Here is a 177,887-nt window from a genome sequence, read left to right on the forward strand (position 1 = left end):
GGAGGCGGCGGTGGCGGCGGAGGCGGTGGTGGCGGCGGATTCAATTTCAATGACGAGTCCGACGAGACCGACAACGGCGGCGGTGCAGAGGCTCCTGCTATCTCGCTGTCGCAAATCGATAACGGCGTCACTGTTCAGGTGACCGCCGACGCTGCGAACTCGACGGTCTCCCAGTCGCTGAACCGCTCCGGGCCGTCCGAGACCGCGCCGGCCTTTACCCTCTCTGCACTCTCGCTCAACGTAACCAACGAAAGTGATGGGTTCAACGCGACACTGCTCGGCCCACACGCTACGCCGAACGACATGGCCGCGGTTCAGGAAGACGGTGTGCGCGGATACGTGACCGTCACTTCCGGCGCAAATGCGTCTGCCATCAGCCGGGCGACGTACACCCTGCGGCTCAACGAATCGGCGCTTCCGGCCAATGGGTCGATGGACGCCGTCAGAGTGTTCCAGTACCACAACGGGTCTTGGAGGCAGCTACCCAGTACTGTTAACGCGACGAACAAGTCCATTCGGGCGACGGCGTCCAATCTATCAACCATCGCTGTCGTTTCCCCGGCCGCTAATGCGTCCACTCCGATGACAGCCGACTCTTCGGATACGAATATGTCGACGTCGACGCCCGCAGAACTCACCGTTGCTGATGCGTCGCTGATGGCTGACTGGGTCCGGGCCGGTTTCAACACGTCGGCGCGAGCGACAGTCGAGAACCCGACCGACGAAACCGCCGAACAGACGCTGACGGTCACTGTTGACGGCGACCCGGTTGCTTCCCGGACCGTCCGGCTTAACGCCGGCGAACAAACGACTGTGACAATAGAGTTCGAGGCTGTCGACGGCGCAGTCGCGGTCAACGGCGTCAGTGCGGGTGACCTGCGTGTTGGCTCGGATACCGACCAGAGCACAGGCGGGTCCGCGACTGACGAGACTGGTGAAAGCGGTGGTGGCGCAGAGCCAGCCGCGGAAACGGCCGCAGCGTCTGGCCCGGGATTCACTGTCCAGCTATCCGCACTCGTGCTGGCGCTGGTCGCCGGTCTTGCTCGCGTCTATCGTCGGGTGTAGAGCGCATACAGGCGGCAGACTTTCCGAGCTCGCTCACAGTCGAAGACCAATCTGTTTCGGTCACTGACGGTGCTGGCTGGGCAACGACTGCAGCACAGGGTCCGGCTTCTCGCTCCCACAGGTGGGCGTCGGTGTCACGATACTCACTGTCATCGGCTGGGCGTGTTGGGGCCTTCGACGCAAGCGGAGCCGCTGAATCGGACCGCTGGCTGGCGGTCCGAACTGGTTGTGTGGTGGATTTTTACTCGTACCGTCCGACGGGCAAGTATGGCTCGTAATCTCGCAGTCGTTGGTGCCGGTGGTGCCGGTGCGGCAGCAGCGTACGCGCTCCGCGACGCGGACGTCAACGTAACAGTGTTCGAGAAGAGCCGCGGCGTCTGCGGGCGCGCTGCGACCCGGCGGCACGGCGACTGTACGTACGAGTACGGGGCGAACTATCTCAAGGCCGACGACGGCCGCGTGACGGAACTGGTCACAGAGACCCTCCCGACTGAGGGACTCGTCGATATCGAGGAACCGGTGTACGCGTTCGACAGGACCGGCGACATCGGCACCGGTCGGGATGCTGACGAACACAAATGGACGTACGAGGCAGGCATTACACAGGTCGCAAAGCGGCTGTTCAATGAGGCTGACGCCGACGTAGAGAACGGCGTGCGGGTTGAGCGTCTGGAGCGACAGCGCGACGGCTGGCGGCTTGAGGACGATGAGGGGGCGGACCTTGGCCACTTTGACGCCGCGCTGCTGACCCCGCCTGCACCCCAGACGGCCGACCTGCTGGGCCAGTCGCGCTGGGACCACGACGACTGCCGGGAGCTTCGGCAAGAGATCGCTTCGGTGCCCTATCGAACGGTTATCTCCGGCGTGTTGCACTATCCCTTCGAACTCGACGTGCCGTGGTACGCCGCGGTCAACAGCGACAAAGAGCACGATATCGGCTGGGTCGGCCGGGAAGAGTGCAAGGACGGCCACGTCCCCGACGGCGAGTCCCTGCTGCTGGTCCAGATGAACGAACCGTGGTCGATTGCGAACTACGACGAACACCCCGACACGCTCATCGACGACATCGCGTCGCGGACGGCCCGATTGCTGGACGACGACCGGCTGGCCGACCCCGACTGGACCGACCACCAGCACTGGCGGTACTCCCAGCCCGAGGGCGAAGTCGACCACGATCTGCTGTCGTGTGCGGCCGAGCACGACCTGCACTTCGCTGGCGACTGGGTGGCCGGCAAGGGGCGACTCCACGCGGCGTTACGGAACGGACTGGAGACGGGCGAGGCAATCGCCGACAGCGGGTAACGGAACGCCTTTGGGTGCCCGCCGACAGCCACCGACATGGACCACAAGCGGGAACTGACGAGCGTCGACCTCGCCGCTCTTGAGGGCGAACTCGCCGGCTACGAGGGCGCGAAGCTCGACAAGGCGTACCTCTACCCCGAGGACGACCTCGTCAGACTGAAGCTCCGGGACTTCGACCGCGGCCGCGTCGAGTTCCTCATCGAAGTCGGTGATGTCAAGCGCGCCCACGTTGCCGACCAGAGCCACGTCCCCGACGCGCCAGGTCGGCCGCCGGACTTCGCGATGATGCTCCGGAACCGGCTGTCGGGCGCTGACCTCGTCCGCGTCGAGCAGTTCGAGTTCGACCGCATCATCGAACTGGAGTTCGACCGCGAGGACGCGTCGACGACTATCGTCGCGGAGCTGTTCGGCGACGGGAACGTCGCCGTGCTGGACGAATACGGCGAGGTCATCGACTGTCTTGAAACGGTCAGGCTCAAATCCCGAACCGTCGCACCCGGGACGCCCTACGAATTCCCGTCGGCGCGGTTCAACCCGATGACTGTCGATTACGACGGGTTTGTCGCTCGCATCAAGGAATCCGACGCTGACCTCGTGCGGACGCTGGCGACGCAACTGAACTTCGGCGGCCTCTACGGCGAGGAACTGTGTACCCGCGCCGGCATCGACTACAACGTCGCCGTCGACGACCTCGATGAGTCCGATTTCGAGCGGCTGTACGAACTCATCGACGAGATGGGGACGCGCCTGCGTGAGGGAGATGTCGACCCGCGGGTGTACTACGAAACGCTCGACGACGGTGACGGTGCAGGCAACGGGGAATCCGGCGATGACCCGGACCGCCGGCGCATCGACGTGACGCCGATTCCGCTGGCGGAGTACGAAGAACTCTACAGCGAATCTTTCACGGAGTTCAACCCCGCGCTGGACGACTACTTCTTCAATTTCCAGCGGGAGGAGGAAGTCGAGGGCGGCGAGACACAGCGCCCGGACTTCGAGGCCGAGATAGAGAAACAGCAGCGCATCATCCAGCAACAGGAGCAGGCTATCGAGGACTTCGAAGCCGACGCCGAGGTCGAACGGGAGAAGGCCGAGCTGCTGTACGCCAACTACGACCTCGTCGACGACGTGCTCTCGACGGTGCAGGCCGCCCGCCAGGACGACGTGTCCTGGGACGACATCGAGGCGAAGTTTGACGAGGGGGCCGACCGCGGCATCGCGGCCGCCGAAGCAGTTGTCTCGCTTGACGGGAGCGAGGGGACGGTGACCCTCGACATCGACGGGACGCGGGTCACAGTGGACGCCTTCACCGGCGTCGAGAAGAACGCCGACGAACTGTACAAGGAGGCCAAACGCATCGAGGAGAAGAAGGAGGGCGCGCTCGCTGCCATCGAGAACACCCGCGAGGACCTCGAAGCGGTCAAAGAGCGGCGCGAGGAGTGGGAGGCCGACGACGGCGAGGACGAAGCCGATAACGACGAGGCCGAGGACGAACCGACGGACTGGCTCTCGATGCAGTCCATTCCGACCCGGTCGACCGAGCGCTGGTACGAGCAGTTCCGCTGGTTCCACACCTCGGACGGCTTCCTCGTCATCGGCGGCCGCGACGCCGACGACAACGAAGAACTCGTCCAGAAGTATCTGGAGGGCGGTGACAAGTTCTTCCACGCGCAGGCCCACGGCGGCCCGGTCACGGTGCTCAAGGCCACCGGTCCCAGTGAGCCGTCCAAGGAGGTTGAGTTCCCGCAGTCGTCACTGGACCAGGCCGCCCAGTTCGCGGTCTCGTACTCCTCGGTCTGGAAAGACGGGAAGTTCGCCGGCGACGTGTACATGGTCGACCCCGACCAGGTGTCGAAAACGCCGGAAAGCGGCGAGTATCTGGAGAAGGGCGGCTTCGCCGTCCGCGGCGACCGGACGTACTTCGAGGGCACGCCGGCCGGCGTCGCCGTCGGTATCACCTGCGACGACGAGACGCGGGTCATCGGTGGCCCGCCGGCGGCTATCGAGGGACAGGCCGCGACGAGCATCACCGTTGAACCGGGCCAGTACGCCCAGAACGATATCGCCAAGCGCCTCTACCGCGAGTTCAAGGAGCGGTTCGCCGACGAGACGTTCGTCCGCAAGGTCGCCAGCCCGGACCAGATACAGGAGTTCCTGCCGCCCGGCGGCAGTCGGATGACTGAGGATTGACGATGCGGGGGCAGAGAGAACACCTCGCTGGAGGTGACTGACCGGATGAGCGACCTCGGGAAAATCGACCGCGACCTGTTCGATACCGTCATCTACCCGGAACTGGGCGCGGACCGAGAAGACGTGACGCTGGGGCCGACGCACGGCATTGACTTCGGCGTCATCGACGTGGGCGGTGACGCTCTCGTCACAGCCACCGACCCGCTGTCGGTGCTCCCCGATCTGGGGTTCGAACGGGCTGGTCGGTTTGCACTCGATGTGGTACTTGCCGACGTTGCCGTTTCCGGCATCCCGCCGTCGCATCTCTCAGTGACGTTCACGCTCCCGCCCGAGATGACAGACGACGAACTGGCGGCGATGTGGCACGGCTTCGCCGAACGGGCCGAAGAAGTCGGCGTGAGCGTCGTCACCGGCCACACCGCCCGGTATTCGGGCGTCGACTATTCATGGGTCGGTGGCGCAACGGTGCTTGGCGTCGGGCCCCACGAGGACATCGTCCGCCCGGACGGCGCGCGGCCGGGCGACAAACTGGTCGTCGGGACCGGTCCCGGTGCGGAAGTCACGGGCCTGTTCGCGACCCTCTTCCCGACGCAGATCGGGCTGTCGCCCGACCGAACCGCCACTGCACAGGAACGTCTGGCCGACACCGCACTCGTCGAGGACGCCATGGCTGCGACGAACGCTGGAAACGTGATGGCGATGCACGACGCCACCGAGGGCGGCATCACTGGTGCGCTCATCGAGATGGCCGACGGTGCGGGCGTCCGATTCGACGTGGACAGCGATGCGATGCCGCTTGCTGACGGCGTCGGCGCGCTCTGTGACGCGCTCAACATCGACCCCTGGCACGTCAGCAGTTGCGGGACGCTCCTGGCCGCCGTCGACCCCGCAGATGCCGACGATGTTGTCGGTGCGCTCCGCGACCGCGGGACGCCGGCCGCCGTCGTCGGCGAAGTGACCGACGGTGAGGGGCTGTACGTCGACGGCACCCGACAGTCACATCCCGGAGCGGACCCCTCGTGGGAGGCGTTCGCCAGCTTACAGGCGGCCGCCGACGGCACCCCTGACCAGCAGTGAGACGCTGAGAATTGCCCGACTGCCGGCTACAACTGCCAGCACGGCGCACGTACTGCTATATATACCTGTACGTTGTATTATAAATTGATGTGACACCTTGTCGAGACTGACGTGGCAGCGACCACGCCAGCCAGGCCGATGTCACGGAGTACCACCATGTTCCAAGAAGCACTATCGTATCCGCGGGACAGCGACAGCGCAGTGAAAACCATCGCCATCGGGGGCGTGTTGCTGTTCCTGAGTTTCCTCGTCGTGCCGGTGTTCTTCGTCCTCGGCTATATCGCCCGGACACTCCGAGCGGTGCTGGACGATGAGGCCGAACCGCCGGTGTTCGACGACTGGGGCGACCTGGGTATGGACGGCCTGAAGGTGTTCGCTATCGGATTCGCCTACTCACTCGTCCCGGCGGCCATCGCCCTTGCGGCGGTGTTCGCAAGCGGTGCGACGCTAGGTCTGGGCGGCAACGGGGCCGGAAGCGGACTGGCTGTCGGCCTCATTGCCCTCGTCGCGACGCTCGCGGTGACCGTACTTTCGCTCGCCATCGCGTACGTGCTCCCGGCCGCAATCGTCGCGTACGTTCGCACGGACAGCATCGCGGCGGCGTTCGCACCGGACGAACTTCGCCGGCTCGCGTTCAGCCGGACCTACGCCACTGGCTGGCTGGTCGCGTTCGGTATCAGCCTGATCGCCGGCGTCCTCATCGGCGTCCTGAACGCTGTCGCCATCGGCGCGGTGCTGGCCCCCTTCGTGACGTTCTACGCGAACGTGGCGGGGACCTACGCCATCGGAACGGCCGTGCGGGATATGCCCGCCACTGACGCAGGCGATGAGACGCCCGCGACAGGCTCGGTTGCCTGATCGGCACAGTACGCCGATTCGGTGTCTCACCGTTCCGGCGAATCGAATGGCAGAACACTTGTGTCCCTGAAGCGGACGCTTCAGTATGCAAATACAGAGTCAGGAGACCACCGCGGAAGGGGCAGAACGCATCGAGGTGGTCCCCGAGACGCTTGACGACCTCTGGCACCTCTCGTATGTCATCGAGCCGGGGGACCTCGTCTCTGGCGACACGACGCGGCGCATCCAGCGCAACGATGACAACCTCCGGGACAAAGGCGGCGAGCGCGAGCCGATGTGGATTCAGATCGAGGTCACCGACGTGGAGTTCGCGAAGTTCGCCAACCGCCTCCGTGTCGGCGGCGAAATTGTCGATTGCTCCCGCGAGGACCAGCTGGGCTTTCACCACACGCTCAACGTCGAGGAACACACCGAACTCACCGTCGAGAAGCACCTCAAGCCCGATCAGGCCGACCGTCTGGAAGAGGCCGTCGAGGCGACAGAGAACCCCGACGTGGCGATTGCGACCGTAGAGGAAGGGGAGGCTCACGTCCACACTGTCGCCCAGTACGGCACCGAGGAGCGAGCGACGATCACCTCGACGACCGGGAAGGGGGAGTACGCCCGTCCACGGAAGGAACTGTTCGACGAGCTGGCGTCAGTCCTCAAACGGCAGGACGTGGACGCCTACATCCTTGCGGGTCCCGGCTTCACCAAACAGGACGCGCTGGACCACTTTCAGGACGAGATTCCCGATATCGCCGAACAGATTACTGTCGTCGACACGTCCGCCGTCGGCGACCGCGGTGTCCACGAAGTACTCAAACGCGGCGCTGTCGAGGACGTCCAGCAGCAGACCCGCATCGCTGAGGAGGCGGACTACATCGACGAACTGATGGAGCGCATCGGCTCAGGCTCGGAGGTGGCCTACGGACCGGAAGAAGTCGCCAAGGCGGCCGACTACGGCGCTATTGAGACGCTGCTCGTGCTGGACGAACGACTCCGGCTGGAGCGGGCCGGCGAGGGCGACTGGGATATCGATGTCGACCAGATCATCGAAACGACAGAACAGAAAGGCGGCGACGTAACCGTCTTCTCCGCGGAGTTTGCGCCCGGACAGCAACTCTCGAATCTGGGCGGTGTCGCGGCGCTACTGCGTTACCGCCTCGATTGAGGCCGCGTACCCACGATACGTGTCTACCGTCTTTCATTCCGCCGGTGAGTCCCCCGAAACCGTTTTTTGCCCCGCTCTCCATTGGTACGTAGTTCCAATGTCTGCGAGGAGTGGGTGATATGTCGTTCGAAGAACAACAGGACTTTGCCAGACAGGTCGCCGACCTGAACAAATACGGCCAGGCACTCAACCGCTGCGAGTCCGTCGATGAAGTCGTCTCGCTCACGCTCGAAGCGATGTCGCTGCTGTTCGAGTTCTCGTACTCTACGTTCGTCGAGGTTCGCGACGACGAGCTCCGCGTCGTCCACAGTACGAACCCAAATCTCGTGCAGGGCGAGCCACCGAGTGACTTGGCTCGACGGGCGCAGGAGGCCGGCGAAACGCTGGTCGAACAGGGCGCTGATGCCGCTGTCACGGCCGACTCGGATGTGACAGGTGCGCTGGCTGTCCCGTCCCGGATGGGCGATGAGGTGACTGCGGTGTTGGTCACTCGGTCACAGACCGTCGAGGAGTTCGGAGACGAATACGTCAGACCGATGGAAATTCTTGCCACCCACGCCGCGACGGCCATCTCCAATATCCGCTCTCGTGAACGGCTAGAGCGGGCTCATCGGGATCTGGAACGGCGAAAGGAGATGATTGAGATGTACGACCGACTGCTCCGCCACGACCTGGGTAACGACCTGCAGGTCATTGCCGGGTTCGCCGATGTCGTCGCTGGACAGGTCGACGGCCAGACCGAGGAGTACGCCGGCAAGATCCAGCGCGCGGCCGAGAGCGCCGCCGACCTCATCCAGCGCGTCGGCGACCTCGTCTCGACGCTGGAAGCTCAGGACAACCCGGAGCCACAGGACCTCGAATCGGTCCTCGGGGACACGGTGCGTGATGTCAGAGACAACTACGGGTCACTGACTGTCGATTTTGCGCAGTCAGACTTCGAGTATCAGGTGTACGGCGGTGACCTGCTCGACTCGGTGTTCACGAACATCATGTCCAACGCGGCGGTCCACAACGAGGGCGATGTCCACATGCGAGTGTATCCGGCGGAAGTCAGCCCCGACGAAGTTACGGTCTGTTTCGCCGACGACGGGGACGGTGTCTCGCCGGACTTGCGCGAGGATATTTTCCAGATGGGTGTGAAGGGCCAGGAGAGTTCGGGGACCGGCTTCGGCCTCGGGTTCGTTCGGGCGCTGACTGAATCCTACGGCGGCAGCGTCAGCGTGGGCGAAAGCGACGCTGGCGGGGCCGAGTTCCGCGTCACGCTCGAACGCATCTAGCTAACTGTTATCGTCAGGCTGTCCTCGGCAAACTGCACGTCGCCATCGTAGCTGTCCGCTATCGACTCAAGCATCTCCTCGTGTCGTCCCTCCGTGTGTGGATACAGGTGGGTGAGATACACGCGCCCGACCTCGGCGTCGGCATCGCGGAGCGTCGCTCCGAGTGTTGTCGGCGTCGGGTGGTTCGACACGTCCACGTCGTCCGGGAACGAGCAGTCGTGAACGAGCACGGCCGACCCGTCGGCGAACTCGATGAGGTCCGTGAACGCCTCGGAGTCAGCACCGAGCGTTATTGCCGGCCCGTCACCGACGGAAAGCCGGTAGGCAAAACACTGCATCGAGTGGCGCGTCTCGCAGGTGTCGCCACTGAACCCAGCCAGTTCGAAGGGGCCGCCATCGAGGTCCCTGAGTGTCAGGTCCAGTCGGTCCTGCATGTAGTCGTGTGTTTCGAGCAGGTCCCGAACCAGATCGCTCGTCCCCGGCGGGCCAGCTATCGTGAGGTCCGTCTCACCGGCCAGCCAGCGGGCCTTCATCAGCACGTCGAGGTCGGAAACGTGGTCCAGATGGTGGTGAGTCAGCAAGACAGTGTCGACGCCTTCGTACCCCGTGTCGGTCTGTGCCAGCGAGTGCAACACGCCGCTACCACAGTCGACGAGCAGCCGGTTCCCGTCGCGCTCCAGCAGATAGCCGGACTGCATTCGAGAGCCGGTGGGCATGGCGCTGCCGGTGCCGAGAAACGTGAGACGCATACCGGACGACAGCGAGCGAACGGACAAAGGGTTGGTGTCTGGGGGAACACGTTGCCAGGGGAACCACCAGGGAGCGTCAGCGGAGTGAGGGCGGTGGCCGTCGGCGGGGACGGGGTCAGGGCGGCCGTGTGGGAAGGTCACCCGTCGACGGCGCAGTTCATGCTTGGGACGGGGATAGCAAAAATTCACCCGTGGCTCAAAAACTGTTTTAACCGAACCGCGTCTGCGGCAAAACCGCGAAACGGAGCGGGAGACACTTGTGCGAGTACGACGAGAAGCGAGTATGAAGAAATCACTCGACGAGCACGCCGAGCGGTTCTCCGACCACGCCGACGCGTACGACGAGGACCAGGATTCGGCGGCGTATCGCGCCTGCGTCGATTTCGTTGTCGACCACGCGGCCCCCGATAGCGACGACGTGGTACTTGACCTCGGCACGGGCACCGGAGCGATTGCGTTCGCACTCGCGTCCGACGCAGCGGAGATTATCGGCCGCGACATCAGCGACGGGATGCTGGAGAAAGCTCGGGAGAAAGCCGACGGGCGAGGCGTTGAGAACGTTTCCTTCGGCGACGGCCGCTTCCGCGCTCCGAACGTCGACCGGCCGGTGGACATCGTCACATCGAACTTTGCGATGCACCATCTTGGCGACGACGAGAAACGCGAGGCTATCGACACAATCGCCGACCTGGGGCCGCGGCGCATTGTCCTCGGGGACGTGATGCTGTTTGGCGACGACGACCCCGACGCACCATTTTACAGCCCTGAAGTCGACGACCCGGCGACGGTCGGCGTCCTCGCTGACGCCTTCACCGATGCCGGCTACGCACTGACGGCCGTCGAGATGGTTACCGAGCAGGCTGGCGTGTTGGTCGCCGAACGCGTTAAATCGGACTGAAGCGACTGAACCGTTAATCGACTTAGCGGTAGTTTCTGTACGCCCAGAACGAGACGTACAGCGTCAGGACCAGCAACCCGCCAAGGAAGAAGGCCACACCGGGCTCGATATGGAAGCCGCCACTGGCCGCGGCGTCGGTCGTCAGTTGCCGCGCCTCCTCGGTCATTACTTCGACCGGGGTGTCGGCCTCCGGAGCCGGAGTGCTTTTCGGGGCCGGCGTGGCTTCTGGGGCCTCCGTCGCCTCAGCCACCTGGAATCCGCCGTCGTCCGCCGCTGTCGGGGTCGGTGTGGTATCGGCCGTCGCGGCTGTCTGGTTCGCCGCGTCCAGACGCTCGACGTCTCCGCCACCCTGCGCACCGTCACCGGCGGTTCCTGCGTCGCCGGCCCCGGAGCTCCCGAACTGGACCGGGAACTGCCCGAGCAGGAGTTGCAGCATGACGCTGGCCGCAGTGAGGATGCCGATAACAGGCAAAACGCGGCGGACGAGCGACCGGAGCGATTGCTTGCGGTCCTGTGTGCCGACAAACAGCACTAGCGGGTCATTCGGGGGCTCGTACACCTTCATCTCCTGGCCTTTCTCTGAGTACTGGACCCCGGCGACAGCGATGAGTTCCTCGTCTTCCAGTTTCTCCAGATGATAGGAGACCTTCTGTATCGACATATCGAGCCGGTCGGCCAGTTCTGAGGGTGTCCCCGGCTCCTCATAGACCGTGTTGAGTATTTCCCTGGCCGTTTCCGAGGAGAGGGCATCGAGTACGGCCGAGACATCTTCGTCGACCCCGACGACCTGTAGCTCCCCGTCCTGTGAGGTGCTCGTGTCGGGACCGCGGGAGGGCAGCAACGACATATATTCCGTTCACTGCCGCCCAGCGTAATGAATCTCGTGGAACCTCACAGACCCATTTGAGTCTAGAGACTCACTCCAGCCGTTCGGTCACCGACGCGACCGCGTCGGACGAAAGCGAGGTTCTGGGCGGTCGCACCGTCGCGTGGTCGATGACGCCGCGGTCGGCGAGCAGCGCCTTCACCGTTGGCGCAAAACCGAACTCGGCACACGCGTCCGAGATCGGTGAGAGGACATCCCGCTGGACTGTTCTGGCCTGTGCAACATCGCCGCTTGCGACGGCAGTACCCGCCTGCTCCAGTTCGTCAAACAGTAGATGCGAGAGCGCGCTGATGCCACCGTCGCCGCCCAGCACAATTGACGGGACGAACAGGCCGTCGTGGCCCTGGTAGACGGTGAAATCCGCAGGCGTCTGATTCATGACCGCGGTGACGTACGGGAGGTCGCCCGAGGAGTCCTTGAGTCCCGCGACGGCGTCGGACTGAGCGAGCGCGGCGACCGTCTCGATGGAGAGTTCCTGTCCGACGGCCCCGGGGATGTTGTAGAGGTAGACGGGCAGCGGCGCGTCGGCCAGTACCGCGTCGAAGAACGCCTCGTTGCCCGCTCCGCTCGCCTGGCCGCCGTAGTACGACGGCACGACCAGCGTGCTGTCCGCGCCCTGTTCGGCGGCAAACGCCATCCGCTTGTGGACAGTCGCAACGTCGGTGGCGGCCGTCCCGACGATGACGCGGCAGTCGTCGGGCGCTGTCGTCGCTGCGGTTCGGACGACGGTCCGGTACTCCTGCGGCGACAGCGTCTCGAACTCGCCAGTCGTCCCGCAGGGAACGATGCCGTCGACGCCGGCCGCTACGACGTGCTGGACCAGCGACTCTATGCCAGCGACATCGAGGTTGCCGTCGGCGTCGAACGGTGTCACCAGCGGCGTCAGTACGTCGAAGGAGTCGGCCATGCCACAGGCCAGACGTGGCGGTCGCTTAGTCGTTTTCCCGTCGATATGGCGGAACCCACTTGCCCCGGCAGTCCTACAGGTTGGTAAGAGCCGACAATGGGAGGACGCGAGCGTCTCGCAGCGACGGACCCGGAGTTCGACCCGGAGGCGGTCGACATCGACGACGCCGAGATGCTTGACCGCCTCGCGCCCGTCGTTCAGGAGTGGTGGGTCGAGCAGTTCGGCGAGTTTGTCCCCGGTAACGGCGGCTTCTTCACGCCGCCACAGAAAGAGGCCATCCCGCTCATCCACGAGCGCGAGAACGCGCTCATCTGTGCGCCGACGGGGAGCGGCAAGACCCTCGCCTCCTTCACTGGCATCATCAATGAACTGTTCGGGAAGGCCCGCGAGGACGAACTGGAGAACTCCGTCTACTGTCTGTACGTCTCGCCGCTGAAGTCGCTGGCCAACGACATCCACCGCAACCTCGGGCAGCCACTCGACGGTATCGAGGCCAAGCTTGAGGAGCGCGGCGAGGACGTCGAAATCCGGCACGCGATTCGCCACGGCGACACCAGCGACAGCGAGCGCCAGGCGATGCTGGAGACGACGCCCCACATCCTGAATACGACGCCGGAGACCCTCGCTATCCTCCTGAACTCCCCGAAGTTCAAAAAGAAACTCGAAACCATCGAGTACGTCATCGTCGACGAGATTCACAGCCTCGCAGAGAACAAGCGCGGGACCCACCTTTCGGTGTCGCTGGAGCGCCTAGAGGAGATGGTCGAGGAACCGCCGACGCGAATCGGCTGTTCGGCGACCGTCGAACCGCTCGACACCGTCGCGGAGTTTCTGGTCGGCTGTGAGGAGCCCGGCGGCGAGCCCCGCGACTACGAAATCGTCGACACGCGGTTTGCCCGCGACTTCGACATGGAACTGTCCTGTCCGGCCGACGACCTCATCAACACGCCGCGGGACATCGTCACCGAGCGGTTCTACACCCAGCTCCACGACCACATCCAGTCTCACACCAACACGCTCGTGTTCACGAACACGCGCTCGGGAGCCGAACGCGTCCTGCACAACCTCCGCGAAAAGTTCGGTGATTACGACGAGTCCAACTCCGGCTGTCACCACGGCTCGCTCTCGAAGGAGCGACGCCGCGACATCGAGGAGTCGCTGAAGGAGGGGTCACTCGATGTGGTGACGACCTCGACCAGCCTGGAACTGGGCATCGATATGCCTCATATCGACCTCGTCGTGCAGGTCGGCTCGCCCAAATCCGTGGCCGCGTTGCTCCAGCGCATCGGCCGCGCCGGCCACCAGCTCGGCGAAACTGTCGAAGGCCGGGTCATCGCACTGGACCGCGACGAACTCGTGGAGTGTGCGGTGATGCTCGAAAAGGCCGAACGGGGCTTTGTCGACCGCGTGTTCATCCCCGAGAACGCACAGGACGTGGCCACACAGCAGATATACGGCATGGCCATCAACGATGTCCGCCCCGAGGAGACGTTCAAAAGCGTCCTCCGTCGGGCCTACCCGTACCGGGACTACGACGACGGGGACTGGGAACGGCTGATGCGGTACATGACCGCCGACTACCCGGGGATGGAAGACAAGAACGTCTACGCCAAAATCTGGCGGGACACGAACGATGCGCCCGACGGCGAGCACCACTACGAGGACTACGATGTGGGCCAGCCGCTCATCGGCAAACGCGGCCGGCTCGCGCGGGTCATCTACATGACCAACATCGGGACGATTCCGGACTCGTTTACCTGTGACGTTGTCACCCGGAGCGACGACAGCTGGGTCGGCCAGCTGGACGAATCGTATCTGGACACGTTAGAGAAAGGCGACGTGTTCGTACTGGGTGGGAACAACTTCGAGTACCGCTACCGCCGCGGGTCGAAGGTGTACGTCGACCGGACCGCCGCCCGCCCGACGGTCCCGTCGTGGTTCTCCGAGCGCCTCCCGCTGTCGTACGACCTCGGCCGCGAGATACTCGACTTTCAGGGCCAACTGCTGGACCGACTGGCCGACGGCGGGATGTCGGAAGTCCGGAACTGGCTCCGGACGTTCCCCGTCGACGAGAACAGCGTCCGGGCCATCGCGCGGATGTTCCGCGAGCAGGTTGCCTACGCTGGACCTGATAGCGTCGCGACGACCGACCGCCTCGTCATCGAGGAGACGCTTGACCACGACGAGTACGAACGGCACTACCACGTCCACTCGAACTACGGCCGGCGGTTCAACGACGGCTTTTCTCGGCTACTGGCGTATCACATCGCCCGGGAGGCAAGCGCGAACGTTCAGGTCGCCGTCGCCGACAACGGCTTCACGCTCTCGATGCCGCTGAACCGGAAGGTGGACATCGCGCGAATCGTCCGCGATTTGGACCCAGAAACAGCCCGCGAGGACCTGCGGGCCAGCCTCGACGGGACGGACCTCCTCCAGCGATACTTCCGCATCAACGCCACGCGGTCCCTGATGATACTCAAACGCTACAAGGGCTACGAGAAATCGGCCAGCGAACAGCAGGTCTCCTCGGAGATGCTGCTCGGGTTCGCCGAGGACCTTGGCGATTTCGCCGTCGTCGAAGAAACCTACCGCGAGATTCTGGAGGATAAGCTCAACGTCGACGGCATTGAGACTATCCTGCGTGCGATGCAGGACGGCGACGTGGACGTGGTCCGGACCCGCGTCGACTCGCCGTCGCCACGCGCCTTCGGCCTCGCAACGCTGATGGCCAGCGACGTGGTCCTCGCTGAGGACGAGTCGGCCGTCCTGCAGGAGTTCCACCAGCGCGTGCTAAACGAGATTGACGACGGAAACGGCGAAGACAGCGCCGTCGCCACTGACGACTGAGTGGCTGGGACTGTTCGACTCGGATTACTTTCCTCCGCTGTACTGCCGACGAGCAAGCAGTAAAGGCCACGGGGCACAAAGGCGTGTTCTGCAATGCCACATCACACACACGGGAGTGACGACGCGCACGACCACGAAGAGCCGGAGGCCGGCCACGTCCACGAATCGGTTGACGACGGCGTCGACGCGAGGGACGACTGGGCGCGTCGACGGCGCAAGGGCATCCCGACCGACAAGCAACTGCTCGTCGTCGCGTGTATGGACGAGCGAATCCCCGTCGAGGACGCGCTTGGGCTCTCGCTGGGCGACGCACAGATATACCGAAACGCCGGTGGGAAGGTAACAGACGACGTAATTCGCTCGGCGGCGCTGACAACACAGTATTTCGATACGACGGAAATCATCGTCGTCAACCACACCGACTGTGGAATGATGAGTGCGTCCGACGAGGATATCGTCGCGGGGTTCGAGGCCGCGGTCGACGGTGACCTCGATGATATCGATCTAGACCCGGCACTGCCGAAGCTAGACATCGGTGACGCGTCAATCGCGGAGTGGGTCCGGATGACCGACGACATCGATGCGGCCTGTGCGGCACAGGTCGAATACCTCGAAAACCACGAGCTGATTCCCGATGATGTCACGGTGACAGGCTACGTCTACGAAGTCGAGAGTGGCCACCTCCGCCGGCCCGGCGAGCGCGTCGCTGAACAGGTCAACGAGCGCGTGTAGTCCGATACGGTCATCACCGGGCGGCTTACGACGCAGTCTCGCTTTCCGTCATTCCGTCATTCATTTCGTCGTCACCATCGACTCGCCGTCCGCTGCCTCCGTCATCGATTCGGTCATTGCACTGCCGTTCATCGCTGTGTTATTCTCTTGGGCCATCGAGCTGCTCGTTTCGCCGCCCTCCATCGAGTCAGTCATCCCCTCGTCGTCCATCGAGTCAGTCATCCCCTCATTGTTCATTGACTCTGCCTCCTCGTCTGCGGATTGTTCGTCGCCGCCGGCACAGCCAGCGAGCGGGAGCGTGACACTTGCAGCGGCGAGCGTCGTCAGAAACGTCCGTCGGCTTCGTGACATACGCTTTGTCCGGCATCGGGGGCATACAAGGACGTTTTTCGAAGTTTCAGACGATTCTGCCCACTGTTTGACCCATGTGTGGGTCGGAACGCTTCCAATTTCGTTCCGGAGCCAAACCGTTAATCCGCGGCCGGCCCCTCGATTCGGACATGGAGTCGCTTCACCCGCGAGTGAGACTGCTGTGGGTTCTGTCGACAGTTATCCAGGCGTCGGTGCTCGGCGTCATCGCGTATCTTGTCGACCGGTTCGCGGTCTCACTGCCACAGACGGTGGTCGTCGGCGGCTGGGTTGTGCTCGTGCTTCTGGGTGTTGCCCATGCCATCGCTGCCCACCGGATTTGGCGTTTTGACCTACAGGACGACGCGCTCTTTCTCCTCCGCGGTGTCGTCACCCGGACCGACACATCAGTCCCGTACGTTCGTGTCCAGCACGTCGACACCACGCGCGGCCCAGTAGAGCGAGCTATCGGGCTGGCGAGTGTCGTCGTCTACACTGCTGGGACCCGCGGCGCGGACATCACGATTCCCGGCCTGCGGCCCGAACGAGCCACCGAATTGCGAGAACAACTCCGTGACCTCGCGAACGAGAGCGAGGCCACGGACGCGGTATGAACCGGCTCCACCCGCGAAGTGCGGTTCTGAGCGTCGCCCGAGCGGCGCTACAAGGCGGCTTCTTTGGCTTCTTCGGCGGGTCCGTCGGGACCGGAATGCTTGGACTGCCAGCGTTCGCGGTTCCGCTGCTGGGCCTGCTCGGCGCGCTGACGTTTGGCGGCTACGCGCTGGCACGGTACTTCCGCTTTCGCTACGAACTCGACGGGGACACGCTCACCGTCGAATCTGGCGTCTTCGCCAGACAGTCCCGCCAGATTCCGCTGGGCCGAGTCCAGAATCTCGATGTCGAACAGAACATCCTTAACCGCCTGCTCGGGCTCGCAATCGTCCGCTTTGAGACGGCCGGTGGGAGCGCGACGGAGGCCACGCTGGACGCAGTTGACGAGGCCGAGGTCAAACGCCTCCGGAACTACGTGCGGACTCACGACCGGGACGAAGCCGCCGAGTCGGCGGCAGAAACCGCCGGCGCGGTGTCTGGGACTGCAACATCTGGCCGGTCGGCCCACACTGACCTCCCCGGCGTGACCGGTCCCACACCTGCACACACCGGCGACGCCCAGACGGCGAACGACTTCGAGGACTCGGCCTCGGCTTCGGACACGGAACCACGCGACCAGCCGGACGGGTCGCTGTTGTTCGCGTTCGACCAGCGCGAACTCCTGACGTACGCGCTTGTCTCCGTTCGGCCGGCCGCGCCGGTCCTGACGCTGGCGTCGCTCCCGCTTGGGATGGACGTCGTCTGGGCCGTCCTTCGGTTCAACGCGACCCTCGTTGGCGCGTCGCTGAATGGACCCGTCATCCGCTGGCTGGCTAGCTCGCCGGAATCCACGCGACTCGTCGTCTTCGCCGCGATTTCGCTCGTCCAGTTCCTCCTGCTCGCACTTGTCGTCAGCGTGGCGCTGACAGTCATCGAATACTACGGCTTCCGGCTCACACAGGCCGACGGCGACCTCCGGTACGAGCGGGGGCTGTTGCGCCGGTACAGCGGCAACATCCCGCTGGAGAAGGTCCAGACGGTCACCATCCGCGAGAACGTTCTGATGCGGCGGTTCGGCTACGCGACGCTGGCCGTTGAGACGGCCGGCTACAGCGGTGGGAACCAGCAGTCAACGCAGGGCGTCGCCGTCCCGCTCGCGCCCCGCGAGGAAGTGTACGAACTGGCCCGTGACATCGAACCGTTCGGCGACCTCGATTTCGACCGCCCGCCGAAGCGCGCCCGTCGGCGCTATCTCGCGCGGTTTTCGCTGGCGGCGGCCGGACTCACCGCAGTCGCCTACGCCGTCGACTCGCTGGTGCTTGAGACCGGCTACTGGTGGCTCGCCGCCCTCCTCTTTCTCCCGGTCGTGCCAGCGGCACACTTCCGCTGGCGACACCGCGGGTTCGACCTCGATGGCTCGGTCTTGGCGACCCGGAGCGGGTTCTGGCGGCGGACGACGCGCATTGTGCCGTACTACCGGCTCCAGACGGTGTTCGTCACGCGGTCGCCGTTCCAGCGCCGCCGTGACCTGGCGACCGTGGGGGCTGACACGGCGAGTTCATCAAGCCTGCTCGGCGGCGTCGCTCGGGTGTACGACATCGACGAGGACACCGCAAAAGAACTCAGAGACACGCTACGGGACCGGCTCACCGCACACGTTGCAGGGCTGCGGACAGGCGACAGGGGCGACGCGGATGCGTAGTCAGCCCCGCGCCCACTCGACCATCCGACCGTACACCTCGTCGGTCGCCAGCGCGTCGCCGTCGCCGACGAGGACGAGCGCCTTCTTCGCCCGCGTGAGTGCGACGTTGATACGCCGGTAATCCTCGAAGATCGGGCTGTCGAGCGTCCCGGTGGCGACGAAGGAGATGACGATGACCTCCTTGCTCGACCCCTGGAACCGGTCGACCGTGTCGACGGTCACGTCCGGCAGGCGCTTGGAAATCTCCGCGACCTGCGCGCGGTACGGCGCGATGACGCCGATGTCGGCGGCCGGAACCCCCGCAGACCGATACGACACGACGATTTCGGCAATCCGGTCGGCTTCGGTCGGGTTGGTGTTGCCGACCTGACTGCCGCCGGAGTCGACAAACGCCACTCGGTCTCGGAGTGCCTCGGGTAAGCTCGCTGTCGCAACGCCATCGAGGTCATCGAGCCGCTGGGCCGCCACCTCGCCGGTCGCGGGTCGCAACTGCCCGTCGTAGAACTCCCGCGAGGCGAAGGCCTGGATGTGCTGGGCCATCCGGTACTGCCGGTCCAGCATCACGCCCGCGTCGGGATTGTCGTCGATAAGCCGCTCGAACAGCGAGGTCGACAACGTCTCGTCCTCGGACTGGACCACGGGCGGGAGCTGCTGGTGGTCGCCGACGAGCACGAATCGGTCGGCCAGCGTCGTCGCCGCGAGCGTCCCCGGCTCGGTCAGTTGGCCGGCCTCGTCGACGACCGCAACGTCAAACTCCTGCGTCTGAAGCGTGCTTCCGCCACAGGTGGCCGTCGTCGCCGCGACGACCTGCGCGCTCTGGAGCCGACTCGCGCACTCACCGGGGTCGCCGCTGGTCTCCAGGCGGTACTTCTGCATGTCATCGCGGACGCCGCTCTCCGTGCCGACGCGGACGATGTCGGTGTAGCCCTGTTCTTCCAGCGCTTCCAGCAGATTGTCGACGGCGCGGTTGGTGAACGCCGAGAGCAGCACTCGGTCACCGCGAGCAACGAGGGCCCGAACCATCCGCGCCAGCGTGTATGTCTTGCCTGTCCCCGGCGGGCCGTGGACGAGCGCGAAGTCCTCGGCACCGACCGCTAGCTGGACGGCATCGTTCTGGGCGTCGTTATTGTCGATGAACGTCTCCGAGACTGGATTGAACTCCGGCTCGCGCCGCCCGAACAGCACGTCTTTCTGCTCGGGCGACTGGAGGAGCACGGCGTCGTGCAGCGCGTTCTGGAGTCGGTCGGTCGTCAGTTCGGAGGGGTACACGTCCAGCCGGCAGAGGTCCAGTGGCTCGTCGGCCGTGACGACGATTTCTTCGCCGAGACGTTCCACGCGGGCCAGTTCGGCGTTGCCGGTCACCGGGTCGCCGTCGCTGGCGAGCACGAGATTACCTTCGCGGATCTTCGAGACGGCCCCCGTCCCGGTTGCCCGGAGTTCCCAGCGGCCGCCGTCGAGTTCCCGGCGACCGGTTGGTTCCAGGCCGATGAGCGCCCGGTCGTTGTCGGCCCGCTCTTCGGGCGTCTGCTCCCAGAGCTTCGCGTACTCCCGGTGGACGGACCGGCGTTCGGCCTCGACGGCCGTGTAGAACCGCTCGAAGTAGTCCAGTTCCTCGTCGGGCACTGCCCGACCGACTGTTCCTGCTTTGGATTCCTGGTCGAGGCGGCCAGAGACAGCCATACAGGTGTCCTGCTCGAAGCAGTACTCGCATTTGGCGTTGGCCTCGTAGCCCGTCGGCACGCCAGAGTCGTACTCCATCGCCGCAATCGCGTTGCGGGTCCGGACGACGTAATTTAGGAGTCCGCTCCCGATAGAGAACTCCTTTGCCGGCGAGAGGTCGCCGCTCTCCTCGTTGCGGTCGACAGCGGCGTTCTTGGTGTAGAGAAGTGTGCCCGTGTCCGGGGCTGCGTCGACGGCGCTGCCCGCGCCAGCCGCGCGCTCGCCCAGCATCAGGGCGTACGCCGTCGCCTGTATCTTGTCCTGAAACCGCGGCTCTCGTTTGGTGTTTTTGCCGGTCTTGAGTTCGACGGGCATCCCGCGACGGACGGCGTCAGCCCGTCCCTTCATGCCGAACCGCTCGGAGATGAGCGTCATCTCGGAGCGCCACTGGTCGGTCTCCGTCAGTGTCCCCTGCTGGAGCCACCCCTGGATAGCCGACGCGTGGTCGCGCACGTCGCCGGCCACCTCATCGGCCTCCCGGCCCAGCAGTCCGATGTCCAGTCCAGCGGCGTCGACCTGCTCCTCGACAGCGGTGTCGAGGTCCCGGCCCCGAAGCAGGTCGCCAAAGACCTCGTGGACAACGGTCCCTTTCACCAGCGGGTAAGCGTGCTCCGCGCCGTCGAGTTTCCGGAGGTAGTACATCCGCGGGCACTGCACCCACGCCCGGATGTCGGTCACGTCGACGAGGAAATCCGGCTGGACGACGAGGGTGGCGTCGCCGCCGACGGAGTACTGCTGCTCGCCCTGATACTCCCGCTCGTCGGGGTTGTAGACGGCGATCTCCATCCCTGTCTCGATGACCGCGGCGTTCTCTGTCCACTTCCCCCAGAGCGTCACCGTCGTCGGTTCGCCGGCCCCGCGGTCGGGGCGTATCGTCACCTCACAGAGGTCGCTCTCTCCGTACTGGGTGTTCACCGTCTTTGGCTCCTCGATGTCGACGACGACGCCACGAACGCGGTCCACGCTCATCGCTTGGCCCTCCCCTGTTGCACGGCCAAAGCGACGGGGCGGTCCCTCAAAAGTCGTTCGCGGCGTGGCTCATTCAGCGGTCGCGTCGGCATCCGAGTCACCATCGGCAGCGTACTCTTTCAGCGTCTCCAGCGACACGTCTTCGAGCACATCCTCGCTCGTCGCGTCGAGGTTCACCGGCGGTGCGCGCCCGGCCTCGTGGGCCTCTATCCAGCGCGGGACACAGACACACCAGCTGTCACCGGGGTCAAGACCCGGAAAGTTCAGCTCCGGCCGCGGCGTCACGAGGTCGTTGCCCTGTGCCTTGCTGTACTCCAGAAACTCCGCCGTCATCACGGCACAAATCTCGTGCCGGCCCGGGTCGCGCTGGAGCGGGTAGCAGTACCCGTCGCGCATGAACCCGGTCTCGGGGTCCATCGAGCAGGGAGCCAACTCCCCGCCAAGGACGTTGCGTTCGCTTTCCATACTACGTCTGGCTGTTCCGGAGAGTAAAGCCGTTCGGCTACCCGCTCGCGCTCACTGTCCGTGTCCGATGTCGTCCTCGTCACTCCGGCTCTGCGTGTCACCTGCCGAGTCGGTAGGCTGGTCGCCATCCCTGTCCGGTTGCCTGGCCTTGCTCTTCTCTGCTCCAGCAGCACTCTGTGGCGGCTGCTGCTCGGGCGAATCATCGTCTGGCGAGGTTTTCGACGGAGAGTCAGCAGGCTCGGCCCCGCTCGCTGCTGTCGATTCGGCCCTGTCGTCCGTCTCCGGTGCATTCGGTGAGACTGCGGGCACGTCGACAGCGTCCAGCGCAGCCTGAATCACATCGGTCTTCTGGGTCCCTTCGATAGTCGCCTCCGTCGTCAGGACCAGTCGGTGACTCATCGTCGCGTTCGCCAGCCGCTTCACGTCGTCGGGTGTGGCATACTGCCGGCCGGCGATGACTGCGCTGGCCCGGACAGCCTCGAAGACCCGCTGCACGCCCCGCGGCGAAACGCCGATCTCTGTCCGGTCGTCTTCGCGTGTCGCCCGCGCCAGGTCGACGATATAGCGACGAACCTTGGTGTCGACGCGGATGTCTTCTGCACACTCCTGAAGGGCACGCACCGTCTCTGGGTCAACTACCGGGTCGACCGACGGCGAGAGTGTTCGCCGGTTGGCCCGCCGGTCGAGCAGCCCCATTTCCCCCTCGACATCGGGATAGGCCATCGACGTCTTCACGCTGAAGCGGTCCCGCTGGGCCTCGGGAAGCTGGAAGGTCCCTTCCTGCTCGATGGGGTTCTGGGTCGCGATAACGACGAACGGTGTCGGGAGCGGATGCGTCGTCCCGTCGACACTGACCTGCCGCTCTTCCATTGACTCAAGCAGTGCAGACTGGGTCTTCGGCGGCGCGCGGTTGATTTCGTCTGCGAGCACGACATTCGAGAACACCGGCCCCTGTGCGAACTCGAACTCCCGCTCGTGTTCGTTGTACACGTTCGACCCGGTCACGTCCGCCGGCAGCAGGTCCGGTGTGAACTGTATCCGGGTAAATTCAAGACCCAGCGCCTCCGCCAGCACCCGCGCCAGAACAGTTTTGCCCGTTCCCGGTACGTCTTCCACCAGAACGTGTCCTCTGGCGATGACGCCAGCCAGTGTCTCGAACAGCACTCGGCGTTCGACAACGACAGCCTCCTCAACTCGCTCCACAATGTTGAGACAGTGTTCTGACGCCGCCGCAACGCTCAAATCCGACGATAACCCGGCCATGCTCCATGCGTTGCACTCGGGGTGTATCAATGTGTACCATTAGCCGGTATCTGTCAGTTCACAGTGGCTACTGGTCCATCCCGGATGAGATAGCATGAACCAGTCCCTTAGCCACGAAGCGGGGCAAGCAGCAGTAACACACCGATTGCGGCGAGTGCCATTGTCTCAGGCGACCCGATTGCGGAACCGACGGCATGGCGCGCTGCATCGACGATGCCGACGGCGGCGATACCGAGCAGCCCGACGCCGACGGCGAACACGCTGTGATACAGCTCCAGCCGTCGTGTTTCCGGACGATGGCCCAGCTCTGCTGTCAGTCCGAGGCCGAATGTACCAACGTCCCAGGCGACGAGGCCGCTGATGACACCAGCAAACACCAGTAGCGTGGGAAGGTCGGCCTGTGCCGCCCCGATGCTCGCACAGATAAGTCCTGAAGCGGTCAGTGCTGCGGGGCCGGCACGCGCTGGCAACAGGCCAAATGTGAGTGCCCCGTTGACGAGCACGAGCACCAGATACACGAGCAACGGGAGGAGGAGTGCGCCGAAGAACACAGTTATGAACGAGCCGAACCCGAAGATGCCAGTCCGCAGGAGGAACAGGGCTAGCAACACCAGATAGCCAACTGCCGCGATGGCGGCTCCGACAGTCCGCACCGAGGCGGCGTTGAACTCAGTCGTGAACTTTCGGATGACAATCGCACCGCTACCAGCAACCAGCGCGCCGACTGTGACTGCCAGAAGCGGCGCAAGAACGACCCACGACGACAGCACTCGGATACCGAGACTGAACGGTGGGGACGCGACAAGCTGACCAAACGGCGTCAACAGCAGCGCCAGCGGCACGACTACAGTGAACGCCGCTGAACCGATTGCGACCAGTTTGAGCGCCCGAGTCCCCCGTTTCAGTCTGGTAGCTATCGCGTCGCGGCGGCTCCGCGCTGTCAACTGCACGAGTGGAAGCTGTGCCACGGCAAAATACAGGCAGCCCGATGCGGCGACACCGAGGACACCGAGACAGACCGTGGCGGCAATCGGCGATGTCCCACCGGCGACAGCGCTCACCAGTTCCCAGCTAAACCACGCGAGCGCGAGGACGACAGTGCCCACGACGAGGCCCGCCACTGTGAACAGATACGAAACGACGCTGCTCACTGTCGCCGCTGACACTGTCTCTCTGTCGAGCACGTTGGTCCAGGCAGCCGCGACGCCAACCATTGCGACGGCGACACCGAGCGCGAGAAGCGGGGCGACTGCCACCTGCCCGACCGAGGCAATGAGGCCAGTCGCTGCCGGCAGGAAACAGAGGTGGCCAATGACCGTCGGTCCCAGCCCGTCTCGGTCCAGCAGGGTCAGCCCCGCCACGGCAATGCCGGCGAGGAGTGCGATACCGCTGAACAGTTTCGGGTCGCCAGAGAGAACGCCTGTCGTCAGGGCGAACGCGGCGATGATGAGCGCGGCGATAGTCAGACTGGTCGCCCGCGGCCGCCCCTCCTCGCCGACGGCCGATGGTGTGTCGAGTCGCGGCCCGCCAATCATTTACGCTCCGCCTCCTAGCTGGGCGCTGCCACTCGGCTGGCGCGCTGCGACGGCGAAGGCGTAATCGAGGATGAGCGGCAGCGGTGTCCCACGTCGCCAGTCTATCGTCCGGGCCCCGGACGCCTGACACCGCGCCAGACGGGTCCGACGGCGGACGTGCTCGTACTGTCCACTGACGGTGCTCGCCGCGGTTACGTCCGTCGAGAGCACGGTTCGCTGGCAATCGAACGCCGCCCACGACGCCATCGCAGTGACTGGCGCGTCGTCGAGCAGCGGCGATACGAGCACCAGCTGGCAGCGGGGTCCGGCCATCTCCATCACCTTCCGGAACTGTCGCTGTGTGTCGGCCTCGTCTGCTGGCCCACCAGCCGGGTCGCTCTCGGCAGCATCGGCAGCGGCCCGTAGCTGTTCGACAGCTAGCGACCGCTGATTGGGTCCGTCGCCTGGCTGGAGCCACGTCAGTCCCGCTGGCCCGTCGCCGTCGATGCCGACGATTGCCAGCCCGACCTCGTGGCCGGCATCCAGCAGCGATGTCAGTGCCTGCGTGGTCGCGTACGCGCCGAGTTCGACCGCTGTCGGGCGACCGGGGCCGGCGGTCACCCGCGCTGGTGAACGGGCATCGACGACGAACACGACCGTCGTCGACACCCACTGCTCGTAGTTGACCGTCGACAGCTCGCCGCGCTTCGCGTAGCCGCGCCAGTCGATACGGCCGGCCGGGTCACCGTGCTGATACTCCCGCGTCGAATGAAACGTGAAGCCATCGCCGGGGGCGTCGGTCGTGAGTTGGCCCACGCGGTCGGTCCCTCGGTCGGACAGCGGCGGCGCTCTCGCGTCCAACTGACACACCAGCCTGTCATCGCCCTCGGGGTGTCGTGTCGCCGTCGCGACTTCGCCGGCACCCGTCCCCCGGACGCGGAGCCGCGGCTCGCCGAAGTCGTGTTCGCCTCGGCGGGCGATGAGCGTGTACTCGAGCGTGACTGATTCGCCGGCCGCAAGCGTCTCGCCACCGCGTGGCGACCCATCCAGCACTGCGAGGTCAGTCGGAACGCCGTCGACGACCCGGACGTCCGACAGTGTCTGCTGGCCGCTGTTTGTCACCGTCAACTGGACTGTCACCGGGTGCCCCGGGGGCGCTGGCGTCGGGTCGACCGCCCGCGACACGACGAGTGCTGCCGGGACAGCAGCGGTCGACAGGACTCCGTAGGCCAGATACGAGAGCGGGAGCGTCGCGGCCAGCAGCAGTGTCCCGTTTCCCTCCCAGATGCCCGCTCCGGCGAGTGCCAGCGCGGCAACGATTGCGCCGCGCCACCGCGTGGCCCGTCGCCCCATCAGTCTCTCCCCTCCGTTACATCGCCCCAGTCGGCCCCGTTGGTGGCTGTGGCATCCGTTCCGTCATCGTTGACCAGCGTCGTCCCGTCAGTTTCCGATTCACTGCTGGTCTCGCCGTCTGCGGCAGTTCCGTCCCTGTCGACGCGGGCATCTTCAGACGTGCCGTTTTCGCTGGCCTCGATGTCTTCTCGCTTGGGAATCGACCCGTCGATGGCCCGCTGCAGGTCGGCGACTGCTGGGGCGACGACTGGCACCGGACGCGGCGCTCGCTGGCCGACAACCGTCGGCAACGCGTCGTCAGCCGCGACACTGACTGCCGCCATTGCCCGCGCGCACCGCTTTCGGACGGCCTTTTCTGGAAACAGCCAGGCCCGGAGGCGAGCGCGAAACGGCCGGTCCGGCGGCGCGACGGATTCGTCCAGTACCGCGGCGGCAACCGGGTCGTCCGTCCAGCTCCCCGCGGCTAACTGTGCTTTCACCGAGTCGGGGTCGTGGCCGCCCTGGACCAGTGCCTCCGTGAGCGTCGCCCGAAGTGGTTCCCGAACAGGACCGACGCTCCCGTCGACTGACCCGTCGTCGCGGGCCTGCGCAACCGCCGCCTCCACGCGTTCTGCGAGGTCGGTTCCGGAGACAGCGTCATCTGTCGGCGTCGTCTCCAGATATTCTCTGGTGAACCCGTCGTCAGCAGCCCACGGTGACGGTGATATCGCGGGGTCGTCGGGCGTCCGCAAAAGCTTCCAGAAGGCTACGAGCACGCAGACGAGGAGGACGAGGACACCCGCCGCACCCGGTCCGGACGCCGCCGGTTCTGGCGTCCCTATCAGCCCGATAACCGCGCCGGCAGCCACAAGTAGCAGGCCACACAGCACGGCGATTCCCAGCCCGACGTGACGACGATTCATTCTGTGTCCTCCTGCTCGTCGCTCGCGCTCACCAGCGCATCGTACGCGTTACGGGCCTGTTCACGGCGACTGTCACTCGACTGGCCGCCGTATTCGACGTCTCGGAACGCCTCTGTCAGTGCTTCGACGGGTGCCCTCGGGAGGCCGCTGTCGATTGCGGCCCGGGACACCTCGCCGGGCGTCCGCGTCCGCCAGTGTCCGGGGACGACGTGCCTGGCGAACGCACGCCAGATGTCCCGGAGCGACGGAAGAGCAGACTCGTCGCCGTCCGACGAGTCAGTAACCGACTCGCTCGGTCCGGAGCTAGATGCCGCAGTTGGGCGGTCCGTATCGTCGGTCCGGCCAGAGGTGTAGACACTGACCGCACCCAGCCCCACTCCAGCCACAGCCACGGCGGCACCGGTCGTGCCCCAGCGAACATAGCTCAGTATCACGACGACGCACGAGAATCCGAGCGTTACAATCCGCCGCGGCGTGGTTTCAGCCCTGGCCACAGTAATGGCTCGATACCCGGCCGACCGGAGCCACTGTTGGAAGCGACGGGACCGTCCTGTCACCGTCAGCGGCAGCGACGCGAGCCATGCGGCCAGATGGATAGCCAGTCGTCGGCCAATGCTCAGCATGGCTTCGATACGGCCAACGAGCCAGAGTGCTGTTCGCCGACTCAACTGAACGACCCGGGCGACGTAGCCAGCAACGGCTTCACTGCCGTTCTTGACTGCATGCGCGACCGCCTGCCCGCCGGAGAGCGCATCCGCCCGATAGTGGTACAGCGCGGCGACGCCCACGACTGCGAGCGCGATGGCCAGTCCGTCGCGTTCCCAGAGCACGCCGATGAAAAACAGCGAATCGAAGAGCGCCCAGAGAACACCGATGCCGCGTGCGACCCTGGGGGTGTACAGCAGTGCGGCGATAGCGATAGTCACCACAGTTGTCACCAGCAGCACTGAACTCACTACGACGGTCCCGATGTACGCGTCCCAGAGCGTTGTTCTCGCTGTCTGTCTGTCTGTTGCCGCTGTAACGGTAAGCGAGGGGTTTGCCGGGAGTGAGACAGCAACGGTGCCGTCAGCGCCAGTCGTCCCCCGGCGCTGGTCCCCGAGCGTCACAGTCGCGTTCGTGACTGCCTCTCCGTTTCTCGTGGCGTTGACTGCGGCGCTATCACCCGGGACTGGGAGGGTCTTCGCTGGCATGACGCGAACGTGTAAGTTCAGCACATCGACGCGTGCGGTGCCCTCGAACTCGCCGCGGGACACGGTTACCGCAGTAGTATCGGTATCTGGGACTGTTAGTTGAGACTGGCCGGTGGTGTCAGTTCGGCCGACGATATCGCCGTCGTGGCTCACAGTCGCGTTTCGTACCGGGACGCCGTCGACCGTTGCAACGAGCGGGACAGTCGACCCGGGATACGGTTCGCCAAGCAGTGTCACGTTGACGCTCCCGGCGACACGGTACTGACCGGTGTCGTTGTCGGCCGCTGTCTGCTGGCGTGTGGCTGTCGAATCACCCGCGCCAGATGGCCATATATCGCCTTTCGCGAGGCGGTCAGCCGTTTCGGTGTCCGCTCCCTCGTACGGTCGACGGTAGAACTGACAGGGCTCTGTTCCCGGCGATTCGACCGTTACGTTCAGTTCGCGCTGGTAGGGCACCTGTCCGGTCACCTGCCCACTCTGGTCAGTCCGACCGACATACCGGTCATTGAACCAGACACGGGTCGCGCCCGCTGGTTCCAGATCCTGATACACCAGGACTGTGAGGGGATGCCCGGCTTTTGGCGTCGATTCAATGAGGACACCACAGCCGTCTTCAGTGGGCGGGGCAGTCTCGCCGGAAATCGGAATCGGCTCTGTGTCGCCTGTGACGTTGCTGCTCCCGCCACCGTCGCGACGCTGTTCTCGTGTGTCGGCTGGCGTCTGCGTCAGTGGTTCAGACCCGGGGCTCCCGTCACTGCCCCCACTGCTGTCGACCCCGCTCTCGGTGACCGGTGGTGGGGCCAGAAACGCAGCGACGATTAGCCCAACGAGGCAAAGACTTACCAGTAGTAACTGCCGCCAGTCAACGCCGCCATGGTCAGTATCGGATGCTGTACCCACTTGTCGCCCCTCGTAACGTACGCCCGTACTGCGACACCCCGAGCTGTTATCATGGAAACTAACGTGAAAGATAATCAATCCCCGGTATGGTTCTCGACAGTGGCCACAGTCGTCAGGGCAGCCAAGCCAGTATATCCGACATTTCTTCGCCCCTGGCAGCAGTCGGGACCGATGGGTTCATTCTGACCCAGTCCGAACAAGAAACTGACAATGCGCGTTCGTGACTGGCAGGACATTCTCGAAGACGTGATGGAGAGCAATGCCAATCCGGGGGACTGGCGTGCCGTCGGGGGCGACCGCGCGAACGGAATCGGCGAGGACATCTACTTCGGTCACCCTGACGCCGGTGTCTATCAACTCAAAACCTACGCAAAGAACCCCTTCGAGGTACAGGGCGTCGGGTCGCAAGTGGCACGCCGTATCGACGATGACATCGACCCGCTGTTTCCAGACGACGGGTCCGGCATTTTCGGCGTCCAGCAGGGGCCGGAAGACGAGGACGACGCCAAAGAGAAGGCCAAGAACCTCGAAACGGTCCTCGAAACGCATGCGGACGCACCGACGTCACCGCAAGCGCTGCTGGAGGACATGATGGACGCGATGGACTCCCCGGCCTACGGGCCGATGGAGTTCGACCACCACGACCGACCAGACCAGATGAGCGAACTCACTGAGACGTTCGAAGAAGCGGAGGAACTACTCGACGCGGAGTTCGAGGACGTTATCGAAGAAGACGTAGAGCGGGGCTTCTACTGATGGTCAACCGAACACTCCCAGTCTGTACCGGGGGTCGCTAATGGTCGGTCCCTCGATGACGGACGCCGACCGGAAACGATTTCTCAGATACACACAAGTCGGATTCGCGCTTCTCATCGGCGTCTCGATGGGGCTTGTGACGTTGTACGGCGGTGCGGAACTGCTAATTGTTGCTGGAATGTTTGTTGGCGGAACCGTCGTTGGCGGTGGCCTCGCGTGGTACATCATCCCGGAGAGTATCGCGGAAACGCCGTACGAGTCAGTCGACAGAGGTCCGAAACCCGGCGCAAAAATGAAACAACAGCGGCAGGAAGACAACGGCTCCGGACAACGGGCAGCCGAAGACGACAGCCGACTCTCACAGAACCGCGATTAGAGGAAATCGTCCTGCATTGCCGGGTCCTGCTGTTCGGAGGCCGTCTGGTCGAAAATCTCTTCATCAAGCGTCTCGGTCTCTTCCGTCGTGGTATTGTAGGCCGAAATCCCTCGCTTTAGGAGGTCTTCCACGGCTTGGTCGCGGTTGAGGAACTCGCCCTGTTCGACGAGTCGCTGGATGTCCGAGTCCACCTGGTCCGGGAGTGACACCTTGATCTTGCTCACACTTGCCGCCTATACTGTTCGGACATAAAAACCCACCCCTGCTTTTGGGAGGGGTCGAAAAGGCGCACGCGTGAATGCGCGAAACCGTCACACACTTGCCGGCGGCCGACACGAACCACACTGTGAACGCGAACGACCGAGCGATCACCGCACTGGTCATGCTCGCACACGGACTCGTCCACACCTACGAGATGGCAGTCCCGATATTTGTCGTCATCTGGCTCACCGAATTCGACCTCATCAATCTTGGTATCGCCCAGTTCAACGTGACGACGGCCACCGTCGGCGTCATCGTGACGCTGGGCTACGGCCTGTTCGGGGCTGGTGCGCTCCCGGGCGGTATCGTCGTTGACCGTATCGGCTCCCGTCGCCTCATCACGGGCTGTCTGCTCGGCATGGGCGGCTCGTACATCCTGCTTGGCCTTGCCCCGAGTATGGTCGTCATCGCGCTGGCGCTTGTCCTCTGGGGCCTCTCGGCCAGCGTCTACCACCCAGCCGGGCTCTCGCTCATCAGCAAAGGTGTCGAACAACGTGGGACCGGACTGGCCTATCACGGCGTCGCCGGCAACCTCGGAATCGGCCTCGGCCCGCTCGTCGCCGCAGTTCTCCTGCTGGTCGCCGAGTGGCGGACCGTCGCGCTCGTCCTTGGCGTTCCGGCGTTGCTCGCCGCCGTCTACGCCTCACAGGCGAGTTTCGACGAGACGGCGGCGGTGACGACGGCGACTGACGGCGGGTCGAAAGCCAGCAGCGGTATCGATTCGCTCGGGGAATTTCTCACAGAGAGCAAGCACCTGTTGACCGGGAGCTTCTTGCTGGTGTTCGTCGTCGTCATGTGCTCGGGGCTGTACTACCGCGGCGTCCTCACGTTCCTTCCGGAACTCCTGCGAGGCCTGCCGGGCTTCGAGCCCATCCCGATAGAGACGCTGTTGCCTCCCGGCGTCCTGTCGGCGCTCGGTATCGAGGTCGGGACGGGCCAGACGCTCAAGCCACAGGACTACTTTTATGCCGGCCTGTTGCTCATCGGCGTCCTCGGCCAGTACGCTGGCGGCAAACTGAGCGACCGGATTCCCGTCGAATACGGTATCGCCGGCTCGTTCCTGGTGCTTGCTGTCCTTGCGGTGCTGTTCGTTCCGGTGTCGGCGATGGGCTTCGGTCCGTTAGCGGTGCTGGGTGCGCTGCTGGGTGTCGCGCTGTTCGTCGTCCAGCCGATGTATCAGGCCGCCGTCGCGGAGCACACGCCCGCCGGAACGCGAGGCCTGTCGTACGGCTTCACGTATCTTGGCGTGTTCGGGGTCGGCGCGCTCGGCGGTGGTCTCGCTGGGTCGATTCTGGCCTTCGCGAACGCGACGGCGCTGTTCGGGACGCTCGCTGGTATCGCACTCGTCGCTGTCCTTGCGGGGACCGCCCTCGCGCGGCGTTCGTGACTGCCTGAAGCTGCGGACAGGCCGTCGCATCGCTTGCTATTTCTGTCTGTACACTGTACCTGCCTCTCAGATGGACGCCGCAGTTATCGTCCCGGCCTACAACGAGGCGGAGTCGCTGGCCCGCTGTCTGGCTCCCTTCGAGTCACAGCCCGTCGAACTGGTCGTCGTAGTCGGCGGCGACGACGGCACGGAGCAGGTGGCCCGCGACACCCCTTTCGTCGACACCGTCGTCCGGTGCGACGAGGGCGGGGCGGGAATCGCCAGAAACCGCGGAGCCGCGGCCGCAACAGCCCCGATTCTGCTGTTCACCGATGCCGATACGGTGGTCCCCGAGGACTGGGTTCGCCTGCATCTCAGGCACTACGCTGACGACGAGGTGATCGGCGTTGGCGGGCCCGCACGGCCACTCGAAGACAGTCTCAAACACCGCGTGTTGTTCAAACTGCTGTCGGACTACTGGTATCGGGTGTCCTGGCCGCTGGGCTTCGTCCAGCAACCGGGCTTCAACTGTAGCTTCCGGGCCGACGCCTTCGAAGCCGCGGGCGGCTTCGACGAAGACATTCCGTTCATGGAGGACACGGAACTCTCACTGCGGATGAAAGACTACGGCCGAATCGTCTACGACGCTGACTCCTGTGTCGCTACGTCGGCCCGCAGAGAGGCAGACGAGGGATATCTCTCGCTATTTGCGAAGTATGTCCGCGGGTACGCGAACCACTACATCCTCCGCCGGGAGTTCGATGCCGATTACTTCTGAGAAGGGCAGTCTTTTCAACTCACACCCCGGAGCGGTGACACGATGAGTGGCTGGCGGTCACTGTCCCGACGTGCTGTCGAACAGGTACGGTCGGACTTCCGGGACGACCCCTATCTCCGCTACGTGCTCCTGCTGTCGACTGTTATGGTCGGGTTCTGGTTCTGGCATCGCATTCCGAACTTTGCGACTCGTGACGAGTACAGTCGGTTGCTCGACGCCATGGTCGTCTACGGATCGGTTCTCGAAGAACCGAGCTTCGAGGGGCTCAAAGCCGGTATCGAGTGGGGCCGGGCCCCCTTCGGCGCGACGCTATATCTCTATGCGCTGGCCATCCTCCCCGTCGTGCTCGTCGCGGCTCTCACCGGGGATCTAGACGCGTTCACCACGATTGCCTTCCCCAGCTGGGAGTTCGGCCACTACGAGGTCTGGGCCGCCACGCCCGAGTGGATATGGACCTGGAGTCTCGTCTCCATCCGCCTGACAAACGTCGTCGCTGCGCTCTGTGCTGTCTACCTCACCTATCGCCTCGGTGTCGCAATCGAGGGGCGCAACGCCGGCCGGCTCTCGGCCGTCGTGCTCTCGCTGACTTTCGGCTTTCTCACAATCTCGAAGGAGGCCGGCGAGGATATGCCGGCGCTGGTGTTCGTCCTCCTCGCGCTGTACCTGCTGGTCAGGTACGTCCAGACCGACGACGGAACGCTGTTTCTGGCGGCGAGCGCGGCCGGTGGTGTCGCCATCGCGTTCAAACTGACGGCCGCGCCGGTCATCCTTCTCATCGGCGTCGCCTTCCTGCTCCGGGCTCACGCCGCCGACGCACCGCTGACGGAGACGCTGTACCGGCCGAAGCTCCTCCTGAGCGGCGCTCTGTTCGGGTTCGCCATGATTGTACTCGGATTTCCAACCGCCCTCGTGGCGGGGCCCGAGCCGTTCATCGAGCGGGTGTTCGGCGGCTCGACCTCGCGGATGAGCCACCCAACGGGTCCCGACGCCCCGATGTGGTGGTGGTTCCTGCGGGGCTACTTCAGCGCGCTGGGACTGCCGCTGGTTACCGCGGCCGCCGCCAGCGTCGTGGCGACTGTTGCAACCATTCGTGACCGCGGTTCTGCATTTCACGGGACCGTCCTCATTCTGACCGGCCTGACGGCCTACATCGCGATGTTCTCCCAGTGGCACGACTTCCGGGTGCACCACCTCATACCGACGTTCCCGCTCATCGCCTTACTCGTCGGGGGGCGACTGGTGGAGCTCCGCGAACGCTCGTCGTCTCTGGCACGACCGGTGATGGCGGTTCTGTTGGTAACAACGGCCGTCTACGCCGGTATCGGGACGGCCCAGTTCGCGTCGATGCCCCGGGACGAAGCGACAGCGTGGCTCGAAAAGAACAGCGAGGATGGCGACGTGGTGGAGACGTATCGCGTCCATATTCAGGACACTGCCGTCCCGCACTCGCTGACCGCAAGACACGTCGCCGGCCAAGACTCGGAGGCGGAGGAAGCGATGGCGTGCCCGCGATACATTCAGGTCGGGTATCGGGACCTCCTGTACCTCAAGGAGGATACCTACTACCGCAACGGTGACGCACAGGCCGTCTATCTCCGGAACCTCCTGAACGAGGAGTCCAACTACCGAATCGTCGCGGAGTTCGGGGAGCGGCCACCGAACTTCGTGCCCCAGCGACCGACCCCCGGCTCGTTCACCGACCTGCTCCGGCTCGGCGTCGTCCCGCACACGGACCAGTTCGCCGACGAGCAGGAACTCGCGGCAAATCAGTACACCCTCATTCTGGAACGCGATGGCGAGTGCGATACGAGCCGTCATCCGCCGTTCTGAGTCCGCTTTGATGTATCCTGGGGGCCGGCTACTCCGTCGTCAGTGACGCGACATCGAGCCGGACAGAAGGATACCAGCCTGCGAGTGACGGCAGGTAAATACTGAGGAACCGGTCGACGAAGATGATGGGGATGATGACCTCCGCTGGAATACCCAGCGCGACGAACACCGCCGTCGCCGTGGCCTCGGTGATGCCGATGCCGCCGGGCGTCAGCGGCAGGAGCGTCACGGTGTACGCGACCAAGAGATACAGCGGCAACGCGACCAGCGGTTCGAACGCGACGCCGAAACTCCCCAGCAGCAGGCCGACGCGGACACCGGGTGCGAGCACGAGGTCGACGGCCCAGCCGACCGCGTAGCGGAGCCACACTGCCGGCTCGCTCGCGAGCGACCGAAACGTCGTTGTCGAACTGTCGGTGAACTCAAGCAGGCCGTCGAGCCGTGCCGCGAGTCCCTCACCGAAGCGTGGAACCCGGACCGCGACCCCGGACAGCCAGCCGATGAGCCGGTCCAGATAGGAGAGATTGAGGCCTCCGAACAGTATGGCGAGGCCGGCCGCGAAGTAGAGGCTCGTCGCAAGCGCTAACAGCAGGAGGAGTTCGAGCCGGAGCAGTGGAATCGCTAGAACGAGCCCTGCGGTCGCCGCGACGCCGTAGTATATCGCAAAGATGCCGGTGTGAAGCGCCGACGCCGCGGCGGCGTCGCTGTAGGCCATTCCAGTCTGGCTCCGGAGGACGAACGGCGCAGCCAGCCGTCCCGAGAGCCGCGACGGGAGCAACTGATTGACGAAGTTCACGATGAGCGTCGTCCCGGCGGCGGTCCGGAACTGGACCGGTGCGAGCGGGGTGATTACCGCGTGCCACGAGTAGGCCCGGCCACAGATACCGAGAACGCTGACGGCGACGACCGCGAGCGCCGTTTCGGTTTCGACGCTGGCGAGCAGGCCGATTGCGCTCGCGATGTCGAACTGCGTGAGCAGCCACGAAAGCGCAACGACGGCGATACCGTACTGGGCGACCGTGATCCCCAGATCACGAGCCCGACTCGTCACGGTGTCTCGCCCCTCTGTAGCTGCGTCGCGGCCGCTTCACCGTCCTCCAGAACTGTCCGCACGGTCGTGAACTCGAAGTCTTGTTGGAGAATCCGCTCGACGGCCCGGCGCATCCAGTCGCCGGTCCTGACGTACACCCGCGTCGGCACCCCTTCGACAGCTGGCAGGTCGACCAGTTCCCAGGGATGGACGTACAGCATCGGTGTGATACCCCGGCGGGCCAGCAGTTTCATGCCCAGAATCGTGTATCGCGGGCCGAAAAACCGGAGCCAGGTCCCGGTGAGGGGCAACTGCAGGCCGGGCATGACGCTTGCCGGGAACTCGGTAATGCTGTCCGGTGCGTCCGGGCGGACCGCCGTCGCTGGAACCGGCTCGTGGATATCGTATTCGCCGCCGTACCACCCCGGAATCGACCGGCTGGAGACCACGCTCGAGTCGTACGTGTAGCCGGTATCGGAAAGCAGGTCGAAGTGGTCGTCGGTGATGTCGAAGGCGGGCGCGCGGAACCCGGAGACCTGCTTGTTGGTGACTCGCTCCAGTCCGTCCTTCGACTGGGACAACTCCCTTCGTTGCCCGTCGCTGTCGAGATCCGAGAGCAACTGATGGGTGTGCGTATGCGAGGCGATTTCCAGACCCGCGTCAGCAAGCGCCCGCACGGCGTCGGGATGGGACTCGGCAACCGAGGAGACCACGAACGCGGTCGATGTCGCGTCGTACTTTGCGAGCGTGTCCCTGAAAAATCGACCGCCGTCGAGGCCGACGCCGTCGCGGTCGGTCGTCCCCGACGCGCTCCGGTAGGCCGGTGTCTGGGTAAACAGCTCGAAATCTATCGACAGCACCGCGCGGTTACTCATCCTGCTTGTCCTCGGTCTGTAGCTGGTGTTCCTCAAGTTCGCTCCGGAGAAGGCTCAACTCCTCGTTCAGCCGCGACAGCCGGTCGTACATGTGCCCGATGCGGTTGAGCAGGTACGTCACCGCCACAAACAGCGTCAGGTTCGAGATGACGAGGATAGCGCGGGCTTTCCACTCCAGGCCCAGTAGCCGCGCCACGACCTCGAACACGTTGGGGACGATAGCAACGACGATGAGCCCCGTGCCGAGCAGCAGCGACATCACGAACAACTCCAGCGACTCGCGTTCGCTCCTGACGATAATAAACCCGTTCGCGAGGAACGCCAGCCCGACGACCAGCGACAAGAGGTTAACCAGTGAGTAGTCGAATCCAAAGACCATAGTTAGCGAAAGAGGAGGACGCGAAACACCGTGTCAGTCATCCGGAGCGGGTAGAGCACGAGCGTGTCGAGGCTGAACTGTGACTCGCCCTCATCCCGGATCGGCATCGCTATCGATACTTCTTCGATCCGCTGGCCGCGCTGGGCCGCATCGAGCGTCTGTTCGACTGCCCAGTGGTTGTCCGAGCGGTGGAGGATATCCTGCAGCGCCGACACGCGGTAGACGCGGAAACCGCTCGTTACGTCGGTAATGTCGATGCCGCCCAGCTTCCGCACGACGGTCGTAAAGAAGGTGATTCCCAGCCGCCTGATAAGCGGGTAGTCGTCGATGCTCTCGTTCAGGTAGCGGCTGCCGATGACCATGTCCGCGTCCTCGGCGTGGTCAAGGAGGGTCGGAATCTTCTCCGGGTCGTGCTGGCCGTCGGCGTCGACCTGCACGACGAAGTCGTAGTCGTGCCGAATTGCGTACTGATAGCCCGTCCTGACGGCCCCGCCGACACCGGTGTTGAACACGTGTGTAACGACGTGTGCGCCGTGCTCCCGGGCGATGGCCGCGGTGTCGTCCGACGAGCCGTCATCGACGACGACGACCTCGTCGACGTAGCGGCTCGTTCCGTCGATCACCGACCCGATGGTGCTCGACTCGTTGTACGCGGGGATGACGGCGACTGTTCGCACTGGTGGAAACGCCGCTAGCAGCGAACTTAGAATTGTCGTTCTCTGGGATAGTTCACTTGCGGCCTGTGCGCCTGTCGTTGACTGCTCCACTCACGCCAGGCCGGCCTCTGTGAGCCACAGCCGACGTGAACCTCGCCAGTCGGGACGCCCGCACTTCTCGCGAGCGAGGCAATGGTTGCTGTTCACATAACTCACGCTTCGAAGTCCGCTCGTAATAAAAATAGATCATGATGGATAGGGCAAGAATGAAAACACACCGCGCGGTACGTACTGGCATGAGTGTCGAGCAGGAGCAGACGGAACGGACCATCAGGTGTCTGGTGGCGAAAGTCGGACTCGACGGACACGACCGGGGCGCACACGTCATCGCGCGGGCGCTCCGTGACGCTGGCTTTGAAGTGATTTACTCAGGGCTCCATCGAGCGCCCGACGAAGTCGTGCAGGCCGCTGTGCAAGAGGACGTAGATGTCGTCGGCATCTCCATTCTCTCCGGGGCGCACAACACGCTGGTCCCAAAGATTCTCGACGGGCTAAGAGAGTATGACGCGTTCGATGACCGGCTCATCCTCGTCGGCGGCATCGTCCCGGATGACGATCAGGAGGAACTCCGCGGGCAGGGCGTCGACGAGATATTCGGCCCGGGCGCGTCCATGGAGGAGATGATCGACTACATCCACGAGAACGCGCCCGAGCGATGAGCGACCTCGTCGCTGACCTGCTTGCGGGCAAGCACAGCGCCCTCGCCAGAGTCATCACACTGATAGAGAACCGTTCGTCGGGGTACCGAGAGATAATTTCCGACCTCCATCAGCACACCGGCACAGCCGACGTTATCGGCGTCACCGGCAGCCCCGGCGCGGGCAAGTCCACGCTGGTCGATAAGGTCGCAGCGACCTACCGTGAGCAGGGACAGACCGTCGGCGTCATCGCTATTGACCCATCCTCGCCGTTCTCCGGCGGCGCGGTGCTCGGCGACCGGATACGGATGGCCTCGAACGCTGGCGATATGGATATGTTCTTCCGGTCGATGTCTGCTCGTGGCTCCCTCGGTGGGCTGTCGACGGCGACGACCGACGCCGTGACCGCGCTGGACGCGTTCGGCAAGGACAAGATCATCGTTGAGACGGTCGGCGCAGGGCAAAACGAAGTCGACATCGTCCGCACCGCCGATACCGTCGCCGTGCTCGTGCCGCCGGGCAGCGGCGACGACGTCCAGATGCTCAAGGCCGGCATCCTCGAAATCGGTGACGTGTTCGTGGTCAACAAGGCCGACCTCGATGGGGCCGACCGGACCGTCCAGCAACTCCGGGAGATGTTACAGGGACAGAGCGGACGCCCGGACTCCGGCCATCACGGCGCGACTGAACTCGCCGGCGACCATGGCGATGCGTCCACCGATGCCGCCGATGATGAGGCGGACGAGTCGGAGACGTGGAATCCCCCTATCGTGGAGACAGTCGCCAATCGGGGCGAGGGCGTCGAGGATTTCTTAGACGCGCTTGCCAACCACGGCGCGTATCTGGACCGAACCGGCCGTCGAGAGGGGCAAGCCCGGGAGCGTTTCGCCGCCGAGATTCGAACTCTCCTTCGGGAGGATGCCAACGAACTACTGGTCGACGAACTTGACCGCCGCGGCGGCATCGAGCAGTACGTCGACGCCGTCATCGAGCGCCATACTGACCCGTACACGGTTGTCGACGAGGTGCTCGAACCGCTCCGAGAGTGTCTCGACGAGCGGCGCGACGGGAACTAACTTCGGGACTGTTGCGTTCGCGGAACCATGTCTGCCCGGACCGATAGCGACAGCTATCTGACGATCTTCCAGCATGTATAACATACTCCGGGTCCCAAGTCATCAGTATGAAACTCCGCAAGGCGCTCGGTGCGGTCGTTGGTGCGGTCGGCGCGACAGCCGCTGCCAACCGCGTGCTACAGTCGCGGGCCGGCGCGTTCGAACCGATGCTCGACGGGGAACAGGGGACGTACCGCTGGCGTGGGTTCGATATCGCGTACACTGAAGCCGGCGACCCGTCGGACCCGGACCTCGTGCTGTTCCACGGCATCAATGCCGCTGCCAGTAGTCACGAGTTCCATACGGTGTTTGACACCCTCGCAGAGGACTACCACGTCATCGCACCGGACCTGCCGGGCTTCGGGCACACGGACCGGCCACCGCTGCTGTACTCGGCGTCGCTGTACACGGCGTTCGTGCGGGACTTTATCCAGGACAACACGGCCGACGCGACCGTCGTCGCGTCATCACTGACCGGGGCCTACGCCGCCAGCGCGGCACAGGAGGTCAACGTCGAGGAACTCGTTCTCATCTGCCCGACGGACACCTCGATGGGCAACCGCACTGTCTGGCTCCGCTCGCTGCTTCGCGCGCCCGTCATCGGCGAGGGAATCTACAATCTCACTGTCTCGAAAGCCTCCATCCGGCACTTCCACGCCGACCACGGCTACTACGACATGGACAACCTCACCGAGGATGTCGTCGACTACGAGTGGCAGAGTGGCCACCAGCCCGGTGCGCGCTTCGCGCCGGCGTCGTTCGTCTCCGGCTTCCTCGACCCGGAAGACGACCTCGGCGAAGTACTGGCCAGCCTCGACGTGCCCGTGACGATGGTCTGGGGCGAGGACGCCGACATCACGCCGCTGTCGAAGGGTCGCGACATGGCCGAGCAGGCAGATGCGATGCTCGTCGTGTTCGGTGACTCGCTGCTCCTGCCCCACGTCGAACACCCCGGTGAGTTCGTCGATGTGGTCCGGGACAGAGTGACTTCGGTAACAGTCGAAAACTGAGCCCTAGCGCGGTCGGAACACGACCGCTCTCTCGCCGGTTGTCACGCGTTCGCCGACATCGATGCCGACCACGTCGTCGATGGCAACGTCGTCCGGGTCCACGTCACGGACGAGGCCCGTGACCGATACCGGTCCGAAATCAGCGATGGCAGTGACGTAGGGCGCGTCGTCCTCGAACTGCGGCGTCGGGACCGTAATCGTCGTGTGGCTCGCGATTTCACCGGACTCCGGCAGGTCGACCGCCGAGAGGTCCTGGTCGTGACAGCGCGGGCACACCCGACGAGGCGGGAGCCAGCCGTGGCCGTTCGAGCATTCGAGGTAGTACCCGTCGCCCGATTCGATGCTGTCGAGCCACGCGTCGTACTCGCCGTCTTGTGCGGATTCAGTCATTCTTGCACCTCCATGACGTGGACGGTCGTAGACGCGACTGTGCCGCCCGCGTTGTGTGCGACCCCGACGGTGCTGTCCGGCACGGCGTCGGCCCGCGGGTGTGACCCGTCGAGGAGCCAGGCGACCGTCGCTAACTGGGCAACACCGGTCGCGCCGACCGGGTGACCCTTGGCCTTCAGCCCGCCCGAGAGATTTATTGGGCGGTCGCCGTCGCGGGTCGTCTCGCCGTTGCGCGCCGCGGCGATGCCCTCGCCGCGCTCGTAGAAGCCAAGCGATTCGATTGCGAACACTTCCGCGATAGTGAAACAGTCGTGGACCTCAGCGAAATCAACATCGTCGGGACCGACGCCGGCGTCCCCGTAAGCCTCCTCCGCAGCCTTGTCGGCGGCGGGTGTCTGTGCCAGATGCGGGCGGTCCTGCAATGCGAGGTTGTCGCCGCCCTGGCCGGTCCCGGTGATGGCGACTGGGGCGTCTAGGTCGTGTTCCTCGGCGTAGGACTCCGTGGTCAGGACAGCGGCCGCGGCCCCGTCAGTAATCGGACAGGAGTCATAGAGGCCGAGCGGGGACGCAATCGTCGGGGCGTCGATAGCGTCCTCGACCGTGATCTCCTTCTGAATCTGGGCGTGTTCGTTGACCAGCGCGTGCTCGTGGTTCTTGACGGCGATATGAGCGAGGTCCTCGTGGGAGCCGCCGTACTGGTCGAAGTACGACCGGGCCATCAGCGCGTAGGCCCCCGGGAAAGTCATCCCGGCACGGACCTCGTAGAGGTCGTCGGCGGCGATAGCGAGCGCGTCTGTCGCCGCTGCGGTCCCGATATTGGTCATCCGTTCCGCGCCGCCGACGACGACGACCTCCGCCTCGCCATTCCGGATCGTCTTGACGGCTTCACGAACGGCTGTGCCGGCGGATGCACAGGCCGCTTCGACACGGGTCGCCGGAACGTCCAGCCCGATAGCCTCGGCCATCAGCGGTCCCTGATGGCCCTGATGTTCCGCGAGTTCTCCCATGAAGTTGCCGTAATAGAGCGCCTCAGCGTCTTCCGGGTCGATTCCGGCCTCCGATAGCGCTTCGAGTCCGGCCTCGGCGAACAGGTCTCGGCCGGTCCGTTCGGGGTGTTTCCCGAACTGTGTCACGCTGGCCCCGGCGATACGTGGGTCTGACATTACCTCCCAGTGTGCGCTGACGGCTTAAATGCCTACTGCTCGGGTGCTTAATTAGCGAATATTCGACGCTTTGAACGCCTACAAACGGGATATTGGTTTTCTACGGGAATTCCTTCTTACAACGGAATTATAGCCTTCAACGGAACTATTGCGTCAATTCACGATTTCGGCGATACGCTGGGGTTCGCCCGACAGCGCCGGTTCCGGCTCGACCATCTGCAGCACCTCGTGGTCGGTCACGTTCGGATACGACTTCTGGATGGCATCCTCGATGAGGGCCTTTTCGAGGCGGAACTCCGTCCCCTCGTAGACGACATCGACACCCTGTTCGTCGAACGACAGTACAGTCATACCGCGGATTACGCACGGCACAAATAAAAGGATAGTCTCTCGGGCGGCCACGCCGATTCAGGTAATCCGGTGGCCATCCGGCGAAACGCGGGTTCAGAACGGTCCGTTGGGGCCGTTACGAGTCGCCGTCGCTACCGACTCGGATGACCTGCAGCAGGGAGTACACCGGGACGCCGCGGATGTCGCCGATGCCGCGTTTGTCAGCCAGCACGACGCAGGCCACGGGATTGCCGCCCTGTTCGTGGATCGCGTCGATGGTTTCGCCCATCGTCTTGCCGCTCGTAATAGTGTCGTCGACGACGTAGCAGTCTCGGTTCCGGATCTGCGCGAAGTTCCGGGAGAACGAGCCATCGCTGGTCTCGCTCTCGTCGTCGTCCCACTGGTGTTTGGTCGGGGCGTACGTCCCGAGGTCGGTTTCCAGTTCCCGCGCAACGGTCGTCGCAAGCGGCGCGCCGGCCTTCTCGATGCCGATGGTAAGGTCCACATCGTCGCCTTTCTTCGAGAGCAGGTCCGCCATCGCCGCGCCCACGTGGTACAGTCGGTTGCTGTCCCGACCGACAGCAGACCAGTCGACGTGGATATCGTGGGGACCGCCGTCGTCGCTCGTATCCGGTTCCGTGCCGGTGCCGCTACGTTCGACAAGCCAACTCGCCGTCTCGCGGGAGACGTTAAGCTCGTCAGCGATTTCGCCCTTAGAGAGGCCACGCTGTGCCAGGTCGGACGCGCTGTCGACGAGGTCGTCGATATTCTTCATACCATCATCTCCGTGTGCGAGGATTTAATAGGCAGTGTTCTTCAGCCATCAAAATCTATTTACAACACCAGTTGTACAATTCTAGCGGCTGGGTACATTCCCCCTGCTATCCGGGACTATGTGAGACCGCTGTTCGGTCAGCATCGTTCCCCACCAGCCCCACCCGGCCGACGCCAACTGTCTGCCACGCAGCATGGTTGTCCGCGGGACCGCACGCACCAGCGGTCAGGCGGGATTCTCCCGCCCTTTGCCGTCCATCGTCTCTCTCTGGGTCGAACCCGAATAGCGTCTCGAACACCAGACCTGACACCGGTTCGGCCGTTCAGTGTGTCTGGTTCAGTTGTCGTCCAGTTCAAAGGTGTAGAGTCGCTGCTCGCAGGTCGGACAGACGAGCGTCTCGTCGGGGTCCTGACGTGGGCCCAGATGGCCGCCACAGCACGACACCGACGACGACTCGACCAGTTCGGAGCCACAGACCGGGCAACTATCGAGAAACATCCGGAAGGCCTTCGCACCGGCGATTCTGAGCCGTTCGTCGTCGAGACGCTCGCCGAGGACCTCGTATGCTGCGAGTTCGGCGACGACGACTGGACGGGGAAGGAGCTGTTTGTGCTCGGAACCGAGCACGACCCACTCCGCGTCGTCGACGTACGGCTCCGCGTGCCCGACCTGCCCCAGCGACGCCTGCAGTGTTGTCGAGAGACTGTCGAGTGATTCCGCTGCCAGTTCGTCCATTCGGTCGTGCCAGGCAGTGTCGACGCTCGCTTCAGGAAACAGCCGTTCGCCCTTGAGTTCGATGACGCCCGCTGCCGAGAGTTCCCGGAGGATGGTTTCGCCGTCCAACTCCACATCCTCGGCCAGCGAGTCACGCTCCTCGTGGGCCATGGCTTCCTGCGTTGCCGCGTCGTGTGCGGACTCCCCGTGAAACCACTCGTCCGGGACCGGTGATATCGCCACCAGCCGCGGGGCAAATTCAGGCGTGTACGGAACCAGATACCCCCGGAGATAGACCACCGCGACGCCAACAACAGCAACCAGTAGACTCAGTAACGAGCGTTTGCGTGCACGCAAGAACAGTGCCAGAAGCCCGACAAGCCCCAGGTTCAAGACCGTACACGGCCAGCATCTGTTCGCTCCGGTGTAGGACTCGTCGCTGAGGGTTTCAAGTACTTCCATCGGGTCAGATTCCTGCGGTGCGGACTCTCGGTTCATGTTCGGACAACGGTATGCAGTCCCAAAATTCTTTAACAACAGCTGTGGTACAAAGTGTCATGAGCGACTCGCCGGTGACATACACCACGCTCGGGTCGACAGGGCTCGACGTGTCTGAACTCTGTCTCGGAACGATGAACTTCGGGAGCGCGGAGCCCTGGATGCTAAACGACGAGGCCGAGAGCCGTCGGATACTCGAACGGGCGCTCGATCTGGGTATCAACTTCTTCGATACAGCCAACGCCTACTCGAACGGCGAGAGCGAGCGGATTCTTGGCGAGGCCGTCGACTCCGCTCGCCGCGGCGAACTGGTCCTGGCATCGAAGGTGTACTTCGATATGCACGACGGACCGAACGGGAGCGGACTCTCGAAGAAACACATCATCGACCAGTGTCACGCCACGCTGGACCGCCTCGGCGTCGACTATCTCGACCTCTACCAGATCCACCGGTGGGACGAGGATACGTCAATCGAGGAGACGCTGGACGCGCTGACGTATCTCGTCGACGAGGGGCTGGTCCGCTACATCGGCGCGAGCACGATGGCAAACTGGCAGTTCCAGAAGGCGCTGTACACCGCAGATATCGAGGGGTACGAGCGGTTCGTCTCGATGCAACCGGAGTACAACGCTGTCGACCGGCACGAGGAGGCGAACCTCCTACCCGTCTGCGAGATGGAGGGGGTCGGTGTCATTCCGTGGTCGCCGCTGGCCGGCGGCTTCCTCGCCGGGAAGTACGACCGCGACGACGACCTCTCCGAGGGGCGGGCGAGTACGGACGAGTACACAGCAAACCGGTTCAGCGACGAAAACTGGGCTGTTCTCGACGAGGTGCAGTCGATTGCTGACGAAAAGGACGCAACGCCGGCACAGGTCAGCCTGGCGTGGCTTTGTCATCAGGACGTTGTTGACGCACCGATCATCGGGCCGCGGACGATGGACCACTTGGAGGAGAACGTCGGTGCACTTGACGTCGACCTAACCGACGAGGAGTGTGCCCGAATCGAGGCTCCGAAACAGCCACAGTGGCCGGTCGAGGGCAAGGACTGACCGATGATCTCGATGGATAACCATGCACGTTAACTGCGTTCTCAGTTTCCCTGTACACACATGGACGACAGCGAACTAACCGATGTCCTCGAAGATGCCGGTCTCTCTCCGTATCAGGCGGAGGCCTACGTGGCGTTGCTTGGGCTGGGGACCGCATCGGCGACCGACATCGCGGACTCCTGTGACGTTCCGGACCCGCGGATTTACGATGTGCTCCGGGACCTGGAAACGAAAGGGTATATCGAGACGTTCCAGCAGGACAGTCTGACCGCTCGCGCCCGCAACCCAGATGTAGTCCTTGAAGACCTGCGGTCCCGGTCGAGCAAGTACCTCAACGCGGCAGAGACGATCGAGGAACGCTGGAACCAGCCCGAGATATCCGACCACGAGGTCAGTATCGTCAAGCGGTTCGAGACGGTCGTCAGCCGGGCCCGAGAACTCATCGAAGCGGCCGAAAACCAGATCCAGGTCGGCGTAGACCCGGAGCAGTTCTACGCGGTCCGTGAGGAACTCATCGCCGCCCACGACCGCGGCGTGAACATCAAACTCAGCATCTGTACGGGTGCTGGTGAGGACGTACCGCCGCTTTCCGACATCGAAGGCACCTGTACAGAGGCCCGGAACCGCGAGATTCCAGCCCCGTTTTTCGTTCTCGTCGACCGGACCTGGACGTGCTTTGCCCCACACCACGACTCGGTCAACGAGTACGGCGTCCTCGTCAAGGACCGGACCCACACCTACGTCTTCCACTGGTTCTTCCTGACCTGCCTGTGGGAGATCTGGGACACGCTGTACACCGAGCGGACGCCGGAAACCCCGACGACGTACGTCGACCTCCGCCACGCTGTCCGGGATATCGAACCGCTGTTAAACGAGGAGGCGACCATCGAGGCCGTCGTCGTGGGGTACGACACGGAAACCAAAGAGTCGGTTGAGCTGACAGGGCGTGTTACCGACATCGACTACACCGGGAGTAGCATCGGACGGAAGGACCCGGTCCCACTGGCACAACTGGCCGGCCGAATCAGTGCGTCGCTGGTCACCGACGACGGGACGTACGAGGTCGGTGGCTGGGGCGCTGTCATCGAGGAAGTCGAGGCCACCGAAATTACGATTACGAACGTCGAGTACGAGTAACGAGACGCGATTTTCTCGGGACGAATAAACCTTCCCTCAGTTTGTGCGTTTGAGGTCTTCTGTGTGGCAAACAGCTGTTTGACCTATCCCTGCGTATATATACTGAAAGATTTATACAGTGGCGAATAGTCAATAAAGTATCACTATCGCCGGGCTGCCGACGGTAATTAACAACACCTGTGGTTAATTATGGACAACCTTTAAGGTGTGTCCGGGATAGCTCAGAATAGATATGTCGGACAATGGCACAAGCGGCGAGCGGAACTCAACAGGCGTCTCCCGGCGACGGTTCGTCCGTGCTGCCGGAGCAGCAGGTGTCGTCGGTGGACTGGCAGGCTGTGCTGACTTCGTCGGCGGCGGCGACGGCGGTAGCGGTGACGGGAGTGACGGTGGATCCACTGGTGACGGGAGCAGCAGCGAGACCACGACGGTCCAGTGGGGCTTCGACCCGGTGGCCGTCCAGAACAACGGCGACGCAATCAAGCAGGCACTCCACGACAACGGCCTGTCGGACGACATCGAGATAGAGTTCGTCCCGCGTGACCAAGACACCGGTGCGGCCCGGTCGAACTACAACCGACTGCTCTCGGCCGGCGAGACGAACCCGGACATGTTCCTGATGGACAACGGCTGGACGAATATCTTCATCCAGCGAGGGCAACTCCAGAACCTCTCCGAAACGCTACCAGAGGACCTCCTCTCGGACGTCTCGGACAACTACTTCTCGGCGTTTACGGACACGGCACGAAATCCGAGCAACGGGAACCTGTTTGGTGTGCCGGTGTTCCCGGACTTCCCGACGATGCAGTACCGCAAGGACCTCGTCGAGGAGGCCGGCTACAGTCCCGAAAGCAACAACTGGGCGACCGAGCCGATGACGTGGGAGGAGTGGTCGAACATCGCCGCGGACACCTACGACAACGCCGACGTTGACTTCGGCTTTACGACCCAGTGGGATATCTACGAGGGCACCTCCTGCTGTACGTTCAACGAGGTCATGTCCTCGTGGGGCGGTGCGTACTTCGGCGGCCGCGACAACCTCTTTGGCCCGATCGGGGAGCGACCGATCACGGTGAACAACGAAGAGGTCATCAACTCCCTCAACATGATGCGGAAGTTCGTCCACGACGAGGACTTCGGCGGTCAGTTTGAGGGCTACGGCGGCGGCTTCACCCCGACCGAAATCCTCGGCTGGAAGGAGGAAGACGCTCGCGCGCCGTTCGTCAACGGCAACGCTGTCTTCCACCGTAACTGGCCCTACTCGCTGGCGCTTGGCGGCCGTAACCCGGAAGAAACCGAGGACCCGGCGCTCGGCGAGAACCTCGGCGCAATGCCGATTCCGTACGCGGTGCCCGAGAGCGAGGCAGCACAGCCCGGCACGGGTGGCTCCACAGCCGCGCTCGGTGGTTGGCACATGACCGTCAACCCCAACAGCGAGCAATTAGACGCCGTGACGCAGGTCATTCGTGCCGCAATGGAGCCGGACTTCCAGCTCACGCTGCTGTCTGTTCAGGGATGGCTGCCGCCGCGGCCTGAACTGTTCAACTCCAGCGAGGCCCAGAACGTGCCCGTCGTTGGCCGGTACATGGACACGCTGCAGGTCGCTGGTAACAACACGATGCCGCGCCCGGTGACGGCCGTTTGGAGCGACCAGTCCAGCAAAATCGCACAACAAGCGAACCGTGCAGTCGGGCAGGAAGCCTCCTCGGCTGACGCGATGGCGACACTCGAGTCCTCGCTCGAATCGACAGAACAGACCTGAAGGCACAGGCAAGCGTTACAAAACCACCCCTGTGATTATTTACCATGACACATTCAAACGACGGACGGAGGTAACCGAATGAGTACAGAAACCGGCCGTGAATCCAGACGCTCGGGGGCACTCGTCAGCGTGATGCGGTGGATGGAGAACCTCAGCGACACGCAGTACGCGTATCTGCTGTTGGTGCCCGTGTTCGTCCTTCTGGGCATCGTCGCGCTGTACCCGCTGTTGCGCACCTTCGAGCTGTCGCTGTTCGCGCTCTCGGCGGACTTTTCAAGCACTACCTTCGTCGGCGCTGGGAACTACGTCGAACTGTTCACTGGCGAAAAGAACCGGTACCTGCCGGGCGGAACGACATTCCTTCCCGAAGGAGTCGGCACGAGTGCATTGCTGAACAGCGCGCTGGTCGTCACGATAATCTTCGCCGTCGTGAGTGTACTGTTCGAGACGCTCATCGGCCTCGGACAGGCACTCATCCTTGACCAGGACTTCTATGGGCGGCGGTGGATTCGCGCGGCCATCATCATTCCGTGGGCTGTCCCAATCGTTATTCAGGGGATGATATTCTTCCTGATGTTCAATTCGAACGTCGGGTTCCTGACGCCACCGCTTGCTGACCTTGGATTGCTCGCGCCGACGAACACGCTCAACGACACGGCAAGTGCGACGTTTATCATCATCGTCGCCGATATCTGGAAGACGTCGGCGTTCATGGCCCTGCTCATTCTGGCAGGGCTGCAAAGCATCGACCGGGGCCTGTACGACGTGGCGAAGGTCGCCGGCGCGACGAAATGGCAGCAGTTCAAGCTCATCACGTTCCCGCTCATCCTGCCGACCATCGGCGTTGCCGTGCTGTTCCGGTCGGTGCAGGCGATGCGTGTGTACGGCATCATCGATACGGTGTCGAGCTGTACCGTCGTGCCGTCGCTGTCATGCATGGTCGTCGCGACGTTCACCACCCGCGAGGGGACGTCCGCGGCCATCGCGTTCGTGACGGCCGCGATTATCGGCATCGTCGTGATGGGACTCATCGTCTGGCAAGGGGAGGACGCGATCTAACATGGCTACGTCAACCGACACTCAGGAGCAGTCGAGCGACGGACCGCTACAGCGCTGGACCCAGAGCGCCATTCAGGACCCAGAAAAAGTGTACCGGGCGCTGTTCTACGTGGCCATGATTTTCTTCCTGGTGACGACGCTGTTCCCCTTCTACTGGCTCATCGTGCTGGCGGTGACTCCCGAAGGAAACCTGCTCTCGGGCAGTTTCCTCCCGACGGTGAACCTCTTTGGCGTCAGCGGGACGTTCCCGCTGCCAGTTCCGAAGGGCTTCAACCCGGGTGCGTTCGTCACCGTCTTCGAACAGGTGCCGTTCCACCTGTACATGTTGAACAGCTTCGCGCTGGCGGTCACGACGACGGTCATCGTGCTGTTCGTCGCCAGCCTCGCCGGCTACGTGTTCGGCCGCCTTCGGTTCCCCGGCCGCGCACTGCTGATGCTCGGTATCCTGGCGATCAGCTACTTCCCGCCGGCCGCGTTCGTCATCCCGCTGTTTCAGGCGTTTGCCGGTAACGCGCCGATTACGGTTCCGTTCACGTCCATTCCGCTGTTTACCCCACCACGGCTGCTGAACACGCCAGGGTCGATGGTGCTGCCGTTCAGCGCGCTGTTCATGCCGCTGTCGATCTTCATCCTGACGACGTTCTACGGCCAGATTCCCGACGGGCTGGAGGACGCCGCGCGGGTCGAAGGAACGACACGACTGGGCGCGCTGTTCCGGGTCATCATGCCGCTGTCCGCGCCGGGCGTGGCGACCGCGGCCGTGCTGACATTCATCGCCGTCTACAACGAGTACTTCTTCAGCTCGATCATGGCAACCTCGCCGGAGGCGGCGAAATGGTCGCCGATCGTCGGCGGGATTCTCAGCTACCAGACCCAGTACACGACCCAGTTCAACCTCATGGCGGCCGCGAGCATCGTCGGGGTCCTCCCCGTTGTCATCCTCGTGATCGTCGCACAGGAACGAATCGTCAGCGGACTGACCTCAGGCGCACTCAAGGAGTAACACAATGGCACGAGTACAACTCGAACACGTAACGAAACGCTACGACGACCAGGGTGACGTTGTCACCGCGGTCGACGACATGAACCTCGACATCGACCACGGCGAGTTCATCTGTTTCGTCGGCCCATCCGGCTGTGGAAAGTCGACGACGATGGAGACCATCGCCGGGCTCACCATCCCGACCGAGGGTGAAATATACATCGGCGACCGCGAGGTGACGAACCTCCCGCCGAAGGACCGCGGCATCGCGATGGTGTTCCAGAACATCGCGCTGTTCCCGCACATGGACGTGTACGACAACATATCCTTCGGGCTGCGGCTGCGGGACTATCCACAGGACGAGATTGACCGACGGGTCGAGCGAGCCGCGGACATCGTCCAGCTAGAGGGGATGCTCAACCGGATGCCCGAGGAGATGTCCGGTGGACAGCGTCAGCGCGTTGCCATCGCCCGCGCTATCGTGCGCGAGCCCGACGTGTTCCTGATGGACGAGCCGCTGGCGAATCTTGACGCGAAGCTCAAGGTCCACATGCGAACAGAGCTCCAGCGCCTGCACAAGGAACTGGACACGACTATCATCTACGTGACCCACGACCAGGAGGAGGCGATGACGCTGTCCGACCGCATCGCCGTCCTCGATTCGGGCCAGCTCCAGCAGATCGACCCGCCGCTGACCTGCTACAACGAGCCGGATAACCTCTTCGTCGCCGGGTTCATCGGCTCGCCGTCGATGAACTTCGTCGAAGGGACAGTCACTGAGACCACACTGGAGACGCCGAACTTCTCGCTCGAGTTCAATCCGTCGTCTATCGAAGGTGTTGGAGTCGGTGACAATGTGACGCTTGGCATCCGCCCGGAGGACATCTATCCGGGCGACCTCCAGTCGGAGGTTCCCGATCCCTCGGGAATGATTACGGCGACGACAGACATTCTCGAACCCATGGGCGACGAAATATTCGCCTACCTGCTGCTGGGCGACGGCGAAACGTCGATGTCTCAGGAACTGGCGACGAACGACCAGTTGCTGATGAGTATCGACCCCGACTCGGACCTTGAAGAGGACGAAGAGCTGGGGGTCGTCATCGATCGACGGAACGTTCACCTGTTTGACTCGGCTACCGGAGAGGCGATTGTCCACGACCTCATTCCGTACGAGGCCGAAGGTACTGCATCCAGTAGTGAAGTAGAGTCAGACGACTGATATGAGTAGCCACCTCGCGATGCTGTATTGGAGCGGGATGCTCGTGCTGTTTTTCTTCTGGGCGTACGGTATCGTGTCGTTCGTCCTCGATCTGAAGAACAAAATCGTCCCCGGAATCATTCAGTATCGGCGCGGCCGACGCCGCGAGAAGGCGAAACAGGAACAGGAAGAGGAACGTGAAGAGCGTGAACAGCAGTTGTATTAATCCAATTTTGTGACACCTTTTACCAATGACTGAGACCGTTCGGATAGGCATCATCGGACTGGGGAACATCGCGGACATTCACTGTCGGAACCTCCGACAACTCGACCAGCCGGTCTCGATAGCGGCGGGCGTCGACGTCGATGCCGATGCGCGCCGCCGGTTCGCCGAAACGTACGACGCGGCAGTGTACGAGGAAGCCGCGGCGATGTTTGAGACGGTGGATGCCGTGCTGGTGACGACGCCGAACAGATACCACGAGCAGTACGTCGTGGCGGCGCTTGAGGCGGGGCTTGACGTGCTTGTCGAGAAGCCGCTGGCACACACGCTCGAAAGCGCCGAACGGATCGCTGCGGCCGCTGAAGTGGCCGACGGGTTCTGCATGGTCGGCTTCCACAACCGCTTTGCCGACCCGGTCGAGACGCTTGTGGGCTACCGAAACGCGGGCGACATCGGTGCGGTGTCACATATCGAAGCGAACTACATCAGGCGTCGTGGCGTTCCCGGCCGCGGGTCGTGGTTCACGCGCAACGACGTGGCGGGTGGCGGGTCGCTCATCGATATTGGTGCCCATGCTATCGACCTGGCGCTGCACGTCGCCGGCCATCCGGACGTCGTCGAGGTGTCGGGTGACACCCGCGCTCAGTTCGGCATCGACGAGGAGTACGCCTACGTCGAGATGTGGGGCGAGGATCAGGACGCAGCCGAGTTCAGCGTCGACGATTCCGCCAGCGCGTTCATCCGCTGTGGCGACGGCACAACGATATCTCTGGAGGTTGCGTGGGCGACGAACCGACCGGACAGTCAGGAGTACTACGTTCGCGGGACGGACGCAGGCGCGAAGCTCGACCTCGCAGACCAGTCGCTGACACTGTTCGAAACGGCCGATACTGGCCGGATGCACCACCGAACGACCGACATCGAGACACAGCGGTCTGACCCACAGCGAAAGGAGCAGGCACGGTTCGTCTCGGCAGTCCGCGACGGGACGCCACCATCGATGAACACCGTCGAGCAGGCGCTACGGGTCCAGCGCGTGATGGACGGAATCTACCGCTCCGGCGAAACTGGTGCGGCCGTCAGCATCGGTAGGACAGAGACCTGAAGAAAGACTTAATCCCCAGTGTTCTCACTCTCTGCCTGGCATGAAAGTGATTGGTGTTACGCGGGACGACGACGGTCCACAGCTCTTAGAGCGGGAGCGACCGTCGCCTGACCCGGGCGAGGCACTCGTCCGCACACTCCGCGTTGGTGTTGACGGCACAGACCACGAAGTCCTGAACGGGTCCCACGGTGGGTTCCCCGACGGGGCAGACCACATGATTCTCGGACACGAGGCGGTCGGCGTCGTCGAAGAGCCCAATGGCACGGGGCTCGAGGCGGGGCAGGTCGTCGTCCCGACCGTCCGACGGAAACCGAACGGTGAAACGAACGAGTACTTCCGCCGGGGTGAGCCAGATATGGCACCGGACGGCGAGTACACGGAACGGGGCATCGTCGGCGACCACGGCTTCATGGCCGAGTACTTCACGTCGCCGGCGGATTTCCTCGTCCCGGTCCCCAAATCGGTCGCAGAGTACGGCTTCCTCGTTGAGCCGCTCTCTATCACCGAGAAGGCCAACGAGCACGCGTATGCGACGCGGGAACCGTTCGACTGGCGACCGGACTCCGCCTGCGTGCTGGGCAACGGGTCGCTCGGACTGTTGACGCTGTGGATGCTCGACCAGGAGTACGACCGGACGTACTGTGTCGGTCGGCGGGACCGCCCTGACCCGACGGTCGACATCATCGACGAGATCGGCAGCACGTACGTCGATTCCCGCGAGACGCCGGTGGACGAACTTCCGGATGCCTACGAGGCGATGGACTACATCTACGAGGCGACCGGGTTCGCCCCCCACGCGTTCCAGACGGTCAAGGCGCTCGACCAGAACGGGGTCGGCGTGTTGCTCGGCATCCCGGAGCCGTGGGAGTTCGAAGTCGATGGCGGCTCGCTACACAACGAGATCGTCTTGCACAACAAATGTCTCATCGGCACGGTCAACTCACACGTCTCGCACTTCGAGGACGCCGTCGAGACCTTACAGGAACTTCCGGCGTGGCTGCTCGATGATTTAGTCACGACGGTTACCGACCCGGAACACGTCGAGGCTGCCTTCGAGGATGGGGACGATCAAATAAAAGCAGTCGTCGAGTTCGATTCGCTGTAAGTCCTCGGGTACAACCGCGCCCGAGCTTTTTCGCCGCAGTATGGCCTAGATATACCCCATCCAGAAGGGGATACATCGGGAATATGTAAGATAATAGATGTAAGATGGTGAGGTATTTACTCGCATACGATTAATTTGTTTCACCATTCAGACCCGAAAATTCGGGAGATATAGATGATTTATCGGGATTGATTCGAATGTCAAATGCTGACTTTCGCTATACAGAAGTATTAAGTGCGAATCTTCAATAAGGAATTATGAGGTATTGGTGCAACCATGACTGACGACAATTCAAATAAACGGTTGACGCGGCGTAACGCTCTTCGGATTGCTGGTGCAGCAGGTGCGGCCTCGCTGGCTGGCTGCGGTGGGAGTGACGGCGGCGACGGCAGCAGCGGCGACGGCAGCAGTGGTGACGGCGGTGACAGTACCAGTGGCGACGGCAGCAGCGGTGACAGCAGTACTGACAGCGGGACACAGTACAGCACACTTGAGGTCGCCCACTGGTGGGGTGAAGGCGACGGACTGGAAGCGATTCAGTCCGTCATGGACGCCTTCAAGGAGCAACACCCGGACGTTCCGTTCGACGAGAACCTCATCGCCGGCGGTGCCGGTGACAACCTGCAGGCGAACATCCGGACACGAGTGCAAAACGGCAACCACCCGAGTACGTGGCAAGCCTGGCCCGGAAACAATCTGATGCCTTTCACCGATGCAAACCTGCTGAAGGACATCGGCGACTCCGTGTGGTCGGAGAACAGCATGGAGGACGCGTACCTTCAGGGTGTCAAAGACGCGGCTCAGCCCGCCGGAAACTACGTGACGGTTCCGCTCAACATCCACCGGATCAACAACCTCTTCTACAACGTTGAGGTCGTCGAGGACGCCGGGGTCGACCCGACATCCCTCGAAACGCCGTCTGACCTCGTCGACGCAATGGCGACGGTCGACGAGGCTGGCTACACCGGAATGGCACACCAGACCGGGTCACCGTGGTCGAGCTTCCAGATGTTCGCGACGGTCCTCCTCGGCGAAACGGACGCCGAGACCTACAGCGCCATCTTCCAGAACGGCGAAGTCGACGCCAACAGCGACGCGCTGGAGTCGGCAGTCGAGACCACGCAGTCCTATCTCGACTACATCCCGAGCGACGCCGGGTCGATTTCCTGGACCGAGGCCAACAACCAGGTCATCAACGGCGAAGCGGCGTTCCTCCACCAGGGTGACTGGGCGGCCGGAACGTACATCACGAACGACCTCACGTACGGCGAGGAGTGGGACCACGTGACATTCCCGGGTACCGACGGCAACTACGCACTCAACATGGACTCGTTCCCGTATCCGGTCAACAACCCGTCCCCGGAAGCGGCCACGCTGTGGTGCCAGTTCGTCGGGACGTCAGAGGCACAGGAGATCTTCAACCCGAAGAAGGGGTCGATTCCGCCGCGGACTGACGTGGACACCGACCCGTTCAACGACTTCTCCAAAGACCAGATAGAGGACTTCCAGAACAGCGATGCCCAGCCGCCGTCTGTGGCACACGGCCTGGCCGCACCGCCGGCAGTCAAGTCCTCGCTTGAATCCGCTATCTCGTCGCTGAACTCCGGTGCTGCGCCCGCGGACGTCGTCTCACAGATCTCCAACGCCTACTAATAGCGCATCGCAGCGCGCAGTTTTTTCGCTGTAGCAACTCGAACAATCGGGGTCCGCAGGTGGCCGCTGTGACGGAACAGTGAACAGTAGCGGATAGGCGCGCGACTGGGCCTGAAATTGTCTGCTGAGGAGAGTGCCGAAGTTCTTAGTACTCGACTCGCAAACGCCACACTATGTCTAGTGACGACTTGGAAGCATCGCTCGAACAGGTAATTGCGCGGTTCAATCTCGGCGAATACGAGATTTCAGCCTACCTGGCCGTGCTGCAACACGGCGAGCTGACAGCGTCGGAGATATCGGAGAACACGGACATTCCACAGCCGCGGGTGTACGATACGGTTCGAAGCCTCAGCGATGTTGGGCTGGTCGAACTCAAGGAGTCCCGACCGATGAAGGTCCTGGCTATCGACCCGCGGGAAGCGTTCGAGGGCATACAGGACTCGCTTGATGACCTCGTTGACGACCTGTCCTCGCGCTACACGGCGCCCGCCCGAGAGCCCGAAGCTGTTTCGCTCGTCAAATCCCGGCCGACGATACTCCGGTACCTCGAAGACATAATCGAAACGGCCGAGTACGAACTGACGCTGTCGCTGACCCCGGCCCTGTTAGAGCGGTTCGAAGACAGACTGGCAAGCCGGAGGCAGTCCGGCATCGCTATCGAGATCCTCATTTCACCGGGCGTCGACGCTCCCGACCCGGCGCGGTTCGATTACGAATCCATCGCGACCACGGTGAAGGCTCGTCGCGGTATCACGACACCGGTCGTCGCTGTCGCCGATGGAAACTACTCGATGTATGCCACCCGCGAGAGCGTCCGCGGTGACACGGACCGGTACGGCGTCATCTTCAATCGGTCGGAACTCGGATTTCTGGTGTCCGGGTTTCTTAACACGGTGCTGTGGACGACTGCCGAAACGATTGCCAGTGACGGCGAAGCGCTGCCGTTCCCGCGCCGCTACGGGACGATACGGCGCTGTATCTCTGATTTGATGACACTAGATGGGGAGTTCTACGCGACTATCGAGGGCCGGGACGTAGAGACGGGCGACCACCGGGTCATCGAGGGCAAAGTGGATCAGGCGTCGTTCAGTTCGAACCGCGAGGTCGCGACGCTGGTCGTTGAAACGGCCGATGGGCCGGTCGAGGTCGGTGGACAGGTCGCTGCGTTCGAGGATATCGAGGCGTACGAGATCCGAATCGGGACGGACGAACCGCCAGAGAACTGATCCTGTCCTGTCGGCTGTCGCTGTTTCTCACGATGGCTGCCCGAGTATAGACAGTCGATACGGGAACAATGGACAGCAGTCCATACTAAACGGACGCGGCTGGACGAGTCGACCGCTGAGACAATGAGCACCGTGGGTGGGCAACCCACGGCGATTGCATGACCCTTCGGGCTGGCGAAGTATGTCAGAGGCACGACATCGCCGGGCCCGAACGTGGCAATTCCACGAGACCAGCGTGCTCCATTGCGTTCAGCGGGGACGTGGTCTTGCGTGGACAGCAACAGTGTCTGCGTCGTGAGCGGTAAAAAAGATGGACACATTGGCTGCAATAATATCCAGTGCCCGGGAGAATAGTGTCCCATCTGAAGAACATTCCATTACAAATGGAAACTGATATGTACGAAAAATATGAGCTATAGTATATGGGGACAGTATGGGCGTAGAATCGCTTATTCAGTACGTCCGAACGTCGTCCGTCCGGACGGACATCATCGGTTCGCTGTGTCCCAGAGCCAAGGCCACCAACGAACTGCTGTCAGCAGTCACTGCCAGCGAGTCAGCGATCTACGATGCGCTTTCGAACCTCGAAGGCCGCGGTCTGGTCACCTCGATGGATGACGGGTGGCAACTGACCGGCACTGGCCGTCTGGTCGCCGATACGATCCACCGCCAGCACCGTCTTGAGGAACTTTTCGCCGTGGCTCCCCAGTACTGGGAGTCCCACGATACGTCAGTGCTGCCACAGCCGTTCCGGTGTCGCCTGCCTGAAGTTGACGAATACACGGTCGTCCGCGGCACACAGACTGATATCAACCGTCCCGTCCGCGAAGTCGTCACCCGCGTTGAGAGTGTCTCTAGTTGCGATGTTGTCTCGCCGGTCTACCACCCTGAGTACGAGGCTGCGATGCCAGACAACGCCGATTCGAGGCTTGTGGTGAGCTGTGCTGTCATCGACGAAATCCTCGGCAAGGAGTCCGTCTCACTGGATACGAATCGGTACGAGGAGACGACCGTTCGTGTCACGCCGGTCCCGTACGCACTCGCCGTCGCCGACGACTGGATGATTCTGACGCTTCCAGAACTCGACGGAGCCTGGCCGTCAGCGAAGATAGTCTCGGAAGCGGATAGCGCGATTTTATGGGCAAGAGACCTCTTTGCGCATCTCTGGGAGGATGCAACCCCGATAGAGACGTATCTCGCCGACCGCTGATTTTGGCAAACCTAAACATTCAAGAACCGTGGGTTCTGACGGATGAGCAATGGCTATTCAGGGTTCGCGGACCGAGGGACTGGGCGGCTACACGTTCGACGACCTCGCGGTCGTCATGGGGACGTACAACGAAGAAGAAGCGATCGGCACCGTTCTTGATGATATCGCGACAGTGACCGACGGCCGCGCGGAAGTCATCTGTGTTGACGGGTCCAGCGACCGGACACCGGAGATCGCCCGCGACCACGGTGCGACAGTCATCGAACAGGAACCACAGGGGTACGGCGTGGCGGTCCGTGAAGCCGTGTTGACACCGGATCGGCCGGTCGTCGTTACGACGGACTGTGACGACACGTATCCGATGGAACGCCTGCCCGACTTCCTCGCGAAAATAAACGACGGGGCCGACGTCGTTAGCGGCGACCGGCTGTACTACGGGGCCGAACAGATGCCAGCGATGAACAAGCTGGGGAACGAGCTGTTTGCCCTGCTCGCAAGCGTGCTCATGGGCAAGCGCGTCCACGACACGACCACCGGAATGCGCGCCTACCGCCGTGAGGTCCTCCAGAAAATCGTCTGGACCGAAAACACCGGACTCTCGGCCGAACTCCTCATGCGGCCGCTGATGCGCGGGTACGACGTGCGTGAGCGTCCTATCGAGTACGACGAGCGGAAAGGCGAGACGAAACTCGACCCGTTCTCCGGCGGGGCCGCCATCGCAAAGTCTATCGTTCGGGTCGCGCTCGAAGAACGGTTCCGCTAACGGACCGAGCAATCGCCGCCGGGACCCGGCTTACCGGTCGTTCGGTGGCTGCTGATAACTACTCGTTCCGCCGGGGTAGCCCTGCGGATTCTCGATACCGACAAGCTCGCCGCCCGTCGGCGAACTGTACAGCGCAAACAGGAGGTCGTTGACGAGGTAGTATCGCACGCGGTGTCGCGGGTCGCCATGTGGGTCCGGGTCGGAAGCGTTGACACCCATTCCTCGCAGCGTTTCTTCCTGCGTCTCTGTGTCTAACGCAGTGAAGACGGTGTCCTCCCACTCTCTGGTGTAGGCGTCCAGATCTGCAACAGCGGTCGCCATGTCCGCCGCCCGCTCGGGGTCTGCCTCGACCCGTCCGGCGACGTAGCTGTCGACGAACTCCTGTACGCCTGCCACCTCGCTCGGATAGACAATAGCGGCGACGGCGCGGTACGTCTCGCGCTCGTGCTCGCCGAACTCCGATTCGGACGCATCAGCGTCGTCCTCGGCTGACTCGACAGTATCGTCGTCTTCGGACTCGTTCCAGGCGAGCGCCGCCGCGCCACCGGTGACGGTGACACCCGCCGCGCCGAGCGCTTTCAGTGCGTCACGTCTGGTGAGTTCGTAGTCAGTCATCGATTAGTTTCACGTATTTTCCGCCGTCGTGGTTGCGTTCATGCCGATTCCATCGCGGTGCGCGCCCGGGACGTAAGCTGCTTCGCCGTCACAGCGGCGCTGATCCTTACAGACTTCGAGCCGCGGCGTCAGCGTCCGGACGCCGCCGTCCGTCTGTGCAACTGGGAGTTCCGCCCGGTATTCGAACCCTGCGCCAGTGCCGTAGTCAACGAACATGATGAGCGTGACCGACCCATCTTCCGGCGTCGGCACGCCGACCTGCTCGTCGATGCCGTCGCCGGTGAGCTGTGTCCGATTCTGGTCGGTCGAGAGCTGCAAATCGAGCCTGTCAGCTCCAGTAACCGTCGCATAGTCGTTCTCACCCTCGCTTGTGAGCCGCATCGAAACCAGCGCGGCCTGCTCCGGAACTGCCGCCGATACATCTGTCCGAACCGTCTCGCCCTCCGCCACAGACACCGGCTGGAGTCGCGGTTCGACGGGCAGCCCCAGATACGGGACCCACTCGCCGCGGAACACGTAGCGGTAGTAGGTCCGGTCCGGGTAGGCGTCGATCACCTCGAACTGTCTGTGTTGCATCGCGTAGACTGTGTCGCCGTTGAAGCCCGGGTCGTTGCGGACTGACTGGAACGGATGATTGAGCCAGTCACCGTACGGCGTTGGGAGTAAGACGAGACTGTTGTCGAGGTCCCGCTCCTCGAACGGCTCGTAGGCCTGTTCGAACTGCTGGGTCACCTCGTAGTTGTCCGAAACCGGCTCGGCCGCCGTTGTGACGGCCGCGCCGCCGCCCAGCGCCGCGCCACAGAGCGCTACCGTGAGTAGGACCGGGCGGACCCGGTCCGCGCTGACCCGCTCTGTGACCAGCCGCCGCGTCCACTGGGCAACGGTCACGACGCCGACAGCACCGAACGCAGTTAGCGGAACAAGCATATCGACGTGGTAGAACGGCCCCAGAAAGGTGACCAGCCCGTCGGTCGGGTCCGAGAGATCGCCGAGCATATTCACCGTGCCCCAGAAGTAGCCATTGCCGAGCGGAACCGTCAGGAGGACGCCGGCCAGCGCAGCCTGTCGACCGTCTATCCCGCGGCGCACGACGGCCCCGAGGCCGATAGCTGCTGCCACCGTCCCAAGCGGCCCGGCGACAACCCACTGGGTGACGAGTTTCCAGAGGAGTTCGGTGTTCGCATCCAGCGACATCGCCGGCGTGAACTCCCGAGAGTAGCCCAGAATCTCACGGTAGCCAAAGCCCGGCCCGTCCTGCGGGGCGAACACCTCGTAGGGGAACAGCATGGCGGAGCCGGTGACGACGTGGTTGTATGCAAGCGTCGCGGCGACACCGGTGAGCCCGCCGACAGCGGTCAGCGATAGGCGCGTGAACCGCGCTGGGTCCCGCGTCCGGAGCGCCCACAGCGCGTGGATAATGAACGGCGTCGCAAACAGCACGGCGGTGTATGGTCGCGCAAAGAAAGCGAGGCCAATCGAGAGGCCGGCACAGGCCGCTGTCTTTCGGCTTCCGGTCCGGTCGGCGTGGAGGTACGCCGCGGCGAAGCCGAGGTTCCAGAGCGTCGTCGGCACGTACGAGAGGAACACCGAGGCGTCGATCAGAAAGAGCGGCGACCCGAGCATGAGGACACTCGCCACCACGCCGGTTCGAGCGTCGAAAGCCTCGCGGACGGTGTGATACGTCATCGCCAGCGCGCCGGTCGAAATCAGGCCGAGCGCAACGCGGTACCCGCCTAACAGTTTCCCGACGGCGAACATCGCCGCCGGAACCGGCGCGTACTTCGGATACAGCCGCTCGCCGTCGGCCACGAAGAACCACGGTCGGAACGACTCCTCGACCGGCGGGTAAATGAACAGTTGTCCCTCCAGCAACATCGCGGCCTGCTGGAGGTAGACGCCCTCGTCGTGGTTGGTTGTGTGATGTGGAAAAACGACGTGAGCGAGCGCGAAGACGACGACCCCGCCGAGCAGTGCCACCAGCCCCGCCTGTACCCCCGGCTGGCGCAGTCGCTTCATTCCGTTGGATACCAGGCCAGGTCGTGGTCGGCGACCAAGTCAACCTCGACGGGCTGGCCCGGTTCGAACGTCTCGACGTGGTTGTGCATGCAGTGGACGACGTCACCGCTGTGGAGTTCGACCCGGTAGACGAACGAGGGGCCGTTGTACTGACGGTGGACGACGTAGCCGTCGGCTTTGGACTCGTTTGTCGGCATCGCCTGCAGGTCGTCGGGCCGGACAAGCACGTCCACCATCGCGCCGTTGTACGCCGCGACAGGCCCGTTCAGCAACTCCACGTCGAACGAGCCCAGTCCGGTCTCGATGACGTCGTTGGTCACCCGGGCCGAGAGGAAACTCGCCTGGCCAAGGAAGCTCGCGACGAAGCGGCTTTCGGGGTTTTCAAACACTTCAGCGGGGTCGCCGATCTGGGCGATGGTCCCGTCATTCATGATAGCCACGCGGTCGCTTATCGACAGTGCCTCCTCCTGGTCGTGAGTCACGGAGATGGCGGTGACGCCGGCTCGCTTGAGGATTTTGCGAACCTCCTCGCGCATCTCGACACGCAGGCGCACGTCCAGATTCGAGAACGGCTCGTCGAGCAGGAGCACATCCGGCTCCGGAGCCAGCGAACGGGCGAGCGCGACACGTTGTTGCTGGCCGCCGGAAAGCTGGCTCGGCATCTTGTCGTGATGGGCCGAGAGGTCGACCAGTTCAAGCAGTTCGTCGACCCGTTCCGCGACGGCGTCTTCTTCCATCTCGGTCAGGCCGAAAGCGATGTTCTCGGCGACGGTGAGATGCGGGAACAGGGCGTAGTCCTGAAAGACGATGCCCACGTTTCGCTCCTCTGGCTTGCGGAACGAGGAGCCGTCGGCAATGACTTCGTCGGCGATCGATATCTGTCCGTCAGAGGGGCGTTCCAGCCCAGCAATCATCCGGAGCGTCGTCGTCTTCCCGCAGCCGGACGGTCCCAGCAGTGTCAGTAGTTCGCCGTCTTTCACGTCGAGCGAGAGGTTCTCGACGGCGACTTCGTGACCGTAGTCTTTGGAGACATCGTCCAGTTCCAGCACGGTCCGGTTCGGGTTTGCCACCGCTGCGTCCACGTCGTCGAAGTCCGATGTTTGCTGTGTGCGTGTTTGTCGAGACATTAGCTTGTGTCCTCCCGTCGAAGAATGACCAGCATGGAGAGTCCGGAAAGGCCAACGAGCACGAGGGCCGGAACCGCCGCCTGTCCGTAGTAGCCGGCACCCTGGACGAGCCAGATGTATGTGACGAAGGTTTCGAAGCCCGTCGGGCGTAACATCAGCGTTGCCGGCAATTCCTTCATGGTCGTCAGGAACACCAGCGCGGCCCCGGCGGCGATACCCGGGGCAACGAGGGGCAAGACGACCTTCCGAAACGCCGAAAGCGGGTGATAGCCAAGCGACCGCGCCGCCTCGATGTAACCCGGGTCGACCTGAAGAATCGAGGATTCGGTCGTCCCGACGGCCTGCGGGAGGAACCGAATCACGTAGGCAAACACCAGCAGGATGACGCTCTGGTACAGGAAGGGGACGTACCGGAGGCCAAGGTACACCAGTGCCAGCCCGAGGACGACACCGGGGACGGCGTAGCCGACATACGTAGCTCGCTCGGGAAGCGACGAGACACCCGACGTGCCGCGCGCGGAGAGATATGCTATCGGGAGCGCTGCCACGACACAAATAGCGGCTGCAGCGGCCGCGAGACCGACCGAGTTCCAGGCGTAGGCCGCCTCGAACGCAAAGCCACCGGCACTGTAGCCCGTGCCGGAGCGCAGGAGCCACTGCAGGAGGATGCCGATGGGCAACACCAGACACAGTGTCGCGATGGCACCGCAAAACAGCAGTGCCGGGACCTTCCAGTAGCCGAGCCTGATGAGCCCGGGCCGGCGCGAGCCGCTGCTGACGTAGGCACCGTCCCGCCCGGCGCTGAGGCGGGACTCGACGGCAAGGATACCGAGCGCCATCACGAGCAACAGCATCGAGAGCACGGAGGCATAGTCAAGCCGGCGAGCGCCGAACTCGTTGTAGATCATCCGGGTGAACACGTCGTACTGCATAATCGCCGGTGTCCCGAAGTCGGAAAGGGCATACAGCGCCACCAGCAGCGCGCCAGCGGCGATACCGGGTGCGATCTGTGGCAGCGTGACGCGGCGGAACGCCTCCCAGCGCGTGTGGTTCAGTGTCCGGGCGGCCTCGACGACGGTCCCGTCGAACGACAGGAGCGACGCGCGCGTGGTCAAGAACACGTACGGGTATGTAAACAGCGTCAGCACCAGTATCGCGCCGTGCAGGCCGTAGATAGTCGGAATTTGCTCAATTCCGAGCGGCGAGAGCAGGTCCGCGAGGACGCCACGGGGGCCAAACGCCGAAACGAACGCGAAGGCCCCGATATAACTCGGGACGACCAGCGGCAGTGCGGACGTAATCGTCCAGAATCGCTTGAACGGCAGGTCCGTCTGGGCGGTGAGAATCGCCAGCGGGACGCCGATAAGAATCGATGCGACAGTGACGCCAGTCACCAGCGCCAGCGTGTTCAGCGTCACCGAGACGGTCGTATCGCTCGTCAACAGTTCGACCGCACGCGCGAACTCGATTTCGCCCGCCCGGAGAAACACCCACACTAGCGGCGCCAGTAACAGCAGCGAAATCGCGAGTGAGACCACTGCGAGCAGCGTGTGCGGCGACGAGTCTCGTTCCGATGTCGTCGCCTGCTCCCGAAGCCGCTCGTACCGGTCTTTTGTGCCCATATTAGAGGACGCCAGCGTCCCGCAATAAGTCAACGGTTCCGGCCACGTCGGCCAGTTCGGTCAGGTTGATTTCTGGCGGGTTCAGTTCGTCGATGCGTGGGAGGTCGCCGACCGGTGCGACACCCGGAATCATCGGATACGCGAACGTCCGGGTGGCGAAGAACTCCTGTGCCTCCGCCGAGAGGACGTGCCGGACGAAGTTCGACGCTAGGTCCGCGTTGTCGGTTCCATTGATAATTTCGAGGCCCGAAACGTTGACGAGTGCGCCAGCGTCGCCTTCGGTGAACGCGAGGCCGATCGGCGAGTTTTCGCGGGCCGACTGGACCCGAAGCGTGTAGTAGTGGTTAGCGAAGCCGGCGGCCAGTTCCCCGTCAGCACAGGAATTGGAGACGCGGAACTCGTCGTCATAGGTGGTGATGCCGTGGTCCTGCATCGCCTGAAGCCACGACATCGTCTCGTCGTCGCCGCGAATGAGTCGCATTGCGGTGACGAACGACTGGAACGCGCCGTAGCTCGGTGCCCAGCCCATGCTGTTTTCGAGGGCAGCCGCCTCGGGGAACTCCTGAACCGTCGACGGGATATCGGATTCGGATATCTGGTTCGTGTTGTACGGGATCGCCCGAGCGCGACCAGCGATGCCCACCCAGCGCCCCTCGCTGTCTTGGTACGCGTCGGGGACCGTCGAAAGCGCCTCGTCGGGGAGGCTCGCGGTCGCGTCGGCGTTTGCAACAGCACCGAGCGAGCCGGCGTCGATGGACATGAACACGTCAGCAGGACTTGCGCCGGCCTCGTTTTCCTCGATGATGGTGTTTGCGAGGTCGCTGGAGGCTTCGAGCCGGTGGTTCGCCGTGAAGTCCGGATAGCGCTGTTCGAGCAGATTGATGAGGTCGAGATAGAGTCCGCCCTCCCCGCCACCTAGATACAGCGTCAGTTCGCCGCTGAGGTCTGGCAGGTCTTCGATCGAGGTGCCACCGGGAGCCTCCCGCTGTGCGACCAGTGGGCCGGAGCCACGGAAGTCCGACAGGGAAATTTGCTGCCCAGTTGTGGTTCCGGCCTCGCCGTCACTTCCGCCGTCGCCACCGTCACCCCCACCGAGGATGCCGGAACAACCGGCAAGCGCTGTCGCGGCAGTTGCGCTGCCGAGAGCAAGGAAGCGGCGTCGAGACTGCGTCGCGTTACGTCCAGTCATATCGTTAGAATCACTCATTGTTTGATTTAGGGTTGCCTAAACAACTTAGGCCTTTCTAGTCGTCGGCGGTTGCGGGGACCTGTTCCGTCGCAGCGGCGTCCAGCTCGTCGAGACATTCCAGCCAGTCGAGCATGAATTCGCCGCAGTAGTTAAGGAAGGCACCGTTTTCCCAGTCGCTGAAATCGCCGTCGGCCATCGCTGTGGCGATCGCGTCGAACACTTCGGCGTAGGAGTCGGCGTCTGCACCGGCTTCGTCGACGATCTCCCAGACGTGCTCGTTGAGTTCGAGCCCGTGAACCTCGTTGGTCAGGTCCGAAAAGGTCGACCGGGGCGCTTTGTTGTGCTCACACAGCGGGTCGCCGTTGTAGATCTGTTTGCCCAGCACGTCACAGGCCCGCTTGAGGAACACGCCCGACCAGATGTCGTCGAAGCGGCCGACATCCCATTCGTTGTCGTCCATCGGGAGCTGGTAGAACGCCGGGATGACTTCGCGGCGGAATGCGAGGTTCATCGAGCAGACGGTGAGGTACTGCCCCTCGGCGGCGACGAAGTCACCGCCGAAGTCCGCCCCGCTGGTACGGGTCTGCGCCTGCCCCTGCAGGTCGCCATCCATCAGGATGCGAACCGCGTCAAGGTCGGGCACGTTCGTCCAGAGGCCCTGCGAGGCGACTACGTCGTTGACCTGCGTTGCTTCTGTTGCAACCGTCTCATCCATCGCGGCGTAAGGGTAGCCACGCGGGTAGAGGCCGTGCTCGTCCTCGTTCTGGTAGAGAACGTTGACCCACTGTTCATCGGAACTGACCGTCTCGATTTCGCCCTCGAAGGCCAGATTCGACATGTGGGTGCCGAAGAAGTCCGCGTCCTCGTGTGGTAGCGTGTCGTCGTCGATGAATACGCCGTACTCGTAGTCGTTGGCCCACATATAGAGGAGACCAAACGATGTCTGGGCGTGGCTCGCTTCGGGGATAAGGTGTGAATACTCGCTTGTGCCGTGGTTCTCAAACCACGCCTCGCGGGCGGTACCGTCGTAGACGGCACCGTCGACGCCCTCCTCGTCGAGCATCTGTTCCATCGCGTCGGTGTCACAGAAGTCCTCAGTGATGAGTACGACGAACAGTCGGTCCAGGTCGAACCCGTGGTCTCGGGCGTTCTGGAAGTAGGACCGCATACATTCATGATTTCGAATCGTCGGCACCATCACGCAGATGTCGGCTGTCATGTGCTGCCTCCACGTCTTTAGGCCATCCTAAAAAATATGGCGTTCTCACTTTGTTTCCCTCGTGAGTCTGTTATCCAGCCATCACTTCTCCTGTAACTGGTATATCATTATATTCCAAATCCGGCGTTTAATGTTGTATTAGGAGAACTATTATCTGGCTGTGCTTTGCCAGATTAGGTGATGAGCGTACGAAGCAACAGGGCTCCTATCAATCACAAATGAACCTGGACAATCAAACCTGTGTCGTCACTGGGTCCTCACGCGGTATCGGTCGCGGAATCGCCAAAGACCTCGGTGCTCACGGGGCCAACGTCGTCGTTAACTACCGGTCCTCGGAGGCGGAAGCCCGTGCCGTCGTTGAGGATATCCGCGAACGCGGTGGCACCGCTATCGCGGCGCAGGCCGACGTGGCGAAACTCGATGAGGTCCGGGCGATGCGTGAGAAGGTGGCCGACGAGTTCGGTCCCGCGGACGTGCTCGTCAACAATGCCGGCATCACCATCGACAAAAAGTTCGAGAACATGACCCGCGACGACTGGGAGACGGTGATCGATGTCAACCTCGGCGGCGTGTTCAACGGGACGAAGGCTTTCTATGATGATATTCGTGACGCCGACCACGGCCGACTCATAAACATCTCTAGCGTCGTCGGCCAGCAGGGCAACATCGGGCAGGCCAACTATGCGACGACGAAATCCGGGTTGTTCGGATTTACACGGACGCTTGCGCTCGAACTGGCACACACGGGCTCGACCGCGAACTGCGTCGCGCCGGGCTTTGTCAAGACCGATATGCTAGAGGAGGTGCCCGAACGCGTGCAGGAGAAGATTCTGCGGGAGATTCCGCTCGACCGGTTCGCACGCGTCGAAGACATCGCCGGCATCGTGAGGTTCGTCGCCAGCGAGGAATCGAGCTACATGACAGGACAGGTACTTGGTGTTAACGGCGGGATGGAGTGGTAGGATGAGTCAACAGGAAGAACCAGACGACGAGACTGGGGCGCCTGACGACGCGGTCGAAGAGTTGCGACAGAAACGGGCCGAAGCCGAACTCGGGGGCGGTGAAGCCCGTATCGAATCCCAGCACGAGAAGGGCAAGATGACCGCCCGCGAGCGTATCGATTTCCTCGTCGACGACGGCACGTTCAACGAGGTCGATCCGTTCGTCGAGCACCGGTCGACGAACTTCGGCATGGAGGAGAAGCGCTTCGCCGGCGACGCAGTTGTCACGGGCTACGGTGAGGTCGACGGCCGGAAGGTGTTCCTGTTCGCCCACGACTTCACCGTGCTCGGTGGCTCGGTCGGCGAAGTCGTCGCCGACAAGATCTGCAAGGTGATGGACCGCGCGATCGAAAACGGCGTCCCGGTCATCGGCCTCAACGATTCCGGCGGCGCACGCATTCAGGAAGGCGTTGACTCGCTGGTCGGCTTTGCCAAGATATTCGAGCGCAACACCAAGGCCAGCGGGCTCATCCCCCAGATATCCGCGATTATGGGGCCATGTGCGGGCGGGGCCACCTACAGTCCGGCGCTGACTGACTTCACCTTCATGGTGCAAGACACCAGCCACATGTTCATCACCGGGCCGGACGTCATCGAGACGGTGACCGGCGAACAGGTGTCGAAAGAGGAACTCGGCGGCGCGGGTTCGCACTCTACCAAATCCGGTGTTGCCCACTTCTCGTACCCGTCGGAGGAGGAGGCGCTCGAAAATATCCGGCGGCTCCTGTCGTATCTCCCGGCGAACAACATGGAGGACCCGCCGCGGGTCAAGCCCTGGGACGACCCCGACCGGGAAATTCCCGGCGTGACCGATATTGTCCCGTCAGCACCGCGCAAGCCCTACGACATGACGAAGGTCATCGACGCCATCGTGGACGAAGACTCCTTCTTTGAGGTCCACGGCAACTGGGCGCGCAACGTCGTCGTGGGCTTCTCGCGGATGGACGGCCAGTCGGTCGGCGTCGTCGCCAATCAGCCACGCGTGAGCGCGGGGACACTCGACATCGACGCGGCGGAGAAAGCGGCCCGGTTCGTCCGCTTCTGTGACTCGTTTAATATCCCCATCCTCACGCTCGTCGACGTGCCCGGATTCATGCCCGGCACGGACCAGGAGCACAACGGCATCATCCGGCGGGGCGCGAAGCTCATTTACGCCTACGCCGAGGCGACGGTCCCGCTGCTGTCGGTCGTCGTACGGAAGGCCTACGGCGGCGCGTACATCGTCATGTCCTCGAAGTTCCTGGGCAGCGACGTGAACTACGCCTGGCCCGGTTCGGAGATGGCAGTGCTCGGTCCGCGGGGAGCCGTCAACATTCTCTACCGGAACGAGATCGCGGACGCCGGCGACCCGGATGCCAAGCGTCAGGAACTGATGGACGAGTTCCGCGACGAGTTTGCCAATCCGTACGGGCCGGCGAAACGGGGCTACCTTGACGACGTTATCGAACCGAAAGAGACGCGCAAGCGCCTCATTCAGGACCTCGACCTCCTGCAGCGCAAGCGCGAGGACACACCGCCGAAAGACCACGGCAACATCCCACTGTAACATGGCGACTCACGATACACCACAGCCGGACACGGAGGCGGCGCTGCCCACTGCCAGCGCGGACCCGGACGACCTGTCGCTGTCGATACCGGCGGACGCATCACAGGCAGAAGCAGCGGCTATCACCGCTGCGATCAGCGCTCACCTGACCGACTGCCAGCGGGCTGCTGTGGCCACAGCACAGCGGCAGACGGTCGAATACGTGGACGAGTGGAGGCTCGCCGGACGGCTGGCGAGCGTGGGCAAACGCCGCCCTCCCAGCAACGTCAAGCGAGGCGATGAGTGGAAGGCAGCGGCGCGAGCGCGGTACTAAGAGTCCGTAAACTCCTGCAGTACTTCCAGATCGCGAGTGGTCCGCATGAACTCCGACAGCGACCGCTCGGCCCCACAGTCGTCACAGGCAAACTGTGTCTCCGGGGCCGGGAGGTCGGACACTTGCTCTTCCCAGGCGACTGAACACGCCGGACATTGGAGTTGAAGCCAAGCCTCCTGCATATTTCGTGTGTGGTTAGCACACACGGATATACTTTGTGTGGATTCTCACTGTCAGGGGCTGTGGTGCTGTTTGGTGATCCAGAGTGTTTTTGGCCTGCCTAAATATGAGAAGATTTAAATTGATTAGGCAAGCCTAAAAAGACATGAACCGACGAGAGTATATCGTTGCGGCCGGGGTCGGATTGGCAGGTACCGTCGCTGGCTGTTCGGGTCAGTCCGAGGCCGGGAGCGGTAGTGACGGTGGGGCCGATGAGTCGACGGCGTCCGGGACGACGGCTGCGGAGTCAACTCCGACGGCGACCACCGAAGCGACGGGTTCGAGCTACGCAGTCTCGATGGAGCCGGTCGGCGAGGTCACCTTCGAGTCCGTCCCGGAGGTCTGGGTCGCGAACAACGGGAGCTGGGCAGATATGGGGATTGCGCTTGGCCTCGATGCCCCGGAGGGGGTCTGGCTGCCGTCGCGGTATCACACTCAGTACTACGACGAAATCCCGGGCGTCAGCGTCGACGGGAACTCGATTCAGAAGCTGTGGGGCGACAGCGGTGTCGGCAAGGAGCAGTTCTACGAAATAGATGCCGACATCCACGTCATGGACCCGAACTTCCTGCAGAGCCGCGGGTCCTGGGAGCAGTCTGACATCGACGAAATCGAGTCCCAGGTCGGTCCCTTCTTCGGGAACAGCATCTTCTCGACCGGCTACGAGTGGCACGACTACACCTACTACACGCTGTACGAGGCATTCGAGAAACTCTCCCAGGCGTTCCAGCGGACCGACCGGTTCGAGGCGTTCCAGTCCCTCCACGAAGAGTTCCGGACGAGTCTGGACGACATTGTCCCGGACTCGGAGTCCGACCGGCCGGAGGTGGCCATCATGTGGGCCGGGAGCGACGAGCCGACAAGCTTCTCCCCGTACCTTATCGAGGACGGAACCAGTTTCAAACAGTGGCGGGACCTCGGGGTACGCGATGCCTTCGCGAAGACCGATGTCAGGGACTTCCACGCAGACCGCAGCAAGGTCGACTTCGAGACCCTGCTCGACATCGATCCGGAGTACCTGCTCCTGCGGGGGCAGGAGAACAAAACGCGCTCGGAGTTCGAGGACACGGTCGTCAGCTTCCTCAAATCGGACCAGAGCGGAAGCGAACTGACGGCGGTACAGAACGGGAACGTGTACCGCGGTGGGCCGCTGTACCAAGGACCGATAACGAATCTGGTCCTCACAGAACGGGCCGCGTCGCAGGTGTATGAGGTTGACCGGGAACTGTTCGACCGCCAGCGCGTCGCCGATATCGTCGCCGGAGACCTGTAAGGACCCATGGCCGGAGCAACCCGACTCACTACCGAGGCTGCGGGGGGGCTGGGAGGATGGAGAGACACGGCTCCGGTCGGGCGGCTCTGTGGCTGTGTCGCCATGGCTGGCATTGAGCACGCAGTAAGCGGAGCCGTCGACGCGTATCGGCGCGCGACTAAACACACCGTCACCGATGTACCGGGTTTCGGACCGACGCCGAGACAGACACTGTAGCAATGGTTGGACGCACACTCGCAGACATCCGTGACAGGCTCTCTGAGCTCAGCGTCGCTATCGGGCCGTATCGCGTTGTCAGCGCCAAAACGGGCACGCCGCCGTTCCCGGTGTCGGGTATGCAGTTCCCGGACCGCGAGACGGCTGCCGAAGCGGCCAGCGTAGCGACTGCCTACCGAAGTGCCCTGCGTCGATACGACCCACGTGTCACCGTTCACGGCCTCATCGTCTGTGAAGCGCCGTGGGGGACCGATGCCGTCAGGACCGCCCCGTCGTCCCTTCCGGAGTACTGTCACACGGTCGCCGGGTCGCTGTTCGAAGTGCTGTCGGGTCGCCATCGCTCCGTCGAGCAGGCAGTTATCGACAGCTATCTCGAAGCGGCCGAGGAAACCGAGAACCGCGAGCGCCTCTGTCTGGCGATGCTCGAAAGCATGGCCACGGCGATCGCCGACAATCTCGACCCGGAAGTACAGGCGGACACCCTCCGAGAAGCCGCCGGGCAATTGCCGCGAAAGCCAAGCGGACCCGAGCCGGTTCGGGACGCCATCGCCGACCTCGAAACAGCGGGGTTAGTTGACGAGGCAGCAATCGAACCCGCAGCCGTCGGCCCTGGCCGCTGTGCCAGATATATCACATTACAGAACTATCGCCCGACGCTGTCGGACCTTCGCTGTCCGGTGTTGCCGATTGCCGTCGAACTACTGCGCCGGACGAGTATCACGCCACAAATGGCACAAGCGGAGCGAACTGCGGATGGCTGGCGACTGCTCGTCTCACTGGCCGGTGACCAACCCGCCGAGGGGCTATCTGTCGTCACGACGACTGCTTGAACATTCCACTCGTTCTATAGGTCAGACCGTAATACATACACGAGACCCCTGTGACGGCACAGGTATGGGAGTCGCAGTAATCGGCGCGTCAATGACGAAATTCGGGCAACGCGACGTCTGGATCCGTGAGTTGCTCTCGCAGGCGGGCGAGGAGTGTCTCACGGACGCCGGCGTCGCGCCCGACGACGTAGAGCACCTGTACGTCTCGAACATGGCCAGTGGTGAGTTCGAAGGCCAGACGGGAATTATGAATCTGCTGGCCCACGACCTGGGGGTGCTTCCGGCCTACAGCGAACGGGTTGACCAGACCTCTTCCTCGGGTGGGGCCGGCATCTACGAGGCCTGGCAGTCAGTCGCCAGCGGGGCCAGTGAGATGACGCTGCTGGTCGGCGGCGAAAAGATGACCCACAAGACGACGGGCCAGGCGACAGACATCATCGCCTCGATCACCCACCCCGACGAGTACAAACACGGCGTGACGCTCCCGTCCTTTGCCGGGATGACCGCCCGGCACTATCTGGAGCGCTTCGACGCCCCCCGGGAGTCACTCGCCCGGGTCGCGGTCAAGAACCACAGAAACGGCGTGGACAACCCCAAGGCGCAGTTCCAGAAGGAAATCACGATGGAGAAAGCGCTTGAGTCGCCCATCATCGCAGACCCATTGCGGCTGTATGACTTCTGTCCGATTACGGACGGCAGCGCCGCGCTCATGTTCACGACGGAGGAGCGGGCCAAGGAGATAACCGACGAGTACGCGCTGGTTTCCGGTATCGGCGGGGCGACCGACACCCACGTCGTCCACGAGCGCGACGACCCGACAATCATGGGCGGGGTCGTCGAGTCGAGCAAACAGGCCTACGAGATGGCCGGCCTCGGCCCCAACGACCTCGACGTGGCTGAACTGCATGATATGTTCACCATTCTGGAGTTCCTCCAGTTGGAGGGTATCGGTGTCGCCGACCAGGGAACGGCCTGGGAGATGGCGATGGACGGTGCGACGGCCAAGGACGGCGAGTTGCCGATCAACACCTCCGGCGGGCTCAAATCGAAGGGGCATCCGCTGGGGGCAAGCGGCGTCGCGCAGGGCGTCGAAATCTACGAACAGCTCGTCGGCGAAGCCGGGCCGCGACAGGTCGAGGCCGACACCGCACTGGCGTGTAACGTCGGCGGGTTCGGAAACTGTGTCATCACCACCATCATGGAGGCCGCAGAATGACGCTGGAAGCAGGTATGTGTTCGAACGGTCACGTCTCGTACCCCACGCATCCGCTGTGTCCTGAGTGTGGCGAGCCACAGGAAGAGAGCTTCGACCTCTCGGACCGGACCGGCGAAGTCGTCACCTGGACTCACTCGACAGCGACGCCGCCGGGTGTCCGCGAGCCCAACACACTCGCTATCGTGGAGTTCGATGTAACGGACATCGACGACGCGAGCGACGAGTTTGTTCGCGCACTCGGGCAGGTGACCACCGATGAGGTCGAAACCGGTGACACGGTCGAACCCGTCTACATCGAGGAACTCCGCGACCCCGACGCGGGTATCAAAGTGCCCGAGAGTCAGGACTGGGACGGCTACCGCTGGGACCCGGTCTGATCAGTTCTCCTCGCTCTGCCTGGTGATGCGGCCCTCCGTCGTCGGCGAAATCGTCCCCTGTTCTTCGATGGTGTTGATGATGAGGTCCGAGAGGAGCGCCCCCTCGTTCGAGGAGACGAGGACGGTCGCATCACTGAGCATATCGTAGCCGTCGCCGCCGCCGGAGACGAAATCGTTCGTCGCAAGCGTGTACGTCGCGTCCGGGTCGATTGGGTCGCCACCGGCAGTCGCGTCGACGATTCGGTCGCCGCTCTCCGCGGTGGGGTCGTACGTGTACGTGATACCGCTCACCTGCGGGAACCGGCCAGCCCCCGCCTCGACGCGGCTCACCCCGTTTTCCAGCGCCGCAAGCAGCGTCTCGCCGGTGACTTCCAGCTCGACTACGTTGTTCGGGAACGGCAGGATGTCGACGACGACACGCCGCGTGATCGCTACCGGGTCATCCTCACTTGCGTCTTCGAAATAGAGCCTGTCTGTCCGAATCCCGCCGCCGTTCATTAGCGCTGTGTCCGCTTCGACGTCAGTGCGGATGGTGTCGGCGACGAAGTTCCCCATGTTCGACTCGCGCGCTCGGACGACAGACTGCCGGGTGTCAAGCGGCTGGGTGGTCTCGCCGATGACCACGTCCAGTTGCCGTTCCAGTTGCGTCTCGTAGTGGTCCTGAACGAGACTGACAAACGGGTCCGTTCCGGCCGAAGATTCGCCGACGTTGTGGAGGACGAACTCGTGGTCTGTGACGCCGGACCCGTCAATACCGAGCGCCAACTCCCCGAGGTACTCGTACTCGTCGCCGACGAACGAGAGGACGGTGTCGTTGATGACTTCCGGTTCTTCGAGTAGCGACGCGGCATGGTCCCCGATGATAGCGTCGACGCCATCGACCTCCTCGGCGACAGTTCGAGCGGTTTCACTCGCGAGATGGGAGAGCACGATAACTGCGTCAGCGCCGTCGGCCCGCATCCGTTCTGTTACGTTCTGCAGCGCCGATGCCGGCGCAAGTACGTCGGTGTTCTCTCCGATAGAGGTGACTTCGGGGGCCTCCGGCGTAATGAGGCCGGTAACTCCGAGCGTCACGTCCCCAACATCTGTGAGGACGTACTGCTGGGCGCCTTGCTCGGCGGCGAAAACCGACCCATCTTCGCGGACATTCGCGCTGACCCAGGTGAAGAGACTGTCAGACACGCGCTCGCGGAGGACCTCTGGCCCCATGTCGAAATCGTGGTTGCCGAACGTATCGAAGTCCAGCCCGCCGGCGTTGAACGTCGAGACGACGTGGCGTCCGTCGAACACTGCCGACAGGACTGACGATGCAAGGTCGTCACCGTTGCCGACCCTGAGTGTGGTGTCGGCGTCTTCGGTGATTTCGTTCATCAGCCCGAAGTAGCGGGCGACGCTCAATTCCCCTGCAGAGGCGTTGGCAAACCGTCCGTGGACGTGGGTGTCATGCAGGAACGTGACAGTGGTTCCGTCCGTCTGGAGCGCGCCGCTGGCGGTCGTCGAGCCGATTGCGAGGCTGCCGAGGACAGACGCACCCGTCCCGAGTACATCACGACGTGTCACCTGTTCTGTCATACGAATGTGTAGTACTACGAACAGAACTTTATAATTCGTGTCGCGGCAATGGTGGTAGCCGGCCAGAACAGCAACGGAACGGACGAGAGCTACACGGTCGAGACAGTCGTCGAACCGGTGTCCGGGAGGGTTCCCGTCTCACCGAGTTCCGCGATACATTCCTCGACTGATTCCGTCCGGCCCGCGTCGGCAAAGGGGGCCACCTGCACGAGATTGTCGTCCTCGTAGACCGCGAGACAGACGGCCGGCATGACGAGCTCTCGGCGTTTCTCGCCTGTCGTCGAACTGTAACAGAGCCGGGTGTCGAAAAACGGCGCGAGACAGACACCGGACTCGCGGGCCCAGTCCGCGAACTCGTTGTACAGGTCCCGTTCGATCCCGTTACCGGGGCCCTGCAGCGGAACGCGTTTCTCCCATTCCACCGTTTCGATGTCGTCGAGGACGCCGCGGCACACCAGCTCTTGTAGCTCACATTTGATAGCGGTACAACGTTTCTGTGATGGCGCAGGGAGGTCAGACCGGACGAACAGGGTCGCCCGACGACCGCCCGGAGCGGTAGAGCTGGACATCGGTACTCATACCTGTACCTGTGCAATAATAAATCATTATGTTTGTAGAAGTATATTTTTACACCACACTAGAACTCGTTACTCCTCGCCGTTTCCGTCTCCGTTTTCGGTACCTGTGTCGTCCCCGTCTGGGCCCTCGATATCGTCCTTTATCGACCGCAGTTCGGCATCTACGTCAACAGGAACGTCAGTAACTTCATCAGGGTCGACCGCCTCACTCACTTCAGATTCAGCGGCTAACCTTTCCCGGATCTGACCGCGTAATTGTTGGGCTTCCTGAATGAGTTCGCGGGCTTCCTCATCTTCCGGCGTCCCCTCCACAGCCTGCTGAAGGTCTGTCAACGCACCGTCGAGGCGGGAGAGCGTGGCCCGGCTCAGGTCACTCGCACGCTGTCGCACCTCACCCGAGGCGGAGCCCGTCGATGTCGGCCGCCCCTCGGCCATCCGGAGGGCTCGCCGGAGTAGCTTCAGTGCCTCGATGTTGCTCTTCAACACGAGAATGACCGCGGGGATAGTTACATCGCTGGTGAACCGGAGGAGTTCGCCCGGTGTCGGCGGCCGCGGAAGACCACTGTCGGTCGTGGGCTCGACCTCCGTCTCCAGGTCCTGTAGCGTCGTAACGAGATCCGTAATCAGGGCGGTAAGGTCGTCGTCCGAGCTCATACCACTCTCTTGTCGCCTCAGGTACTAAAGGCCGCGCTGTGTCGGCGATAGATTCCGAGCCATTTCTGCCCTCGATGCAGGGGCTGGCGTCCGTAGATGATTAGGCCAACCAAAATCCTTTTAGCTTTAGGGGTACCTAACTCTGATAATGCCATCACAGACGGACGATGTCGAGACCTCCGAGGACCGCCCGGACGTTGCAGCACTGGACAGCGGTGCTGACAGAACCGTGTTTACTGAAGACGGGAACCGAGACGGCTGGATTTCGACTGACGTAACCGTTGACCTCAGACGGTAGTTCGTCCGCCCCCGCATTGCGTTTCTCTTTCCTCCGAGTCTACACTGTTTTCTGCTGGAACGGTTCACACCACGCTATACACCTGAGCTAGGTAATGACTAGCCGGCGAAAGAAACTGAGAGAGAAAGCCTTGTGCCGAGTTAGTCCAGCACGAGCGTGTCGTCTTCGAGGTAGTGCTCGATGTGGTGGGCGTCTTCCTCGGTCTGGACGATGATTTCTCGGAGGATCTGGGCCGTGGCGTGGTCACCGAGGTTCTCCGCGAGGTCGATGTGGTCACGGAGCGACTCGATGATGTCGCCGTACATCTCGAGGTCGTTTTCGAGTGATGTCCGGATGTCGTACACGTCCTGTCCTTCCGGCTCTACCGACGCGTGCTCCTCCTGTGCCTTGCCGCTGGAGATGGGCGTGCCACCGAGGGCCTGTGCTCGCTCTGCGAGCTCGTCGGCTGCCTCTTCGGCGTGTCCGGCAGCGTCGCCGAGGAACAGGTGGAGGTCACGGAACTCGGCACCCTCGACGTTCCAGTGGTGCTTCTTGACCTGATGATACAGCGTGTACGTGTCCGCCAGGTCCTGATTCAGCGCGTTGATTACCTGCTCGGACTTCTCCTTGTCGAGGCGGAGTTCGTTCTCTTCGACATTCCCGAACTCGCGTCGGACGTGCTCTTGTGTTGCCATAGTCATCTTATTGTACAGGTGGAAGCCACTTAAAGATTGTTTTGTGAAAATATGTTTTCGGGAACCCAAAAATTATATTCTCAGATGGAAGGGCTGGTTACCTGAACTGAAATATTATCCGCTGATCACAACTGTCGCTTTAGTCTGGGCGCTGCACTTGAGATAACCGGGAATATATCTACTATGACGACGGCCGGGAAACAACGAGCGCAACGGCGTTTTCGTCGATAGTGCTGCTGTCAACCGCTGTTTCGCGGAGGACTTGCTCCTGATGGACTGCGACGACCGCGGCAAGCAGGTAGTCATCGAGTCCGAGATGCGCGCCGTACTCCTCCCAGACGGTCTCCCTGACAGCCATGAAGAACGTCTCAGGCGTGCGGTGTAGCACCGCATCGTCGAATCGCTTTCGCCACTCGTAAACGAGGTCCTCGACGCCCGGATTCTCACGCATCGTTCGCTGGTGGTCGGCGAGCGCGGATCGCAACTGTTCTTCGTCGACGCTGTTCGTTCCCGCGACGCCACGGACCACGTCGTCGTCGAACGGTGCTAGGAGTGCAGTGTCATTCATCGGACGCCGGTACGGGGGTGACAAACAAAAACACCGTCACACCGAAATCGCGGTAATGAATCGTCTAGATTCCCGCTCGCCGGGAGTTCCCCACACATATATTCGGGCCCACCGTAACCACCGAGTAGAGGCATGGGACGATTATCGACGTTGTTTGCGCCGGAACGTGTCGCAGTGGTCGGGGCGACCGATTCGGAGGGATCCGTCGGTCACGCGGTCACCACGAACCTGCTCGATTCGTTTACAGGGGAGGTCGTGGCCGTGAACCCGAACAAAGAGACAGTACTTGGATTGCCGTGTTACGACAACCTCGCCGGCCTGGACGACCCCGGGTCGGTCGACGTTGCCGTCGTCGTCGTGCCGCCGACGGTGGCGGTCGAGGTCATCGAGAACGCCGGGGAAGCGGGTATCGAAAACGTCGTCGTCATCACCGCTGGCTTCGGTGAGACTGGCAGTGATGGGGCCGAACGTGAAAAGCGGCTCCGGGAGGCGGCCAGTGAATACGACCTGAATCTGGTCGGCCCGAACAGCCTCGGCGTGATGTCGACCCCCGTCGGGCTCAACGCCACTTTCGGCAATGAGATGGCCAGCGACGGCGACATCTCCTTTATGAGCCAGTCGGGCGCGTTCATCACCGCCGTGCTGGACTGGGCCGCCGAGCGCGATGTCGGCTTCAAGGACATTGTCTCGCTCGGGAACAAAGCAGTACTCGACGAGAGTGATTTCGTCGCTGAGTGGGGTGACGACCCTGATACTGATGTCATTCTGGGCTATCTTGAGGACATCAATGATGGGTCCTCGTTCGTACAGACGGCTCGTGAGGTGACACAGGAGACGCCGATTGTGCTTGTCAAGTCCGGCCGCACGGACGCGGGTGCGAGCGCGGCCGCCTCCCACACCGGTGCGATGGCCGGGTCGGAGCGGGCCTACGAGGCAGGCCTCGACAAGGCCGGAACGCTCCGCGTTGAATCTGTGCAGGAACTGTTCGACTACGCGCAGATTCTCGCCGGCCAGCCGCTCCCGGATGGAGACGAAATCGCCATCGTCACAAACGCCGGCGGTCCCGGCGTGATGACGACCGACGCCGTCGGCGACTCGGACCTGCAACTCGCGCAGTTCGGCGACGAGACGTTCTCCCGACTCCGCGAAGAGATGCCTGATGAGGCCAACATCTACAACCCGGTCGACATTATCGGCGATGCTCCCGCCGAGCGCTTCGAGACAGCCCTCGAAACAGTCCTTGCGGACGACAACGTTTCGATGGCCGTCGTCGTCGCCTGTCCGACCGCAGTGCTTTCCTTCGAGGAACTCTCGGAACGCGTCGTCGAACAGCAAGAGCGGTTCGGGAAACCGGTCGCGGCGACGCTGATGGGCGGGAAGTCGGTTGACGCTGGTGCGAACGTCCTGAGCGAAGCGGGCGTGCCGAACTACTTCGACCCGGCCCGCGCGGTCGGCAGTCTGGGCGCGCTCAAGCGCTACCGAGAAATCAAAGCGACGGAGTACGAGGAACCGACGACGTTCGACGTGGACCGCGAGCGGGCCCGCGAGATACTCGAATCCGGCGCCCGGCGCGGGTCGAACCGGCTCGGCGTGGAAGCGATGGAACTGCTTGACGCGTACGGGATTCCGACACCACAGGGTGATGTCGTCTCCTCGCCCGTCGAAGCGGAGGCTGTCGCCGAGGAAATCGGCGACGACGTGGTGATGAAAATCGTCAGTCCGGACATCCTGCATAAGTCCGACATCGGCGGCGTCGAGGTCGCTGTCCCCGTCGAGGAAGTTCGCGACACCTACGAGGACCTCGTCGTCAGGGCACGCAACTATCAGGAAGACGCGACGATTCTCGGCGTTCAGGTACAGGAGATGGTCGACCTCGACAACGGCGTCGAGACGATTCTCGGGATGAACCGCGACCCGCAGTTCGGACCGTTGCTGTTGTTCGGTCTCGGCGGAATTTTCGTCGAGGTGCTCGAAGACAACACTGTCAGTGTCGCTCCTGTCAGCGAGACCGAGGCGAAAGGGATGCTCGATGACATCGACTCTGCGCCGCTGTTACGCGGTGCTCGGGGCCGCGACCCCGTCGACGAGGCCACGCTCGTCGAGACAATCCAGCGGCTCTCGCAACTCGTCACTGACTTCCCCGCGATCGTGGAACTGGACATCAACCCCCTCGTCGCGACGCCCGACGGGGTGCAGGCGGTCGACCTGCGACTCACCCTCGACCAGGAGAAACTATGACCGACACGAACACGCTACTCGTCACATCACTGGAGGAAGGTATCGGCAAGACGGCAATCACGCTCGCGCTAGCGACACGAGCCCACGACGCGGGCTACGATGTCGGCTACATGAAGCCCAAGGGGACGCGTCTGCGGAGTGCGGTCGGCAAGACGCGGGACGAGGACCCGATGCTCGCCCGCGAGCTACTCGATCTGGAGACCGACCTCCACGACATGGAGCCCATCGTCTACTCGCCGACGTTCATTCAGGAAGCCATCCGCGGGCGTGAGGACCCGGATGACCTCCGTGAGCGACTGCAAGAGGGCATCGAGACGTGTTCGGACGGAACCGATATGCTCCTCGTCGAGGGGAGCAGTGACCTGGCGACTGGCAGTATCGTCGACCTCACAGACATCGATATCGCGGAGTTGCTCGACGCCCGTGTGCTGTTAGTCACCGGCTACGACACGCCCAGTGACACGGACGAAATTCTGTCGGCGGCCGAAGCGATCGGTGATCGACTGGACGGCGTCCTGTTCAACGGCGTCACCGACGCGACGGTCGACGAACTCGCCGACGACGTGGTCCCGTTCCTCGAAGGCGAGGACATCCCAGTCCACGGCATTCTGCCGCGTGACCGTTCGCTCGCCGGTGTCACGGTTGCTGACCTCGCCCGGAACCTCGGCGCGGACATCCTCACTGGTGATGCCAACACCGACGTCCACGTCGAGCGGTTCAGCGTCGGCGCAATGAGCGGGAGCAGCGCGCTCGAACGCTTCCGGCGGACACGCGATGCCGTCGTCGTCACCGGTGGCGACCGCTCGGAGGTCCAGACGGCGGCCCTCGAAGCGTCTGGTATCAACGCATTACTCCTCACTGGTGGGTTCCAGCCCGCCAGTGCGGTCATCGGACAGGCGGCTGAGAAAAACGTCCCAGTGCTGTCAGTCCAGTCAGACACGCGGACGACGATAGACAGAGTTGAGGAAGTGCTCCGAACCGGGCAGACTCGGAACGAGGCAACAGTCGACCGTATGCGGACGCTACTGGACGACGGCGTCGACGTCGAGTCGCTGTTGTCAGTTGACCTCTAGCACCGTCGTTTCGGCTGGGCGTTAGCCCGTTCCTAACGGAACATGGCCCGGTGCTGAGGGGAAATCTCCAGATGAAACGTGCCTTACTATTTTAGTGATCGGTAGTCAATCAACAGATGGAGCCTTACTGGCTCCGTAGTGTCACACGACGGGGGTTTGCCCCCGTTCTATCCCCTTTGTGCTGACACACCGACAGCTACTGCTCGATAGCTGGCCGCAGAACCGATTGTTGGAGATGCGCTCTGAGTCCGTCAATTACGCTCTCAGGTGACTCGATGTCAAGGGGTGGCACCGGCCAGACAGTGCAGTCGGTCATCCGTTCGATACCGTCCGGATTCGTGCGCTCAGCGGTCGTTTCGCCTTCGTACTCGTTGAGAACGACACCGACGACTGGCACGCCTCGTTGCCGGAGCGCCTGAACCGTCAGCGCCGTGTGATTGAGCGTTCCGAGGCCCGAACGGGCGACGACCAGCGCAGGAAGCCCGATATCCGCAACGAGATCGATGACCTCTCGGTCGTCCGCGAGCGGGACGCGCAGGCCGCCGATACCCTCGACAATAGCTGTCTCGCTTCCCGCCACGACATCGGCGACCCCGTCGCGGATCGACTCGTAGGAAAGCGTGACATCGTCGTCTGCTTCCCGTGCGGCCACTTCTGGAGCCAGCGGTGGCGATAACCGCTGCAGACAGACTGCGGCGTCCGCCGTGCCACAGACGGACTCGACAAACGCCGCGTCGTCGTCCGGCGGATATCCGGTCTGGCAGGGCTTAACGGCGACAGCCTCGGTTCCTGTCTCCCGCAGCCAGCCCGTCAGCCCGGCGGTCACGACCGTCTTGCCGACGCCGGTGTCGGTCCCGACAACGAAGACACCGTCCTCGGCGATGCGGCCGGTCCCACGCACGGGTCTCGAATCATTGCTCGTCTCGCTCACAGCACGCCCACCTCTGTGCCGGCAGTCCGGAAGGCGTCGAGACACTGCGCGATGTCGTCGGCGGTGTGTGTCGCCATCGGTGCAACCCGGATGCGGGACGTTCCTTCTGGCACTGTTGGCGGTCGAATCGCAGGCGCGACGATACCGTGGTCGCGCAGGCGGTCGGCCAGTTCGAGGGCGTCACCACGGTCACCGACGATGACCGGGAGGATATGTGTCTCGCCAAGCACCTCGTAGCCCATTGTCTCCAGCCCGTCCCGAAGCGTTGCCACGGTATCCCAGAGTTCCGCCGCGCGGTCGGTCTTGCGAGCGATTCGCAATGCCTCGCAGGCTGCGGCGGCGTTCGGTGGGGATAGCCCGGTCGAGAAGACGAACGACCGCGCGGCGTTCAGCAGATACTCGATGAGCACCTCGTCACCGGCGATGTAGCCGCCCTGGCTCGCCAGCGCTTTCGAGAGCGTCCCCAGTTGGATGTCGACACGGTGACTCAGCCCCTCACGTTGCACGACGCCACCGCCGCTGTCACCGAACAGCCCCGTCGCGTGCGCCTCGTCGACCATCAGCCACGCGCCGTACTCGTCGACGGCGTCACAGATGGCCGATAGCGGCGCGATGTCTCCGTCCATCGAGAACACGGAGTCGGTGACCACGAGCCACTGTTCGTCCTCATCGACATCGGCTGCTCGCGTGGCCAGTTTCGCTCGCAAGTCGTCCGGGTCACAGTGGTCGTAGACGACTGTCTCGCTGGCCCCGACGCGACAGCCGTCGATAATTGAGGCGTGGTTCAGCTCGTCCGAAAAGACGACATCCGGGGCCAGCGCGTCGATAGTCCCGATGTTGGCCGCGTAGCCCGACGAGAACACCAGAGCCCGCTCGGTCCCTTTCGAGGCCGCGAGGTCGCGCTCCAGCGCCCGGTGGACTTGCGTGTCACCGGTGACGAGCCGCGAGGCCCCCGCGCCGCTCCCAACGGTTCGTGCGCCCAGTTCGGCCGCTCGCTGGACTCGGCTGTCATCGGCGAGTCCGAGGTAGTTGTTCGCGGCGAAAACGACTTCCTCGTCGCCGAACTCCGGTGGGTCTCCTTTAGGGTCATCGGCAAAGCGGGTCCGCGCCGACACGGATTCGGCGACTTCCAGATGGCGCCGGAGGTTCTGTGCGTCGCGCTGTTCGAGTCGCTCGTTCAAATCGAAGCCGTGAGTCATGAAGCGTAGAGTCAGGCAGTCTCAGAAACCAGGCATCAGGTCGGCGGGGCCGAACACGCCGTAGTGCCCGGCGCGGTTGTTCCGGACACCGGCTTTCAGATAGCCCAGTGCTGGCCCGTTGACGTTGGCCTCCATACTCGTCGCGTCATCGAGTTCGAAGGTGTTCGTTCCCGTCTCGCCGTCGAATGTCGTGCCCGTCACGCTGACCGTCGTCGTGGTCGGTTTCTCGTCCGAGCGCACGTCGAGGACGCCGCCGACGTGGACGTCCTCGGCATCGCAGATGCCCGCACGCTCCAGCAACACGTCGTCGGCGTGTTCCATGTCGTGGAACTCCAGCACGCCGTCGTGCTCGTCGATGAGCGCCTCGATTTCGGCTTCGCTCATCTCGCGGGCCGTCTCGATGTCGTAGCCGTCGAGGTGCGCGATGTCTTCCCGGACCGTCCCGCGGTTGTCTTCGTAACCGGACTTGAGGCCGACGCCCCACCAGATTTCGACTTCCTCGACCTCAACGAATGACTGGGCGGCCAGCGCCGCCGCCCCCGTCAGGAAGCCGGGGGTCGCGCCAGCCCCACAGACGAACGTGATTCCGGACTCTTTCAGCAGGTCTTCGCGGTCATCGAGCATGCCGATGACGCGGGAGCGTTTGAGCACGTCAATCATGACGCCCTCGTAGTCAGCCTCGGCGAAGCGCTCGGCCACACGCGGGATGAAGTCGTGTTCCAGGTTCGGCAGCGCCAGCAGAACGGCGTTGATGGCGTCGCTCTCGGCGATAATGTCGTCGATGGGCGTTTCCGTCGGCTCGCCCTGCGAACTGGCGACGATGCCGGCCTGCTCGCCGTGCTGTTTGACGCCGTCGGCTGTTTCCGCCGTGGCTGTGCCGCCGTCGGCGGCCATATCCGGGTCGTCCTCCGGCCCGCTGTCTCGCGGTTCATCACCGCTCGACTGTTCCGGGCCGCTTTGCGGCCCGCTCGCGATGTTGCCTTCCGTCGCCTCCAGCAGTTCGTCTACGTCGAGGCCATCGTGGTCGAGAGCCACGCCGTTGCGGTCACAGGCCGCGACGGCGGTGAGGCCGTCCTTGTGCTGTGAGACTTCGAGCGTCCGCCGTCCGATTCCACCGGTTCCAAGCACTGCAAAGCGTATGTCGTCCATTGTCAGTCGTCGGATTTGAGCTCTGATTTGGTCTGTGCTGTCCCTGCCGCCGTCTCGGTTTCTGTCTCGTCAGCCGCGCGTTCTTTGACCGCCTCGGGGTCGAACTCGTTGGCCTCGGTGTTCGGCTCGAGTCCGGCCTCCTCCATGATTTCGAGGTCGTCGGCTGCCGTCTGTCCCTCTGTTGTGAGGTAATCGCCAGTGAGGATGCCGTCCGCACCGGCCTCCAGCGCGGCCACCTGTCCGTCCGTGTCGAGATTGACCTCGCGCCCGCCGGTCAGGCGCACGCGGGACTCTGGATGGAGCAGGCGGTACACCGCGATGGTCTTGACGACTTCCTCGGTCGTGATGTCGGGCAGCCCCTGTTCGGCCATGGGGGTGCCAGCGACCGGATTTAGGATGTTCACCGGAAGCGAGGAGATGCCGATGTCCTGCAGGGCCATTGCCGCGTCGACCCTGTCGGTCGGTGATTCGCCCATCCCGAGGATGACGCCGGCACAGAGGTCCATGCCGGCGTCCTTGGCGACCCGGAGCGTCTCGACCCGCTTCTCGAAGGTATGGGTCTGGACGACCTTCGGGAAGTACCGGGGTGAGGTCTCGATGTTGTGATTGTAGTGGTTGAGTCCCTCGTCGGCCAGAATCGCGGCCTCCTCCTCCGTGAGGATGCCGAGACTGGCGTCGACCTCCACGTCCGTCTCGTCGCGGACGAGACGGATGGCTTCGAGGACCTCCGCCCACTCCTCAGGTCGATTCTCTTTCGAGACGCCTTTCTCGGCGACGACGATACCGAACCGCTGTGCGCCGTCGCGTTCGGCGCGCTTTGCGGCTTCGAGTATCTTCTCCGGGCCGAGAAAGCCGTAGTTGTCGATGCCGGTGTCGAAATGGACCGACTGGGCACAGAAGCCACAGTCTTCCGCACAGTTCCCGGCTTTGGCGTTTACGATCGAACACGCGTCGACGGTGTCATCACCCAGTTGCGTGCGCACGTAGTCGGCCCCGGCCGCGAGGTCGTCGACCGGCTGTGCGATGAGAGCCAGTCCGTCCCGTCGGTTGAGGCGCTCGCCGTCCAGCACGCGTGCGACGGCATCATCTACCGTTTGGTTGCCCGTCTCGTAAACCACATTCTCGGTGTCGGTTGACGGTTTGATAAAGATTCGGGTGGGTCTCGCAGCCGACGCGCTAATCGCGGGGGTACCGTTTTACCGAACCCACTGCTACGCGTTCACATGGCTGGTTCGACGGAGGCGGGAACCGAACACGTCGCCGAAGACGGCCACGAACACCGAAGCCGGTGGCCGCTGCTAGCTGCAGTCGGCGCTGCGTCGCTGTACCTGAGTATCGGGCTGGTCTTTGTCGGGCTCGATCTGGTCCCGTCTGTGGTCCCGATTGTCCTCGGTGGTGCTGGTGCGATTGGCCTGCTGACTGGACTTGCCGGGTGGGCTAACGAGGCGTTCATCGCGGAGTACCTGCAGCGGGGTGAGGGGAAGGCGGCAGAACTGTACACCACGACGATGATTCTGTTCCTCGTCTCCGACGTAGCGACGTTCGCCGCCGGTTTCATCTACTACGCCGTCATCCGGGCCGGAGCCTGGCCGCCGGCTCACCTCCCGCCGCTGCTTGGCTCGCTGGTGGTCATCAACACGGCGCTGCTGCTCGCCAGCAGCGTGACGCTCCACTACGGGCACGAGGCGCTTGAAGGCGGGGACCGGCGACGGTTCCTCGGTCTGCTCGGGGTGACACTCGCGCTCGGGGTCGTCTTCCTCGGTGGGCAAGTGTACGAGTACTACGAGTTCGTTGCCGTGGAGGGATTCGGCATCGGTTCGGGGGCGTTCGGGAGCGCGTTCTACGGCCTCACGGGCCTCCACGGTCTGCACGTCGCGCTCGGCGTCCTGCTGCTCGCTATCGCCTTCGGGCGCGCGCTCCGTGGCCATTACGCGCCCGAACGGGACACGGCTATCCGGACCACGTCGCTGTACTGGCACTTCGTCGACCTCGTGTGGCTGTTCCTCGTCGTCGTGCTGTACGTCGGCGCTGCGCTCTGACCATGCTCTGAGCGCGAGACCGCTACTCTGACCGGCCGGCCCGCTGTTCCAGTCGCACCAGCCGCCGGTACAGTGGCGGGGCCAGAACGCCGAGGAATCCGAGTGCAATGGCGAACACTCCAAGCGGGAACTGTAGTGGTGCGGCCGCGAAGCAGGTGTTCTCCGCGACGAGGGTCACGTAGTACTGTTCACCCTCGTAGGTAACGATGGCCCCGCGCCGGAAGGCGTCGGCGTTGGGCACGCTACCGACGACCTGCTGCTCACCAACTGGGTCGTCCACAGCCGTCAGAAACGCCGTCTGTTCGGCCGAGGAGAGGTCCTCGAAGGCTACCTGTGGGAGCCGCGGTCCCGGTTCGGCTCCGCTGAACCGCTCGGCCGTCCGCTCCGGCCCTTCGACGCCGATAGTCGGGTTTCCGCAGTTCTCCAGGTCCGGCTCAATGAGCGCGTAGCCGCCGGGCACGGCTCCGGCGATACCGACCGCGACGAGCAGGACGCCAACGAAGGGCGCGAGATACTGGAAGACGAACGAGTCAGCACCATCGCTCATCCGTTAGCTTCCTCCTCCGCCGCGGCTGCGGAGCGTCTCGTCCGATTTGAGGTACTGGAAGGTCACGGTTAGCCCAATGCCGTACGCCCAGTGAGAGACAAGCACGAACGTGAGGTACCCGATGAACGTAAGCCCGCTCTGGCCGGTGTAAAACGCGATGGCGAACCCGCTAGATATCAGTGTCGCAAACACCAGCCCGGTCTCGAACAGGAGGCGACCGGGGAGATAGTCCGAAAAGGCAAGGAACAGGAGCGGCCAGGTGACGGTCCCGCCAACGAGGAACAGGGCCGCGCCGATTGCCGGATTTGCGGGCAGCCCGACCAGTTCAGCGATTTCACCGAACGAAACCGGGTCGAGGACGCCAATGAGTATCGCCGTGATGAGTCCGCCGCTCATCAGGACCGTGCCGACGAACCCGCCGACTGCGGCCATCCAGGCGTTCCGAGAGACCGTCTGGGCGACGGTGCCGACGCCGCCGGCCAGCCCGGTCGGTTCGGCTTCGGGGGCGTAGGAGCGCCGTGTCGTCTCGGGCTCCGTCGGCTCCATGTCGTATTTGTCCATCATGTGCTGTTCGAACCACTGCCACTCGCGGGTGAACTGGCTCGTCGCCTTCAGGCCCCACGGGTCTGTCGTCGTCACGGGCGTCCCCCGCCAGTACGAGACAAGCATGTTATACAGCCATAACAAGGCGCTCAGGCCGATGATGTAGCCGCCCACGGTCGCAATCTGTTGGGCAAGCTGATACTCCGGCGGGTAGATCGCCTGCCGTCGCGGGAGCCCCAGCCCGCCGATGACCAGCAACGTCATGAACGTCACGAACGAGCCAAAGACGATCAACAGCGCCTGAAACCGTGCCATCCGCGTGTCGTACCACCGGCCAGTGATGAGCGGATACCAGTAGTAGCTCGCGGCGATCATCAGGAACGGGATGATACCGACGACGATGAGATGGAAGTGGCCGACGACGTAGTACGTCCCGTGATAGAGGATATCAACCGGGATGACGGCGAGGAACACGCCGGTGACGCCACCGATTATGAACGTCCCGATGCCGCCGGCACAGAGCATAAACGGCGCAGTCAGGCGGATATTCCCCTCCCACATCGTCGTGATCCAGTTGAACACCTTGATCGCGCTCGGAACGGCGATGGCGATGGAAACCGCCATGAACGACAGTTTGACCCGCGGGTCCGCACTCGTCGTGAACATATGATGCGCCCAGACGCCAAAGGAGAGCACGCCAAGCCCCAGTGTCGAGTAGACGATGAACTGGTAGCCAAAGAGCTTTCGCCCGACGAACTTCGGTAAAATAAGACTCATCAGCCCCGTCGCCGGAAGGAAGAGGATGTACACCTCCGGGTGGCCCCAGAACCAGAACAGGTGTTGCCAGAGGATGGCACCGCCACCCTCCGTGGCGAAAAAGGCCGTTCCGAGGTTCCGGTCTAGCAGGAGCATCACGAGCGCGCTCCCCAGCAGTGGAAAGGCGAACAGTGCAATCCCGCTCGTGACGAGCATATTCCACGAGAAGATGTCGAGGTTCGCCCAACTGACACCCTCACCGCGCTCGTAGACGATTGTGGTGATGAAGTTGATGGCCCCGACTGTCGTGGCGATGCCGCTCAGGTGTAACCCGAGCAACAGCAGGTCTATCTGTGGATTGGGCTGTTGCACAGACAGTGGCGCATACAGCGTCCAGCCGACGCTCACCTCGCGCATCGTGAGAAAAAACCGGATAGCGTCCGCCGGGAGCACCAGATTCAGCACCTGTCCGAGCACCTGCATCATCAGTCCCATTCGGACCAGAATCAGCGCCGGCGGCAGGAGCCAGAAGCCAATAGCGTTGACGCGGGGGAACGCCATGTCGTCGGCCCCGATGAGCAACGGCAAGACGTAGTTCCCGATGCCGAAAAACACGGGCAGGACAAAGAATATCAGCATCGTCAGCCCGTGCGTGGTAAACAGCGCGTTGTACGTCTCCGGCGTCCAGATGTCCGCCGGCGGCGTCAGCAGTTCCGTCCGGAGCATCATCGCGTCGACACCGCCCCATAGGCCGGCGGCGGTGCCGAAAAAGATATACAGCAAGCCGATGTCCCGGTGATCCGTCGTCGTCAGCCAGCGGGACAGTTCAGACTGGATTCGACCGATTTCGAATTCGACCTCCTCCCGCGTCGTGTAGCCGCCATCGCTCTCCGGTCGCGCCTTCCGTTGCTCCCGGACCCACAGGAAAAGCACTGCCAGGGCCAGCACAGCGAGAGCGGTTCCCTCAACGATAGCCCTGTTTAGCATCTGTGTGTGACGTGCCGTGCCGGAACGGTTGCTCGTGTCGCCATGCTATACGTTACCAATTTCTGACACGCCCACGCTCATAAAACCACACGGAGACCCGGATCTTGCGGCGATCGCCTCTCAGTTAACGCAACGTTGGGCAAGTTATTTGACATGGCGATTGGTACAGTGTGACAATGCGTCTCCGAAGGCGCGTGCTTCAGGCGGGCCTTGTCGTGGTCGGGCTCTCGCTACTTGCTGCTCCGGTCACAGCGCAGTCGGTCAACAGGGCTGCTATCGACGACCTCAACGAACAACTCCTGTACGTCGCCCTGCCACTGACGCTATTCGTGGAACTCACGCTTGTGTACGTGATCTACCGGTTCCGAAACAACGACGACCCGAAGCCGACTGTTGACGACCCGGCGCTAGAGGTGACCTGGACGGCCGCGACGGGCGCGATACTCGTCTTCGTCGGTGTTTCGGCGTTCGTGGTGATGGCCAATCCCTACATCACGCCCGCAGCAGCCGAGGCATCCGCCGACGGGGACGACGCGTTCGCGAACGATACGGAGATAGACGTCCTCGCCTACCAGTGGGGGTGGGAGTTCTCCTACGGCGAGGCCAACGTTACGACAGAGGAACGGCTCGTTCTTCCGGCCGACAAGAACGTCACGTTCAGGCTGCGGACAACAGATGTGATTCACGCCATCTACATTCCGCAACTGGGCGTCAAACAGGACATCTTCCCCGGCCGGACGATGACAGCCCGGACCCACGCCACCGAACCCGGCGAGTACCGACTGTACTGCGCCGAGATGTGTGGGGCCGGACACAGTAAGATGGACGCCACCGTCGTCGTCAAGAACCAGTCCGGGTACGACGCCTGGATGGAAAATCAGACGACTGCAGCCGGGTAGGTCGACATACCGATGTGACCGCTCAGTACAGGTCGTCGAGTTCGTCTTCGGTGTGGCTGTGTGACTCGCGCGGGAACTCGCCGGACTCAACGGCGTCGATGTACTCGTCTACAGCGTCGGCCACCTCACCGCGAACGTCGCCGAACTGCTCGGCGAACGGCGGGCTGGACTCCGAGAGGCCGACCACGTCGGTGAAAACGAGCACCTGACCGTCGCAGTCACCGCCGGCCCCAATACCGATTGTCGGGATATCAACGGCCTCGGTGACCTTGGCCGCGAGGTTGGCTGGGATGTGTTCGAGCACCAGCGCGAACGCGCCGGCGGCCTCGTGCTCTCGCGCGAGGTCGAGGATTTCCTCGGCCTCCTCACGGCCCGTCGCCTGTCTCGTGTAGCCGGTCTGGTTCACGCTCTGTGGCGTGAGCCCGAGGTGGGCCATTGTTGGGATTCCGAGCTCGGTCAGCCGCTCGGTCAGTTCGACTGTATGTGGTCCAGATTCGAGCTTGATCGCGTTTGCGCCCTCTTTTTTCAGCATTCGCCCACAGTTCTGGATGCTCTCGCTTTCGTCCGCGCCGAAGGAGAGAAACGGCATATCGGCGACGACCAGCGCGTCGTCCGCGCCGCGTGCGACCGCGCCGACCCGGGAGGCCATCTCATCGAGCGTGACCGGGAGCGTGTCGTCGTGGCCGAGCACGGCGTTCCCCATGCTGTCGCCGACAAGAATGACGTCCACGCCGGTGTCGTCAACGATGCTCGCGGTAACGGCGTCGTACGCTGTCAGCATCGTGATCGGCTCCTCACCAGCCATCGCCTGCAGGTCCCGGACAGTTGGCATATCCGAGCGGGGGCGCGCCTGGGCCTTACCTGTTCGGGTTGCGCACTTCGCCCGGGAAACCGCAAGGCGCTTGCCGCACCTGGCTGTACCATCAGACGTGCCAACAGTCGAGAAAACGGACCCCGACGGCGTGGACTTCGGGTGGGTGATGCAGGTCACGTTCGTGACGACGATTCTGGTCGGCTCGCCGCTCGTCGTGCTCGCGTCGACCGCGGTCACGCTCCAGACTTGGACCGCGCGAGCGCTGTTCGCGGTCCGCGTCGGCGCACTCATCTGGTTCCTGACGGCCGTCTGCGTCTATCTTTACGCGCGGTACCGGGCCTGATCGAACTCGCTTGCCCACTCGAACGTCATCCCGGCCCGCTGTGCAGCCGTCGCATCGCTCTCCGAATCGCCGACGAACACCGTCGCTTCGGGATCAACGCCGATTTCATCGGTAATCGCTAGTAGTCCCTCCGGGTCTGGTTTCGGTGACTCGACGGTGTCACGGCCGACAACCGGACCGACGTAGCTGTCGAGGTCATGCACATCCAGCGCCGCCCGACACGCCTCCTCTGCGTTGAGCGAGCACACGCCGACGGGGACGCTGTGTGGGAGCCCCTCGGCGAGGGCCAGTCGGTCTGACTCATGCGCACCGGTCCGCTCGTGGTCGGTGATCGCCGCTTCGACGGCGTCACGGTGGCCAGTCTCCGAAGACAGCGTCAGCATCTCCCAGAGGTCACGGCTCTCGGGCTCGACGTTTCGTTCGCGCAGGACCGTCGCCACGTCGCTGGTCACTGTGTCCCAGTCGACGGCCAGCCTGACGAGCGTCCCGTCAAGGTCGTAAATCACAGCGTCGTGTGTCACACCAAGCGGTAGGGCCGACACCCGCAAAACCGCTTCGCCCCGGCCCACTCACTCCAGCAAGTCCTGCGCGATAATGTTCTGCTGGATTTCGCTGGTCCCCTCGTAGATAGTCGTCACCTTCGCGTCGCGGTAGAACCGCTCGACGGGGTAGTCAGTCGTGTAGCCGTAGCCGCCGTGGATCTGGATCGCCTCGTTAGCCACCTCGACCGCCGTCTCGCTCGCGAAGTACTTCGCCATGCTCGCCGCCGCTCTCGCTCGCTCGCCGCGTTCCAGTTGCTTTGCGGCGTCCCACGTCAACAGCCGCGCCGCCTGCACGTTCGTCGCCATGTCCGCGAGCTTGTGCTGAATCGTCTGGAACTCGCTGATCGGCTGGTCGAACTGCTCGCGCTCCTGCGCGTAGTCGAGGGCCTCGTCGAGCGCGGACTGTGCGAGTCCGACGGCCTGCGCGGCGATGGCGACCCGACCGGTCGTCAGAATCGACAGGGCTGCGGCCAGCCCTTTACCTTCCTCTGTCAGCTGGTACCGCTCGGGAACGCGGACGCCGTCGAACTGGAGCGGTGTCGTGTCGCTCGCACGGAGCCCGAGTTTGTCCTCTTTCTCACCGACGGTGAGTCCCTCTGTGTCTTTCGGCACCAGGAACTGCGTTATCGAATCCGGGTCGTCGGGGTCGGCCTTCGCGAAGACGATGACGACGCCAGACCGTTTGCCGTTGGTGATCCACTGCTTCTCGCCGTTGATGACGTACTCATCGCCATCGCGCCGGGCAGTGGTCGACATCTCCCGCGGGTTCGACCCGGCCTGTGGCTCCGAGAGCGCGAACGCGCCGACCGGGCGGCCGTCGACCATCTCCGGGAGCCAGTCGTCCTGCACTGCCTCGGAACCGAACTGTGCGATACACGAGGTCGCGAGACAGTGGACCGACAGCGCCGTCGCGACCGCGAGCGACCCGTACGCGAGTTCCTCGTTGACCAGCGCGTACGTCGGTTTGTCGGCGTCGAAGCCGCCGTATTCCGCCGGTGTTGTCAGTCCGGTGATGTCGATATCCGCGAGCCCGTCCCAGCATTCCTCGGGAAACGATTGTTCTCGGTCGGCATCAGCGGCTTTAGGGCGGATGTCCTCGACGGCAAACTCTCGAACGGTGTCACGGATGGCTCGCTGCGCAGCGGAGAGGTCCATACGGCCCGTTACACCGGAGTCGTCAAAATATCAGGGGTCAGTTGGACTCGACGAGGTCGATGTCGAGGTACTGCTCAAGCGCCTTGATTGTCGAGCCGCCGACGTTCGCTTGCGTCGCGCGCCCCTGCTCGACAGCAAGGATGTCTGCGTCGTCAAGATCGAGTTCCTCGGCCAGCTCACTCGTCTGGAGTCCCTCGTCCTGTCGCGCCTCCGTTACGCGCTCGCCGTACTTACTGACCAGATACGGGAGCTGGTCATCGTCGTAGTCAGCGCCGTCCTCCCAGTGCGACGTATCGGCTCGTTGCGCGTCCTGCAGCTTCGCCGCGTTCTGTGCGGCTTTGCGTTTCCGGTTCTGTTCGTCGCGCGAGCTGTCATTGCCTGTCGTTCGCTCGTTTTCCCCGTGGTCACGCGCACAGCTGTCACACACTTGGAGGGTCGCACCAGCGACGTTTGCGGTCTGGAGGTCGCCGCCGTCGCTACCGCAGAGCTCACAGCTCCCGCCGGCGCTATCGCCACCACTGCCGGTCGAGTATTTGGCCATGCCCCCCGTAGCGGTTTCGTGATATTTCAAACGTCCGGTTCGACCGAGTGTCACACCCTCCCGGGGCGGCTCTAAACGAAAGCGCTTTTATTTACCCACCGGGAACAATTGAATGCACTCAGACAGAGCGCGCGTGGGTAGCCAAGCCAGGCCAACGGCGCAGCGTTGAGGGCGCTGTCCCGTAGGGGTCCGCCGGTTCGAATCCGGTCCCACGCACTCTCAGAGTGCAGGTGCATTCCCTTGGGACTGCACCCACGCAAACTTACTTCGGACACAACGCTTCCAGAGCGTTCGCTGTCCATTCTGTCGTCAAGAAATCGACAGACGCGACCTGAGCGAGCCCACCCCTCGCTCACCGCATCTCATCGAGCGCGACGGCGTGTTCGATGTCGACCGAAATCCAGTGGGTTGGGAGCTCATCGTCCTGTTCGCTGAAGACGGTGAGCTCGGTCGGATTATCCGCGTCGTCAACCGCATAGTCGAACCGAGTCGATCCTGCGGGGCGAGCAGACGAGTCACGGAGTGGGTCGTACACTGACATCGTCAGTCCCTCATTTTGAGACAACGCCAACACTCATTATAAGCGGCAGCTGTGATTCCTGCGGTGTGAGAATCTGGCCGGCGTCTCTCGCCCGCGTTTGTAACAAGACCGTGTGGGACCGCATTCGAACCAGAGCAAGAAATGCTCGCTCACAGCAGTTCGCTGTGCGTTCCTTGCAGGGCTCGAATTCGCTCCAGCCGCTATTCGTCCTCACTATTATTCGGACAGAATATGCGCGGGACCGGATTCGAACCGCCTGAACATCGCTCACTTCGTTCGTTCCGTGCTTCGAATCCTCGTTCTGCACTCACGGCTCTAATGAGTTATTCGAGCCGAGAAGTGCGCGGGACCGGATTCGAACCGGAGGAAGACTCGTTTCACTCGTCTTCCAGGGTTCGGAATCCGCTGACGATTCTGCTGCTCGCGTGTTGCTCGCAGCAAGAATGCGCGGGACCGGATTCGAACCGCCTGAACGTCGCTCACTCCGTTCGCTCGTTCCGTGCTTCGAATCCTCATTCCGCATTCACGACTCTCACGCGTTATTCGAGTCGAGAAGTGCGCGGGACCGGATTCGAACCGGCGGACCCCTACGGGATAGCGTCCTAAGCGCTACGCCTTTGGCCTGGCTCGGCAACCCGCGCGCATCAGTCGCTATCCGTGTTGGAATAAAGAACCCTTCGCTTGCGGGCGACGAAGGTTTAGATAGGATGGGGACCAACGACTTGGTATGTACCGCGCCAGCGACCGAATCGAGCACGATGAGTGGCTCTCCGACATCGAAGCGGCGTCGGACAGGCTCGACCTCGGGACGGCGGCGCGGTCCCACGCAGTTGACCTGTTCCTCTCGACAGTTCCGGAGGAGGACCGGTCCAAACAGGCGACAATGGCGGCCAGTGTGTACGTTGGTGCGCTGGTCGCCGGTGAGGAGCGGTCACAGTCGGCCGTCGCGGAGGCGACAGACGTCTCTCGGTTAACGATTCAACAGCGCTGGAAGGACCTGCTGGAGACAGCCGGGCTGGAAGCGCCGGGCTGGTAACTACGAAATGTTCTGGCGGCCGGTGCGGTTCGGCGTGAGATTACCGTGTTCGTCGATTTCGCCCTCAACGATCCGGGTCGAAGAGATGATGTCGCCGTCCGCGGCGCGGACGTGCGGAACGACTTCGATTTCGAGCGGGTCGTGGCCTCGCTCCTCGCGGATTTCGTTGATGCGGCGGCCGCCGGTCTCCGTCTCTGGCGAGACGACGAGCGTGTCGAACTGCGGCTCCGTGGCGATACCGGTCGGCTCGGTGAGCTCCCGGACCTCCCATTCGCGCTCCAGATCGGTGGCGAGCGCCGCGAGTTCGTCGGCGAGTGCGGATTGCCGTTCGCTGAACGGGCGAACGTGGCGCTGGTCGTGGCGTGTCTTCGGCGCGAGGTCGTCGCTGGTGAGGCCAACTGTCACGTCCCCGAGTTCGAATGCGCGTTCGAACAGCGCGCGGTGTCCGTCGTGAATCGGGTCGAACGTTCCCCCCAGCGCGACATTCATATCCCGGGCAACGGCACGGGTAGGTTTAGTAATATCGACTTGTGAAACAGCCTGTTAGAGCCGAGTCTGATTACACGTCGGCGTCGTCGTTGCCGTCTTCGGACTCGTCTCCGTCGTCACCAGTGGCCTCGCTCGCGTCGGCGTCGGTCGCGTCATCGTTCGCATCTTCGACGGAAATCGTCACTGGCTCGTTGTCGGGTTCCAGTGTCGTCTCGCCGCCGATGTGGTCGTCAAGGTTGAACACCGTGTTCAGTTCCGACTGGATGTCACCGACGATAGTGTTGACGAGGTCGCTCGGCGAAATGGCGCTGTACTCGTAGGGATTGTTGCCTGCGCCGTCGCTCTCACGCTTCTGGCGGGTCACGATCTCCTCCTCGGTGAGCGCGGCCAGGGCCTCGCGGACAGTGCTCGGATACAGGCCGGTCCCTTCGGCTATCTCCTCGCTGGTGCTTTCGGGCTGCTGTCGCAGGTGGACGTAGATCCGCGCCCGCGTCTCCGTGTCGAGGACCCACGCCAGCAGGTCGACAATTCCTTCGTCGAACTGCTCGACCGCGCGGTCTGCCTCCTGCTCGATTCGGTCCCGGACATCGTCTGTGTCCTCAAGCTCGTCGTGGTCGTTGTCGTCTGCAGACATGCGTTGTCTCTGTGAGGACAAAAGCTACAGCTGGATAAAAACCCTTGCCCCGACTCTCCAGTCCCTGTCTAGAAACGACCAATCCGTTCCGGCCCCAGACGACACCCTTCGTCAGGACAGTCGCAGTGAGTCTGCAAGCGCCATGACCCCCTCTTCCGACCGAAGCCGGCGCTGTCGCTCGGCGCCGCTTTCGCGGTCGTACAGCTCCCACAGCCCATCGACCCCCAGACGGTCGCTCTCGATTTCGACCAGTTCCTCCACCGAGCGCGTCGTTGAGAGGTCACGCGACAGCAGCTCCGCGGACTGGCCGTGGCGAATCGCGCGCCACTTGTTCTCGTCGAGGAACTCCCGGCGGAGCCGTCGACCGGACTCACCATCCTCGTAGCGCTCAGCGAGGTCGACAACGAGTTCGTGGACGTACTCAACGAAGGCCAGTACCCGGTCTGGGTCGGCCTGCCCGTCCGGGGCCCGTACCTCGACAGTGCCGTGGCCGGAGTGGGGCCGCACGTCGAACCAAAGTTCGCCGCGGTCGTCGATGCTCCCCGTTTCAAGCATCCGCTGTTCGTAGGTCTCGAAGGCGTCGTAATCGTCGAAGGTTGTCGGCATTCCGGTGTTGGGCAGGGCCTCGAATATCTTCCCGCGGGCGGACTGCAGCCCGGTGTCGAAGCCGTTCCAGTACGGGGAGTTGGCCGACAACGCGAGCATCAGTGGGAGATGCCAGCGAAGCTCGTTTGCCACCCAGACGGCCTTGTCGGCGTCGTCAACGCCGACGTGGACGTGCAGCCCCGCGGTCGTGTTGCGGTGCTGTGGATACTGAATACGGTCCAGCTGTGACTTGTAGCGCGGTTTCTCGGCGTGTTCGAGTTCGCGCCACTTCGCCAGCGGGTGCAGGCCCGCTGCGGCGATACCGAACCCGTTCGCTTCGGCGTGGTCGACCAGCGCGTCCCGGACTGACCGGAGGTGGTCACCGGCGTCCGCCGGGTCGTCGATACGCGGCGTCTGCGTCTCGATAACGCACTTGAACAGTTCGTGGTCGAGCCGCCCGTCAAGAACCGCTGGTGGCTCCGTCTCGTAGACGAGTTCGTCCGTGCCAGACGTTGGGCGACCGAACTCGTCGACGACGTAGAACTCTTCTTCGATGCCGAGCGTCCCCATCCGGGTAAAATGCTCGGCAGAACCCGTCGCGTCCATTAATCAGCACATCGGAATCGACCCGCTAAAGCCTTCCGTCCCCGCCCGCTCAGCCCGCACAACTGGATTCCATCCTGACGTGAATCGCGTGAACAAGAGGTCCCGCGTCAGTCCTTGCGGGGCCGAGCGACGATACCGAGATGGTCCTCGTGATACGGGTCCAGTCGCGCCGTCTCCAGCAGTTCGTACTCGGCGCTGAGTTCCGCACGCACGCTGTCGAACACGGCGTCGGGGTCGGCAGTCACGTCCTCGCTCCGGGCTTTGATAGCCGCGAGCAGCCGACCGTCGTCGGTCAGGAACTGTTTGTTGAGTGTCGTCACCCGGGCCTGCCCTCTGGTTGCCACGTCCTGTACAACCACGTCGACCGGTTCGACGACGTGGGCGTAGCTCTCAGGCTTGCGTGCGTCCTTGAGCAGCGGAAAGAGGTTTCGCCGGCTCTCCGCGGCGTCCAGCAGTTCCCGCACCGGTCGGGGAGCGAACTCGACGGCGTAGGTCGGCCCGCCGAAATCAGCGACGTGGCTCACGGTCGTCCCGGCTGCCGCACCGAGGTACAGCACTGTCTCGCCGCCGTCGAGGCCGGTGTCCATTCCGTGCGCAAGCATCGCACCGAGCTTCGAGCGGTGGGGGTCCCACCGCCGCCAGTCACCGTCCGTCCGCTCGCCGTACACCGGCTGTCCCTGTGTGGCGAGACTCGTCTCACCGCCGAAGTCGTGGCGCTCAACGCCGGATGGAAGGGTCATTCGTCGTCCCCCTCCTCGGCTCGTGCCTGAATCCGTTCGATGCGCTCGTCAAGTTCCACCTGCAGGTCTGGCCGGCGGTCGCCGCTGTAGTGGTCGATGCGGGCGGCAATCGAGAGCTTCCCCGCAAATGCCCGCGCAGCCGACCCGCGGTCCTCCCGGCGGGTCCCGCGCACGTACTCGTGGGTGAAGATGACGCCGTGTTTCGGTGACGGGGCCGACCCTTTGAGGTGGGCAAAGAGCGCGTCTTCCGCACCGAGAACCTGCACTGTCCCGCTCGGTTTCTTCGCCAGCGCTTCGAGCCCGCCGGCCAGTGAAATAAGTCGGGCTGCAAGCACGGGTCCGGCCAGCATCGAGAGATTCGGCGCAACGGCGGGCGCGGTCCGCTCGATGTACGCCCGGAGTGAGTCCGCCTCGTCGGCCAGCGCGGCCGTCTGCTCGGCGAGCGACCGGAGCGCGCGGTCCCCTTCGTCCTCATCTTCTCGGTCGGCCAGCGAGCGGGCATACTCGACGCCGCTCCCGCTGTCACCGTGTCGGCTCCCGCCCCATTCAGCGACCCGTTCGGCGAGTTCGTTCGCCGTCCGCTCGCAGTCGGCCATCGCCCGCACTGCGTGGACGAGTTGCTGGTCGTCAGCGCCCTCCTGTTCGGCGACCGCCGCGCTGGTGGCCGCCATCGTCACCTCGTGCAGACGGTCGTAGTAGGCCGCCTCGTCGTCGGCGAACCCTGCCTCGACGGCCTGGTGTGGCCAGTCCTCCGGCGTGTCGGCTCGCCCGGCCTCTATCTGTTCGACAGCGGCCGCGTCGTCGTCCGGGTCCAGCCCGGCGAACCACCCGTTGCTCATAGCCGTGTGTGCACGCCCGATGCGAAAAAGTGACCCGGTTAGCGTCTGCGAAAGGCGTCCAATTGCGCTTTCGGTCCGACCTCAGCGCATTCCCGGCGGTGGCCCGCGGTCCCGCGGGTCGTCGTCACCGTCGTCCTCTTCGAGGTCGATACCGGCTTCCTGGCGTCGGCGAATCACCGCCTGTAGCTGTCGGTAGTAGTACAGCGTCCCCACAACGCCGATAGCGATGGCGATGGCCGACAGGCCGCCGAACAGCCACAGGTCGCGGTCAAGATAGTACCGGACGACAATCTGGTCGGAGGTCACCTCGTCCCAGCGGATGACCTGCTGGCCGTCGACGGTCTCCGACTCGTAGCCTCCCGGGCTGATTCGCGAGAGGAACGGAATCCCGGCTCCGGTGTTAGGCGGGAGTACGACCGTGTACGAGCCGTCTTCGACGAGTGTCGGGGAGGCGAAGCGCTTGCCGGTTCGCGCGACCGAGTAGCCCACCTTTCCGGAGACGTTCCCGGAGAGATTGACAGTCGTTCGCTGGCGGCTCTCTGAAGCGCTCAGCGAGGAGTTGGCAGCGCTAACGACAGTCCCGTTCTCGTACCGGAACCGAAGCGCACTGATAGGGACACTCCGCTCGCGCCCGAGGCCGTCGACGGTGTACACATCGAACGTTGTCTCGTTTTCGACGGCGTAGACGGCGGTGTATTTGGACTCCTCAATGACGATGGTCCCGTCAGCTGAGGTGTTCCAGTCGTAGCTCGCGTTCTCGTTCAGCCGCTCCGGGTCGACCTCTTCGGAGCCGAAGAAGCCGGTACAGCCCGAAAGGGCGACCAGTGCGAGAACGGCAACCAACAGGAGGTGGCGGCGTTTCATAGCTCGAAATCAGGGCACGATTGCCAGCAGCTCCGACGGCATATACTGCCCGATGTCGGCGAGCAGCCCCGGCGGGTCGGTGTCCGGGTTGCAGATGATGCTCTGTTCTAACAGGCCGATACGTTCGACAGTGACGATATCCTGTGCGTGGCCGGCGCGGTTGACCGTCGCACGCGCTTCCGAGCGTGTCACGCTGTTCGCGTTGATGCGACCGTTGTTGCCACGGCTCCACTCGTACAGGCGGTCCTGCTCAACCTCTGCAAGGCTTGCAGGGTCGCCGGCGACGAACCGGAGCGGAAGGTGCTGGACCAGTCCGAACCGTTTCCGGATCTGTGACGGCGTCCCCTGCCCGAGACCGAGCTCATCGACCGGAATCCGGACCGTCTGGCCGAAGCCGACATCGAGGACGAAGCCGTCCTCGTCCCAGCTATCGAGTGTCCCGACGTACGTCTCGCCGTCTTCGTGGTCGGCGACCAGCTCGCCGAACTCCTCCCGGAGGAGGTTCTTCGCGACGGTCTCGTCCGGGCCGTCGAGGGTCACCGTCGGGAAGTCGTCGTCACGGAGGCCGATGTCGTACGCCACGTCGAGGTCGCCGAGTTCGTTGCCGACCATCGAGCGCAGGCCGTCGAGCGTACGGTCCCGGGCGTCGCCGGCGACGTACACTTTTGTACCGAGAACGACCATCAGGCTTCCACGTCCACGTCAGCGTTCAGTTCGTCTCTAAGCTCCTCGAGGCGATTCTCCATCGCGGTGACGAGACGGGTGTTCTCCATCGTCTCGACTTGATTGCCACATTCGGGACACTCGAAGCCGAACTCCATTGCCTCGCCGAACTCGAAGCGGATACCGCAGTGCTCACAGAGGTAGAACTCGTTTTCCCGCTCGTACTCGCGGCGCTCTTCGAGGCCGTCGAGCAGGCGGTGCATCTCCTCTTGCAGTTGTTCGGGGATCTTCTCGTACTGGAACGTCCAGAGGTACGTGAGCCACCCGGAGTCCTCGTCGCGGAGCCGACGATAGGTCGCGAGGTCGTTCTCGTAGAGAATAAACAGCGCTCGGCGAACGTCGTTCAGTTCGAGTCCGAGCTCCTCGGCCAGTTCTTCGTCGGTCACTTCGCCGTCCGGCGGCGCGGCGGCGACCGGCATCCCTTTCGGTCCGACCAGCTCGTGGAGGTATTTCTGTATGACGGGGTCCTCCAAGAGTTCCTCAAAAGCCATTACCCGCACATCCGGGAGTCATGTGGTTAAAACCATCGGGTCGTCCTCTCTTGAACGCTGACACAGAGGCCGGGACCATGCTACTGGTGGGAAGCACTCGTTGTGCCCGCAGGCAGCCAGCAACAGCGACGGACAGCAGTCCTTTTTCGGGCACCACCGTCACCGTAATCCGTCGCCACGACCCCCGCTATTCGATTTGCTCGACTGGAGTCCGACAGGAGGAGCAGGTCTCTTTGTCGATAGCGACGAAGACGGAGTCACAGGACGGACACTCGTAGAGATTCGACTCAGGTTCGTCGGCCGCGCCGTCACCGCCGGCGGAGCTAGCCTGAACACGGTTGTTCGTCACTGCACCGGCCTCTGGTCCGTTGTCTGACTGCCCCTTCCCACCCGAGAGTACATCCGAGACGGATTTTTTGATTTTGTCTAGCATCACGAGTTGCTGCAGGATAGTAGTCATTTGAATTACTTTAACAGCTGTGGTTTTCAGGCCACCGACAGTTTCAGGCGACTTTGTTGACTGGCGAACAGTCAGAGGTCGTCGAGCGGTCGCGGCGATGCCTGTTCGTATTCGATGACATCGAACCCGTCGTGGGGCTCCCGGGACAGTTCTGTCCACTCCGCGCCCAGATCTGGTAAATACCGGTCGCCCTCGTTGTGTTCGTGGATACGGCTGAGGAAAACCCGGCCGGCGAACGGGAGGAACAGGTCGTACACCGCCTCGCCGCCGATGACGTAAGTGACTGGTGGTGAGCGTTCTGCGCCAGCGCTGTCGCCAGCGAACGCCCCGCTCGCGCCGGCGCGAGCGGCTGCTTCGACAGCGATCTGCGGCGTTGTGGCGTACTCAACTGTCTCCGAATCGGCGCTCCGGCTGTCGTCGCTCGTCAGGACGACGGTGTAGCAGTCCGGGATGGGCTTCATCGATTCGAACGTTCGCCGCCCGAGGATGATTGGGTGGCCGGCGATGCGGTTCTTGTACTGGCGCACGTCCTCTGGGTAGTGCCAGGGAACGCCGCCATCTAGGCCGATGACGTTGTTTTCGTCTGCAGCGACTACGAGTACCAGTTCGGTGTCGGGTATCATCGTCATTTGTATCCAAGCGCCTCCAGTCGGTCGTCAAGATCTCCGGCAAACTGCGTGTCAGACGCATCCTCGAACTCGGTGTAGCCGTCGAGCGGCGTCGCGATAGCCACGTCGGCGTACCGGTCGCTGTCGAAGTGGTTCCGGACGACAGTGGCGTCGATATCGCGGTCCTCGACCGTGCCGCCACAGCCTTTGATGACGGATTCGTGGGCACTGTCGCCCCACGCCGCCCGTTTTCGGACCTCGTCGCCGGGCCGGTCGTGGTAGACCAGGCGAGCGTGTTTTGCGAACGGGGCAGCGTCGCCACAGACCCGTTCGGCCTCCTCGCGCATTGCCGGGCCGATGGGGGCCTGTGACGCGACGACAGTCCCGTTCGGCGAGGCAAACGCCGGGCCGTCCGCGTTGCCGTCGCCGAGCGCCATCGCGCGGACGGCGTCGGGGAACCGGCTGAGTGTCGCCAGGTCGGTGACGCGGTGTCCCTCCCGCTGGCCGGGAGCACGGACGACGAGCGGGACGTGATACATACTGTCGTGGGTTCCGATACGGTGGCTGACGGCTGGTGGTTCTTCGGGAATCGCTGTCGGTTCGCCGAAGCCCTCGCCGTGGTCGCCGACGAAGACGACCAGCGTGTCCTCAAGCACGCCCTGCTCGTCCAGCCCCCGGATCAGCGTCTCGAAGATAGCGTCGGCCTGCCGGACCGCGCCGTCGTATATCTGTTCGAGAATGCTGGCAAAGCCAAGCGAGAGGTTCCCCGAGAGGAACTCCCAGTGCCACTTGAACCCCATCGACTCCTGGAGTTCGCGGGAGCGCTCGTCGCTCCACTCGTCGTACTCGGCGAGCGGTTCGTACGGGCGGTGGGTGTCCATCAGGTTGATGCAGGCAGCCCACTCGCTCTCCCGGTCGTCGACCCACTCCAGCGTTCGGTCGGCGTACCAGAAGCCGTTGGGCCAGTCGCCCAGCGAGCCGTTCGTCTCGTAGGCCGAGTCATACTGCTCGGGCGAGCCGACCGCCGTCTGGAACACGTCGTCGAGCCCCGATTCGTGGTCGGTCAGGAACGGATTGTCGGAGAACAGCCCCGTGTCATAGCCCGCATCGGCAAGTTCTTCGAAGATTGTGTGGCCAGCGTCGAGTCGAGCGGTGTGGTCGACGCCGTGTTCGTGGGTCTCGTGGCCCGTGAACATGCTGACGTGGCTGGGGACGGTCCAGTTGCTCGGGCTGCGAGCCTGCGTGTACACCGTCGCCTCCTCGGCAAAGGCGTCAAGAAAGGGCGTCGTCTCCCGGCGATAGCCCAGTACGGAGGTGCTCCGGGCGCGGAGACTGTCAGCGACGACGAGCAACACGTTGTGACGCGACATCTGAGCGTGAGTTAGCGTCGAGCGATAAAAGGCCCGCGGCACAACTGCGTGGGTATCACTCCTCGTCGGGGTCGACGACTCGCTTGCCGGTTTCCTGCGGGACGACCACCCGGTCGGGGTTCTCCCACTCGCGGTCCAGTTCCCGGCCCTCGAACAGGCGGTCGAGGAAGACGGCCAGTGAAGCGACCTCGGAGTGTGGCTGGTTGGTGACGCCGACGTTCCAGTCGGCGTGTTCGTACACCTCGAAGGGGACTTTCTCCGCGCCGACGACGACCAGCAGCGGTTCCGCTGTGTGGGCCTCTCGAACGTCGGCCTCGACCTCCTGGACTGGCTCGCCGTACATCGTCAGGTGGACGACGCGCCCCTCGAAATCGCGGATGAGCCGCTTTGGCTCCTCCGTCGAAGCCACGTCGAAGGGGCCACCGAACCGGTCGGTGATATCGATGACGGTGTCGGCCTGGTTGCGCGCGGCGTTGGCCAGCACGACCTTGTCGGCCCCGAGCGCGCGTGCGGTCAGCCCAACGTGGGTCGTCATCCGCTCGTCCCGGCCGGGCCGGTGGCCCAGTCGGAGCACCGTCACCTGTGGGGAATCCTTCATCCGTCGCTCCGTGCGGCTTCAATGGCGGCCCGGACCGGTTCGTAGGAGACCTCACTCCATTCGACCCGCTCGTCGTTGACGTACACGGCTGGCGTTCCCTGAACGCCACGGTCAATGCCGGCTTCGCGGTCACCGGAAACTGTCGGGCGGTACAGTTCTCCCGTCGCGGCCGCTCGAACAGTCTCGCCGTCGATGTCGATGCCCTCCGTCAGGTCGGCGTAGGTGTCCGGCCCCAACTGATTCTGGTTCGCGAACAGGCGCTCGGAGTAGGTGAAGAAGGCCTCGTCGCCGGCGTTGTCCTGTACGGCACGCGCAGCGCTTGCGGCCTGCCACGACACTGCCTCGTCGACCGGAATCGGGAAGTCGTGGAACTCATAGCGGATGGCTCCATCAGTGAGGTAGTCCTCCCGAACCTGCGGGTAGACGGATTCCGAGTAGGTTGCACAGTGTGGACAGGCGTAGTCTTCGTACACCGCAACCGTAACGTCGGCCTCTGGGTCGCCCGCGACGGGCGTCGAGAGCGGCTGGCCCGGTGCGGGCGTCGGCGTCGCCGTCTCCGTTTCGGCCGACTCAGAACCGCCGCCGGCACATCCGGCTAGCGCGCCGAGGGTAACGGTCGTCGCCGAGAGAACGCTACGGCGAGTGAATCGGGTCATAACCGACCCTCACAGGGGAAGCTATAAAACGACGTTGTCATCTGTTACGTGGCCACCGACTTCACCGAAATCGGCTGCGACCACAACGTTTTTTCTCGCATAGGAAGCATCGCACCTATGGACGTATCAGAGAAGCGAATAGTCGTCACCGGCGGGGCGGGCTTCATCGGGTCACATCTGGTTGAGCGCCTTGTTCCGGATAACGACGTACTGGTTGTCGACAACGAAGCGAACGGACAATCCGAGTGGGTCCATGAGGACGCGACCTATCTGGATGGTGACCTCACCGACCCCGGCGCCGTCGCCGAGGCCATCACCAGCGATGTTGACCTCGTCGTCCATCTAGCGGCGTCGAAACTGGTCGACACGGACACGCCCCGCCGGCAGTTCGAGGACAACAGCGACATCACGTACAACATCCTCGAACGGATGCAAGAGGCCGGCGTCGAGAACCTCGTGTTTACGTCGTCGTCCACTGTATACGGCGAAGCGCCGCGGCCGACCCCGGAGGACTACGCGCCGCTTGAGCCGATTAGCGTCTACGGCGCGACAAAACTGGCCGAGGAATCCCTTGTCTCGACGTACGCCCACAGCCACGACATCCAGTCGTGGGTGTTCCGGTTTGCGAACATTGTGGGGCCGCGCCTGCGCGGTGCGGTCATTCCTGATTTCATCGAGAAACTCACCGAGGACCCGTCGACGCTGACGATTCTCGGTGACGGCCGGCAAGAGAAGTCCTATATGCACATCTCCGAGTGCATCGACGCGATGCTGTTCGCCGTCAAACACGCCGACAAGGACCACAACGTGTTCAATCTCGGGACGCGGACGACCACATCGGTCGACCGCATCGCCACTATCGTCGCTGACGAGATGGATATCGACCCCGAGTACGAGTACACCGGCGGTGACCGCGGCTGGACGGGTGACGTGCCGCGAATGCGCCTCTCCGTCGACAAGCTCTCGGCACTGGGCTGGGAGCCCGAACAGTCGAGCGACGACGCGGTGCGACAGTCGACCCGCGAACTGCTCGAAGAACTCTGAGCGCGGATTCAGGCCGGGTACGTACCGTTCAGTTGTGCTTTTTCCACGACGTGGCCGCTGGCCGCGTCGTACACGTCGTCTTTATCGGCTGCCGGGGAGCGGTCAAGCGTCGTATCTAGCGCGTACAGGAGGAACCGATACGTGTGCTCCCGGTCCGGCGGATTCGGACCGCCCCAGCCAACCTCACCGAAGTCGTTCTGTCCTTCTGTGGCCTCATCGGGCTCCCACCCCGCCGGTATCCGACCAATATCCGGCGGGATGTTCCAGACGAGCCAGTGGTCCCACACCTTTCCGGCCGGCTCCTCGGCGTCCGGGTCGTCGACGATGAGGAGGAGCGACGACGCGTCCGACGGAACGTTTTCGATTTCTAGCGGTGGGTTCGTGTTTGCCGCCGAGTAGCCGTGTTCCTCGGGGATACGGTCCCCGTCGTCGAAGGCCGGACTTCGGAGCTGTAGGTCTGCCATGTCGGGAGATATGACAGACAAACACAAAAACGTCGTCCCGGCAGCCATTTGCGGCTCCGCGCCGAACCGCCGGACGTGCAGGTCGTGGGCTACCGCGCGCGGGTCGACGAACACGCCGCGCTCCTGTTGGCCGAGGACGGGAGCGTGACTACTGAGCGACTGGACCCGAACACGGACCTTTCCTACACGCTCGGTGAGCGCCACTGCGCCGGCGCGGTCGACGGCGACCGACATTTTCACTGCGACAATGACTCTGCGCCGTACTGCCCGGAACACACCGACATCTGGCCGTGTGCCCGCTGTACCGGTGACTGCAACAAGCCCCTCGACACCTGCGACGAGGAACACGCGGTGTATCTGGCGGCGTTCGCGCCGGATGTCATCAAGGTCGGCGTCACCCGCTCCTGGCGGCTGGAAACACGGCTCCGTGAGCAGGGGGCTGACAGGGCCGCCCACCTCCGGACCGTCGCCGACGGCCGTATCGCCCGGCAGGTCGAGGCCGACATCGCCGTTGAGTTGGGCGACCGGGTCAGAGTTCCCACGAAGATATCGGGATTCGACCAGTCCGTCGACACGGACTGGTGGGCGTCGCTCTGTGAGCGCTATGACCCGCTGGCGACCTACGACTTCGAGTACGACCTGCCCCTCTCGGACCGTCCGATGGCCGAAACCCTGGCGACGGGGACCGTCCGGGGGACGAAGGGACGAGTCGCCGTGCTTGAGAACAACGGCAGTGTCTATGCTGTCGACCTCCGACAGCTCGTCGGCTACGAACTTACCGACGGCGGGACCGACCGCGACCTCCAGTCGAGCCTCGGTGCGTTCGGGTAACACTGGAGACTGGCGTCGCTGTAATCCACACTTGACAGTGCAGAAGACATTTAAACGCGGCTGTTGCCCTTCCTCGTGTGCGACGTGAAACCCTCCTGACCGGTGGCGTGGTCGTGGTCGTCCTGACCATGCTCATCGGTGCAACAGCGGTCCCCGGCGCGCTCTCCGAACCCGAGGACAACGTTCGTGAGAGCTATCTCGACCTCCGCGAGACGACCATCGAACCGGCCGCCGTCGACGGCCAGACAGTGACGCTCGCCATCGACGCCCGACTCTCTCACCGCGGTGGTCCCGCCGAGAACGTCACCGTCGAGACGCGAGCTATCGACGCGGACACCGGCCTCGTCGCAACGACGACGCGACAGTCGGTCGGCACAGTCGAAGGGGAACGAGAGGTATCGGTGCGGTCAAACATCACAGTCGAGCGGGCGGGCGGCTATCGGATAGACACGATCGTCTACGAGGACGGGAATCGGGTCGAAACCGGCCAGCAGTCGGTCCAGAACGTCGACGCGCTCACACCGGCGTACGCCCGCAGTACCGTGACGTTCCAGCGCTTCGAGAACGCTGGCGTGCCGCTGGACTCCATCACCTACCGGATCGACGGCGTCGCGGACAACCAAACGACGCTGAACGTCTCGGTGTACGTCACGAACGCCGGCAACAATCCGTCTGATGACCTTTCGCTCCGGCTCCGGGCGCGTCAGGCTGACTCGAACGTCATCGCCGACGAGTCGACCGTGCGGGTCGGCCAGATTCGCCCCGGCCGAACGGAGATCGTCAGAACCCAGCTAACGGTGCCTGACGACTACAACTACTGGCTCGACGGGATGTTGCTCTCCGACGGCGTCATCGTCGGGACCGAAAGTTCCCCGGCGAACCTCCATCCGACGGAGCGCCTGCAGGAGAACGAAACCCGGCAGGAAGTCGGCTTCCAGTCCAGTGACTTCGAGCAGGACCGCCCCGAAGAACGAGGGATGGACGAACCACAGCAGACTGCGGCCGGAGAAGGTCCCGGCTTCACGGCGCTGGTCGGCCTGATTGCCGTCCTCGCAAGCGCGCTCCTCATCGCACGGAGACAGACCAATGAGTGATACCTCCAACACCGACACAGTGGCACAGGATATTGACGCGGATACCGACGACGCTGTCGGCGAGACCGATGAGGACTCGGGGCCGGCGATCGCCCTCTACGCGCAGTGGGCAGTGTTTGCTATCCTCACGCTCGTCGCGCTCATCGCGACACTCCAGTTCTACTTTTCCGCGTCGTCGGCGATTGATACGTTCGTCACCGACAGATATCGACCGCTGTTCAACGCGGCGTTCAACCTCGCCGTGGTGCTCGGCTGCGGACTGGGGCTCTCGGTGCTGGTCCGACGACTCGCCTGAGCCCGTCCCCAGCCATATCAGGTACCCACAGTCGGCGTTTCAGTAATCCGAGGTTTCAGGCACCTGTCAGCCATACGTCGAGAGGGATATCATGACCCAACGACGCGCGACGCGGCGACGATTCCTGATGGGCTGCAGCGCCATCGCCAGTGTGGGGCTGGCCGGCTGTACCGGCGGCGATGAGTCGACTGCCACTGACTCGACGCCGTCACCCACTGACGATGGTGATGCCGAACCCACGACGACAACCGACGAGCCGCCGGCAACCGACACCGCGACAGCGACGCCGGACCAGGAAGCCGTCGAGACGCTCGTCTCGGTCGGCGGCGACCGCGTACCGGAGAACATGGCCCTCGGTCCTGACGGCGGCCTGTACTTCGGTATCACGGCCGGCGAGGTTCGGCGCGTCCCTGCGGCAGAGACCGGCGCGACCGGCCTTTCCCTCGAAGATACCGAACAGATTGCGACGCTGCCCGGCGCGATTGGCGTCGAAGCAGCGCCCGATGGAACGGTATACGTCGCCGTCGCCACACAGGACGATCAGGCTGGCGTCTGGGAAATCCCGCTCGACGGCGACGCGGCGCAACTCGTGGAGATGGGCGGGTTCCCGAACGACATCCACTACGATGCTGACCAGGAGCGCCTGCTGGTGACCGAATCGCAAAACGGCGTGGTCTACGCGGTCACGACCGACGGCGAGCGGTCGACCTGGCTGGATGACGACCGGCTGGAAACGGAGAGTTTCGGCGCGAACGGAATCACCCGCGACGCCGACGGCGACATCTTCGTCGCAGTGACGCGAGCCCCCGAAGAAACTGGCCGCTTGCTCCGCGTTCCGGTTGAGTCGGACGGCGCTGCCGGCGAGCCTTCGATGTTCTTCGAGGGCGGGGCGATATTTGGAGCCGACGGGATTACCAGCCGAGACGGCGACATCTACGTCGCGGCCAACAGCCAGAACCGCGTCGTCAGAGTGACTGCGGACGGGACCACGGACGTCGTCGCAACGGCGGACGACGGGCTGGTGTTCCCTTCCGATGTGCTCTTCGGGACCGGCGACCAGCAGGAGTCGCTGTTCATCTGTAACTTTGCGAACCAGTCACCCGAAGACGGCGCAATTCTCCGGACCAGCGTCCCCCGCTGACCGACCGTTTATCGAGTCTGTCTTCGGACGGCAACCCTTTTCAGCGGCCCAACCAAATCCGAGCGTATGGCAGACGATGAACCTGAAGACGCTGGCGAATCGGCGGATGCGACCGAGGAAGGCGGCGAGGAGAAGTCCTTCCGCGAGCGAGTCGAGGAGATCCGACAGCAGCGCGCCGAGGAGCGCGAAGAAGGCGAGGGCGACGGCGAAGAGATGAGCCGCGAAGAGCGCATGGAAGAGATGATGGGCGGTGGCGGCGGCCCCGGCGGCATGGGCGGCGGCAACCCCTTCGCACAGATGATGGGCGGCATGATGGGCGGCGGCCCCGGCGGTCCCGGTCCGGGCGGCCCCGGCGGCATGGGCGGCGGCCCGCCAGGGCAGCGCGAGGAATCGGGCGGGAGCGACAACGAGGAACTTACGCGAGAGATGCGAAAGCTCCGGGACGAAGTCCACGATATGCGACGCTCGCTCGACCGCATCGCTGACGCGCTCGAAGACTAACGGAACTCGGTTCGCCGACGTTTTTGCAGACAAACGAGGCAGCGATATCTCACTCCGACAGATAGCGTCTGCTCGTTATCGAACAGCGGTCGGGCAGCGACCATTTCTCAACGGAACAGCGGTGGAGTGACGAGGGTCACTGAACGAGTGCCAGCAAGCCCCCAGACGGACGCCGTGCCAGTCGCTACGAATCACAAAACGAGACGCCGGTAATCTCGAAGCGTGTGCCACCATCAGCACTATCCCGAACGCTGATCTCCCAATCGTGTGCCGCTGCAACTTTCCGGGCGATACTGAGCCCGAACCCGGTCCCCTCCGTACTCGTTGAGTAGCCGGCTTCGAACACTGTCTCTCGCTCGTCTTCGGGGATGCCGGGGCCGTCGTCCGCGACGTAGAATCCGTCGTCTAACGCTCCGACCGTTACGGTCACGTCTGCCCCGGCGTGCTCGACCGCGTTCCGGACGAGGTTTTCGAATAACTGCTTCAGGCGGCTCTCGTTTGCCAGGACAGTCCGGTCGATATCGGTGACGAGTGTCGCATCGGCCGTCTCGACGGTCGTCCAGCAATTTTCGGCGAGCGACGCGAGCGCGACCGATTCGCGGTCGGTGACGGTCTCACCGTCCTGTGCCAGCGTGAGCAGGTCGGTTATCAGCGTGTCCATTCGCTCGTGTGCCTGTTCGACAGCGGCCAGATGCTCACTCTCGTACTGTTCGCGTGCCAGTTGCAGTCGTCCCTGTGCAACGTTCAGCGGATTCCGTAGATCGTGTGAGACGACGCTCGTGAACGCTTCGAGCCGGTCGTTGTGGTGTTCGAGGTCCCGTTCGCGGTCGCGTAACTGTTCGGTCCCTTCGACCTGCTTGAGCGCGCTGATGATGTGTCCGGCCAGAATCTCTCCGAGAATGACGTCTCGTTGGTCGAACGCCGCGTTTGTCCCCGAGCCGGCCAGCAGGATTCCATGCCTGCCGAGCGGGAGATATAGTTCGCTTTTGATTGGCGTGTCCGGGTTGTAGATGTCCGGGTCAGCGTGGACATCATCGACTGCGAGTGCATCGCCGGACTCGTAGACGCGCCACGCGATGCTATCTCCGGGCGTGAAGGTCGGCAAATCCTCTACCAGGTCATATATCCCGTCAGAGGCGGCGACCGGTTTGAGCGTCCGTTCGGCCTCGTTGTAGAGGTGGATCGTGTTGGCTTCGAGTCCCAGTACCGTGCGGGCCGTCTCGACGCCGAGTTCGGCCACTTCCTCGCGCGTGTCTGCCTGGAGCAGGTCCTGCACCGACTCACTGAGAGCTTTGAGGCGGTGTTCGTGTTCTTTCCGTTCGGTAATGTCCCGTTGGAACCCAACGTAGTTGACGACCGTTCCGTCCTCGTCGCGGACTGGGGCGATAGACACCTGATTCCAGAACATCGTCCCGTCCTTCCGGTAGTTCCGGAGTTCGACCGACACAGGTTCACCCTCATCGATGGCCGCCCGCATCGCGTCGACTGGCTCGGACTCAGTCGCTTCGCCCTGCAAGAACCGGCAGTTTCGGCCACGCACCTCCGACTCCGTGTAGCCGGTCAACTCCAGAAACCGCCTGTTGGCGTAGGTTATCGGGGTATCATCCTGCTTGGGGCCGGTGAGTATGATGCCGATAGGAGCCTCGTTCATGGCGCGTTTGGTCCGAGAGAGTTCCCGTTCACCGTCTCGCCGCTCAGAAATATCCCGGACCGTACAGACCAGTTCACCGCGGTCGGTCCGTGCGAGCACGTGGTCCTCGGTGAACGTGCTCCCGTCCGCACGGAGTCCGGTTGTTGTGCCTGTCCAGTATCCGTTTTCCTGAACGGCCGGAATGATATCGTCGTAGATTCGAGGGATATCCGCCTCTCGATACAGCAGTTCCCAGTGTTTCCCGCGCATCTCCGCCGGATCGTACCCGTATAGGTCTGCGTACGCTTCGTTGACGAAGATGAACTCCCCATCTTCGTCAAGGATACTGATGCCCTCCTGTGCGGTCTCGATGGCATCGAGTTGGCGGTTCCGCTCTCGCTTGACACGCTGAGACTCCACTGCGTTGGTGATTCGGTTCGCGAGCACCGCGTACTGGTCGGTGCCGCTCTCTTTCTGCAGATAATCGGTGACTCCGGCCGAGATAGCGTCGCTTGCGATCTCCTCGGAGCCTTTGCCAGTGTACAGAATAAATGGAAGCGACCCGTATTCCTCGCGGACGGCTTCGAGGAACTGGATGCCGTTCCGCTCGGGCATATCGTAGTCGGAGACGACACAGTCGATGTCGTTGTCAGCTAGGATTTCTAGCCCCGCTGTGGCGGACGTCGCAGTCTGCACGTCTACCCGGTCGTCTTCGCGTTCCAGAAACGTCGCTGCCATGTCGGCAAATCCCGGCTCATCATCGACGTGGAGAATGCAAATTGTCTCAGCGATAGCAGTCATATCTTTGGGTAGTAGTCACACATTATAGGATGCTGAATTAAAAGACCATCTCTGAAACCGGAAGGTAACATATGCCCGTCATTGACGGGCTACGTGTTCCATCTTTCGGCCCCGATTAATTATAAATAATTTACATTTCTGTAAGGTTCTTGCGGGTCGCTATCCCTGGCCGACCATCTCGTCTTCGTCTTCCCACTCCTGTTCGCGGAGCTCGTACTTCTGGACCTTCCCAGTTGCTGTCGTGGGCAGTTCCTCGACGAACTCCACGCGGCGAACGACTTTGTAGGTCGCCAGCTGTTCGCGGGTGAACGTCCGGAGGTCCTCAGCTGTCACGCCCGGGTTGTCGGGATCGCCCGAATTCGGGACGACGAAGGCCTTCGGCGTCTCGCCCCACTCGTCGCTCGGGGCGGGGATAACTGCGACATCGCTGACGGCGTCGTGTTCGTAGAGCGTGTCCTCTAGTTCGATGCTGGAGATGTTCTCGCCGCCGGAGATGATGATGTCCTTCTTGCGGTCGCGGATGGCAACCATGCCGTCCTCGTCGACCGTCGCCAAGTCGCCCATGTGGTAGTAGCCCTCGACGCGGTCGGAGAAGGCCTCTTCCGTCTGTTCGGGTTTGTTCCAGTACCGGTCCATCACCTGATTGCCGCGGACGACGACCTCCCCGAGCGTCTCGTCGTCGTGTGGCACGTCGTTGCCGTCCTCGTCGACGACCCGGACATCGGTCCCGAGGTAGCCGATACCTTGGCGCTTCTTGACGCTGAAGCGGGCATCGCTCCCGTCCTCAAAGAAGCGCCGGGCGTCCGAGGTCGTGACGAGCGGGCCGGTTTCGGTCGCGCCGTAAACGTGTTTCAGGTACCAGCCGAAGTCGTCCTCGACGGTTCGGATGACGGCCTCCGGCGGTGCGCTGCCGGCCGTCGCGATGCGCACGTCGTTCGCACCGGTCGTCTCGATTTCCCCGTCGTGGGCCGCATAGCGATCCGCAAGGATGTTCAACACCGTCGGCGCGCCACAGAGATAGGACACGTCCTCAGTCCTGACGGCGTCAAAGATGCCTTCGGCATCAACACCGCGGGTGCAGACGTGTTTCGCGCCCATCCCGGTGACCGAGAAGATGTGCCCCCAGCCGTTGACGTGGAACATCGGGAGCGTCCAGAGGTAGACATCGTCGTCCGAGATTTCCTGATGGAGCGCAACGATGTAGGCGTGGAGTGTCTCGGTCCGGTGGGTCCGACAGACACCCTTCGGGTCGCCGGTGGTTCCCGAGGTGTAGTTGATGGTGATGAGGTCGTCCTCGTCCATCTCTGGCCGCTCGTAGTCGGTTCCCGCCTCCTCGATGATTTCGTCGAAGGACTCCCAGTCGCCGTCGACGGCATCCGTGTCGTTGGTGACGAAGATGTCGGTGGGCACCTCGTCCCGAATCGGCTCGATTTTATCCGCGTACTCGTAGTCCGCGTAGACGGCGTCGACCTCGGCGTCCGAGAGGATATATTCGAAATCGTCCGGCACGAGCCGGTAGTTCAGCGGCGTGTGGACCGCGCCCAGCTGCATGGTTCCGTAGGCCGCTTCGAGCTGGTAGTGCGTGTTCGGGTCCAAGACGGCCACCCGGTCCCCCTTCTCGATGCCACGGGCAGCCATCGCCGCGGAGAACCCGTCGGCTCGCTCCCCGAACTCGTCGTACGTGAAGCGCTCACCGGTCGTGGCGACGATAGCCTCTTTGTCCCCGTAGTATTCCCGCGCACGGTCGAGAAAATCCGTGGTAAGCAGTGGCTTATGCATCTCAGGCTATCGTATGGTTAATCATGATAAAGTGGTTGTGATACTCCCCTGATTTTGCTGTCTCGGCACCGGTCATATTTAGGGTGCCTGTCGAACCACAGTCGCTTTGAGGATAGCGTCCCCAGTTTTCAGCAATGAGTACAGCGACGGCGGACGTTTCGAAGCGGCAGGCGTGGGTGATGGCCGCGCGGCCACAGACACTGCCTGCCGGGGCCGCGCCGGTCATCGTTGGGATGGGCCTGGCAGTCCACGCCGGTGTCTTCGCTCTGTTGCCGGCAGTCGCGGCGCTGGTGGGTGCGCTGCTTATCCAGATTGGAACGAACTTTGCGAACGACTACTACGACGCGGTAAAGGGGGCCGACACCGACGAGCGTGAGGGATTCACCCGTGTGACCGCTGGCGGCCTCATCGACGCCGAGGAGGTCAAGCGGGCGATGATAGCGACCTACGGCCTCGCTGTCGTCATCGGCGTCTATCTCGTCGCCGTCGGCGGTCTCCCCATCGTCGTGGTTGGCCTCTCGGGCATCGCCGCCGGGGTTCTCTACACCGGCGGTCCGTTCCCCTACGGCTACCGCGGTCTCGGCGACCTGTTCGTGTTCGTTTACTTCGGTCTCGTCGCTGTGACCGGCACATATTACGTGCAGGCCGTGGCGAGCGCAAGCGGCGTCGGCACGTTTCCGATGACGCTACCGCCGGGGTCGGTCACTGCCGCCGCTATCACGGCAAGTCTCCCGGCAGCCGGCCTGTCGACGGCGATTCTCGTCGTCAACAACATCCGAGACCGCGAGACGGACCGCGCCGCTGGCAAGAAGACGCTGGCCGTCTATCTGGGCTACGGCTGGAGCCGCGTCGAATTTCTCCTGATGGTCGGGATGGCCTACGTCGTCCCGGTCGTGTTCGCCCTCGATAGCCAGTACGGACTGGCGGCACTGGCCCCGCTGCTGACGCTGCCACTGGCGGCGACTATCTCGAAAACAGTCCTCACACAGACCGACGGCGACGCACTGAACCCGACGCTCGAACGGGTCGGTCAGACGCTGTTCGCCCACTCCGTCCTGTTCGCGGCAGGTCTCGCCGCCACACAGCTACTATGAAGGTCGATTCGTTCTTCCTCCCGCTGTCGAGTCCGCTCGCGACCGCCCGCGAGACGATTAGCCAGCGTTCGGGGTTCGTCGTCCGCTATGACCACCGCGGCGAAACCGGCGTCGGCGAAGCCACGCCGCTCCCGGGCTGGACGGAGTCGCTCGACGACTGCCAGCGCGGGCTCAACGACGCTGCCACGGTCGCAGCCGACGGTGGGCACACAGATGTCTTGCTGTCGCTGGACGCCGCATCGGTTCCTGCCGCCCGACACGGCTTTGCGACCGCGCTACTGGACGCCGACGCCAGAGCCGACGGCGTGCCGCTGTACCAGTGGTTCGACTCCGAGAGGCACTGCAATCGCGTCCCGGTCAACGCGACAGTCGGCGACGGGTCTCCAGCCGAGACCGCCGACGCCGTCGAGCGAGCGGTTGAGGCCGGCTACGATTGCTGTAAGCTCAAGGTCGGGAAGCGAACCGTCGACGAAGACGTGGCGCGCGTTCGGACCGTCCGCGAGCGGGTGGGCGACGACGTGACATTGCGAGCCGACGCCAACGGCGCGTGGTCCCGTGACCAAGCGCAAGACGCCGTCGACCGCCTCGCGCCGCTGGACGTGGCCTACGTCGAACAGCCGCTTCCGGCCGACGACCTCACCGGGCACGCCGAATTGCGGGGCTCCGGGGTCGGCGTCGCGCTCGATGGATCCCTCGTCGACCGCCGGGTCGACAGCGTCCTCGATGCCGACGCAGCCGACGTGCTGATACTGAAGCCGATGGTGCTGGGCGGCCCCGGCAACGCCCACACGCTGGCACTCCGGGCACGCGAACAGGGTGTCGAGCCGGTCGTCACGACGACCATCGACGCCGTCGTTGCCCGTCTTGCGGCGCTGCACGTCGCCGCCGCGATTCCCAACGTGGCCGCGTGCGGTCTGGCGACTGGCGACCGACTGGCGGCCGACCTCGCGCCGGACCCGACGACAGTAACGGATGGTGCGATGTCGGTCCCCCAGTCGACCGGTCTGGGAATCGATCCGACAGAGGTGGGGACCGATGCGTGACCCCCTCAATTGGCCGACACAGGACCTCGTAACGCACCGCGCCGACACGACACCCGACCGAACGGCGATGGTCGCGGCGGCCTCCGGGAACGCGGTCACCTACCGGAAACTCGATGCTGCCGTCGATGCGGTGGCTGCCGAACTCGACCGGCGGGTCGACGCCCCGGACGCCACCGTCGCGACGCTCCTGCCGACACGGCCGGCAGTCGGGACGCTCCTGTTTGCGGCGATGCGACTGGGGGCGACACTCGCGCCGCTGAACGTCGAACTCGACGCGGCGACGCTCCAAAGCCAGCTCTCGACAGTTGACGCGGACCTGCTGGTCTGTGGAGACAGCACCGCGTCGCTGGCGGCCGACATCGACGGCTGTCCTACCGTTTCGGTCGACAGGGAACTGTCAGCGGCTGCCGTCGCCGACGAGACAGCAGCGGCGGGTTCGGCTGATGAAACAGCCACCGACGTGACCCCGGCAGCCCTCTCCCGGGCGGACACCCAGCTGGTCATCTTCACCTCGGGGACGACCAGCGAGCCGAAAGGCGTCCGACTGACCGTCGGCAACCTCGTCGCTAGCGCCGTCGCGTCGTCGTACCGCCTCGGCGTGCTTCCGGATGACCGCTGGCTGGTCTGCTTACCGACCTACCACATGGGCGGACTGGCTCCGTTCATCCGGAGCGCGCTATACGGCACTGCGGCCGTCGTCCAGCGGTCGTTCGACGCCGACGCGACACAGCAGGTGCTCGCGGAACACGGGGTGGCGGGCGTCTCGCTGGTGCCGACGATGCTCTCGCGGCTGCTGGACGCTGGCTGGGAACCACCGGCCTCGCTCCGCTTCGTCCTGCTCGGTGGCGGGCCGGCCAGCGAGACGCTCATCGAACGGTGTCGGGAGCGGGACGTACCGGTCTATCCCACCTACGGGATGACCGAGACGGCGTCACAGATAGCGACGGCGCGGCCCGAGACAGCCTTCGAACACGCCGGCACCGTCGGCCAGCCGCTCGTGTTCACCGACGTGACGGTCGTCGCTGACGGGGCCGCCTGTGACCCCGGCGAACGTGGCGAGATAGTCGTCGACGGCCCCACTGTGACGCCGGGCTATCTGAACGGCGACGATGACGCGTTCAGCGACCACGGCTTTCGGACCAGCGACATCGGCTACCGGGACGCGGACGGCCACCTCTGGGTCGAAGGCCGTGTCGACGACCAGATCGTGACCGGCGGAGAGAACGTCGACGCGTCGACGGTTGCTGACACCATTCGCGAACACCCGCCAGTCGAGGACGCGGCCGTCGTGGGACTCGCCGACGAAGAGTGGGGCCAGCGCGTCGCTGCACTGGTCGTCGGGAATGTATCGCCCGAGGCGGTTCGCGACCACTGCGCCGAGCGACTCGCCGCCTACGAAGTCCCGAAGACGGTGCGGGCTGTTGATTCGCTCCCACGGACGGCCTCAGGGACCGTAGACCGGGCCGCCGTCCGGTCGCATTTCGGGACTGCCAGCGAGTCGAACGAATCGGCATAGCGGATCGGGGCTCGCGGCCAAGCGGTTTTCTACGTCGATAGCGTATGCAGTTCCGTGTGTACAATCGTCCTCGCGTGGCAGGTCTTCGACGGCACGCCGGTCGCGGTCGCGGCGAACCGCGACGAGCGGCTCGATAGGCCGTCACAGCCGCCACAACAGCGCCACTGGGGCAGTCGCGTCGTCGCACCGGCTGACGAGGAAGCCGACGGGACGTGGATCGGCTACAACGAGCACGGCCTGCTAGCGGCGGTGACGAACCGCTGGGTCGACGCCGACCTTGCCGGCGACCGCTCGCGCGGCCTGCTCGTCCGGGACGCGCTGAGTCACGAGAGCGCGGAGTCAGCCGCCCGCGCCGTCGAGCAAGCGACCAGAGACGCCGAATACTCAGGATTCAACCTTTTGCTGGCAGACGAGAACGCCGCCGTCTTGCTGGAATGGGACGGCCAGCTCGCGGTCCAGAACTTCCAGCCCGGCGTTCACGTCGTCGTCAACGTTGGCGCGGACGGCGACTACCGGATTCCAGCCCATCGGCCCGATGCCGGCGAGGAGCAAGCGAACAACGCGACGCGGTTGCGCGAGGCGCTGGTTCCGGAGCCCGGCGAAGCCGCCGACGAATGGATTGATCGGGCAGGCGAAACCATCAGCGACCACGAGTACGGCGTCTGCGTCCACGGTGACGGATTCGGGACGCGGTCGTCGTCGCTCATCACACTGGGTGCTGCCCACGAGTATCGGCACGCGGCCGGGCCGCCATGCCGGACGCCGTACCGCCCGGTCGAAGGTCAGATTTAAGCGGCCGACTCACGGTATGAGTAATACATGAGTTCAGCAGCGTCGGAGGCGGACCTTTCTGATGGCGAGCGGGCCGGGCTCGAACTGATTCGTGAGTCCGGTGGCATCCACCAGAGCGACTTCTGGAAGGAACTCGACGTCTCCTCGCGAAAGGGGAGTCGCATCGTCGAGTCCCTGTTCGAGAAGGACCTCATCCAGCGTGAGGAGACGGTGTATGAGGGGCACAACACGTACTACCTGACGCCCGCGGCCCGCGACCTCGACTTCTCGCTTCTGATGGCCGGTGACCAGCTCTCGCCGTTTATCGGCGACGAAGAGGTCGACCCCCACGACGACACCTTCTCGCAGTGGGTCATGACCCTCGCGTACGAGGACTGACCGACGGTTACGCGGCGTGCGTTAGTAGTGCCACGGCACGTCGTCGAAGTCCGGGTCGCGGCCCTCGTTGAACGCGTCCCGCCCCTCCTGGGCCTCGTCGGTCATGTAGGCCAGCCGCGTCGCCTCCCCGGCGAACACCTGCTGACCGACCATCCCATCGGAGTCGAGATTGAATGCGTACTTGAGCATCCGTATCGCCGTCGGTGACTTCTCGTTCATGCGCTTGGCCCACTCTATAGCAGTGTCCTCAAGGTCCTCGTGAGGAACCACGTCGTTGACCATCCCCATGTCGGCGGCTTCGGCGGCGTCGTAGGTCTTGCCGAGGAAGAACACCTCGCGGGCCTTCTTCTGGCCGACCTGTCGCGCGAGATACGCCGAGCCGAAGCCGCCATCGAAGCTCCCCACGTCGGGGTCCGTCTGAAGGAACTTGGCGTGCTCCTCGCTGGCGAGCGTGAGGTCACAGACGACGTGCAGCGAGTGGCCGCCGCCGACGGCCCACCCTGGGACGACGGCGACGACGGGCTTTGGGATGTGGCGGATCTGGCGCTGGACTTCGAGAATGTGGAGGCGGCCGACGTTCTCCGGCGCGTCATCTTCTACGCCGTCGCTCGTCTCTCGTGAGTCGCTTTGCTCCCCGCTCGCTGTGTCCGAGTCGCGTGGCGACTCGCTGTACTCGTAGCCGCTTTCACCGCGAATGCTCTGGTCCCCACCGGCACAGAAGGCCCAGCCGCCGTCCTTCTCGGAGGGGCCGTTCCCGGTCAGGAGAACGCAGCCCACGTCGGTCTGGCGCTTGGCGTGGTCCAGCGCCGTCGCAAGTTCGTCGACCGTCTCCGGGCGGAAGGCGTTGCGCTTCTCCGGCCGGTCGAAGGCGATGCGGACCGCGCCCGTGTCGGTCGAGCGGTGATAGGTGATGTCGGCGAAGTTGAACCGGTCGATGGCTGTCCACCGCTCCGGGTCGAATAGCTCAGAGACCATACCGTGGCTCGGGACGGCCTTCGCAAAAAGATTCCTCGTACGTGTTCCCACAGCAGAGCAAACCCTTTGGTGTCGCGCACGTGAACCGACTAGCGATGCCCTCCACATCGAGGAAAGCGGTGATAGGGATACTCGCTGGCCTCTCTATCGTTGTTGTCGTGTACAGCCTCATCATCGTCCAACAGATTCTACTCGGACTGATTGTGGCCGTGGTCCCCTGGTTCCTCTACCTTCTCGTGCGGTTCATCCTCACGCTCGAACGGATCGCGACGGCACTGGAACGGCTTGCGACAGCGCGTGCCCGCGAGTCGGAACCAGATAGGGATGGACCCGCTGGAAACTACCAGCGGCCGTCGGAGTCATACGGACACAGCACGGAAACCAAAGGAGGCGTAGAGAACGAGTGACCGACGGCGGTCGTGTGCAGCTCCCCTCGCTCACTCGCTTGCAGGTGCTACCCCCGGCATGACAGAGACGTTCTACGAGGTACTGGGCGTTCCAACTGACGCCTCGACGGCGGCTATCGAAGCCGCCTATCGGGAGCGACTGAAGGAAACCCATCCTGACGTGAGCGATGCGGCCGACGCCGGCGAGGCGACACAGCGGCTCATTGAAGCCCGCGACGTGCTCACTGACGAGGGCGAGCGGGCGCGATACGATCGGCTGGGTCACGACGCCTATGTTGCGGGCAAACATGATATACCGGACGACGGGGGCAGTAACGTCTCCGAAGCGGCACAGCGCGCGGGCTATGACGAGTCTGGATCGGCTGGCGACCGAACCGAAGCGAGCACTGACCGAAGTACAGCCCGGACAAACGCCCGGGATCGGGCGCGACGTGAACGGGCTGCCAGAGACCGCGTCGCCGATGACAGAGACGAGCGATCAACCACCGACACTGATGCGTCGTCGAGCAACGAGCAATCGACTGATACGACCAGCGGGACGGCGACCGCGTCGAACTCAGCGTCGACCCGGCGCTCCGGGGCCACCGCGACCAGCGGCTTCAGCGACAACGCCGGCAACGGTGCCACCTGGAGTTCTTCGTCCGCGTACTCCGTCCGCCAGACTGACACCCCGTCCCGCGGGTCGCTTCTGGAGATGCCGACCGGCCGGGGGCTGACGTTGTTTGCCATCACGTTCGCGCTTTATCCAGTACTGCTGTTCAGCGCGTTACTCCCGGCGTTCCCGCTGTGGGTGAACCTGACAATTGGGGTCTGTACCCTCTTTATGATCGGCTACCTCCAGTCCGAACCTACTATCGCAATTATGGTGTTCGGGAGCTGGAGTCTGATGACGGCGGTGCTGCTGGTCACGTTGAATATCAGCGCGTTCTCGCTTGTGGGGGCCCTCGCGCTGTCGGGGACGTGGCTCCCGTTCGGACTGTCGCTGTTGACAGCGTCGGTGTTGCGGCTCTGAAAATCAGCCGCCAGCGAGGGTTTCGGCGACCTGTTCGGTAAGCTGGTCTCTGACTGCGTGGCTGTCACCCGCGTCGAACCGGACCTCGATGACCTGTGTCCCATCTGTCTGGACTGACTCGGCGAACCGCTCGCGGAACTGCCGGCGGTCGGCCACCCGCTCGAACTGCAGGGAATAGAGCGCCTCCGTCGGCTCGAAATCGAGCCCGTGTGGCGTTCGGAACTGGTCCTCGAAGGTGGGATGGTCCTCGATGGGCAGCATGTGGAAGATGCCGCCGCCGTCGTTGTTGAGCAGGACGACCGTCGCGTCTACCGCACAGCGGCCGAGCGCGAGCAGGCCGTTCATGTCGTGGTAGTACGCCAGGTCGCCGGTGACGAGCACGAACGGGTCGGATGTCGCGCTGCCGGCCCCGAGCGCCGTCGAAGTGATGCCGTCGATACCGCTGGCCCCGCGGTTACCCAGTACGGTCAGGTCGGCGTCACGGGGGCCGCCAAAGCGGTCCATATCTCGTATCGGCATACTGTTCGAAATGAACAGTGTAGCCGGGTCCGGGGCCAACGCAGTCACATCTGAGAGGACGCCCCCTTCCCAGTAGGTCTCCGAAGCGGTTTCAGTAACGGCGTCCCAGTGGGTTTGCTCCGCCCTAATGAACTGTTCTCGCCACGACGCTGCAACGCCACCCAGCGTCTCGCCCGCGAGCGCATCTGCGGTGGCGTCGGGGTTGGCAACGAGTAGGTCCGTGGCGGTGAACTCGGCCTCCGACCAGCCGCCGGCAGGGTCAACGAGGAACTGCTGACAGTCGGCGTCCCGGAGGTAGTGACGCAGTGGCTTCGAGGTCGGCGACGCACCGAACCGGACGACGACATCGGGGTCGTCCCACTGGTCGACGCTGTCGCTTCCGAGATAGCCGTCGTAGCCGCCACAGACCGGCACATCGAGCCGGTCGACGTGGGGGCCGAACCGCAGGTCCGACAGCGGGTCCGCCAGAACGGGGAAGCCCGTGGCTGCCGCCAGCCGTTCAAGCGAATCTGCACTGAGTCCCTGGTCGGCCGGCCCAGCGACGATGAGGCCTCGTTCGGCGGCCTCAAGTGCGTCCTGCACGCGGCGCACTGTCTGCTCGTCCGCTGTCTCGACGCCCTCGCTTGTCGTGACGAACGGCCCGTCGCGTCCGGTTTCGGCCGCGTCGTCGCCGCCCGCCCAGTCGGCCGGAACGCCTGCCGGGTCGTCCTCAGGCATCGGCGTCGGCTCCAGTGGCTTCCGGAACCGGCAGTTCAGGTGAACTGGGCCGGGGTCGCTACCGGTACTCTCCGCGAGTGCGCGGGCCGCCGTGGTCCGCAACATCCGGACCTTCCGTGGCTCGGCCTCCGGCTCTGGCATATCGCGATACCAGCGGACAGCGTCGCCGTACAGTTTCTCCTGATCGACAGTCTGGTTCGCTCCGCTGTCGATGAGTTCCGGCGGGCGGTCCGCCGTCAGCAGGAGCAGCGGGACGCCCGACTGGTTGGCTTCGATGACCGCCGGGTGGTAGTTCGCCGCTGCTGTCCCCGATGTACAGACTAGCGGCGTCGGCTCGCCGGTTCTCCGGCCGCGTCCAAGCGCAAAAAAGGCCGCCGACCGCTCATCGAGGTGAGAGAACACCTCAATATCAGGATGCTCGGCGAATGCGACCGTCAGCGGCGTTGAGCGGCTACCGGGCGAGAGACACACCGCGTCGACGCCGCCCGCGGCCAGTTCGGAAACGAGCGTCTCTGCCCACAGCGTGTTGACGTTCGGGGCGGTCATTCCAGCTCGTCCAGTATCGGCCGGTATTTGAGCTGGACCTCGTCCCACTCGCGGTCGGGGTCGCTGTCCGCGACGATGCCCGCGCCTGCAAAGAGCGTCGCCTCGCGCTCCGTGGCAACGGCCGAGCGGATGCCGACGGCGAAGGTGCCGTTGCCGGCGGCGTCGACCCAACCGACCGGGGCGGCGTACCAGCCCCGATCGAACGCCTCTGTCTCGCGGATAGTCCGCAGCGCCGCGTCCGGGGGCAGTCCGCCCACGGCTGGCGTCGGGTGGAGCGCCTCGACGAGCGAGAGGACGTGCTCATCGTCGTCCAGTTCAGCTGTTATCGATGTTCGAAGGTGCTGAACCGTGGCGAGTCGGCGAACGGTCCGGTCGCCGATGCGGACCGTCGAAGCGAACGGTTCCAGTTGGTCCCGTATCGCGTCGGCGACGAGCTTCTGCTCGTGGCGGTCCTTCTCGCTGTCGAGGAGTTCGGCGGCGAGCCACTCGTCCTCGGCGGGTGTGTCGCCCCGTCCCGTTGAACCGGCCAGCGCCTCCGTCCGGACGGTTCGCCCGCGAACTGAGACCAGCCGCTCCGGCGTGGCTCCGAAGAAGGTGCCGCCGGAGTCGGGCGACAACATGAACCGGTAGCAGTCGGGGTACGTCTTCGACAACCGGGCCATCACGTCCGGGACCGATAGCTCCGCGTCCAGTGTGGCGCTGAGACTCTGGGCGAGCACGACCTTCCGGAGCTCGCCCCGGTCGATACTCTCTGTGGCGGCCGCCACCTGCTCGCGCCAGCCGTCCTGTGTTGGCGTGCGCTTCCGGTGTGAGATTCCCGGCGGCGTACCCGGATTGCTCTCGGAGTCTGCGACCAGTCGGTCGCGCCATTCCTCCAGTAGCGCCTCCGCTTCGGTCGCGGCCTCAGGTCCTGTCGCGACCGTTGTGAGCCAGGCATCGTCGTCCCTTCTGGTTACCTGTATTTCGGGGAGGAAAAACGCCGCACTGGGGAACCCATCCCAGGGAGAGTCCTCTCCTTCATGCGTTCCGTTGTGGAAAGCGAACCCGCCGAACGCTCGCGGTCGAGCGATGCTCGGGAGGCTGTCGGGCACTGAGCAGTCATCGAACAGTACTTCGACTGCTGTCCGCACGTCGTCGAACCGCGACTGCCCGTCGGCAGTCACAGTCGCCGCGCTCCCGCGGGCCGCGATTGACTCTGTACCGGCCGCCCAGAAGAACCGGGGGGGAGCGTCCGTCTCCAGTACCGCCCGCACCGGTGCATCGTCGAGGCGACACCCGCGTGCGACGACCGTTGTCTCACCAACTGTCGTCTCGTCACCACGCAGTGGTTCCATCAGCCATGCCTTAGGATTGCGCACCTTTGAGCCTAACTATACGCTCGATTCCACACAGTGAACTTCGATCGGACCGCTGTCGTGGCGCGGCCGATTTCACGCCGCTCCGGGCCGCCGCACGACATGGCGGCTCTCGGATTCCGATTCGTAGAAATTAATATCTGGGTTCACAAAGTTCCTCTCTCAGTTCTACAATTGTAATTCTGCAATCTACGAACATACCCCCATCAAGTTTAAATAGGGCATAGTCGAAGCCCCCTATGTTGCGATGCCTAAGGTAGAGATCAATATCCCGGAACACCTGGAGATGCAAATCGCGCAGCTCGTCGAGAAAGGCGAGTTCCTCAACCGCGAGGAAGCCATTGAGGACCTCCTGTCGACCGGGCTCAAGGCGTACAAAACCTCCGGACCACAGGACGAAGACGAGGAGCCAGGGTTCGAAGAAGACGGCATGATGGGCCACGACGACGAGTACGTCTTCTGAAAATACAGGCGTGAGCGTCTGGTATCCCTTCTCAAGCAATTCTTATAGACGTGCCACCGTATACTGTAGCCATGCACAAAGACGAGCTTCTCGAACTACACGAGCAGATGGTGACGATTATGGAGTACTTCCGCGACGACATGGACTCAGTCGATCCGGACCTGTTCGACGCGTACCAGGAACTTGACGTGCGGCCATCGGATGTCCACAAATCGAAAAGCGAGCACAAACACGCCGTGTTCGTACTTGGGAACTCGCTGGCGACGGCGATGAGCGAAGACGAGTTCTCGGATGCGGGTCGGGTCAGCAAGCGGATGAAGGAACTGGCCGAGGACGCCGAGCGGAAACTGTAACCAGGCCGGTCCTGAGTCGCGCCCTCTCGTCTTTATTTCGATCTGTCTCCTCTTGGCTACGATCTCTCGCCGTCAAGCTCGGTGAACAGCTCTGGGTCCGTCTTGAACTTCAGGACGTTGTGAACGACCGAGTTCCGGATGTTCTGAATCACATCGCCGTGTTCCTTGTAGAAGTCGTGTATCCAGCGGGATTCAGCCGTCCGGCTCGGGAACATCATCACTGATTTCCACTGATATTCGCCGTCGGAGAGGAAGTAAAACAGCGTGTGCCGGTCGTCCCGGATGGACACCATCGCGTCGTGCCAGGAGTCGGCAAAATGCTCAGGGTTGAACTTAAACTCAAACAGCGCGAAATTGAACAGCTCCTCGTTCGGGACGATAGTTTCCCTGAAGACGCCTTCGTTGCGCATCTCCCGAATCGATTCACTGATAGTCACATGGGACACGTCGATGTCGTACTTCGATTCGAGGAGATCCGCAAGCTCGCGGGACGAGCGCTTGGGGTCCGCTGAGAGTTCGCGCAGAATGCACATATCCCGCTCACTGAACTCCCAGTCCGGGGCGTTGTCGGTCATGCTGTGGCCTCCCTCCCACTGGGAGCACAGGCGCGCTCGGTGTCAGTGTCGGTGGTCGGTCGAGTCAGTGTTGGAACGTTCGTAGGTACCATCTGTCTGTCTGGTCTCTGGTTGCTGAATCAGTGGTGGTGTCGGCCACGCTAATCAGCTTACTGGCCCGTGAACTCTGGGTCACGCTTCTCGACGAACGCGGTCGTCCCTTCCTCGTGGTCGTCAGTCGTGAACGCGAGCCCCTGCGCGGTGGCTTCGTTTTCGAGTGCCTGTTCCAGCGAACTGTCCAAGCTCCGGTTGACCAGCCGCTTGGCGTGGCTGAGCGCGACTGTCGGTCCAGCGGCGATGTCTGTAACGAGCTCCGAAAAGGCTGATTCGAACGTCTCTGTGTCGAACACACGGGTGAACAGCCCCAGTTCCTCGGCTGTCGAAGCATCCAGCAGTTCGCCGGTAAACAGGAGTTCCTTGGCCTTGTTCGGGCCGACGATACGTGGCAGGAAATAGGAGACGCCGGAGTCACTTGCCAGGCCGACCTGCCGGAAGCCAAAGCCGATCTGGGCGTCAGTGCTTGCGACCTGTGTATCACAGGCCAGCGCGAGTCCTGCACCGGCACCGAAGGCGGGGCCGTCGATTTTCGCGACGACCGGGAGCGGACAGCTGTGGACGGTCCGGATCGCTTCATGGAGTGACGAAACCACCAGTTCGACCTGTGTGGCCGGCGGTCGGTCGTGTTTCACGCCCTGTAACATCGCATTGATGTCCCCGCCAGCGCAAAAGGCTGGGCCTGCGCCTTCCAGTACGACACACCGGGCGTCGCTGTCGGTCACCGATTCGAACGTGGCAGTGAGCGCGTCGGCCAACTCCGCTGACAGGGCGTTTCGCGACTCCGGCTGGTTCAGCGTTATTGTAGCGATCCCGTCGTCAACAGACTGCGTCACGGTCGCGTCTTCCATGTGTGGGCACTTGACCGGCGGAAAGATAACAGTGGTGTCCGTCAGCGCCTGACAGACCAACATCGTTGGGCAGTACCTTTTGCCCGGGCTAGTCCGTGTACTAGGTATGCGCCTGCACTGGCATCGCCGTGATCTCCGGGCAACGGACAACGCTGGCCTCGCCGCGGCGACCCCATCTGACCCGGTCGTCCCGGTATTCATTTTCGACACGGCCGTTCTCGACCACGCCGGCCCGCCCCGGGTCGCGTTCATGCTTGACGCGCTCGACAGTTTGCGCGAGTGGTACCGCGACAAGGGTAGTGACCTCGTCGTTGCCGAGGGCGACCCCACATCCGTCTTGCCAGAACTGGCAGCCCAGCACGGCGCAGAGAAGGTCACTTGGGGCAAGGACTACTCCGGGCTCGCGCGGGAACGCGACGCGGCTGTCCGGCAAGCGCTCGACGACGCCGACGTGGCCCGCGAGGCCATCCAGAACGCTGTATTGCACGAACCGGGCGAGATTACGACGAACGACGGCGACCCCTACAGCGTCTTCACCTACTTCGGCCGGAAGTGGCACGACCGCGAGAAGGCGGGCCCCTACGACCCCCCATCGGCCAACACACTGGCCGATGTCGACGGCGACGCGCTCCCAACACTGGCTGACCTCGGCTTCGAGGAGCCAGAAGCGGACGTGCCCGCAGCGGGAACCGAAGAAGCGCGCGCCCTGCTTGATGACTTCCTCGACGAGAACGTCTACGAGTACGAGGAGCGACGGGATTTCCCGGCCGACGAATGCACCTCGCGGCTCTCGGCCCATCTGAAGTTCGGAACTATCGGTATTCGGGAGGTGTACGACCGGACACAGGCTGCCAAGGAGGGGACCGGCGGCGACCGCCGCGACTCCGTCCGGGAGTTCCAGTCCCAGCTGGCCTGGCGGGAGTTCTACACACAAGTACTGTTTGCCCATCCACACGTCGTGAGCTCGAACTACAAATCATACGAGAACCCCATCGAGTGGGAGAACGACGAAGAGCTGTTACAGGCCTGGAAAGACGGCGATACGGGTTACCCCATCGTCGACGCTGGGATGCGACAGCTCCGTGACGAGGCGTACATGCACAACCGCGTCCGGATGATCGTCGCCTCCTTCCTCACGAAGGACCTGCTCATCGACTGGCGACACGGCTACGAGTGGTTCCGGGAGAAACTGGTCGATCACGACACGGCAAACGACAACGGTGGCTGGCAATGGGCGGCCTCCACGGGGACCGACGCGCAGCCCTATTTCCGCATCTTCAATCCGATGACACAGGGCGAAGACTACGACCCGAACGCCGAGTATATCAAGGAATACGTCCCGGAGCTACGGGACGCTGCACCCGAGATCATCCACGACTGGAACGACTGTTCCCTCACACAACGGCGCAACGCTGCGCCGGAGTACCCGGACCCAGTTGTCGACCACAGCGAGCGCCGCGAGCAGGCGCTGGCGATGTTCGAACGAGCCCGAGGTGACGAGTAGGGCGGTATCGTTCTGCCTGACTGGACTCTCCCAATCACGTACATGCGAGCCGAAGTCGCTTGGCGGTGCCAGTACAGCGGGCAGATACGGCTCCGTCTCGCTGTCCTTGTTGAGTGCTACCAAATGGCTCCTAAACGTTTAACAGGCAGCCGCGCGACAATACTGATGGAGGCGTTTTCATATGTCCGAACATTCAAATCCCGAACTGCCACCGCTCCCGTACGACTACGACGCACTGGAGCCACACATCTCCGAGCAGGTGCTCACCTGGCACCACGACACCCACCATCAGGGGTACGTAAACGGCCTCGAATCGGCCGAGGAGACGCTTGCAGAGAACCGCGACGCCGGTGACTTCGGTTCAAGCGCTGCTGCGATGGGTAACGTCACCCACAACGGCTGTGGTCACTATCTCCACACGCTGTTCTGGGAGAACATGGACCCCAACGGCGGCGGTGAGCCGGAAGGCGAACTCCTCGACCGCATCGAGGAGGACTTCGGCTCCTACGAGGGCTGGAAGGGCGAGTTCGAAGCCGCTGCATCAGCTGCTGGCGGCTGGGCGCTGCTCGTGTACGACCCCGTTGCCAAGCAACTGCGCAACGTGCCGGTCGACAAGCACGACCAGGGCGCGCTCTGGGGCTCCCATCCCATCCTCGCACTCGACGTCTGGGAGCACTCCTACTACTACGACTACGGTCCCGCCCGTGGTGACTTCATCGACGCCTTCTTCGAGGTTGTCGACTGGGACAAGGCTGCTGAAGAGTACGAGAAGTCGGTCAGTCACTTCGAGTAACGGGCGACACCCGACGTTTTTTTGCGGCTGTGCCGAGAGCCCGAGCGGTATCTGGGTCGGTTGCGTTCAGTCCGCCGTTAATATCTAACGATACCAACAAAAAATATCGGCGAGACTGTAGCAGACTACGGAACGGCAGTGGCACGGGAGGATATAGTTTTATAAGATGTGAATCAGTGGTAAGTGGTATGAGTAGCGATACCAATCGGCGAGCGTTCCTGAAGCGCACTGGAGCGGTAACCACTGTTGGTCTGCTTGGCGGATTGGCAGGCTGTTCAACCGAACAGACCGGCGGTGACGGTGGAGATGGCGGCGACGGCGGCGACGGTGGGATGACCGGAACCGGGACCGAGTCCGGTGGCGACAGCGGTCCGGAGTCGCCGGATGTGCTGATGGTCGTCGGTTATCCCCAGAGCGGTGTGCAACTGTTCAAGGACTTCTACGCCGACTACGGCGACGACGCCGCCGACATCCTCGTCACCGACGGACTGCAGGACGGCGAACTGCCGAGCAACGTCGGCGACGATATGTCGAATGTCCGTGGCACGGCCCCATCGGCGGCCGGGCCCGGCGTCGATACGTTCACAGAGCAGTTCACTTCCGAGTTCGATTACGAAGAGGCCGGCGTGTTTACGTCACAGGCCTACGACGCGACGGCGGTCCAGATACTCGCGAACGTATTGGCCGGCGAAAACGACGGGCAAGCCGTCCGGGACCACATGCGCGTCGTCGCCAACCCGGGCGGCGAGTCGTACGGCCCCTCCGAGTTGCCAGCGGCCGTCGAAGCGGCCGCGGCGGGCGAGAACATCCAGTACGAAGGGGCTTCGAGTGCGGTCAACTTCGACGAAAACGGGGATATGGCCTCGGCGCAGTACCAGGTCTTCGGGTTTCAGGACAGTGGGGGTGTCGATACGCTTAGCACCGTCGACTTCAGCGCTGGCAGCGACATCCCGCAGCCGGAACCGAACGGCTCCGGGAGCGACTCCGGACGGACGATCAAGTTCGGCGTGTTGATGCCCGAAACCGGCGACCTTGGGCCGCTCGGCAGGCCAATCCGCGACGGGGCACTACTCCCGGCCCTGCAACTCGAAGGCGAAGTCGACTTCGAGTTCGATTACCAGGTCGGTGACACCCAGACGCAGGCGCAGGCGGGCATCGACGCGGCCAACTCTCTCGTCAGCGCAGGCTATCCGTCGATAACCGGGGCGGCCAGCTCCGAAACGTCGATTCAGGTCGCCAGAAACGTGCTCATCGATAGCGGCGTCGTCGGCTGTTCGCCAGCGTCCACGTCACCGACGATTACTGACCTCGAAGACAACGATTACATGTTCCGCACCCCGCCCAGCGACGCTCTGCAGGGACAGGTCCTGGCGCAAGTCGGCGTGGGCGAACTCGGTGCGGAGACCGCATCGACGCTGTACGTGAACAACAGCTACGGCCAAGCGCTACAGGAGGCGTTCGCTGGCGCGTTCGAAGCGGAAGGCGGGACCATCGTCAATCAGGTCGGCTTCGAACAACAGCAGTCCTCCTACACGTCTGAAATCAACAGCGCGATGAACCAGTAACGGGGCTGCCGGCGTCGATTCTTTCTTCGAGCTATCCGCCGAGGAAGTCCTGACGAACCTGCTCGTCGTTGAGGAGGACCGTCCCTTCGTCCTCGTAGCGGTTCTGACCCTGCACGAGCACGTAGCCACGGTCACACCGCCGGAGGGCCTCCTTTGCGTTTTGTTCGACCATCAGAATAGCCGTGCCGTCGTCGTTGATGCGGTCGATGCGGTCGAACATATCCTCGACGAGGTCGGGGGCAAGCCCGGCGGAAGGCTCGTCAAGCAACAGCAGGTCGGGGTCGAGCATCAGCGCCCGACCCATGGCGAGCATCTGCTGTTGGCCGCCCGACAGCGTCCCTGCTGACTGTTCGGACCGCTCCCGGAGAATCGGGAACCGGTCGTACACGTCCTCGATCCGGTCTTCCGGTACTTCATCGAGGATGTACGCGCCCATTTCGAGGTTCTCGCGCACGCTCAGTGAGCCGAACACGTTGCCGGTCTGTGGGACGTAGCTGATTCCCTCGTAAATGATTTCGTCGGGATTGCGCTGGCTGATGTCGGTCTCGTCGAAAATGACGTCTCCGCCCATGTACGTTGTCAGACCGAAGACGGATTTCATCACCGTCGACTTGCCGGCCCCGTTCGGGCCGACGATGACGACGTACTCGCCGTCCGCAACGTCCATGTGGACGTCACTGAGGACCTGCAGATCGCCGTAGCCCGCATCGAGGTCCCGGATGGCGAGGAGCCGCTCGGCTGGGTCAGGGAGCGTGACAGCCTCGGACTCTGTCGCGCGCTGGCTCATACGTCACCTCCCAGATACGCCTCAAGTACGCGCTCGTCCGACGTGATAGTCTCGGCGTCCCCTTCGGCGAGGACGCTCCCCTGATGCATGACGATGATGTGTTCGCAGTTGTTCATGATAACGTCCATGTCGTGTTCGACCAGCAGGAAGGTCAGGCCCTGCTCTCGGCGGAGTTCGTGAATCCGCTCCAGCAGCTTTTCTTCAAGCGTCGGGTTGACACCGGCAAGTGGCTCGTCCAGAAGGATCATTTCGGGCTCGGTCATCAGAACCCGCGCCATCTCCAGCAGTTTCCGCTGGCCACCGGAGAGATTGCCGGCATTCTCGTGGGCGAGATGGTCGATCTCGAAGAACTCCAGCGTCTCCCACGCGCGGTCGCGGACGCCCTCCTCGCTTCTGATGACATCGCCGCGCAGTCCCGGCGTCACCGAGCGAACGACGGATTCTCCGACCTGTCCACCCGGTGCGAGCATCACGTTCTCCAAGACCGTCATCTCGGACAGTTCACGGGCGATCTGGAACGTCCGGACCAGTCCCTGGTTTGCGAGTGTGTACGGCGGGAGCCCGGTAATGTTCTGGCCGTCGAAGGTGACCCGGCCACCAGTTGGCTCGTGAATGCCCGTGATACAGTTGAACGTCGTCGACTTGCCGGCCCCGTTCGGGCCGATGAGGCCGGTGAGCGACCCCTCCGCCACGGAGAACGTCGCCCCGTCAACCGCGACAACGCCACCGAACTCCTTGCGGAGGCCGGTGACTTCCAGCAGCGGCGACTCGATCGCGTCGCTCGTGACGGCGGTCTCCTGTCGCGGTGCCGCGTCGGGTTCACTCATTCGCCTCACCTCCGGACCCGGACTGCGGTCTGTCAAGGCTCACGCTCGTTGCGGGTTCGTTTCGGTGGCCGAGCAGTCCGTCTGGCTGGTTCTGGATGATGTATATCAGCACGACGCCGATGAGGACGAACCGGAGCGTGCTGACGTTGCTAATGGTGTATGCGAGCAGCGGGAGCGGGTCCAGTGACCCGAGCCCGGCGATCGCGTCAACGATGTTGCTAGGTGCGCGAGTGCCGCCCAGCGAGACGTTCTCGCCCAATCGGGCCGGCAGATAGAACAGCAGTCCAGAGAACGTCGCCGCCCCGATGATGCTGCCGGTGTTGGACCCCGAGCCGCCGATGATAAGCGCCGCGAACACGTAGAACGTGATCGTCGGTCTGAACTGCTGTGGGCTGACGTAGCCCGCCTGCCCGCGGAACAGAACGCCGGCCAGCCCCATCAGCGCACAGCCGATCATGAACGTCTTGATCTTGAACCGCCGGGTGTCTTTGCCGAGTGACTGAGTCACGGTTTCGTCCTCGCGGATCGCCTTCAGCACGCGACCGAACGGCGAGTTCGTGATACGGGCGAGCACCCAGTAGCTCGCCGCCACGACCAGCAGGAGGAGTATCCCGTACGTGAGGTTCGCCAGATTTGGCCCGGAGACGCCGACACCCTCCGCAGCAGTTACGAGTGGCTGTCCGACGCCGTTGATGAGCGTCGACGCGACCTCGTTTGCGGACTTGAACGAGATACCGGTCGCGCCGCCGGTTCCAAACGGCACCCCGAATAGCGAGACCTCGGCGAGCCCGTTCCAGTTGACGACGAGTCGGATGATTTCCGAGAACGCGACCGTCACGATAGCGAGGTAGTCGGCCTTCAGTCGGAGCGCTGGTAGCGCCGCGAGACCGCCGATGATAGCGGCCATTGCCATACCGCCGATGAGACCGACCCACAGCGGGAGTCCGAGCCCCGGGACCGCTCCCGCGGCCGGGTCAGTTGGCGCAGTGAGAACCGCCGTGGTGTACGCGCCGACGGCCATGAACCCCGCAATACCAATGTTGAACAGGCCGGTGTACCCCCACTGAAGATTCAGCGCCAGTGCGAGGATGGCGTAGCCGCCGATGAGGACGGTCACGCTGCCGATGAAGCCGGCGGCGAGGTTCGCCCAGTTCGCCCCGCCGACAGCGATCGCCAGCACGAGCATGACGGCCCAGATACTGGCGATGAAGGCGACGACCAGCCCTACGTCAGGGAGCGCGTCCAGACGGTTTCGAACAGTGTCAACAGTACTCATGCTGTCGACACCCCCCCGAAGATACCGGACGGGCGCAACAGCAAGACGACGATGAGCACGAGGAACGCGGAGGCCCGGGTCAGTCCCGATGGCAGCCATATCAGGGCCAGACTGTCGACCAGCCCGATGAGGATGCCACCGGCCATCGCCCCGTATATCGAGCCGATGCCGCCGACGATGACTGCGGCGAAGATGAGCAGGAGCAGAATCCAGCCGAAATTGAATGATATCGTGCCGCTTTCCAACACGAGCAGGTAGCCACCGATGCCTGCCAGGCCGCCACCGAGAATCCAGGTAAGTCGAATCACGCGTTCGGTCGGAATCCCGGTCACGCGTGCGAGGTCCTCGTTGTCGGCCATCGCCCGCATTGCTTTGCCGAGCTTCGTCCGCTGTAGCAGCAGATGGACGCCGAGCATCAACAGGACCGACACCACCAGCAGGGTGATTTCGTTGTCAGTGACTGAGATCATCGAGAACAGCGTCACCCGAAGCCCGCCGCTTGCGACCCCACTGGTCTGTGTGCCGAAGACGAACGCGATGAGGTAGCGCAACGCGAGTGCGACACCGATTGACGCAATCAGCAAGGAGATGTTGTCCGTATCACGCATGGGGCGATAGGTGAGTCGGTCGATGAGTAACACGATACCGATCGACCCGACGCCGGCGACGACAAGCCCGAGAAGCACCGGAAGGAACGTCGACACGGTGCTCAATTGCCGCCCCGAATTGAGCATGAACAGTTCCGAGATCGGGGCTCCAGTCCCGAGGCCGGCGGTGATGTACGCGGCGACCCACCCCAGGAACGCCCCGACGGTCACAGTGTCCCCGTGTGCGAAGTTGGCGAAGTCGAGGATGCTGTATGTCATCGACAGGCCGATGCCGGCGAGTCCGACCGCCAGTCCGACGAGCAGTCCGTCCACCACCATTGAGAGCAACGAACTCACGGTGAGAGACCCACCCAGTAACTTGGCTCCGAGGAAGAACACGGTTGTCCCAGCGAGCTTTGCAACTAAATCCAGCAGGAGGAAGCCACTTACAGCGGCCACCACTGCTGCCCCCGGCCGGTCACCCATCACAACACGGCCGTCTCTTGCGAACTCAGCAATTCCCATAGGTTACCCTTCGTTGGACCCTCCTGTCTAAATAACCCACCGGAAATTCGTGCGAAATACCGGTGTAGAAGCCAAGACACCGGTGTCAAAACAGGAATCGTCCCCTCCCATGGTCACGTATCAAGCGAGAGACGATTGATACCACGGGACAGATTGCCGATGGGAGCCACTTCGAACCCAGTGACGGCCGGGTGATCGAGCGCCCGCACAGCGCACGACACCGACTTGGGTCACCAATGCTTTGAGCCGAAACCGTATCGAGAAACCACCGGACATCGGCCCGACATCGACGGAGAACGGTGCTATTCACAGCGCTTTTATGCGGTCCATCGATGATATACGACAGATGGTACGCCTGGTCGTCGCCAGTCTCGTGCTGGCTCTCCTGCTGGGAAGCGGTGCCGCGCCACTGGCGATGTCACAGCCGGCCGACGAGAGCATTGGCGTCCAGACGCCCGACAGGTTCGACCGGACGACGTTTCAGGTCACGCTGTATCAGAACGGGTCGGCGAAGTGGGCCATCCTCTACCGGACGCCGCTTGCAAACGACACTGAACAACAGCAGTTCGAGGAGTTTGCCCGGGAGTTCGAGCAGTCGGAGCAGCCACTGTACCAGAATTTCGTCGAGCAGTCGACGCTGCTGACACAGTACGGGACGAACGTGACTGGCCGGAACATGAGTGCGACCAACTACGACCGGTCGGCGACGGTCGACCCGCTCCAGAACACTGGAACCGTGCGGATGTCGTTCCGCTGGCGTAACTTCGCGGTCGTTGAGGGCGACGCAGTCGTGGTCAGCGACGTGTTCGACGGCGGGTTCTACATCGGGCCGAGCCAGTCGTTCGTCTTCGAGCGCGGCCCCGAGCTAGCATTCGCCGATGTCCAGCCGGCCCCCGCCTCACAGAGCGCCCCGGACTCGCTCGAAAACAGCGAGAGCGTCACGTGGAACGGCGAGCAGTCGTTCAACGACCGTCGGCCCTACGTGGAACTGCAGCCGCGCGAAACCGGGCAGAGCGCTAGTGCTGAGCAGCGCACCACGGCGGACGATGACACACCTGCCGAGGCCGCCGGCGGGCCATCGTGGATGCTCCCGGCCGCCATCGTCGGTCTCATTGTCGTCGCCGGTGGCGTGGCCGCGTGGCGGTCCGGCGCGCTGGGAGGGGTGTTGGGAACCGACGATGACGAACCACCCGCTCCGACGGCGTCGGCCACAGGCGGCACTGAGCAGCCATCGACGGCTTCCTCGGGCGATGCAATGGCGGACACCGACACCCCTGACGAACCGGCAGTCCCCGACGAGGAACTGCTCACCGACAGCGACCGTGTCCGCAAACTGCTGGAGGAAAACGGTGGCCGGATGAAGCAGGTCGACATCGTCGACAGCACCGACTGGTCGAAGTCGAAGGTGAGTATGCTCCTCTCTGACATGGAAGACGACGGCGACATCTCGAAGCTCAGAGTCGGCCGCGAGAACATCATCAGTCTCGCTGGTCAGGAACCCGACGCCGCAGGGTCGCCGTTCGACGACGAGTGATACTGGCGGCTGTACGCCTGTGTCGCGTTTCGCTACCGCAGATATCTGGGAATAGTTACAGCTGACAGCATGATAAACCAGCACAGGGCGGGGCTGAAACGCAATGATTATACGTATCTCCTCGCTACGAACTTGTGTACGCTCCGTTGGTGTAGTCCGGCCAATCATATCACCCTCTCACGGTGATGACTAGGGTTCAAATCCCTGACGGAGCATTTCTCTCCGATTCAACGGATACACAGTTACTACGTTCTATGACCGACAGTATTTGTGTCTGCCAGTCCAATCAGGCGGTATGCGCGTCGCGGTAGTCACCGTCGGAGACGAACTGCTCAGTGGCGAGACGGTCAACACAAACGCTGCGTGGCTTGGACAACAACTCGCGGAGCGTGGCGTCACCGTCGGTCGGACGACGGTCGTCCCCGACGAGATCTCGGACATTGCCCGCGTGGTCAACGAGTATCACGCGGAGTTCGACGCCGTCATCGTCACCGGCGGCCTTGGACCGACGCACGACGACAAAACAATCGAAGCCGTCGCCGCGGCGTTCGGACGGGATGTCGTCGAGAGCGAGGACGCCATTGCGTGGCTGGAGGAACACGGCGGGTACACGCGCGACGACCTGACCGACGGAACGGGCGAGGTACCGGAGGGGTCCCGTGTCTTGCCCAACCACGAGGGGGTCGCGCCCGGTTGTGTCGTCGAGAGCTGCTATGTCTTGCCGGGCGTGCCGGGCGAAATGAAGCGGATGTTCGAGGAGGTCGCAGAAGAGTTCGCCGGCGAGCAGCGATACGTTCACACCGTCGACGCCGCTGAGCCCGAGAGCGCACTCCTTGACCGACTGGCAGAGGTACAGGAGCAGTTCCCGGTTAAGGTCGGGAGCTATCCGGGCGAGCACGTGACCGTCCGGTTCGAAGGGACAGAGGAGGAGCTAGTCGAGGAGGCGGCTGCGTGGTTCAGCGAACGCGTTGAGTCACCGACGGCAGAGTGACTACCGGTAGAGGTGATTCAGCCAGAGAAACGTAAGCAGCAGGCCACCGAGCGTGATGGCCGCGCCGGACGCGTTGATAATCCCTGTCTGAACGCCGCTCTGGAGTACGACTGACATAGCTGTGCGTTCTGCGTGGGGTGGCTTGAAAGGCACGCTCCCGGGCCTCTTTTGCCGCGGGGTCGCGTAGTGACGCTGAATGCGACGAATCGGTGTCGTGGTCAACCCCATTGCCGGCATGGGCGGCCGCGTCGGCCTCAAAGGCACTGACGGGAAAGTCGCGGAAGCGCGCCGCCGCGGCGCGGAGCAACGCGCACCGGACCGCGCACGGACAGCGCTTGCCTCACTCGCCGAGGTCGGGACGGACGTGGAACTGCTCACGTACGGCGACCCGATGGGAGAGCGTCTCGCTCGTGAGGCGGGCTTCGATCCGACGGTCGTTGGCACTCCGGCGAGCGCTGATGAGACAGGCAGCGAGGACACCCGAGATGCGGTCCGAACGTTCGTCGAGGCGGATGCGGACGTGATTCTGTTCGTCGGTGGCGACGGCACGGCTGTCGACGTGGCGACGACCCTCGACGACTTGGACGCGGCTATCCCGATTCTGGGCGTCCCGGCCGGTGTTAAGGTGTACTCCTCCGTGTTCGGCGTGTCGCCACGTGCGGCCGGGCGCATCGTGGCCCGCTTCTCCGAGACGGAGCGCGCGGAGGTCAACGATATCGACGAGGACGCCTTCAGAGGCGGGGAAGTGGTCACCGAACTCCGGGCCGTCGCGGAGGTCCCAGTCGCAGACCAGCGCCAGTCAGCCAAGCAGCTGGGCGGCGGCAGTGTCGAATCCCTCGCCGAGAGCGTCGCCAATGCCGCTGACCCGGATGTGACCTACGTCCTTGGACCGGGGAGTACTGTTGGCGCTATCAAAGAGGAACTGGGGTTCGATGGAACGACGCTTGGTGTAGACGTATGGCGCGACGGAGAGGTGCTCGCCCGCGACGCCGCCGAGTCGGACATCCTCGACGCCCTTGGTGACCGAAATGTCATCGTCGTTTCGCCTATCGGCGGGCAGGGGTTCGTGTTCGGTCGGGGGAACCAGCAGCTATCGCCGGCGGTCATCAGGCAGTGTGACCTCGAAGTGGTCGCCTCGCGGCGGAAACTAGACGGTATCGGCACGCTCCGTGTCGACACCGGCGACCCGGAATTAGACGCGGAACTGCGCGGCTGGCTGCGGGTCCGCGTCGGGCGGCACGAACGCAGACTCGTCGAAGTCGTCTGAAGCTCCTACAGCCGATGACAGCAAGCCATGATATATCGCTCCCGGCATTTTATCATGTATAGTCAAGATTAAGGTATCTCACGCCCCACAAAGGACATATGGAAACCCGGAAAGTCCAGCGATTGGGACCGTCGACACTCGCGATGACGCTGCCGGCGGAGTGGGCCAGTGCGCACGATGTCGAAAAGGGCGACGAAGTGTCGCTTCGGATGGGCGGCAAAGGCACGCTGACAGTCATGCCCGAGTCCGTCCAGACTGAGGAGTCAGAGGCTATCATCCACGCGGAGAATCTCGATGCCGCGTCCGTCGAGCGGGCTATCGTCGCCCAGTATGTGCTCGGTCGGCGCGTCATCCACGTCGAAGCCCCAGAAGGCGAGACGCTAGAATCGTCCCACATCAACGCCGTCTACAACGCCGAAACCCAGCTGATGGGCCTCGGCGTCATCGAAGAAACGCCGGACCGGATCGCGATTCGCTGTTCCGTCGACCCGGAAGACTTCACGCTCAACAACCTTCTCGAACGGCTGGAATCCACCGGCTCGACGATGCGCAATGAAGCGGTGAAGTCCCTCGCCCACGGCAACCCCGACCTCGCGCAGCGGGCGCTCAACCGTGAGCGACAGGCCAACAAGATATTCGTCCTCCTGCTACGGCTCATCTTCACGGCCTACCAGAACCCCAACCTTGCGCGGGCCATCGGCCTCAACGACGGTTTCCCGCTTATCGGCTACCGCTCGATTGCGAAGAACCTCGAACTGACGGCGGACAACGCCGAGGATATCGCCGAGATCGCACTGGAGACCGAGGACCACTCGCTCAACGTCGACAGCTCCACGATGCGCCGCATCCGCGAGTTCACCGACCAGGTCAACGACATCACCGAGCTGGCGGTGCAGGCGGCTGTCGACCGTAACTACGACACTGCGATTCAGGTCCGAGAACTGTACAAGGACATCGGCGACAAGGAACACGAAATCCTCGACGACCTGCCGGAGATGGACAACGAGGCGCTACTGGAAGTGCGTGAAGTGCTCGTCAGCCTCCAGCAGACCGCCGAGTTCGCGGTCCGGAGCGCAGAGATCGCAACGAACCTCGCGCTCAACGAGGAGTCCGAGCACACGACAATCGAGTGAGGCGGCTCCCGCTGCCCGCAGTTGCGGTTCGCAGCGACAGTCCTGTTTTCCGACTCTACCACGTAATTTGGCAGTTTCACTACCACGATCGGTTGCTGTGAAAAACACCTGCACCTTTCATCGGACATCGTGAACGGTCCAGTATGAAGCGGCCTGTCGACCCATCGACACCCATTCATATCGCCGTCAAAGAGACCATCGCGGCACTTGAGGACTGCCACCCTACACAACTTGGGAGCCTTGAGATGGTCGTTGACGGTGAACGACTGGACGCGGTGCTGGATGCCCCGTCAGAGGAGTTACCGATGCTGTTCCAGTACTGTGGCTATACGGTATCAGTCGATGACACGGGGACACTCTGTGTCGAGAACTGAGGGAGCAGACTACTATCGGCTACCCGAGGAGGCCGCCATCGTCTGTCTCGGTTTCAGTCGGCGTGGCCGTCTCCGTCGGGGTCGCTGTGGGTGTCTCGGTCGTCGTCGTGGTTTCCGTTTCCGTCTCTCCGTCGTCGAGCAGGCCGTCATCCGTCTCTGTGTCCCCACCGTCCAGTAATCCGCCGTCTGTTTCGGTTTCCGCGGGTGTTGGGGTTGCAGTCGCGCTGTCGGCTGTCGAACGGTCGGACCCATTACTGGAGTCGTCAGCAGTCCCATCACCGGTCGGGTGCTGCGCCTTGGTGCCGAAGATATCTGTCTCTATCTCCTGCTGGTAGTCAATAGAGTCTAGGTCAACTCTGAACTGCTCGTTGTCGCCCTCAAGCACGAGGTGAACCGCCTCGGGGTCAAGCCCCGAGGCTTCCCGTGGTTTAGTCGGACACTCCCATCCGACCATCGGCCTGATAGCCTCGAACGGTCGGTTGGGTCACGGTCGGGGCGTCCACGGCCCCCGATGCCCGCCGTCGCACCTTCCGAACAACGGGAAGGCTGTTGAGAGCAGGCACATTCCAATCGAGTTTCTTCACGCCTTTCACGGCGATGTTGACGCTTCCACCACGGTCGCTGTGGTCTTGATGCCCACAGTCCCAACAATTGAACCGTTTCTTGTTACGGTTCGCACGTTCCGTGTGTCCGCACATCGGACACCGTTGGCTCGTGTACTCGGGGTTAATCCACGCAGTCGGGATACCCTCGAACGACGCCTTGTACGACGTATAGAACTGGAGGGCGCGGAACGGAAGGTGGTGCAAGCGTCGGTTCATCTGCGTGCCGTAGTCGATACTGTCGCGCATCTCTTTGAGGTCTTCAAAGACGATGCACGGCTTCTCGAACTGACGACTCCACTCCACGATGTGTCGAGATACCTTGTGGAGTCGGTCACGGACGAACCGTTCCTCACGCCCTTCCAGCGTGTCGTGGATGCTGTCTTTCCCCGCGTTCTGGACGCGCTTCCGCATCGTGAAGTAGCGGTGGCGCTCGAACTTGATTTCGGGGAAGTCAATAACCAACGAGTCCTCAATGCCATCCTCGGAGAGAGCGGTGAGAGCCACGTTGTCTTCGTTCACGTCCACACCGACGACCGTCCGCGAGTCCTGCTTGTCTCGAACGGTCTGTTCGGTGTTGGTGACGTTGACGTGCAACTCAGCGTTGTCGTTGTGGAACAGGGCTTCCGCCGTCCCAATCTTCCACTCATCGCTTTCGAGTGCGGTCTGGAGAATGTCGAGGTTGGCGTCACTCCCTTTGAGGACGCCCGTGACGTGCTTGTACGGCTTCGCGCTGATGCGGAACGCCACGTCGCCGTCGTCGGTGAGCGACAGGTTGTACCCCTCCTCGTAGTTCGCTCGGAGGGGGTACGCGCCGTCCTTGGTGTGACTGGGTTTGCCGAAGTCGTCGTACTCGTAGTAGTTCTCCATCGCGCCGAGTGCTTTGGCGACGACGCGCTGTGTCGTGTTTTTCACGAGGTTGGCGTCGTCGGCTACACGGTCGGGAATCGCGTCCCAGTCGACGCCTTGCTTGGCGAGACGGATGGTTTCGTTGTACACCGACCGCGCTTCGAGGGTGGCGTCGTACAGCAGGCTCTCGTTGTCACTCTGGATGTCGAGTTGGAAGTCCAGCGTCTTGACGAGAGCCTGTGAGTCGGTCATTCTTGCTCGTTGGGTTGGACGTGACGGTAGTGGAGGAGGAGCGTGCGGAGTACGCTGTCGAAACTCGTGTGGCCCTCCTCGTCCTTGAGTTCGTCAAGGTCGTCGTACACGGTGTCGGATACCTTGAGTTGTTTCGTCACGTCTACCCCTTGTTCTTCCACAGTTAAAAGTTTACTTGTGGTAGTCTGTGAGTCACTTCAAAGAATACTTTCGATTGGTCGTTGTATTGGTATGTATGGGCGAGAAGCGGTCGAACCACACGGTGTACAACATTAACTACCACTTCGTGTGGTGTCCGAAGTACCGCCACGCGATACTCGAACCAATCGAGGATTCGCTGGAAGCGAGTTTCCGTGCCATGTGCGACGAGTACGGCTACGAGAGACTGTCGCTCCACATCTCACCCGACCACGTACACCTGTTCCTGTCAGCCCACCCGAAGCATGCGCCGAGCGAGATTGTGCGAACGGTCAAGAGCATCACGGCGCGGGAGATGTGGGAACAGCACGAACCGTTCTTGATGGAGTATCTGTGGGGAGGTGGGTTCTGGGAGGAATCGTACTACGTGGGGACGGCGGGTGATGTTTCGACCGACACGATTGAGCAGTATATCGAGCGAACGGAACACGTTTAACGGGGCTTACGGCCTTCACCTCGGGGTCAAGCCCCGAGGCACTCGGCCTGCTCCGCCTGTAGAGGTCCGTCTGCTGGTTTCGCTGGAGGTGGGTCACCCACCAGCGGTCCAGGTTCTCGTTCTGGATAGCGGTGTTCGCTTCGAGCGTCGTTTCCTCACCGGGGCTGAGGACGTAGCCACGATCCGTCTCGCCCTCGCCAACGGTCACGTCGTTCATCTGGATAGTGTAGCCGACTTTGGTGATTGTGTAAGGGTACGGCTTTGGGTTGTACACGTCGAAGGCAAGGTTCAGTGGTGTCTCGGACTGGGTGAGGTTCTCCTGGTCCCACGCGCCGCGGGTCTCGTTGATGTAGAGGACGGGGTCCGAGACAAGCGGCTGGTCCGCCTCGACGGGCCGCGTCTCGGTGGAGTTGAACTGGCTGAGGAGGTCCGTCTCGATAGTTCGTTCCTGAGTAGCGGACACTGACCGTCCGCCGAGCATCGAGGACGTGACGGTAGCGTCGATACCTACTGTCGTCGTCTCGCCGTTGTCGATGTGAGTGACCCACCACGGCGGGATACGGTCGTTTTGCATGTCGGTGGTGAACTGTAGCGTCGAGTTGCCGGTGCCGAGACCGATGCCCTGCCTGTCGCCCTGTGCCATCTCTACGCCGTTCATTGAGACCGTGTAATTGAGTCCGACGCCGCCCAGCTGGACGCCGACCGGGTTGGGATTGGTCACGGTCAGGTCCGTCGCCACGGTAGTCGTCTGGTTCGAGACACCTGCGAAGTGATTGTTCACCGACGCGACACTGGGCGTGCCCAGGACGCCGAGTGCGACGCTGCCCCCCGCGACAGCAGCGATTGCGACAACCAGCACGCCAACTATTTTCAACCGACTCATAGTTGCACATCCATCTCCCATGGGGAGGTATATGTCCTGTGGCTCCAGCCCGAATGAACTAAGTGGGCAACACCGAAAGCGTCGTACATGAGTTCCAAGGCGTCCAAAAGCGACATGGGGACGGGCCTGGCCCTGCTGTTCGGGCTCGTCTCTGTCGGCGCGGCCGTGGTCACAGCAACAAACAGCTATAACTACGCGATTCTGCACGCACAGGAACTTGAGACGGGGAACCTGCTCGTGACATCTGGCGGCGCATTCGGGCTTGCGATGCTGGCCGCGGCCGTGGCAATCGTGGCGATCCACGCCTACGACGCCTGATACTGGTATCAGCCGCAAGACTGTGAAGGGAACCGTTAAAAACGCAGAGACCGTATCTCTTGTATGGCCGATTACAGCGAGGAAGACCGACGCATTCTCGAATATCTCCGGGACAGCGTCTCGCGTGGAGAGAGCTACTTCCGCGCGAAGAACATCGCTGAGCAGCTCGGCCTCTCGTCGAAGCAAGTGGGAGCGCGGCTGCCACGCTTAGCTGAAGAGGCCGACGAAGTCGAAATCGAGAAGTGGGGCCGAGCGCGGTCGACGACGTGGCGCGTCACGCCGACCGGATAGCCCCCGTCGGGTTTTACGCACTGTGACAATCGGTGGATTCATCGGCCAGTAGTCCTCAGTACCTTCCATGACTGTCCGGGTCGAACGAACGATGACTGTGCCGGCCACACCGGAACGTGTCTGGGAATTCATCACCGACCCGGATAAACGGGCCCGGCCAATTAGCGTCGTCACTGACTGGGAAATCATCGACGACACACACGCAAACTGGTCGATTGAGCTCCCAATTCCGGTGGTCAGTCAGACAATGACGGTAAAAACTGAGGATGTCGAACAGCGCCGCCCGGAGTACGCCCGCTTCATCGGTCGCTCGAAGGTGATGACCGTCCAGGGCGAGCACGAACTCGAAGAGACGGCCGACGGCGGGACGAAACTGACGAACCGGTTCATCGTCGACGGCAAACTCCCCGGCGTCGAGCGGTTTTTCAAACGGAACCTCGACGATGAGATGCAAAACCTCGAACAGGCGCTGCGGGACGACCTCGAAGTCGAAGTATGAGGCTCACGCTTGCCCAGACAGACGTATCGTCGGATTCGGTGACCGAGAACGTCAGTCGCGCGACGACCGCCATCAGGGACGCGGCCGCGGAGGGCGCGGACCTCGTTGTGCTCCCGGAACTGTTCAACATCGGGTACTTCGCCTTCGACCGCTACGCTCGCGAGGCGGAGGGACTGAACGGCGAGACGCTCAGCCAGATTCGCAGCGTCGCCGCGGACCACGACGTGGCGGTGCTGGCCGGCAGCGTCGTCGAGGACCTCGCGGCCAGCGCTGACAGCGGGTTCGACGTGCCCGCGGATGAGGGGCTGGCCAATACTGCTGTATTCTTCGACCGCGACGGGGAGCGCCGGGCGGTGTACCGGAAACACCATTTGTTCGGCTACGACTCTGCGGAATCCCAGTTACTGGAGCCGGGTGAGACGGTTCCGACTGTCGACTTTGAGGAATTCACCATCGGAGTCACCACCTGCTATGACCTCCGGTTCCCCGAGCTGTATCGCCACCTCGTCGACGAAGGTGTGACGCTGACGCTCGTGCCCAGTGCGTGGCCGTATCCGCGCGTCGAACACTGGAAACTGTTCGGTCGCGCCCGTGCCGTCGAGAACCAACTGTACGTCGCCGCGGCGAACGGCGTCGGACAGTTCGAGGAGGCGGAACTGCTGGGGCGGTCGACGGTGTACGACCCGTGGGGGACGACGCTCGCCAGCGCTGACGACCACCCGGCGCTGGTGACTGCCACCCTCGACCCGGCGCGCGTCGAGCAGGTCCGCGAGGAGTTCCCGGCGCTTGCTGACCGCCGGACGGACTGGCCGTAACTGCAGTCGCTGTTTGACAAAAAGCGGTTTTTGAGCGTTCGCCGTCATTATACTGCTCTCAGAACGAGTCCGTCCCGTATGGCTTCCCGAATCAGGGTCCTCGCTGTCGTCGGTCTCCTCTTGCTGGCCGGCTGTACCGGCATGGGCGGAAGTGGCGATGCGGGCGAGGCACAGGGCGGCGGCGATGGCGCACAGATGTCCAGCGGCGGCGACGGGTCGAGTCAGCCCGTCGAAGCGGATTCCAAGGCGAGCGCTGGCGATAGCGAAAACATTCAGGCCGGCGACGCGGCGGCCGACCGGGCAATCATTCGCAACGGACGGATGGTGGTCGAAGTGGAGAACTACTCCGCGACAGCCAATGCAATTGCCGCTCGCGCTCGCACGTCCGGCGGATACGTGAGCGACTCGAACCGCGAACTCCACCGTGACGACGGCGAGACGTGGTACACCGGCTACATCGTCGTCAGAGTGCCAAGCGAGGAGTACGAGCCGACGCAGTCGATGGTGAGCAAGCAGGGAACGGTCCGCTCCGAGGAAACAACGACGAAAGACGTGACCGACAAACTGGTCGACCTCGAAGCGCGATTGACCAACCTCCGGGAGCGCCGCGACCGACTGCGGACCTTCTACGAACAGGCCAACAGCACGGAGGAACTGCTCCGCATCGAGGAGGAACTGTCGTCGGTCCAGAGCGACATCGAACGCCTCGAAGCACAGAAGCGCTCGCTCGAACAGCGAGTCGCCTACTCGACGCTGCGCGTCGAGATCCATGAGCCAGCGCCCGAGTCGTCGGCCCAGCAAGTGCCGTACCACGAGCGGTCGCTGGTCTCCGCGTTCCTCTCGTCGGTGACCGACGTGTACGTGTTCACCCGCGGCCTGCTCGTGACCGCTGCGAGTCTCGCGCCGTGGATCGTCGTCCTCGCCGTCCCAGTCGTCGGCGGCCGGCGGCTCCTTCGCGGTCGGTCGCTCCCGCTACTGGGCCGACGTGGCGCGTCGGAATCAGCCACAGAAGGTGGCGACGGTGGAGGCGGAGGCGACGCCCCACAGCAGGAACCCACTGCGGAATCGGATACGGAGTCGCCCGACAAGGACGCGTAGCCGGAACCGAACACCGGGCCTTTTTTGCGTGTGCACTCGCTACGAGTAGCTGCCGGCAAGGCGCTTTTCACGTCGATGCCGGCGCTAACGCCCGTCTCGCTGCTCGGCCACTCGGCGTCGCTCGTCCGCCAAGGCTGTCCGGACAGCCTTTTCACTCCTCTCCCGGAGTCGATCCTTTCGCCTCTCCTCGCCTTTCCGATACTACCGATCTAAAACGTTCGCTCAGAAGGTACCCGGCGAACCGTGCGAGCTACCGCGTGCGTTCCCGTTCAAGCGCTTCGCTGAAGTGTGCTGGTGTGATCTCCACTTCCTCAGCGTTCTCGGTGGCTTCTTCTGGTCCGTAGGCGGACGCGACCTCCCGGATAGCCAGCATTGACGCTTCGCGGACGACGGCCTCCAGCTCTGCGCCAGAGAAGCCGTCGGTCTTTTCGGCAAGGTCCTCGATATCGGTGTCAGCGGCGAGTGGCTTCCCGGCGGTGTGGACGGCGAGAATCTCCTCGCGGGCGTCACGGTCGGGGTTCGGGACCTCGACGTGCTGTTCGAGGCGACCCGGTCGCAGGAGCGCATCGTCGATCATGTCCCGGCGGTTAGTCGCAGCCAGCACGACCAGATTGGGGTTCTCGGTGATGCCGTCGAGTTCAGCGAGTAGCTGGGAGACGACGCGCTCGGTGACTTCGTTGCCCTGACCGCGGTGGCTGGCGATGGCGTCTATCTCGTCGAGGAAGATGATGCTCGGCGCAGTCTGGCGGGCGCGTTCGAACAGTTCCCGGACCGCTTCCTCGCTCTCGCCGACGTAGCGGTCCATGATTTCGGGGCCGGCGACGTGGATGAAGTTCACGTCGCTCTCGCCGGCGACGGCCCGAGCGAGCAGGGTTTTGCCGGTCCCCGGCGGGCCATAGAGTAGAATGCCGCTTGGCGGGTCGGTGTTCGTCGCGGTGAACAGTTCACCGTACGACAGCGGCCACTCGATGGTCTCGGTCAGCGTCTGCTTGACCTCGGCCAGCCCGCCCACATCGTTGAAGGTCGCCGTCGGCGACTCGGCGACATACTCCCGCATCGCACTGGGGTCGACCGTTGCAAGCGCGGTCTCGAAGTCGTCCTGGTGGACATCGCCATCATCGCGGTCGGTCCGGAGCGCGGCCATCGCGGCCTCAGTAGTCAGTGATGCGAGGTCAGCCCCGACGAAGCCGTGGGTCTGTGCGGCGATCCGGTCCAGATCCACGTCGTCGTGCAGCGGCATGTCCCGCGTGTGGACGTCCATAATCTCGCGGCGGCCGTGCTCGCCGGGGACGCCGATTTCAATCTCGCGGTCGAAGCGGCCACCGCGGCGCAGCGCCGGGTCGATGGCGTCGACGCGGTTCGTCGCGCCAATGACGACGACGCGGCCCCGGTCTTCGAGGCCGTCCATCAGCGTAAGCAACTGGGCGACGACCCGGTTCTCCATGTCGGCGTCCTCGTCCCGGGAGCCGGCGATGGAGTCGATCTCGTCGACGAAGAGGATGGCCGGCGCGTTCGCTTCGGCTTTCTCGAAGGCCTCGCGGAGCCGTTCCTCGCTTTCGCCCTTGTATTTCGAGACGATTTCGGGGCCCGAGATGGTGTCGAAGTAGGCGTCGACCTCGTTGGCGACGGCGCGGGCGATGAGGGTCTTCCCCGTCCCGGGCGGGCCGTGCAGCAGGACCCCGCTTGGCGGGTCGATACCCAGACGGCGGAACTCCTCGGGCTCCGAGAGCGGCATCTCTATCATCTCGCGGATGCGGTCCAGTTCCTCGTCGAGGCCGCCGATGTCCTCGTAGCTCACCCCGGACTCTGTTTCGGCGGTCGGCGTGTTCGTTGTTGTTGCCTCGTCGGATGACGACTGGCCCGCGCCGCTGCCGCCGTCGAGTCCCGGCAGCACGGTCACCGCTGTCGCGTCGGTAACCCGGACCGGCCCCGACGGAGACGTTTTGCGGACGAGGAAGGTCCCCAATCCATCGATGTGCGTCCGTTCGTCGGCCTGAATAATCTGGTCGACGAGACGCTTCCTGACCAGACTCTCATAGTCCTCGCTCCCCGGCATCGGTTCGACCGGCTGGACGGCGATTTCGGTGGCCTCTGAGACCGACCCGCTTGTTACTGTGACAGTGTCGCCGATGTTGACGCCGGCGTTCGCCCGAGTGTCCGAATCGATACGGACAAACGAGCCGTCATCGTCAGCCGGCCAGACTTTCACGACAGTCATGTCATCCCCGTCGATGATGACGGGCGACCCGCTCAGCACGCCCAATTCAGTCCGTGCGGACTCCGGCAGTCGTGCGATACCGCGCCCGGCGTCGCGCTTGTTCGCACCCTCGACGGTGAGTTCGACACCGGCCTCAGTGGACCCGCTCATGCCGCCTTCTTGCAATCCGACTCCCTTGAGGGTTCCCGTTGTGTTGCGGGAAAATAATATACGGACGGCAATTCGAGGTTCTGATATGGTTGTCCAAACTGAGCGAGACGAGGTCATGTGGTACAAGTGCGAGACCTGTGGCCTGATGTTCGACGACCAGAACGACGCGCGCCAGCACGAGGAGAACTGTGACGACGAAGACCCGTCCTACATCCAGTAACGGTCCTCGCCCCGCAGTCGCGCCTGTCCCACCGTAGTCTCACCCCTCGACGATTTCGTAGCTCCGCTCGCCGAGTTCGTCCTCCTCGAAGACGAACACCCGGCCGTTCGTCACGTCGTAGTCCACCTCGACCGCCGTCCGCATCTGATTATCCCGGACCGTGACTCCCGGGAACAGTTCGTCCTCCTCACCGTCGTCAAGAATGACCCGTCCGACGCCCGTTTCTTCGAGAATGTCGTCGTGCGTCCGGAGGTCGTTGACGTACACGAGGATACCTGACGTCTCTGTCTTGTCGGTAATCAGGACGTGTGTGTCTTTTCCCGGCGCAGTTTGGATACTCCCCTCGACCGTCGTTGGGACGCCGTGATAGAACGCTTGGCGGCCGTCGAGGTACTCCACGACGACGCCGTCCTCGGTTAATTCGACCGAGACGGTGTCCGGTGCGATGTCCGACCGGTTGCTCATACCAGCCCTTCCGGCGGCGCGCTCAAAAGTGACGCGTTGTCGGTCTGGGTCGAGTGGCCGTCCTGCAATCCCACAGACAGGGTGCGAAAGGGACTAGTGACTCGCCTGTCTCCGTCTCACCATGACGAAGACCCTCGTCGTCGGGCTTGACGGAGCGAGCTGGGAACTGCTCGACCCGTGGATCGAGGCCGGCGAGCTCCCGAACCTGGCCGCGCTGCGGGACACCGGCACCTGGGCGGGGACGCGGAGCTGTCTGCCGCCAGTCACGTTCCCGAACTGGAAGTGTTACTCCTCGGGTAAGGACCCCGGCGGGTTCGGCGTCTTCTGGTTCGAGAACGTCGACCTCGCCGCGGGCGAGATCACCGTGATGAACGGCGGCGACTACGACACCGCCGAGCTGTGGGACTACCTCAACGACGAGGGGCAGTCGGCTGGCGTCGTCAATATGCCGACGATGTACCCCCCGCGGGACATCGACGACCTCGTGGTTGCCGGTGGCCCGGACGCCGTTGAAGGGGAGTACCGCTCGATCAGTTCCGGCTACACCTCGCCGCCGGAACTGGCCGACGAACTCGAATCACGGTTCGATTACAGCGTCCACCCGGACCCGCTGCTGTCCTCGAACGACGAGCGCGGCGCGGAGGTCGAGGCCATTCTGGACCTGCTGGAGAAGCGCTTTGAGGTCGCGACGACGCTACTGGACGAGCGGGACCTCGATTTCGTCCATGTGACGCTGTTCTATCTGAACGTCCTGCATCACTTCTTCTGGGACGACGAGCCGAGCCTGCGCGCGTGGCAGCTCGTCGACGAGTGGGTCGGCCGACTCGACGACCGCGAGGACCTGAACCTCGTCCTGATGTCCGACCACGGCTGTGACGCCACCCAGACGGAGTTCTACATCAACGAGTGGCTGGCCGAGAACGGCTACCAAGTTCGGGATACGAGCGTCGACGCGCTTCTCACGCAAATTGGGCTCGACCGAGAGAACCTGCTCGCGGTCGCAAAGCGGGCTGGACTGGTCGACATACTTGCCCGCGTCGTCCCCGAGTCTATCCAGCAACTCGTCCCGCAACGCGACGGCGTCAAACGGGACCGAAAGCTCGAAGCCATCGACCTGGAACAGACGAAGGTCGTCGCCAGCGGGCAAGGGCCGGTGTACATCAACCCCCGGTTCGACGTAGAATCGGTCCGTGAGTCGCTCATGGCCGACCTCCGCGAGGTAGAAGACGAGCACGGCCCGCTGTTCACGAACGTCTACAGAGGCGAGGACGTGTACAACGGCCCCTATGTCGACGCCGCCCCGGAGGTCGTCGTCGACCAGCGCCCGGGCGTCCACGTCAACGACGGCATCGGCGGCGGGACCGTCCAGAGCGGCCCCGACCGCTGGGCGGCCGAGAACACGCCCTACGGCATCTTCGCCGCCAGCGGGCCGGACTTCGAGCCTCAGGGCGAACTCGACAGAATCAGCATTCTCGATATCGCGCCGACGGTGCTGGCCGCCCACGGCTGTGCTATCCCGACTGATATGCGCGGCGAAGTGCTCCCGGTGTTCTCTGAGGACCCCGCCATCGGCGAACGTGACCCGCTCAGTATCGAGGACGCCCTCGGAAGCGATGACGGCGACGCAGTCGAGGACCGCCTGAAGCAACTGGGATACATGGAGTAGCCACCTCCGTGAGAGCGACTGGCGGTGAATGAGTGAACCCAATGGGATAAGTAGCCGCTCCCGATACACTCCGGTATGGTTAGCATCGATCTGAACAACAGCCAGCGAACGATGCTTACGACGCTGGTAAACAGGTATCAACAGACCGGTGAGGCGGTTACCGGCGAGACAATCGCGGAGGAGATCGACCGGAACCCCGGAACGGTACGGAACCAGATGCAGAGTCTGACCTCGCTGGGACTTGTCGAAGGTATTCCCGGCCCGACGGGTGGCTACAAGCCGACGTCCGAGGCATTCGACGCAATCGACCGCCAGCAGATAGACGAGGCAGAGAGCGTCGTCGTCGCCCACGACTACGACCGGGTCGACGTCACCGTCGAGGAAATTAATTTCACGAACGTTCACGACCCGGAGAAGTGCCGCGCCCGGTTCCACCTCCAGAGTTCGGTGCAGGATTTCAGTGAGGGACAGGCCGTCATTCTCGGCCCGACGCCGATATCGAAGCTCGTCGTCGCCGGGACAGTTGTCGCTGTCGACGAATCGAACAGCGAAATCCTCCTCGAGGTCGCGAAAATAGAAGGGCCTGTAGAAGAACCGGAAAAATAACCGTTCCGTGCGACCACGCAGCGTGCTGTAGCGCTTTCAGGGATCGACGCGGTCGATCCACAGCGTCGGCGTCTCTATCTCGTCTTCGGTGGGGAGGGTGTCCGGCGAATCCCAGACGCGTCCGGCCGCAGCGACGCCGCGGGCGTCGGCGACCGTGTCGAAGAACGCCTTCCCGCGTTCGTACTGCTGGCGTTTCATTCCGAGGCCGAGCAGTCGGCGCATGAGCGACGCGATGGGGCCACGTCCCTGTCGGCGCTCGTCGACTTTCCGCCGCAGGTCGTCGTACTCGTCGTCGAAGGCACGGTCCATCAGCAGTTCCGCGTACCCTTCGACGGCAGTCATCGTCGTATCGAGTTCGCCAAGCGTTGTGCGGTCGATGTTGCCGTCGGTGAGGTTGTCGATGGCGTCCTCCATCGCTGTTTCGAGGTGGTCAGACAGCCACGGGGCTGCACCGAACTCCGCCGCGTGCGTGACTTCGTGGAAGGCGATCCAGCGGCGGAAGCGGTCCCGTTCGACGTTCAACTGGTCGGCGACCCGGTTGATGTTGGGGCGCACGAAGTACAGCGCGTGGGCGTCGTTGTCCGCGAGCAAGACGGGGTCGTACTGGCCCAAGACGTTGTTTCCAAGAAACGACAGCGCAACGGCCATCGATCCGGTGTTGACGACGCGGGCGATGCCGGGCATATACTCGGCCTGCTGTTCTATCGGCTCCATCACGCGGCTGAACGTGGCGACGTTGGCGTCGATCCAGTGATGCCGGTTCTGGATTTCGACGGTTTCGGGAAGATCAAAGGCAAGTTCGCCGACCTCCCGGACGCGATCCCGTGCGTCCCGAACGTCGGTCGCGTAGCCGTCGCGTTCGGGCGTCTCGACGGTGAGGTCACCCGTGTCTGTGGCACCCTTCGCGGCGTCGGCGACAGCACTCCAGTCGATGGGGCCGTCGCCGGTCGCGCTGGCGACAGCCTGAACGCTGTGGTATAATCCCATACGTCTGAAATGTGGCGGGACAAAATAGGCCTTCTCCCTGCGAAAACGACCACTAGCGTTCGGTTCGTTGCTCGCTGTGGCACGAGACGTGGCCCTACAGCGCTTCGTCGCTGTCGTCATCAGCGGTAGACCCGCCGAAATACAGGCGCAGAACGAGCGCGACAACTGCGACGACACCGAGCACCGCGAGCGCGATGCGACCGATGCTGGGGCCACTGCCGCCTTCTGCATCCGTTTCGTCGCTCGCTTTTTCCGTCTGGGACCGCGACCACCGCGATTTGCGCTCCGATTCGTCGTCATCGTCAGCAGCGCTGAATGGGGCGTTCGCAGTGAACTCCGCGCCGTCGAGATGCAGTTCGAGGAAGGTGAATTCTGCCATACTGACAGTTCGATACCGCGACTCTTAGCCGTGGCGGTACCGGGACCACGCTGGGATGGTCGTAGACCATCTGCCGTCCGTTGATTTCATCACCACGGGGCGATTATGCCCCATATGGACACACGACGACGAGAGTTCCTTGAATCGCTGCTGACAACGCCCGGCCCGTCTGGATACGAGGCCGACAGCCAGCGGGTGTGGCTCGACTACGTCAGTGAGTTCGCCGACGAGGTCCGAACGGACGACTACGGGAACGCTGTCGCGAAGGTCGAGGGCGGCGACACGACCGTTGCGCTCGCGGGCCACGGCGACGAAATCGGGTTCATCGTTCGGGACTTCACGGACGACGGCTTCGTCAAACTGGGCCGCATCGGCGGCTCTGACAAGACCGTCTCACGCGGGCAACACGTCACTATTCACACGGCTGACGGTCCCGTTTCGGGTGTCGTGGGACAGACTGCGATTCACCTCCGGGATTCGGACGACGATTCAGTCCCCGAAATCTCCGAACAGCACGTCGACGTTGGGGCAGTGGACGGTGGCGAGGTAGAATCGCTCGTCGACCGCGGCGACCCGGTGACATTCGTCCAGACGCTGAGTGAACTGGAGAACGGCCGCCTCGCTGCACGGGGGATGGACAACCGTATCGGCATCTGGGCGGCCGCTGAGGGACTCCGCCGCGCAGCAGAGTCAGATGCGGACGCAACGGTGTACGCTGTTTCGACGGTGCAGGAGGAAGTCGGCGTACAGGGTGCGAAGATGGTCGGATTCGACCTCGCGCCCGATGTCGCCATCGCAGCGGACGTGACGCACGCAACGGACGCACCGGGCTCGCCGGGCAAAGCCGCGACGGGTGTGGAACTCGGCGAGGGACCGGTCGTTGCCCGCGGGAGCGCGAACCATCCGGTCGCCGTCGATGCGCTTCGAGAAACGAGCGACGCCGAGGACATTGACATCCAGTTACAGGCGACCGGTATCCGGACCGGGACCGACGCGGACGCTTTCTACACCTCCCGCGGTGGGATTCCGTCAGTCAACGTCGGCCTGCCGAACCGCTACATGCACACGCCGGTCGAAGTCATCGACCCGGACGACCTCGACGCGCTCGCAGACCTGCTGGCTGGCTTCGCCGTCCGAGCGGCCGAGCAAGCGCCCTTTAGCGTCGACGTGTAGGATATCTGAACGCTCTCGCGCGCCATCAGACAAACGGTACGTTTAAGCGGCCATCACTATCCAAACCGTACATGAGTGGACGACCGCTAGATGTACTCGAAGCGTCCCTCGGTGAGACAGTCACCGTACAGCTGAAGGGTGGCGAACTGTTCGAGGGGGAACTCACTGGCTACGACCAACACATGAACCTCGTCGTTGAGGATGAAGACACAACGATTATACGCGGCGATAACGTCGTCTCAATTACTCCATGACTGGCGCAGGAACTCCGAGTCAGGGCAAGAAAAACACCACGACGCACACGAAGTGTCGACGGTGTGGTGAAAAGTCGTATCACACGAAAAAGAAGGTCTGCTCGTCGTGCGGTTTCGGCAAGTCGGCCAAGCGGCGTGACTACGAGTGGCAGTCGAAAGCGGGCGAATAACACACTCAACACAAATGCACGAGAAGTGCGGCGTTGTTGGCATCTCTTTGGAGGACCGTGACGCCGCCCGACCGCTTTACTACTCCTTGTACGCGCTCCAGCACCGCGGCCAGGAATCGGCCGGCATCGTCACCCACGACGGGTTCCAGCAGTACAGCCACGTCGAAATGGGACTCGTCGGTGACGCATTCGACCCCGGCGACCTGGAGGCGCTCAACGGCTCGAACGGGATCGGCCACGTCCGATACCCGACTGCCGGGAGCGTCAACGCCTGCTGTGCCCAGCCGTTCTCCGTCTCGTTCAAGTCGGGGTCGCTGGGACTGTCCCACAACGGGAACCTCGTCAACGCTGACGAGATCGGCGACGAACTGGCTGACCTCGGCCACGCCTTTACGTCCGATGGCGACACCGAGGTCATCGCCCACGACCTCGCGCGTAATCTCCTCGAGGAGGATCTGGTTCGGGCTGTCAAGCGGACGATGAACCGCATCCACGGGTCGTACTCTTTGACCATCATGCACGACGAGACGGTCCTCGGCGTGCGCGACCCGCAGGGGAACCGGCCGCTGTGTATCGGCGAACTCGAGGACGGCTACGTCCTCGCCTCCGAATCAGCCGCCATCGATACGCTCGACGGCGAACTGATCCGGGACGTCAAGCCCGGCGAACTCGTCGTCCTGCACGCCGACGGCACCGGCTACGACACCTATCAGCTCGTCGAACCGGAGAACACGGCCAATTGCTTCTTCGAACACGTCTACTTCGCGCGACCGGACTCGACCATCGACGAGAACCTCGTCTACGAGGTCCGGCGCGAACTCGGTCGGAAACTCTGGGAGGAGTCCGGCGTCGAGTCGGACGTGGTGTTGCCGGTGCCCGACTCCGGGCGTGCGTTCGCCTCCGGATACGCTGAGGCCGCACAGGACGACGGCTCGGACATCGAGTTCGCCGAAGGGCTGATGAAAAACCGGTACGTCGGCCGTACGTTCATCATGCCGACGCAAGACGAACGCGAGCGGGCTGTCCGACTGAAGCTCAACCCCATCAAGTCCACAATCGAGGGCAAAAGCGTCACCATCATCGACGACTCTATCGTCCGCGGGACCACCTCGACGCAACTGATCAAGTTGCTGAAGGATGCCGGTGCCGAAGAGGTCAACGTGCGCATCGGCGCGCCGCCCATCGTCGCTCCGTGTTACATGGGTATCGACATGGCCTCCCGCGACGAACTCATCGCCGGGAATCAGTCCGTCGAGGAAATCCGCGACGAAATCGAGGCGGACTCGCTGTCGTATCTCTCTATCGACGCCATCGCGGAAACGCTGGACAAGAGCCGGACTGACCTCTGTCTCGGCTGTGTCACCGGCGAATACCCCTACGACATCGAGGGCGAGGCGACGGACCGCGACGTTGTCCGCCCGGATATCGGGACCCAATCGAGCCCGGCTGACGACTAGCGTCGTCGGTGCTGCACAGCACTACATTTTTGCCCACTCCGAGTGAGGCGTTGCCCATGCCAGGGCCGTCCTTTCTCGCGACCGACCGAACCGCCCTCCGGTCCCCGGAGCGAGACGACCTCAACTGGATACAGCACGTCTTTCACAACGAGCAGGTCTGGGGCCTGGGGACGTACGCCCGCCCGCCGACCACCGACCAGATGGAAACATACTACGAAGAGACGCTTTCCGACGAGGACTCGGTCCATCTACTGGTCTGTATCGACCCGGCCGGGAGTCCCGGCCCGGTCGAGGAGCGGACCGAGCCGGTCGGACTCGTCGCTATGACGGACCACGACACGGAGCGCGGCACAGCCGAACTGGCGTACTGGCTTGACCCGGACGCTTGGGGTCAGGGGTACGCCACTGAGGCGGCGGGCAGGCTGGTCAAGTATGGCTTCGACCAGCAGGCGCTCCGAAAGTGGTCGGCGAAAATCGTGGGCGGGAACGACCGCTCCGTCGCGGTGGTCGAACGGCTGGGATTCACGAAGGAAGGGACACACCGCGAGGAGTGGTATCTCGACGGCGCGTGGCGTGACATGTTGTGGTTTGGGTTGCTCCGAACGGAGCGCGAGTAATCCTTACCAGACCAGATACAGCATCGCGTACACAACGATACCCATCGAGAAGGAGATGAGCCACAGGCTTGCGGCCAGCTTTCCGGCTCGCGGATGGTTTGTCGATGGCAGTTCCGAGACGGGGTATGTGTAAGCCAGCAGCAGGACGTAGTACACCGCCGGGATGGCGATGATGGCGAGCAAGATGTGGACCGCGAGAAACGGCAGGTAAAAGTAGGTCTCGACGACCGACGGGCCGGTGAAGTCCGTCGGCCCGACAAGCGTTATCCGGTAGAGGTACAGCACGAGAAACAGGGCGAACAGGCCAAACGAGGAGAGCATCAGTTTCCGGTGTCGAGCGATGTTTCCGCGGCGGATGGCCCGGACACCGCCGATGATTGTTCCGATAGCGAGAGCGCTGACTACGGCGTTGGCGTGGGGAATGGCCCCGAGAACGCTCGCGGGCGCAGCGGGGAGAGCCGACTGGGGAATGGCCCCGAGAACGGCCCCGAACACGAGCGCAAGCGACACGACCGTCAACAGGCCAGTGAGTGCTGGCACGCGATACCGAGCCTGAAGATCCATACCACAACTCCGGACTGAATCCAGAATACGGTTTCGAGTCGCGTACGGCGAGGCGGGGTCCTACGTGGTTTTCGCTGACGGTCGCTCAACGTCGGTTACGTTCAGCCGGACCCGCCCCATCGATTCGTTGGCAAGGGCGATTTCCCACCCGTGGCCGTGTGCGATTTCCCGGATCACAGCGAGATGGAGCCCGACTCCTTCATCAGTGGAGGCGTAGTAGAGTTCAAACGGCCCCTCGTTTCCCGCCTCCAACGGAGGGCCGTCGTGTTCGAGGGCGAACCCATCGGCCGTGTCCGTGATCGTTACCTTCCCAGTGTCGGCCTGGTCCGTGGCGAGCCGAAAGAAGTTCTCTGCGAGCTGACACAGCCGGGTGCTATCGGCCAATATCGTCTCGGTACAGTCGATTTCGATGGTCGACCCATCGGTGTCGACCGTCGTCCAGGCGTCCCCCATCACGTCGGAGAGCGCGACCGGCTCGACAGTGTACTGTCTGCCGCCCTGTCGCGCGATTTCCATGAGATCGTCGATGAGGAACGAAATACGGGTGTGGCTGCGCTGGATGGCGTCAAACTCTTCGGCGGCGTGTTCAGCGGCGAGGAGTTCGACCCGTCCCATCGCTGCCTGAAGCGGGTTCCGGAGTTCGTGTGAGATGATCTGTGCGAGCTCTCGGAGCCGCTCTTTCTGTCGTTCCAGTTCTGTCGTTCGCTGCTGGAGCGCGTCTTTCGTCTGGCTCGCGTCGATAGCCAGCGCGATATTGTGGCCGACCTCCCGGAACGTGTCCTGTTCTTCCATGTCGAAGATATCGACACGGTCGGCGTACACCCCGAGGACACCGTACGACGTCCCATCGTACACCAGTGGCACAGCGAGCACGCGGACGCAGTCCGTCTCCAGTGCGTCTGTGTCGTCCGCGAACGTTGCTGGGTCGATGTCTGCAACGACCAGTCTGTCCTCCGAGTCGGCGCGACGCAACGGCTCCGGCACGGCGATGGAAACGCGGTCTCGCTGTGAGCCCAGCGCTCGAACGACCGGCCTGTCGTGCTGACAGGTCACCGTACAGGCTTCGCTGTATCTGGCCGTGCCCGCCAGAACTGCTGTGACATCGCGTTCGATATCCATCCGTGACTGTGAGCGGACGAGCGCTTGATTAACCAGCCGGACGGCCTCGTTGAGCTGTTTTCGCTTGTTTGCCCGTTGACGGGCCGGGCTGGACGCGACGGCGGCGTCGACCTGTGCCAGAAGCCGCTGGTGGGCGTCTGCCACGGTGTTCGGAACGTACCCGAACACGTCGCGGCCATATGCCTCACGAGCGATGTCTCCGTTCGTCACCTCAGCAAAAAGGACGACTGGAAGTTCGGGATGGCTTTCCCGCAGTCGTTCGATAACCGTTAGCCCACCGAGGTACTGTGTTCCATCCAAGTTCTCCACTTCGCAGTTCGTGACGACACAATCCGTGTCGTACTCGCCGAGCGCACACTCCAGTTCACGAACACCGTCGAACTCATGGACGGTGAGACCGCTGTCTCGAAGCATCGAAATCGCGGCCCTGTCCTGGCTCGGACTACGGACGAACAGGACGGTGGGCTGTGACTTCATCACCCGTCCGAAGAGACACACACACATAAAGAAGTTACACCACGACCATCCCTACTGGTGACACTTCCACCGTCTCAGCGACGGTATCGCCCAATTCAGGGGACGATTTATACTCGTGGCAGTGTACCCTCTGATGATGGCACAACCGGGGCTGGAGATTCATCGGACTCAGTCGGCAGTCCTCGATGCGATACGATCACTTATCGACAGTGCCGAGGAGAGTCTCACGGTTGCTGTGCCGATATCCGCCCTCTCGGAGCTTGTGCCGCAACTCAGCGCCGCTATCGAGCGAGATGTGTTGGTGTTGTTACTGGTCCACGGCGATGAGACAGTACCGACGCCCCCGTACGAGGATATCGCAACAGCGGTCAGGACAATCGAGAGCAACATCACCCCGTTGCTCGTGACCGCCGACACTCAGCGTGGACTCACTGGGCATTCTGGAATGCTGACTGACTCGATAGCAGGATATCAGGCAACCAAGTTCGATAACAAGAACCTCGCGCACGACCAGTTCACGATGTTTCTCGGTAGCCACTGGCTGATGGGGACGGAACGCTACGTCGCCGACGTGTGTGAGTTCCCGCGGACGTTCTCTGCCTTTCAGTTCGCGGTGCTCATGTCGGCGCTGGCGCTGCGCGCGGGGACGCCGATCACTGCTCGCGCCCGGGTACTCTCGACTGCGGACCGGACGGAGACGACGATATCGGGACCGGTGATAAACGTCCGGCAGAGCGTCGTCTATCCCGCATCGAGCACGAACCCGGCCGAGCGGTCACTCACTATCAAGACCGATGCCGGACCGGTCACTGTCGGCGGGGCCGGTGCGACGAAGGAAGCCTACGAGTGTCGCGAGATCACGCTGGACAGGGCTGACGACGAATAACGCAGCGAGAAAATCGCCTGTAAGACGTAAAAATCAGCGTCGGTGTGTCGACCGTCGCTATCGAGTGCCGACCGTCGCTACTGGAAGGTGCGACTGGCCGTGCTCTCGTCAGTGACGCCGGGTTCAGCCCGGTCGAAGCGCTGCTCGATTTCGTCGTAGCGCTCGCGGGTCTCCTCGGTGACGCTGGGGCCGACTTCGGAGAGCGCGTGCTCAAAGTGGTCCATCGTCACGCGGACGTTGCTGACACTGTCGCCGATATCCTCGGGGTCCACACTGTTGATGAACTCCCGGGTCGCGGCCATCGACGCCTCGCGGGCGACCGCTTCGATGTCCGCGCCGACGTAGCCGTCCGTTCGGCTGGCCAGGTCGTCGAGGTCGACGCCGTCGGCCAGCGGCTTGTCGCGGGTGTGGACGTGGAAGATGGCGCGCCGGGCGTCCTCGTCCGGGACGGGCACGTGAACGTGCCTGTCGAGTCGGCCGGGGCGCAGGAGCGCGTCGTCGATGAGGTCCGGTCGGTTGGTGGTCGCAACGACCACGACGTTCTCCATGTCCTCGATGCCGTCCAGTTCCGTCAGGAGCTGGGAGACGACGCGTTCGCCGACGCCGGAGTCGGTCGTGCCGCCGCCACGTTCGCCGGCGATGGAGTCGATCTCGTCGAAGAACACCACAGTCGGGGCGTTCTCGCGGGCCTTGCTGAACACTTCGCGGACGCCCTTCTCGGACTCGCCGACGAACTTGTTCAGGAGTTCCGGCCCCTTCACGGAGATGAAGTTGGACTGGGCTTCGTTGGCGACGGCCTTCGCCAGCAACGTCTTCCCGGTGCCGGGCGGACCGTACATCAGCACACCCTTTGCGGCTTCGAGGTCCATCGACTCGAACACGTCTTCGTACTCCAGCGGCCACTGGATGGTCTCTCGGAGCCGCTCCTTGGTGTCTTCGAGCCCACCGACGGAGTCCCAGGTGACGTCCGGGACTTCGACGAAGACCTCCCGGAGCGCGGAGGGCTCGATACCCTTCATTGCCTCCCGGAAGTCCGTGTCGCTGATCTCCAGCTGTTCCAGCACCTCGGCGTCGATTTCGTCGGATTCGAGGTCGAGTTCGGGGCGGATGCGCCGCAGGGCGTTCATCGCGCTCTCTTTCGTGAGGGTCGCGAGGTCAGCGCCGACGAAGCCGTGGGTGTTCTCGGCGTAGTTCTCGATGTTGATCTCCTCGGAGAGTGGCATCCCGCGAGTGTGGACCTGGAGAATCTCCTTGCGGCCCTTCTTGTCCGGGACGCCGATCTCGATTTCGCGGTCGAAACGACCGCCACGGCGCAGCGCCGGATCAATGTCATCAACGCGGTTCGTCGCGCCGATGACGATGACCTGCCCGCGCTCTTCGAGCCCGTCCATCAGGCTGAGCAACTGGGCGACGACGCGGCGCTCCACGTCGCCCTGGGTCTCGCCACGCTTCGGGGCGATGGAGTCGATCTCGTCGATGAAAACGATAGCGGGGGCGTTCTCCTCGGCCTCTTCGAAGACCTCACGGAGTTGCTCCTCGCTCTCGCCGTAGTACTTCGACATGATCTCCGGCCCGGAGATAGTGGTGAAGTACGCGTCGATTTCGTTGGCGACGGCCTTGGCCATCAGCGTCTTCCCCGTGCCGGGCGGGCCGTGCAGGAGGACGCCCTTCGGCGGCTCGATGCCGAGCTGTTGGAACAGTTCGGGGTGACGCATCGGCAACTCGATCATCTCGCGGACCTGTTCGAGTTCGCGGTCGAGCCCGCCGATGTCCTCGTAGGTCACGTCGGGAGTGTCGCTCGCTTCAGGTGCGCCCTCGCCGCTGTGGACCTGTTCGGCGGGCATTTCGCTGACCTGAATCTCTGTGGAGTCCGTCACGACGACCGTGCCGGAGGGTTCCGTCTCGGCGATCTTCAGCGGGATCTTCTGGCCGGACATCGAGGAAAGCGGTCCGAGGCCGAAGCTAACGGGAACCGTCTGGCCCTGTGTGACGGCCTGGCCGCTGAGGTTGTTGCGGATCATCGGCCCGACGTTGCCCCGGACCCGGAGGTTCTGGGGCAGCGCGACGGTGACCGAGGTCGCGGGGTTGACATCGGCCTTTTCGATGTTGACGGGGTCATCGATACCGACGTTAGCTTCCTGGCGGAGCTGCCCGTCGATGCGGACGATGCCGTTCCCCTCGTCCTCGGGGTAGCCGGGCCAGACCCGGGCGACAGCGCGGCTGTCCTGCTTCCCCTCGAGAACTATGTAGTCGCCGTTCTCGAGTTCGAGTTCGTCCATCGCGGCGCGGTCGATAGCCGCGAGGCCTCGGCCAGCGTCTTTCTGTTTGAGTGGTTTAACAGTGAGTCTCATCAGTTATCTCTCCCCGTCTGACAGTTCGATAGTGAGAACCCCGTGGTTGATAAACGCTCGTGCGTCGTCAGCGGGGATTTCCTGTTCGTACTGGTGGCCGTCAGCGACGACGATGACGGTCCCATCGACCACATCGACACTCGCATCGGCGGCAGGTCCCACGTCCGCCGCGAACACGACGCTGTCGTCGTACTCGAATCGGCGGAGGGGCGTCTCGTCGAACAACTGCTGTTCTGAAGTCATGCTAACCAAAAGTAAGTGCTATAAGTATATAAATCCATCGCCGAAATACGCCGTACGGCAGAAAAATGAGGAGAGTTGCTTGAATGCGGTTCACACCTCATCTGAGCGCGCCAACCTTTTATCCACACCGCTTCCGAACGGTGTCGCATGGTACGGGTCAGTCACAACGGGCGAGGCACGGCGTACAGACAGACACAGCCTGCGGCATCGGGGCCGACGGCGCTGTATGTCCACGGCAGCGGGGCGACACACCGCGTGTGGGGTCACCAATACGCGCCATCTGGACCGGCTCACCCCGCCGTCGCACTGGACCTGTCAGGGCACGGTGACTCCGAGGATGTCGACACCGACGCTGGGACCACGACACTCGACGCCTACGCGGACGACGTGGTCGCTGTAGGGCAGGAGACAGACGCGGATGTGCTGGTCGGCAATTCGCTTGGCGGGGCCGTCGCCCAGTGGGTCGCCCTGGAGCGGGACTGGACGCCCGAGGCGATAGTGTTGCTGGGGACCGGCCCCGAACTCCCGGTGTTCGAAGGGCTGCAGGAATGGCTCGCAGACGACTGGGACCGCGCCGTCGAGTTCCTCCACGAGCGGGACCGACTGTTCCACGACACGGACCACGACGCCGCGTCTCGCTCCCGCGAGCAGATGGCGGCGGTCGGGCAGGCAGTAACACGCCGCGACTTCATGACGTGTCACGGTTTCGACGTGCGCGAGCGACTGGGCGAGATCGATGTGCCTGTGCTGGCTGTCTGCGGCGAACACGACAAACTGACTCCACGCGCGTATCACGAGACACTGGCTCACGAGATCCCCGACGGAGAGGTGTCGTTTGTCCCTGATGCTGCCCATCTGGCGATGGTCGAACAGGCCGAGACATTCAACGACCTCCTGAAGGAGTTCATCAAGGACGCGGTCTGAGCGGTTTGAGATATACTGAAGCGGCGCTATTGAGACACACAACTACTGACTGGAGGGGGCGACAGTGGCGGTCACGGCTTCGGCTGTTCTGCTGAAGCAGATGGCAGGCGAATAGTGATGACCGAACCTCGTGGCGTATTCTCGGCAAACGTGATGGTTCCGCCGGAGGTAGTGATAGTCCAGTAGGCGATCCAGAGACCCAGCCCGTTGCTGTGCTTGAGAGCCGTTTCTGTCCCCGTTTCGATCACCTCCTGCTCTCGGTCAGGGAGTCCGGGACCGTTATCAGCGACCGCAACCGTAACGTCCCCGTCATCTGTGGGTCCCATAACCGTCACCGATACCTCTGGGACCGACTGGTCGTTGTGTTCGGCCGCATTTTCCAGAACGTTCCTCAGCGCGGAGTCGATCAAATCTACGGCGGATACCTCCGCCCGGTCCGGCCGTTCGACGCGAAACTCCACGTCTGGATACGTCCGTTCGAGGTCAGCTATTACGTCTGCAACGACAGCGCTGAGATCGACGGTCGTAGTTTCGACTGCGCCGTCCCCGACGAACCGCTCAAGGTCGCGAGCCCGCTCGCTTAATGTGACAATATCCTCTCCTTTCCGTTTGATTCGCTTCAGTTGTGGCTGGGCTTGCTGTGATTTGAGGAGGTTCTCAGTGGTCCCCAGAATGACCTGCATATCGTTACGGATGTCGTGGCGGAGGACGCGGTTGACGACCTCTAGGCGCTGTCGCTGTCGCTCGATGCGTTGTTCACGTTGTTTGCGCTCGGTTACATCAGTGAGTGTGATCAGTTGTCCCGTGACTGTGCCGTAGCCACGATGCAGCGGTGTCTGTCGTACTTCGTATGCTCGCTCTTCGCCATTCACAGGCACGGTAATTTCGGCACGGTCTGGGATGTCGTCGGTTGGCGAGTCACGGAGCTCAATCAAACCGGGGAGCACATCCTCAAGTGGCCGGCCGATCCACGCTGCCCCCGGTGTCCCGATAATGGCTTTCGCCTGTGGATTGAGATCGATGACAACGTCGCGTTCGTCGACGACGATGACAGCCTCTTTCATCGACGCGACGATCTCGTCCCGGGCGATCTCTCGGGCTGCAGGAATGACTTGAAGCAGTTGCCGACGAAAAACAGCGCCCCCCAGAAGGACGCCACTGAACACGAATCCGATCTTGGTCAGGTCAAATACGCTCGAGACGCCGGTAAGGTAGAGAATGTTTCCTCCCCACGGGAGGAGTGCTGCCAGGCTGAGTCCGATCGCCTGGGTACGGTAGACGCGTCCTGAGAACAGTGCCAGCTTCAGCATGAGGCCGGTCCCCACAGCCATCACGACGTACGCGTATGCGGTCCATGCCCAGAACGCGGGGCCCCGCTCCGTCACTGAAACGAGGAGCGAGCCCTGGAAAGCCAACTCCATCGAGGACCAGAACCACCCGTGGTATTGGTTTGTCCACACGAGCAAGATCATCAGGACAGGCCCGAGGAGTATGCCCGCCAGCTCTTTGCGGGTCGGAAGGCGAGTCTGACCCGTGTACTGGATGGCGAACAGGAGCCACGCGACGGGAACGGCCCCAATTGCGGGATACATGAGCTTGAGTGCGAGGCGCTTCGTTGCAAGGTCGGTCGCCCCGAGTTCAATCACAGACATCACCGACCACCAGGCGATGGCAACCATCAAAAAAACGAGAGAGCGAGACCCCGTGCAGTCGCGATAGTACACGCCAACACCAGCGATAAGAAGCGAAACTGCGGCGGAGAGAAGAGGGGTATATAGGTACCAAGAGAACTGAAATTCCATTCCTGCTGTTGAACTCCGTACCACATATGTATGGGATTAACAGACTTTAAAGCACCAGATATACCGATCAAGATCGAGAGTTGTACGAGCCTGAGTGGAACTGAACGGCTGAAGCTGCTGGCGTCTTACTCTCCGGGGTAAAACCACGGGCCGAGCGCGAAAAACAGCAGCGCGATGGCGAGCATCGCCCGCGGGCCGGCCCGGAACAGCGCAGCCGGCGCGACGACGGCCACCGCCTGCACGACGCCCATCGGCACCGCGTGTTTGGGACCGGGTTTCGGATAGTCGAAGGGCGCGATCATCGCCAGCGAGAGACCGAGCGCGCCGACACTCAGGACGAGCGGGTTCGTGATGCCGCTCAGATACGCCGTCGCGATGATGATACTCCCGAGGGTGTTCGGCATGCCCGGCCGCTCGTCGGGAGAATCGAAGTACGTCGAGTAGAAGGCGGTCCGGACGATGGAGCACACGACGTACGCGGAAGCGAGCAACGCGAGGCCAACGAACACGGCCGGATGAGCGGATTCGACACCGCCGTACGCGTCCGTCAACAGCACGTAGAGAAAGAGGCTCGGCGTCGCACCGAACGAAACCACGTCGGTCACCGAGTCGAGCAGCGGGCCGACCGCCGAACTGTCGCCGTTCCGGGCAACGATTCCGTCGATAGCGTCGGCGATGACCGCAAGCAGGATGAGCCGAGCGGCCAGATGGGGGTCAGTGAAGGCGATGGCTCCGGCGACGAACCCGACGACGGCGTTGAACAACGTCACCGTGTCGGCGACACTGAGTCGTCGGCGTACCTCGAAGCCCATGGTTCCCCGGTTGGCCACGGCGTATATGAAGGACTCGAAAGCGAACGCTCCACAGTGCCGACCGGCAGCCCATCACTCCTCCGGGAGGTCGTGGCCGATGCGCAGACGGATGGCGGTGGCGAGCGTCCCGACGACGAGGACGACCAGTTCCCAGCCGCTCCGGGCGATTGGGAACACACGGTCGACAGTCTCGGGTTCCGGCTGGCCCGGATTGGGGTCGATACCGGTACTCATCTGCACCTCGCTGGAGTTGCCCATCGACTGCGTGGTCGAGCCACCGCTCCCGCCCGTACCGGTGCCACCGGCTGTCTGAGCGCGCGGCTCGGGTAGCTCGACGAACGTCTGCACGATACCGCGCTGGCTCGACAGCTCCAGATGGCCGCTGAGCTGATAGAACTGGTCGTACAGCGGCCAGAAGAGGTTCGCACCGCCAGTAATCAAGTCCAGCAGTACGTGACCCACCGCATACACCACAACACAGAACCAGCTGACTCGAACACCGTACGCCCCCCAGCGGCGCTTAATATACGATTTGTCGCGCAGGTACAGGTCGGCTCCGATGAGGAGCGCCAGCACCGCCGGGATGACGAGGTTCGTCGTCGCGGCCCGGTGACCGGCCTGCCAGTAGAGACCGAGGAACGCGTCTACATCGGGAAACGTGACAACGAGTATCGACAGGAGCAACGACCGCTTATCGAATGCAGCACCCAGCAGCGTTGCGGCGAGTAACCCAACAAAAGCGTAGTGGACCACCAGCGAAGGCATATAATAATCACTACCACCACAGAAATGAGCGTTGTGGTGGGCTCTATCAGAATTAGAAACTACCCCACTTGATTAATATAGCCACAGTAAATACATTGTTAGTGGGGAATCGGTGGGGTGGAACGGCACCCACTATCATTTCTGTAGATAAGAGCGACACGTCGGGTCAAAACAGCGAAAACGAGGACTGCTCAGTCTGCCGTGATTTCTTGCTGTGTCGTGGCCGTCTCAGTCTTCATTGGGGCGACGAGCCTGTAGACCCCGTACAGGGCCAAGACTAGGAGGCCGGCCAAGACCAGCCCGGTCCGGAGCGTCGGATCGACCATCGGGGTCGCGATGATCTCGCCCGCGTCGTTCGTCAGCGGTGCCGCGCTGTAGGGCTTACCCGCCAGTATCTCCACGATGCCGAGGACAACGACTCCCAGCAGCATCAGTCCGCCGCTGAGTGCCATCGCCGCTTTGTCGATGACGGTGGTGTGTTGTTGCATTGGTGGTCACCTCCTTAGCCGAGCAGGTACCTGAGTTTCGGGTGTCGTTTGACCAGTTTGGTCTTCTCGATGATCGCGTCGAGGCCGTAGTAGCGACCGGTGGCCAGCACGATCATCGTCATGAACAGCAGCAGGCCCATGAAGTCGCTGTTGACCAGCCCGTGGCCGAACTCCGCGTTGCCGATCCAGAACAGGGACATGAAGAAGACCCCGAACACGGAGGCGAGCCTGACTAGCGCGCCGACCATCAGTCCCAGCCCGATGAGCGTCTCGCCCAGCGGAACCATCGCCTGAATGAGCCAGCCCAAGTGTTCGCCCATCAGCACGGGGATCGGACCGAGTGCCGTGCCAGTCATCTGCTTGAGATACATCGGCCCGTAGCTGTAGGCCAGCCCGTCTTCGATGAGCTTCGTTACGCCTGCGTGGAAGAACCACCAGCCGGTTACGACACGCAGGAACGCCAGCCAGTATGCGGTCCAGGCCCCGCCGAGCTCGAGCTCGAAGTCGTCTGCCAGGGGGTTCGCCGCTTGATAGGACATCTGTGTCACCTCACATATGGAGTTCCGCACCACGGTGGCATATAAGGGAGAGGGTGTTCCCACAGAGTGAAAACCCATCTCAGCGGCTGAGAAGGCAGATTTCAGCGGCTGGGTGTATCGGGCCCTGTTCGGCTGTGGGTTTTAGGAGCTTTCGCGGGGATGAGAGCCACCCACGGGCCACCGTGAGGTTCAAACCCTCCATGCAACTACGGTACGACACCAATGGTACTCGAACTGACGGGCGAACACACCACAGCACGGGTGATGGTCGACGACGAATCGCTCGTCGAGAGCGGGTGTCGGGAGCAGATCGAGACGCTCATCGACCATCCGGCGTTCACTGAGCCGGTTCGAATCATGCCGGACACGCACTGGGGGGCCGGCGCACCTATCGGCTTTACGATGCCGTTGAGCGAGCGCGTCGTGCCGAACATCGTCGGCGTCGACGTGGGGTGTGGAATGGCCGCGACGAACCTTGGCCCGCAACTCCCGCTAGAAGACGCTGAGCGCGAGCGACGCGTCCGCGAGGCGGTCCCGATGGGGCGGTCGGTCCACGACTACGACGATGCGGTCCACTTCGTCGAAGAGTTCCCGTTCGAGCGGGCCAACCGCATCTTCGAGCAGTTCGACACGGCCTACGCCGAGCGGTTCGGCGAACACATCGACCCCGTCGAGTTCGACTTCAACGGCTACGACGGAGAGTACTTCGAGTCGCTGTGTGACCGCGTTCTGGCTGACCAGCGCCAGGGCATGGGGTACATCATCAAGAGCGCGGGGACGCTGGGCGGCGGGAACCACTTCGTCGAGTTCGGCCAGGCCCGCGAGTCGGGTGACTACTGGCTGGTCATCCACAGCGGTTCCCGGTATCTGGGTAAGTCCGTCGCCGAGTACTGGCAGTCGACGGCGACGGACCGCCGAACAATCGGCGAGATCCGCGACCAGCTTCCCGAAGAGTACGTCGAGTACCTGAAATTCGACCCCGATACAGTCGAATCCCGCGACCTCTACGCCTGGGTCACTGGCGGCATGGGCGAATCCTACATCCGGAAGGACCGCCTCCGCCGCGAACTGGACGGCAAGGAGATCGAGAACGCCTTCGACGCCTTAGGACAGGTTCAGGATGCCATCCACAGCAGCGACGACGAGGACCGCAACACGGACTTAGACTGGCTGGAGGGTCGCGAGGCCCACGGCTACCTCGTCGATATGCTGTTCGCCCAGCAGTACGCCCGCTGGAACCGCGAACTGATGAGCGATGCCGTCTGTGACGCCCTTGGCGTCGACCCCGTCGACCGCTTCCAGTCGATTCACAATTACATCGACTTCCGTGACCTCACTATTCGCAAGGGAGCGACGCCCGCTCGCGACGGACAGCGGTTGCTGGTCCCGTTCAACATGGCCGACGGGTCGATTATCGCACGCGGGAAGGGCAACGACGAGTACCACCAGACAGCGCCACACGGTGCGGGCCGTGTGATGAGCCGCCGGCGGGCCCACAGCGAGGTCGATATGGACGAGTTCGCCGAAGCGATGGACGGTATCTACTCGGAGTCCGTCATCAAAGGCGTCCGGGACGAAGCGCCGATGGCGTACAAGGACGCCGACGCGATACTCTCGGCTATCCAGCCCACTGCCGAGGTCGTCGAGTACGTCGACGCCGTCCATAATCTGAAGGCAACTGAGTGAGCGAACCTGTTGGTCTGGCAGAAAGTGATTAGGACATGAAGGCCCTGTCTCCGGTATGACCATTCTTGTGGCTATCGCCAACGATTCGGTCTCTCCGGCAGTCATTAATACGGCAGTTCGACTCGCCGACGGACTCGACGAGGAACTGTACGTCGTCCACCTCGTCGACGAGAACACCGCTGATGGCACAGCCATGCAACTCCGGGACGAGATGCGCGACCGGTTCCGCGACGCCACCGTCGTGGCGACGGTCGCTATCGAACACGTCGGCCGGTCAGCAATGCGGTCGGGCACGCGGATCGGCAACGAACTGCTCGAACTCGCGGCTGACGTGGATGTGCATCACATCGTCATGGGCCACGAGCCGAAGGGGCTGGCCGGCAGACTCCGGGAAGGCGACGCCGCAGTCGCTGTCATCGACGCCGCCGATGTGCCCGTTACTATCGTCCCCGAAGGTCCCGTCGACGCGTGAACGCCGTGCGGCGTATCACAGGCCCAGCTCCCGGCCGAGCACCATCCGCTGTATCTCGCTCGGTCCCTCGCCGATTTCCATGAGCTTCGCGTCCCGGTAGAACCGCTGCGGGGCGAAATCCGTCGTGTAGCCGTAGCCGCCAAGCACCTGAACGGCGTCTTCGGCGACCTCGCGACAGATTTCGCTGGCGTCGAGTTTCGCTAGCGACGACAGACGCGTCACGTCTTCGCCCTGGTCGTACATCGTCGCAGCCTTGTGGGTCAGCAGGCGAGCGCGCTCGATTTTGCGGTCCATCTCGACGATTTTGTCCCGGACAGCGTCGAACTTCGAGATGGGTCGGTCGAACTGCTCGCGTTCGGTAGCGTAAGACTTCGCGGCCTCAAACGCCCCCTGTGCGAGCCCCGTCGAGAGCGCAGCAATGGAGATGCGGCCGCCGTTGAGCGTCTTCAGGGTCTGTGCCCAGCCGTCGCCTTCCTCGCCGAGCAGTCGGTCCGCGGGAACCCGGCAGTCGTCGAACTGGAGTTCGCAAGTCGGCGAGGCGTTCAGCCCCATTTTGTCCCACTCGGTCGTCACGTCCCAGCCGTCGTCTTCGGGAGCGACGATGAATGTCGAGATGCCATCGTAGCCGGCCTCGGGGTCGGTGACAGCCTTGACCAGCACTGACCCGGCGACAGAAGCGTTCGTGATGAACTGCTTGGTCCCGTTGATGACGTACTCATCGCCGTCACGCTCGGCCATGGTCTCCATGTCGCTGGCGTCGCTTCCGCTGCCCGGCTCTGTCAGCGCCCAGCCGCCGAGCTGGTCCCCAGAGGCGAGTGGTGTGAGCCAGCGCTCTTTCTGGGCATCCGTGCCGAACAGCTCTATCGGCTTGGCCCCAAGAGAAGTATGGGCCACGTACGAGAGCCCGATGCTTCCGGAAACCCGCCCGAGTTCCTCGGCGACGAGCGCATACATCAGCGTATCGCCGCCCAGCCCGCCCCATTCCTCGCTGATCGGCACCCCCATCACGTCCAGCTCGCCGAGTTCCTCGAATATCTCTGCCGGAAACCGGTGCTCGTCCTCGATGTCCTGCGCTATCGGCTGAATCTCGTTTTCACAGAACGTGCGGACCGAGTCCCGTATCATCCGGTGTTCGCCGGGAACGTCGAACTCCATACCGAGCCTATGTGTTGTGTTATTAAATACCACACGGGGGCAGACACAAGCCATTTGACCGCCCACGGCGTTTCTTAGAGGGAATGGCGTTCCGGCGACTCCTCCGTGGAACAGTCCCCTGGGAGCAACTCGAAGGTGTGGTGCGAGCGGTGATAGGGCGGTACGACGAGCCCGCGGCTCGCGTGGCGTTTCTGGAGGCGGACAACTGGCTCTCGACCCCGCTGGTCGTCAACGACCAGTGGTTCGTGAAAGTCATCACGGGGCAGAACTCGCTGGTCCACACGCTGCTGACCGCCGGCCGCAACATCGGCGCGTTCTCGTCGGGCACCGAGGGCTTTTTTGAGCACTTCGGGACGCCCTACGAGATGGCGGAACACGAACTGGCGGCGACCCGGCGGATGCGGGAGATCGGCGTTAACGCTCCCGAACCAATTGAGGCCTTCGAGTACGACGGAATGGGGGTCCTGGTGCTGGAGTATATTCCCGACTTCGAACCGCTGGACGACCTTCCGGCCCAGACCGTCGAGCGACACAGTCCAACGGTGTTTGACTTCCTCAACCGGATGCACAAGGACGGCCTCGCACACGGTGATTTCCGCTGTGAGAACGTGCTCGTGGCCCACGGTGACCTGTACTTCATCGACGCCACGAGCGTCCGCGAGGCGGCTATCAGGGATGCTCGCGCCTACGACGTGGCCTGTGCGCTTGGCGCGCTGGAGCCGCTCATCGGTGCACCGGCTGCTGTCTCCGCCGCCGCACAGCATTACGATACGTCTGAATTGTTGGCTGCGGAGGAGTTCCTCGATTTCGTCAACATTCGCCCGGACCACGACTTCGCTGCCGCCGAAATCCGCGGAGCCGTCGAAAAACACGCGTAGGCCGTCCGGAACAGTTTCAGTCCGCTGGCGCTGCTCCGACCGACCGGCTTCTAGCAACAACGCCGATACCGACGAGCACGACGGCGCCGCCGGCGACGGTCGACGGACCAGGTATTTCCGCGAGCAACAGCAGCGCCAGCAGCGCGCTCCCGACCGGTTCACCGAGCAGTGAGACACTGACCATACTGGATTCGACGTGTGCCAGCGCCCAGTTGAGGACGGTGTGGCCGAATACGCCGGGGCCAACGGCCATCGCGAAGAACAGTGCCCACTCCCGGGGCGGGTAGCCTGTCACAGGGTGGCCCGACGCGACGACGAAGACGAGCAGGCAGACCGCGGCGACACCGTAGACGACGGTCACGTAGGGGATAAGGGGGAACCGCTGGCGGAGCGAGCGTCCGGCGAGCACGTAGCCGGCGGCCATGACACCACCGACGAGGGCCAAGGCGTTGCCGTACAGTGGACGCTGGCCGACAGTCCCGCTTCCGAGCAGTTCGCCGACAGACATCACGATGATACCGCCGATAGCGACCAGAATGCCCGCCGTCGTGCCACGCGTGACACGCTCGTCCAGTAGCGCCCACGCGCCGATGGCGACGAACAGCGGCTGGCACTGGACCAGCGTGACCGACGCCGCAACGCTCGTCCACGCCAGGCTCTCGAACCACGCGGCGAAGTGCACTGCGAGCGCGACGCCCGTCGCCCCGGCCGCCAGTACGTCCCGTCGAGCGAGTCGCCCGAACGCCGACCGATGCCGACCCAGCGCCAGCGGGGCCAGCAGCGCGGTCGTCAACAGGACACGGTAGAATGCCGCTACCGACGCCGCAGCGTCGGTCCAGCGGACGAGAATCGCGCTCGTACTGACCGCAAGGACTGCGACGACCAGCCCGATTCGCGGGTCGATTCGCGGCTCGGTCACGTCCACTCCGCTCCGCTGTGGCGCGGAGACACCACGACCACACCAGTTATCGTAACGACACGTCCACTCATCCTGTGGCAGTATCCGACACGGGGATAAAGAAACACCGGATACCATAGTTGGGACCGTGCCGTCTGCGGGCAGGCCAAGTTACCCTTCGAGTAGTTTCTTCGTCTGCTGATGGCGATACCGGAACATCGGTTCCATCCCGAGACAGCCGAAGGGGCCAAGGGCCCGGCCGAGCGGTCCGCCTGGCAGTTCAAACTCGACGTGGTCGTGGACGAGCGTCTCCCTGTCGCTCAACGCTCGGAAGGTGTGCGTATGCTCCCAGTGGGGAAAGGGCCCTTCCTCCATCACGTCGCGGAACATCGCTTCGTCCTCGCCTTCTTCCCGAGCAACGATGTTCGAGACCCACTGCTGGCGCGGCGGCACGCCAAAGGGCTTGATCGAGGATTCGACGACCGACCCGGCGGTTAGTTCGTCGGGGTTCGGCTCGCCATCCGGTCCCCGCTCCGCCTCGATGCGGATGTTCATCCAGTCGGGGGTCAGTGTGACCAGCCCGTCGCCTGTCGCGTGGAATTTCCAGACTTCTGCTAGCGGGGCTTCGACGCGAACCTGGCGCTCGTAAATGTCCATACACATAGTAGGGGAAGCGCTGGCAAAACACCCGCGGTAGCCGCGACTGATTCCGGGACGCGGTCAGGGCCAGATGCCGCCTTCCTCGGCCGCAGCGACGACGCGCTGGATAGCGACGACGTACATCGCCGTCCGGAAGTTCGGCGCGCCGGTCTCCTCGTAAGTCTCGACGAGGTCGTCAAACGCGTTCGTAATGATGGTCTCCAGTTCGTCGTTGACCCGCTCTTCGGACCAGTAGAACCGCTGGCGGTTCTGGACCCATTCGAAGTACGACACCGTGACGCCGCCGGCGTTGGCGAGGATATCAGGGAACACGGCCACGTCGCGCTCCGTGAATACGTCGTCCGCGTTCGGTGTCAGCGGGCCGTTGGCCGCCTCCACGACGATGTCGGCCTGTACATCCCGAGCGAGGTCGCCGTCGATAGCGTTTTCGAGTGCCGCCGGAACAAGCAGGTCCACGTCCATCGTTAGCAGCTCTTCGTTGGTCAGTTCCTCCGTCGCGCCCTCGTAGCCGGCTAGCGACCCGGTCTCGCTTTTGAACGCCTTCGCGTCGCGTGCGCCGAGCCCGTCGGGATTGTAGACGGCACCTGAGGAGTCCGATACGGCGACGATGTTCGCGCCCAGATCCTCGATGAGTTTCGCCGCCACGGAGCCGGCGTTCCCGTAGCCCTGGACAGCCACCGTCGCGTCCTCGATGTCCTTGCCAAGATAGTCGAACGCCTCGCGGGCCGTGAGCATCACGGACCGGCCAGTCGCTTCGACGCGGCCCGCACTGCCACCCGACTCCGGAGCCTTGCCGGTGATGACGCCGGGTTCGGTGGTGTTCTCCAGCGTCTCGTAGGTGTCCTTAATCCAGTTCATTTCCCGCTGGCCGGTGTTGACATCGGGCGCGGGGATGTCCCGGTCCTCGCCGATGATTAGCCGGAGTTCTTTCGCGAACGACCGCGTTATCCGCTCGATTTCGCTGGCCGAGTACTGGCGCGGGTCGATCTCGATACCGCCTTTCCCGCCGCCGTAGGGGATGTTGACCGCAGCGCACTTGTACACCATCCACCCAGACAGCGCTTTGACCTCATCGCGTGTGACCTGTGGATGATACCGGATTCCGCCCTTGTACGGTCCCCTGTCACCGTTGAACTGTGACCGGTAGGCACGAAACACCTCGACGGAGCCGTCGTCCATCTCTACGGAGAGGTTCGTCTCCAGCACTCGCTCGGGGTGTTTCAGCCGTTCGAGCACGTCGGTCGAATATTCGAGATAGTCCGACGCGTCGTCGATCTGCTCCTGTAAACTCTCAAATGGATTTACCTCAGGCGACATACGGCTAATATCTCAGACTGTGGGGAAAAGGGTACCGCCGTCCATGGGATTTTCCAGATAACAGTTACCCACGACGGAACCAGTCGGTCAGACGGAATGTCTGTGACTGAATCGCCCACGGCTACACGATACGTGCAGGATACTGGTCCAGCGAACGAACAGGTAACGTCGGAGAACAACGCAATCCCAGAGCGGCTACAGGCTAACCAAGAGGGCCGCGTTGATCACGACGGCCGCCACCCACGGGAGCGCCAGCCCGAGCGGCACGACGACACCACGTTGGTCGCTCAGCAATTGGCGGGTCAGCCCTGCCAGCCCGAGAACGCCGATCTTCGTCAGGCCAAGAACGGCAATTCCAAACGTCTCTATCGCGGCCCGCATCACGGGGTTTCCTTCGTGGAGACCGTGCTGGAGGCCGATGTGTGTCAGCCACACGTCGACGATGAGCGTCACGGCGACGACAAGCCATAGTTCTCGCTCGACGGCCGCAAGTTCGTCAAGCAGAGCGCTACACCACCCGTCGATGGTCCCTATCAGGACCGTTCGGTCCGTTGTGAACACGTCACCCTCCGCAACCACGCCCCCACGTGGTCTGTTATCTCGTTTTCACCCACCGTATTAAATACACACTGTTTACCACTGAAAGGGAGGGAGTAGGGGCTGTATACTCCCGACGACTACGATCCCAAGGGGTCGACCGTCGACAACACGTTCGATGTCCCAGTGCATATCATCGTAGCTACCCCACGCGTGATTATCACCTCTCATAATGGTGGCATACCATTGATATTGGGTGCCTGAATAGCTAGATACTATGAGTGCCATCGGTCATTCCCGAGTCACGCCTTTGATACCCGGGAGTCCGCGCCGATGGCTCCCGCTTCTGGTTTTGCTTCTCGCGGTCCCGCTTCTCATGCCGATTGCGACAGACACCGTTGTAGCCGAAGACACTGAACCACCAGAATGGGGCAACGCGACGCGGAGCGACGACACGACCATCGAGGTCACTCTGTATGACGACGAGTCGATAGCCACGAACACGATTCAAGCAGACGATTTTACACTGACTGCGGGTCGGGTAGAGAACGTCTCTGTCACGTCGATCAGTGCAGCGAAGGGGAATAAAAGTGGGGCGCGTGTGTCGCTCGCCCTCGAAAGCAAGGTAGACAAAAACAATGTCTCAATCAGCCTCCGCAATACTGCGAACATCACCGATACGGCAGGCAACGAACTCCCGGATGAGACAGTCACCGCAACCGGAATGGATGCTGTCGTACCGAAGTACAGGGATTTCAATGTCACGCGGGTCAACAGTTCGACCGCCGAAATCACCGTTGAGACACATGAACGATTAGATCAACTACGCGTCTCCATCGGCGGGGCATCGCTTGACACGCTCAATATCTCAGCATTCACTGAACGTACCGGCAACTCAGCCGTCTACACCCGGGAATACACGTTCCCTGAAGAAGGTGAGTACTCACTGTTGCTGATGTCGGTGACCGACAGGCACGGGAACAACAACTCCTTTTCCCGACAGCAGACGTTCCTCTATGATGGGACTGGACCGAACGTCACCGTTACTGGTCCGAGAAACGCGACAGTTGGCGAACCGGTGGCGTTCTCTGCAGCGGAAACGACAGACGGCCAGGGTGTTGAGTCTATCCAGTGGCAGGTGGGTGATGACACGATCCTGAGCGGCGAGAACATCACCGTGGCATTCGCCTCGCCTGGCAGTCACGAGGTTGCAGTGACGGCTACCGATCCATTTGGGAACACGGAAACAGTGACCAGAGTCGTGTCTGTGACGGGGAATGGAACCGTTGGGAACGTGACCGTGCAGCAACCGAATGCGACTGTCGCAAGTGTCTCGGTGAATGGGACTGGGCAGTCACAGGTGATCCAGCCCCAAGTGGGTGCACTCACCAGCGGCCCGAACGGAACACTGGAACGACTCACGGCGTCGTTCCCGTCCAACGAATCTGCGACGCTCACCATCCGCTCTCGCCAGCCTCCGCCGTCGTTCGCGACTGCGACTGGCCACACTGGTATCAGCCGGTTTGCGCTCGACAATGGCGCAGTTCCAACTGCGGATGTGCTGGTTAGGTTTACTGTGAACCGCGACACACTTGCGGCGGTCGACGCGGAGCCCGGAGCTGTGACACTGTTCCGGAACAGCAACGGATGGACGCCGTTACCGACTGAACTCGCCGACCGGACCGAATCGCACATCGTGTACCGGGCTACATCACCGAGTCTCTCAACGTTTGTTGTCGGAGTCGAGCGGGTGACAGCAGCAGACGCGGATTCGGAGACAGCGACGACAAATGAGACGGCAACGTCTGAAGCCGCGGCAAACGGGACGTCGACATCTGAATCCGAGACGACTGAGACATCGACGCCTGAACCCGAGACACAAACAGAGACCGCCGGAGAACCAGATATCGTGGTCACGAACGCCACGGCTGCTCCATCGACGCTCAGTCCCGGCGACCGGACCGTCATCACTGTCGAGCTGGAAAACCGGGGCACTGCGAGCGGCGACCACAACGTAATCGTCGCGCTCAACACCTCGATACTGACAACGCGGACGGTCACCGTCCCTGCTGGCGAGACGCGAACGACGGAGTTTGCCCGCTCCGTTCCGGAAAACAGGACCGGCGAGCTAACGGTCGACGGGCAGCGCGTCGGGAACGTGACGGGTGACAGCGGTGGTCTCCCGATTCCAGCGCTCCCGTCGATCGGCGTTCCGAACCCGCTCTCGCTGTGGCCTGACGGCATCGTCGGAACCGTCCTCGGTGGGCTACTGGGCGTCGCTGTCGGGCTGTACGGCGTTCTCAAAGCGCTGGCGATCTATCTCGGATACTAAATGACAGAAGCCGGGTCGTCAGTCGATATTCGCTTCGAGACGGTCGATCAGGCCGTCGTTCCCGAGATACAGCGGCGTCCGCTCGTGTAGCTCGTCGGGTTCGATCTCAAGTAACGACTGGTCGCCGTCGGAGGACCGACCGCCGGCTGACTCAAGGATGTAGGCCATCGGGTGGCCCTCGAACTGGACCCGGAGTTTCCCCTCGGGGCGTGATTCAAGTGCGGGGTACGAGAAGATGCCGCCGTAGGTGAGTACCTGATTGATGTCCGCGACCATCGCCCCGCCGTAGCGGAGTTTCAGTTCGTGACGGACCGCCTCGGCGTAGGATTCGAACTCGTCGGTCCAAGAGTCGACGCCGCCGCCAAACCCGAATACGGTGGGGTCTTCAGGGACTGTCACGTCGTCGTCGACGACCCGCTTGTCGCCGTCTTCAAGGATATACTCGCGGACGCTGCCGTCCCGAGCAACGACCATCGAGGTGATCGGACCGTAG

At 63.1% G+C, this 177,887-nt stretch carries 180 protein-coding genes, 3 tRNA genes and 2 pseudogenes; 92 read left to right on the forward strand and 93 right to left on the reverse strand.

From position 1 onward, the window contains the following. From G9463_RS01475 to G9463_RS01505, 7 genes and pseudogenes are all read left to right on the forward strand, one after another. Positions 1 to 1,065 (forward strand): annotated as a pseudogene (locus G9463_RS01475) (cell surface glycoprotein); the annotation flags it as partial. A 267-nt stretch (positions 1,066 to 1,332) separates the two neighbouring features. Further along, positions 1,333 to 2,367 (forward strand): NAD(P)/FAD-dependent oxidoreductase, encoded by a 1,035-nt coding sequence (locus G9463_RS01480; protein ID WP_165895779.1) that lies wholly within the window; start codon positions 1,333 to 1,335, stop codon positions 2,365 to 2,367. Between the two features lie 36 nt (positions 2,368 to 2,403). Continuing rightward, complete coding sequence (gene rqcH, locus G9463_RS01485) at positions 2,404 to 4,557, forward strand: ribosome rescue protein RqcH (protein WP_011223348.1); 2,154 nt, start codon at positions 2,404 to 2,406, stop codon at positions 4,555 to 4,557. 45 nt (positions 4,558 to 4,602) lie between these two features. Then, a complete protein-coding gene (locus G9463_RS01490; RefSeq protein ID WP_165895780.1) occupies positions 4,603 to 5,634 on the forward strand; it encodes an AIR synthase family protein in 1,032 nt (343 codons plus the stop codon). 156 nt (positions 5,635 to 5,790) lie between these two features. Further along, positions 5,791 to 6,492 carry a DUF4013 domain-containing protein gene (locus tag G9463_RS01495; RefSeq protein WP_165895781.1) on the forward strand — a complete coding sequence of 234 codons (702 nt, stop codon included), beginning with the start codon at positions 5,791 to 5,793 and terminating at the stop codon, positions 6,490 to 6,492. An 85-nt stretch (positions 6,493 to 6,577) separates the two neighbouring features. Further along, on the forward strand, positions 6,578 to 7,645 hold the full coding sequence (locus tag G9463_RS01500; RefSeq protein ID WP_058995733.1) for an mRNA surveillance protein pelota: 1,068 nt from the start codon (positions 6,578 to 6,580) through the stop codon (positions 7,643 to 7,645). A gap of 119 nt (positions 7,646 to 7,764) precedes the next feature. After that, positions 7,765 to 8,922 carry an ATP-binding protein gene (locus tag G9463_RS01505; RefSeq protein ID WP_121303117.1) on the forward strand — a complete coding sequence of 386 codons (1,158 nt, stop codon included), beginning with the start codon at positions 7,765 to 7,767 and terminating at the stop codon, positions 8,920 to 8,922. On the opposite strand, the gene G9463_RS01510 is transcribed toward G9463_RS01505, so the two are convergent. After that, positions 8,919 to 9,671 carry an MBL fold metallo-hydrolase gene (locus tag G9463_RS01510; RefSeq protein WP_121303116.1) on the reverse strand — a complete coding sequence of 251 codons (753 nt, stop codon included), beginning with the start codon at positions 9,669 to 9,671 and terminating at the stop codon, positions 8,919 to 8,921. The genes G9463_RS01505 and G9463_RS01510 overlap by 4 nt on opposite strands. A gap of 283 nt (positions 9,672 to 9,954) precedes the next feature. On the opposite strand from G9463_RS01510, the gene G9463_RS01515 reads away from it, so the two are divergent. Further along, positions 9,955 to 10,569 (forward strand): class I SAM-dependent methyltransferase, encoded by a 615-nt coding sequence (locus G9463_RS01515; protein ID WP_165895782.1) that lies wholly within the window; start codon positions 9,955 to 9,957, stop codon positions 10,567 to 10,569. 22 nt (positions 10,570 to 10,591) lie between these two features. Here G9463_RS01515 and G9463_RS01520 read toward each other — a convergent pair whose 3' ends face one another. After that, complete coding sequence (locus G9463_RS01520; RefSeq protein ID WP_127013157.1) at positions 10,592 to 11,416, reverse strand: winged helix-turn-helix domain-containing protein; 825 nt, start codon at positions 11,414 to 11,416, stop codon at positions 10,592 to 10,594. Between the two features lie 70 nt (positions 11,417 to 11,486). Continuing rightward, the gene (locus G9463_RS01525) at positions 11,487 to 12,362 is read right to left on the reverse strand and encodes a dihydrodipicolinate synthase family protein (protein ID WP_165895783.1); all 876 of its coding nucleotides are present in this window, start codon (positions 12,360 to 12,362) and stop codon (positions 11,487 to 11,489) included. A gap of 96 nt (positions 12,363 to 12,458) precedes the next feature. On the opposite strand from G9463_RS01525, the gene G9463_RS01530 reads away from it, so the two are divergent. Together G9463_RS01530 and G9463_RS01535 are read left to right on the forward strand one after the other, a co-directional pair. Beyond that, positions 12,459 to 15,209, forward strand: a complete 2,751-nt coding sequence (locus G9463_RS01530; RefSeq protein ID WP_165895784.1) for an ATP-dependent helicase — start codon at positions 12,459 to 12,461, stop codon at positions 15,207 to 15,209. Positions 15,210 to 15,302: 93 nt separating this feature from the next. Continuing rightward, the gene (locus tag G9463_RS01535) at positions 15,303 to 15,941 is read left to right on the forward strand and encodes a carbonic anhydrase (protein ID WP_165895785.1); all 639 of its coding nucleotides are present in this window, start codon (positions 15,303 to 15,305) and stop codon (positions 15,939 to 15,941) included. 60 nt (positions 15,942 to 16,001) lie between these two features. On the opposite strand, the gene G9463_RS01540 is transcribed toward G9463_RS01535, so the two are convergent. After that, complete coding sequence (locus G9463_RS01540) at positions 16,002 to 16,292, reverse strand: hypothetical protein (RefSeq protein ID WP_240149910.1); 291 nt, start codon at positions 16,290 to 16,292, stop codon at positions 16,002 to 16,004. Between the two features lie 149 nt (positions 16,293 to 16,441). Here G9463_RS01540 and G9463_RS01545 point away from each other — a divergent pair, with 149 nt between their 5' ends. Together G9463_RS01545 and G9463_RS01550 are read left to right on the forward strand one after the other, a co-directional pair. Next, entirely contained in the window at positions 16,442 to 16,903 is a 462-nt protein-coding gene (locus tag G9463_RS01545) for a PH domain-containing protein (RefSeq protein ID WP_004961231.1), read from the forward strand. Then, a complete protein-coding gene (locus G9463_RS01550; RefSeq protein ID WP_165895786.1) occupies positions 16,900 to 18,582 on the forward strand; it encodes a PH domain-containing protein in 1,683 nt (560 codons plus the stop codon). Before G9463_RS01545 ends, G9463_RS01550 begins: the two co-directional genes overlap by 4 nt. Here the strand turns inward: G9463_RS01550 and G9463_RS01555 are convergent, their stop codons facing one another. From G9463_RS01555 to G9463_RS01585, 7 genes are all read right to left on the reverse strand, one after another. Next, complete coding sequence (locus tag G9463_RS01555; RefSeq protein WP_165895787.1) at positions 18,583 to 21,270, reverse strand: AAA domain-containing protein; 2,688 nt, start codon at positions 21,268 to 21,270, stop codon at positions 18,583 to 18,585. 69 nt (positions 21,271 to 21,339) lie between these two features. Further along, the gene (locus G9463_RS01560; protein WP_165895788.1) at positions 21,340 to 21,735 is read right to left on the reverse strand and encodes a DUF2237 family protein; all 396 of its coding nucleotides are present in this window, start codon (positions 21,733 to 21,735) and stop codon (positions 21,340 to 21,342) included. 51 nt (positions 21,736 to 21,786) lie between these two features. Further along, positions 21,787 to 22,998: a MoxR family ATPase gene (locus G9463_RS01565; RefSeq protein WP_007190337.1), complete on the reverse strand. Its 1,212-nt coding sequence runs from the start codon at positions 22,996 to 22,998 to the stop codon at positions 21,787 to 21,789. A 107-nt stretch (positions 22,999 to 23,105) separates the two neighbouring features. Further along, positions 23,106 to 24,533, reverse strand: a complete 1,428-nt coding sequence (locus G9463_RS01570; RefSeq protein WP_165895789.1) for a glycosyl transferase — start codon at positions 24,531 to 24,533, stop codon at positions 23,106 to 23,108. Beyond that, entirely contained in the window at positions 24,534 to 25,865 is a 1,332-nt protein-coding gene (locus G9463_RS01575; RefSeq protein ID WP_165895790.1) for a DUF58 domain-containing protein, read from the reverse strand. It abuts the gene before it with no gap. After that, the gene (locus G9463_RS01580; RefSeq protein ID WP_165895791.1) at positions 25,865 to 26,767 is read right to left on the reverse strand and encodes a hypothetical protein; all 903 of its coding nucleotides are present in this window, start codon (positions 26,765 to 26,767) and stop codon (positions 25,865 to 25,867) included. Before G9463_RS01580 ends, G9463_RS01575 begins: the two co-directional genes overlap by 1 nt. Further along, positions 26,764 to 28,860: a DUF4129 domain-containing protein gene (locus G9463_RS01585; protein ID WP_165895792.1), complete on the reverse strand. Its 2,097-nt coding sequence runs from the start codon at positions 28,858 to 28,860 to the stop codon at positions 26,764 to 26,766. The genes G9463_RS01580 and G9463_RS01585 overlap by 4 nt, the downstream gene beginning before the upstream one ends. A 210-nt stretch (positions 28,861 to 29,070) precedes the next feature. On the opposite strand from G9463_RS01585, the gene G9463_RS01590 reads away from it, so the two are divergent. Both G9463_RS01590 and G9463_RS01595 read left to right on the forward strand, forming a co-directional pair. Then, complete coding sequence (locus G9463_RS01590; protein WP_011223331.1) at positions 29,071 to 29,616, forward strand: hypothetical protein; 546 nt, start codon at positions 29,071 to 29,073, stop codon at positions 29,614 to 29,616. Positions 29,617 to 29,656: 40 nt separating this feature from the next. Next, positions 29,657 to 29,992 carry a hypothetical protein gene (locus tag G9463_RS01595; protein WP_004961249.1) on the forward strand — a complete coding sequence of 112 codons (336 nt, stop codon included), beginning with the start codon at positions 29,657 to 29,659 and terminating at the stop codon, positions 29,990 to 29,992. On the opposite strand, the gene G9463_RS01600 is transcribed toward G9463_RS01595, so the two are convergent. Continuing rightward, positions 29,989 to 30,216 carry a ribbon-helix-helix domain-containing protein gene (locus G9463_RS01600; RefSeq protein ID WP_004518043.1) on the reverse strand — a complete coding sequence of 76 codons (228 nt, stop codon included), beginning with the start codon at positions 30,214 to 30,216 and terminating at the stop codon, positions 29,989 to 29,991. The genes G9463_RS01595 and G9463_RS01600 overlap by 4 nt on opposite strands. Positions 30,217 to 30,290: 74 nt before the next feature. Here G9463_RS01600 and G9463_RS01605 point away from each other — a divergent pair, with 74 nt between their 5' ends. The 3 genes from G9463_RS01605 (at position 30,291) to G9463_RS01615 (ending at position 34,227) form a co-directional block, all read left to right on the forward strand. Continuing rightward, the gene (locus G9463_RS01605; RefSeq protein WP_165895793.1) at positions 30,291 to 31,640 is read left to right on the forward strand and encodes an MFS transporter; all 1,350 of its coding nucleotides are present in this window, start codon (positions 30,291 to 30,293) and stop codon (positions 31,638 to 31,640) included. A gap of 70 nt (positions 31,641 to 31,710) precedes the next feature. Further along, on the forward strand, positions 31,711 to 32,397 hold the full coding sequence (locus tag G9463_RS01610) for a glycosyltransferase (RefSeq protein WP_121303100.1): 687 nt from the start codon (positions 31,711 to 31,713) through the stop codon (positions 32,395 to 32,397). Between the two features lie 42 nt (positions 32,398 to 32,439). Further along, complete coding sequence (locus tag G9463_RS01615) at positions 32,440 to 34,227, forward strand: glycosyltransferase family 39 protein (RefSeq protein WP_165895794.1); 1,788 nt, start codon at positions 32,440 to 32,442, stop codon at positions 34,225 to 34,227. A gap of 28 nt (positions 34,228 to 34,255) precedes the next feature. On the opposite strand, the gene G9463_RS01620 is transcribed toward G9463_RS01615, so the two are convergent. From G9463_RS01620 to G9463_RS01635, 4 genes are read right to left on the reverse strand one after another with little or no spacing between them, the layout of a single operon-like run. Continuing rightward, positions 34,256 to 35,278 (reverse strand): lysylphosphatidylglycerol synthase transmembrane domain-containing protein, encoded by a 1,023-nt coding sequence (locus tag G9463_RS01620; protein WP_165895795.1) that lies wholly within the window; start codon positions 35,276 to 35,278, stop codon positions 34,256 to 34,258. After that, positions 35,275 to 36,132 carry a polysaccharide deacetylase family protein gene (locus tag G9463_RS01625; protein WP_165895796.1) on the reverse strand — a complete coding sequence of 286 codons (858 nt, stop codon included), beginning with the start codon at positions 36,130 to 36,132 and terminating at the stop codon, positions 35,275 to 35,277. The genes G9463_RS01620 and G9463_RS01625 overlap by 4 nt, the downstream gene beginning before the upstream one ends. Next, positions 36,125 to 36,511: a DUF2304 domain-containing protein gene (locus G9463_RS01630; RefSeq protein ID WP_004961262.1), complete on the reverse strand. Its 387-nt coding sequence runs from the start codon at positions 36,509 to 36,511 to the stop codon at positions 36,125 to 36,127. The genes G9463_RS01625 and G9463_RS01630 overlap by 8 nt, the downstream gene beginning before the upstream one ends. Positions 36,512 to 36,513: 2 nt before the next feature. Then, complete coding sequence (locus G9463_RS01635) at positions 36,514 to 37,188, reverse strand: glycosyltransferase family 2 protein (RefSeq protein WP_007190347.1); 675 nt, start codon at positions 37,186 to 37,188, stop codon at positions 36,514 to 36,516. 275 nt (positions 37,189 to 37,463) lie between these two features. On the opposite strand from G9463_RS01635, the gene G9463_RS01640 reads away from it, so the two are divergent. The 3 genes from G9463_RS01640 to G9463_RS01650 all read left to right on the forward strand — a co-directional run bounded on the left by G9463_RS01640 (position 37,464) and on the right by G9463_RS01650 (position 39,990). Next, complete coding sequence (locus G9463_RS01640) at positions 37,464 to 37,886, forward strand: cobalamin B12-binding domain-containing protein (protein ID WP_004961266.1); 423 nt, start codon at positions 37,464 to 37,466, stop codon at positions 37,884 to 37,886. Next, positions 37,883 to 38,941 (forward strand): methylmalonyl Co-A mutase-associated GTPase MeaB, encoded by a 1,059-nt coding sequence (gene meaB / locus G9463_RS01645; RefSeq protein ID WP_007190348.1) that lies wholly within the window; start codon positions 37,883 to 37,885, stop codon positions 38,939 to 38,941. Before G9463_RS01640 ends, meaB begins: the two co-directional genes overlap by 4 nt. A gap of 107 nt (positions 38,942 to 39,048) precedes the next feature. After that, entirely contained in the window at positions 39,049 to 39,990 is a 942-nt protein-coding gene (locus G9463_RS01650) for an alpha/beta fold hydrolase (protein WP_165895797.1), read from the forward strand. Positions 39,991 to 39,993: 3 nt separating this feature from the next. Here the strand turns inward: G9463_RS01650 and G9463_RS01655 are convergent, their stop codons facing one another. The 5 genes from G9463_RS01655 to G9463_RS01675 form a co-directional block, all read right to left on the reverse strand. Further along, positions 39,994 to 40,380, reverse strand: coding sequence for a Zn-ribbon domain-containing OB-fold protein (locus G9463_RS01655; protein WP_004961272.1), 387 nt, complete (start codon positions 40,378 to 40,380; stop codon positions 39,994 to 39,996). Beyond that, complete coding sequence (locus G9463_RS01660; protein ID WP_011223320.1) at positions 40,377 to 41,543, reverse strand: thiolase domain-containing protein; 1,167 nt, start codon at positions 41,541 to 41,543, stop codon at positions 40,377 to 40,379. The genes G9463_RS01655 and G9463_RS01660 overlap by 4 nt, the downstream gene beginning before the upstream one ends. Positions 41,544 to 41,696: 153 nt before the next feature. Continuing rightward, positions 41,697 to 41,894, reverse strand: a complete 198-nt coding sequence (locus G9463_RS01665) for a DUF5800 family protein (RefSeq protein WP_004518030.1) — start codon at positions 41,892 to 41,894, stop codon at positions 41,697 to 41,699. Positions 41,895 to 42,009: 115 nt separating this feature from the next. Beyond that, complete coding sequence (gfcR, locus tag G9463_RS01670) at positions 42,010 to 42,648, reverse strand: transcriptional regulator GfcR (protein WP_165895798.1); 639 nt, start codon at positions 42,646 to 42,648, stop codon at positions 42,010 to 42,012. A gap of 336 nt (positions 42,649 to 42,984) precedes the next feature. Beyond that, positions 42,985 to 43,860: a hypothetical protein gene (locus G9463_RS01675; protein ID WP_165895799.1), complete on the reverse strand. Its 876-nt coding sequence runs from the start codon at positions 43,858 to 43,860 to the stop codon at positions 42,985 to 42,987. Positions 43,861 to 43,919: 59 nt separating this feature from the next. On the opposite strand from G9463_RS01675, the gene G9463_RS01680 reads away from it, so the two are divergent. The 13 genes from G9463_RS01680 to G9463_RS01740 all read left to right on the forward strand — a co-directional run bounded on the left by G9463_RS01680 (position 43,920) and on the right by G9463_RS01740 (position 58,335). Beyond that, positions 43,920 to 44,909: an aldo/keto reductase gene (locus G9463_RS01680; RefSeq protein WP_121303093.1), complete on the forward strand. Its 990-nt coding sequence runs from the start codon at positions 43,920 to 43,922 to the stop codon at positions 44,907 to 44,909. A gap of 60 nt (positions 44,910 to 44,969) precedes the next feature. After that, a complete protein-coding gene (locus G9463_RS01685) occupies positions 44,970 to 46,046 on the forward strand; it encodes a TrmB family transcriptional regulator (RefSeq protein WP_127013176.1) in 1,077 nt (358 codons plus the stop codon). A gap of 232 nt (positions 46,047 to 46,278) precedes the next feature. After that, positions 46,279 to 47,808 carry an extracellular solute-binding protein gene (locus G9463_RS01690; protein WP_165895800.1) on the forward strand — a complete coding sequence of 510 codons (1,530 nt, stop codon included), beginning with the start codon at positions 46,279 to 46,281 and terminating at the stop codon, positions 47,806 to 47,808. 78 nt (positions 47,809 to 47,886) lie between these two features. Further along, positions 47,887 to 48,867: a carbohydrate ABC transporter permease gene (locus G9463_RS01695; protein ID WP_007190355.1), complete on the forward strand. Its 981-nt coding sequence runs from the start codon at positions 47,887 to 47,889 to the stop codon at positions 48,865 to 48,867. Position 48,868: 1 nt separating this feature from the next. Beyond that, on the forward strand, positions 48,869 to 49,870 hold the full coding sequence (locus G9463_RS01700; protein ID WP_004961287.1) for a carbohydrate ABC transporter permease: 1,002 nt from the start codon (positions 48,869 to 48,871) through the stop codon (positions 49,868 to 49,870). 4 nt (positions 49,871 to 49,874) lie between these two features. Then, complete coding sequence (locus G9463_RS01705) at positions 49,875 to 51,071, forward strand: ABC transporter ATP-binding protein (RefSeq protein WP_007190356.1); 1,197 nt, start codon at positions 49,875 to 49,877, stop codon at positions 51,069 to 51,071. Between the two features lies 1 nt (position 51,072). Then, the gene (locus G9463_RS01710; protein ID WP_005534343.1) at positions 51,073 to 51,276 is read left to right on the forward strand and encodes a hypothetical protein; all 204 of its coding nucleotides are present in this window, start codon (positions 51,073 to 51,075) and stop codon (positions 51,274 to 51,276) included. Positions 51,277 to 51,301: 25 nt separating this feature from the next. Then, positions 51,302 to 52,378 (forward strand): Gfo/Idh/MocA family protein, encoded by a 1,077-nt coding sequence (locus G9463_RS01715; protein ID WP_165895801.1) that lies wholly within the window; start codon positions 51,302 to 51,304, stop codon positions 52,376 to 52,378. Positions 52,379 to 52,418: 40 nt separating this feature from the next. Further along, entirely contained in the window at positions 52,419 to 53,483 is a 1,065-nt protein-coding gene (locus G9463_RS01720) for a glucose 1-dehydrogenase (protein ID WP_165895802.1), read from the forward strand. Between the two features lie 276 nt (positions 53,484 to 53,759). Beyond that, complete coding sequence (locus tag G9463_RS01725) at positions 53,760 to 55,136, forward strand: ABC transporter substrate-binding protein (RefSeq protein WP_127013181.1); 1,377 nt, start codon at positions 53,760 to 53,762, stop codon at positions 55,134 to 55,136. Between the two features lie 173 nt (positions 55,137 to 55,309). Next, positions 55,310 to 56,362 (forward strand): HTH-type sugar sensing transcriptional regulator TrmB, encoded by a 1,053-nt coding sequence (trmB, locus tag G9463_RS01730; protein ID WP_004961299.1) that lies wholly within the window; start codon positions 55,310 to 55,312, stop codon positions 56,360 to 56,362. Positions 56,363 to 56,795: 433 nt separating this feature from the next. Continuing rightward, on the forward strand, positions 56,796 to 57,572 hold the full coding sequence (locus G9463_RS01735; protein ID WP_165895803.1) for a winged helix-turn-helix domain-containing protein: 777 nt from the start codon (positions 56,796 to 56,798) through the stop codon (positions 57,570 to 57,572). A gap of 49 nt (positions 57,573 to 57,621) precedes the next feature. Further along, entirely contained in the window at positions 57,622 to 58,335 is a 714-nt protein-coding gene (locus tag G9463_RS01740; RefSeq protein ID WP_165895804.1) for a dolichyl-phosphate hexose transferase, read from the forward strand. Positions 58,336 to 58,365: 30 nt separating this feature from the next. On the opposite strand, the gene G9463_RS01745 is transcribed toward G9463_RS01740, so the two are convergent. Genes G9463_RS01745 through G9463_RS01770 form a run of 6 tightly spaced genes read right to left on the reverse strand, consistent with a single transcriptional unit; the run spans position 58,366 to position 66,123 of the window. Continuing rightward, positions 58,366 to 58,950: a gluconate 2-dehydrogenase subunit 3 family protein gene (locus G9463_RS01745; RefSeq protein ID WP_121303088.1), complete on the reverse strand. Its 585-nt coding sequence runs from the start codon at positions 58,948 to 58,950 to the stop codon at positions 58,366 to 58,368. A gap of 9 nt (positions 58,951 to 58,959) precedes the next feature. Continuing rightward, positions 58,960 to 60,966: a glycosyltransferase family 39 protein gene (locus tag G9463_RS01750; protein WP_165895805.1), complete on the reverse strand. Its 2,007-nt coding sequence runs from the start codon at positions 60,964 to 60,966 to the stop codon at positions 58,960 to 58,962. Then, positions 60,963 to 62,093, reverse strand: a complete 1,131-nt coding sequence (locus G9463_RS01755; protein WP_165895806.1) for an ABC transporter ATP-binding protein — start codon at positions 62,091 to 62,093, stop codon at positions 60,963 to 60,965. The genes G9463_RS01750 and G9463_RS01755 overlap by 4 nt, the downstream gene beginning before the upstream one ends. Continuing rightward, positions 62,093 to 63,715, reverse strand: coding sequence for an iron ABC transporter permease (locus G9463_RS01760; protein WP_004961311.1), 1,623 nt, complete (start codon positions 63,713 to 63,715; stop codon positions 62,093 to 62,095). Before G9463_RS01760 ends, G9463_RS01755 begins: the two co-directional genes overlap by 1 nt. A gap of 1 nt (position 63,716) precedes the next feature. Continuing rightward, on the reverse strand, positions 63,717 to 64,904 hold the full coding sequence (locus G9463_RS01765) for an extracellular solute-binding protein (protein WP_165895807.1): 1,188 nt from the start codon (positions 64,902 to 64,904) through the stop codon (positions 63,717 to 63,719). Positions 64,905 to 64,959: 55 nt separating this feature from the next. Further along, positions 64,960 to 66,123 carry an alpha-1 4-glucan-protein synthase gene (locus G9463_RS01770; RefSeq protein ID WP_165895808.1) on the reverse strand — a complete coding sequence of 388 codons (1,164 nt, stop codon included), beginning with the start codon at positions 66,121 to 66,123 and terminating at the stop codon, positions 64,960 to 64,962. A gap of 218 nt (positions 66,124 to 66,341) precedes the next feature. Between G9463_RS01770 and G9463_RS01775 the strand changes: the two genes are divergently transcribed. The 3 genes from G9463_RS01775 to G9463_RS01785 are packed head-to-tail and all read left to right on the forward strand — an operon-like array spanning position 66,342 to position 68,983. After that, complete coding sequence (locus G9463_RS01775) at positions 66,342 to 67,085, forward strand: beta-ketoacyl-ACP reductase (protein WP_004961317.1); 744 nt, start codon at positions 66,342 to 66,344, stop codon at positions 67,083 to 67,085. 1 nt (position 67,086) lies between these two features. Beyond that, positions 67,087 to 68,670, forward strand: coding sequence for an acyl-CoA carboxylase subunit beta (locus G9463_RS01780; RefSeq protein WP_011223307.1), 1,584 nt, complete (start codon positions 67,087 to 67,089; stop codon positions 68,668 to 68,670). Between the two features lies 1 nt (position 68,671). Further along, a complete protein-coding gene (locus tag G9463_RS01785) occupies positions 68,672 to 68,983 on the forward strand; it encodes a hypothetical protein (protein ID WP_165895809.1) in 312 nt (103 codons plus the stop codon). Here G9463_RS01785 and G9463_RS01790 read toward each other — a convergent pair. Beyond that, positions 68,980 to 69,165, reverse strand: coding sequence for a hypothetical protein (locus G9463_RS01790; protein ID WP_004961322.1), 186 nt, complete (start codon positions 69,163 to 69,165; stop codon positions 68,980 to 68,982). The genes G9463_RS01785 and G9463_RS01790 overlap by 4 nt on opposite strands. A 143-nt stretch (positions 69,166 to 69,308) precedes the next feature. Between G9463_RS01790 and G9463_RS01795 the strand changes: the two genes are divergently transcribed. The 4 genes from G9463_RS01795 to G9463_RS01810 all read left to right on the forward strand — a co-directional run bounded on the left by G9463_RS01795 (position 69,309) and on the right by G9463_RS01810 (position 73,114). Beyond that, entirely contained in the window at positions 69,309 to 70,475 is a 1,167-nt protein-coding gene (locus G9463_RS01795) for an ABC transporter substrate-binding protein (RefSeq protein ID WP_165895810.1), read from the forward strand. A gap of 218 nt (positions 70,476 to 70,693) precedes the next feature. Beyond that, positions 70,694 to 71,521, forward strand: a complete 828-nt coding sequence (locus G9463_RS01800) for a hypothetical protein (RefSeq protein WP_127013190.1) — start codon at positions 70,694 to 70,696, stop codon at positions 71,519 to 71,521. A gap of 64 nt (positions 71,522 to 71,585) precedes the next feature. Continuing rightward, positions 71,586 to 72,737 carry a 3-ketoacyl-CoA thiolase gene (locus tag G9463_RS01805; protein WP_004961328.1) on the forward strand — a complete coding sequence of 384 codons (1,152 nt, stop codon included), beginning with the start codon at positions 71,586 to 71,588 and terminating at the stop codon, positions 72,735 to 72,737. Beyond that, the gene (locus tag G9463_RS01810) at positions 72,734 to 73,114 is read left to right on the forward strand and encodes a Zn-ribbon domain-containing OB-fold protein (RefSeq protein WP_004961331.1); all 381 of its coding nucleotides are present in this window, start codon (positions 72,734 to 72,736) and stop codon (positions 73,112 to 73,114) included. The genes G9463_RS01805 and G9463_RS01810 overlap by 4 nt, the downstream gene beginning before the upstream one ends. Here G9463_RS01810 and G9463_RS01815 read toward each other — a convergent pair whose 3' ends face one another. From G9463_RS01815 to G9463_RS01825, 3 genes are all read right to left on the reverse strand, one after another. Next, the gene (locus G9463_RS01815) at positions 73,115 to 74,686 is read right to left on the reverse strand and encodes a bifunctional UDP-sugar hydrolase/5'-nucleotidase (RefSeq protein ID WP_165895811.1); all 1,572 of its coding nucleotides are present in this window, start codon (positions 74,684 to 74,686) and stop codon (positions 73,115 to 73,117) included. An 89-nt stretch (positions 74,687 to 74,775) separates the two neighbouring features. Beyond that, positions 74,776 to 75,255, reverse strand: a complete 480-nt coding sequence (locus G9463_RS01820) for an HTH domain-containing protein (RefSeq protein WP_165895812.1) — start codon at positions 75,253 to 75,255, stop codon at positions 74,776 to 74,778. A 78-nt stretch (positions 75,256 to 75,333) separates the two neighbouring features. Next, entirely contained in the window at positions 75,334 to 75,918 is a 585-nt protein-coding gene (locus G9463_RS01825; protein ID WP_165895813.1) for a hypothetical protein, read from the reverse strand. 148 nt (positions 75,919 to 76,066) lie between these two features. Here G9463_RS01825 and G9463_RS01830 point away from each other — a divergent pair, with 148 nt between their 5' ends. Further along, on the forward strand, positions 76,067 to 76,216 hold the full coding sequence (locus G9463_RS01830) for a hypothetical protein (RefSeq protein ID WP_004961340.1): 150 nt from the start codon (positions 76,067 to 76,069) through the stop codon (positions 76,214 to 76,216). Positions 76,217 to 76,356: 140 nt separating this feature from the next. Here the strand turns inward: G9463_RS01830 and dpsA are convergent, their stop codons facing one another. Next, positions 76,357 to 76,890, reverse strand: coding sequence for a DNA starvation/stationary phase protection protein DpsA (gene dpsA / locus G9463_RS01835; protein ID WP_007190374.1), 534 nt, complete (start codon positions 76,888 to 76,890; stop codon positions 76,357 to 76,359). Positions 76,891 to 77,071: 181 nt separating this feature from the next. Next, on the reverse strand, positions 77,072 to 77,458 hold the full coding sequence (locus G9463_RS01840) for a hypothetical protein (RefSeq protein ID WP_127013196.1): 387 nt from the start codon (positions 77,456 to 77,458) through the stop codon (positions 77,072 to 77,074). A gap of 132 nt (positions 77,459 to 77,590) precedes the next feature. Here G9463_RS01840 and acs point away from each other — a divergent pair, with 132 nt between their 5' ends. Both acs and G9463_RS01850 read left to right on the forward strand, forming a co-directional pair. Further along, positions 77,591 to 79,696 (forward strand): acetate--CoA ligase alpha subunit, encoded by a 2,106-nt coding sequence (gene acs, locus G9463_RS01845; RefSeq protein ID WP_165895814.1) that lies wholly within the window; start codon positions 77,591 to 77,593, stop codon positions 79,694 to 79,696. Further along, positions 79,693 to 80,769 (forward strand): phosphotransacetylase family protein, encoded by a 1,077-nt coding sequence (locus G9463_RS01850; protein ID WP_165895815.1) that lies wholly within the window; start codon positions 79,693 to 79,695, stop codon positions 80,767 to 80,769. The genes acs and G9463_RS01850 overlap by 4 nt, the downstream gene beginning before the upstream one ends. A gap of 196 nt (positions 80,770 to 80,965) precedes the next feature. On the opposite strand, the gene bioD is transcribed toward G9463_RS01850, so the two are convergent. From bioD to bioB, 4 genes are read right to left on the reverse strand one after another with little or no spacing between them, the layout of a single operon-like run. Next, complete coding sequence (bioD, locus tag G9463_RS01855; RefSeq protein ID WP_165895816.1) at positions 80,966 to 81,700, reverse strand: dethiobiotin synthase; 735 nt, start codon at positions 81,698 to 81,700, stop codon at positions 80,966 to 80,968. Continuing rightward, the gene (locus tag G9463_RS01860) at positions 81,697 to 82,899 is read right to left on the reverse strand and encodes an 8-amino-7-oxononanoate synthase (protein WP_165895817.1); all 1,203 of its coding nucleotides are present in this window, start codon (positions 82,897 to 82,899) and stop codon (positions 81,697 to 81,699) included. The genes bioD and G9463_RS01860 overlap by 4 nt, the downstream gene beginning before the upstream one ends. Before the next feature lie 21 nt (positions 82,900 to 82,920). Next, a complete protein-coding gene (locus tag G9463_RS01865) occupies positions 82,921 to 84,048 on the reverse strand; it encodes a hypothetical protein (protein ID WP_011223295.1) in 1,128 nt (375 codons plus the stop codon). Between the two features lie 2 nt (positions 84,049 to 84,050). Continuing rightward, the gene (bioB, locus tag G9463_RS01870; RefSeq protein WP_165895818.1) at positions 84,051 to 85,166 is read right to left on the reverse strand and encodes a biotin synthase BioB; all 1,116 of its coding nucleotides are present in this window, start codon (positions 85,164 to 85,166) and stop codon (positions 84,051 to 84,053) included. A gap of 105 nt (positions 85,167 to 85,271) precedes the next feature. Between bioB and G9463_RS01875 the strand changes: the two genes are divergently transcribed. Next, the gene (locus G9463_RS01875; RefSeq protein ID WP_165895819.1) at positions 85,272 to 86,087 is read left to right on the forward strand and encodes a heme-copper oxidase subunit III; all 816 of its coding nucleotides are present in this window, start codon (positions 85,272 to 85,274) and stop codon (positions 86,085 to 86,087) included. 22 nt (positions 86,088 to 86,109) lie between these two features. Here the strand turns inward: G9463_RS01875 and G9463_RS01880 are convergent, their stop codons facing one another. Continuing rightward, on the reverse strand, positions 86,110 to 86,634 hold the full coding sequence (locus tag G9463_RS01880; RefSeq protein WP_004961361.1) for a hypothetical protein: 525 nt from the start codon (positions 86,632 to 86,634) through the stop codon (positions 86,110 to 86,112). A gap of 3 nt (positions 86,635 to 86,637) precedes the next feature. Then, positions 86,638 to 88,920: a DUF6789 family protein gene (locus tag G9463_RS01885; protein WP_165895820.1), complete on the reverse strand. Its 2,283-nt coding sequence runs from the start codon at positions 88,918 to 88,920 to the stop codon at positions 86,638 to 86,640. Between the two features lie 176 nt (positions 88,921 to 89,096). On the opposite strand from G9463_RS01885, the gene coxB reads away from it, so the two are divergent. After that, entirely contained in the window at positions 89,097 to 89,819 is a 723-nt protein-coding gene (coxB, locus tag G9463_RS01890) for a cytochrome c oxidase subunit II (protein WP_165895821.1), read from the forward strand. Positions 89,820 to 89,841: 22 nt separating this feature from the next. On the opposite strand, the gene panB is transcribed toward coxB, so the two are convergent. Beyond that, positions 89,842 to 90,651: a 3-methyl-2-oxobutanoate hydroxymethyltransferase gene (gene panB / locus G9463_RS01895; protein WP_165895822.1), complete on the reverse strand. Its 810-nt coding sequence runs from the start codon at positions 90,649 to 90,651 to the stop codon at positions 89,842 to 89,844. 97 nt (positions 90,652 to 90,748) lie between these two features. On the opposite strand from panB, the gene G9463_RS01900 reads away from it, so the two are divergent. Beyond that, entirely contained in the window at positions 90,749 to 90,976 is a 228-nt protein-coding gene (locus G9463_RS01900; protein ID WP_004961369.1) for a DUF5822 domain-containing protein, read from the forward strand. Here G9463_RS01900 and G9463_RS01905 read toward each other — a convergent pair. Genes G9463_RS01905 through G9463_RS01915 form a run of 3 tightly spaced genes read right to left on the reverse strand, consistent with a single transcriptional unit; the run spans position 90,955 to position 93,214 of the window. Next, positions 90,955 to 91,497 carry an HAD family hydrolase gene (locus G9463_RS01905; RefSeq protein WP_004961371.1) on the reverse strand — a complete coding sequence of 181 codons (543 nt, stop codon included), beginning with the start codon at positions 91,495 to 91,497 and terminating at the stop codon, positions 90,955 to 90,957. The genes G9463_RS01900 and G9463_RS01905 overlap by 22 nt on opposite strands. A gap of 48 nt (positions 91,498 to 91,545) precedes the next feature. Next, positions 91,546 to 92,673 (reverse strand): acyl-CoA dehydrogenase family protein, encoded by a 1,128-nt coding sequence (locus tag G9463_RS01910; RefSeq protein ID WP_165895823.1) that lies wholly within the window; start codon positions 92,671 to 92,673, stop codon positions 91,546 to 91,548. A gap of 37 nt (positions 92,674 to 92,710) precedes the next feature. Beyond that, positions 92,711 to 93,214: a multiprotein-bridging factor 1 family protein gene (locus G9463_RS01915; protein ID WP_004961375.1), complete on the reverse strand. Its 504-nt coding sequence runs from the start codon at positions 93,212 to 93,214 to the stop codon at positions 92,711 to 92,713. A gap of 131 nt (positions 93,215 to 93,345) precedes the next feature. On the opposite strand from G9463_RS01915, the gene G9463_RS01920 reads away from it, so the two are divergent. Then, a tRNA-Leu gene (locus G9463_RS01920) sits at positions 93,346 to 93,430 on the forward strand. A 136-nt stretch (positions 93,431 to 93,566) separates the two neighbouring features. Here G9463_RS01920 and G9463_RS01925 read toward each other — a convergent pair. Both G9463_RS01925 and G9463_RS01930 read right to left on the reverse strand, forming a co-directional pair. Further along, positions 93,567 to 93,755 carry a hypothetical protein gene (locus tag G9463_RS01925; protein WP_007190383.1) on the reverse strand — a complete coding sequence of 63 codons (189 nt, stop codon included), beginning with the start codon at positions 93,753 to 93,755 and terminating at the stop codon, positions 93,567 to 93,569. Between the two features lie 556 nt (positions 93,756 to 94,311). Continuing rightward, positions 94,312 to 94,396, reverse strand: a tRNA-Leu gene (locus tag G9463_RS01930). 86 nt (positions 94,397 to 94,482) lie between these two features. Here G9463_RS01930 and G9463_RS01935 point away from each other — a divergent pair. Continuing rightward, a complete protein-coding gene (locus G9463_RS01935; RefSeq protein ID WP_004961393.1) occupies positions 94,483 to 94,791 on the forward strand; it encodes a cyclin in 309 nt (102 codons plus the stop codon). On the opposite strand, the gene G9463_RS01940 is transcribed toward G9463_RS01935, so the two are convergent. From G9463_RS01940 to G9463_RS02000, 13 genes are all read right to left on the reverse strand, one after another. Continuing rightward, positions 94,792 to 95,280, reverse strand: coding sequence for a phosphopantetheine adenylyltransferase (locus G9463_RS01940; protein ID WP_004961395.1), 489 nt, complete (start codon positions 95,278 to 95,280; stop codon positions 94,792 to 94,794). A 70-nt stretch (positions 95,281 to 95,350) separates the two neighbouring features. Continuing rightward, on the reverse strand, positions 95,351 to 95,914 hold the full coding sequence (locus tag G9463_RS01945; RefSeq protein ID WP_004961397.1) for a winged helix-turn-helix domain-containing protein: 564 nt from the start codon (positions 95,912 to 95,914) through the stop codon (positions 95,351 to 95,353). 111 nt (positions 95,915 to 96,025) lie between these two features. Then, positions 96,026 to 97,105 (reverse strand): glutamate--cysteine ligase, encoded by a 1,080-nt coding sequence (locus G9463_RS01950; protein ID WP_007190384.1) that lies wholly within the window; start codon positions 97,103 to 97,105, stop codon positions 96,026 to 96,028. A gap of 107 nt (positions 97,106 to 97,212) precedes the next feature. Then, the gene (locus G9463_RS01955) at positions 97,213 to 97,845 is read right to left on the reverse strand and encodes a fibrillarin-like rRNA/tRNA 2'-O-methyltransferase (RefSeq protein WP_165895824.1); all 633 of its coding nucleotides are present in this window, start codon (positions 97,843 to 97,845) and stop codon (positions 97,213 to 97,215) included. Then, a complete protein-coding gene (locus tag G9463_RS01960; RefSeq protein ID WP_165895825.1) occupies positions 97,842 to 98,684 on the reverse strand; it encodes an NOP5/NOP56 family protein in 843 nt (280 codons plus the stop codon). Before G9463_RS01960 ends, G9463_RS01955 begins: the two co-directional genes overlap by 4 nt. Before the next feature lie 81 nt (positions 98,685 to 98,765). Further along, on the reverse strand, positions 98,766 to 99,548 hold the full coding sequence (locus G9463_RS01965; RefSeq protein ID WP_007190386.1) for a DUF5803 family protein: 783 nt from the start codon (positions 99,546 to 99,548) through the stop codon (positions 98,766 to 98,768). Positions 99,549 to 99,557: 9 nt separating this feature from the next. Continuing rightward, a complete protein-coding gene (locus G9463_RS01970) occupies positions 99,558 to 100,232 on the reverse strand; it encodes a DUF2110 family protein (protein ID WP_165895826.1) in 675 nt (224 codons plus the stop codon). Beyond that, positions 100,232 to 100,762 (reverse strand): transcription factor E, encoded by a 531-nt coding sequence (tfe, locus tag G9463_RS01975; RefSeq protein ID WP_004961418.1) that lies wholly within the window; start codon positions 100,760 to 100,762, stop codon positions 100,232 to 100,234. Before tfe ends, G9463_RS01970 begins: the two co-directional genes overlap by 1 nt. A 187-nt stretch (positions 100,763 to 100,949) precedes the next feature. Beyond that, complete coding sequence (locus G9463_RS01980; RefSeq protein WP_165895827.1) at positions 100,950 to 101,222, reverse strand: hypothetical protein; 273 nt, start codon at positions 101,220 to 101,222, stop codon at positions 100,950 to 100,952. A gap of 71 nt (positions 101,223 to 101,293) precedes the next feature. Beyond that, positions 101,294 to 101,851 carry a dihydrofolate reductase gene (locus G9463_RS01985; protein WP_165895828.1) on the reverse strand — a complete coding sequence of 186 codons (558 nt, stop codon included), beginning with the start codon at positions 101,849 to 101,851 and terminating at the stop codon, positions 101,294 to 101,296. After that, complete coding sequence (locus tag G9463_RS01990; RefSeq protein WP_007190388.1) at positions 101,848 to 103,200, reverse strand: sulfatase; 1,353 nt, start codon at positions 103,198 to 103,200, stop codon at positions 101,848 to 101,850. The genes G9463_RS01985 and G9463_RS01990 overlap by 4 nt, the downstream gene beginning before the upstream one ends. Positions 103,201 to 103,255: 55 nt before the next feature. After that, positions 103,256 to 103,798 carry a tRNA (cytidine(56)-2'-O)-methyltransferase gene (locus tag G9463_RS01995; protein WP_004961431.1) on the reverse strand — a complete coding sequence of 181 codons (543 nt, stop codon included), beginning with the start codon at positions 103,796 to 103,798 and terminating at the stop codon, positions 103,256 to 103,258. Then, a complete protein-coding gene (locus G9463_RS02000; protein WP_165895829.1) occupies positions 103,795 to 104,454 on the reverse strand; it encodes a thioredoxin domain-containing protein in 660 nt (219 codons plus the stop codon). The genes G9463_RS01995 and G9463_RS02000 overlap by 4 nt, the downstream gene beginning before the upstream one ends. Positions 104,455 to 104,571: 117 nt before the next feature. Here G9463_RS02000 and G9463_RS02005 point away from each other — a divergent pair, with 117 nt between their 5' ends. Then, positions 104,572 to 105,498 (forward strand): NAD-dependent epimerase/dehydratase family protein, encoded by a 927-nt coding sequence (locus G9463_RS02005; protein ID WP_165895830.1) that lies wholly within the window; start codon positions 104,572 to 104,574, stop codon positions 105,496 to 105,498. 8 nt (positions 105,499 to 105,506) lie between these two features. Here G9463_RS02005 and G9463_RS02010 read toward each other — a convergent pair whose 3' ends face one another. Continuing rightward, entirely contained in the window at positions 105,507 to 105,962 is a 456-nt protein-coding gene (locus G9463_RS02010; RefSeq protein ID WP_004961442.1) for a YbhB/YbcL family Raf kinase inhibitor-like protein, read from the reverse strand. 48 nt (positions 105,963 to 106,010) lie between these two features. On the opposite strand from G9463_RS02010, the gene G9463_RS02015 reads away from it, so the two are divergent. The 5 genes from G9463_RS02015 to G9463_RS02035 all read left to right on the forward strand — a co-directional run bounded on the left by G9463_RS02015 (position 106,011) and on the right by G9463_RS02035 (position 109,824). Beyond that, positions 106,011 to 106,793 carry a DUF2797 domain-containing protein gene (locus tag G9463_RS02015; RefSeq protein ID WP_121303064.1) on the forward strand — a complete coding sequence of 261 codons (783 nt, stop codon included), beginning with the start codon at positions 106,011 to 106,013 and terminating at the stop codon, positions 106,791 to 106,793. Between the two features lie 77 nt (positions 106,794 to 106,870). Beyond that, complete coding sequence (locus tag G9463_RS02020; protein ID WP_004961448.1) at positions 106,871 to 107,887, forward strand: PGF-CTERM sorting domain-containing protein; 1,017 nt, start codon at positions 106,871 to 106,873, stop codon at positions 107,885 to 107,887. Next, positions 107,880 to 108,182 carry a hypothetical protein gene (locus tag G9463_RS02025; protein WP_011223273.1) on the forward strand — a complete coding sequence of 101 codons (303 nt, stop codon included), beginning with the start codon at positions 107,880 to 107,882 and terminating at the stop codon, positions 108,180 to 108,182. The genes G9463_RS02020 and G9463_RS02025 overlap by 8 nt, the downstream gene beginning before the upstream one ends. Before the next feature lie 91 nt (positions 108,183 to 108,273). Further along, positions 108,274 to 109,323 carry an SMP-30/gluconolactonase/LRE family protein gene (locus tag G9463_RS02030; protein ID WP_240149911.1) on the forward strand — a complete coding sequence of 350 codons (1,050 nt, stop codon included), beginning with the start codon at positions 108,274 to 108,276 and terminating at the stop codon, positions 109,321 to 109,323. A 66-nt stretch (positions 109,324 to 109,389) separates the two neighbouring features. After that, positions 109,390 to 109,824 carry a hypothetical protein gene (locus G9463_RS02035; RefSeq protein ID WP_004961456.1) on the forward strand — a complete coding sequence of 145 codons (435 nt, stop codon included), beginning with the start codon at positions 109,390 to 109,392 and terminating at the stop codon, positions 109,822 to 109,824. 184 nt (positions 109,825 to 110,008) lie between these two features. Here the strand turns inward: G9463_RS02035 and G9463_RS02040 are convergent, their stop codons facing one another. Together G9463_RS02040 and G9463_RS02045 are read right to left on the reverse strand one after the other, a co-directional pair. Beyond that, entirely contained in the window at positions 110,009 to 112,255 is a 2,247-nt protein-coding gene (locus G9463_RS02040) for a PAS domain S-box protein (RefSeq protein ID WP_165895831.1), read from the reverse strand. A gap of 159 nt (positions 112,256 to 112,414) precedes the next feature. Continuing rightward, positions 112,415 to 114,034 carry a long-chain-fatty-acid--CoA ligase gene (locus G9463_RS02045; RefSeq protein WP_165895832.1) on the reverse strand — a complete coding sequence of 540 codons (1,620 nt, stop codon included), beginning with the start codon at positions 114,032 to 114,034 and terminating at the stop codon, positions 112,415 to 112,417. A gap of 134 nt (positions 114,035 to 114,168) precedes the next feature. On the opposite strand from G9463_RS02045, the gene G9463_RS02050 reads away from it, so the two are divergent. From G9463_RS02050 to G9463_RS02070, 5 genes are read left to right on the forward strand one after another with little or no spacing between them, the layout of a single operon-like run. Further along, positions 114,169 to 115,128 carry a 1,4-dihydroxy-2-naphthoate polyprenyltransferase gene (locus tag G9463_RS02050; RefSeq protein WP_004961464.1) on the forward strand — a complete coding sequence of 320 codons (960 nt, stop codon included), beginning with the start codon at positions 114,169 to 114,171 and terminating at the stop codon, positions 115,126 to 115,128. Next, the gene (locus G9463_RS02055) at positions 115,125 to 116,171 is read left to right on the forward strand and encodes a mandelate racemase/muconate lactonizing enzyme family protein (RefSeq protein ID WP_165895833.1); all 1,047 of its coding nucleotides are present in this window, start codon (positions 115,125 to 115,127) and stop codon (positions 116,169 to 116,171) included. The genes G9463_RS02050 and G9463_RS02055 overlap by 4 nt, the downstream gene beginning before the upstream one ends. Beyond that, complete coding sequence (locus tag G9463_RS02060) at positions 116,164 to 117,687, forward strand: AMP-binding protein (protein WP_165895834.1); 1,524 nt, start codon at positions 116,164 to 116,166, stop codon at positions 117,685 to 117,687. Before G9463_RS02055 ends, G9463_RS02060 begins: the two co-directional genes overlap by 8 nt. A gap of 54 nt (positions 117,688 to 117,741) precedes the next feature. Further along, positions 117,742 to 118,479 carry an NRDE family protein gene (locus G9463_RS02065; RefSeq protein WP_004961474.1) on the forward strand — a complete coding sequence of 246 codons (738 nt, stop codon included), beginning with the start codon at positions 117,742 to 117,744 and terminating at the stop codon, positions 118,477 to 118,479. Between the two features lie 27 nt (positions 118,480 to 118,506). Continuing rightward, positions 118,507 to 118,857, forward strand: a complete 351-nt coding sequence (locus G9463_RS02070; protein ID WP_004517952.1) for a hypothetical protein — start codon at positions 118,507 to 118,509, stop codon at positions 118,855 to 118,857. A 21-nt stretch (positions 118,858 to 118,878) separates the two neighbouring features. Here the strand turns inward: G9463_RS02070 and G9463_RS02075 are convergent, their stop codons facing one another. Continuing rightward, on the reverse strand, positions 118,879 to 119,832 hold the full coding sequence (locus G9463_RS02075; RefSeq protein ID WP_165895835.1) for a 1,4-dihydroxy-2-naphthoyl-CoA synthase: 954 nt from the start codon (positions 119,830 to 119,832) through the stop codon (positions 118,879 to 118,881). A 95-nt stretch (positions 119,833 to 119,927) separates the two neighbouring features. Between G9463_RS02075 and G9463_RS02080 the strand changes: the two genes are divergently transcribed. Further along, the gene (locus G9463_RS02080) at positions 119,928 to 120,239 is read left to right on the forward strand and encodes a hypothetical protein (RefSeq protein WP_121303056.1); all 312 of its coding nucleotides are present in this window, start codon (positions 119,928 to 119,930) and stop codon (positions 120,237 to 120,239) included. 58 nt (positions 120,240 to 120,297) lie between these two features. Then, positions 120,298 to 121,251 carry a DnaJ domain-containing protein gene (locus tag G9463_RS02085; protein WP_165895836.1) on the forward strand — a complete coding sequence of 318 codons (954 nt, stop codon included), beginning with the start codon at positions 120,298 to 120,300 and terminating at the stop codon, positions 121,249 to 121,251. 3 nt (positions 121,252 to 121,254) lie between these two features. On the opposite strand, the gene menD is transcribed toward G9463_RS02085, so the two are convergent. Together menD and G9463_RS02095 are read right to left on the reverse strand one after the other, a co-directional pair. Further along, a complete protein-coding gene (menD, locus tag G9463_RS02090; RefSeq protein ID WP_165895837.1) occupies positions 121,255 to 123,033 on the reverse strand; it encodes a 2-succinyl-5-enolpyruvyl-6-hydroxy-3-cyclohexene-1-carboxylic-acid synthase in 1,779 nt (592 codons plus the stop codon). Continuing rightward, entirely contained in the window at positions 123,030 to 124,367 is a 1,338-nt protein-coding gene (locus tag G9463_RS02095) for an isochorismate synthase MenF (RefSeq protein ID WP_165895838.1), read from the reverse strand. Before G9463_RS02095 ends, menD begins: the two co-directional genes overlap by 4 nt. A gap of 268 nt (positions 124,368 to 124,635) precedes the next feature. Here G9463_RS02095 and G9463_RS02100 point away from each other — a divergent pair, with 268 nt between their 5' ends. Together G9463_RS02100 and G9463_RS02105 are read left to right on the forward strand one after the other, a co-directional pair. Next, on the forward strand, positions 124,636 to 124,851 hold the full coding sequence (locus G9463_RS02100) for a ribbon-helix-helix domain-containing protein (protein ID WP_004517946.1): 216 nt from the start codon (positions 124,636 to 124,638) through the stop codon (positions 124,849 to 124,851). A gap of 71 nt (positions 124,852 to 124,922) precedes the next feature. Beyond that, entirely contained in the window at positions 124,923 to 125,204 is a 282-nt protein-coding gene (locus tag G9463_RS02105; protein ID WP_004517945.1) for a UPF0058 family protein, read from the forward strand. Between the two features lie 56 nt (positions 125,205 to 125,260). Here the strand turns inward: G9463_RS02105 and G9463_RS02110 are convergent, their stop codons facing one another. Continuing rightward, positions 125,261 to 125,779 carry an Lrp/AsnC family transcriptional regulator gene (locus G9463_RS02110; RefSeq protein ID WP_011223263.1) on the reverse strand — a complete coding sequence of 173 codons (519 nt, stop codon included), beginning with the start codon at positions 125,777 to 125,779 and terminating at the stop codon, positions 125,261 to 125,263. Positions 125,780 to 125,928: 149 nt separating this feature from the next. Continuing rightward, entirely contained in the window at positions 125,929 to 126,786 is an 858-nt protein-coding gene (locus G9463_RS02115) for an enoyl-CoA hydratase/isomerase family protein (protein ID WP_011223262.1), read from the reverse strand. Positions 126,787 to 126,829: 43 nt separating this feature from the next. On the opposite strand from G9463_RS02115, the gene G9463_RS02120 reads away from it, so the two are divergent. From G9463_RS02120 to G9463_RS02130, 3 genes are all read left to right on the forward strand, one after another. Next, complete coding sequence (locus tag G9463_RS02120; protein WP_165895839.1) at positions 126,830 to 128,227, forward strand: deoxyribodipyrimidine photo-lyase; 1,398 nt, start codon at positions 126,830 to 126,832, stop codon at positions 128,225 to 128,227. Positions 128,228 to 128,408: 181 nt separating this feature from the next. Beyond that, positions 128,409 to 129,020 carry a superoxide dismutase gene (gene sod / locus G9463_RS02125; RefSeq protein ID WP_004961502.1) on the forward strand — a complete coding sequence of 204 codons (612 nt, stop codon included), beginning with the start codon at positions 128,409 to 128,411 and terminating at the stop codon, positions 129,018 to 129,020. 188 nt (positions 129,021 to 129,208) lie between these two features. Continuing rightward, a complete protein-coding gene (locus G9463_RS02130; protein WP_165895840.1) occupies positions 129,209 to 130,585 on the forward strand; it encodes an ABC transporter substrate-binding protein in 1,377 nt (458 codons plus the stop codon). Positions 130,586 to 130,616: 31 nt separating this feature from the next. Here the strand turns inward: G9463_RS02130 and G9463_RS02135 are convergent, their stop codons facing one another. The 4 genes from G9463_RS02135 to G9463_RS02150 are packed head-to-tail and all read right to left on the reverse strand — an operon-like array spanning position 130,617 to position 134,587. Continuing rightward, complete coding sequence (locus tag G9463_RS02135; protein ID WP_004961509.1) at positions 130,617 to 131,372, reverse strand: ABC transporter ATP-binding protein; 756 nt, start codon at positions 131,370 to 131,372, stop codon at positions 130,617 to 130,619. Further along, positions 131,369 to 132,199, reverse strand: coding sequence for an ABC transporter ATP-binding protein (locus G9463_RS02140; RefSeq protein ID WP_004961511.1), 831 nt, complete (start codon positions 132,197 to 132,199; stop codon positions 131,369 to 131,371). Before G9463_RS02140 ends, G9463_RS02135 begins: the two co-directional genes overlap by 4 nt. Next, entirely contained in the window at positions 132,192 to 133,475 is a 1,284-nt protein-coding gene (locus tag G9463_RS02145; RefSeq protein WP_004961514.1) for a branched-chain amino acid ABC transporter permease, read from the reverse strand. Before G9463_RS02145 ends, G9463_RS02140 begins: the two co-directional genes overlap by 8 nt. Beyond that, the gene (locus tag G9463_RS02150) at positions 133,472 to 134,587 is read right to left on the reverse strand and encodes a branched-chain amino acid ABC transporter permease (protein ID WP_007190409.1); all 1,116 of its coding nucleotides are present in this window, start codon (positions 134,585 to 134,587) and stop codon (positions 133,472 to 133,474) included. The genes G9463_RS02145 and G9463_RS02150 overlap by 4 nt, the downstream gene beginning before the upstream one ends. A gap of 319 nt (positions 134,588 to 134,906) precedes the next feature. Between G9463_RS02150 and G9463_RS02155 the strand changes: the two genes are divergently transcribed. The 6 genes from G9463_RS02155 to G9463_RS02180 all read left to right on the forward strand — a co-directional run bounded on the left by G9463_RS02155 (position 134,907) and on the right by G9463_RS02180 (position 139,886). Then, the gene (locus tag G9463_RS02155; protein ID WP_011223256.1) at positions 134,907 to 136,121 is read left to right on the forward strand and encodes a hypothetical protein; all 1,215 of its coding nucleotides are present in this window, start codon (positions 134,907 to 134,909) and stop codon (positions 136,119 to 136,121) included. Positions 136,122 to 136,261: 140 nt separating this feature from the next. Next, positions 136,262 to 136,336 (forward strand) — tRNA-Glu (locus G9463_RS02160). Between the two features lie 80 nt (positions 136,337 to 136,416). Beyond that, positions 136,417 to 137,112: a molybdopterin-binding protein gene (locus tag G9463_RS02165; protein ID WP_007190411.1), complete on the forward strand. Its 696-nt coding sequence runs from the start codon at positions 136,417 to 136,419 to the stop codon at positions 137,110 to 137,112. A 196-nt stretch (positions 137,113 to 137,308) separates the two neighbouring features. Next, a complete protein-coding gene (locus tag G9463_RS02170) occupies positions 137,309 to 138,379 on the forward strand; it encodes an ATP-NAD kinase family protein (protein ID WP_165895841.1) in 1,071 nt (356 codons plus the stop codon). 98 nt (positions 138,380 to 138,477) lie between these two features. Further along, a complete protein-coding gene (locus G9463_RS02175) occupies positions 138,478 to 139,512 on the forward strand; it encodes a phosphate uptake regulator PhoU (protein ID WP_004961528.1) in 1,035 nt (344 codons plus the stop codon). A 143-nt stretch (positions 139,513 to 139,655) separates the two neighbouring features. Then, entirely contained in the window at positions 139,656 to 139,886 is a 231-nt protein-coding gene (locus tag G9463_RS02180) for a HalOD1 output domain-containing protein (protein WP_050038030.1), read from the forward strand. A gap of 19 nt (positions 139,887 to 139,905) precedes the next feature. Here G9463_RS02180 and G9463_RS02185 read toward each other — a convergent pair whose 3' ends face one another. The 3 genes from G9463_RS02185 to G9463_RS02195 are packed head-to-tail and all read right to left on the reverse strand — an operon-like array spanning position 139,906 to position 141,729. After that, positions 139,906 to 140,340: a hypothetical protein gene (locus G9463_RS02185; RefSeq protein ID WP_121303046.1), complete on the reverse strand. Its 435-nt coding sequence runs from the start codon at positions 140,338 to 140,340 to the stop codon at positions 139,906 to 139,908. Next, positions 140,315 to 141,589, reverse strand: coding sequence for an RNA-guided endonuclease TnpB family protein (locus G9463_RS02190; protein ID WP_165895842.1), 1,275 nt, complete (start codon positions 141,587 to 141,589; stop codon positions 140,315 to 140,317). The genes G9463_RS02185 and G9463_RS02190 overlap by 26 nt, the downstream gene beginning before the upstream one ends. After that, positions 141,586 to 141,729 carry a hypothetical protein gene (locus tag G9463_RS02195; RefSeq protein WP_023843275.1) on the reverse strand — a complete coding sequence of 48 codons (144 nt, stop codon included), beginning with the start codon at positions 141,727 to 141,729 and terminating at the stop codon, positions 141,586 to 141,588. The genes G9463_RS02190 and G9463_RS02195 overlap by 4 nt, the downstream gene beginning before the upstream one ends. A gap of 95 nt (positions 141,730 to 141,824) precedes the next feature. Between G9463_RS02195 and tnpA the strand changes: the two genes are divergently transcribed. Beyond that, positions 141,825 to 142,223 (forward strand): IS200/IS605 family transposase, encoded by a 399-nt coding sequence (gene tnpA, locus G9463_RS02200; protein WP_165895843.1) that lies wholly within the window; start codon positions 141,825 to 141,827, stop codon positions 142,221 to 142,223. A gap of 82 nt (positions 142,224 to 142,305) precedes the next feature. On the opposite strand, the pseudogene G9463_RS24440 reads toward tnpA, so the two are convergent. Then, positions 142,306 to 143,127: pseudogene (locus G9463_RS24440) on the reverse strand (LEA type 2 family protein); the annotation flags it as partial. Positions 143,128 to 143,220: 93 nt separating this feature from the next. Between G9463_RS24440 and G9463_RS02210 the strand changes: the two are divergent. From G9463_RS02210 to G9463_RS02230, 5 genes are all read left to right on the forward strand, one after another. Beyond that, positions 143,221 to 143,424, forward strand: coding sequence for a hypothetical protein (locus G9463_RS02210; RefSeq protein WP_004961543.1), 204 nt, complete (start codon positions 143,221 to 143,223; stop codon positions 143,422 to 143,424). Between the two features lie 63 nt (positions 143,425 to 143,487). Continuing rightward, positions 143,488 to 143,715: a hypothetical protein gene (locus G9463_RS02215; RefSeq protein ID WP_004592831.1), complete on the forward strand. Its 228-nt coding sequence runs from the start codon at positions 143,488 to 143,490 to the stop codon at positions 143,713 to 143,715. 67 nt (positions 143,716 to 143,782) lie between these two features. Beyond that, complete coding sequence (locus G9463_RS02220) at positions 143,783 to 144,214, forward strand: SRPBCC family protein (RefSeq protein WP_004961545.1); 432 nt, start codon at positions 143,783 to 143,785, stop codon at positions 144,212 to 144,214. Then, positions 144,211 to 145,029 carry a carbon-nitrogen family hydrolase gene (locus G9463_RS02225; RefSeq protein ID WP_165895844.1) on the forward strand — a complete coding sequence of 273 codons (819 nt, stop codon included), beginning with the start codon at positions 144,211 to 144,213 and terminating at the stop codon, positions 145,027 to 145,029. Before G9463_RS02220 ends, G9463_RS02225 begins: the two co-directional genes overlap by 4 nt. 78 nt (positions 145,030 to 145,107) lie before the next feature. Beyond that, positions 145,108 to 146,127 carry a DUF4349 domain-containing protein gene (locus G9463_RS02230; protein WP_165895845.1) on the forward strand — a complete coding sequence of 340 codons (1,020 nt, stop codon included), beginning with the start codon at positions 145,108 to 145,110 and terminating at the stop codon, positions 146,125 to 146,127. A 250-nt stretch (positions 146,128 to 146,377) separates the two neighbouring features. Here the strand turns inward: G9463_RS02230 and G9463_RS02235 are convergent, their stop codons facing one another. After that, the gene (locus G9463_RS02235; RefSeq protein WP_165895846.1) at positions 146,378 to 148,495 is read right to left on the reverse strand and encodes a CDC48 family AAA ATPase; all 2,118 of its coding nucleotides are present in this window, start codon (positions 148,493 to 148,495) and stop codon (positions 146,378 to 146,380) included. An 85-nt stretch (positions 148,496 to 148,580) separates the two neighbouring features. On the opposite strand from G9463_RS02235, the gene G9463_RS24240 reads away from it, so the two are divergent. Further along, positions 148,581 to 148,715, forward strand: a complete 135-nt coding sequence (locus G9463_RS24240) for a hypothetical protein (RefSeq protein ID WP_004961558.1) — start codon at positions 148,581 to 148,583, stop codon at positions 148,713 to 148,715. Positions 148,716 to 148,754: 39 nt separating this feature from the next. Here G9463_RS24240 and G9463_RS02240 read toward each other — a convergent pair whose 3' ends face one another. After that, complete coding sequence (locus G9463_RS02240; RefSeq protein ID WP_011223244.1) at positions 148,755 to 149,180, reverse strand: DUF5796 family protein; 426 nt, start codon at positions 149,178 to 149,180, stop codon at positions 148,755 to 148,757. Positions 149,181 to 149,301: 121 nt separating this feature from the next. On the opposite strand from G9463_RS02240, the gene G9463_RS02245 reads away from it, so the two are divergent. Together G9463_RS02245 and G9463_RS02250 are read left to right on the forward strand one after the other, a co-directional pair. Next, complete coding sequence (locus G9463_RS02245) at positions 149,302 to 150,846, forward strand: alkaline phosphatase family protein (RefSeq protein ID WP_165895847.1); 1,545 nt, start codon at positions 149,302 to 149,304, stop codon at positions 150,844 to 150,846. Between the two features lie 75 nt (positions 150,847 to 150,921). Next, entirely contained in the window at positions 150,922 to 151,452 is a 531-nt protein-coding gene (locus tag G9463_RS02250; RefSeq protein ID WP_121303039.1) for an Rrf2 family transcriptional regulator, read from the forward strand. Positions 151,453 to 151,488: 36 nt separating this feature from the next. Here G9463_RS02250 and G9463_RS02255 read toward each other — a convergent pair whose 3' ends face one another. Beyond that, positions 151,489 to 152,439 (reverse strand): zinc-dependent metalloprotease, encoded by a 951-nt coding sequence (locus G9463_RS02255; RefSeq protein ID WP_004961571.1) that lies wholly within the window; start codon positions 152,437 to 152,439, stop codon positions 151,489 to 151,491. A gap of 94 nt (positions 152,440 to 152,533) precedes the next feature. After that, positions 152,534 to 152,818: a hypothetical protein gene (locus G9463_RS02260; RefSeq protein ID WP_165895848.1), complete on the reverse strand. Its 285-nt coding sequence runs from the start codon at positions 152,816 to 152,818 to the stop codon at positions 152,534 to 152,536. 114 nt (positions 152,819 to 152,932) lie between these two features. On the opposite strand from G9463_RS02260, the gene G9463_RS02265 reads away from it, so the two are divergent. The 5 genes from G9463_RS02265 (at position 152,933) to G9463_RS02285 (ending at position 156,489) form a co-directional block, all read left to right on the forward strand. Further along, positions 152,933 to 153,991, forward strand: coding sequence for a M20/M25/M40 family metallo-hydrolase (locus G9463_RS02265; protein WP_165895849.1), 1,059 nt, complete (start codon positions 152,933 to 152,935; stop codon positions 153,989 to 153,991). 71 nt (positions 153,992 to 154,062) lie between these two features. After that, on the forward strand, positions 154,063 to 154,245 hold the full coding sequence (locus tag G9463_RS02270) for an LSM domain-containing protein (RefSeq protein ID WP_004517917.1): 183 nt from the start codon (positions 154,063 to 154,065) through the stop codon (positions 154,243 to 154,245). Beyond that, entirely contained in the window at positions 154,242 to 154,415 is a 174-nt protein-coding gene (locus G9463_RS02275; RefSeq protein ID WP_004517916.1) for a 50S ribosomal protein L37e, read from the forward strand. The genes G9463_RS02270 and G9463_RS02275 overlap by 4 nt, the downstream gene beginning before the upstream one ends. Positions 154,416 to 154,429: 14 nt before the next feature. Continuing rightward, positions 154,430 to 155,872, forward strand: coding sequence for an amidophosphoribosyltransferase (gene purF, locus G9463_RS02280; protein WP_004961581.1), 1,443 nt, complete (start codon positions 154,430 to 154,432; stop codon positions 155,870 to 155,872). A 56-nt stretch (positions 155,873 to 155,928) separates the two neighbouring features. Further along, positions 155,929 to 156,489, forward strand: coding sequence for a GNAT family N-acetyltransferase (locus tag G9463_RS02285; RefSeq protein WP_165895850.1), 561 nt, complete (start codon positions 155,929 to 155,931; stop codon positions 156,487 to 156,489). A gap of 3 nt (positions 156,490 to 156,492) precedes the next feature. Here G9463_RS02285 and G9463_RS02290 read toward each other — a convergent pair whose 3' ends face one another. Beyond that, positions 156,493 to 157,053 (reverse strand): DUF420 domain-containing protein, encoded by a 561-nt coding sequence (locus G9463_RS02290; protein WP_004961586.1) that lies wholly within the window; start codon positions 157,051 to 157,053, stop codon positions 156,493 to 156,495. Positions 157,054 to 157,113: 60 nt separating this feature from the next. After that, the gene (locus tag G9463_RS02295; protein ID WP_165895851.1) at positions 157,114 to 158,649 is read right to left on the reverse strand and encodes a hybrid sensor histidine kinase/response regulator; all 1,536 of its coding nucleotides are present in this window, start codon (positions 158,647 to 158,649) and stop codon (positions 157,114 to 157,116) included. Between the two features lie 133 nt (positions 158,650 to 158,782). Between G9463_RS02295 and G9463_RS02300 the strand changes: the two genes are divergently transcribed. After that, positions 158,783 to 159,535, forward strand: coding sequence for a TrmB family transcriptional regulator sugar-binding domain-containing protein (locus tag G9463_RS02300; protein WP_165895852.1), 753 nt, complete (start codon positions 158,783 to 158,785; stop codon positions 159,533 to 159,535). Positions 159,536 to 159,612: 77 nt separating this feature from the next. On the opposite strand, the gene G9463_RS02305 is transcribed toward G9463_RS02300, so the two are convergent. Together G9463_RS02305 and G9463_RS02310 are read right to left on the reverse strand one after the other, a co-directional pair. Then, positions 159,613 to 161,886, reverse strand: coding sequence for a CDC48 family AAA ATPase (locus G9463_RS02305; RefSeq protein WP_165895853.1), 2,274 nt, complete (start codon positions 161,884 to 161,886; stop codon positions 159,613 to 159,615). 3 nt (positions 161,887 to 161,889) lie between these two features. After that, a complete protein-coding gene (locus G9463_RS02310; RefSeq protein WP_004961597.1) occupies positions 161,890 to 162,129 on the reverse strand; it encodes a hypothetical protein in 240 nt (79 codons plus the stop codon). Positions 162,130 to 162,276: 147 nt separating this feature from the next. Here G9463_RS02310 and G9463_RS02315 point away from each other — a divergent pair, with 147 nt between their 5' ends. Then, the gene (locus tag G9463_RS02315; RefSeq protein ID WP_165895854.1) at positions 162,277 to 163,053 is read left to right on the forward strand and encodes an alpha/beta fold hydrolase; all 777 of its coding nucleotides are present in this window, start codon (positions 162,277 to 162,279) and stop codon (positions 163,051 to 163,053) included. Positions 163,054 to 163,124: 71 nt separating this feature from the next. Here the strand turns inward: G9463_RS02315 and G9463_RS02320 are convergent, their stop codons facing one another. The 5 genes from G9463_RS02320 to G9463_RS02340 all read right to left on the reverse strand — a co-directional run bounded on the left by G9463_RS02320 (position 163,125) and on the right by G9463_RS02340 (position 167,459). Further along, positions 163,125 to 164,855: a histidine kinase N-terminal 7TM domain-containing protein gene (locus tag G9463_RS02320; protein ID WP_165895855.1), complete on the reverse strand. Its 1,731-nt coding sequence runs from the start codon at positions 164,853 to 164,855 to the stop codon at positions 163,125 to 163,127. Between the two features lie 125 nt (positions 164,856 to 164,980). Then, the gene (locus tag G9463_RS02325) at positions 164,981 to 165,667 is read right to left on the reverse strand and encodes a protein sorting system archaetidylserine synthase (RefSeq protein ID WP_004961606.1); all 687 of its coding nucleotides are present in this window, start codon (positions 165,665 to 165,667) and stop codon (positions 164,981 to 164,983) included. A 72-nt stretch (positions 165,668 to 165,739) separates the two neighbouring features. Then, complete coding sequence (locus tag G9463_RS02330; RefSeq protein ID WP_004961609.1) at positions 165,740 to 166,432, reverse strand: metal-dependent hydrolase; 693 nt, start codon at positions 166,430 to 166,432, stop codon at positions 165,740 to 165,742. A gap of 191 nt (positions 166,433 to 166,623) precedes the next feature. Beyond that, a complete protein-coding gene (locus tag G9463_RS02335; RefSeq protein WP_004961612.1) occupies positions 166,624 to 166,920 on the reverse strand; it encodes a hypothetical protein in 297 nt (98 codons plus the stop codon). 14 nt (positions 166,921 to 166,934) lie between these two features. Beyond that, on the reverse strand, positions 166,935 to 167,459 hold the full coding sequence (locus G9463_RS02340; RefSeq protein ID WP_165895856.1) for a DoxX family membrane protein: 525 nt from the start codon (positions 167,457 to 167,459) through the stop codon (positions 166,935 to 166,937). 222 nt (positions 167,460 to 167,681) lie between these two features. On the opposite strand from G9463_RS02340, the gene G9463_RS02345 reads away from it, so the two are divergent. After that, on the forward strand, positions 167,682 to 169,145 hold the full coding sequence (locus tag G9463_RS02345) for an RtcB family protein (protein ID WP_165895857.1): 1,464 nt from the start codon (positions 167,682 to 167,684) through the stop codon (positions 169,143 to 169,145). Positions 169,146 to 169,200: 55 nt separating this feature from the next. Continuing rightward, the gene (locus tag G9463_RS02350) at positions 169,201 to 169,617 is read left to right on the forward strand and encodes a universal stress protein (RefSeq protein ID WP_165895858.1); all 417 of its coding nucleotides are present in this window, start codon (positions 169,201 to 169,203) and stop codon (positions 169,615 to 169,617) included. Positions 169,618 to 169,632: 15 nt separating this feature from the next. On the opposite strand, the gene G9463_RS02355 is transcribed toward G9463_RS02350, so the two are convergent. Continuing rightward, positions 169,633 to 170,772 (reverse strand): acyl-CoA dehydrogenase family protein, encoded by a 1,140-nt coding sequence (locus tag G9463_RS02355; RefSeq protein ID WP_165895859.1) that lies wholly within the window; start codon positions 170,770 to 170,772, stop codon positions 169,633 to 169,635. Positions 170,773 to 170,855: 83 nt separating this feature from the next. Between G9463_RS02355 and G9463_RS02360 the strand changes: the two genes are divergently transcribed. Then, the gene (locus G9463_RS02360; protein ID WP_004961624.1) at positions 170,856 to 171,650 is read left to right on the forward strand and encodes an RIO1 family regulatory kinase/ATPase; all 795 of its coding nucleotides are present in this window, start codon (positions 170,856 to 170,858) and stop codon (positions 171,648 to 171,650) included. A gap of 16 nt (positions 171,651 to 171,666) precedes the next feature. Here the strand turns inward: G9463_RS02360 and G9463_RS02365 are convergent, their stop codons facing one another. The 4 genes from G9463_RS02365 to G9463_RS02380 all read right to left on the reverse strand — a co-directional run bounded on the left by G9463_RS02365 (position 171,667) and on the right by G9463_RS02380 (position 175,104). Beyond that, positions 171,667 to 172,575 carry a DMT family transporter gene (locus tag G9463_RS02365; RefSeq protein ID WP_007187811.1) on the reverse strand — a complete coding sequence of 303 codons (909 nt, stop codon included), beginning with the start codon at positions 172,573 to 172,575 and terminating at the stop codon, positions 171,667 to 171,669. 144 nt (positions 172,576 to 172,719) lie between these two features. Then, positions 172,720 to 173,205 carry an SRPBCC family protein gene (locus G9463_RS02370; protein WP_165895860.1) on the reverse strand — a complete coding sequence of 162 codons (486 nt, stop codon included), beginning with the start codon at positions 173,203 to 173,205 and terminating at the stop codon, positions 172,720 to 172,722. A 63-nt stretch (positions 173,206 to 173,268) separates the two neighbouring features. Then, positions 173,269 to 174,525: a Glu/Leu/Phe/Val dehydrogenase gene (locus G9463_RS02375; RefSeq protein ID WP_007187810.1), complete on the reverse strand. Its 1,257-nt coding sequence runs from the start codon at positions 174,523 to 174,525 to the stop codon at positions 173,269 to 173,271. 195 nt (positions 174,526 to 174,720) lie between these two features. After that, positions 174,721 to 175,104 (reverse strand): DUF5658 family protein, encoded by a 384-nt coding sequence (locus G9463_RS02380; protein ID WP_007187809.1) that lies wholly within the window; start codon positions 175,102 to 175,104, stop codon positions 174,721 to 174,723. A gap of 235 nt (positions 175,105 to 175,339) precedes the next feature. Here G9463_RS02380 and G9463_RS02385 point away from each other — a divergent pair, with 235 nt between their 5' ends. After that, entirely contained in the window at positions 175,340 to 177,394 is a 2,055-nt protein-coding gene (locus tag G9463_RS02385; protein WP_165895861.1) for a PKD domain-containing protein, read from the forward strand. Positions 177,395 to 177,412: 18 nt separating this feature from the next. Here G9463_RS02385 and G9463_RS23940 read toward each other — a convergent pair. Then, positions 177,413 to 177,887 (reverse strand): class 1 fructose-bisphosphatase (locus G9463_RS23940; protein WP_240149913.1); only part of this gene is annotated, 475 nt, incomplete at its 5' end.

This window comes from Haloarcula sp. JP-Z28 (genome assembly GCF_011440255.1).
In the GTDB taxonomy this organism is placed as follows: domain Archaea; phylum Halobacteriota; class Halobacteria; order Halobacteriales; family Haloarculaceae; genus Haloarcula; species Haloarcula marismortui.

Bases quoted from the DNA above. Each gene is read 5' to 3' on its own strand.
- G9463_RS01480 (WP_165895779.1), top strand. From the start codon at position 1,333: ATGGCTCGTAATCTCGCAGTCGTTGGTGCCGGTGGTGCCGGTGCGGCA.
- rqcH (WP_011223348.1), top strand. From the start codon at position 2,404: ATGGACCACAAGCGGGAACTGACGAGCGTCGACCTCGCCGCTCTTGAG.
- G9463_RS01490 (WP_165895780.1), top strand. From the start codon at position 4,603: ATGAGCGACCTCGGGAAAATCGACCGCGACCTGTTCGATACCGTCATC.
- G9463_RS01495 (WP_165895781.1), top strand. From the start codon at position 5,791: ATGTTCCAAGAAGCACTATCGTATCCGCGGGACAGCGACAGCGCAGTG.
- G9463_RS01500 (WP_058995733.1), top strand. From the start codon at position 6,578: ATGCAAATACAGAGTCAGGAGACCACCGCGGAAGGGGCAGAACGCATC.
- G9463_RS01505 (WP_121303117.1), top strand. From the start codon at position 7,765: ATGTCGTTCGAAGAACAACAGGACTTTGCCAGACAGGTCGCCGACCTG.
- G9463_RS01510 (WP_121303116.1), bottom strand. From the start codon at position 9,671: ATGCGTCTCACGTTTCTCGGCACCGGCAGCGCCATGCCCACCGGCTCT.
- G9463_RS01515 (WP_165895782.1), top strand. From the start codon at position 9,955: ATGAAGAAATCACTCGACGAGCACGCCGAGCGGTTCTCCGACCACGCC.
- G9463_RS01520 (WP_127013157.1), bottom strand. From the start codon at position 11,416: ATGTCGTTGCTGCCCTCCCGCGGTCCCGACACGAGCACCTCACAGGAC.
- G9463_RS01525 (WP_165895783.1), bottom strand. From the start codon at position 12,362: ATGGCCGACTCCTTCGACGTACTGACGCCGCTGGTGACACCGTTCGAC.
- G9463_RS01530 (WP_165895784.1), top strand. From the start codon at position 12,459: ATGGGAGGACGCGAGCGTCTCGCAGCGACGGACCCGGAGTTCGACCCG.
- G9463_RS01535 (WP_165895785.1), top strand. From the start codon at position 15,303: ATGCCACATCACACACACGGGAGTGACGACGCGCACGACCACGAAGAG.
- G9463_RS01540 (WP_240149910.1), bottom strand. From the start codon at position 16,292: ATGTCACGAAGCCGACGGACGTTTCTGACGACGCTCGCCGCTGCAAGT.
- G9463_RS01545 (WP_004961231.1), top strand. From the start codon at position 16,442: ATGGAGTCGCTTCACCCGCGAGTGAGACTGCTGTGGGTTCTGTCGACA.
- G9463_RS01550 (WP_165895786.1), top strand. From the start codon at position 16,900: ATGAACCGGCTCCACCCGCGAAGTGCGGTTCTGAGCGTCGCCCGAGCG.
- G9463_RS01555 (WP_165895787.1), bottom strand. From the start codon at position 21,270: ATGAGCGTGGACCGCGTTCGTGGCGTCGTCGTCGACATCGAGGAGCCA.
- G9463_RS01560 (WP_165895788.1), bottom strand. From the start codon at position 21,735: ATGGAAAGCGAACGCAACGTCCTTGGCGGGGAGTTGGCTCCCTGCTCG.
- G9463_RS01565 (WP_007190337.1), bottom strand. From the start codon at position 22,998: ATGGCCGGGTTATCGTCGGATTTGAGCGTTGCGGCGGCGTCAGAACAC.
- G9463_RS01570 (WP_165895789.1), bottom strand. From the start codon at position 24,533: ATGATTGGCGGGCCGCGACTCGACACACCATCGGCCGTCGGCGAGGAG.
- G9463_RS01575 (WP_165895790.1), bottom strand. From the start codon at position 25,865: ATGGGGCGACGGGCCACGCGGTGGCGCGGCGCAATCGTTGCCGCGCTG.
- G9463_RS01580 (WP_165895791.1), bottom strand. From the start codon at position 26,767: ATGAATCGTCGTCACGTCGGGCTGGGAATCGCCGTGCTGTGTGGCCTG.
- G9463_RS01590 (WP_011223331.1), top strand. From the start codon at position 29,071: ATGCGCGTTCGTGACTGGCAGGACATTCTCGAAGACGTGATGGAGAGC.
- G9463_RS01595 (WP_004961249.1), top strand. From the start codon at position 29,657: ATGGTCGGTCCCTCGATGACGGACGCCGACCGGAAACGATTTCTCAGA.
- G9463_RS01605 (WP_165895793.1), top strand. From the start codon at position 30,291: ATGCGCGAAACCGTCACACACTTGCCGGCGGCCGACACGAACCACACT.
- G9463_RS01610 (WP_121303100.1), top strand. From the start codon at position 31,711: ATGGACGCCGCAGTTATCGTCCCGGCCTACAACGAGGCGGAGTCGCTG.
- G9463_RS01615 (WP_165895794.1), top strand. From the start codon at position 32,440: ATGAGTGGCTGGCGGTCACTGTCCCGACGTGCTGTCGAACAGGTACGG.
- G9463_RS01625 (WP_165895796.1), bottom strand. From the start codon at position 36,132: ATGAGTAACCGCGCGGTGCTGTCGATAGATTTCGAGCTGTTTACCCAG.
- G9463_RS01630 (WP_004961262.1), bottom strand. From the start codon at position 36,511: ATGGTCTTTGGATTCGACTACTCACTGGTTAACCTCTTGTCGCTGGTC.
- G9463_RS01640 (WP_004961266.1), top strand. From the start codon at position 37,464: ATGAGTGTCGAGCAGGAGCAGACGGAACGGACCATCAGGTGTCTGGTG.
- meaB (WP_007190348.1), top strand. From the start codon at position 37,883: ATGAGCGACCTCGTCGCTGACCTGCTTGCGGGCAAGCACAGCGCCCTC.
- G9463_RS01650 (WP_165895797.1), top strand. From the start codon at position 39,049: ATGAAACTCCGCAAGGCGCTCGGTGCGGTCGTTGGTGCGGTCGGCGCG.
- G9463_RS01655 (WP_004961272.1), bottom strand. From the start codon at position 40,380: ATGACTGAATCCGCACAAGACGGCGAGTACGACGCGTGGCTCGACAGC.
- G9463_RS01660 (WP_011223320.1), bottom strand. From the start codon at position 41,543: ATGTCAGACCCACGTATCGCCGGGGCCAGCGTGACACAGTTCGGGAAA.
- G9463_RS01665 (WP_004518030.1), bottom strand. From the start codon at position 41,894: ATGACTGTACTGTCGTTCGACGAACAGGGTGTCGATGTCGTCTACGAG.
- gfcR (WP_165895798.1), bottom strand. From the start codon at position 42,648: ATGAAGAATATCGACGACCTCGTCGACAGCGCGTCCGACCTGGCACAG.
- G9463_RS01675 (WP_165895799.1), bottom strand. From the start codon at position 43,860: ATGAACCGAGAGTCCGCACCGCAGGAATCTGACCCGATGGAAGTACTT.
- G9463_RS01680 (WP_121303093.1), top strand. From the start codon at position 43,920: ATGAGCGACTCGCCGGTGACATACACCACGCTCGGGTCGACAGGGCTC.
- G9463_RS01685 (WP_127013176.1), top strand. From the start codon at position 44,970: ATGGACGACAGCGAACTAACCGATGTCCTCGAAGATGCCGGTCTCTCT.
- G9463_RS01690 (WP_165895800.1), top strand. From the start codon at position 46,279: ATGTCGGACAATGGCACAAGCGGCGAGCGGAACTCAACAGGCGTCTCC.
- G9463_RS01695 (WP_007190355.1), top strand. From the start codon at position 47,887: ATGAGTACAGAAACCGGCCGTGAATCCAGACGCTCGGGGGCACTCGTC.
- G9463_RS01700 (WP_004961287.1), top strand. From the start codon at position 48,869: ATGGCTACGTCAACCGACACTCAGGAGCAGTCGAGCGACGGACCGCTA.
- G9463_RS01705 (WP_007190356.1), top strand. From the start codon at position 49,875: ATGGCACGAGTACAACTCGAACACGTAACGAAACGCTACGACGACCAG.
- G9463_RS01710 (WP_005534343.1), top strand. From the start codon at position 51,073: ATGAGTAGCCACCTCGCGATGCTGTATTGGAGCGGGATGCTCGTGCTG.
- G9463_RS01715 (WP_165895801.1), top strand. From the start codon at position 51,302: ATGACTGAGACCGTTCGGATAGGCATCATCGGACTGGGGAACATCGCG.
- G9463_RS01720 (WP_165895802.1), top strand. From the start codon at position 52,419: ATGAAAGTGATTGGTGTTACGCGGGACGACGACGGTCCACAGCTCTTA.
- G9463_RS01725 (WP_127013181.1), top strand. From the start codon at position 53,760: ATGACTGACGACAATTCAAATAAACGGTTGACGCGGCGTAACGCTCTT.
- trmB (WP_004961299.1), top strand. From the start codon at position 55,310: ATGTCTAGTGACGACTTGGAAGCATCGCTCGAACAGGTAATTGCGCGG.
- G9463_RS01735 (WP_165895803.1), top strand. From the start codon at position 56,796: ATGGGCGTAGAATCGCTTATTCAGTACGTCCGAACGTCGTCCGTCCGG.
- G9463_RS01740 (WP_165895804.1), top strand. From the start codon at position 57,622: ATGGCTATTCAGGGTTCGCGGACCGAGGGACTGGGCGGCTACACGTTC.
- G9463_RS01745 (WP_121303088.1), bottom strand. From the start codon at position 58,950: ATGACTGACTACGAACTCACCAGACGTGACGCACTGAAAGCGCTCGGC.
- G9463_RS01750 (WP_165895805.1), bottom strand. From the start codon at position 60,966: ATGAAGCGACTGCGCCAGCCGGGGGTACAGGCGGGGCTGGTGGCACTG.
- G9463_RS01755 (WP_165895806.1), bottom strand. From the start codon at position 62,093: ATGTCTCGACAAACACGCACACAGCAAACATCGGACTTCGACGACGTG.
- G9463_RS01760 (WP_004961311.1), bottom strand. From the start codon at position 63,715: ATGGGCACAAAAGACCGGTACGAGCGGCTTCGGGAGCAGGCGACGACA.
- G9463_RS01765 (WP_165895807.1), bottom strand. From the start codon at position 64,904: ATGACTGGACGTAACGCGACGCAGTCTCGACGCCGCTTCCTTGCTCTC.
- G9463_RS01770 (WP_165895808.1), bottom strand. From the start codon at position 66,123: ATGACAGCCGACATCTGCGTGATGGTGCCGACGATTCGAAATCATGAA.
- G9463_RS01775 (WP_004961317.1), top strand. From the start codon at position 66,342: ATGAACCTGGACAATCAAACCTGTGTCGTCACTGGGTCCTCACGCGGT.
- G9463_RS01780 (WP_011223307.1), top strand. From the start codon at position 67,087: ATGAGTCAACAGGAAGAACCAGACGACGAGACTGGGGCGCCTGACGAC.
- G9463_RS01785 (WP_165895809.1), top strand. From the start codon at position 68,672: ATGGCGACTCACGATACACCACAGCCGGACACGGAGGCGGCGCTGCCC.
- G9463_RS01790 (WP_004961322.1), bottom strand. From the start codon at position 69,165: ATGCAGGAGGCTTGGCTTCAACTCCAATGTCCGGCGTGTTCAGTCGCC.
- G9463_RS01795 (WP_165895810.1), top strand. From the start codon at position 69,309: ATGAACCGACGAGAGTATATCGTTGCGGCCGGGGTCGGATTGGCAGGT.
- G9463_RS01800 (WP_127013190.1), top strand. From the start codon at position 70,694: ATGGTTGGACGCACACTCGCAGACATCCGTGACAGGCTCTCTGAGCTC.
- G9463_RS01805 (WP_004961328.1), top strand. From the start codon at position 71,586: ATGGGAGTCGCAGTAATCGGCGCGTCAATGACGAAATTCGGGCAACGC.
- G9463_RS01810 (WP_004961331.1), top strand. From the start codon at position 72,734: ATGACGCTGGAAGCAGGTATGTGTTCGAACGGTCACGTCTCGTACCCC.
- G9463_RS01815 (WP_165895811.1), bottom strand. From the start codon at position 74,686: ATGACAGAACAGGTGACACGTCGTGATGTACTCGGGACGGGTGCGTCT.
- G9463_RS01820 (WP_165895812.1), bottom strand. From the start codon at position 75,255: ATGTCCAGCTCTACCGCTCCGGGCGGTCGTCGGGCGACCCTGTTCGTC.
- G9463_RS01825 (WP_165895813.1), bottom strand. From the start codon at position 75,918: ATGAGCTCGGACGACGACCTTACCGCCCTGATTACGGATCTCGTTACG.
- G9463_RS01830 (WP_004961340.1), top strand. From the start codon at position 76,067: ATGCCATCACAGACGGACGATGTCGAGACCTCCGAGGACCGCCCGGAC.
- dpsA (WP_007190374.1), bottom strand. From the start codon at position 76,890: ATGGCAACACAAGAGCACGTCCGACGCGAGTTCGGGAATGTCGAAGAG.
- G9463_RS01840 (WP_127013196.1), bottom strand. From the start codon at position 77,458: ATGAATGACACTGCACTCCTAGCACCGTTCGACGACGACGTGGTCCGT.
- acs (WP_165895814.1), top strand. From the start codon at position 77,591: ATGGGACGATTATCGACGTTGTTTGCGCCGGAACGTGTCGCAGTGGTC.
- G9463_RS01850 (WP_165895815.1), top strand. From the start codon at position 79,693: ATGACCGACACGAACACGCTACTCGTCACATCACTGGAGGAAGGTATC.
- G9463_RS01860 (WP_165895817.1), bottom strand. From the start codon at position 82,899: ATGACTCACGGCTTCGATTTGAACGAGCGACTCGAACAGCGCGACGCA.
- G9463_RS01865 (WP_011223295.1), bottom strand. From the start codon at position 84,048: ATGGACGACATACGCTTTGCAGTGCTTGGAACCGGTGGAATCGGACGG.
- G9463_RS01875 (WP_165895819.1), top strand. From the start codon at position 85,272: ATGGCTGGTTCGACGGAGGCGGGAACCGAACACGTCGCCGAAGACGGC.
- G9463_RS01880 (WP_004961361.1), bottom strand. From the start codon at position 86,634: ATGAGCGATGGTGCTGACTCGTTCGTCTTCCAGTATCTCGCGCCCTTC.
- G9463_RS01885 (WP_165895820.1), bottom strand. From the start codon at position 88,920: ATGCTAAACAGGGCTATCGTTGAGGGAACCGCTCTCGCTGTGCTGGCC.
- coxB (WP_165895821.1), top strand. From the start codon at position 89,097: ATGCGTCTCCGAAGGCGCGTGCTTCAGGCGGGCCTTGTCGTGGTCGGG.
- panB (WP_165895822.1), bottom strand. From the start codon at position 90,651: ATGCCAACTGTCCGGGACCTGCAGGCGATGGCTGGTGAGGAGCCGATC.
- G9463_RS01910 (WP_165895823.1), bottom strand. From the start codon at position 92,673: ATGGACCTCTCCGCTGCGCAGCGAGCCATCCGTGACACCGTTCGAGAG.
- G9463_RS01915 (WP_004961375.1), bottom strand. From the start codon at position 93,214: ATGGCCAAATACTCGACCGGCAGTGGTGGCGATAGCGCCGGCGGGAGC.
- G9463_RS01925 (WP_007190383.1), bottom strand. From the start codon at position 93,755: ATGTCAGTGTACGACCCACTCCGTGACTCGTCTGCTCGCCCCGCAGGA.
- G9463_RS01935 (WP_004961393.1), top strand. From the start codon at position 94,483: ATGTACCGCGCCAGCGACCGAATCGAGCACGATGAGTGGCTCTCCGAC.
- G9463_RS01940 (WP_004961395.1), bottom strand. From the start codon at position 95,280: ATGAATGTCGCGCTGGGGGGAACGTTCGACCCGATTCACGACGGACAC.
- G9463_RS01945 (WP_004961397.1), bottom strand. From the start codon at position 95,914: ATGTCTGCAGACGACAACGACCACGACGAGCTTGAGGACACAGACGAT.
- G9463_RS01950 (WP_007190384.1), bottom strand. From the start codon at position 97,105: ATGGACGCGACGGGTTCTGCCGAGCATTTTACCCGGATGGGGACGCTC.
- G9463_RS01955 (WP_165895824.1), bottom strand. From the start codon at position 97,845: ATGACCCTTCCATCCGGCGTTGAGCGCCACGACTTCGGCGGTGAGACG.
- G9463_RS01960 (WP_165895825.1), bottom strand. From the start codon at position 98,684: ATGAGCAACGGGTGGTTCGCCGGGCTGGACCCGGACGACGACGCGGCC.
- G9463_RS01965 (WP_007190386.1), bottom strand. From the start codon at position 99,548: ATGAAACGCCGCCACCTCCTGTTGGTTGCCGTTCTCGCACTGGTCGCC.
- G9463_RS01970 (WP_165895826.1), bottom strand. From the start codon at position 100,232: ATGGTCGTTCTCGGTACAAAAGTGTACGTCGCCGGCGACGCCCGGGAC.
- tfe (WP_004961418.1), bottom strand. From the start codon at position 100,762: ATGGCTTTTGAGGAACTCTTGGAGGACCCCGTCATACAGAAATACCTC.
- G9463_RS01980 (WP_165895827.1), bottom strand. From the start codon at position 101,222: ATGACTACTATCCTGCAGCAACTCGTGATGCTAGACAAAATCAAAAAA.
- G9463_RS01985 (WP_165895828.1), bottom strand. From the start codon at position 101,851: ATGACGATGATACCCGACACCGAACTGGTACTCGTAGTCGCTGCAGAC.
- G9463_RS01990 (WP_007190388.1), bottom strand. From the start codon at position 103,200: ATGTCGCGTCACAACGTGTTGCTCGTCGTCGCTGACAGTCTCCGCGCC.
- G9463_RS01995 (WP_004961431.1), bottom strand. From the start codon at position 103,798: ATGAAGGATTCCCCACAGGTGACGGTGCTCCGACTGGGCCACCGGCCC.
- G9463_RS02000 (WP_165895829.1), bottom strand. From the start codon at position 104,454: ATGACCCGATTCACTCGCCGTAGCGTTCTCTCGGCGACGACCGTTACC.
- G9463_RS02005 (WP_165895830.1), top strand. From the start codon at position 104,572: ATGGACGTATCAGAGAAGCGAATAGTCGTCACCGGCGGGGCGGGCTTC.
- G9463_RS02010 (WP_004961442.1), bottom strand. From the start codon at position 105,962: ATGGCAGACCTACAGCTCCGAAGTCCGGCCTTCGACGACGGGGACCGT.
- G9463_RS02025 (WP_011223273.1), top strand. From the start codon at position 107,880: ATGAGTGATACCTCCAACACCGACACAGTGGCACAGGATATTGACGCG.
- G9463_RS02030 (WP_240149911.1), top strand. From the start codon at position 108,274: ATGACCCAACGACGCGCGACGCGGCGACGATTCCTGATGGGCTGCAGC.
- G9463_RS02035 (WP_004961456.1), top strand. From the start codon at position 109,390: ATGGCAGACGATGAACCTGAAGACGCTGGCGAATCGGCGGATGCGACC.
- G9463_RS02040 (WP_165895831.1), bottom strand. From the start codon at position 112,255: ATGACTGCTATCGCTGAGACAATTTGCATTCTCCACGTCGATGATGAG.
- G9463_RS02045 (WP_165895832.1), bottom strand. From the start codon at position 114,034: ATGCATAAGCCACTGCTTACCACGGATTTTCTCGACCGTGCGCGGGAA.
- G9463_RS02050 (WP_004961464.1), top strand. From the start codon at position 114,169: ATGAGTACAGCGACGGCGGACGTTTCGAAGCGGCAGGCGTGGGTGATG.
- G9463_RS02055 (WP_165895833.1), top strand. From the start codon at position 115,125: ATGAAGGTCGATTCGTTCTTCCTCCCGCTGTCGAGTCCGCTCGCGACC.
- G9463_RS02060 (WP_165895834.1), top strand. From the start codon at position 116,164: ATGCGTGACCCCCTCAATTGGCCGACACAGGACCTCGTAACGCACCGC.
- G9463_RS02070 (WP_004517952.1), top strand. From the start codon at position 118,507: ATGAGTTCAGCAGCGTCGGAGGCGGACCTTTCTGATGGCGAGCGGGCC.
- G9463_RS02075 (WP_165895835.1), bottom strand. From the start codon at position 119,832: ATGGTCTCTGAGCTATTCGACCCGGAGCGGTGGACAGCCATCGACCGG.
- G9463_RS02080 (WP_121303056.1), top strand. From the start codon at position 119,928: ATGCCCTCCACATCGAGGAAAGCGGTGATAGGGATACTCGCTGGCCTC.
- G9463_RS02085 (WP_165895836.1), top strand. From the start codon at position 120,298: ATGACAGAGACGTTCTACGAGGTACTGGGCGTTCCAACTGACGCCTCG.
- menD (WP_165895837.1), bottom strand. From the start codon at position 123,033: ATGACCGCCCCGAACGTCAACACGCTGTGGGCAGAGACGCTCGTTTCC.
- G9463_RS02095 (WP_165895838.1), bottom strand. From the start codon at position 124,367: ATGGAACCACTGCGTGGTGACGAGACGACAGTTGGTGAGACAACGGTC.
- G9463_RS02100 (WP_004517946.1), top strand. From the start codon at position 124,636: ATGCCTAAGGTAGAGATCAATATCCCGGAACACCTGGAGATGCAAATC.
- G9463_RS02105 (WP_004517945.1), top strand. From the start codon at position 124,923: ATGCACAAAGACGAGCTTCTCGAACTACACGAGCAGATGGTGACGATT.
- G9463_RS02110 (WP_011223263.1), bottom strand. From the start codon at position 125,779: ATGACCGACAACGCCCCGGACTGGGAGTTCAGTGAGCGGGATATGTGC.
- G9463_RS02115 (WP_011223262.1), bottom strand. From the start codon at position 126,786: ATGTTGGTCTGTCAGGCGCTGACGGACACCACTGTTATCTTTCCGCCG.
- G9463_RS02120 (WP_165895839.1), top strand. From the start codon at position 126,830: ATGCGCCTGCACTGGCATCGCCGTGATCTCCGGGCAACGGACAACGCT.
- sod (WP_004961502.1), top strand. From the start codon at position 128,409: ATGTCCGAACATTCAAATCCCGAACTGCCACCGCTCCCGTACGACTAC.
- G9463_RS02130 (WP_165895840.1), top strand. From the start codon at position 129,209: ATGAGTAGCGATACCAATCGGCGAGCGTTCCTGAAGCGCACTGGAGCG.
- G9463_RS02135 (WP_004961509.1), bottom strand. From the start codon at position 131,372: ATGAGCCAGCGCGCGACAGAGTCCGAGGCTGTCACGCTCCCTGACCCA.
- G9463_RS02140 (WP_004961511.1), bottom strand. From the start codon at position 132,199: ATGAGTGAACCCGACGCGGCACCGCGACAGGAGACCGCCGTCACGAGC.
- G9463_RS02145 (WP_004961514.1), bottom strand. From the start codon at position 133,475: ATGAGTACTGTTGACACTGTTCGAAACCGTCTGGACGCGCTCCCTGAC.
- G9463_RS02150 (WP_007190409.1), bottom strand. From the start codon at position 134,587: ATGGGAATTGCTGAGTTCGCAAGAGACGGCCGTGTTGTGATGGGTGAC.
- G9463_RS02155 (WP_011223256.1), top strand. From the start codon at position 134,907: ATGCGGTCCATCGATGATATACGACAGATGGTACGCCTGGTCGTCGCC.
- G9463_RS02165 (WP_007190411.1), top strand. From the start codon at position 136,417: ATGCGCGTCGCGGTAGTCACCGTCGGAGACGAACTGCTCAGTGGCGAG.
- G9463_RS02170 (WP_165895841.1), top strand. From the start codon at position 137,309: ATGCGACGAATCGGTGTCGTGGTCAACCCCATTGCCGGCATGGGCGGC.
- G9463_RS02175 (WP_004961528.1), top strand. From the start codon at position 138,478: ATGGAAACCCGGAAAGTCCAGCGATTGGGACCGTCGACACTCGCGATG.
- G9463_RS02180 (WP_050038030.1), top strand. From the start codon at position 139,656: ATGAAGCGGCCTGTCGACCCATCGACACCCATTCATATCGCCGTCAAA.
- G9463_RS02185 (WP_121303046.1), bottom strand. From the start codon at position 140,340: ATGGTCGGATGGGAGTGTCCGACTAAACCACGGGAAGCCTCGGGGCTT.
- G9463_RS02190 (WP_165895842.1), bottom strand. From the start codon at position 141,589: ATGACCGACTCACAGGCTCTCGTCAAGACGCTGGACTTCCAACTCGAC.
- tnpA (WP_165895843.1), top strand. From the start codon at position 141,825: ATGGGCGAGAAGCGGTCGAACCACACGGTGTACAACATTAACTACCAC.
- G9463_RS02210 (WP_004961543.1), top strand. From the start codon at position 143,221: ATGGGGACGGGCCTGGCCCTGCTGTTCGGGCTCGTCTCTGTCGGCGCG.
- G9463_RS02215 (WP_004592831.1), top strand. From the start codon at position 143,488: ATGGCCGATTACAGCGAGGAAGACCGACGCATTCTCGAATATCTCCGG.
- G9463_RS02220 (WP_004961545.1), top strand. From the start codon at position 143,783: ATGACTGTCCGGGTCGAACGAACGATGACTGTGCCGGCCACACCGGAA.
- G9463_RS02225 (WP_165895844.1), top strand. From the start codon at position 144,211: ATGAGGCTCACGCTTGCCCAGACAGACGTATCGTCGGATTCGGTGACC.
- G9463_RS02230 (WP_165895845.1), top strand. From the start codon at position 145,108: ATGGCTTCCCGAATCAGGGTCCTCGCTGTCGTCGGTCTCCTCTTGCTG.
- G9463_RS02235 (WP_165895846.1), bottom strand. From the start codon at position 148,495: ATGAGCGGGTCCACTGAGGCCGGTGTCGAACTCACCGTCGAGGGTGCG.
- G9463_RS24240 (WP_004961558.1), top strand. From the start codon at position 148,581: ATGGTTGTCCAAACTGAGCGAGACGAGGTCATGTGGTACAAGTGCGAG.
- G9463_RS02240 (WP_011223244.1), bottom strand. From the start codon at position 149,180: ATGAGCAACCGGTCGGACATCGCACCGGACACCGTCTCGGTCGAATTA.
- G9463_RS02245 (WP_165895847.1), top strand. From the start codon at position 149,302: ATGACGAAGACCCTCGTCGTCGGGCTTGACGGAGCGAGCTGGGAACTG.
- G9463_RS02250 (WP_121303039.1), top strand. From the start codon at position 150,922: ATGGTTAGCATCGATCTGAACAACAGCCAGCGAACGATGCTTACGACG.
- G9463_RS02255 (WP_004961571.1), bottom strand. From the start codon at position 152,439: ATGGGATTATACCACAGCGTTCAGGCTGTCGCCAGCGCGACCGGCGAC.
- G9463_RS02260 (WP_165895848.1), bottom strand. From the start codon at position 152,818: ATGGCAGAATTCACCTTCCTCGAACTGCATCTCGACGGCGCGGAGTTC.
- G9463_RS02265 (WP_165895849.1), top strand. From the start codon at position 152,933: ATGGACACACGACGACGAGAGTTCCTTGAATCGCTGCTGACAACGCCC.
- G9463_RS02270 (WP_004517917.1), top strand. From the start codon at position 154,063: ATGAGTGGACGACCGCTAGATGTACTCGAAGCGTCCCTCGGTGAGACA.
- G9463_RS02275 (WP_004517916.1), top strand. From the start codon at position 154,242: ATGACTGGCGCAGGAACTCCGAGTCAGGGCAAGAAAAACACCACGACG.
- purF (WP_004961581.1), top strand. From the start codon at position 154,430: ATGCACGAGAAGTGCGGCGTTGTTGGCATCTCTTTGGAGGACCGTGAC.
- G9463_RS02285 (WP_165895850.1), top strand. From the start codon at position 155,929: ATGCCAGGGCCGTCCTTTCTCGCGACCGACCGAACCGCCCTCCGGTCC.
- G9463_RS02290 (WP_004961586.1), bottom strand. From the start codon at position 157,053: ATGGATCTTCAGGCTCGGTATCGCGTGCCAGCACTCACTGGCCTGTTG.
- G9463_RS02295 (WP_165895851.1), bottom strand. From the start codon at position 158,649: ATGAAGTCACAGCCCACCGTCCTGTTCGTCCGTAGTCCGAGCCAGGAC.
- G9463_RS02300 (WP_165895852.1), top strand. From the start codon at position 158,783: ATGATGGCACAACCGGGGCTGGAGATTCATCGGACTCAGTCGGCAGTC.
- G9463_RS02305 (WP_165895853.1), bottom strand. From the start codon at position 161,886: ATGAGACTCACTGTTAAACCACTCAAACAGAAAGACGCTGGCCGAGGC.
- G9463_RS02310 (WP_004961597.1), bottom strand. From the start codon at position 162,129: ATGACTTCAGAACAGCAGTTGTTCGACGAGACGCCCCTCCGCCGATTC.
- G9463_RS02315 (WP_165895854.1), top strand. From the start codon at position 162,277: ATGGTACGGGTCAGTCACAACGGGCGAGGCACGGCGTACAGACAGACA.
- G9463_RS02320 (WP_165895855.1), bottom strand. From the start codon at position 164,855: ATGGAATTTCAGTTCTCTTGGTACCTATATACCCCTCTTCTCTCCGCC.
- G9463_RS02325 (WP_004961606.1), bottom strand. From the start codon at position 165,667: ATGGGCTTCGAGGTACGCCGACGACTCAGTGTCGCCGACACGGTGACG.
- G9463_RS02330 (WP_004961609.1), bottom strand. From the start codon at position 166,432: ATGCCTTCGCTGGTGGTCCACTACGCTTTTGTTGGGTTACTCGCCGCA.
- G9463_RS02335 (WP_004961612.1), bottom strand. From the start codon at position 166,920: ATGCAACAACACACCACCGTCATCGACAAAGCGGCGATGGCACTCAGC.
- G9463_RS02340 (WP_165895856.1), bottom strand. From the start codon at position 167,459: ATGTCCTATCAAGCGGCGAACCCCCTGGCAGACGACTTCGAGCTCGAG.
- G9463_RS02345 (WP_165895857.1), top strand. From the start codon at position 167,682: ATGGTACTCGAACTGACGGGCGAACACACCACAGCACGGGTGATGGTC.
- G9463_RS02350 (WP_165895858.1), top strand. From the start codon at position 169,201: ATGACCATTCTTGTGGCTATCGCCAACGATTCGGTCTCTCCGGCAGTC.
- G9463_RS02355 (WP_165895859.1), bottom strand. From the start codon at position 170,772: ATGGAGTTCGACGTTCCCGGCGAACACCGGATGATACGGGACTCGGTC.
- G9463_RS02360 (WP_004961624.1), top strand. From the start codon at position 170,856: ATGGCGTTCCGGCGACTCCTCCGTGGAACAGTCCCCTGGGAGCAACTC.
- G9463_RS02370 (WP_165895860.1), bottom strand. From the start codon at position 173,205: ATGGACATTTACGAGCGCCAGGTTCGCGTCGAAGCCCCGCTAGCAGAA.
- G9463_RS02375 (WP_007187810.1), bottom strand. From the start codon at position 174,525: ATGTCGCCTGAGGTAAATCCATTTGAGAGTTTACAGGAGCAGATCGAC.
- G9463_RS02385 (WP_165895861.1), top strand. From the start codon at position 175,340: ATGAGTGCCATCGGTCATTCCCGAGTCACGCCTTTGATACCCGGGAGT.